General features: G+C 73.7%; 180 protein-coding genes and 5 pseudogenes. 82 read left to right on the forward strand and 103 right to left on the reverse strand.

Annotated features, from left to right (window positions below):
• Positions 1–218, reverse strand: a pseudogene (locus tag CTZ28_RS25625) (chitinase); the annotation flags it as partial.
• A gap of 202 nt (positions 219–420) precedes the next feature.
• Between CTZ28_RS25625 and CTZ28_RS25630 the strand changes: the two are divergent.
• Positions 421–1,461: an acyl-CoA dehydrogenase family protein gene (locus CTZ28_RS25630; RefSeq protein ID WP_121892054.1), complete on the forward strand. Its 1,041-nt coding sequence runs from the start codon at positions 421–423 to the stop codon at positions 1,459–1,461.
• Positions 1,462–1,492: 31 nt separating this feature from the next.
• Here the strand turns inward: CTZ28_RS25630 and CTZ28_RS25635 are convergent, their stop codons facing one another.
• From CTZ28_RS25635 to CTZ28_RS49650, 4 genes and pseudogenes are all read right to left on the reverse strand, one after another.
• Entirely contained in the window at positions 1,493–2,635 is a 1,143-nt protein-coding gene (locus CTZ28_RS25635) for an LLM class flavin-dependent oxidoreductase (protein ID WP_121892055.1), read from the reverse strand.
• Between the two features lie 25 nt (positions 2,636–2,660).
• A pseudogene (locus CTZ28_RS47200) lies at positions 2,661–2,849 on the reverse strand (SfnB family sulfur acquisition oxidoreductase); the annotation flags it as partial.
• 164 nt (positions 2,850–3,013) lie between these two features.
• Complete coding sequence (ssuE, locus tag CTZ28_RS25645; RefSeq protein ID WP_121892057.1) at positions 3,014–3,568, reverse strand: NADPH-dependent FMN reductase; 555 nt, start codon at positions 3,566–3,568, stop codon at positions 3,014–3,016.
• Between the two features lie 196 nt (positions 3,569–3,764).
• Positions 3,765–3,848 (reverse strand): putative leader peptide, encoded by an 84-nt coding sequence (locus tag CTZ28_RS49650; RefSeq protein WP_351348119.1) that lies wholly within the window; start codon positions 3,846–3,848, stop codon positions 3,765–3,767.
• Between the two features lie 167 nt (positions 3,849–4,015).
• On the opposite strand from CTZ28_RS49650, the gene CTZ28_RS25650 reads away from it, so the two are divergent.
• The 3 genes from CTZ28_RS25650 to CTZ28_RS25660 all read left to right on the forward strand — a co-directional run bounded on the left by CTZ28_RS25650 (position 4,016) and on the right by CTZ28_RS25660 (position 6,642).
• Entirely contained in the window at positions 4,016–5,404 is a 1,389-nt protein-coding gene (locus CTZ28_RS25650; protein WP_121892058.1) for a cryptochrome/photolyase family protein, read from the forward strand.
• A gap of 276 nt (positions 5,405–5,680) precedes the next feature.
• Positions 5,681–6,121, forward strand: a complete 441-nt coding sequence (locus CTZ28_RS25655) for an SPW repeat protein (RefSeq protein WP_121892059.1) — start codon at positions 5,681–5,683, stop codon at positions 6,119–6,121.
• A gap of 257 nt (positions 6,122–6,378) precedes the next feature.
• A complete protein-coding gene (locus tag CTZ28_RS25660) occupies positions 6,379–6,642 on the forward strand; it encodes a GlsB/YeaQ/YmgE family stress response membrane protein (RefSeq protein ID WP_121892060.1) in 264 nt (87 codons plus the stop codon).
• A 61-nt stretch (positions 6,643–6,703) separates the two neighbouring features.
• Here the strand turns inward: CTZ28_RS25660 and CTZ28_RS25665 are convergent, their stop codons facing one another.
• Both CTZ28_RS25665 and CTZ28_RS25670 read right to left on the reverse strand, forming a co-directional pair.
• On the reverse strand, positions 6,704–7,489 hold the full coding sequence (locus tag CTZ28_RS25665) for a GNAT family N-acetyltransferase (RefSeq protein ID WP_121892061.1): 786 nt from the start codon (positions 7,487–7,489) through the stop codon (positions 6,704–6,706).
• Positions 7,490–7,539: 50 nt separating this feature from the next.
• Positions 7,540–7,917, reverse strand: coding sequence for a MerR family transcriptional regulator (locus CTZ28_RS25670; protein WP_121892213.1), 378 nt, complete (start codon positions 7,915–7,917; stop codon positions 7,540–7,542).
• A 70-nt stretch (positions 7,918–7,987) separates the two neighbouring features.
• On the opposite strand from CTZ28_RS25670, the gene CTZ28_RS25675 reads away from it, so the two are divergent.
• Positions 7,988–9,274 (forward strand): MFS transporter, encoded by a 1,287-nt coding sequence (locus tag CTZ28_RS25675; protein WP_121892062.1) that lies wholly within the window; start codon positions 7,988–7,990, stop codon positions 9,272–9,274.
• Entirely contained in the window at positions 9,268–9,750 is a 483-nt protein-coding gene (locus CTZ28_RS25680; RefSeq protein WP_121892063.1) for a nucleoside deaminase, read from the forward strand. The genes CTZ28_RS25675 and CTZ28_RS25680 overlap by 7 nt, the downstream gene beginning before the upstream one ends.
• Before the next feature lie 61 nt (positions 9,751–9,811).
• Here the strand turns inward: CTZ28_RS25680 and CTZ28_RS49350 are convergent, their stop codons facing one another.
• Positions 9,812–10,588, reverse strand: a complete 777-nt coding sequence (locus tag CTZ28_RS49350; protein WP_121892064.1) for a chaplin — start codon at positions 10,586–10,588, stop codon at positions 9,812–9,814.
• A 237-nt stretch (positions 10,589–10,825) separates the two neighbouring features.
• Here CTZ28_RS49350 and CTZ28_RS25690 point away from each other — a divergent pair, with 237 nt between their 5' ends.
• The gene (locus tag CTZ28_RS25690; RefSeq protein WP_121892065.1) at positions 10,826–12,385 is read left to right on the forward strand and encodes an alpha/beta hydrolase; all 1,560 of its coding nucleotides are present in this window, start codon (positions 10,826–10,828) and stop codon (positions 12,383–12,385) included.
• Between the two features lie 154 nt (positions 12,386–12,539).
• Positions 12,540–13,055: a DUF4232 domain-containing protein gene (locus tag CTZ28_RS25695; protein ID WP_121892066.1), complete on the forward strand. Its 516-nt coding sequence runs from the start codon at positions 12,540–12,542 to the stop codon at positions 13,053–13,055.
• Here the strand turns inward: CTZ28_RS25695 and asnB are convergent.
• Both asnB and CTZ28_RS25705 read right to left on the reverse strand, forming a co-directional pair.
• Positions 13,048–14,889: an asparagine synthase (glutamine-hydrolyzing) gene (asnB, locus tag CTZ28_RS25700; RefSeq protein WP_121892067.1), complete on the reverse strand. Its 1,842-nt coding sequence runs from the start codon at positions 14,887–14,889 to the stop codon at positions 13,048–13,050. The genes CTZ28_RS25695 and asnB overlap by 8 nt on opposite strands.
• Positions 14,890–15,309: 420 nt before the next feature.
• The gene (locus CTZ28_RS25705) at positions 15,310–15,735 is read right to left on the reverse strand and encodes a hypothetical protein (RefSeq protein WP_183154582.1); all 426 of its coding nucleotides are present in this window, start codon (positions 15,733–15,735) and stop codon (positions 15,310–15,312) included.
• A gap of 115 nt (positions 15,736–15,850) precedes the next feature.
• Between CTZ28_RS25705 and CTZ28_RS25710 the strand changes: the two genes are divergently transcribed.
• Both CTZ28_RS25710 and CTZ28_RS25715 read left to right on the forward strand, forming a co-directional pair.
• Complete coding sequence (locus tag CTZ28_RS25710; RefSeq protein ID WP_121892068.1) at positions 15,851–16,945, forward strand: baeRF3 domain-containing protein; 1,095 nt, start codon at positions 15,851–15,853, stop codon at positions 16,943–16,945.
• A 91-nt stretch (positions 16,946–17,036) separates the two neighbouring features.
• The gene (locus CTZ28_RS25715; protein ID WP_121892069.1) at positions 17,037–18,062 is read left to right on the forward strand and encodes a Gfo/Idh/MocA family protein; all 1,026 of its coding nucleotides are present in this window, start codon (positions 17,037–17,039) and stop codon (positions 18,060–18,062) included.
• 9 nt (positions 18,063–18,071) lie between these two features.
• Here CTZ28_RS25715 and CTZ28_RS25720 read toward each other — a convergent pair whose 3' ends face one another.
• Positions 18,072–18,485 (reverse strand): SsgA family sporulation/cell division regulator, encoded by a 414-nt coding sequence (locus tag CTZ28_RS25720; protein ID WP_121892070.1) that lies wholly within the window; start codon positions 18,483–18,485, stop codon positions 18,072–18,074.
• Positions 18,486–18,858: 373 nt separating this feature from the next.
• Between CTZ28_RS25720 and CTZ28_RS25725 the strand changes: the two genes are divergently transcribed.
• Positions 18,859–20,298: a PP2C family protein-serine/threonine phosphatase gene (locus tag CTZ28_RS25725; RefSeq protein WP_121892071.1), complete on the forward strand. Its 1,440-nt coding sequence runs from the start codon at positions 18,859–18,861 to the stop codon at positions 20,296–20,298.
• An 88-nt stretch (positions 20,299–20,386) separates the two neighbouring features.
• Here CTZ28_RS25725 and CTZ28_RS25730 read toward each other — a convergent pair whose 3' ends face one another.
• Positions 20,387–21,880, reverse strand: a complete 1,494-nt coding sequence (locus CTZ28_RS25730) for a DNA-binding protein NsdB (RefSeq protein WP_121892072.1) — start codon at positions 21,878–21,880, stop codon at positions 20,387–20,389.
• 254 nt (positions 21,881–22,134) lie between these two features.
• On the opposite strand from CTZ28_RS25730, the gene CTZ28_RS25735 reads away from it, so the two are divergent.
• Together CTZ28_RS25735 and CTZ28_RS25740 are read left to right on the forward strand one after the other, a co-directional pair.
• The gene (locus CTZ28_RS25735; RefSeq protein ID WP_121892073.1) at positions 22,135–23,274 is read left to right on the forward strand and encodes an aminoglycoside phosphotransferase family protein; all 1,140 of its coding nucleotides are present in this window, start codon (positions 22,135–22,137) and stop codon (positions 23,272–23,274) included.
• A gap of 316 nt (positions 23,275–23,590) precedes the next feature.
• Positions 23,591–25,555 (forward strand): N-acetylmuramoyl-L-alanine amidase, encoded by a 1,965-nt coding sequence (locus CTZ28_RS25740; protein ID WP_121892074.1) that lies wholly within the window; start codon positions 23,591–23,593, stop codon positions 25,553–25,555.
• Between the two features lie 31 nt (positions 25,556–25,586).
• Here the strand turns inward: CTZ28_RS25740 and CTZ28_RS25745 are convergent, their stop codons facing one another.
• From CTZ28_RS25745 to CTZ28_RS25780, 7 genes are all read right to left on the reverse strand, one after another.
• Positions 25,587–26,084, reverse strand: coding sequence for a hypothetical protein (locus CTZ28_RS25745; RefSeq protein WP_121892075.1), 498 nt, complete (start codon positions 26,082–26,084; stop codon positions 25,587–25,589).
• Positions 26,085–26,375: 291 nt separating this feature from the next.
• Positions 26,376–27,338 (reverse strand): universal stress protein, encoded by a 963-nt coding sequence (locus tag CTZ28_RS25755; RefSeq protein ID WP_121892077.1) that lies wholly within the window; start codon positions 27,336–27,338, stop codon positions 26,376–26,378.
• Positions 27,339–27,483: 145 nt separating this feature from the next.
• Positions 27,484–27,726, reverse strand: coding sequence for a DUF397 domain-containing protein (locus CTZ28_RS25760; protein ID WP_121892078.1), 243 nt, complete (start codon positions 27,724–27,726; stop codon positions 27,484–27,486).
• A gap of 82 nt (positions 27,727–27,808) precedes the next feature.
• On the reverse strand, positions 27,809–28,975 hold the full coding sequence (locus tag CTZ28_RS25765; RefSeq protein ID WP_121892079.1) for a thiolase domain-containing protein: 1,167 nt from the start codon (positions 28,973–28,975) through the stop codon (positions 27,809–27,811).
• Entirely contained in the window at positions 28,972–30,042 is a 1,071-nt protein-coding gene (locus tag CTZ28_RS25770; RefSeq protein WP_259471804.1) for a thiolase domain-containing protein, read from the reverse strand. The genes CTZ28_RS25765 and CTZ28_RS25770 overlap by 4 nt, the downstream gene beginning before the upstream one ends.
• Positions 30,039–30,980, reverse strand: coding sequence for a Zn-ribbon domain-containing OB-fold protein (locus CTZ28_RS25775; RefSeq protein WP_121892080.1), 942 nt, complete (start codon positions 30,978–30,980; stop codon positions 30,039–30,041). Before CTZ28_RS25775 ends, CTZ28_RS25770 begins: the two co-directional genes overlap by 4 nt.
• 42 nt (positions 30,981–31,022) lie before the next feature.
• Positions 31,023–31,823 (reverse strand): crotonase/enoyl-CoA hydratase family protein, encoded by an 801-nt coding sequence (locus CTZ28_RS25780; RefSeq protein ID WP_121892081.1) that lies wholly within the window; start codon positions 31,821–31,823, stop codon positions 31,023–31,025.
• 176 nt (positions 31,824–31,999) lie between these two features.
• Here CTZ28_RS25780 and CTZ28_RS25785 point away from each other — a divergent pair, with 176 nt between their 5' ends.
• On the forward strand, positions 32,000–33,622 hold the full coding sequence (locus CTZ28_RS25785) for an acyl-CoA synthetase (RefSeq protein ID WP_121892082.1): 1,623 nt from the start codon (positions 32,000–32,002) through the stop codon (positions 33,620–33,622).
• A 699-nt stretch (positions 33,623–34,321) separates the two neighbouring features.
• A complete protein-coding gene (gene paaK / locus CTZ28_RS25790; protein WP_121892083.1) occupies positions 34,322–35,617 on the forward strand; it encodes a phenylacetate--CoA ligase PaaK in 1,296 nt (431 codons plus the stop codon).
• A 14-nt stretch (positions 35,618–35,631) separates the two neighbouring features.
• On the opposite strand, the gene CTZ28_RS25795 is transcribed toward paaK, so the two are convergent.
• The 6 genes from CTZ28_RS25795 to CTZ28_RS25820 form a co-directional block, all read right to left on the reverse strand.
• Complete coding sequence (locus tag CTZ28_RS25795; RefSeq protein ID WP_121892084.1) at positions 35,632–37,143, reverse strand: acyl-CoA synthetase; 1,512 nt, start codon at positions 37,141–37,143, stop codon at positions 35,632–35,634.
• Positions 37,144–37,225: 82 nt separating this feature from the next.
• On the reverse strand, positions 37,226–38,776 hold the full coding sequence (locus tag CTZ28_RS25800; RefSeq protein ID WP_121892085.1) for an acyl-CoA synthetase: 1,551 nt from the start codon (positions 38,774–38,776) through the stop codon (positions 37,226–37,228).
• Entirely contained in the window at positions 38,773–39,885 is a 1,113-nt protein-coding gene (locus CTZ28_RS25805) for a nitronate monooxygenase (protein WP_121892086.1), read from the reverse strand. The genes CTZ28_RS25800 and CTZ28_RS25805 overlap by 4 nt, the downstream gene beginning before the upstream one ends.
• Before the next feature lie 145 nt (positions 39,886–40,030).
• Entirely contained in the window at positions 40,031–41,593 is a 1,563-nt protein-coding gene (locus CTZ28_RS25810) for a phytoene desaturase family protein (protein WP_121892087.1), read from the reverse strand.
• A 303-nt stretch (positions 41,594–41,896) separates the two neighbouring features.
• Positions 41,897–42,958, reverse strand: coding sequence for a glycoside hydrolase family 25 protein (locus CTZ28_RS25815; protein ID WP_121892088.1), 1,062 nt, complete (start codon positions 42,956–42,958; stop codon positions 41,897–41,899).
• 381 nt (positions 42,959–43,339) lie between these two features.
• On the reverse strand, positions 43,340–44,212 hold the full coding sequence (locus tag CTZ28_RS25820; protein ID WP_121892089.1) for a ketopantoate reductase family protein: 873 nt from the start codon (positions 44,210–44,212) through the stop codon (positions 43,340–43,342).
• Between the two features lie 70 nt (positions 44,213–44,282).
• Between CTZ28_RS25820 and CTZ28_RS25825 the strand changes: the two genes are divergently transcribed.
• Complete coding sequence (locus CTZ28_RS25825) at positions 44,283–44,912, forward strand: TetR/AcrR family transcriptional regulator (protein WP_121892090.1); 630 nt, start codon at positions 44,283–44,285, stop codon at positions 44,910–44,912.
• Positions 44,913–44,974: 62 nt separating this feature from the next.
• On the opposite strand, the gene CTZ28_RS25830 is transcribed toward CTZ28_RS25825, so the two are convergent.
• A complete protein-coding gene (locus tag CTZ28_RS25830; RefSeq protein WP_121892091.1) occupies positions 44,975–46,153 on the reverse strand; it encodes an acyl-CoA dehydrogenase family protein in 1,179 nt (392 codons plus the stop codon).
• A gap of 204 nt (positions 46,154–46,357) precedes the next feature.
• Positions 46,358–46,732 carry a four-helix bundle copper-binding protein gene (locus CTZ28_RS25835; RefSeq protein ID WP_121892092.1) on the reverse strand — a complete coding sequence of 125 codons (375 nt, stop codon included), beginning with the start codon at positions 46,730–46,732 and terminating at the stop codon, positions 46,358–46,360.
• Positions 46,733–46,907: 175 nt separating this feature from the next.
• On the opposite strand from CTZ28_RS25835, the gene CTZ28_RS25840 reads away from it, so the two are divergent.
• Positions 46,908–47,273 (forward strand): DUF6479 family protein, encoded by a 366-nt coding sequence (locus CTZ28_RS25840; protein WP_183154583.1) that lies wholly within the window; start codon positions 46,908–46,910, stop codon positions 47,271–47,273.
• Between the two features lie 121 nt (positions 47,274–47,394).
• Here the strand turns inward: CTZ28_RS25840 and CTZ28_RS25845 are convergent, their stop codons facing one another.
• From CTZ28_RS25845 to CTZ28_RS25880, 8 genes are all read right to left on the reverse strand, one after another.
• Positions 47,395–47,850: an RpiB/LacA/LacB family sugar-phosphate isomerase gene (locus tag CTZ28_RS25845; RefSeq protein ID WP_121892093.1), complete on the reverse strand. Its 456-nt coding sequence runs from the start codon at positions 47,848–47,850 to the stop codon at positions 47,395–47,397.
• A 55-nt stretch (positions 47,851–47,905) separates the two neighbouring features.
• Positions 47,906–48,625: a 3-keto-5-aminohexanoate cleavage protein gene (locus CTZ28_RS25850; RefSeq protein ID WP_121892094.1), complete on the reverse strand. Its 720-nt coding sequence runs from the start codon at positions 48,623–48,625 to the stop codon at positions 47,906–47,908.
• Positions 48,626–48,669: 44 nt separating this feature from the next.
• A complete protein-coding gene (locus tag CTZ28_RS25855) occupies positions 48,670–49,362 on the reverse strand; it encodes an RraA family protein (RefSeq protein ID WP_121892216.1) in 693 nt (230 codons plus the stop codon).
• Between the two features lie 5 nt (positions 49,363–49,367).
• The gene (locus tag CTZ28_RS25860; protein ID WP_121892095.1) at positions 49,368–50,159 is read right to left on the reverse strand and encodes a carbon-nitrogen hydrolase family protein; all 792 of its coding nucleotides are present in this window, start codon (positions 50,157–50,159) and stop codon (positions 49,368–49,370) included.
• Between the two features lie 64 nt (positions 50,160–50,223).
• A complete protein-coding gene (locus CTZ28_RS25865; protein ID WP_121892096.1) occupies positions 50,224–51,285 on the reverse strand; it encodes an ABC transporter ATP-binding protein in 1,062 nt (353 codons plus the stop codon).
• A 91-nt stretch (positions 51,286–51,376) separates the two neighbouring features.
• Positions 51,377–52,459: an ABC transporter substrate-binding protein gene (locus CTZ28_RS25870; RefSeq protein WP_121892097.1), complete on the reverse strand. Its 1,083-nt coding sequence runs from the start codon at positions 52,457–52,459 to the stop codon at positions 51,377–51,379.
• A 143-nt stretch (positions 52,460–52,602) separates the two neighbouring features.
• Positions 52,603–53,418, reverse strand: a complete 816-nt coding sequence (locus CTZ28_RS25875) for an ABC transporter permease (protein ID WP_121892098.1) — start codon at positions 53,416–53,418, stop codon at positions 52,603–52,605.
• The gene (locus CTZ28_RS25880; protein WP_183154584.1) at positions 53,415–54,332 is read right to left on the reverse strand and encodes an ABC transporter permease; all 918 of its coding nucleotides are present in this window, start codon (positions 54,330–54,332) and stop codon (positions 53,415–53,417) included. The genes CTZ28_RS25875 and CTZ28_RS25880 overlap by 4 nt, the downstream gene beginning before the upstream one ends.
• Positions 54,333–54,585: 253 nt before the next feature.
• Between CTZ28_RS25880 and CTZ28_RS25885 the strand changes: the two genes are divergently transcribed.
• Positions 54,586–55,071, forward strand: a complete 486-nt coding sequence (locus CTZ28_RS25885; protein ID WP_121892100.1) for an Lrp/AsnC family transcriptional regulator — start codon at positions 54,586–54,588, stop codon at positions 55,069–55,071.
• Between the two features lie 30 nt (positions 55,072–55,101).
• Here CTZ28_RS25885 and CTZ28_RS25890 read toward each other — a convergent pair whose 3' ends face one another.
• Positions 55,102–55,572 carry an Lrp/AsnC family transcriptional regulator gene (locus tag CTZ28_RS25890; protein WP_121892101.1) on the reverse strand — a complete coding sequence of 157 codons (471 nt, stop codon included), beginning with the start codon at positions 55,570–55,572 and terminating at the stop codon, positions 55,102–55,104.
• 230 nt (positions 55,573–55,802) lie between these two features.
• Positions 55,803–56,726, reverse strand: a complete 924-nt coding sequence (locus tag CTZ28_RS25895; RefSeq protein WP_121892102.1) for an SDR family oxidoreductase — start codon at positions 56,724–56,726, stop codon at positions 55,803–55,805.
• Positions 56,727–56,812: 86 nt separating this feature from the next.
• Here CTZ28_RS25895 and CTZ28_RS25900 point away from each other — a divergent pair, with 86 nt between their 5' ends.
• The 4 genes from CTZ28_RS25900 (at position 56,813) to CTZ28_RS25915 (ending at position 59,703) form a co-directional block, all read left to right on the forward strand.
• Entirely contained in the window at positions 56,813–57,418 is a 606-nt protein-coding gene (locus CTZ28_RS25900; RefSeq protein ID WP_121892103.1) for a TetR/AcrR family transcriptional regulator, read from the forward strand.
• 243 nt (positions 57,419–57,661) lie between these two features.
• A complete protein-coding gene (dhaK, locus tag CTZ28_RS25905; RefSeq protein ID WP_121892104.1) occupies positions 57,662–58,654 on the forward strand; it encodes a dihydroxyacetone kinase subunit DhaK in 993 nt (330 codons plus the stop codon).
• Between the two features lie 46 nt (positions 58,655–58,700).
• Positions 58,701–59,300, forward strand: coding sequence for a dihydroxyacetone kinase subunit DhaL (dhaL, locus tag CTZ28_RS25910; RefSeq protein ID WP_121892105.1), 600 nt, complete (start codon positions 58,701–58,703; stop codon positions 59,298–59,300).
• Complete coding sequence (locus CTZ28_RS25915) at positions 59,293–59,703, forward strand: PTS-dependent dihydroxyacetone kinase phosphotransferase subunit DhaM (RefSeq protein WP_121892106.1); 411 nt, start codon at positions 59,293–59,295, stop codon at positions 59,701–59,703. Before dhaL ends, CTZ28_RS25915 begins: the two co-directional genes overlap by 8 nt.
• 25 nt (positions 59,704–59,728) lie before the next feature.
• On the opposite strand, the gene CTZ28_RS25920 is transcribed toward CTZ28_RS25915, so the two are convergent.
• Positions 59,729–60,367, reverse strand: a complete 639-nt coding sequence (locus CTZ28_RS25920) for a TetR/AcrR family transcriptional regulator (RefSeq protein ID WP_121892107.1) — start codon at positions 60,365–60,367, stop codon at positions 59,729–59,731.
• Between the two features lie 159 nt (positions 60,368–60,526).
• Here CTZ28_RS25920 and CTZ28_RS25925 point away from each other — a divergent pair, with 159 nt between their 5' ends.
• The 3 genes from CTZ28_RS25925 (at position 60,527) to CTZ28_RS25935 (ending at position 63,330) form a co-directional block, all read left to right on the forward strand.
• Entirely contained in the window at positions 60,527–61,288 is a 762-nt protein-coding gene (locus CTZ28_RS25925; RefSeq protein WP_121892108.1) for an SDR family NAD(P)-dependent oxidoreductase, read from the forward strand.
• A gap of 326 nt (positions 61,289–61,614) precedes the next feature.
• A complete protein-coding gene (locus CTZ28_RS25930; RefSeq protein ID WP_121892109.1) occupies positions 61,615–62,616 on the forward strand; it encodes a fibronectin type III domain-containing protein in 1,002 nt (333 codons plus the stop codon).
• 162 nt (positions 62,617–62,778) lie between these two features.
• Positions 62,779–63,330, forward strand: coding sequence for a hypothetical protein (locus tag CTZ28_RS25935; RefSeq protein WP_121892110.1), 552 nt, complete (start codon positions 62,779–62,781; stop codon positions 63,328–63,330).
• 593 nt (positions 63,331–63,923) lie between these two features.
• Here CTZ28_RS25935 and CTZ28_RS25940 read toward each other — a convergent pair.
• Positions 63,924–64,298, reverse strand: coding sequence for a hypothetical protein (locus CTZ28_RS25940; RefSeq protein WP_183154585.1), 375 nt, complete (start codon positions 64,296–64,298; stop codon positions 63,924–63,926).
• A 126-nt stretch (positions 64,299–64,424) separates the two neighbouring features.
• Complete coding sequence (locus CTZ28_RS25945; RefSeq protein WP_121892111.1) at positions 64,425–65,306, reverse strand: hypothetical protein; 882 nt, start codon at positions 65,304–65,306, stop codon at positions 64,425–64,427.
• A 367-nt stretch (positions 65,307–65,673) separates the two neighbouring features.
• Between CTZ28_RS25945 and CTZ28_RS25950 the strand changes: the two genes are divergently transcribed.
• Positions 65,674–67,746: a SpoIIE family protein phosphatase gene (locus CTZ28_RS25950; protein WP_121892112.1), complete on the forward strand. Its 2,073-nt coding sequence runs from the start codon at positions 65,674–65,676 to the stop codon at positions 67,744–67,746.
• Positions 67,747–68,170: 424 nt separating this feature from the next.
• Here the strand turns inward: CTZ28_RS25950 and CTZ28_RS25955 are convergent, their stop codons facing one another.
• Positions 68,171–68,947, reverse strand: a complete 777-nt coding sequence (locus CTZ28_RS25955; RefSeq protein ID WP_121892113.1) for a putative protein N(5)-glutamine methyltransferase — start codon at positions 68,945–68,947, stop codon at positions 68,171–68,173.
• Positions 68,948–69,396: 449 nt separating this feature from the next.
• On the opposite strand from CTZ28_RS25955, the gene CTZ28_RS25960 reads away from it, so the two are divergent.
• Positions 69,397–69,837 carry a MarR family winged helix-turn-helix transcriptional regulator gene (locus CTZ28_RS25960; RefSeq protein ID WP_259471805.1) on the forward strand — a complete coding sequence of 147 codons (441 nt, stop codon included), beginning with the start codon at positions 69,397–69,399 and terminating at the stop codon, positions 69,835–69,837.
• Positions 69,838–69,847: 10 nt separating this feature from the next.
• Here CTZ28_RS25960 and CTZ28_RS25965 read toward each other — a convergent pair whose 3' ends face one another.
• The gene (locus tag CTZ28_RS25965) at positions 69,848–70,597 is read right to left on the reverse strand and encodes a GNAT family N-acetyltransferase (protein WP_121892114.1); all 750 of its coding nucleotides are present in this window, start codon (positions 70,595–70,597) and stop codon (positions 69,848–69,850) included.
• Positions 70,594–71,520, reverse strand: coding sequence for an NADP-dependent oxidoreductase (locus CTZ28_RS25970; protein WP_121892115.1), 927 nt, complete (start codon positions 71,518–71,520; stop codon positions 70,594–70,596). The genes CTZ28_RS25965 and CTZ28_RS25970 overlap by 4 nt, the downstream gene beginning before the upstream one ends.
• A 195-nt stretch (positions 71,521–71,715) precedes the next feature.
• Here CTZ28_RS25970 and CTZ28_RS25975 point away from each other — a divergent pair, with 195 nt between their 5' ends.
• From CTZ28_RS25975 to CTZ28_RS25990, 4 genes are all read left to right on the forward strand, one after another.
• Positions 71,716–72,321 (forward strand): sulfite oxidase-like oxidoreductase, encoded by a 606-nt coding sequence (locus tag CTZ28_RS25975; protein ID WP_121892219.1) that lies wholly within the window; start codon positions 71,716–71,718, stop codon positions 72,319–72,321.
• Positions 72,314–73,069: a ferredoxin reductase gene (locus CTZ28_RS25980; protein WP_121892116.1), complete on the forward strand. Its 756-nt coding sequence runs from the start codon at positions 72,314–72,316 to the stop codon at positions 73,067–73,069. The genes CTZ28_RS25975 and CTZ28_RS25980 overlap by 8 nt, the downstream gene beginning before the upstream one ends.
• 175 nt (positions 73,070–73,244) lie before the next feature.
• Positions 73,245–73,829: an Rv1733c family protein gene (locus tag CTZ28_RS25985; protein ID WP_183154586.1), complete on the forward strand. Its 585-nt coding sequence runs from the start codon at positions 73,245–73,247 to the stop codon at positions 73,827–73,829.
• Positions 73,830–73,951: 122 nt separating this feature from the next.
• The gene (locus CTZ28_RS25990) at positions 73,952–74,920 is read left to right on the forward strand and encodes an acetylxylan esterase (protein WP_121892220.1); all 969 of its coding nucleotides are present in this window, start codon (positions 73,952–73,954) and stop codon (positions 74,918–74,920) included.
• 64 nt (positions 74,921–74,984) lie between these two features.
• Here CTZ28_RS25990 and CTZ28_RS25995 read toward each other — a convergent pair whose 3' ends face one another.
• Positions 74,985–75,710 (reverse strand): class I SAM-dependent methyltransferase, encoded by a 726-nt coding sequence (locus tag CTZ28_RS25995; RefSeq protein WP_121892117.1) that lies wholly within the window; start codon positions 75,708–75,710, stop codon positions 74,985–74,987.
• A gap of 431 nt (positions 75,711–76,141) precedes the next feature.
• Here CTZ28_RS25995 and rho point away from each other — a divergent pair, with 431 nt between their 5' ends.
• Positions 76,142–77,290: a transcription termination factor Rho gene (gene rho / locus CTZ28_RS26000; protein WP_121892118.1), complete on the forward strand. Its 1,149-nt coding sequence runs from the start codon at positions 76,142–76,144 to the stop codon at positions 77,288–77,290.
• A 181-nt stretch (positions 77,291–77,471) separates the two neighbouring features.
• A pseudogene (locus CTZ28_RS26005) lies at positions 77,472–78,296 on the forward strand (D-alanyl-D-alanine carboxypeptidase family protein); the annotation flags it as partial.
• 35 nt (positions 78,297–78,331) lie between these two features.
• On the opposite strand, the gene CTZ28_RS49355 reads toward CTZ28_RS26005, so the two are convergent.
• The 8 genes from CTZ28_RS49355 to CTZ28_RS47205 all read right to left on the reverse strand — a co-directional run bounded on the left by CTZ28_RS49355 (position 78,332) and on the right by CTZ28_RS47205 (position 87,427).
• Positions 78,332–79,717, reverse strand: coding sequence for a glycosyltransferase family 87 protein (locus tag CTZ28_RS49355; protein ID WP_121892120.1), 1,386 nt, complete (start codon positions 79,715–79,717; stop codon positions 78,332–78,334).
• Positions 79,714–81,108 (reverse strand): polyprenol phosphomannose-dependent alpha 1,6 mannosyltransferase MptB, encoded by a 1,395-nt coding sequence (gene mptB, locus CTZ28_RS26015; protein WP_121892121.1) that lies wholly within the window; start codon positions 81,106–81,108, stop codon positions 79,714–79,716. Before mptB ends, CTZ28_RS49355 begins: the two co-directional genes overlap by 4 nt.
• A 113-nt stretch (positions 81,109–81,221) precedes the next feature.
• Complete coding sequence (locus CTZ28_RS26020; protein ID WP_121892122.1) at positions 81,222–82,160, reverse strand: glutaminase; 939 nt, start codon at positions 82,158–82,160, stop codon at positions 81,222–81,224.
• Positions 82,161–82,196: 36 nt separating this feature from the next.
• The gene (gene aspA, locus CTZ28_RS26025; protein ID WP_121892123.1) at positions 82,197–83,609 is read right to left on the reverse strand and encodes an aspartate ammonia-lyase; all 1,413 of its coding nucleotides are present in this window, start codon (positions 83,607–83,609) and stop codon (positions 82,197–82,199) included.
• A gap of 65 nt (positions 83,610–83,674) precedes the next feature.
• Positions 83,675–84,691, reverse strand: coding sequence for an asparaginase (locus CTZ28_RS26030; RefSeq protein WP_121892221.1), 1,017 nt, complete (start codon positions 84,689–84,691; stop codon positions 83,675–83,677).
• Between the two features lie 127 nt (positions 84,692–84,818).
• Entirely contained in the window at positions 84,819–85,496 is a 678-nt protein-coding gene (locus CTZ28_RS26035; protein WP_121892124.1) for a FadR/GntR family transcriptional regulator, read from the reverse strand.
• 469 nt (positions 85,497–85,965) lie between these two features.
• On the reverse strand, positions 85,966–86,802 hold the full coding sequence (locus tag CTZ28_RS26040; RefSeq protein WP_121892125.1) for an undecaprenyl-diphosphate phosphatase: 837 nt from the start codon (positions 86,800–86,802) through the stop codon (positions 85,966–85,968).
• Between the two features lie 331 nt (positions 86,803–87,133).
• Positions 87,134–87,427 (reverse strand): helix-turn-helix domain-containing protein, encoded by a 294-nt coding sequence (locus tag CTZ28_RS47205; protein WP_183154587.1) that lies wholly within the window; start codon positions 87,425–87,427, stop codon positions 87,134–87,136.
• 287 nt (positions 87,428–87,714) lie between these two features.
• On the opposite strand from CTZ28_RS47205, the gene CTZ28_RS26050 reads away from it, so the two are divergent.
• Positions 87,715–88,113: a MarR family winged helix-turn-helix transcriptional regulator gene (locus tag CTZ28_RS26050; RefSeq protein ID WP_121892127.1), complete on the forward strand. Its 399-nt coding sequence runs from the start codon at positions 87,715–87,717 to the stop codon at positions 88,111–88,113.
• Here the strand turns inward: CTZ28_RS26050 and pqqB are convergent.
• From pqqB to CTZ28_RS26065, 3 genes are all read right to left on the reverse strand, one after another.
• The gene (gene pqqB, locus CTZ28_RS26055; RefSeq protein ID WP_121892128.1) at positions 88,110–89,003 is read right to left on the reverse strand and encodes a pyrroloquinoline quinone biosynthesis protein PqqB; all 894 of its coding nucleotides are present in this window, start codon (positions 89,001–89,003) and stop codon (positions 88,110–88,112) included. The two genes, CTZ28_RS26050 and pqqB, sit on opposite strands and share 4 nt — an antisense overlap.
• 374 nt (positions 89,004–89,377) lie before the next feature.
• Complete coding sequence (locus CTZ28_RS26060) at positions 89,378–90,346, reverse strand: threo-3-hydroxy-L-aspartate ammonia-lyase (RefSeq protein WP_121892129.1); 969 nt, start codon at positions 90,344–90,346, stop codon at positions 89,378–89,380.
• Positions 90,347–90,415: 69 nt separating this feature from the next.
• On the reverse strand, positions 90,416–90,853 hold the full coding sequence (locus CTZ28_RS26065) for an Lrp/AsnC family transcriptional regulator (RefSeq protein ID WP_121892130.1): 438 nt from the start codon (positions 90,851–90,853) through the stop codon (positions 90,416–90,418).
• A 79-nt stretch (positions 90,854–90,932) separates the two neighbouring features.
• On the opposite strand from CTZ28_RS26065, the gene CTZ28_RS26070 reads away from it, so the two are divergent.
• The 4 genes and pseudogenes from CTZ28_RS26070 (at position 90,933) to CTZ28_RS26085 (ending at position 93,206) form a co-directional block, all read left to right on the forward strand.
• Positions 90,933–91,700 carry an AzlC family ABC transporter permease gene (locus CTZ28_RS26070; RefSeq protein WP_121892131.1) on the forward strand — a complete coding sequence of 256 codons (768 nt, stop codon included), beginning with the start codon at positions 90,933–90,935 and terminating at the stop codon, positions 91,698–91,700.
• A complete protein-coding gene (locus CTZ28_RS26075; protein ID WP_121892132.1) occupies positions 91,693–92,019 on the forward strand; it encodes a branched-chain amino acid transporter permease in 327 nt (108 codons plus the stop codon). Before CTZ28_RS26070 ends, CTZ28_RS26075 begins: the two co-directional genes overlap by 8 nt.
• A 22-nt stretch (positions 92,020–92,041) precedes the next feature.
• Positions 92,042–92,838 (forward strand): annotated as a pseudogene (locus tag CTZ28_RS26080) (thioesterase family protein).
• Positions 92,839–92,939: 101 nt separating this feature from the next.
• On the forward strand, positions 92,940–93,206 hold the full coding sequence (locus CTZ28_RS26085; protein ID WP_121892133.1) for a DUF1876 domain-containing protein: 267 nt from the start codon (positions 92,940–92,942) through the stop codon (positions 93,204–93,206).
• Positions 93,207–93,307: 101 nt separating this feature from the next.
• On the opposite strand, the gene CTZ28_RS26090 is transcribed toward CTZ28_RS26085, so the two are convergent.
• Positions 93,308–95,731 carry a glycoside hydrolase family 65 protein gene (locus CTZ28_RS26090; RefSeq protein WP_121892134.1) on the reverse strand — a complete coding sequence of 808 codons (2,424 nt, stop codon included), beginning with the start codon at positions 95,729–95,731 and terminating at the stop codon, positions 93,308–93,310.
• Positions 95,732–95,826: 95 nt separating this feature from the next.
• A complete protein-coding gene (locus CTZ28_RS26095) occupies positions 95,827–96,699 on the reverse strand; it encodes a universal stress protein (RefSeq protein ID WP_121892222.1) in 873 nt (290 codons plus the stop codon).
• Positions 96,700–96,937: 238 nt separating this feature from the next.
• Here CTZ28_RS26095 and CTZ28_RS26100 point away from each other — a divergent pair, with 238 nt between their 5' ends.
• On the forward strand, positions 96,938–97,396 hold the full coding sequence (locus CTZ28_RS26100) for a Crp/Fnr family transcriptional regulator (RefSeq protein WP_121892135.1): 459 nt from the start codon (positions 96,938–96,940) through the stop codon (positions 97,394–97,396).
• 133 nt (positions 97,397–97,529) lie between these two features.
• Here CTZ28_RS26100 and CTZ28_RS26105 read toward each other — a convergent pair whose 3' ends face one another.
• A complete protein-coding gene (locus tag CTZ28_RS26105; protein ID WP_121892136.1) occupies positions 97,530–99,260 on the reverse strand; it encodes a sensor histidine kinase in 1,731 nt (576 codons plus the stop codon).
• 493 nt (positions 99,261–99,753) lie between these two features.
• On the opposite strand from CTZ28_RS26105, the gene CTZ28_RS26110 reads away from it, so the two are divergent.
• Positions 99,754–100,221: a pyridoxamine 5'-phosphate oxidase family protein gene (locus CTZ28_RS26110; protein ID WP_121892137.1), complete on the forward strand. Its 468-nt coding sequence runs from the start codon at positions 99,754–99,756 to the stop codon at positions 100,219–100,221.
• Between the two features lie 7 nt (positions 100,222–100,228).
• Here the strand turns inward: CTZ28_RS26110 and CTZ28_RS26115 are convergent, their stop codons facing one another.
• The 3 genes from CTZ28_RS26115 to CTZ28_RS26125 all read right to left on the reverse strand — a co-directional run bounded on the left by CTZ28_RS26115 (position 100,229) and on the right by CTZ28_RS26125 (position 101,802).
• Positions 100,229–100,663, reverse strand: a complete 435-nt coding sequence (locus CTZ28_RS26115; protein WP_121892138.1) for a pyridoxamine 5'-phosphate oxidase family protein — start codon at positions 100,661–100,663, stop codon at positions 100,229–100,231.
• A 140-nt stretch (positions 100,664–100,803) separates the two neighbouring features.
• The gene (locus tag CTZ28_RS26120; RefSeq protein WP_183154588.1) at positions 100,804–101,478 is read right to left on the reverse strand and encodes a helix-turn-helix domain-containing protein; all 675 of its coding nucleotides are present in this window, start codon (positions 101,476–101,478) and stop codon (positions 100,804–100,806) included.
• A gap of 18 nt (positions 101,479–101,496) precedes the next feature.
• Complete coding sequence (locus CTZ28_RS26125) at positions 101,497–101,802, reverse strand: MDR/zinc-dependent alcohol dehydrogenase-like family protein (protein WP_398656734.1); 306 nt, start codon at positions 101,800–101,802, stop codon at positions 101,497–101,499.
• A gap of 219 nt (positions 101,803–102,021) precedes the next feature.
• On the opposite strand from CTZ28_RS26125, the gene CTZ28_RS26130 reads away from it, so the two are divergent.
• From CTZ28_RS26130 to CTZ28_RS26140, 3 genes are all read left to right on the forward strand, one after another.
• The gene (locus CTZ28_RS26130; RefSeq protein ID WP_121892140.1) at positions 102,022–102,384 is read left to right on the forward strand and encodes an STAS domain-containing protein; all 363 of its coding nucleotides are present in this window, start codon (positions 102,022–102,024) and stop codon (positions 102,382–102,384) included.
• A gap of 103 nt (positions 102,385–102,487) precedes the next feature.
• Complete coding sequence (locus CTZ28_RS26135) at positions 102,488–103,909, forward strand: phosphoribosyltransferase (protein WP_121892141.1); 1,422 nt, start codon at positions 102,488–102,490, stop codon at positions 103,907–103,909.
• 174 nt (positions 103,910–104,083) lie between these two features.
• Positions 104,084–105,223: a site-2 protease family protein gene (locus CTZ28_RS26140; RefSeq protein WP_183154589.1), complete on the forward strand. Its 1,140-nt coding sequence runs from the start codon at positions 104,084–104,086 to the stop codon at positions 105,221–105,223.
• A gap of 31 nt (positions 105,224–105,254) precedes the next feature.
• Here the strand turns inward: CTZ28_RS26140 and CTZ28_RS26145 are convergent, their stop codons facing one another.
• A complete protein-coding gene (locus CTZ28_RS26145; protein ID WP_121892143.1) occupies positions 105,255–107,636 on the reverse strand; it encodes a phosphoketolase family protein in 2,382 nt (793 codons plus the stop codon).
• 47 nt (positions 107,637–107,683) lie between these two features.
• Between CTZ28_RS26145 and ppk2 the strand changes: the two genes are divergently transcribed.
• A complete protein-coding gene (gene ppk2 / locus CTZ28_RS26150) occupies positions 107,684–108,487 on the forward strand; it encodes a polyphosphate kinase 2 (protein ID WP_121892144.1) in 804 nt (267 codons plus the stop codon).
• A 5-nt stretch (positions 108,488–108,492) separates the two neighbouring features.
• Here ppk2 and CTZ28_RS26155 read toward each other — a convergent pair whose 3' ends face one another.
• Positions 108,493–109,359, reverse strand: coding sequence for a universal stress protein (locus tag CTZ28_RS26155; protein WP_259471807.1), 867 nt, complete (start codon positions 109,357–109,359; stop codon positions 108,493–108,495).
• Positions 109,360–109,676: 317 nt separating this feature from the next.
• On the opposite strand from CTZ28_RS26155, the gene CTZ28_RS26160 reads away from it, so the two are divergent.
• Positions 109,677–110,381, forward strand: a complete 705-nt coding sequence (locus CTZ28_RS26160; RefSeq protein ID WP_121892145.1) for a response regulator — start codon at positions 109,677–109,679, stop codon at positions 110,379–110,381.
• Positions 110,382–110,440: 59 nt separating this feature from the next.
• Here the strand turns inward: CTZ28_RS26160 and CTZ28_RS26165 are convergent, their stop codons facing one another.
• From CTZ28_RS26165 to CTZ28_RS26225, 13 genes are all read right to left on the reverse strand, one after another.
• Positions 110,441–110,863, reverse strand: coding sequence for an Hsp20/alpha crystallin family protein (locus tag CTZ28_RS26165; RefSeq protein ID WP_121892146.1), 423 nt, complete (start codon positions 110,861–110,863; stop codon positions 110,441–110,443).
• A gap of 133 nt (positions 110,864–110,996) precedes the next feature.
• Positions 110,997–111,440, reverse strand: a complete 444-nt coding sequence (locus tag CTZ28_RS26170) for a universal stress protein (protein WP_121892147.1) — start codon at positions 111,438–111,440, stop codon at positions 110,997–110,999.
• Between the two features lie 162 nt (positions 111,441–111,602).
• Entirely contained in the window at positions 111,603–112,592 is a 990-nt protein-coding gene (locus tag CTZ28_RS26175) for a CapA family protein (protein ID WP_121892148.1), read from the reverse strand.
• Between the two features lie 385 nt (positions 112,593–112,977).
• Complete coding sequence (locus CTZ28_RS26180) at positions 112,978–113,427, reverse strand: SHOCT domain-containing protein (RefSeq protein ID WP_121892149.1); 450 nt, start codon at positions 113,425–113,427, stop codon at positions 112,978–112,980.
• Between the two features lie 143 nt (positions 113,428–113,570).
• The gene (locus CTZ28_RS26185) at positions 113,571–114,365 is read right to left on the reverse strand and encodes an alpha/beta hydrolase (RefSeq protein WP_121892150.1); all 795 of its coding nucleotides are present in this window, start codon (positions 114,363–114,365) and stop codon (positions 113,571–113,573) included.
• Between the two features lie 7 nt (positions 114,366–114,372).
• Positions 114,373–114,645 (reverse strand): hypothetical protein, encoded by a 273-nt coding sequence (locus CTZ28_RS26190; RefSeq protein ID WP_183154590.1) that lies wholly within the window; start codon positions 114,643–114,645, stop codon positions 114,373–114,375.
• Positions 114,646–114,656: 11 nt separating this feature from the next.
• Positions 114,657–115,988 carry an NtaA/DmoA family FMN-dependent monooxygenase gene (locus tag CTZ28_RS26195; RefSeq protein WP_121892151.1) on the reverse strand — a complete coding sequence of 444 codons (1,332 nt, stop codon included), beginning with the start codon at positions 115,986–115,988 and terminating at the stop codon, positions 114,657–114,659.
• A 23-nt stretch (positions 115,989–116,011) separates the two neighbouring features.
• Positions 116,012–116,857, reverse strand: coding sequence for an ABC transporter ATP-binding protein (locus CTZ28_RS26200; protein WP_259471808.1), 846 nt, complete (start codon positions 116,855–116,857; stop codon positions 116,012–116,014).
• On the reverse strand, positions 116,854–117,660 hold the full coding sequence (locus CTZ28_RS26205; protein WP_121892224.1) for an ABC transporter ATP-binding protein: 807 nt from the start codon (positions 117,658–117,660) through the stop codon (positions 116,854–116,856). The genes CTZ28_RS26200 and CTZ28_RS26205 overlap by 4 nt, the downstream gene beginning before the upstream one ends.
• Before the next feature lie 392 nt (positions 117,661–118,052).
• Positions 118,053–118,943, reverse strand: coding sequence for an ABC transporter permease (locus tag CTZ28_RS26210; RefSeq protein WP_121892152.1), 891 nt, complete (start codon positions 118,941–118,943; stop codon positions 118,053–118,055).
• A gap of 2 nt (positions 118,944–118,945) precedes the next feature.
• Positions 118,946–119,974, reverse strand: a complete 1,029-nt coding sequence (locus CTZ28_RS26215) for an ABC transporter permease (protein ID WP_121892153.1) — start codon at positions 119,972–119,974, stop codon at positions 118,946–118,948.
• 63 nt (positions 119,975–120,037) lie between these two features.
• Positions 120,038–121,609 (reverse strand): ABC transporter substrate-binding protein, encoded by a 1,572-nt coding sequence (locus tag CTZ28_RS26220; RefSeq protein ID WP_121892154.1) that lies wholly within the window; start codon positions 121,607–121,609, stop codon positions 120,038–120,040.
• A gap of 588 nt (positions 121,610–122,197) precedes the next feature.
• Positions 122,198–122,731: a cupin domain-containing protein gene (locus CTZ28_RS26225; RefSeq protein ID WP_121892155.1), complete on the reverse strand. Its 534-nt coding sequence runs from the start codon at positions 122,729–122,731 to the stop codon at positions 122,198–122,200.
• 283 nt (positions 122,732–123,014) lie between these two features.
• Between CTZ28_RS26225 and CTZ28_RS26230 the strand changes: the two genes are divergently transcribed.
• From CTZ28_RS26230 to CTZ28_RS26305, 16 genes are all read left to right on the forward strand, one after another.
• Positions 123,015–123,467, forward strand: a complete 453-nt coding sequence (locus CTZ28_RS26230; protein WP_121892156.1) for an RrF2 family transcriptional regulator — start codon at positions 123,015–123,017, stop codon at positions 123,465–123,467.
• A complete protein-coding gene (locus tag CTZ28_RS26235; protein WP_121892157.1) occupies positions 123,464–124,438 on the forward strand; it encodes a DsbA family protein in 975 nt (324 codons plus the stop codon). The genes CTZ28_RS26230 and CTZ28_RS26235 overlap by 4 nt, the downstream gene beginning before the upstream one ends.
• A gap of 402 nt (positions 124,439–124,840) precedes the next feature.
• Entirely contained in the window at positions 124,841–125,356 is a 516-nt protein-coding gene (locus CTZ28_RS26240; RefSeq protein WP_259471809.1) for a flavin reductase family protein, read from the forward strand.
• 151 nt (positions 125,357–125,507) lie between these two features.
• A complete protein-coding gene (locus tag CTZ28_RS26245) occupies positions 125,508–125,891 on the forward strand; it encodes a hypothetical protein (RefSeq protein ID WP_147481202.1) in 384 nt (127 codons plus the stop codon).
• Positions 125,892–125,993: 102 nt separating this feature from the next.
• Positions 125,994–127,139 carry a PP2C family protein-serine/threonine phosphatase gene (locus tag CTZ28_RS26250; protein WP_121892160.1) on the forward strand — a complete coding sequence of 382 codons (1,146 nt, stop codon included), beginning with the start codon at positions 125,994–125,996 and terminating at the stop codon, positions 127,137–127,139.
• A gap of 131 nt (positions 127,140–127,270) precedes the next feature.
• Positions 127,271–127,735, forward strand: a complete 465-nt coding sequence (locus tag CTZ28_RS26255; RefSeq protein WP_121892161.1) for a hypothetical protein — start codon at positions 127,271–127,273, stop codon at positions 127,733–127,735.
• 29 nt (positions 127,736–127,764) lie between these two features.
• On the forward strand, positions 127,765–128,136 hold the full coding sequence (locus CTZ28_RS26260; RefSeq protein ID WP_121892162.1) for a DUF2255 family protein: 372 nt from the start codon (positions 127,765–127,767) through the stop codon (positions 128,134–128,136).
• Between the two features lie 78 nt (positions 128,137–128,214).
• Positions 128,215–129,312 carry a substrate-binding domain-containing protein gene (locus CTZ28_RS26265; RefSeq protein ID WP_121892163.1) on the forward strand — a complete coding sequence of 366 codons (1,098 nt, stop codon included), beginning with the start codon at positions 128,215–128,217 and terminating at the stop codon, positions 129,310–129,312.
• A gap of 117 nt (positions 129,313–129,429) precedes the next feature.
• Complete coding sequence (locus CTZ28_RS26270; protein ID WP_121892164.1) at positions 129,430–130,761, forward strand: ABC transporter substrate-binding protein; 1,332 nt, start codon at positions 129,430–129,432, stop codon at positions 130,759–130,761.
• A gap of 26 nt (positions 130,762–130,787) precedes the next feature.
• Positions 130,788–131,768: a carbohydrate ABC transporter permease gene (locus CTZ28_RS26275; protein WP_121892165.1), complete on the forward strand. Its 981-nt coding sequence runs from the start codon at positions 130,788–130,790 to the stop codon at positions 131,766–131,768.
• Positions 131,765–132,628, forward strand: coding sequence for a carbohydrate ABC transporter permease (locus CTZ28_RS26280; RefSeq protein WP_121892166.1), 864 nt, complete (start codon positions 131,765–131,767; stop codon positions 132,626–132,628). The genes CTZ28_RS26275 and CTZ28_RS26280 overlap by 4 nt, the downstream gene beginning before the upstream one ends.
• A 47-nt stretch (positions 132,629–132,675) precedes the next feature.
• On the forward strand, positions 132,676–133,656 hold the full coding sequence (locus tag CTZ28_RS26285; RefSeq protein ID WP_183154596.1) for a hydroxyacid dehydrogenase: 981 nt from the start codon (positions 132,676–132,678) through the stop codon (positions 133,654–133,656).
• Entirely contained in the window at positions 133,653–135,545 is a 1,893-nt protein-coding gene (locus CTZ28_RS26290) for a DUF2264 domain-containing protein (protein ID WP_121892168.1), read from the forward strand. The genes CTZ28_RS26285 and CTZ28_RS26290 overlap by 4 nt, the downstream gene beginning before the upstream one ends.
• Before the next feature lie 176 nt (positions 135,546–135,721).
• Positions 135,722–136,477, forward strand: coding sequence for a DUF4118 domain-containing protein (locus tag CTZ28_RS26295; RefSeq protein WP_121892169.1), 756 nt, complete (start codon positions 135,722–135,724; stop codon positions 136,475–136,477).
• Positions 136,478–136,735: 258 nt separating this feature from the next.
• Positions 136,736–137,158, forward strand: coding sequence for a hypothetical protein (locus tag CTZ28_RS26300; protein ID WP_121892170.1), 423 nt, complete (start codon positions 136,736–136,738; stop codon positions 137,156–137,158).
• A 275-nt stretch (positions 137,159–137,433) separates the two neighbouring features.
• Positions 137,434–138,837: a glutamate decarboxylase gene (locus CTZ28_RS26305; RefSeq protein ID WP_121892171.1), complete on the forward strand. Its 1,404-nt coding sequence runs from the start codon at positions 137,434–137,436 to the stop codon at positions 138,835–138,837.
• A gap of 141 nt (positions 138,838–138,978) precedes the next feature.
• Here the strand turns inward: CTZ28_RS26305 and CTZ28_RS26310 are convergent, their stop codons facing one another.
• From CTZ28_RS26310 to CTZ28_RS26335, 6 genes are all read right to left on the reverse strand, one after another.
• Complete coding sequence (locus CTZ28_RS26310) at positions 138,979–140,946, reverse strand: helix-turn-helix domain-containing protein (RefSeq protein ID WP_259471810.1); 1,968 nt, start codon at positions 140,944–140,946, stop codon at positions 138,979–138,981.
• Between the two features lie 77 nt (positions 140,947–141,023).
• A complete protein-coding gene (locus tag CTZ28_RS26315; RefSeq protein WP_121892172.1) occupies positions 141,024–141,824 on the reverse strand; it encodes a 3-hydroxybutyrate dehydrogenase in 801 nt (266 codons plus the stop codon).
• Positions 141,825–141,878: 54 nt separating this feature from the next.
• Positions 141,879–142,358, reverse strand: a complete 480-nt coding sequence (locus CTZ28_RS26320; protein ID WP_121892173.1) for an NUDIX hydrolase — start codon at positions 142,356–142,358, stop codon at positions 141,879–141,881.
• A gap of 90 nt (positions 142,359–142,448) precedes the next feature.
• Positions 142,449–144,056: an apolipoprotein N-acyltransferase gene (gene lnt / locus CTZ28_RS26325; protein WP_121892174.1), complete on the reverse strand. Its 1,608-nt coding sequence runs from the start codon at positions 144,054–144,056 to the stop codon at positions 142,449–142,451.
• A gap of 152 nt (positions 144,057–144,208) precedes the next feature.
• A complete protein-coding gene (locus CTZ28_RS26330) occupies positions 144,209–144,763 on the reverse strand; it encodes a hypothetical protein (protein WP_121892175.1) in 555 nt (184 codons plus the stop codon).
• Positions 144,764–144,867: 104 nt separating this feature from the next.
• Positions 144,868–145,653, reverse strand: coding sequence for a glutamate racemase (locus tag CTZ28_RS26335; protein WP_121892176.1), 786 nt, complete (start codon positions 145,651–145,653; stop codon positions 144,868–144,870).
• A 39-nt stretch (positions 145,654–145,692) separates the two neighbouring features.
• On the opposite strand from CTZ28_RS26335, the gene CTZ28_RS26340 reads away from it, so the two are divergent.
• Entirely contained in the window at positions 145,693–146,886 is a 1,194-nt protein-coding gene (locus tag CTZ28_RS26340) for a glycosyltransferase (RefSeq protein ID WP_121892177.1), read from the forward strand.
• Between the two features lie 7 nt (positions 146,887–146,893).
• On the opposite strand, the gene CTZ28_RS26345 is transcribed toward CTZ28_RS26340, so the two are convergent.
• Complete coding sequence (locus CTZ28_RS26345) at positions 146,894–148,186, reverse strand: TerD family protein (RefSeq protein WP_472926671.1); 1,293 nt, start codon at positions 148,184–148,186, stop codon at positions 146,894–146,896.
• A gap of 294 nt (positions 148,187–148,480) precedes the next feature.
• Here CTZ28_RS26345 and CTZ28_RS26350 point away from each other — a divergent pair, with 294 nt between their 5' ends.
• From CTZ28_RS26350 to CTZ28_RS26365, 4 genes are all read left to right on the forward strand, one after another.
• The gene (locus CTZ28_RS26350; protein ID WP_121892179.1) at positions 148,481–148,924 is read left to right on the forward strand and encodes a DUF6643 family protein; all 444 of its coding nucleotides are present in this window, start codon (positions 148,481–148,483) and stop codon (positions 148,922–148,924) included.
• A 43-nt stretch (positions 148,925–148,967) separates the two neighbouring features.
• The gene (locus tag CTZ28_RS26355) at positions 148,968–149,792 is read left to right on the forward strand and encodes an MOSC domain-containing protein (protein WP_121892180.1); all 825 of its coding nucleotides are present in this window, start codon (positions 148,968–148,970) and stop codon (positions 149,790–149,792) included.
• Between the two features lie 319 nt (positions 149,793–150,111).
• Positions 150,112–150,717 carry an Rv1733c family protein gene (locus tag CTZ28_RS26360; protein WP_121892181.1) on the forward strand — a complete coding sequence of 202 codons (606 nt, stop codon included), beginning with the start codon at positions 150,112–150,114 and terminating at the stop codon, positions 150,715–150,717.
• Between the two features lie 162 nt (positions 150,718–150,879).
• Positions 150,880–153,321 carry a right-handed parallel beta-helix repeat-containing protein gene (locus CTZ28_RS26365; RefSeq protein ID WP_121892182.1) on the forward strand — a complete coding sequence of 814 codons (2,442 nt, stop codon included), beginning with the start codon at positions 150,880–150,882 and terminating at the stop codon, positions 153,319–153,321.
• Between the two features lie 16 nt (positions 153,322–153,337).
• On the opposite strand, the gene CTZ28_RS26370 is transcribed toward CTZ28_RS26365, so the two are convergent.
• The gene (locus CTZ28_RS26370; protein ID WP_121892183.1) at positions 153,338–155,707 is read right to left on the reverse strand and encodes a hypothetical protein; all 2,370 of its coding nucleotides are present in this window, start codon (positions 155,705–155,707) and stop codon (positions 153,338–153,340) included.
• 293 nt (positions 155,708–156,000) lie between these two features.
• Between CTZ28_RS26370 and CTZ28_RS26375 the strand changes: the two genes are divergently transcribed.
• Entirely contained in the window at positions 156,001–156,831 is an 831-nt protein-coding gene (locus CTZ28_RS26375) for a DeoR/GlpR family DNA-binding transcription regulator (RefSeq protein ID WP_121892184.1), read from the forward strand.
• 79 nt (positions 156,832–156,910) lie between these two features.
• Positions 156,911–157,402, forward strand: a complete 492-nt coding sequence (locus CTZ28_RS26380) for an SRPBCC family protein (protein ID WP_121892185.1) — start codon at positions 156,911–156,913, stop codon at positions 157,400–157,402.
• Positions 157,403–157,663: 261 nt separating this feature from the next.
• Here CTZ28_RS26380 and cds1 read toward each other — a convergent pair whose 3' ends face one another.
• Positions 157,664–158,788 carry an L-cysteine desulfhydrase Cds1 gene (cds1, locus tag CTZ28_RS26385; RefSeq protein ID WP_121892186.1) on the reverse strand — a complete coding sequence of 375 codons (1,125 nt, stop codon included), beginning with the start codon at positions 158,786–158,788 and terminating at the stop codon, positions 157,664–157,666.
• A gap of 361 nt (positions 158,789–159,149) precedes the next feature.
• Between cds1 and CTZ28_RS26390 the strand changes: the two genes are divergently transcribed.
• Both CTZ28_RS26390 and CTZ28_RS26395 read left to right on the forward strand, forming a co-directional pair.
• A complete protein-coding gene (locus CTZ28_RS26390) occupies positions 159,150–159,473 on the forward strand; it encodes a hypothetical protein (RefSeq protein WP_121892187.1) in 324 nt (107 codons plus the stop codon).
• A gap of 182 nt (positions 159,474–159,655) precedes the next feature.
• The gene (locus CTZ28_RS26395) at positions 159,656–160,201 is read left to right on the forward strand and encodes an ATP-binding protein (RefSeq protein WP_121892188.1); all 546 of its coding nucleotides are present in this window, start codon (positions 159,656–159,658) and stop codon (positions 160,199–160,201) included.
• 211 nt (positions 160,202–160,412) lie between these two features.
• On the opposite strand, the gene CTZ28_RS26400 is transcribed toward CTZ28_RS26395, so the two are convergent.
• From CTZ28_RS26400 to CTZ28_RS26410, 3 genes are all read right to left on the reverse strand, one after another.
• The gene (locus CTZ28_RS26400) at positions 160,413–160,703 is read right to left on the reverse strand and encodes an SHOCT domain-containing protein (protein WP_121892189.1); all 291 of its coding nucleotides are present in this window, start codon (positions 160,701–160,703) and stop codon (positions 160,413–160,415) included.
• Positions 160,704–161,008: 305 nt separating this feature from the next.
• Positions 161,009–162,256 (reverse strand): ROK family protein, encoded by a 1,248-nt coding sequence (locus tag CTZ28_RS26405; RefSeq protein ID WP_121892190.1) that lies wholly within the window; start codon positions 162,254–162,256, stop codon positions 161,009–161,011.
• Between the two features lie 48 nt (positions 162,257–162,304).
• Positions 162,305–162,955, reverse strand: coding sequence for an alpha-ketoglutarate-dependent dioxygenase AlkB family protein (locus CTZ28_RS26410; RefSeq protein WP_121892191.1), 651 nt, complete (start codon positions 162,953–162,955; stop codon positions 162,305–162,307).
• Positions 162,956–163,083: 128 nt separating this feature from the next.
• Between CTZ28_RS26410 and CTZ28_RS26415 the strand changes: the two genes are divergently transcribed.
• Positions 163,084–164,217: a methyltransferase gene (locus CTZ28_RS26415; RefSeq protein WP_121892192.1), complete on the forward strand. Its 1,134-nt coding sequence runs from the start codon at positions 163,084–163,086 to the stop codon at positions 164,215–164,217.
• Between the two features lie 232 nt (positions 164,218–164,449).
• On the opposite strand, the gene CTZ28_RS26420 is transcribed toward CTZ28_RS26415, so the two are convergent.
• The 3 genes from CTZ28_RS26420 to CTZ28_RS26430 are packed head-to-tail and all read right to left on the reverse strand — an operon-like array spanning position 164,450 to position 166,755.
• Positions 164,450–164,968, reverse strand: a complete 519-nt coding sequence (locus tag CTZ28_RS26420; protein ID WP_259471813.1) for a zinc finger protein 839 — start codon at positions 164,966–164,968, stop codon at positions 164,450–164,452.
• Positions 164,969–164,980: 12 nt separating this feature from the next.
• Entirely contained in the window at positions 164,981–165,850 is an 870-nt protein-coding gene (locus CTZ28_RS26425; RefSeq protein WP_121892193.1) for a class II fructose-bisphosphate aldolase, read from the reverse strand.
• Positions 165,851–165,873: 23 nt separating this feature from the next.
• Positions 165,874–166,755 (reverse strand): SIS domain-containing protein, encoded by an 882-nt coding sequence (locus tag CTZ28_RS26430; protein WP_121892194.1) that lies wholly within the window; start codon positions 166,753–166,755, stop codon positions 165,874–165,876.
• A 132-nt stretch (positions 166,756–166,887) separates the two neighbouring features.
• On the opposite strand from CTZ28_RS26430, the gene CTZ28_RS26435 reads away from it, so the two are divergent.
• Positions 166,888–167,667, forward strand: coding sequence for a DeoR/GlpR family DNA-binding transcription regulator (locus tag CTZ28_RS26435; protein ID WP_121892195.1), 780 nt, complete (start codon positions 166,888–166,890; stop codon positions 167,665–167,667).
• A gap of 82 nt (positions 167,668–167,749) precedes the next feature.
• Here the strand turns inward: CTZ28_RS26435 and CTZ28_RS26440 are convergent, their stop codons facing one another.
• Positions 167,750–168,145, reverse strand: a complete 396-nt coding sequence (locus CTZ28_RS26440) for a luciferase domain-containing protein (RefSeq protein WP_183154592.1) — start codon at positions 168,143–168,145, stop codon at positions 167,750–167,752.
• A gap of 203 nt (positions 168,146–168,348) precedes the next feature.
• Here CTZ28_RS26440 and CTZ28_RS26445 point away from each other — a divergent pair, with 203 nt between their 5' ends.
• The 4 genes from CTZ28_RS26445 (at position 168,349) to CTZ28_RS26460 (ending at position 173,499) form a co-directional block, all read left to right on the forward strand.
• Positions 168,349–169,203 (forward strand): class I SAM-dependent methyltransferase, encoded by an 855-nt coding sequence (locus CTZ28_RS26445; protein WP_121892196.1) that lies wholly within the window; start codon positions 168,349–168,351, stop codon positions 169,201–169,203.
• A 142-nt stretch (positions 169,204–169,345) separates the two neighbouring features.
• Positions 169,346–170,512, forward strand: coding sequence for an MFS transporter (locus tag CTZ28_RS26450; RefSeq protein WP_121892197.1), 1,167 nt, complete (start codon positions 169,346–169,348; stop codon positions 170,510–170,512).
• 283 nt (positions 170,513–170,795) lie between these two features.
• Complete coding sequence (locus CTZ28_RS26455) at positions 170,796–172,679, forward strand: ATP-binding protein (RefSeq protein ID WP_121892198.1); 1,884 nt, start codon at positions 170,796–170,798, stop codon at positions 172,677–172,679.
• 73 nt (positions 172,680–172,752) lie between these two features.
• Positions 172,753–173,499: a maleylpyruvate isomerase family mycothiol-dependent enzyme gene (locus tag CTZ28_RS26460; RefSeq protein WP_121892199.1), complete on the forward strand. Its 747-nt coding sequence runs from the start codon at positions 172,753–172,755 to the stop codon at positions 173,497–173,499.
• Positions 173,500–173,510: 11 nt separating this feature from the next.
• Here CTZ28_RS26460 and CTZ28_RS26465 read toward each other — a convergent pair whose 3' ends face one another.
• From CTZ28_RS26465 to CTZ28_RS26480, 4 genes are all read right to left on the reverse strand, one after another.
• Positions 173,511–173,903 (reverse strand): MarR family winged helix-turn-helix transcriptional regulator, encoded by a 393-nt coding sequence (locus tag CTZ28_RS26465; RefSeq protein ID WP_121892228.1) that lies wholly within the window; start codon positions 173,901–173,903, stop codon positions 173,511–173,513.
• Between the two features lie 80 nt (positions 173,904–173,983).
• Positions 173,984–174,649 (reverse strand): response regulator transcription factor, encoded by a 666-nt coding sequence (locus CTZ28_RS26470; RefSeq protein WP_121892200.1) that lies wholly within the window; start codon positions 174,647–174,649, stop codon positions 173,984–173,986.
• Entirely contained in the window at positions 174,646–175,881 is a 1,236-nt protein-coding gene (locus CTZ28_RS26475; protein ID WP_121892229.1) for a sensor histidine kinase, read from the reverse strand. Before CTZ28_RS26475 ends, CTZ28_RS26470 begins: the two co-directional genes overlap by 4 nt.
• 126 nt (positions 175,882–176,007) lie before the next feature.
• Positions 176,008–176,697 carry a TetR/AcrR family transcriptional regulator gene (locus CTZ28_RS26480; RefSeq protein ID WP_121892201.1) on the reverse strand — a complete coding sequence of 230 codons (690 nt, stop codon included), beginning with the start codon at positions 176,695–176,697 and terminating at the stop codon, positions 176,008–176,010.
• 186 nt (positions 176,698–176,883) lie between these two features.
• Here CTZ28_RS26480 and CTZ28_RS26485 point away from each other — a divergent pair, with 186 nt between their 5' ends.
• Positions 176,884–177,333: a nitroreductase family deazaflavin-dependent oxidoreductase gene (locus CTZ28_RS26485; RefSeq protein ID WP_121892202.1), complete on the forward strand. Its 450-nt coding sequence runs from the start codon at positions 176,884–176,886 to the stop codon at positions 177,331–177,333.
• Here the strand turns inward: CTZ28_RS26485 and CTZ28_RS26490 are convergent.
• On the reverse strand, positions 177,323–178,576 hold the full coding sequence (locus CTZ28_RS26490; RefSeq protein WP_121892203.1) for a geranylgeranyl reductase family protein: 1,254 nt from the start codon (positions 178,574–178,576) through the stop codon (positions 177,323–177,325). The genes CTZ28_RS26485 and CTZ28_RS26490 overlap by 11 nt on opposite strands.
• Before the next feature lie 175 nt (positions 178,577–178,751).
• On the opposite strand from CTZ28_RS26490, the gene CTZ28_RS26495 reads away from it, so the two are divergent.
• Together CTZ28_RS26495 and CTZ28_RS48640 are read left to right on the forward strand one after the other, a co-directional pair.
• On the forward strand, positions 178,752–180,107 hold the full coding sequence (locus CTZ28_RS26495) for a dipeptidase (RefSeq protein WP_121892204.1): 1,356 nt from the start codon (positions 178,752–178,754) through the stop codon (positions 180,105–180,107).
• A gap of 62 nt (positions 180,108–180,169) precedes the next feature.
• Positions 180,170–180,385, forward strand: a pseudogene (locus tag CTZ28_RS48640) (MBL fold metallo-hydrolase); the annotation flags it as partial.
• A gap of 246 nt (positions 180,386–180,631) precedes the next feature.
• Here CTZ28_RS48640 and CTZ28_RS26505 read toward each other — a convergent pair.
• From CTZ28_RS26505 to CTZ28_RS49655, 3 genes are all read right to left on the reverse strand, one after another.
• Positions 180,632–181,672 carry an NUDIX hydrolase gene (locus CTZ28_RS26505; RefSeq protein WP_121892206.1) on the reverse strand — a complete coding sequence of 347 codons (1,041 nt, stop codon included), beginning with the start codon at positions 181,670–181,672 and terminating at the stop codon, positions 180,632–180,634.
• 145 nt (positions 181,673–181,817) lie between these two features.
• Complete coding sequence (locus CTZ28_RS26510; RefSeq protein WP_121892207.1) at positions 181,818–182,009, reverse strand: hypothetical protein; 192 nt, start codon at positions 182,007–182,009, stop codon at positions 181,818–181,820.
• Between the two features lie 7 nt (positions 182,010–182,016).
• A complete protein-coding gene (locus CTZ28_RS49655) occupies positions 182,017–182,229 on the reverse strand; it encodes a DUF6191 domain-containing protein (RefSeq protein ID WP_398656758.1) in 213 nt (70 codons plus the stop codon).
• A 102-nt stretch (positions 182,230–182,331) separates the two neighbouring features.
• Here CTZ28_RS49655 and CTZ28_RS26515 point away from each other — a divergent pair, with 102 nt between their 5' ends.
• A complete protein-coding gene (locus tag CTZ28_RS26515) occupies positions 182,332–184,353 on the forward strand; it encodes an NPCBM/NEW2 domain-containing protein (protein ID WP_121892208.1) in 2,022 nt (673 codons plus the stop codon).
• Between the two features lie 48 nt (positions 184,354–184,401).
• Here the strand turns inward: CTZ28_RS26515 and CTZ28_RS26520 are convergent, their stop codons facing one another.
• Positions 184,402–185,355 carry an ROK family protein gene (locus CTZ28_RS26520; protein WP_121892209.1) on the reverse strand — a complete coding sequence of 318 codons (954 nt, stop codon included), beginning with the start codon at positions 185,353–185,355 and terminating at the stop codon, positions 184,402–184,404.
• 209 nt (positions 185,356–185,564) lie between these two features.
• Here CTZ28_RS26520 and CTZ28_RS26525 point away from each other — a divergent pair, with 209 nt between their 5' ends.
• Entirely contained in the window at positions 185,565–186,614 is a 1,050-nt protein-coding gene (locus CTZ28_RS26525; RefSeq protein ID WP_121892210.1) for a LacI family DNA-binding transcriptional regulator, read from the forward strand.
• 590 nt (positions 186,615–187,204) lie between these two features.
• Here the strand turns inward: CTZ28_RS26525 and CTZ28_RS26530 are convergent.
• The gene (locus CTZ28_RS26530; RefSeq protein WP_121892211.1) at positions 187,205–188,518 is read right to left on the reverse strand and encodes a DUF6986 family protein; all 1,314 of its coding nucleotides are present in this window, start codon (positions 188,516–188,518) and stop codon (positions 187,205–187,207) included.
• Between the two features lie 195 nt (positions 188,519–188,713).
• On the opposite strand from CTZ28_RS26530, the gene CTZ28_RS26535 reads away from it, so the two are divergent.
• Positions 188,714–189,619, forward strand: coding sequence for an endonuclease/exonuclease/phosphatase family protein (locus CTZ28_RS26535; RefSeq protein WP_121892212.1), 906 nt, complete (start codon positions 188,714–188,716; stop codon positions 189,617–189,619).
• A 71-nt stretch (positions 189,620–189,690) separates the two neighbouring features.
• On the opposite strand, the gene CTZ28_RS26540 is transcribed toward CTZ28_RS26535, so the two are convergent.
• Positions 189,691–189,986, reverse strand: a 296-nt coding sequence (locus CTZ28_RS26540) for an electron transfer flavoprotein subunit alpha/FixB family protein (protein WP_147481203.1), incomplete at its 5' end; no start/stop codon positions are given.

Below are 189,986 nucleotides of genomic sequence, written 5' to 3' on the forward strand. Positions count from 1 at the left end.
GTGTCGCTGCCGGTGGTGGCGAAGCCGGGGTACGCGCCGAGCGCGGCGGTCAGCCCGCTGTAGGTGTAGAACGCGTTCCGGCCCGGGAACATCTGGTTGAACTGCGCCTCGCTGACCACGAATCCGGCGGCGGAGGCGGCGGGAGCCGACTGGAACACCAGCGCGGCGGCTCCGAGGGCGAGTGAGGCCAGGAGTGCGGCGATACGGCGCCTGAACATGTATCAACTCCTCTGCGGAGCACGGCCGTACCCGCCGGGGGGCACGGCCGTGGTGGGGGGTGGAGGCACACTCAACCGCATTGGTCTGTACCAGTCAAGGGTGTAGACCAGTCATCCGCGGGCCCCGTGCCTGTCGCCTCCCGCACGAACGGCGGACCCCCGGGTCGCCCCCGCGCCGCACCGGATCGGGAGAATCTCCCCCATGACCATCGCAGCGCATCCGCTCGTCGCCCGCGCCCGCCGTATCGCGGACGAGTTGCTCGCCCCGGCGGCGGAACGCGTCGACCAGGAGGGCGTGCCCGCGGGGCACATCGAGGCGATCAAGAACTCGGGGCTGCTCGGGGTGGGCGCGCCGGTGGCGTACGGCGGCTCGGCGGCGCCCGCGGCCGTCGTCCGGTGCACCGCGGAGATCCTGGCCGGGGCCTGCTGCTCGACGTGGTTCGTGCAGACCCAGCACCACACGCCGGTGCTCACCCTGGCGAAGAGCGAACGGCCGGTGCGTGAACGGCTGTTGGGCCCTCTCTCCCGCGGTGAGCTGCTGTCCGGGGTGGCCTACGCCCAGCTCCGGGCCCATCCGCGCACCCCGGTACGGGTGACGCGGGAACGGGGCGGCTGGCGGTTCGCGGGCACGGTCCCCTGGTACACCGGGTGGGGGCTGAACGACGTCATGCTGCTGGCCGGGGTGACCGACACCGACGAGGCGCTGTTCGCCTTCACCGAGGCGCGGGAGCAGGCGGGGCTGCGCGCCTCGCCGCCGCTGCGGCTGGCCGCGCTCACCGCGTCCCGCACGGTGTCGCTGGAGCTGACGGGTCTGTGGCTGCCGGACGAGGCGGTGGCGCTGCGGATGCCGTACCCGCGGTGGGCGGCGGCCGACCGGCCGAGGACGCTGAACACGAGCCCGGCGGTGTTCGGCATCACGGAGGCGGCGCTCGCCCTGCTGGACGAGGACACGGCGGCGCCGCTGCGGGCCCGGCTGTCCGAGGTCCGCGGCCGGGCCTACGCCCTCGCCGACCTGCCCGTGCCGCACGGGCACCCGGAGGAGCGGCTGGCGGTGCGTGCCGAGGCGTACGAGATGCTGCGCACGGCCACCACCGCGGCGGTCGTCGCCGGCGGCGGCCGCGCGATGTCGCTCGCCTCCCCCGCCCAACGGCTCGCCCGCGAGGCCCTGTTCCTCCTGGTCCAGGGTCAGACGGCGGAGTCCCGCCGGGCCCACCTGGACGCGCTGACCGCAGGACCGTCCTGACCCGGCCGCGCCGCCCCTGGTTCAGCGGGGTTCAGCTCGCGAACGGCACCTGGGGGGACGTGCGGGCCGGGCGGTCCCCCGGGTGGCGCCACAGACCACGGCCGGCCAGCCGGGGCAGCACACCCTCGCCGAACCAGTACGCCTCCTCCAGATGCGGATACCCGGACAGCACGAACTCGTCGATACCGAGGGCGTGATACTCCTCGATCCGGTCGGCGACCTCCTCGTGGCTGCCGACCAGGGCCGTGCCCGCTCCGCCCCGCACCAGCCCGATGCCGGCCCACAGGTTGGGGTGGATCTCCAGCGCGGCACGGTCGCCGCCGTGCAGGGCGAGCATGCGCCGCTGGCCCTCCGACTCGCTGCGGGCGAGCCCGGCCTGGACGGACCGCACGGTCTCCGGGTCGAAGCCGGCCAGCAGCCGGTCCGCCTCGGCCCAGGCCTGCGCGGAGGTGTCCCGGGTGATCACATGCAGCCGGATGCCGAAGCGGAGGGCACGGCCCTCGGCGGCCGCCAGCCGCCGGATCCAGTCGAGCTTCCCGGCCACCTGCGCGGGCGGCTCACCCCACGTCAGATACACGTCGGCGTGCCGGGCCGCGACCTCCCCGGCGAGGGGTGAGGACCCGCCGAAGTACACCTCGGGCACCGGGTCGGGCAGCCGGACCAGCCGTGCGTCCGCCACCCGCAGATGCGCACCGTCCAGGTCCACGGCCTTGCCCTGCCACAACTCCCGGACGATCCGCAGGAATTCGTCGGTACGGCGGTAACGCGCGTCCTTGTCCAGGAAGTCCCCGTAGGCCCGTTGTTCCCGGCTCTCGCCGCCGGTGACGACGTTCAGCAGCAGCCGCCCGCCGGACTGCCGCTGGAAGGTGGCGGCCATCTGCGCGGCGAGCGTCGGCGAGACGAATCCCGGGCGGAAGGCCACCAGGAACTTCAGCCGCTCGGTGTGCCGGCTCACCATCGCGGTCGTCAGCCACGCGTCCTCGCACCAGGCGCCGGTCGGGGTGAGCGCGCCCACGAAGCCGAGATCCTCGGCGGCGCGGGCGATCTGGCTCAGATAGCCGACGGTCGGCGGCCGGTCCCGGCCGGAGGCGGTGGCCGGGGTGCCGTGGCCGCCGCCGACGACGTGCCGGCTGTCGCCGTTGGTGGGCAGGAACCAGTGGAAGGTGAGGGACACGGGGGTCTCCGATCGCGAGTGACCGTCAGAGCAGACCGTGGCGGGGCGGCCGGCTGCCGCCCCGCACCTGCCGGCCGATGTGCTGGACCTGCCGGCGGGCCGGGTCGTGCGGGGTGGGGGTGCGGGCGTCCCGCCGGTGCCGGTGCGGGTTCCGCGAGTCGAGGGCGGAACGGGTCCCGGACACCTCGAAGAGGGCACCCGCCTCCGCCACCGCCACGTCGACCGCCCGCGCCTCGAGTCCGGTCGGCGCGGTCCCCTGACGGCGGGTCACCTGGAGGTACACGCAGTGGCCCAGCCTGAACACCTCCGCGAGGATCCCGGCGCGGCGGAACGCGACGGACTCCGCGTCGTCGGCGATCACCTGGGCGGTCATCGCGCTCAGCCCGCCGCGGCCAGCAGCGGGGTGTGGCCCAGGGCGGCCGAGAACCGGTCGACCACCTGCCGCAGGGCCTCGGTGGCGGCCGGCGCCACGGTCAGCGAGCCGTCCTCGTGCACGGTGATGTCCTTGTCCAGGGTGAACCAGCCCTGGACTATGTGGTCGGCACCCATGGAGGTCAGGACGGGGCGCAGCGCGTAGTCGATGGCGAGGACATGGGCGGTGGTACCGCCGGTGGCGAGCGGCAGCACGGTCTTACCGGCCAGCGCGTACTGCGGCAGCAGGTCCAGGAGCGCCTTGAGAACGCCGGAGTACGCGGCCTTGTAGACGGGCGTGCCGACGACGACCCCGTCGACGCGGGCGAACAGCCCGGCGGCCTCGACGACGGCCGGGTGGCGGACATCGGCGCCGAGCAGGGCCTCGGCGGGGATGGTGCGGACATCGAGCGGGATCACCTCGTGGCCGTCGGCGATCAGCCGCTGGTCGAGGAGGCGCAGCAGACGGCCGGTGCGGGAGGAGGCGGACGGGCTGCCGGAGACGGACAGGACGGTGGCCATGGGATCCCTCTTTCTGGGGCCGGGGCGCGCATTCCACGGGCACTCGGGGTATGCGGAACTCCTGGTGCGGAATGTTCTCGGGGACGCCGAACAAGGCGGCCGGGAGAACATGGGAATTCAGGCGGTGCGGAACACGGCGCATCGCCGCCGGGGGCGGGGTGCGGTGCGGGAGAAGTGCGGCGGATCGGTACGGGGATCAGGCCGCGGTGCGACAGGAGGCGCTGGAGACGCGCGCGAGGTCGACATGGCGTCGCCGCGTGAGGTCCAGTCGCATCGTCATGCCGTCGATCGTGACAGTCGCCGGTGAGGGCAGTCAAGGAAAACCCGGCCGGTCTCGTATCGCGGACCATTGCATTTCACGAGGGTGTGACGGGGAAACCCGGAACGGGCCGGAATGCGCCCGCATTCCTGGGAAGTCGCCGAACGCCACCGGCCCGGAGGACCGCCATGAACGTGTCCGTCGTCCTGTTCACCGCCGATCTGCGGCTGCACGACCACCCGCCGCTGCGGGCCGCACTGGACGGCTCGGACCGGGTCGTGCCGCTGTTCGTGCGTGACCGCGGGGTGGACCGGGCCGGATTCGCCGCGCCCAACCGGCTGGCGTTCCTCGCCGACTGTCTGCGGGACCTGGACGCGGGACTGCGCGAGCGCGGCGGGCGGCTCGTCGTGCGGTGCGGGGACGTCGTGGACGAGGTCTGCCGGGTGGTCGCCGAGACCGACGCCGCGGAGGTCCGGATGGCGGCCGACGTCAGCGGCTACGCGCACCGCCGGGAGCGGCGGCTGCGCGACGCGCTGGAGGCGGACGGACGCCGGCTGCACGTCCACGACACGGTGACCACGGCCGTCGCCCCGGGCGCGCTGACGCCGGCCGCCTCGGACCACTTCGCGGTGTTCACGCCGTACTTCCGCCACTGGTCGCGGCAACGGCTGCGGGCGGCTCTCGGCGCGCCCCGCACCGTGCGGGTCCCGGACGGTGTCGGGTCCGAGAAGCTGCCCGCGCGGGCCGGGCAGCCGGGGGTGTCCGAGGGGCTCGCCCCCGGCGGTGAGACGGCGGGCCGCAGACGGCTCACCGGCTGGCTGCGCTCGGGTCTTGCCGGGTACGCGGACGGCCACGACGACCTGGCCGGGGACGCGACCTCGCGGCTCTCGCCGCATCTGCACTTCGGGACGCTCTCCCCCGTCGAGCTGGTGCGCCGGGCCCGCCGCGCGGGCGGCCCCGGCGCCGAGTCCTTCGTACGGCAGCTCGCCTGGCGCGACTTCCACCGCCAGGTGCTGGCGGCGCGCCCCGGCGCGGCGACCGCCGACTACCGCACGCGGCACGACCGCTGGCGGTCCGGGCGGACGGCGCGCGGCGACATCGAGGCATGGCGGCAGGGGCGCACCGGGTACCCGGTCGTCGACGCGGCGATGCGCCAGCTGCGGTACGAGGGCTGGATGCCCGGCCGTGCCCGGTTGCTGGCCGCGAGTTTCCTGGTCAAGACGTTGTACGTGGACTGGCGTGTGGGCGCCCGGCACTTCCTGGAGCTGCTGGTCGACGGCGACGTGGCGAGCAACCAGCTGAACTGGCAGTGGATGGCGGGCACCGGCACGGACACCCGTCCCGGCCGCGTCCTCAACCCGGTCACGCAGGCCAGGCGGTACGACCCGGACGGCGCGTACGTCCGGCGGTGGGTTCCCGAGCTGCGGGGCGTTCCGGGCGGCGCGGTGCACGAGCCGTGGCGGCTGCGGGGGCCGGACCGGGCCGCCCTGGACTACCCGGATCCGGTCGTGGACCTGGCGGAGGGCCGGGCGCGCTTCGAGCGGGCCCGCGGACGCGACCGGCCGCTCCCGCCGTGACCGCCGGTTCACCGGTGACGGGGCGCGGTGGCCGCGGTGACGGGCCATGTCCGGTGCGGCCCGCGGCAGTTGCGGCGCCTTCGCGGCCTGCCGGCGGAATGGAGGAGGACCGCCTGCGCCGACGCGGGCAGGCGCAACAGGTGGGTGTTCCACCGGCGCGGGCCAGATCCACCCCCTACACATAAAGGTGAAATAAGAGCACAATGCATATAAGCGGCTCTTACCGCAGACCGCGTCAGACGCGGTCAAGCCTGCGAGTCAAGAAGGAGACGAGTCATGGCCGATGTCTCGCACCCCAAAGGTGACCTGAGGAGCCACCCTGATGTCTCCGAAATGCGAGAACGCTACGCGCGCGTGCTCGGCGGTCGCGATGTGGCACTCGTGGACGGGCCGGTGTTCCTGCTCGGCCTGTACTGCGCGGCGTCCCCGTGGATCCTCCACTACACGACCAGCCAGCCCGCGCTCATGACCCACAACCTGATCATGGGCATCGCGATAGGGCTGCTGGCCCTGGGGTTCACCAGGGCACCGGAGCGGATGTACGGACTCAGCTGGGCCATGTGCGCCCTGGGCATCTGGATGATCATCGCGCCGTGGATCGTCGGCACAGGCCCGGACACCGGCGTCGTGATCAACAACGTCGTCATCGGTGCGCTGGCCCTGATCCTCGGCCTGGTCTGCGCCGGTACGGCGGTCAAGAGCAAGTCCCAGCTGTAGCGGCACCGGAGCATCCCTCGGAAGGGAGGACGCGGGGCCGGCCCGGGGCAACCGGCCGACCCCGCACGGCCGGCTCGGCGGCCCGGCACCGGCCAGGGCTCCCACGGCAGTGAACTTGTGACCCGGGAGCGCCGGTTCATGCTCCCGGCGCGCTCCCGGCCGCCATTTCTTCCCTCCTCCACCGCACCGTGCGGACTGCCTCGGGATCCAGTGGGCAGATTGCACAGCAGCGGGGAACGCAACCAAGAGGGGCGGAGATGGAGATCTCGAGCATCATCGGTGCCATCGTCATCGGCATCGTCATCGGCGTGCTGGGGCGGCTGGTCGTCCCGGGCCGGCAGCGCATCGGTGTCGTGCTGACGATCGTCGTCGGCATCGTGGCCGCGTTGCTGGGTTCGGCGATCGCCGCGGCGTTCGGGGTCGCCGACACCAAGGGGCCCGACTGGATCGAGTGGTTCATCCAGATAGCCCTCGCGGCGGTGGGCGTGGCGGCACTGGACCGGGCGCGGGCGCGCCGCTGAACCACCGGCGCCGGCGCCCGGGTGCGGCCGTGACCGGGCCCGGCCGGGCCGCCGGCGGGCGCTACGCCCCGTACAGATGGGGCGTCGTGGTGGTCAGGGCGTGGAAGCCGAGGCGTTCGAGGACGCGGCGGCTCATCGGCAGGGCGTCGACCTGGAGATAGCGGTGGCCGCGGGCCGCGGCGGCCCGGGCGCGGTGGGCGACCAGGGTGCGGTAGAGGCCGCGGCCCCGCCAGTGTTCGAGGGTGCCGCCGCCCCACAGCCCGGCGAACCGCGTCCCGGTGACCGACTCCAGCCGGGCCGCGCTCACCGCTTCGTCCCCGGCGAGGGCGACGACCGCGACGAGCGAGCCGGGGTCGGCGGCGAGCCGGGTCAGCAGCCGGTGGCGCAGCCCGCCGCCGTCCACGCCGAACACCTTCTCGTGCACCTCGACCACGCGCTCCACGCCGGCCGCGCCGTCGGCCCGCAGGACGCGGACGCCCTCGGGCGGTTCGGCGTCCGCGGTCAGCGCGATCACCTCGGCGGTCTCGGCGACCATCAGCGTCTCCTCGGGCTCGGGCGTGAACCCGGCCGCGACGAGCCGGGATCCGAGGTCGGCGGGGAGGTCATGGCCGTGCAGTTTCCACTCGAACGCGCGGCCGAGCGCGGTGTAGTGCTCGATCTGCCCGGCGATCGCCGCGTCCGCGCCCGTCCCGTCAAGGCCGGACCACAGGACGCCGTTCCAGCCGTGGGCTCCGGCGACCTGCCGGACCACGGTCGCGCTGCGCTCGATCCGCGCGTCGGGGCCGTCGGGCCGTGCGTCCTTGCGCAGATCCCGGTCGTAGTGGGCGAGTACCGCGGCATGGTCCATGCGCCCACTCCAGCATCGAAGACCCGGCGCGGCAACGGAATTGATCGCCGTCAGCGGGCGTCCCGGTCCGGGCGGACCGCCGCGAGGTAGGCGGTCAGCCGGTCGCGGTTGCGGGCCAGGCAGTCGATGCGGGCCTGGATGCGGTCGATGTGAGAGCGCAGCAGGTCGGCCGTCTCCGCGCTCACGCACTCGGCCGGCGGATGGATCTCGCCGGGGCCGCCGAGGTACGGCAGGACGGCGCGGATCATCTCCGTGGTCAGACCCGAGTCGAGCAGCCCGCGGATCTGCTGGACGTCCCGGACCGCCGGCTCGCCGTAGGAGCGGTAGCCGTTGGCGGCCCGTTCGGGGTGGAGCAGGTCCTGCTCCTCGTAGTAGCGCAGCAGCCGGGCCGGCACCCCGGTACGGCGCGACAGTTCACCGATCCTCATGGCTCCCTCCGGGCCGCGTCCGGCCTTCGCCTTGACCTTCACACTGATGTGAGGCTCTGAGCATGGTGCCATGTCCACCGCTTCCCTGGGCCGGGGCTCCGCGCTGCCCGCGCGGCTGCCGTGGCCGGGCCTGCTGGCCCTGTCCGCCGCGGCCTTCACCGCCGTCATGACCGAACTGCTGCCGGCCGGTCTGCTGCCCGTGATCGCCCCGGACCTGGGCGTCTCCGAGTCCCGGGTCGGCTATCTCGTCACCGGCTACGCGGCCGCCTCGTTCGGGGCCGCCGTCCCGCTGACCGCCCTACTGCGCGGGCTGCCGCGGCGACCGGTGCTCACGGGCGCGCTGCTGGGTCTCGCGTGCGCCAACGCACTGGTCGCGGTGTCGTCCTCGTACGCCCTCACCTTCGCGGCCCGGCTGCTGGCCGGGGCCATGGGCGGCACGCTGTGGGCGATGCTCGCCGGGTACGCGGCGCGGATGGTGCCGGCCGAGCGGCGCGGCCGGGCGATCGCGATCGTGCTGGCCGGGATCACCCTCGCCCTGTCGCTGGGGGTGCCCGCCGGTACCGCGCTGGCCGGGGCGGTCGGCTGGCGCGCCGCCTTCGCCGTGCCGGCCTCCCTCGCCCTGCTGCTGGTGGGCTGGGTGCGGTGGCGGGTGCCGGACTTCCCCGGCGAGGCGCGGCACGCGCGCGTGCCGCTGCTGCGGGTCGCCGCGCGGCCGGGGATCCGCCCGGTGCTGGCCGTGACGCTGTTTCTGCTGCTGGGCCACCAGGTGATGTATACCTACGTCGCCCCGTTCGCGGCGCACGCCGGTTTCGCACGGACGGGGCTGCTGCTGGCGGTGTTCGGGAGCGCGACGGTGGCCGGTATCTGGCTGACCGGGATGCTGATCGACCGTCGGCTGCGCGGCACCCTGCTCGCCGCGCTGGGCCTGTGCACGGCGGTGCTGCTCGTGCTCGGCCTGGCCGCCGGCCGGCCGCCCGTGCTCGTGGGGGCCGTGGCCCTGTGGGGCGTGGCGTTCGGCGGCGCGCCGACGCTGATCCAGACGGCGCTGGTCGATGTGTCGGGGCCGGCCGACGCCGATGTGGCCACGGCGTTGCAGACCACCGTCTACAACGCGGGGATCGCCGCCGGTTCCCTGGCCGGCGGGCTGGCCCTGGACGGCGGCGGGCCCGCGGTCCTGCCGTGGACGGCGCTGCCGCTGGTGGCGGCCGCGCTCACCACGGTGGCCGTGGCGCGCCGGTACGCCTTCCCAGCGGTGCGGCACGGCGCACCGCCCACCGTTGACCGTGGCCCGGGCGGCCCCGGGGGCCGTAGCGTGCCTCCGGAACCGTACCGCGAGAAGGGGTGTGCACCATGGTGAAGGAGCACGATCTGCCGTATCTGCGCAGGTGTGTGGAGCTGGCCGCCGAGGCGTTGGAGGCGGGCGACGAGCCGTTCGGGTCGGTCCTGGTCGCCGCGGACGGGACCGTGCTCGCCGAGGACCACAACCGGGTGGCCTCCGGGGACCGCACCCGGCATCCCGAGTTCGAGCTGGCCCGCTGGTCCGCCGCCCACCTGACCCCGGATCAGCGGGCCGCCGCCACCGTGTACACGTCCGGCGAGCACTGCCCGATGTGCGCGGCGGCGCACGCCTGGGTGGGGCTCGGCCGGCTCGTCTATGTGGCGTCGTCCGAGCAACTCGTCGGCTGGCTGGGTGAGTTGGGCGTACCCGCGGCACCGGTGCGCGCGCTGCCGGTCAACGAGGTGGCGCCCGGGGTACGCGTCGAGGGGCCGGTGCCGGAGCTGGCCGAGGAGGTGCGCGCGCTGCACCGGAGGTTCCACGGGGCCGCGGCCTGACCGGCGCGTCGGCCGTGGGCGCGCCGACCGGCTCGGGCGGGGTACCGGACAGGGGGCGGGATCAGCGCCGCGCTCCCGGGCGGTAGCGGCGGTACAGGACGGCGCCGGAGACCAGCAGGGCCGCGCTCGCCGCGACCGCGGGGGCGGTCAGGTCCGCGCCCGTGTGGGCGAGGGCGACGTCGGCCTGCGGGGCGGCGGAGCGGGGCGCCGGCGGGGCGGGGTGGTGCGCCCGGGGCGGGGCCGGCGTTTCCGGCCGCGGGGTGGGCTTCGCCGGCTGGTCGCCGGGGGTGTTCACGGACTCGTTGCCGACCGCCGGGTTGCCGAGACCGACCACGTTCACGGAGTTGCCGCTGACGTTGACCGGAATATCGACCGGCACCTGGATGGTGTTGCCGGAGAGCAGGCCCGACGAGCCCTTTGCCCCGCCCTGGGCGGTCGCCCCGCCCCACGAGCCCGCACCGCCCGACGAGGACGTGCCGCCCGTCGAAGCCGCGCCGCCCGACGAGGACGTGCCGCTCCCGCCACCGCCCGGCGCGCCCGCCCGGACGCCTCCGGCACCGCTCGGCGCGCCCGCCCGGACGCTCCCGGCGCCGGTGCCGCTCTCGTTGGCACATGTGTTGCCCGCGGCCGGGTTGAGCAGCCCCGCCACGTTCACGGTGTTCCCGCACACGTTCACCGGGACGTGCACCGGCACCTGGAGGGTGTTGCCGGAGATCACGCCCGGCGAGCCGACCGTGGAGCCGTCCGCCGCGGAATCCGCGTACGCCGGCATCGTCACGGCCATCGCGCCGGAGGCGGCGGCGACGACGATCACACCGTTTCGGGTAAGCCGTTTCATCGACTCCCTGCCTTCCTAACGTGGTCACGGGCGGTCGCCCGCACCGGATTAAACGCGGACGACCAATCGGAGTTATGGCTTATCGGCCTTTCACCCCATCGAGTGACACAGTTATCGAACCGGCCGAGCATTCCTCGAATGCCGTTCCCGGCGTCCGGAGGCGAGCATTCCGCGGGCCGCCTATGGTGATCGGGAGCGCTGCCCCCGGTCCGCAGCGGGGCACCCTTGGAGGCATCGATGCTGGCCAAGCTGTCCACGCGGCCCGCCGTCCGGCGCTGTACGGGCGCCGGAGCCATCACCCTGACCCTGCTCGGCGCGGGGCTGCCGGCGGGGGCCGCCACCCCGCCCCAGCCCGATCTGTCCCGCTTCTACCGTCAGAAGGTCACCTGGTCGGCCTGCCCGGGCACGGCGGCCAAGGGCCTGCAGTGCGGAAAGGTGACGGTCCCGCTCGACTATGCGCGGCCCGGCACGGGCACGCTCGACCTGGCGCTGGCCCGCCGCCCGGCCACCGGACCGTCGCGGGGCTCCCTGGTGCTGAACTTCGGCGGCCCGGGCGGCGCGGGCGTCAGCACGCTCGCCGCCTCCGGCAGGGACTACCTGGCCCTGACCGACGGCTACGACGTGGTCACCTTCGATCCGCGCGGCGTCGGGCGGTCCTCGCCCGTCAGCTGCGGCGAGGACACCCAGGGGGCCGTGGCCGGGGACACCGCCGACCGGAACGATCCGAAGGCGCTCATGGCGCAGCTGCGCAAGGTCGCGGCCGAGTGCGTCCGGCACTCCGGCCCCGTCCTGACCCACATAGGCACCGTCAACGTCTCCCGGGACCTGGACGTCATACGCCAGGCCCTCGGCGACGACAAGCTCAACTACCTCGGCTTCTCCTACGGCACCAGGATCGGCGCGGTCTACGCCACCCAGTTCCCCGGCAAGGTGGGCCGGATGGCGCTGGACGGCGTGGACACCCTCACCGAACCCCTGTCCGAGCAAGGTTTGGCCGGTGCCGAGGGGCAGCAGACCGCACTGGACGACTTCCTGGACTGGTGCGTGAAGGACCGCGGCTGCCCCTTCGGCCGGGACCGGCGCACGGCCGGGGACCAGGTCCTGAAGCTGGTGCGCTCGCTCGACGAGCGTCCGGTGCCGACCGGCTTCGGCGGCCGGTTCAACGGCCAGGACCTGGTGGGCGCCATCGCACATGGCCTCTACAGCAAGGAGCTGTGGCCCGCGCTCGAACGCGCCGTGCTCTCCCTGGTCGACGACGGCGACACGCGCAAGGCGGAGACCTTCACGGCCGGCGGGTCCGGGCCGGCGCACCGGTCCGGCGGCGCGCTCGCGGACGAGGCGAACGTCCCCGTGGACAACCTGTCGGCCGCGCTGATGGCGGTCAACTGCGCGGACGACCCGGACCGCCCCGGCGACGGACAGATCACCAAGGACATCGCGCGGCTGCGCGCCGCGTACGAGAAGGCGTCCCCGGTCTTCGGCCGCTACCGGCTGGTCGAGCAGCTGATGTGCTACGGGCGTCCCCGGGGCACAGACTTCATCCGCGACCGGGTCAAGGACGTCGACACCCCGAAGATGCTCCTGGTGGGCACCCGCGGCGACCCTGCCACGCCGTACCGCTGGACCATGGAGACCGCCCATAGGCTCGGCCCGTCGGCAGTGGTGCTCGACAACAAGGGCGAGGGCCACACCGGTTACCCGTCCTCCAAGTGTGTGCGCCGCAAGATCGACGACTTCCTGCTGTACGGCTCGCTGCCCGCCGACGGGAGTTCGTGCCCGGCGGACCGGGCCGGGTGACGCCTCGTTCCGGTGCGCTCCCGCGGTGCCCGCGGTGACCCGGGCGGGTGACGGGCGCCGTGCGGCCACAACCTCACGGCCCTCCCGGCCGTCCCACCGAGTGGGCGGGTGGGTCCCGCCGCTGTGGTGCCGACCGACCCAGGGGGAAACCATGATGCGCATCCGTACCGCCGCGGCCGTGCCGGCCGTCGCCCTCGCCGCGGCCTCCCTGCTGCTCGCCGCGCCGCACGGCGCGGCGGCAGCCCGCACCGCCGTCTGCCCGGAGCGGGCCCTGACCGTGCGGGCGGCGGTGGCGTCCGCCGATCCGAGCGTGGTGCGGATCGATGTCACCAACCGCTCCGGCCGCGCCTGCGCCGTCGACCGCGCGCCCACGGTCACCTTCGGTGATCTGGACGGCGCGGCCCTGCCGGTGCCCGACGGCGCGGCCGGCACCTACCGGATCGGCGCGGGCCGGACCGCGTACACCGCGGTGCGGACCGTCGCCGACCCTGCGGACCCGCAGGCCCGCCGGGTGGCCGCGATCGCCGTGGCCGCGGACCCGGGCCACCGGGGGCGCGCGTTCACGGCGGCGGAGCTGGGCGCCGGCAGGGCCGTGCGGGTGTGGGAGCCGGTGACGACCTGGTGGCAGCCGTCGGCGGCGGCCGCGGACCGGGCGATCGGGCTCAGCTGAGCGTCAGTTCGGGCGAGTACATGTCCAGCCAGAGCGCCAGGTCGAGGGTGCGTTCCAGACCGCTCCTGGCCGCCTGGGAGCCCGCGGGCAGCTCCCGGTGGGCGGCCTCTTCGGCCTTCTCCCGGTCGACGAGTTCGAACACCGGGTGGTCGGGCCGGGCCACCAGGTCCTTGGCCTGTTCCTGGAGGGCGAGGCCGTACCGGGGATCCTGGGTGGACGGGTAGGGGCTCTTGACCCGCTCGTACACGGACTGCGGGATGACGTCGGCGCTCGCCTCGCGGAGCAGGCTCTTCTCCCGGCCGTCGAAGGACTTCAGGGACCAGGGCGTGTTGTAGACGTACTCGACGAGCCGGTGGTCGCAGTAGGGCACCCGGACCTCCAGGCCGACGGCCATGCTCATCCGGTCCTTGCGGTCGAGCAGGGCGCGCACGAACCGGGTCAGGTGGAGGTTGCAGATGCGGCGCATCCGGTATTCGAAGTCGCTCTCGCCGTCGAGCCGGCGGATGCCGGCGACCGCGGTGCGGTAGGCGTCGGCGATGTACGCGTCCAGGTCGAGGGTCTCGGCCAGCTCCGGGCGCAGCACCTCGGCGTCCCGGCCGAAGTGCCGGTTCGTCATGGCGAGCCAGGGGAAGGTGTCGGCGTTGCGGACCTCCTCGTCGAAGAACTGCTGGTAGCCGCCGAAGACCTCGTCGGCGGACTCACCGGACAGGGCGACCGTTGACTGGTCGCGGACGGCCCGGAACAGCAGGTAGAGCGAGGCGTCCATGTCGCCGAAGCCGGCGGGCAGATCGCGGGCGCGCAGCACCCTGGCCCGGACGGCGGGATCGGCGAGGGCCTGGGCGTCGAGCACGATGTCGTGGTGGTCGGTGCCGGCGAGGCGGGCCACGTCGTGCACGAACGGGGTGTCCGGGGTGGCACGCAGTCCGTCGGGCACGAAGTGGTCGGTCTGTCCGACGAAGTCGACGGCGAAGCTGCGCACCTTCTCGCCCTGCTCGGCGAGTTGCCGGGCGGCCAGCGCGGTCATGGCCGAGGAGTCGAGGCCGCCCGAGAGCAGGGTGCAGCGCGGCACGTCGGCCACCAGCTGGCGGCACACGATGTCGTCGAGGAGATCGCGGACGTGGGCCACGGTGGCGGCCCGGTCGTCGGTGTGCGGCCGGGTCTCAAGGCGCCAGTAGACGCGGCTGTGCAGACCGGTGCGGTCGACGGTGACGACGGTGCCCGGCAGCACCTCGCGCATGCCCTCCCACACGGCGTGTCCGGGCGTCCTGACCATGGTGAACAGCTCGCGCAGCCCGTCCAGGCCGATCCGGGGCCGGACCAGCGGGTTGGCGAGGATCGCCTTGGGTTCGGAGCCGAACAGCACGCCGTCGGGCGTCGGGTAGCAGTAGAAGGGCTTGATGCCCATGCGGTCACGGATCATCACGAGCTTGTCGTGCCGGCCGTCCCAGAGGGCGAAGGCGAACATGCCGTTGAGTCGTTCGGCGAGTCCGTCGCCCCATTCGAGGTAGCCGCGCAGGACGACCTCGGTGTCGGAGTCGGTGATGAAGCGGTGCCCGCGTCCGGTCAGCTGCTGCCGGAGTTCGGTGAAGTTGTAGGCCTCCCCCGAGTAGACCAGCGCCACGGTCCCCTGCGCAGTGGTGACCGTCATGGGCTGTCGGCCGCCGGGCAGATCGATGATGGCGAGCCTGCGGTGGCCCAGGGCGGCGGTGCCGTCGGTCCAGGTGCCGCGGTCGTCCGGACCGCGGCAGGCCATCGTCTCGGTCATCGCATCCAAAGTCGCGGCCTCGGTGTGCAGGTCACGGTCGAAGGAAACCCAGCCGGTGATGCCGCACATGCCTTTCCTCCTGCCTCCGGGCCGGCGTCGGCACCTCGCTCACCTGCGTCTTCGTAGGCGGGATCCGTCGACCGCCGAACCAGTTGTAGCTAGCATCTATATTACGAGCGTGTGTCCGCGGGGCCGGGTCGGTCAACGCGGCCGTAACACACAGGGCCCCGTCCGGGCCGCGCTTTCGGCCGCGCTTTGCCTGCCCGAGGGCCGCGTTCCGGCGCCCTGCCGGGCCCGGCCCGCCGGGAACCGGCCATGGGCAAAAACTTCCCCAAACCGCCCAGCGCCTCCGCTCGATGCCTCATCGTCCGCCGATTCCGGTGACGGTGGGTCCACCCCGGGCTACGCCCGGTTTCCGCGCACGCGGCCGGGCGCCGTCGGCGACCGTCGCCGCCCGGCCCCGCGGACACCCGCCGGCCCCGGCTCCCGTCACCGGGGTTCACCGGGGATGTCGTGGGTGTGCTCCGCGGGCGGACCGCCGGCGTGCCGTCCGGGCGGCCTCATCGCCCGGCGCACGGCCCGGACGACACCTTCGGGGTCGGCGGCGGAGACCACGAGGCGGGCGTAGGGGGCACTGGAGGGCCACAGGTCGACCACGACGACCGGGCCGCGCTCGCGCACGGCGACCAGGTCGCGGCCTTCCGGATGGCGCCACTCGCCCGCACAGAAGCGGTCGGGCAGCCACCGGCCGAAGCGCGGCAGGCCGCGCAGCGCGCGCCACCAGTCGGGCTCGACCGCGGCGTCGCGCACCGCCGTGAGCGGGACACGGACCGCCCGCGCACGCCGGATCAGCAGCCGCTCCGGTCCGCCGAGGCGGACGACCAGGTCCGGTCCGTCGACGGCCAGTCGAGCCATCCGCGCTCACCTCCTGATGCCCGTTCCGCCGGTCGCGCCGGACCGGCGAGACCCTTCGGACATGGTGATGAATACCCCAAATGCCCTATCTGTGAATCCGCCCTATCGTGCTCTTATGGAGCACGCACTCAGCCCCGCGACCCTCGCCGAACTGCGGCGCCCGCGCCCGTATCCCGCGGTGTCCGTGCTGACGCCGACGCACCGCCGCGAGCCCGAGAACGCGCAGGATCCGGTCCGGCTGCGCAATGTGGTGGCCGAGGCCAAGAAGCAGCTGGAGTCCGACCCGTCGGTCACCCGGGAGCGGCGCACCGATGTCGTCGACCAGCTCGACCGGGCCCTCGCCGAGGTGGACCTGGCGCACTCCGAGGACGGCCTGGTGATCTTCGCCGCGCCGGGCGAGCACCAGGTGTGGTCGCTGGCCCGCACCGTGCCGGAGCGAGTGGTGCTCTCGGACACCTTCCTGACCCGCAACCTCGTCTCCGCACACGCGGCGGAGCAGCCGTTCTGGGTGCTGTCGGTCTCCGCCGACCGCGTCACCCTGTGGAACGGCGGGGTCGACCGGGTCGTCGAGGCCCGGGCCTGCGGCTTCCCGCTGTCCCGGAACCGGGTGAACTTCGACGCCGAACGCCAGGAGCGGATCGGCGACTTCCCGAGCACCTATCGCGACGAGGACACCCGTCACTTTCTGCGCGAGGCCGACACGGCGATGGCCGCGGTGCTGCGCGAGCACCCGAGGCCGCTGTACGTCACCGGCGAGCAGGCCGCGCTGTCCCTGCTGGACGAGGTCGGCGGGGTCGCGCGGGCGGCCGTGCACATCCCGCACGGCGGGCTGGCGAGCGGCACCCCCGAGGCGGTGTGGCAGGCGGTCCGGCCGGTGGTCGACGCCGAGGCCGGCCGGGCCGCCGACCGCGTGGCACGGGAACTGGACGCGGCCCGTGGCCGCAAGGAGTTCGCGGCCGGCGTCGACGAGGTCTGGCAGAGCGCGCGCGAGGGCCGGGTCCGGCTGCTCGCCGTCGAGGAGAACTACCGGGTGACCGTCCGCGACGACGGCGACCATCTGATCCCGGCCGAGAGCGGCGATCTCGACGCCCGCGAGGACGTCGTGGACGAGATCGTCGAGCAGTGCCTGGAGACCGGCGCCGATGTGCGCTTCGTACCGGACGGCACGCTGGACGACGCGCGCGGCATCGCGGGGGTGCTGCGGTACTGACGGCACGCCGCCCGGCCCTGCCGGCCGGCTTCCCCGGCGCGTACGCTACGGCGTGATCGTCGGCCGGGAGACCGGGACAGGGAGGGCGCACATGGGTGAGGTGCTGGGCGTCGCGGTACTGGGTGCCGGACACATGGGGGCCGACCATATACGTCGCCTCGCTCACCTGGTGAGCGGCGCCAGGGTGGCCGCCGTCGCCGATCCCGACACCGAGCGCGCGCAGGAGGTGGTCGCGGGCCTGGACGGCGTCTCGGTGCACGCGGAGGCGGCGGCCGCGCTGGACGCGCCCGGCGTGGGCGCCGTCCTGATCGCCTCGCCCGGCCCCGCGCACGAGGAGGCCCTGCTGGCCGCCTTCGACCGCGGGCTGCCGGTCCTGTGCGAGAAACCCATGGTGCCCGACTCCACGGGGGCACTGCGGGTGCTGGAGGCGGAGGCCCGACTGGGCCGGCGGCTGGCACAGATCGGGTTCATGCGGCGCTACGACGCCGAGTACCAGCGGCTGAAGTCCCTGCTGGACGGCGGCGGTCTGGGACGTCCGCTGATGCTGCACTGCACACACCGCAATGTCTCCTCGCCGCCCGGCTTCACCAGCGCCATGCTGATCGACAGCTCCGTGTCGCACGAGATCGACGCGGCCCGCTGGCTGCTCGGCCAGGAGCTGACCGCCGTGACCGTACTGCGCCCCGCGTCCTCGTCCGGCGCCCCTCAGGGCCTGGCCGACCCGCAGTTCGTGGTCTTCGAGACCGAGCGGGGCGCCCTCGTGGACGTGGAGGTGTTCGTCAACTGCGGCTTCGGCTACCAGGTGCGCTGCGAGGCCGTCTGCGAGGCGGGCAGCGCCCGGATCGGCGACGAGCACACCATGGTGGTCACCACCCGGGGCGGCGCCCGCGAGGACGTGGCGCAGGACTACCTCGTCCGGTTCGCCGACGCCTACGACCGTGAGCTGCGGGCCTGGGTCGACGCCACCCGCCGGGGACGGGTCACCGGTCCGAGCGTGTGGGACGGCTACGCCGCCTCCGTCGTCGCCGAGGCCGGGGTCCGGGCACTGGAGACGGGCCGCCGTACGACCGTGGAACTCGCCCCGCGCCCCGGCCTGTACGCCACCCCCGGCCGCTGACCACGGGTGTCACACGCCGCCGAACAGCGCGCCGAGCCCGCGTTCGACGGCCGTCCCGACGTCCTCCTCCCCGGCCGCCACCACGGCGTAGCTGCGCCGCAGGAAGCCGCGCAGCGCGCCGGTGTCGAACCCGAGCAGGGCGACGCCGTGCGGCGCGTGGAACTCCAGCAGCGTGCAGGTGGCTCCGCACGGCCGGATGCGCACGTCACCGCGTCCGGCGGGGGCGGCGAGCCCCGTGTCCAGCAGGGAGCGGGCGAAGATCCAGGTGACGTGCTCGCCGTCGAGGGCCGCCTCCGGCGGGAAGTCGACGAAGACCGCGAGCGGGTCGTGCACGGAGTACCGAAGCGTGGCGGGCACGGGGACCTCCCGGTCCTCGGCGGTGATCAGTCGCGCGCGGACGGGCTGCCGGACAGTGGTGTCCATGAAAGTACGAGCACGGCGGACCCGGTCGGATGACACCTTGCGGCGCACTCCGCGATGTGACGTACATCACTGCACGCAACAGGCGTGAGTGCGAGAGGGTGTCCACAGGTCGAACACACGGCCGGGCGCTACACGGACAGCCCTGACTATCGGTCAACGCGCGTACTCCGACTACGACTTGCCCCGCCTTGCCGCGTACGCCGATGACACCGGCCGACCGCGCCGTGAAGACACTGGCATATGCCAGAAGCACCACCGTATCGTGTGTTGCCAAATCCCTTACAGCGCGTCGCGGGCTGTGCAACAGTCGTAACCGGTCCCCCCGGGTCCCCCGGTTCTCCTTGGCCGTACCGTCCCCGCATCGGAGTGCGTCATGCCGTCCCACCTCTCTGCGGATCGCCCAGCCGCCCAGCCGCCGGGGCGCGGCTCGGTCGAGGCGTTGATATCGCAGACGCGGCGACTCAAGGGCGAGGTGGACGCCGTACGCAGAGACACGCACAGTGACGGCACGGACCCGCACGAGCGCTGGCAACGCGCGCTGTACGACCTGGCGCTGCACCAGCTCAACGATCTCGACGAGCACTTGGCGCAGCTGCGGGACGGCCCGCCGCCGGTACCGCCCGTCCCGGCGGAGCCCGCGCCCCGAACAGCCGGCCCGGCGGCGCCCGTTGCGGCACCGGCCGGCTCGCTGCTCAGCCGGGTCGGCAGCGCGGAGTGGAATCTGCTGACGGACGAGGCCAGTTGGTCCGGGGAGCTGTACCGGATCCTCGGCCGTGACCCGGCCACGTCCGCGCTCACCCTGGACGAACTGCCGTCCCTGGTCCTCGACGAGGACCGCCCGAAGCTCACGGCGATGGTCACCGACTGCCTCGTCGACGCCAAGCCGATCGACGGGGAGTTCCACGTCGTACGGCCCGACGGATCCGTGCGGGCCGTGCACATGATGGGCGAGCCCGTGCTGGACGCCGACGGCAGCACCGTCTCGATGTGGGCCGTCGTGCGCGACGTCAGCGAACTGCGGCGCAGCCAGCGGACGGTGAGCGAGACCCGGGACTCGTTGCAGCGCCACCGGCAGCAGGCGCAGACCGAGCACCGGCTCGCCGCCGAACTCCAGGAGGCCGTGCTGCCCCCGTGGCACGGTCTGCCGGGGCCCGCGCGTCAAGGGCCGCGGTCCCTCGACGTGGCGGCCCGCCGGCTGCCCGCAGCGGAGGGCGCGCCGACCGGCGGCGACTGGTACGACGCGCTCGAACTGCCGGACGGCGAGACCGTGCTGGGCGTCGGCGACCTCACCGGACACGGCATCACCGCCGGCTCGGGCAAGGCGATGCTGATGGGCGCCGTGCGCGGGATGGCGATGGCCGGCACCCGGCCCGGCCCGCTGCTCACCTGGCTGAACCAGTTGCTGGAGACCACCGCGCAGCCCGCGCTGGGCAGCGCCGTCTGCTGCCGCTACCGGCCCGCCGACCGCACCCTGGAATGGGCACGGGCAGGACACCCCGCCCCGCTGCTGTACCGCGACGGAACGGGGCGCCTGCTGGAGGCACCCGACGGAGTCCTGCTCGGCGCGACGCCGAGAGCCGCCTACGGACAGGCCGAAACGACCCTCGAACCAGGCGACCTCCTGCTGCTGCGGACCGACGGACTGACCCGTGGACCCGGCGGAACGGACGCCGTGGACCGCCTCCTCGGCCTGGCCCCGCGCTTCGCCGCGGCCCGCACCGCACAGGACTGTGTGCGGGTGGTCGTGGAGGAGTTCGGCGCGGGCGAACGCCAGGACGACGCCTGCGTGCTCATCGCCAAGCTGTCTTCCTAGAAAACACCGGTAACCAGGAAGCACCGGCACCAAGGGAGAACCAGAACGCGCGAGAACCGGAGAGAACACCGCGCACGGGCGTCACACGCTACGCCTGTGCGCTGTCGCCACCCCTGTTCTTCGGCTTCGGCAGGGCAAGTCTGATCTCCTCCCGCAGTTCATTGATCTTCGGATAGCGGGCGTACTCGGCGGTGAGCCGGTACATCTGGCGCAGCCGGTCCCAGGTGCGATGGGAGGAGTTGGAACCCATCGACATCAGCGCCAACCGGGCGTACCGGTCCGCCTGTTCGGGGTCGTTCGCGATGAAGCACGCGGACGCCATGGACAGGAAGTCGAAGATCTTCGACCGCTGCCGGCCGTCCACCCGCAGGGCCAGGGCCTTCTCCGCGAAGTGCTGGGCGTGCGCGGCCGCGCTCGGCTCGAACTCGGCCAGGGTGCGGTAGGCCAGGGCCTGCATGCCGTACAGGTCCTCCTCCTTGAACGTCTGCATCCAGCTCGGCGGCGGCACGTCGCCCCGGTCCGAGACGAAGAGGTCCTCCGCCAGGCCGAGAGTGCGGCGCATCGCCTGCCCCTTGCCCATCGACGCCTGTGCCCAGGCCTCGATGGTGTGGAGCATGGCCCGGGTGCGCGGCAGCACCTCGGCACCGGAGCCGGACTGGGCGAGCTTCATCAGATCGAGTGCGTCGTCGGGCCGGCCCAGATGCACCATCTGGCGAGCCGCTCGGGAGAGCGCCTCCCCGGCGCGGGGCCGGTCGCCGCCCTCCCGGGCCGCGTGGGCGGCGATGACGAAGTACTTCTGGGCCGTGGGCTCCAGGCCGACGTCGTGCGACATCCAGCCCGCGAGGACGGCGAGATTGGCCGCGACGCCCCACAGGCGCCGCTGGAGATGGTCGGGGTGACGGTAGGCGAGCATGCCGCCCACCTCGTTGAGCTGGCCCACCACCGCCTTGCGTTGCAGCCCGCCGCCGCGGGCCGCGTCCCACGCCCGGAACACCTCGACCGAACGCTCCAGTTCCTCGATCTCCTGCGATCCGATGGGGGCGGCCTCGTAACGGTCGAACCCAGCGGGGTCGGCGTGCAGGGAGTGGTCGAGGGCAGGGGCGTCGGTTCTGAGTGTGGGGTCGGTGTGCAGCCAGTCGTGCATGGCACTGCTGAGTGCGGATCCCGCGGCGAGCGCTGCACCCGCGCCCACCAAGCCGCGTCGGTTGAGCATGAGGTCCATTCCCGTGAATTCGGTGAGGACCGCGGCAGTCCGTTCGGGCGCCCACGGCACACCGTCGGGATGTTGTGCTGTCCCGCCGCCGGACCGTTTCCCCGCACGCCCGTGCCGCACCAGACCGAGGTCCTCGATGGTCACGACACGGCCGAGACGCTCGGTGAACAGGGCAGCCAGCACCCGCGGCACCGGATCACGCGGGATCTCTCCCGTGTCGATCCACCGCCGCACCCGCGAGGTGTCGGTCGCCAGCTGGGGGTGGCCCATGGCCGCCGCCTGCCGGTTGACCAGCCTCGCGAGTTCGCCCTTGGACCAGCCGGCCAGGCCGAACAGGTCCGCGAGCCGGGTGTTGGGTTGTCCGCTCACGTCAAGCCCCCAGGTTCTCGGCTGAGTTGACAGTAGCCCGGTGCGGGTTGCCGGGCGACTATTCGCCAGGGTTCGCCAGGGTGCGCCAGATGGTGTGCCAGTGGTCAGCGGGTGTCAGGTAGGAATGCGCCACCCCGACCCGGTAGCCACTCGGCAGACCGGACGCATTCCCCAGGGTGCTCCCGGGCGACCGGGCCGGGTGGGCGCACGCACCAGGCAGACACCGCAGGTACACGAAGGGATCTGTATCGCCCATGTACGCAGTATCGTCCTCCGTGTCCGCCCCTCCCCGGCCACTGCGTCCGCGCCCGGCGGGCGGCGGCCCCTATCTCGCTCCCGCGCATCCGGGAGCCGGCTTGCCGGGCATGGGACGGCCACCGCGCGCCGCGGGGCCGACCGCCCAACCGCTCAGCGGGAGACTCGACTTGTCCGGTCCCCAGGGCGCGCAGCTGCGCTCGGCGATCGCCTCGGTGCACCGGATCTGCCCGGAGTTCGCTCCGGTGCAGGTGCTGCGCCGCAGCGGTCGGTCCGTGCTCCTCGTCGGCACGACGGGGCGCAGCACGGCCGTCGCCAAGTGCCTGCTGGACCACTCACCCGCCTGGGCGGAGCGCATCCGCCACGAAATAGCTGCATACCGCTCGTTCGTCCGGCACCGGCCGCCGGTCCGGGTGCCGAGGCTGATCGCGGCGGACCCGGACAACTGCACGCTGGTGATCGAGCGGATGCCGGGCCGGGTGGCGGCCCTGCAACGGCATCCGGTGGAGGCCCCGCCGCGGACCGACATCCGCGCGGCCCTCGGCGCGATCTGCCGGCTCAACGCGTGGCGGCCCCCGGCGGGCACGTTCGACGCGCCCCTCGACTACGCGGCCCGTATCTCCCGGTACCACGAGCTGGGGCTGCTCACCGACCGGGACCTGGGCGACCTGCAGAAGCTGCTGCACGGCATCGCGCAGGCGACGGGCCGGCAGGGCATGGGCCAGTTCTGTCACGGCGACGCCCTGCTCTCCAACCTCCTGCTCTCACCGGCGGGTCCGGTGCTGGTGGACTGGGAACACGCGGGCTGGTACCTGCCGGGGTACGACCTGGCCGTGCTCTGGTCGGTCCTCGGGGACGCCCCGGAGGCCCGGCGGCAGATCAGCCAGATCGCCCAGTCCGCGGGCCTCGCCTCGCGGGACGCGTTCCTGGTGAACCTGATGCTCGTCCTGACCCGGGAGATCCGTACGTACGAGACGGCCGTGCAGCGCTCGATGCACGACGCGGCCCCGATGGCGGCGGGCCCGGCCCAGCTCGGCGGCGCCCCGTCCGGCGAGGAACAGCGGCTGCTCCTGAGGCGGTTGCACGACGACTGCCAGCTGGCCCGCCGGGCCGTGCGCGCGGCGGTCGGCACGCGCTGACGAAGCGTTGATCCGCGGTGCGCCCGCCGCGGGGCCCCTCACACGGGACCCGGGGCGCGCCGCGGATCGTCGTCCCCGCCGTCGGGGCGGCGGTCTCCGGTCGTTCGGCCGTCCCCGGCCGGTCCCGTGCGGTGCCGGGTCATTGGTGTACGCCAGTGACGCCCCGCAGGCCCGCGCGCCATCGCCGCGAAACTCCTGCGCGCCCCGTCTGACGTGGTAAATCACCCTCCCCTGGGCATGATTGACGGATCGTCGGCAAGCCGGTACCACTGGGCATCGCTCGGCTCCGCACGCCCCACCGTCCCGGGAGGCCGCATTGCGAGGATCCGCCATCGACCCCACGTCCGCGCCCGGCGGCAGACGTACGCGCAGGGCGGCCGGAGGCATCGCCGCCGCGGCGCTGCTGCTGCCGCTGCTCGGCGCCGCCCCGTCCCCGGCCGCCACCGGCTCCGCCACGGGCGGGCTCCAGCGCGCCTTCGCCTCGGCCGCCGCCGCGTATCACGTGCCGCAGAGCGTCCTGCTGGCCGTCTCCTATCTCCAGTCCCGCTGGGACACGCACGCCGGGGCGCCGAGCGTGACCGGCGGCTACGGCCCGATGCACCTCACCGACGCGCGCACCGCGCTCACCGCCGTGCCGCACCACGGCGAGGGCACCGAGGACGCCCGCGGCGACAGCGCGCGCCCCGCCCTGCGCCCGGAGCCGCGCGTGCCCGAAGCGTCCGCGCTCCCGGCCCGTCTCGAAACGCTGCCGACGGCGGCCGGGCTGACCGGGATCCCGGCGGCCGGACTGCGGACCGACCCGGCCGCCAACGTGGCCGGCGGCGCCGCGCTGCTCGCCGCCGCCCAGCAGGAGTTGGGCCGCCCCCTCAGCTCGGACCCCGCCGACTGGTACGGCGCGGTGGCCCGGTTCTCCGGCGCGGCCGACACCGCGACCGCGGCGGCCTACGCGAACGACGTGTACGACGTGCTGCGCACCGGCGCGCAACGCACCACGGACGACGGGCAGGTGGTCGCGCTGGCCGGGCGGCCGGGTCTGTCCGCGGACACCGCGCAGCTGAAGCGGGCCGGCCTGGCCCCGGCCGCCGAGGACGGCACGGAGTGCCCCGCTGCGGTGTCCTGCACCTGGGTGCCGGCGCCGTACGAGGAGTTCGGGGACGACTACGGCAACCACGATCTGGGCGACCGGCCGGCCACGCAGAGCATCAAGTACATCGTCATCCACGACACCGAGGGCGCCTGGGACGGTGTCCTCGACCTGATCAAGGACCCGACCTATGTGTCGTGGAACTACACCATCCGCTCCACGGACGGGCTGATCGCCCAGCACGTCAAGGCGAAGGACGTGGCGTGGCACGCGGGCAACTGGTACGTCAACGCCAAGTCGATCGGTATCGAGCACGAGGGTTTCCTCGCCGCGCCGGACGCCTGGTACACGGAGGCGATGTACCGGTCGTCGGCCCGGCTGGTGAGGTACCTCGCCGCGCGGTACGGCATCCCGCTGGACCGGCAGCACATCCTCGGCCATGACAATGTGCCGGGTCCCACCGCCGCCACGGTGCCGGGCATGCACACCGACCCGGGTCCGTACTGGGACTGGCGGCACTACTTCGAACTGCTGGACCACCCCTTCGGGCGCGCGGGCGGCGCGAGGGGCGGGCTGGTCACGATCCTGCCGGACTACGCGCGCAACCAGCCGGTGTACACGGGGTGCACCACCGCGGGTGAGCCGTGCGCGGCGCACGGGTCCAGCGAGGTGCGGCTGTACTCCGACCACGACGAGAACTCCGCGCTGATCAAGGACATCGGCCTCGGTACGGTCCCGACCACCGGTGTGAACGACGTGTCCTCGCGGGTCTCGACCGGGCAGCAGTACGCGGTGGCCGACCGCTGGGGCGGCTGGACGGCGATCTGGTATCTGGGGCAGAAGGCCTGGTTCAGGAACCCGGGCGGGCAGCCGACGGCCGTCGCCGCCGCCGGACGCGTGATCACGCCCAAGGCGGGGCTCGCGGGCATTCCGGTGTACGGGAGGGCGTACCCGGAGAAGGCCGCCTATCCGGCGGAGGTGCCCGCGCAGGCGGTGTCCCCGCTGCCGTACACGATCCCGGCGGGCCAGCGGTACGTCGTCGGTGACGAGCTGCCCGGCGAGTACTACTACGCGGTCACCTTCACCGCCGACTCGCACCGGGTCGTGACCGGCGAGGACCTGTACTACCAGATCCAGTACGGCCATCGGGTGGCGTATGTGCGCGCCGCCGATGTGGATGTGCGGCCGTCGGCCTGACAGCCGCAGTCGGCCCCGTCGGCCGGCGCCGTCAGCCCTGCTGGAAAAGCTCCGCCGGGAGCGGCTTCAGCAGGGCGTACAGATCGTCGGTGATGGGGCGGTCCCAGGCGGCGATGGTGACCAGGACGCCGTCGCTGCGGTCGAACTGGACGCACGAGATACGGGTCTCGGAGAGCTTCAGCCGGCGCACGATCAGCAGGTTGTCGCCCTGGAGCACCGGCATGTCCTCGGCGCCGGTGACCGTGATCTCCTCGTCGTTCTCCAGTGCCAGCAGCAGCTGGCCGACCTCGAAGGGGATCTCCCCGTCGGCGACCTCGCGGGCCGGGGAGCCCTCCGGGAGATTGCCGATGATCATGGCGGGGCCGCGGCCGCCGAACAGGTCGTAGCGCAGGAAGACGCCCTGGCAGGTGCCGTCGGGGGCGGGCAGCAGACCCGCGCCCAGATTGCCGGGCCAGTCGCCCGGATCCATGGCCAGCACGTCGAAGTCGGGCCCGGCGGGGGTGGCGCTGCGGCGGCGGAGGAACGACATGCGGCCATGGTACGTGCCCGGGCCCGGTCGACGGCGCCCGGGCGGCGTCCCATCAGGGAAGCGGCAGCGCCCGGATCACACCGGGCCGAGTCACTCCTGCGGCGGCCCCGGCTTCCCCTGCCGCGCGGGCGGCACGACGGCGATCGGACACACCGCATGCAACAGCACAGCCCGGGTGACCGAGCCCATCATCCGGGCAGGCACGAGGAGCCGCCGCCGACGCCACCGGAACCCACGACCCGGCTGCCGACGGCGTCGGAGCCGCAGCACCCGGATCATCACCGGGCCGAGTCACTCCTCCGGCGGCCCCGGCTTCCCCCGCGACGCGGGCGGCACGACGGCGATCGGGCACACCGCATGCAACAGCACAGCCCGGGTGACCGAACCCATCATCCGGGCGGGCGCGAGGAGCCGCCGTCGGTGACGGCCCACGACGACCAGGTCGGCGCCGCCGGAGGCCGTGACCAGGTTGCCTGCGGCGTCGCCGGGCAGTGCCCGGGCGTCGGCGCGGACGTCGGGGTGCCGGGCGCGGTGCGGGGCGAGGAATCCCTCGGCGAGGGCCCAGGTCTCGTTCTCCACGGCGTCCTGGTCGATGACGGGCGGCACGAAATCACCGGGCGCCACCAGCGGCTGCGCGGGCCACCGGTAGGCGGCGATCACCTGGAGCGGGGCACCGCGCAGACCGGCTTCGGTGAAGGCGAACGCGAGCGTGGCGTCGTCGGGGTTGTCGGGGTTGTCGACGTCCATGCCGACGACGACCCGGGAACCCGGCTCGGCCGGCGGCTCACCGTGGTCCCCCGCCGGCTGGACGGCATCGGAGGTGCCCCGGTCACGGCCGGGCCGGGGCACGACGACGACCGGGCACGCCGCGTCGCGTGCGGCGGCCATGCCGTTGGAGCCGAGCAGCAGGCTGGCGAAGCCGCCCCGCCCCCGGGAGCCGAGCACCAGCAGGTCCGCCTCGGCGCCCAGTTCGGGCAGTACCGCGGCGGGCGCGCCCTGCAGGGTGACGTACTCGACGGTCTGCGCGGTGGCGGGCTCGCGCAGCCGGGTGCGCGCCTCGTCGAGGACCGGGTCGTCGTCGGGTTCGGGCGGGCCCGCGGCCAGGACCCCGGGCCGGGCCCACGGCGTGTACTGCCGCACATGCACCACGCGCAGGGGTGCCGCGCGCCGCCGGGCGGCGTCGAGAGCCCAGTCGAGGGCGCGCAGGCTGTCCTCCGAGCCGTCGACCGCGGCGATGACCGGCTGGGTGTGCATCGTCCTCACCTCCGGGATGCGACCTTGCCTTCCGGGGGCCAGCCTCGCTCAGGCCGCGCTCCCGGAAGGACCCTGTCGGTCGCGTGTCCGGAAATCGGTGCGGAACACCCCCGGATCGGCTCGCCGGCTCGCGGCGCCGCACGGTTCAGGTCAGATCGAACTCGCCTTCCCGCGCGCCGGACACGAAGGCACCCCATTCGGCGGGGGTGAAGATCAGGGAGGGGCTCTCGGGGCGGCCGCTGTTGCGCATCGCGATGAACCCCTCGACAAAGGCGATCTGGACATCGCCAAGGCCTCGGCTGCTGGACTGCCACTCCGCGTTGCTGAGGTCCAGTTCCGGCTTGTCCCAGCCCCTGAGCGGCTGCTGCTGGATGGTGCTCTCGGCCACGTCCGTGCTCCTCCCGGTTCGTCGTCCGCGGCCAGCCTAGCGACCGGTTCCGACCGCCAACAGGCCACGTGTGGGGGACCTTTCAGGACTCGGGGGGCCGCGACCCCACCAGCCACATGGAGAAGAACTGCGAGCCGCCGCCGTAGGCGTGCCCGAGCACCCTCCTGGCCCGCTCCACCTGGTGCTCCCCGGCCTGCCCGCGCACCTGGAGTGCGGCCTCCGCGAAGCGGATCAGACCGGAGGCGCCGATCGGATTGGCGGACAGCACACCGCCCGACATGTTGACGGGAAGGTCGCCGTCGAGTTCGGTCACGCCGGACTCGGTGAGCTTCCAGCCCTCGCCCTCCTCGGCGAAGCCGAGGTTCTCCAGCCACATGGGCTCGTACCAGGAGAACGGCACGTACATCTCGACGGCGTCGATGTCCCGGCGCGGGTCGGCGATGCCGGCCTGCCGGTAGACGTCGGCGGCGCAGTCCCGGCCGGCCCGCGGGGAGACGAAGTCCTTGCCGGCGAAGAGGGTGGGCTCGCTGCGCATGGCGCCGCCGTGCATCCAGGCGGGCGGCCGGGGCGCGCGGGCCGCGCCGGCCCGGTCGGTGAGGACCAGCGCGCAGGCGCCGTCGGAGGAGGGGCAGGTCTCCGAGTAGCGGATGGGGTCCCACAGCATCGGGGAGGCCTGGACCTTGGCCAGGGTGATGTCGTGTTCGTGCAGATGCGCGTACGGGTTCTTCAGCGCGTTGCGCCGGTCCTTGTAGGCGACCAGGGAGCCGACGGTGTCGGGGGCCCCGCTGCGCCGCATGTAGGCGCGTACGTGCGGGGCGAAGAAGCCGCCCGCGCCGGCCAGCAGCGGCTGTTGGAAGGGGATCGGCAGGGACAGGCCCCACATGGCGTTGGACTCGGACTGCTTCTCGAAGGCGAGGGTGAGCACGGTGGTGTGCACGCGGGCGGCGACGAGGCCGGCCGCGACCAGGGCGGTGGAGCCGCCGACGGAGCCCGCGGTGTGCACCCGCAGCATCGGCTTGCCCACGGCGCCGAGCGCGTCGGCCAGGTACAGCTCCGGCATCATCACGCCCTCGAAGAAGTCGGGCGCCTTGCCGATGACCACGGCGTCGATGTCGGACCAGGTCAGTTCGGCGTCGTCCAGGGCGCGCCGGGCCGCCTCGCGGACCAGGCCGGCGATCGACACGTCCCGGCGGGCCGCCACGTGCTTGGTCTGGCCGATCCCTACGACGGCCACGGGCTCCTTGCTCATCGGGGATCCCCTTCGAGGACGGCGACCAGGTTCTGTTGCAGACAGGGGCCGGAGGTGGCGTGGGCGAGCGCCCGGTCGGACTCGCCGCGGCCGATGCGGGCGGCGGCCTCGCCGATGCGGATGAGTCCGGCGGCCATGACCGGGTTGGCGGCGAGGGCGCCGCCGGACGGGTTGACGCACACGTCGTCGCCGAGCCGCAGCGCCTTGCGCAGCACGACCTCCTGTGCGCTGAACGGGGCGTGCAACTCGGCGGTGTCGACGGGGCGTTCGAAGGCGCCGGCGTGCTCGGCGGCGAGCCGGGCGGAGGGCGAGTCGGTCAGATCGCGCAGGCCGAGCGCGTGGGCCTCGATGCGGTGGTCGATGCCGCGGATCCAGGCGGGCCGCGGGCACAGCTCGCGGGCCCGGTCGCCGGCGGCGAGGATCACCGCGGCGGCGCCGTCGCCGACGGGCGGGCAGTCGCCGGTGCGCAGCGGCCGGACGACGTACTGCCCCTGGGGGACGGAACCCCGCAGCTGGGCATGGGAGTTGGCGGTGGCCGCGGCACGGTTGCGGGCGGCGATGGCGGCCAGCGCGGGCTCGTCCGTCTCTCCCGCGTCGATGAGCGCCTGCGTCTGGAGCGCGGCGAGGGCGACGGCGTCCGGCCACAGCGGGGCGACGTAGTACGGGTCGAGCTGGCGGGTCAGTACGTCCCGGACGGAGCCGGGCGAGGACTTGCCGTAGGAGTAGACGAGGGCGGTGTCGGCCTCGCCGGTGAGCAGCTTGGTCCAGGCCTCGTACAGCGCCCAGGCGCCGTCCGTCTCGACGTGCGACTCGGAGATCGGCGGCCAGGCGCCGACGCCGTCCAGGGCGAGGGTGAAGGAGAAGGCGCGGCCGGCCAGGTAGTCGCTGGATCCGGAGCAGGTGAAGCCGATGTCGGCGGTCTTCAGGCCGGTGCGGTCCAGCACCTCGTGCAACACCGGCATCAGCATCTCCACCTCGGAGTGTCCCTCGTCGGCGCTCCGGTGGTCGGTCTGCGCGAAGGCGACGACGGCGATCCGGCCGGGGGCCGGCACGTCTGCGCGGGTCACAGCAGCTCCTTGTAGGTGTCGTAGTCCGCGTCGGGTTCGCCGGTCGGCCGGTAGTGGTCGGGGTGGCGGGCGCCCTCCGTCCACACCGGTTCGACGCGCAGGCCCATCCGCACCTGGTCGTAGGGGATGCCGCCGATGCGGCCGTGCAGGGCGAGGCCGGCGCCGTCGAGGGCGATGTGCGCGTACACGTAGGGCACCTCGATGTCGAGGTTCCTGGCCTTGATGTTGACGATGCAGAAGGTGGTGACGGTGCCGCGGGGCCCCACCTCGACCTGTTCGGCGGTGGCGACGCCGCAGGTGGGGCAGGCGCCCCTGGGCGGGACGTACACCTTGCGGCAGGACGGGCAGCGTTCGCCGACGGTGCGCCGTTCGGCGAGCGCCTGGAGGTGGGCGGACTGGGCGCGGCCGGGCGTGTAGGTGTAGTCGAGGCGGGCGGGTGTGACGATGCCGGTGACCGGGTCGGCGAACGTGCCGCTGTGGCCGGTGGGTTCGGCGGCGGGGCCGTCGTACGGCTCGAAGCAGGCGATGTCCGTGATGGCGCCGGTGCGTTCCTCGGCCCAGCGGATCCGGACGCGCAGGCCGGTGCGGACGGTGTCGGGGCCGGGCGCGTCCAGGGCGTGCAGCAGGGCGGTGTCGGCGCCGTCGAGCCGGACCAGGACCCAGGCGAAGGGGGTGCCGAGGGGCTGGCCGGGCCGGGGCCGGTGGTTCCAGGCCCAGGTGGTGACCGTGCCGGTGGGGGCGACCTCGACGAGGTCGCGGAGTTCCGCGGCGGTCACGGGGTCGTACTCGACGGGCGGGACGAGGGTGCGGCCGTCGTCGGTGCGCACCCCGAGCACGACGCGTTCGCGCAGGCCGGTCAGGAAGGCGCTCTGGACGGGGCCGAGGGAGCGGGTGAAGGGGAACTCCAGGACGAGCGGGGCCTTGAGGACGTCGGGCATGGACGGCTGTCTCCTTCGCGGGTCGGGCGGGCCGGCGCGGGGTCAGGCGCGCCGGTAGACAGGGGGCCGCTTCTCGGCGAAGGCGCGGGCGCCCTCCTTGGCGTCGGCGGTGTCGAAGAGCGGCCGGCCGCGTTCGAGTTCCGCGGCGAGGCCGTCGGTCTCGGTCATCTCGGCGGTCTCGTACACGGACGCCTTGACGGCCTCGACGGCGAGCGGGCCGCAGGCGTTGATCCGCTCGGCGATCTCCAGGGCGCGGGTGAGCGCGGTGCCGTCGGGGACGACGTGTCCGACGAGTCCGATGCCGGCGGCCTCGCGGGCGCTGTACGGCCGTCCGGTGAGCAGCATCTCCAGGGCGTGGGTGCGTGGGATCTGGCGTTGCAGCCGGACGGTGGAGCCGCCGATGGGGAACAGTGCGCGCCGGACCTCGAACAGGCCGAAGGTCGCGGACTCGCCGGCCACCCGGATGTCGGTGCCCTGGAGGATCTCCGTGCCGCCGGCGACGCAGTGCCCCTCGACGGCGGCGATCACCGGTTTGCGGGGGCGGTGGTGGCGCAGCATCGCCTTCCAGTGCAGGTCGGGGTCGGCCTTGAGCCGGTCCCGGTAGTGCTCCCCGGCCATGCCGCGGCCGGCCAGGGCCTTGAGGTCCATCCCGGCGCAGAAGGCTCCGCCGGCCCCGGTGAGCACGATCGAGCGGACGGTGTCGTCCGCGTCGGCCTGGAGCCAGCCGTCGTACAGGCCGACGAGCATCGGCAGCGAGAGCGCGTTCTTGGCCTCGGGCCGGTTGAGCGTGAGCACCAGTGTGGCGCCTTCGCGCCGCACGGTGAGGTGTTCCGTGCCAGCCATGACCCATCTCCCCTCTGACAGAACGAGAACAGGTTGCAGTAGGCGGGAGGGCACTTCAAGGGCTTTCTGACAGTCAGTCAGATTTCTTCGCGGGAAGCCTTCACAGTTGCGGCGCCCTTTGCTCTGATGACCGGCGAACCGTCGGATGCCAGGGACGCCCGGGGTCAGGAGGAACGGTGGAGTACAACCTTGCCGACCTGTTCGAGTCGGTCGTCGACGCGGTCGCGGACCGTGAGGCGCTTGTCTACGTCGACCACCCGGGCACGGGCGCGGAGCGCCGCCTGACGTACGCGGAGCTGGACGCGGCGGCGAACCGCATCGGGCACCATCTGGCCGACAGCGGGATCCGGCCGGGCGAGCACGTGGGGCTCCACCTGTACAACGGCGTCGAGTACCTCCAGACGGTGCTCGGCTGTCTGAAGGCGCGGATCGTCCCGGTCAACGTCAACTACCGCTATGTCGAGGACGAGTTGGTCTATCTCTATCGGGATGCCGACCTGGTGGCGCTGGTCTTCGACGCCGAGTTCACGGACCGGGTGGCGGCGGCGCTGCCGCGGTCGGGGAGGCTGCGGCACCTGGTGCGGGTGGGCGAGGCGGCGCCGGGCGCCGTCGACGTGCCGGCGTCCGTGGCGTTCGCCGCAGCGGAGGCCGCCGGGTCGTCGGAGCGCGGCTTCCCGGCCCGCTCGGCCGACGACCAGTTCATCATCTACACCGGCGGCACGACCGGGATGCCCAAGGGCGTGATGTGGCGTCAGGAGGACCTGTTCTTCGCTGGTCTCGGGGGTGGCGCGCCGACCGGCGAGCCGGTGCGGAAGCCGGAGGAACTGGCCGAGCGGGTCGCGGCCGGCGGCGCCGGGATCACCTTCTTCCCCACTCCCCCGCTGATGCACGGCACCTCCACGCTCACGGCCTTCATCGGCTTCAACTTCGGGCAGCGGGTGGTGATCCACCGCAAGTTCGTGCCCGAGGAGGTGCTGCGGACCGTCGCGAAGGAGCGGGTCAACAGCATGTCGCTGGTCGGCGACGCGATGCTGCGGCCGCTGATCGACGCGCTGCGCGGGCCCATGAAGGGCACGGACTGCTCCTCGGTGTTCAGCGTCTCCTCGTCCGGCGCGATCATGTCGGAGACGGTGCGCCGGCAGTTCCGCGAACTCGTCCCGAACGCCCTGCTGTTGAACAATTTCGGGTCCTCCGAGTCCGGGTTCAACGGCACGGCGACCGAGGACTCCGGGCCGGAGCGCGGGTTCCGCATCCAGGTCAACTCCCGTACCCGGGTGGTGGATCCGGCCACCCATGAGCCGGTCGCGGCCGGTGCGGTGGGGCGGGTGGCGCAGTGCGGGCATGTCCCGCTCGGCTACTACAACGACCCGGCCAAGACCGCCGAGACCTTCTTCGAGAAGGACGGCGTGCGCTGGGTGCTGCTGGGCGACATGGCCACCGTGGACGAGGACGGCGTCGTCACCGTGCTCGGCCGCGGCTCTCAGTGCATCAACACGGGCGGCGAGAAGGTCTATCCGGAGGAGGTCGAGCAGGCGCTCAAGTCGCATCCGGACGTGTACGACGCGCTCGTGGCCGGGGTGCCGGACGCCACCTGGGGCAACCATGTGGCGGCGGTGGTGCAGTTGCGCGCGGGCGCCGAGGGGTTGTCCCTGGCGGATGTGCAGCGGCACTGCCGCGACCGGCTGGCCGGCTACAAGATCCCTCGCCAGCTCGTGCTCACGGAGTCCGTCCAGCGCTCACCGAGCGGCAAGGCGGACTACCGCTGGGCACGCGAGGTGGCGACGACCGCGGACGGGTAGAACGGGACGCCGGGTCACGCACGGGCGGGAGGCGGGACGCTCTGACCGCCACTCCGGCCCGAGCCGCGGCACGGCCGGGCTCGCGCCGAGGAGAGCGGCGACGCAGGGGCCGTCGTCGAGTTCCCCGACGCACACGTGCACGGGACCCACCAAGCCGCACAGGGCAGCCCGGGACACCGGGGCGCACAAGGGCAGGAGGCCACGGGACGCGCACCGGCGGAAAAGCGCGGCACTCGGACCGCCACTCCGACCCGGGCCGCGGCACGGCCGGGCTCGCGCCGAGGAGAGCGGCGACGCAGGGGCCGTCGTCGAGTTCCCCGACGCACACGTGCACGGGCGCCACCAAGCCACACAGGGCGACCCGGGACGCCACGGACGCCGGGAGTGCACACCAGCAGGAGGCCACGATCCAGGGACGCGCAAACCGCCGCTCCGGTCCGGGCCGTGGCACGGTCGGGCTTGCGTCGGGGAAGACGGCGATGTGGCAGGCCGGGGCGGGGTCCGTCGGGTGTGGTGGACGTGGGCTTGCTGCCGGGCATCGGCCCCGCCGCGGCGGCATTCCGGCCGCTCCCGGGTTCGCGAGAAAGTGCAGGCAGACCTCTTGCCCGGGGCCGTTCCGGGCTGAATTACTGATCTCGGACGCGGCAACCGAATGATCGGTCGTCCGAATTGGCGCGGTCGGTGAGGGAGAGGTGCTCCATGACGGAGGCGAGTCAGCTGTTCGACGCGGGGGAACGGCTCGACGCGGCGGCCCTGCGGGCGCTTCAGCTGGAGCGGCTGCAGAACACCCTGCGGCACGCCTACGACCATGTGCCCTTCTACCGTCAGGCCTTCGACAAGGCCGGCCTCCGCCCACAGGACTGCCGCTCCCTGGACGACCTGGCCCGCTTCCCCTTCACCACCAAGGCGGACCTGCGCGCGAACTACCCGTACGGCATGTTCGCCGTGCCGCGTGACCGCATCCGCCGGATCCATGCCTCCAGTGGCACCACCGGCCGCCCCACGGTGGTCGGCTATACGGAGAACGACCTCTCCCTGTGGGCGGACATGGTGGCCCGTGCCATCAGGGCGGCCGGCGGGCGGCCCGGGGACACGATCCATGTGGCGTACGGCTATGGGCTGTTCACCGGCGGTCTCGGCGCCCACTACGGCGCGGAGCGGCTGGGGTGTACGGTCGTCCCCGCGTCCGGCGGGATGACTGCCCGGCAGGTCCAGCTGATCCGGGACCTGGAGCCCCGGATCATCATGATCACCCCCTCGTACATGCTCACCCTGCTCGACGAGTTCGAACGGCAGGGCGTGGACCCGCGCGGCACGTCGCTGCGGATCGGCATCTTCGGCGCAGAGCCGTGGACGGAGGGGATGCGCCAGGAGATCGAGGAGCGGTTCGGGATCGACGCCGTCGACATCTACGGGCTGTCCGAGGTGATCGGTCCGGGCGTCGCACAGGAGTGCGTGGAGACCAAGGACGGCCTGCACATCTGGGAGGACCACTTCTGTCCCGAGGTCGTCGACCCGGTCACCGGTGAGGTGCTGCCCGAGGGCGCGGAGGGCGAGCTGGTCCTCACCTCGCTCACCAAGGAGGCCATGCCGGTGATCCGGTACCGGACCCGTGACCTGACCCGGCTGCTGCCGGGCACGGCCCGGGTGTTCCGGCGGATGCGGAAGATCACCGGCCGCAGCGACGACATGGTGATCCTGCGCGGGGTCAATCTGTTCCCGACGCAGATCGAGGAGATCGTGCTGCGCACTCCGGGTGTCGCCCCGCACTTCCAGCTGCGGCTCACCCGGGAGGGCCGCCTCGACGCGCTCACCGTGCGGGTCGAGGCGCGGCCGGGCGCCACGCCCGAGGCGCGCCGGGAGGCGGCCCGGGCCGTCGCCGCGGCCGTCAAGAACGGCATCGGTGTGTCGGTCGCCGTGGAGATCGTCGAACCGGAGTCGCTGGAGCGGTCGGTGGGCAAGATCCGCCGGATCGTGGACCTGCGCCCGCGCTGAGCGCTCCGGCCCGCTCAGCCCCCGTGCCGCCCGCCGCCGAACCGGTCCCGCAGTTCCCGCTTGAGGATCTTGCCGCTGGCGTTGCGCGGCAGTCCGGGCACGAACAGCACCCGCTTGGGCGCCTTGAACGGGGCGAGCTCCTCCCGTACGTGGGCGATCAGTTCGGCCTCGGTGACCTCGCCGCGCGGCACGACCACCGCCGTGACGGCCTCGACCCAGCGCTCGTCGGGCAGCCCGATCACGGCGGCCTCGGCGACGCCCTCATGGGTGTACAGGACGTCCTCGATCTGCCGCGAAGCGATCAGCACACCACCGGAGTTGATGACGTCCTTCACCCGGTCGACGATCGTGAGGTATCCGTCGGCGTCCCGCATCGCGAGGTCACCGGAGTGGAACCAGCCGTCGCGGAAGGCCGCGGCGGTCTCCTCGGGCTTGTCCCAGTAGCCCTCGCACAGCTGCGGCGAGCGGTAGACGATCTCGCCGGGCGTGCCGTCGGGCACGTCCGCGCCGTCCTCGTCGACCACGCGCGCGTCCACGAACAGCACGGTGCGGCCGCAGGAGTCGAGCCTGCCCTTGTGCTCGTCGGGGCCGAGCACGGTGGCGAGGGGCCCGATCTCGCTCTGCCCGAAGCAGTTGTAGAAGGCCAGGTCCGGCAGCCGGGCGCGGAGCCGCTCCAGGACCGGCACGGGCATGATCGACGCCCCGTAGTACGCCTTGCGCAGACCGCCGAGGTCCCGGTCCGTGAAGTCGGGCCGCTCGGACAGCGCGATCCATACGGTGGGCGGCGCGAACAGGCTGTCCACGCGGCCTGCCTCGATCAGGTCGAGGAGCGTGTCGCCGTCGGGCGCGTCGAGGACGATGTTGGTCGCGCCGACGGCGAGGTACGGCAGCAGGAACACATGCAGCTGGGCCGAGTGGTACAGCGGCAGGGCGTGCGCGGGCCGGTCGCCGGCGCTCAGGTCGAGGGCGGTGATGGCGCTCAGGTACGCGTGGACCAGGGCCCGGTGCGTCATCATCGCGCCCTTCGGCAGCGCGGTGGTGCCGGAGGTGTACAGCAGTTGCACCAGGTCCTCGGCGCGCGGTTCGGGACCGTCGTACGGGGGTGTCGCCGCGAGCGAGGCGAGGAGCGAGTCGTCGGTGTCCCGCAACGGCAGCACGGGGACGCCGGCCGGCAGCCGTCCGGCGAGGGCCGGGTCGGCGAGCACCAGCGCGCTGCCCGACTGGCGGACGACGTAGGCGAGGTCGTCGCCGGTCAGCTGGTGGTTGACCGGCACATGGACCAGGCCCGCGCGGGCGCAGCCGAGGAAGGCGATCAGATAGGCGTCGGAGTTGTGGCCGTAGGCGGCGACCCGGTCGCCGGGGGCCGGGCCACGGGCGCGCAGCAGGGCGGCCGCGCGGGAGACCGCGTCGTCGAGTTCCTCGTAGGTCCAGCGGCGCTCGCCGTACTCCATCGCGATCCGCGCGGGTGTGCGCCGGGCGCTGCGCCGCAGTACCCCGTCGACCGTGCTGCCGTGTCCCTGCGTCATGGCATCCGATCCTCGGGCCGGTGCGCGCGGAGGTCAAGATTCCGTCTGCCGGGGCCGGGTCCGTTCCCTGGGCGGCGGGTGCTCACACCGGGCGGCCCCGGCCCTCCCAGTAGGGGTCCCGCAGCCGCCGCTTGTACAGCTTGCCGTTGGGGTCGCGGGGCAGTTCGGCGACGAAGTCGACGCTCCTGGGCCGCTTGTAGCCGGCGAGCCGTTCGGCGCAGTGTCCGAGCAGGGCGGCGGCCAGGTCCGGTCCTGGCTCGTGCCCCGGGGCCGGTTCCACCACGGCCTTGACCTCCTCGCCCCAGTCCTCGTGCGGGATGCCGAAGGCGGCGGCGTCGGCGACGGCGGGGTGGGCGAGCAGCACGGACTCGATCTCGGCCGGGTAGATGTTGACGCCGCCCGAGATGATCATGTCGATCTTGCGGTCGCGCAGGAAGAGGTAGCCGTCCGCGTCGAGGTAGCCGAGGTCGCCGACGGTGAAGAAGTCGCCGATGCGGTTCTTCCGGGTCTTGGCCTCGTCCTTGTGGTAGGAGAAGCCGCCGGTGTTCATCTTCAGGTAGACGGTGCCGAGTTCACCGGGCGGGAGCCGGTTGCCGTCGTCGTCGAAGATCGCGAGTTCGCTGATCGGCCAGGCCCGGCCGACCGTGCCCGGCTTCTTCAGCCAGTCCTCGGCGGTCGCGAAGGCGCCGCCGCCCTCGCTGGCCGCGTAGTACTCCTCGACGCTGTGCCCCCACCAGTCGATCATGGCCCGTTTCACATGGTCGGGGCAGGGCGCGGCGCCGTGGATGGCGTGCCGCATGGACGAGACGTCGTACGACCGCCGTATGTGCTCCGGGAGCGACAGGAGGCGGTGGAACTGTGTGGGGACCATATGGGTGTGGGTGCACCTGTGGGTGTCGATGAGGCGCAGCATCTCCTCGGGCGTCCACTTGTCCATCAGCACCAGTTGATGCCCGATGTGCAGTGCCGCGCCCGCGAACTGGAGCACGGCCGTGTGGTAGAGCGGCGAGCAGACCAGGTGCACGTTGTCGTCGAACGGCTTGATGCCGAAGATGCCGAGGAACCCGCCGAGGTAGGCCTCCTCGGGGGGTTTGCCGGGCAGCGGGCGCCGGATGCCGCGGGGCCGGCCGGTGGTGCCCGAGGTGTAGTTCATCACCCAGCCGAGGGTGCGCTCGGCGGGCGCCGACTCGCGCTGTCCTTCGAGGAGTTCGGCGTAGGGCCGGAACCCCTCGACCGTCCCGGCCGCGTACCGGTGGGTCGCCGGGAGGCCGGCCTCGTCGGCGGCCCGGCGGGCGGGGCCGGCGAACCGCTCGTGCGCGATGAGCACCTTGGCGCCCGAGTCGGCGACGATCCAGGCGATCTCGGGCCCGACGAGGTGGTGGTTGACGGGCACGAGATAGAACCCGGCCTGGCTGGCGGCCAGATAGGCGGTGAGGAACTCGACGCCGTTGGGCAGTACGACGGCGAGGGCGTCGCCGCGCTCAAGGCCCGCGGCGCGCAGGCCGTGCACGAGGCGGTTCGCTGCGGCGTGCAGCCGTCCGGCGGTCCATCGCTCGCCGTCGGGGGCGACGAGGACGGTGCGGTCGGGGTCCTGGGCGGCCTGGGCCCAGAAGCCGGTGGGGGGTGTGCTCACGACTGGCCGCTCCTTCCGGCGATGCGGTTGATGCGGTCGACGGCCCGCTCGAAGCCGCGGGTGAGGTCGTCGAAGACGGCCCGGACGTCGCGCCGGTCGGTCATCCGGCCGACGATCTGGCCGACGGGGGTGCCGAGCAGCGGCCCGACCTCGTGCTTCTGGATGCGGGAGACCGCCTCGGCGACCAGCAGGCCCTGCAGCGGCATGGGGAGGGTGCCGGGCCCGTCCGGGCCGTCCCAGGCGTCGGTCCACTCGGTACGCAGCTGGCGTGCGGGTTTGCCGGTGAGGGCGCGGGAGCGGACGGTGTCGCCTGAGCCGGCGGCGAGGAGCTTGCGGGTGAGGGCGGGGGACTGCAACTCCGCCTCTGTGGTGGTCAGCCATATGGAGCCCAGCCACACACCCTGGGCGCCCAGGCTCAGTGCGGCCGCCACCTGCTGGCCGCTGCCGATGCCGCCCGCCGCCAGCACGGGCAGCGGGTCGACGGCGTCGACCACGTCGGGGGTCAGCACCATGGAGGCGATCTCCCCGGTGTGGCCGCCCGCCTCGTAGCCCTGTGCCACGACGATGTCGATGCCCGCGTCGCGGTGCTTGCGGGCGTGCCGGGCGCTGCCGGCGAGCGCGGCGACGAGCACGCCCCGGTCATGGGCGCGGGCCACGACGTCGGCGGGCGGGGAGCCGAGGGCGTTGGCGAGAAGCCGGATCGGGTAGTCGAAGGCGACGTCGAGCTGCGTGCGGGCGACCTGTTCCATCCAGCCGGTGATGCGCCAGCCGGACGCCTCGCCCGCGGCGAGTTCGGGCACGCCGTACTTGGCGAGGGTGTCCGCGACGAACCGGCGGTGCCCCTCGGGGATCAGCGCCTCGACGTCGGCCTCGGTGACACCCTCCACCTTCTTGGCGGGCATGACGACGTCGAGGCCGTAGGGCCGGCCGCCGACGTGCGCCTCGATCCAGTCGAGGTCGCGTCTCAGGTCGTCGGGGGCGGTGTAGCGGACCGCGCCGAGCACCCCGAAGCCGCCGGCCCGGCTGATGGCCGCGGCGACGGCGGGGAACGGCGTGAAGCCGAAGACGGCGTGCTCGACTCCCAGTTGCTTGCTCAGCTCCGTCTGCATGGGCGCAGGATGCCGCAGTCACCGGGACGACGGAAGGCCTTTTCTGATACATCGTCAGATTCTTCGGAGGCCGCCCGGAGCCGTCGGCCGGCCGAGGGCCGGGCCAGGGGCCGGACCGCGGGGCCGGGCCGGCTCCGCCGTGTGCTCAGTCCCGCTCCAGCACCGCCATCGCCGCGTTGTGGCCGGGCACCCCGCTCACCCCGCCGCCGCGCACCGCTCCCGCCCCGCACAGCACGACATTGGCGTGCCGGGTCTCCACGCCCCAGCGGCCGGTGTCCTCCTGGGCGTAGGGCCAGGCCAGCGCGCGATGGAAGATGTTGCCGCCGGGCAGGCGCAGCTCCCGCTCCAGGTCGAGCGGGGTCTTCGCCTCGATGCACGGGCGGCCGTCCGCGTCGGTCGCCAGGCAGTCGACGAGCGGCTCGGCGAGGTGGGCGTCGAGCTGTGCGAGCGCCGACTTCAGCAGTTCCCGGCGGACGGTGTCGTTGTCGCCCGTGAAGAGCCGGGCGGGTGTGTGCAGGCCGAACAGGGTGAGCGTCTGATAGCCGCGGGCGACCAGGTCGGGGCCGAGGATCGAGGGGTCGGTCAGGGAGTGGCAGTAGATCTCGGAGGGCGGCGCCGCGGGGAGCCGGCCCGCGGCGGCCTCGGCGTGGGCGGCGGCCAGCTGCTCGTAGCCCTCCGCGATGTGGAACGTGCCGGCGAACGCCTCCCGGGGGTCCACGGCGGTGTCGCGCAGCGCGGGCAGCCGCTTGAGCAGCATGTTGACCTTCAGCTGGGCACCCTCGGCGGGCTCGGGCCGCGGGTCGCCGGTGAGGGCGGCGAGTTCGTGCGGCGAGGCGCCCACGAGGACGTGCCGGGCGGCGACGACGCCCTCGCCGTCGGCCGTGCGGTAGGCGACCTCGGCGCGCCGCCCGTCGGTGTCGATGCGGACGGCCTCGTACCCGGTCGCGAGGATCGCACCCGCCGTGCGCGCGGCGGCGGCCAGCGCGCCGGTGAGGGCGCCCATGCCGCCGACGGGCACGTCCCAGGCGCCGGTGCCGCCCCCGATGACGTGGTAGAGGAAGCAGCGGTTCTGCGGCAGGTCGGGATCGTGGGCGTCGGCGAAGGTACCGATGAGCGCGTCGGTGAGGACGACGCCCCGCACCAGGTCGTCGTCGAACTCCCGCTCGATCGTGACCCCGATGGGCTCCTCGAACAGGGCGCGCCAGGCGTCCTCGTCGTCGATGCGGCCGCGCAGCTCGTCGCGGGTGGGCAGCGGTTCGGTCAGGGTCGGGAAGACCCGCTGGGCGACCCGGCCGGTCATGCCGTAGAACCGCTGCCAGGCCGCGTACTCGTCCTTGCCGCCGGTCAGCCGGGCGAAGGCCTCCCGGGTGCGCCGCTCGCCACCGCCGACCAGCAGCCCGGTGGGGCGTCCGGCGCGCTCCACCGGCGTGTAGGAGGAGATGGTGCGGCCGCGGACCCGGAAGGTGAGGCCCAGGTCCCGCACGATCTTCCGGGGCAGCAGGCTGACCAGGTAGGAGTAGCGGGACAGCCGGGCGTCGACGCCGGTGAACGGGCGGGTGGAGACGGCCGCGCCACCGGTGTGGCCGAGCCGTTCCAGGACCAGCACGGACCGTCCGGCCCGGGCCAGATAGGCGGCCGCGACCAGCCCGTTGTGGCCGCCGCCGACGATGACGGCGTCGTACGTCCGGGATCCCTCGTGTGCAGGCATGGTTCTTCGTAACACGTGATGATCTACGGCGGCCAGAGGCGTGCCGGGGCGCTGCGGCGGCCGGCGGCTCAGTGTCCGCCGGACGCCTGCCGCCGGCGCGGTTGTCGGGACGGTCCGGGCCGGAGCGTCAGGGCCTCCCGGGGGTCGTGCCGGGGAGCAGGGGTTCCGGATGCGGTCGCGCCGGTGGGTCAGGCATCGGCCGGGGGAGCGGCGGCCGGCCGGCGCCGTGCTGCCGTGGTCGCCGAGTCGGTGGTCATCGGGTCCCGCTGAGCCGCCGGTCTCCTGCCGTGGCCCCGTCCCGGGTCAGCCCTCTTTCCAGACGAGCACGGTCAGTACGGACGTGCTGACGGTGACCGGGGCGTCCGACTGGTTGAGGAGACGGACGCGCATGCCGCGTCCCTTCGCGAGCCGCTTCGTCAACGGGAGCACGGCGAAGGTGCCGCCGGCGGTGCCGATGATCTCGTGGATGGGGTGGTCGGCATGGTGGTTGTCGCCCTCGTACTCGGACATACGGGCCTGCACGACCGCGCCGGCCGGCAGCCCGGTGAGGTACAGGCTGACGCTGCCGGTGAAGCGGGCAGGACCGCGCGCCCAGACACTGCCGTTGGTGGCGTGGTCGCCGGTCTCGTCCGACCACTCCTTGGTGAACTCGATCGAGTCCCACGCACCGGGCTTGAGCTTGTAGGGCTTGGCGAGCCCGAGGTTCACGTACTGCGGCATGTCGTCCTCCTCGGAGGTGTCGCCCGCGGCCCAGGCGCGCAGGCCCGCCTCGGACAGATAGGCGATGGATCGGTCGACGGGCTGACTGGTGAACTGCCAGATCAGCGGGGCCCGTCCGCTGGGCTGGGGCCGGGCCGCGGCCTCCGCCTTGCTGTACGGGGCGGCGCCCCAGGGGTAGGCCGGGTACCAGAGGGGGACGCCGTCGGGCACGCGGCCGGCGGCGAGGTCGTCGCCGCTGGTGTAGATGCCGACGCGCTGCCCGGGGAACGCGGCCCGTACGGCGGCGATCCAGGCGGTGGCCCAGGCCTTGATCTGGGCGGCGCTGCGGCCGCTGTAGTTGCGGCCGTCCGCGTAGCGTTCGAGGTCCAGCCAGTGCGTGAACCCCTTCTTCGCGTAGGCCTTGACCGCGCCGATGTAGTTCGCGGCCTCCTGCGCGACGTCCTGGTTGGGCCAGGCGAAGTGGTAGGCGCCGGGCACCAGTCCGGCCTTGGCGATCCCGGTGATGTGGCCGGCGAACTTCGCGTCCCGGGAGTGCTGGCCCTCACTGGCTTTGGCGAAAGCGAACACGATGCCGTCGCTCTTGTGGGCGGCCCAGTTCTGGGTGCCCTGGTAGGCGGACACGTCCATGCCGCGGCAGGTGGCCATCCGCACCTCCTTCTCTGTCCGGCGCAGCGCGGACACTACGCGGGTCGAACCACGCCCAGGCCACAACTCACTTGCCCGTGAGACTACTTGAGGTGATCGTGCAGCTGTGTGCGGCGGTCCTGTCGGCGAGTCGGCGGCCGGGCGCCGGAACGCGGCACCGCGGGTGTTCGCGGTGCCGCGCGGTGTTCGCCACGGTGACCGTGCCGGCCGTCACCCTGGTTGTACCCACAGGGGAGTTGCCGCCCTCGCCCATGGCCATGACCTGTTCACTCCGTGGTCATGAGGTCAGCGGTTGCCGTCCGTGGAGCCGGCGGAGCCGGGTTCGAGGACTGTGGGACTGGCGGTGGTGTGCGTGGTGAGGTTGTCGCCGTCCTGGGTCGCTCAGCGGGCTCCCGCAGGGGTACGGAGCTGTTCGGCCAGCCGCTCGAGTTCGGCCGCCGTGGCGGGCGAGGCGTCGCTGAGTCCGCTGTGCACGGCCGTCGCGCTCTTCAGGAAGCGCCGGAGCACGGCCACGAGGAGCCCTTGCGGCAGAGCCCGCAGCGCGGCGAACGCGCGAGGTACCGGCGGCCTCTCCATCGCGGCGAGGTTCTGCCGCATGAGGTGGAGCATGCCACGGACCGCGTCCGGGTCGTCGGCCAGCACCGCCGGGCCGCCCGCCGCGTGTACCGCCTGTCCGAGCGGGACCTCGAACGCGGCGTGCGTCCTGAGCCAGGCATCCATCCGCGGCTCGGCCCTGGCGTTGATCCCGGCGGTACGGAACGTCTCCACGATCCGTTCCAGTCGCGGGGTGGTACGGCCGTCGGGCTCGCCGATCGGCATCGCGACCCGGCGGGTGAGGACATTGCTCCTGCGGTAGCGGACCACGTCGCCGTCCATCGTGCCGCCGGTCATGGGGAAGCCGAGCAGCACCCGCTCGTGGCCGATCACCGCACCCAGTGTCTCCGGGCCGGCTGCCCAGTTGAGCAGGAACAGCACGTCACCCCGGACACCGGCGAGTGATTCCAGCACCGCATCCACCTGGTGGGTGCGGACGAGGACGGTGATCAGGTCGTACCCGCCGTCCGGGTGCTCGGTCACCGGTACCGGCACCCGCCTGACAGCGGGGCCGTCTTCCTCGGCGAGCTGCACTCCGTGCCGGCGCAGGGCGGTCAGGCGCTCACCCCGGGCGAGGAGCGAGACGTCGTGGCCGGCCTCGTGCATGCGGGCGGCGAACAGGCTGCCGCACACCCCGGCGCCGTACACGAGCAGCTTCATGACAGTCCTCTTTCATACGTTCGATTGAGTCATACGTTCGTTTCATTCAAACATATGTAGAGTCCCTCGTGTGGCGACCCCAGACACCCGCACCCAGATCCTCGACGCGGCCGAGCACCTCTTCGCCGAGCACGGATACCGCGGCACCTCGGTCCGCGCGATCACCAAACTCGCCGGAGCGAACCTGGCCGCCGTCGGCTACCACTTCGGCTCGAAGGCGGAGCTGATGGCCGCAGTCGCCCGCCGCGTGATCGAGCCCATCAACGCCGCCCAGTGCGCCGGGCTCGACACACTGCTCGCCCGGACCCCCGACCCACCGGTCAGCGAACTGGTGGAGGCATTCGCGGGGCCGCTGTTCGACGAGATGCCGGCCGACGACGAGGGCGGCGCCCGGACGTCCCGGCTGATCGTGACGATCCTCAGCGACCCGGCCGAGGAGGCACGCAACTGGACCGGCCCCGCCGAGGACTCGGTCCGCGAGCGCTACCTCGCAGCCTTCGCGCGCGCACTGCCCGGCCTGTCCCCGCAGGAGCTGCGGTTCCGGATGCGGGGGATCCTCGCCGTGACGGCCGTCGACCGCCTCGAGGTCCACCAGCAGCCCTCCCCCGGCTGCGGGTCCCCGGCGGCGGGCGAGGCGGCCCGGCGATGGGCGATCACGTTCCTGACGGCAGCGATGAGCACACCACCGACCCGAACCTGACGCCCCACTCTGATCGGTCTGCTGCAGGGCTGCCGACCGTCACCCGTCGGCGCCGTCCCGGTTCAGCGTCGTACCCGTGGCATTCCCAGGCCGATCCACGAGATGATCTCGCGCTGGATCTCGTTGTTGCCGCCGCCGAAGGTGAAGATCACCGCCGAGCGGTAGCCGCGTTCCAGCTCGCCGTGGAGGACCGCGCCGGCCGAGCCCTCCTTCAGCGGCCCCGCCGCGGCGACGATCTCCATGAGCCAGGCATAGGCGTCCCGGCGGGCCTCGGAGCCGTACACCTTCACCGCGGAGGCGTCCTGCGGGGTGAGGCTGCCGTCCTGGACGGCGTTCACCATCCGCCAGTTGAGCAGCTTCATCGCGTCCAGTTCGGCGTAGGTCCTGGCCAGCCGGTTGCGTACCCAGGAGAGGTCGATCACGCGGCGGCCGTCGGCGAGCTTGGTGCCGGCCGCCCAGCGCTGGACGTCGTGCAGGGCGCGGATCGCCGTCGTGCCGTGCGCGGCGAGGGTGACCCGCTCGTGGTTGAGCTGGTTGGTGATCAGCCGCCAGCCCTGGTTCTCGGCCCCGACCCGGCGGGAGACGGGGACGCGGATGTCCTCGTAGTAACTGGCTGTGGTGTCGTGCGAGGCGAGGGTGTTGATGACGGTGCAGGAGTAGCCGGGATCGGAGGTCGGCACCAGGAGCATGGTGATGCCCCGGTGCGGCGGGGCCCCGGGATCGGTGCGCACGGCCAGCCAGACCCAGTCCGCGGTGTCGCCGTTGGTGGTCCAGATCTTCTGCCCGTTGACGACGTACTCGTCCCCGTCGCGCACCGCGCGGGTCTTCAGGGACGCGAGATCCGTGCCGGCGTCCGGCTCGCTGTAGCCGATGGCGAAGTCGATCTCGCCGGAGAGGATCCGCGGCAGGAAGTACGCCTTCTGTTCGTCGGTGCCGAACCGCATCAGGGTCGGGCCGACCGTGTTCAGCGCCATGAGCGGCAGCGGTACGCCGGCCTGCGCGGCCTCGTCGAAGAAGATGAACTGCTCCATCGCCGTCAGCCCGCGCCCGCCGTACTCCTCGGGCCAGCCCACGCCGAGCCAGCGGTCCGCGCCGAGCCGCCTGATCGTGTCGCGGTAGAACCGCTTCTGCGCGGCCGGGTCGGCGTAGCGCGCGGCTGCGTGGTCCGGAACCAGGTCGGCGAAGTAGGCGCGCAGTTCGGTGCGCAGCCGCTGCTGCTCGGGCGTGTGGTCGAGATGCACGGCGCCTCCCAGGCTCCCGATGGCCGGTCCTGACGGCGCACACCGTAGAACGTGTTACAGAAATTGGGAATGGCGCACTTCGAGGAAGTGCGGGAGACGGCATAAAAGTCCACAGCGGCGGCAGGGCGTACGGGACCGCGGGCGGTCGCGGGACCCGGCGGGGGCCGCCGGGAGGCGCGAGCGCCGCGGGGGCGGTCGGTCGCGTCAGCCGAGCGCCGCGACGAAGTCGGCGCAGGCCCGGGCGCACGCCCGGCACGCCTCCGCCGTCGCCCGCGCGCCGGTCCGTCCGTCGAAGGCCTCGGCGCTGTCGAGGCAGACCGCGCGGCACCACTCCAACTGGATCCGCAGTCCGGCCTGGTCCTGGCAGTTCTGTTCGGACAGCATGCGGCAGGTGGTGTCACACACCTCCGCACACAGGATGCCCTGCCGCCGCGCCCGCTCCGGCCCGTCGGTCCCGTCCGGATCCAGGAGGCTCGCGCGCACCGCGCAGGCGCGGGCACACTCGGTGCACGCCTGCGCACAGGCGAAGCGGTCCTCCAGGAAGCGGTACAGCTCCTGCTCGGAAGTCGTCGGTGTCACGCGGTCCGGGTAGCCCCGTCGGAACGGGTCAAACCAGGCCGGGGCGGGTCGCACGGGCGCGCGCGGATGCCCCGGCCGGGGGCGGACGGCACCCGCGGGGCGGCATCGCGGGGCGTGGCCGGCCGACCACGGAAGGCGTCCGGTTCATCCCGTTATGAAGGGGTACTCCAGTGCTATGAGCACCGTATCGATGCAGATGGCCGCCGCCAGCGGCCTGCTGAGCCTCGGACTCTTCGTGGTGGCTGTGGCCGTGCTGGCGGTCCTCGGCGGGAGCTTCTGGCTGGGCTCCCGCGTCAAGTACAGCGAACCGCCCCGGCCGCGCCCCGAGGAGCAGCCGCAGCTGCCCCCGGAGGGCGCGGTGCACGAGATCCGCGAGAACCGGGAGTCCGAAGAGGTGCCGCGGACCGCGGAGGGCGATCGTCCGCTCACCCCGTACGAGCTGAGCAACCAGCAGACCCGGCCGAGCGCGTCGAAGGACCGGCCGCGCTGGAGCGAGGGCTCGAGCGGCTCGTTCGGCGGCGGTGGACTGGGCGCCCACTGACGCCGAAGGCGGCCGCCGGGCACCCCGTCGTCCGCCCTCCCCCGGTCCTGGCCCCCGGGACGTCCGGGGGCCAGGACCGGGGAAAGCTGTGCGCGCCGGGCGCCCGCGCGTACGAACCGGGCTAGGAATCCGCCCGCGCGGCGTCCAGGCGCTCGAGGTGGGCCACGTTGCCGCGGTCCTCGGCGTCCTCGCTCGGCCCGGTCGCGAACCAGGCGTCGAGGATCTCCTTGAGGACCGGCTCGGAGGTCAGGCGCAGACCGAGGGCCAGGACATTGGCGTCGTTCCAGCGGCGGGCGCCCTCCGCGGTACCGGCGTCCGTGCACAGCGCCGCCCGTACGCCCGGGACCTTGTTCGCGGCGATGGAGGAGCCGGTTCCGGTCCAGCAGCACACGACGGCCTGGTCCGCCGTCCCGGCGGCGACGTCCCGGGCCGCCGCCTCGGAGCAGACCGCCCACTGCGGATCGGCCCCGGGAGCCAGCGCGCCGTGCACGCGCACCTCGTGCCCGCGCCGGCGCAGCTCCGCGACGACGAGCCGGGCGACGGGTTCGTCCATGTCCGAGGAGACAGAGATCCGCATGCCGCGGAGCCTAACGGACCGCGGGACCCGTCGCCCGGGCCCGGACCGAAGAGGGTCAGCGCACGGCGAGGGCGCGGGCGGCCGTGACCAGCTCCGCGTTGTGCCCGGCCGAGGTGCCGTCCGGGAGGTGGATGCCGTCCTCGAAGCCGATGCGGGCCTGGTGCCCGTCCTGGAGCGCGGCGCGCAGCACGGGCCAGGTGGTGGCCGCCTCACCGTGGTAGAGCAGCGGGCAGCCGACCCCGGCGGCACGGATCCGGGCGGCCATCTCCCGGGCGTGGGCGACCGCCGTGTCCGGATCCTCGTCCATCGGCTCGATCAGGATGCGCGCGTTGTCCGCCAGCGTCGGCGAGGCGAGCAGCGCGGGCACGTCGTCCGTGCTCCACACGGCGCTCTCCAGTGTCATGCCCCGGGCGGTGACGAGGGCGGCGGTCTCCGCCGCGCCCTCCTCGCTGAAGGCGACCGAGGCGAAGTCCGGCAGTACGTCCCAGGCCTTGACCAGGTCGTACCGCTCCTGGGGTCCGGAGCAGGTCCACAGGCCGGTCGTGGTGCCGACGATCGCGGCGGGCGCGGCGGAGCGGATGGCGCGCAGGACGTCGGCGAGGTCGTCGGGTTCGATCGTCTGGCCGCCGTCCGTGGTACGGACGTGGAAGTGGACGACGTCGGCGCCCGCGGAGACCACCGCGGCGGTGTCCGCGGCGATCTCCTGGGGGGTCAGCGGCACGGCGGGGTGCTCGGTACGGGTACGCCCGCCGTTGATGGCTGCCTTGAGGAACATGGGTGCTTCCTTGCGAAGGGGTGGGTGACCGGGAGGGGTCGCGGTCACGCTGTGGTGGGGTCGGGGCGCAGCAGGTTCTCGACGGTGCGGGTGGCCCCGGTGAGCGTGCCGAGCCGGTCTCCCCGGTGCAGCGCGGCGATGAGACCGGGCTCCTCGGCGTCGTCGGCGAGTGCCTCGTCGAGGACGGCGGCGAGCCGGGCGGCCGGCGCGACGAGCAGGCCGTTGTCGTCGCCGAGGACGAGATCGCCCGCGCGTACGGCCACTCCGCCGCAGCTGACGGGGGCGTTCAGGGAGCCGTCGGCGATGCCGTGCAGCTTGGTGGTCAGCAGCGAGGTGCCGTACGCGTGCACGGGGAGGCCGACCTCGCGCAGGGCGCCGATGTCGGTGCAGACGCCGTCCACGACGGCGCCGGCCGCGCCGCGCGCCGCGAGGGCGTGCACCACGACCTCGCCGAGCGGGGCGTGCCGGCGGTCGCCGCCGCAGTCGACGACCACGACGTCACCCGGTCCGACGAGGGACGCGGCGTGGTGCAGCAGGGTGGAGTCGGTGGCGGTGATCCGTACGGTGACGGCGCGGCCGACCAGCCTGCCCCGGCCGGCGACGCGCCGCAGGGCCGGATCGCAGAATCCCTCCTCCAGGTAGTGGCCGAGGGTGGGGAAGTCGACGTCGGCCAGTCGTGCCGCCAACTCGCCGTCCAGCGGCGGTACTTGTTCCAGATCGCGGATGTCAAGGGGCATCTTCGTCACCTCGGTCCGATGATGATGCGGCGGTTGCGGAGGACCGGCAGGATGGTCCGGGCCCGGTCGATGCGCTGCTTGTCCGCCTCGACCACGCACAGGGCGCGCTCCTCCTCACCGAGCGCGGCGCGCACGACCCCGAGCGGGTCGATGGCCATGCTCATGCCGATGCAGTCGGGCGTGGTGAGCGAGGCGGCCACGACCCAGCAGGTGTTCTCGATCGCGCGGGTGCGCAGCAGCGTCGTCCAGTGGTCCTCCTTGAGCGGGCCGCGCACCCAGGCCGCGGACACGGACAGCAGGTCGGCGCCCATTTCGACGAGGGTCCGGGTGAACTCGGGGAAGCGCAGGTCGTAGCAGTTGACCAGCCCCACGTTGAACTCGCCTATCCGCACCACGCAGGGCCCCTCGTCGCCGCGCTGCACCTCGCGGGACTCGCGGTAGTCGAAGGCGTCGTAGAGGTGCATCTTGCGGTAGCGGCCGAGGAGTTCGCCGTCCGCGGAGACGGCCGCGATGGTGTTGTACGGCAGGGAGTCGCCGCTCGGTTCGTAGCCGCCGGCGATCACGGCGATGCCGTGGGCGGCGGCGATCCGGGACAACTCGCCGAGGAAGAAGGGCCAGTGGGCCTCGGCGGTCTCGTGCAGCGGCCCGGCGGCGGCCTCCGCCGGAATCATCGCCTCCTCGGGGAAGACGACGAGTTCGGCGCCCGCGGCGGCGGCTTCACCGGCCATGGTCTCGACGACGTCGAGGTTTCCCGCGACGTCGGCGGTGGGGGCGTACTGGGCGGCGGCGACCTTCACGGTCGTGTCTCCTTGCTGTGGTTGCGGTGGTTGCGGTGGTCGGGCGGAACCGGGAGCGGGGCGGTCATTCGGCGAGCACCCGGGAGGCGTCCGGATTCCAGTGCGCCCACGCCCGGCCGCCGGGGGCCGGACCGGCCGCGTCCGCGGGATGCGTCTCGGCGACGAACGCGCTGCCGTCGTCGAGGGTGAGGTGGTGGCGGACGGCGCTGCCGAGGTAGACCGACTGCTGCAGGGTGCCCTGCAGCGCGGCACGGCCGGCCGGGATCGCGCTCTCCTCGCGGCACACCCGGATGTGTTCGGGGCGCACCGCGAGGTGGGCCTCACCCGTGAGGTCCGTGCGCGGCACCGGCAGTGTGCCGAGGCCCGGCACCGCGAGAGCGGTGCCGTCCGTGGTGCCGGTGAGGAAGTTGGAGGTGCCGATGAAGGAGGCGACGAAGCGAGTGGCGGGCCGCTCGTAGACGCCCTCGGGGGTGTCGACCTGGACCACCCGGCCGCCGTTCATGACGGCGATCCGGTCGGACATGGTCAGCGCCTCCTCCTGGTCGTGGGTGACGGTCACGAAGGTGACCCCGACCTCGCGCTGGATCTTCTTCAGCTCCAGCTGCATCTCGGCTCGCAGCTTCTTGTCCAGGGCGCCGAGGGGCTCGTCGAGCAGCAGCAGGGAGGGGCGGGCGATGAGCGCGCGGGCGATGGCGACGCGCTGCCGCTGGCCGCCCGAGAGCTGCGCGACGGCCCGGTCGCGGAAGCCCGTCAGCCGGACCAGGGCCAGGGCCTCGTCCACCGCGGCGGGGATCTCCGCCTTCGGCCGCAGCTTGCGGACCTTCAGCTCGAACGCCACGTTGTCGGCGACGCTCAGGTGCGGGAACAGGGCGTAGCTCTGGAAGAGCATGTTCAGGTCGCGTCGGTGCGCCGGAAGACCGGTCGCCGGGACGCCGCCGAGTTCGATGCTGCCCTCGGTCGGCTCCTCGAAGCCGGTGATCATCCGCATCAGGGTGGTCTTCCCGCAGCCCGACGGGCCGAGGATGGAGAAGAACTCGTTCCGGCGGATGTCGAGGGTCACCTCGCGCACGGCGTGCGCGGTGCCGAAGACCTTTCCGACGCCGGAGAGGCGGACGGCCGGAGTCATGGGTTCGGCAGACGCAGGGGGCGGGGACACAGGGGGCGGGGACATGTGGTCAGCCAATATGGGTTTCGTGAGCTTGTGGTTCGCTGCCATGTCACGACGCCTTGACCTTGGTCCAGCCCTGCTGGAAGTACTGCATCGCGGTGCCCGGGTCGAGCAGGAAGTCGGCCTTGGCGATGGCCTCGTCGGGCGCGTAGATGGCGGTGTTCTCCAGGGCCGCCTTGTTCTTGATGAGCTTGCGGGCGGCCTGGTTGGCGCTGGCGGAGGAGCCGTCGTCGGTGGCCTTCGCGGCGACCTCGGGACGCAGCAGGTAGTTGATGAACTTGTACGCCGACGTGACGTTCTTCGCGCCCTTGGGGATGGCGATGCCGTCCGTCCAGATGGAGCCGCCCTCCTCCGGGATGACGTAGTGCACATGGGGGTCGGACGCCACGACCTTCGCCATGGCGGTGCCGCTCCACGCCTCGGCCGCGCACGCCTGGCCCGTGGACAGCAGCTGCGGGTAGTTGGTGGAGTTGTAGCCGGCGAGGACCTTCTTCTGCTGCTGCAGCGCCTCGGTCGCCTGCGCGATCTCGTCCTTGTCGGTGCTGGTGGCCCGGTGTCCGGTGACCTGGAGGCCGGCGATGTAGGCCGCGAGCATGTTGTCGAGCATGTACAGCTTGCCCTTGTACTTGGCGTCGAAGAGCGTCTTCCAGCTGGTCGCCGACTTGATGCAGGTGTCGTTGTAGGCGAAGCCGGTGGTCCCCCAGATCCACGGGATGCTGTACTTGTTGCCCGCGTCGTAGGTCGCGGTGCGGAACTTGGGCGCCAGGTTGCCCAGTCCCTCGATCTTCGAGTGGTCCAGCGGCTGGATGAGGTTCTGCCCGATCAGCTGCTGCACGGTGTACTGGCTGGGTTCGACCAGGTCGTACCCGGAGGAGCCGGAGCTGAGCTTGGCGGTCATGGTCTCGTTGCTGTCGAAGGTGTCGACCGTGACCTTGATGCCGGTCTCCTTCTCGAAGCCCTTCACCACGGAGTCGGGGATCTCTCCGGCCCAGGCGTAGACGTGCAGCTCCTTGCCGCCGCCGGAGGAGGAGCCGGCATCGGAGCCTGAGCCTCCGCAGCCGGTGGCGAGCACGGCGGTGACGGTGAGCACGCAGGTGGCGAGCAGGGTTCTCGGGAGGGTGGTACGGGACATGGCGAGACCTTTCGGGAACGTGCCGAGGGTGTGCGAGGACGTACGGGCGCGGGCGGGAGCGGCGTACGACGTGACGGCGTACGGCGCCACAGGCGGTGCCGGGCGGTGCGGGCGCGGGACGGAGCGCGGGGTGCGGCGGCCGGTCAGGTGCGGTCGTCGACGAGGACGCGGCGCATCTGCCGCAGCCCGGCGCCCAGGATGATCACGAAGGTGAACAGCACGAGGAGGGTGCCCAGTGCGTTGATCTCCGGGGTGAGTCCCGTCTTCAGCAGGGAGTACACCCGCAGCGGCAGGGTGGTGGTGCCGACGCCGCCGGTGAAGGTGGACATCACGATGTTGCCGAAGGAGATGGTGAAGCACAGCAGCCAGGAGGCCAGCAGGGCGTGTTTCAGCAGCGGCAGGGTGATCAGGCGGAGCCGCTGCCAGGCGCCGCAGCCGAGGTCGGCGGCGGCCTCGTCGAGGGACGGGTCCAGGGCGCGGTGCGCGCCGATCACGATCAGGGCCGCGTAGGGCAGGGTCACCACCAGATGGCCGAGGACCAGCGAGGTCATCCCGAGGCTCGCCCGCAGGGTGCCGAACACGGACAGCAGGGCGACGCCGAGCACGATCTCCGGGATCACCAGCGGCAGGAACAGACTGCCGGAGAACAGGGCCCGTCCGCGGGGGCCGAGCCGGGCCATGCCCATCGCGGCGAACAGCCCGCCGAGGGTGGCGAGGGTCGCCGAGATCACCCCGGCCTCGGCGCTGACGCGGAGCGCGGCGAGCAGATCGGTGTCCTGTGCGAGCACGCCGTACCAGCGGGTGCTGAACCCGGCCCACTTGTAGGTGAGGTCGGAGTCGTTGAACGACAGCACCACGACGACCACGATGGGCACGTACAGGAAGACGATGACGCCCCGGGCGAGCCAGCCGGTCACGGCGTCGGGCAGGTGTCCGGTGCGGGCGGCGCGGCTTCTCATGACGTCTTTCCTCTGAGCCGGCGGGCCGCGGTGCCGAGGACCGCCACCGACAGGATCATCAGGGCGAGCAGGACGACGGAGGCCGCCGCGCCCATGGGCTGGTTCCGGAACTCGGTGTAGAGCGTGACGATCAGGTTGCCGACGAGCTGGTTCTTGCCGCCGCCGAGCAGGACCGGGATCACGAAGACACCGAGCGTCGGGATGAAGGTGAGCAGCGCCGCGGCGAGCAGTCCGGGCCGGACGAGGGGCAGCAGCACCTTGGTGTGCACCCGCCACCAGCCGCAGCCCAGGTCCCGGGCGGCCTCGCCCAGCGACGGGTCGACGCCGCGCAGGGTGGCGTACACCGGGAAGATCGCGGTGGGCAGGAAGGCGTAGACGAGGCCGATGAACGACGCGCCCTGGCTGGGGATCCACTGGGCCGGGCCGTCGGTGAGGCCGACCGCGTCGGTCAGCGCGTTGACCGGGCCGCCCGGGCTGAGCAGGTTGATCCAGGCGAAGGTGCGCACCAGGAAGTCGGTCCAGAACGGCACGATGATCAGCAGGAGCAGGATGCCCTGCCGCTGCGGCGGCCGGCCGGCCAGCCAGTACGAGACGACATAGCCGAGGACCAGACAGACGACGGTGTTCAGGGCCGCCATGCCGAGGCTGTATCCGAAGACCTTCAGATACACCGGGTCGATCAGCTCGCGGTAGTTGGCCAGGGTGAAGCCGCCCTGTACACCGCCGTAGGCGTCCGGCGCGGCGAAGCTGTTGCGCACCACCAGGGCCAGTGGTACAAGGACCAGTGCCACGACGGTGATCCCGGCGGGCGCCAGCAGGGCGAGGGTGGCCCCGTGATGCCGCAGACGGCTCCGGGACGCCGGGGCGGTCGGCGACGCGGTGGCGGGCGCCGGCGGCGCGGCGGTGACGGTCACCACGGTCTCCGCGCGGCGGACGGGGGTTCCTGCATGGACTGTGCCTCCTCACGAGCGGTCACGCGCGGCCGGGATGATCATCCGGCCGTTTCGTGCGCACCAGCTTCCGCCCGCATGGACGGCCCTGAACAGGGGCGTTGACATCGAATCCAGTGGAAACGCAGCCTGAATTCCACGCATCTCGCAATCGCCGCGAAACAACGGGGTCCGCGGATGGCGGGACAGCGGGCGGCACAGGAAGGGAGGTGGCGGTGTGATCGACGATCTGGACCGGCAGATCATCGACCAGCTCCGCGTCGACGGCCGGCGGTCCTTCGGGGAGATCGGCCGGTCGATAGGTCTGTCGGAGGCCTCGGTGCGGGCGCGCTTCCAGCGGCTGCAGCGGCGTGGGGCGATCCAGGTGGTGGGCATGACGGACGCGGTCAGGCTCGGGGAGGTGGAGGTGCATCTCGCGGTGCGGGTGCAGCACATCCCGGTGGCGCTGGTCGCCCGGGAGCTGTCCCGGATGCCGGAGGTGCGCTACGTGGCCTCCTGCGTCGGGCCCTACGACCTGATCACGGATGTCCGCTGCCGCAATCTGGAGCATCTGTCCGAACTGCTCACCGAGCGGGTGCGGCGGGTGAACGGCGTCGCGCACGCGGAGGCGCTGACCGTGCTCGAAGTGGTGAAGGACAGCTATCTGTGGGCGGGCTTCCGTGATCTGCCCGCCTCGCCCGACCAGCGCATCCTGCCACCGTGACGCGTACGGCGGCCACCCGGCGCGGGCCGCTCAGTCGCCCGCGACGGCCTGCCCCACGGCGCTGTCGAGCCCGTTCCACGAGTAGTCCTTGAACAGCTCGAGGAGCAGCAGCACCTGCACCCGGGACACCCCGGGCAGCATCCTGATCTCGTCGAGCAGCTGCACCAGCTGGGCCTGGTCCCGGCACGTGCCTTCCAGGAAGATGTCCTGGCTGCCCGCGCAGAGCGCCACATGGTTGACCATCGGCATGTCCGCGAGGCTCTTGGCGACCGCGCGGGGGGTGAGGTCCTGCACCCGGACCATCAGCCGGACGGACTGGTGGCCCAGGGTGAGCGGATTGCACAGCGCGACGATGCGCAGCGCGCCGCTCTCCTGCAGCCGCGCCACCCGCTGACGCACCGTCGCCTCCGAGACCCCCAGCTCACGGGCGAGCGTGGTGTACGGGGTGCGTCCGTCGCGGGTGAGGCTCCGGACGATGTTCCGGTCGAGTTCGTCGATCAACGAGGCCGCCTCCTTCCCGGCACGTCCCCTGCATCCTGTTCTCCTGCTCCCTCACCTCCCGACCGTACGCGACCGTCCCGAGCACGGTGCGCGGGGGGCCGCCGGGGGCAGCGGGGAGCGGGAACGCCGGCGGCCAGGCCGCATCCGCCCGCGCGGGCGGATGCGGCCTGGCTGCCTCACAGGGGCGTCACGGGTGTGGGTCCGTGGGCGCGGGCGGCCGGACCCTGTGGTCAGGAGGCGGTGGCCGGGGTGTGGAAGTAGTGGCCCTTGTCGAGGTCGTCGAGGAGCCCGGGGTGGGTGGGCTGCCAGTCCAGCAGCTCGCGGGTCAGGGTGCTCGACGTCGGGGCGTCGAGCCCGAGGAAACCGCCCAGCCAGGCGAAGTGCTCGGCCGCGGCCTCGGGGGCCACGGCGGCCACCGGCACCTCGAGGTGCCGGCCGATCACCTCGGCGACGTCGCGGATCGCGACGCCCTCCTCCGCTGCGCCGTGCAGCACGGTCCCCGCGGGTGCCTTCTCGACGGCCAGGCGGAACAGCCGGGCGGCGTCGAGACGGTGGACGGCGGGCCAGCGGTTGGCGCCGTCGCCGAGGTAGCCGGAGACGCCCGTGGCCCGGGCGATGGCGACCAGGGTCGCCATGAACCCCTTGTCCCCGTCGCCGTGGCAGGTCGGGGAGAGCCGCACCACGGACGAGCGCACACCGCGCGAGGCGAGGCCGAGCACCGCCGTGGCGGTAGCCGCGCGGGCGGCCGCCTGCGAGCCGTCGACGGTGGGCATGTCCCGCTCGGTCGCCACCTGCCCCGGCTTGAGCCCGGCCAGTCCTGAGGCGAGGACGAAGGGGCGGTCCGTGCCGGCCAGGGCGTCGCCGAGGGTGTCGGCGGCACGGCGGTCGGCGTCGGTGGCGCCCTGGAAGTCGCCGCTGAAGGCGATGTCGTGCTTGAAGGCGAGATGGACCACCCCGTCCGACGCGGCGGCGGCGGAGGCCAGGACGTCGAGGTCGTCGACGGTGCCGCGGACGGTTTCCGCCCCGGCGGCGGTGAGGGCGGCGGCTGAGGCGTCGGAGCGGGCGAGCCCGACGACCTGGTGGCCCGCGCCGATGAGTTCGGGAACGAGGGCGGAGCCGATCCAGCCGGACGCTCCGGTCACGAAAATGCGCATGGGAGAGACCCCAGAATGTTGACGTCAGTGACTGTCATCGACACTAACATGCGATGTCAGGCACTGCCATCACGTAGGATCCGCCCATGGGTAGATGGCAGCCGAATGCGCGCGGGCGCCTGGCGGAGGCGGCGTTGGCGCTCTACAGCGAGCGGGGCTACGAGCAGACGACGGTGGCGGAGATCGCCGGGCGGGCCGGCCTCACCGAGCGGACCTTCTTCCGGCACTACGCCGACAAGCGCGAGGTGCTGTTCGACGGCTCGGGCGCGCTGCAGGAACTGTTCGTGGACGCGGTCACCGGGGCTCCGCGGTCCGCGGCACCGATCGACGCGCTCGCGGCGGGGCTGGCGGCGATCTGCCCGATGTTCGCCGACCGCCGCGAACACGCCCGGCGGCGGCAGGCCGTCGTCATGGCCAACCCGGAACTGCTGGAGCGTGAACTGATCAAGCTCGCGTCGCTGTCGGCCACGCTCGCCGACGCGCTGCGCCGCCGCGGCGTCGCGGAGCCCGCCGCGAGCCTGACCGCCGAGGCGGGGGTCGCCGTCTTCAAGGTCGGCTTCGAGCGCTGGACCGCGGCGGGCGAGGAGCGCGAACTGTCACAGGTGCTGCAGGAGTCGCTGACCGCGTTCAGGGCCGTGGCCGCGGGCGGCCGGGCCGATTCCGCACCCCGAACGGGGCCCGCGGCACCCTGACCGCCACCCGTCTCGCCGCCCACCGTGACCTTCGCTGCCCCAAGGCCGATACTGCCAGGGGAACGCATGAGCCGCCCCCGAACACCTGACAGCCCATCACAGCGACAGCACCGAGCCCGCGGCACCACCGCCGGGGGCCCGCCGCCGACCGCGGTCCGCCGCGTCCGGCAACCGGGCTCACCCGTACCGACCAGCTGAAATGCAGCTCAGAAGGCCATCTGTTAGCGTCAATTGGAGGTACCCATGAGGATGCTGATCAACGTCCCGGAGACCGTGGTGGCGGACGCGCTGCGGGGGATGGCGGCGGCCCATCCCGAGCTGACCGTGGACGTGGAGAACCGGGTGATCGTCCGGCGGGACGCTCCGGTGGCCGGACAGGTCGCGCTCGTCTCCGGCGGCGGGTCCGGGCACGAACCACTGCACGGCGGCTTCGTGGGGCCCGGGATGCTGTCGGCCGCCTGCCCGGGCGAGGTGTTCACCTCGCCGGTCCCCGACCAGATGGCGCGCGCCGCCGCGGCCGTGGACAGCGGCGAGGGCGTGCTGTTCGTCGTGAAGAACTACACGGGCGACGTCCTCAACTTCGACATGGCGGCCGAACTCGCCGAGGACGAGGGCATCCGGATCGCGAAGGTGCTCGTCAACGACGACGTGGCGGTCACCGACAGCCTCTTCACGGCGGGCCGGCGCGGCACGGGAGCCACCCTGTTCGTGGAGAAGATCGCGGGTGCCGCGGCCGCCGAGGGACAGCCGCTGGAGCGGGTGGAGTCCGTGGCGCGCCAGGTCAACGAGAACTCCCGCAGCTTCGGCGTCGCCCTCAGCGCCGTCACCACCCCCGCCAAGGGCAGCCCCACCTTCGATCTGCCGCCCGGCGAACTGGAGTTGGGCATCGGCATCCACGGCGAGCCGGGCCGCGAGCGGCGGGCCATGATGACCTCCGGTGAGATCGCCGACTTCGCGGTGGGTGCGATCCTGGACGACCTGCCCCCGCGCGACCCGGTTCTCGTCCTGGTCAACGGCATGGGCGCGACCCCGCTGCTGGAGCTGTACGGCTTCAACGCCGAGGTGCAGCGGGTGCTCGGCGAGCGCGGCGTGGCGGTGGCCCGCACCCTCGTCGGCGACTACGTCACCTCCCTGGACATGGCGGGCGCCTCGGTCACCCTGTGCCAGGTCGACGAGGAACTGCTGCGCCTGTGGGACGCGCCGGTGCGGACGCCGGCCCTGCGCTGGGGGATGTGACTCGGCGTTCGCAGCGACCAACGTACCTACGACGCAAGGAGATCCCGTGCTCGACGCCGCTTTCTTCCGCCGCTGGATGGCCGCCACCGCCGCGTCCGTCGACCGTGAGGCGGAACGGCTCACCGCTCTCGACTCGGCCATCGGGGACGCCGACCACGGCGCCAACATGCAACGCGGGTTCACGGCCGTGACGGCCGCCCTCGAGAAGGAGGCGCCGACGACGCCGGGCGCCGTCCTGACGCTCGCCGGACGGCAGCTCATCTCCACGGTCGGCGGCGCGTCCGGGCCGCTGTACGGGACGCTGCTGCGGCGCGCGGGCAAGGCGCTCGGTGACGCAGCCGAGGTCGGCGAGGAGCAGTTCGCGGACGCGTTGCGGGCGGGCGTGGACGGGGTCATGGCGCTCGGCGGTGCCGCACCGGGCGACAAGACCATGATCGACGCGCTGCTGCCGGCCGTCGACGCGCTCGGCGACGGCTTCGCGGCGGCGCGGGCCGCCGCCGAGGCGGGAGCCGTGGCGACGGTGCCGCTGCTGGCCCGCAAGGGCCGGGCGAGCTATCTCGGGGAGCGCAGCATCGGGCACCAGGATCCCGGTGCCACCTCCTCCGCGCTGCTGATCGCCGGGCTCGCGGAGGCCGGGGATGAGTGACGGGCAGCGGGTCGGCATCGTGCTGGTGTCGCACAGCGCCGCGGTGGCCGACTCGGTCGCCGAGCTGGCGAGGGGTCTGGCGGGCGGCGGCGCGGAGGTGCCCGTCGCGTCGGCGGGCGGCACGGAGGGCGGCGGGCTCGGCACCAGCGCCGAGCTGATCTCCGCCGCCGCGGCAGCCGTGGACCGGGGCGCCGGGGTCGCCGTCATCACGGACCTCGGCAGCGCGGTGCTGACGGTGAAGGCGCTGCTCGCGGAGGGCGACGAACTCCCGGATGGCACCCGGCTCGTGGACGCCCCGTTCGTCGAGGGCGCCGTGGCGGCGGTCGTCACGGCGTCCGCGGGCGGCGACCTGGACGCAGTGGAGGCGGCGGCCGCGGAGGCGTACACGTACCGGAAGGCGTGAGCGCCACTCCCCGGGGTGGGCCGCGCTAGGCAAGTCCTGAGGCCACGAGGGTGAGGGCCGAGCTGAGGGTTGCCGTCAGTTCGGTCTCCGCCGTCGTGGCGTCGGTGTCCTCCTCGTCGATGCGCCAGGCGTAGTGCTCGATCGCCGCGCGCAGCGCCGCGTTGAACATGGCGGCCTGGACGGTCGGCCCCAGCTCGTCGGCGGACACTCCGGCCCGTTCGGCGAGGGCGCGGGCGAACGCCGGCTCGGCCGCGTCGTACGACTGGAGCCAGACCGCCCGCAGCCCCGGCTCGTCGCGGGTCAGCCGGACCAGCGCGCCGATGGTGGCGCGGTCGGGGCCCGCCACCAGGCGGCTGTCGGCGGGTACCGCGCGGGTGAGGACCTCGGCCAGCGGCCGGCCGGGCCGCCAGGCGCGCAGACAGCCGGCGATCTCCTCGATCCCGGCCTCGAACAGCGGCCGTACGCAGGCCTCCTTGCTCGGGAAGTAGCGCCACACCGTGCGCGCGGAGACCCCGACGGCCCGCCCGATCTGCTCCCCCGTGGTCGCGGCGACGCCCTGGCCGACGAACAGGTCGACCGCGGCCCGCGCGATCCCCAGCCGGATCTCCGCCTTGCGCTCCTCGGTCAGGGGCGGTCGTCCCGTGCGTCCACTCGCTGCGGTCATCTGGTCCTCCGGCTCGGGCTGCTGCTGCCACCGGAATTCTCCACCGCGACTTTATGTCACTCACAGACAATAAGTCGTAGGGTGGGCGCGTGCGCCGGGCGCTCCGCCCGGCGCACCACGCGAGACGAACCAACTGGATCAACTGATGGGGAGCGGGTCATGGCCAGCGGACTGGACGGCCGGAGCGTCGTCGTCACCGGTGCGGGATCAGGGATCGGGCGGGCCGCGGCGCTGGCCTTCGCCGCGGAGGGCGCCCGGGTGGTGGTCGCGGACCTGGACGCCGACGGAGCGGGCGCGGCCGTCGAGGAGATCACCCGGGCGGGTGGCACGGCCGTGGCCGTCACCGGCGACCTCAGCGAGCAGGCCGTGGTGGACCGGCTGGTCGCGACCGCGGTGGAGCACTTCGGCGGGGTGGACGTCCTGGTGAACAACGCCGGGATCATGGACCGCATGTCGGCCCTGGCGGAGGTGAGCGACGCCGAGTGGGAGCGGGTGCTGCGGGTCAATCTGACCGCCCCGTTCCTGCTCACCCGGGCGGTGCTGCCGCACATGCTGGCGGCGGGTCGGGGCGTCGTCGTGAACACCGCCTCCGAGGCCGCCCTGCGGGGCAGCGCGGCGGGCGCGGCGTACACGGCCTCGAAGCACGGGGTGATCGGCCTGACCAAGTCCCTCGCGGTGATGTACCGCAGCCAGGGCATCCGGGCGAACGCGATCGCCCCGGGCGGGACCAGGACCGCGATCACCGTGGACGCGGCGGACGGGGCGCACGGACCCGCCGCCCTCGGCGCGTACTTCGGCAACATGGGCCGCACCAGTGAGCCGGCGGAGCAGGCGGCCGCGATCGTGTTCCTCGCCTCGGACGCGGCGAGCAGCATCAACGGCGCGATCCTGCCGGTGGACAATGGCTGGTCGGCGGTCTGACATCGGCCGGTGACACATGGGCGCGGGCACCACGAAACCCAGCACAGGAATATGCTCGCGCCCCATGGTCGGCAGGGGCCGGGGGCCCGGGCCCGCATCGGCCCAGACCACCCCGACCACCCGCGCACGGCGCGGGATCAGCGACGACAGCGTTCCGCGCCACAGGCGCGAACTCCCCTGTATTTCCGGAGAGTTCGGCCGTGAGGAGCTTCAGCATACGTAACGTTCCGGGGTGGTCACCAACACGGCCCTCTTGATGAGAGCGCACCGGCCGGGCATATTGGTCCGGACCATTGCCGTGTTGCCGTCCCCGGGGAGGCACAGCCGTGCGACGCGTTCCCGTACCCCACGCACCGGCCCTGGCGGCACTGGCGCTGGTCGCGGCCTGCGGCTGGAGCGGAGCGGCCGACGACGGAGGCGAGCGGCCCCCGGGGGCGCCGACCGGTGTCACCGCACAGGCCGGCAGCGCCACGAGCGTGCACGTCATGTGGAACGCGGTGGCGAGCGCACCGGGCGTCCACGCCTACGAGATCTATCGCGGCACCACAAAGATCAGCGAAGTGCCGGGTTCCGCGCACATGGTGGACGTCACCAGGCTCACGCCGTCGACCACATATGTCTTCACCGTACGGGCCCGGGACGGCGACGGACGGCTCGGCCCGAGCAGCCGGCAGGTGCGGGCGCGGACACCGGCCGCCGTCGCGGCGGACCGCTCCGCGCCCTCCCGCCCGGCGAGGCCGACGGGACGGGCGGCCGGCAGCCGCGCGGTCCAGCTGTCCTGGGGCGCGGCCGAGGACGACCGGACCGTGGCGTCGTACGACATCTACCAGGGAACGGCGAAGGTGCACAGCGTCGGCGGCAGCCAGACCGCGACGGTGGTGACCGGACTGCGGCCCGGCACCCGCTACACGTTCACGATCCGGGCCCGCGACGCGGCGGACAACGTCTCGCCCCCGAGTGCCGCCGTCCGGCTGACGACACCGGGCACCGACGACGACGGCGGCGACACCGCGCCCACCGGCTTCCGCGTGACGACGCACCGCGCGGACGGGGCCCACTACCTCGACCTGTCCTGGCTCCCGCCGCGCGCCGACGGCGTGGTCACGGAGTACCAGATCCAGCTCGACCGCGGGCAGCCCACCTCGCTGGTGTGGGGCGGCACCCCGCCTGAGGGCCGGGCCGCGCACAGCTTCTACATCGGCCGGGAGGCCGGGGTCGCCCACCGGGTGCGGATCCGGGCCAGGCTGCCGGACGGCACCTGGGGCGGGTTCTCGGCGGAGCGGAAGGTGACGACGGGCTCGGGGTCCGGCTCCGGGCCACAGGGTTAAGGGAGTTGACCCGGACGGAGCAGCCACTCACCCGGACGGTATCGGTCCGGCTGCGGGACGGCCCGGCGCCGCATGGGATGCGGGTGAGGCAGCACGGACGTTTCCCGACCCTCGGCGGTGCATGGGACGTTCCGCCAACCGTGCCGCCGGAGGGCAAGCCCAATGCGCACTACTCGATTCCTCTCCCGCTCCGGCCAGCTACTGGCCGCCGCCGCGGCGCTGCCCGTCGGGCTCGCCGGGCCGTCCACCGCGGCCTCGGGCATCTCGGTGAGCACCAACGCGTCCACCGTGTCCGTGGTCACCAGCGCGTGCACCCAGATCAACGGCAGCTGGGGCAACGCCTCCCTGCTCGCCGCGGGCCAGACGAACTTCGCCGAAGGACGCCAGGCGGCGCTCTCCGGCACCACCGTCAGTCAGTCCGCGGCCTGGTCCGACATCAGCCCGGGTACGTACACGGTCGTCGTGGTGTGCTCGAACGGTGGCACCGCCGGCTCCCAGTCCGTCATCGTCTCCGCCGCGAAGGCCCCGAATCCCACCCAGGCCCCCCAGACCACCGCCACGCCCGCCCCGCAGCGGGGCGTCGCGGGCGGTGAGGGCGGCACCGTGCACGACTACGGTCCGGTCACCATCGGCATCGGCGCGGCCCTCGTGGGCGGCGGGGTGATCGCCGCGGGCTGGTACCTGCGGCGCCGCTCGAAGCCCCACCGCCTCTGAACGCCCGCTCCCGCGCCGGGTGCGCACTCGACCGGCCCCGGCCGGTCACCCGTCGCGGGACGGCCCGCGGCAGCGGCCGGCGCGGTCCCCGGGCGGCCCGCTCCGTCCGGCCCCCGGGGCCGGCTCCCCTCCCCCGCGTCCGCGGTCGGGTCCCCCCGCCCGGACAGGCCGTCGGGCGGCAGGGTCTCGATCTCCTCCAGGGCGTGGGTGAGTCATCGGGTCCAGACATCTCCAGGCCGACACCCGCGCGCAGGACCAGGTGGCACGGCCGGTCCTGCGGGCCGGCGCCGGTCGGCGGGACGTCACGGCGCTCGATCTCCTCGTACTCGGCCGGCTGCCGCCGGCGCAGGTCGAGACGGCGATACAGATCGGCGTCGAGGCCGACCGTGCGGCGGTGTGCGGCCGGAACAGCAGGGCGTCCCGGTGCGGCTTCGGATCCTGGGACGCGGGCGGCCCGGCGGGCCGGCCCGGGCGCGGAGCCGGCCCCCGGTCAGCTCCAGCCCCGACGAGGGCAACCGGGAGGAGGTGAGCCCGTGCCACGGGCGACGCCCCGGTCGGCGGGCGGCCGGCCGGGGCGTGCGGGGGAACGGACGTCAGCGGCTCTCCAGCCGCAGGTGCAGATCCCGCTCCTGGTCGCCGGAGGCGGTGCAGGTCTCCTGGACGGCGAACAGGGAGCCCAGAGTCGTACGGAACCGGTCGACGGCCCAGTAGCCGCCCTGGACGTCCGCGAGGACGGAGGACCCGAGCCGGACGGGCGGTGCGGGCACCTCATGGGCGTCCGCCACGTCGTAGGTGCCCAGCCACACCATGGGTCGCGTCTCGTGGAGCTGCTGCGGCACCTCGTCGGCACCGCGGTCGCACGCGAAGCAGGCCCGCAGGACGTCGAACACGATCCGGGCGTCCTCCTTGGAGCACCCGCTGATCTCCACCGAGACGGACTCCGGGTGCGACCGCCGCATGTTCTTCATGATCGCTCCTCTCGTGGCCGCGCTGCGGTGGAACGGGGACACCCCGCGCAACCGCGCCCATCCCTCAGCAAAGCACCACCCGCCGCCGGGCACTACCGGTGCGTGGCGCCGCCCCGGCGCGCCGGTTCACCCGCGGGTGAACCGGTACGTCTTGCTGTCCGTGAGCACACAGAAGCCGGGCGAGACGACGATCACGCGCAGGGTGCCGGTGCGCCGGTCGTAGTCGATGCCCTCCGCCTCGAAGGTGCCGGAGCAGGCGCTGCGCAGCGGGAGTTGACGCAGCGCCGTGACATGGCCGGACACGTCCGCCGTGCCGTTCGGTTCGGCGGACAGGTCGATCTGCAGGAGCGGTTTGGTGATGCCGAAGAGGCTGCCCTCGGGGTCGTCGGAGGAGCACAGCAGGGTCGTGGGGCCGGAGAAGTCGCAGCCCTGGACGTCGCGCACGGCGTGGTCGAGACGGACGGTGGCGGCCTGCGGGAGGTTCGCGGAGGGCGACGTGCCCGCGTTGACGCCCGGCGTCGGGAAGACCAGGAGCCGGTTCATCGTGCCGTACTCGCCCGACAGCATCCACTGCCCGCCCGGCGAGACGGCGACCCAGGAGTTGTTCAGCGCCTCCCCGGGGCTGAGCGTGTGCACGTACTCGGACCAGGCACCGCCCGGCGCCTGGACGCGGAACATCTTGGTGCTGCCGGAGTCCCGCTGGTAGGGCTCGATGTAGTAGCCGTCGTAGGAGGCGTCGGGGTCGCCCACGTGGTTCCAGCCGCGGGAGGCGAGGTCGACGGGGATGGTGCCGATGCCGGTGTACCGGTTGGGGCTGCCGGCCGGGACCTCCACCGAGGCCAGGCCCTGGCTCTCGGTCAGCGGGTCGGCGCGGTCGGAGCCGACCTCGGTCCAGGTGTCGGCGGCGGAGGCGGGCGGGGCGGCGGACACGGATACGACGACGGCGGTGGCGAGCGCGACGAGTCCGGTCAGGACTGCGTGACAACGTTGCCGGGCGGACACGGGCATGGGTGCCGGCTCCTCGGTGGTGGGGGGTGGGTGGCGCGTTCGGCGGACAGTCTGGCCCGGATCCGATGAGCATGTACAGACCAATCGGGAAACGTGGGGGTGAACGCGCGCGTGGTGGCCCGTGAACTGGTGACCGGTGAACCGGTGACCGCCGACGGCGTTCGCCACCGGCTCCGGTGACAGACAAGTGGCAGACAAACCGGTGACCGCTTGTTCCGCCTTGTTTCGCCGTACGCCGGCCCCCGAGTTGAGGGATGGTGGAGATAGCGGACGACGGCGTCGGAGAGCCGGGCGTGGGCGCGATACGACAGGGGCATCCGGCCCGGGGGACGACGTGCCGCGAGGACGGTGTGAGGCGGTGCGTGCGATGAGTGCAGCCGAGGCACCCTTGGCCGGGGGCGGTGGCCCGGTCCGGCCGAGCGGGCTGCTCGACGTGCTGGGCGTGGCCTCGGTCGTGCTGGACGTCGAGGGGCGCGTCGTGCTGTGGAGCCCCCAGGCCGAGGAGCTGTTCGGCTACTCGGCGCGGGAGGCCCTGGGCCGGTACGCGGCCCGCCTGATGGTGCACGAGGAGCACATCGCACTGGTCCGTAAGCTGTTCGCCGACGTGATGGCGACCGGCCAGAGCTGGGCCGGCGCGTTTCCCATCCGGGTCAAGGACGGCGGCACGCGCCTGGTGGAGTTCCGCAACATGCGGCTGACGGACGACCGGGGCGACGTGTTCGCGCTGGGGCTCGCGGTCGACCGGTCCACGGTGTCCCGGCTCGAACAGGACGTGGCCCTGTCGGAGCGGATGGTCAAGCAGTCGCCGATCGGGCTGACCGTGCTGGACACGGAGCTGCGGTACGTCTCGGTCAACGCGGCGCTGGTCCGGATGGACGGCGTCCCCGCCGAGGAACTCATCGGGCACACCCCGCGCGAGGTGCTGCCGCTGCTGGACTTCGAGACCGTGGAGGACGCGGCCCACCACGTCCTGGAGACCGGCTGCCCGCTGATCGACCGGGCCGTCGTCGGCCGCACCCCGGCGGATCCCGACCAGGACCACGCCTGGTCGCTGTCGCTGTACCGGCTGGAGGACGCCATCGGCCGGGTGCTCGGTGTCGCGGCGTCGATCGTGGACATCACCGAGCAGTACCGGGCCGGTGTCGAGGCGGAGGCCGCGCGGCGCAGACTGGCCCTCGTCGCGGACGCCTCCGCCCGCATCGGCACCACCCTGGACCTGGACCGCACCGCCCGTGAACTGGCCGACGTCGCGGTGCCGGAACTGGCCGACATCGCCGCCGTCGACCTGCTCGACGCCGTGGTCGAGGGCCGCCGCAGCACCCTGGGACCGGCCGAGCCCGCGCTGATCCGCCCGCTCGCGGTCCGGGCGGTGCCGGAGACGGACGCGGTCCGGGCCGCCGACCCGCCCGGAGAGCGCGTCCGGTACACCCCCGACCGGCTGGTCACCGCGTGCGTACGCACCGCACGCCCGGTCGTCGTGCCGCAGGTGAGGGACGCCGACCTCGACCACATCGCCCACTCCCCCGAGGCGGCCGAGCTGCTGCGCCGGGCGGGCGTGCACTCCTACCTGGCGGTGCCACTGATCGCGCGCGGCGAGGTGCTGGGCGCCCTCGACCTCAAACGCGCGGGCAATCCGCTGCCCTTCGACGAGGACGACGTGCTGCTGGCCGGGGAGCTGGCCGCCCGCGCGGCCGTGCAGATCGACAACGCCCGCTGGTACCAGAACGCCCGTGACACCGCCCTCACCCTGCAGCGCAGCCTGCTGCCCGGCCGGCCGCCCGTGATGACCGGCCTGGAGGTCGCCTCGCGCTACCAGCCGGCGGGCGCCGCGAGCGAGGTCGGGGGCGACTGGTTCGACGTCATCTCGCTGGACGACGGCAGGACGGCGCTCGTCGTGGGCGACGTCATGGGCAGCGGCATCGGCGCGGCGGCCACCATGGGCCGGCTGCGCACCGCCACCGCCACCCTCGCCTCGCTCGGCCTCGACCCGGCCGTGCTGCTCCGGCAGCTCGACAAGATCACCCCGGGTCTTGACCACTCCATCGCGACCTGTGTGTACGCCGTCCACGACCCCCGGCTCGGCCAGTGCCGCATCGCCAACGCCGGTCATCTGCCCCCGGTCCGGATCCGCGCCGGGCAGCCGCCGGAACTGCTCGCGCTGCCCACGGGCGTGCCGCTGGGCGTCGGCGGTGTCGCCTTCTCCACCACCGCGGTCGACTTCGCCCCCGGCGACCGGCTGGTCTTCTACACCGACGGGCTGGTGGAGACCCGCCGGCACTCGCTGGACGAGCGCCTGGCCGCGCTGCTGGCCCTGCTGGAGGGGCCGGACCGCCCGCTGGAGGAGGTCTGCGACCTGCTGCTGCGTACGCTGCACCACCCCGACAACCACGACGACGTGGCGCTCCTCATCGCACGGTCCGTGGACCCCACGACCGAGTGACACGCACCGGTCCGGCCCGTCCCTCCGGAGTGGGAGGCGCGGTCGCGTACGCCACCGCCTCGGACGGCCCGGGCGGCCGGGCGGGGTGGGCGTGCACGGTGAGGCGACCGTCGCGGACCCCGGCACCGGCCGGTGGGTCGTACGGGTCCGGCAGCAGGCACCGGCGCAAGGACCGACGGCGGAACAGGTGACCGTCGCGAGCGACGACGGCGCCCGGTGGACCTGGGCCGTCGGCCCGGACACCGCGGTCCGCCGTAGCGGCTCGTCCGGCTCGGGCGCGCTGGTGGAGGGCGCCACGGCCTTCCTGGTCGAGGGCGGCTTCGGCGGGAGGTGGTGGGTCGACCTGTGCGTGGGGCAACGGGTCCGGGGCGCGGGGCGAAAAGCACCGGTTGCCATGCCGCCCCGCTCCCCCGACCGCGATCGGCTACTCCCTGACTCCGATCACCACGTGCGCGTACAGCTCCTCGCAGACCGCCAGGGCCGTGGTCAGGCCGGCGCGGGCGAGGGTCTCGACGGCCGGCCGTGCCTGCTGTTGGCTGGTCTCGACAAGGAGGCAGCCGCCGGGGGCGAGCCAGCCGGGCGCGGCGCCGGCGACGCGGCGCAGCACGTCAAGGCCGTCCACGCCGCCGTCCAGGGCGAGCAGCGGCTCGTGGTCACGGGCCTCCGCGGGAAGCAGCCCGACCTCGCCGCTCGGGACGTACGGCACATTCGCCGCGAGGATGTCGACACGGCCCCGGAGCGTGCGGGGCAGCGGCTCGAACAGGTCGCCCGCATGGGCGTGTCCGCCGTACGCCGCGATGTTGCGGCGGGCGCAGCGCACCGCGGCCGGATCGACGTCGGCGGCGTGCAGTTCGACCGGGCCGAGCGCCGCGGCCAGGGCGGCGCCCACGGCGCCGGAGCCGCAGCACAGGTCCACGACGACCCGGGCGCCCGGGGAGCGGGCGAGTGCCTGGTCGACGAGGAACTCGGTGCGGCGGCGGGGCACGAAGACGCCCGGTTCCACGGTGATCCGCAGTCCGTGGAACCGGGCCCAGCCGAGGACGTGTTCGAGGGGCTGCCCGGCGGCGCGCCGGTCCACCATGGCGGTGAGTTCGTCCGGGGTGCGGGCGGTGCCGAGGATCAACTCCGCCTCGTCCTCGGCGAAGACGCAGCCGGCGGCGCGCAGCGCGGCGACGACGGCGGAAGGGGTGAGCAGGGGCATGGAAGCCGAGAGCCTTTCGGTGACCTGGGGGCCGAAGGGCGCTCCCGCGGGCACCGGCTACCGGCGACGCCCGCCGCGGTGAGGGGTGAGCACCCGACCTGACACAGCGGTAATGGGTCTCACCTCCTCGACGGCACAGGCCGGGACGTTCCGCGGCCGGACGGCCACCCTACCCCAGCGGTCGGACAGCGAAGCTGAGCAGGTCCGGTGAAGTCCGCTGCGGTTCGGCAGCGCCCTGAAGGGGCGCGGGGAACTGCGCGACCAGCCACGACGGTGCCGCGGACGACCGACGGCACATCGCGGCAATTCCAGCGGAGCGCTCAGCTCCGGCTCCGGCCGGACCGCGGCCGAATCAAGTTGTACGGTGCAACCAGGGAGGGGTGGCCCGGAGCGGACAGCGACGGGCAGAGACGGCCGGAGACATCCGGAGCTTCGCAGGAGGGATCACCGTGACGGCAGCGGAGACGGCCATCGAGACCATCCAGCGCGAGATGACGGTCTTCGCCCGCCGGGCCCGGGCCTCGGCCGGCCGCATGCACCCCGAGCTGTCCCTGGTGTCGTACACCCTGCTCGGCCATCTGGAGGAGAGCGGCGGCTGCCGGGCCACGGACCTGGCGGCGCACTACGTCCTGGACAAGTCCACGGTCAGCCGCCAGGTGGCCGCCCTGGAGCGGACCGGGCTGATCGAGCGACGGCAGGACCCGGCGGACCACCGGGTCCAGGTGCTGCGTCTGACGCCGGCTGGGCAGGAGATCCTCGACCGGGTCACCCGCAGCCGCCGGGCCGTCTTCCGGGAGCGGCTCACGGACTGGCCCGAGGAGGATCTGAAGCGGTTCGCCGGATATCTGGAGCGCTACAACGCGGCGGCGTCCGGGCCTGCCGCCGGCTGACCTGATCCGGTCAGACCCGTAGGGCTTCCCGGCCGTCCGCCAGGCGCTGCGGTGCCCGGACGGCGAGGAACACGGTTCTGCGCCGCAGCCGGAAGCCGAGCGACTCGTAGAGCCGGACGGCGTTGGTGTTCTCCGCGCTCGCGTGCAGGAACGGTGTCTCGCCCCGCGCGCGGATGCCGTGCGCCACGGCGAGGACCAGCCGGGTCGCCAGGCCCTCGCCGCGGAAGAGGGGATCGGTGCAGACCGCGCTGATCTCGGTCCAGCCGGGCGGATGCAGCCGTTCCCCCGCCATGGCGATCAGGGCCCCGCCGCGCCGGATGCCGAGATAGGTGCCGAGTTCGACGGTGCGCGGCAGGAACGGGCCCGGCTTGGTGCGTTCGACCAGGTCGGTCATCTCGGGGACGTCGGCGGGGCCGAGGCGGACCGCCTCCGCGTCGGGGGCGGCGGCGAGGCCGTCGTCCACGAGTTGGACACCTGCCGCCTGGAAGGTGATCTCCCATCCCTGCGGCGCCTGTCCGCCGAAGCCGGCCAGCGTGACCTCGGCGCCGGGTCCGGCGAGCGCCGCGGCGTCCGCCCAGTCGTCGGCGTCGGGATCGTCGGGCAGCGCGAGCCACGGGGACACGTCGACCGGGTAGCGCAGCACTCGGCCGCGGCGCTCGGCGAAGCGGGCGTGCGGGCCGGTCAGCGAGGCCAGGGCGGGGTGGTCGAGGACGTGCTCGGTCCGGGCGGCGGTGCCGGCCCGCGGGTTCGGTTCGCTCACCGGGCGACCTCGATCACGATCTTGCCGCGGGTGTGGCCGTCCTCGACGGCGCGCAGCGCCTCGCCCGCCCGGTCCAGCGGGTAGGTCCGGGTGACATGTGGGTCGAGCACACCGGTCAGCACGAGGTGGGCCACCGCGTCGAGCACGGCCGTGGTGCGGGCCCGGGCGACCCGGGCTCCGCCCAGCTCGGTGACGGTCTCGGGCGGGGCGCCCGCGGTGATCAGCCGGGTCCGGTCGGCGAGCAGGCCCGCCGCCTCGGTCAGCACCTCGCCGCCGACCAGGTCGTAGACGGCGTCGATGCCGTCGGGCGCGGCGGCCCGCACCCGGCGGGCCAGGTCAGGTCCGGAGGGCACGTGCACGGCGCCCAGCGACTCCACGAAGTCCTTCTTGCCCTCGCTCGCCACGCCCGCCACGCGCACCCCGAGGGACCGGGCGATCTGCACGGCCGCCGCGCCGACGCCGCCGCCCGCCCCGGTGACCAGCAGGGTCGCTCCGGCGGGCAGGTCGAGCTGGCGGATGCCGTCGTAGGCCGTGGCCGCCGCGACCGGCAGGGTCGCCGCGTCGGTGAAGGACAGCCCGGCGGGCTTGTGCGCGGTCACCGCGGCGGGCAGCAGGGCGTACTCGGCGTACCCTCCGGCGACGGTGTTGCCGAAGACCTCGTCCCCGACGGCGATGGCGGTCACGCCGTCGCCGACCTCCGCCACGACGCCGGAGACCTCGTTGCCGAACACGGCCGGGAACGCGCGGTCCCCCGAGTCGCCGGGGCGGCGCAGGCCCTCGCGGAGCTTCCAGTCGACGGGGTTCACCCCCGCGGCGCGCACCGCGACCAGCACCTCACCGGCGCCCGGCCTGGGGCGGCCGACGTCGGCGAATGCCTCGGTCTCCGGTCCCCCGTACTGTGTGAAGACGTACGCCTTGGGCATCTGCTTCCTCACTCTCCTTGCCCTCGCGCCGGCGTACCGGGTCCGGCGTCCAGTGCCGTCCCGGTGTGCCGGCATTCAGCGGCAAGGCCGAGCGTGCGGCGGCTATTCCCGGTCCGGCGCGGAGTTCACACGGCCGCCATGTTCGGGGCACTGACCTGGTACGGAGCACCGTCGGCCGCAGCGTACGGTGGAATCATGCATGTCACCCGAGGCTTCACCGGGCGTCCGCGCGTCCTCGATCCGGGGCTGCCGCCGGGCCAGTACGACGCGGGGGACGACTGGCCCGTGCTCTCCGCGGAGGTCACCCCGGACCTGGCGCCCGCCGACTGGTCGTTCCGCGTGGACGGGCTGGTGGCCGAGCCGCACACCTGGGACTGGGAGGCGGCGCACGCGCTTCCGGCGTCCGGGTACGAGGGTGACATCCACTGTGTGACCGGCTGGTCGAAGTTCGGGGTGCGGTTCGGGGGCGTCTCGCTGGACTGCTTCCTCGCCCTGGTCCGGCCCCATGTGTCCGCCACCCATGCCGTCGCGTACTCGCACACCGGCTACAGCACGAACCTGCCGCTCGCCGACCTCACCGGTGGGCGCGCCTGGATCACCTGGGAGTACGACGGCACACCGCTGGCACCGGAGCACGGCGGCCCGGCGCGGCTCGTGGTGCCGCATCTGTATTTCTGGAAGAGCGCCAAGTGGATCGCCGGTCTCACCCTGCTCGACCACGACGAGCCCGGGTTCTGGGAGGGCAACGGCTACCACGCGCGCGGCAACCCCTGGGAGGAGCAGCGGTACTCCGGTGACTGAGACGTTCGCTCCCCGCACGCGCTTCGCGGTGCCCGGGCGCATCGCCGTCGGCGACCAGGCCGCGTCGGTGTGGCGGACGGCCACCCTCACCGAGGTCAGGCGCGAGACCCCGCGTGCCGCCACCTTCCGGCTCGCGGTGCCGCACTGGGCGGGGCATCTGCCCGGCCAGCATCTGATGCTGCGGCTCACGGCCGACGACGGCTATGTGGCGCAGCGCCACTACTCGATCGCGTCGGCTCCGGACGGCTCCGGGCACATCGAGCTGACCCTGGACCACATCGAGGGCGGCGAGGTGTCGGGCTGGTTCCACACGGTGGCCAGGCCCGGGGACACGGTCGAGGTGCGCGGCCCGCTGAGCGGCTTCTTCGCCTGGCCGGGCGACCGGCCGGCGCTGCTGATCGGCGCCGGGTCCGGGGTCGTACCGCTGATGTCGATGGTCCGGCACCAACGGGCGCGCGGACTCGCCGTGTCGCTGCGGCTGCTGGTGTCCGCACGCCGTCCCGAGGAGCTGATCTACGCTCGGGAGCTGGGCGCCGAGACCACCGCCGTGTTCACCCGGAGCGCACCCCAGGGTGTGCCGGTCGGACGTCTCGCGGCGGCACATATGGCGCCGCTCCTGGCCGAGCAGCCGCCTGGTGGGTGGGAGGCCTATGTGTGTGGCTCCAACGGGTTCGCCGAGCATGCCTCGCGGCTGCTCGTCGCGGCCGGTCAGCCGGTGGACCGGATCCGCATCGAGCGCTTCGGCTGAGACGGGGTCCGCGGTTCGGGGGCGCGTCCGTGAATGTCGGGCGCCGCTGCGGGCTCCCGCGCCACAAACGCACCGTCCCTGATGTGTGTGAGGTGGGCGAGCGGTGCCGGACGGGGTACGAGAGCGATGTGGGGGCTCGCAGGGATGCGCGGGGCGCGACGGCGAGGAGGTCGACATGCGGACCCTGGTGTGCGGCCGACACCGGCGCGGCAATCCGCTGCTGCGCCGGTCGGACGTCGTGGAGGCGTGGACGGCGCTGGGCGTCGCCGTGCTGCTGTTCGTGGGTGTGCCCCTCGTCGGGGTGTGGGCGGGCCGCGGGGCGCACGACCGGGCGGCGGCGACCGCCGCGGCGCAGCGGGCCGACCGGCACATCGTGCGCGCGAAGGTGATCGGGGGCACGGCCCTGCCGCTGCCCGCGACGGAGGACGGCGGGGAGAGCGCCCGGCGGGCCCTGGTGCGCTGGGCGGAGTCCGGTGCCCGGGAGCGCACGGCCGTCGCCCACGTCCCGGCGGGCACGCGCACCGGGGAGATGGTGGACGTCTGGTTCGACTCCCGCGGACGCGGCGTCGGCGCGCCGCCCGACGCCATCGCGGTCTGGCAGCACACCGTGGTCGTCGGCGCGTGCACGGCGGGCGGCGCGGCGGCGGTGGTACTCCTCGCCCACGGGGTCGCGCGCAGGATCGCGCTGCGCCACCGGCTGCTGGAGTGGGAACGGGAGTGGGCCCGTACCGGCCCGGACTGGACCCCAGGGCGGACCTGAATCCGCCGGGCCGCCCCGTCGGCGGGCCCGGCGTCCCGCAGGCCGCACGGCTCTGGCGACCGCTCCGAGCAGGGACGTACGGTGTGATCATCCGCACTCACTCTTCGCAAAGGCGGCTGCTGATGGCCCTGTTCGACCTACCGCTCGACGAACTCCGTGAGTACCGCAGCGCGTCCGTGGCGCCCGAGGACTTCGACGCCTTCTGGTCCAAGACGCTCCAGGAGGCGCGCGAGCACGACCTGGACGCCCGCTTCGAACCGGTCGACACGGGTCTGTCCACGGTGCGGGTCCACGACGTGACGTTCGCCGGGTTCGGCGGCCATCCGGTCAAGGGCTGGCTGGTGCTGCCCGCCGATGCCGCGGAACCCCTGCCGCTGGTCGTGCAGTTCGTCGGCTACGGCGGCGGGCGCGGGCTGCCGTACGAGCATCTGCTGTGGGCGTCGACGGGCCGTGCGCACTTCGTGATGGACACCCGGGGGCAGGGCAGCGCCTGGGGCGGCGGGGGCGGCACCGCCGACCCCGTGGGCGCCGTGCCCGCGTACCCGGGATTCATGACCCGGGGCGTGGACGCGCCCGAGAACTACTACTACCGGCGGGTGTTCACGGACGCCGTGCGTGCGGTCGAGGCGGCCCGCTCGCATCCGCTGACCGACGCGAGCCGGACCGTGGCGCTCGGCGGCAGCCAGGGCGGCGGCATCACGCTCGCCGTGGGCGGACTGGTTCCCGACCTGGTGGCGGTCGCCCCCGACGTGCCGTTCCTGTGCGACTTCCCGCGGGCGACGACGCTGACGGACCGTCACCCGTACCGCGAGATCGGCCTCTACCTCAAGACGCACCGCGGGCGGTCCGCGGACGTGCTGCGCACCCTGTCCTACTTCGACGGCGTCCACTTCGCGGCCCGCGGCCGGGCCCCCGCCCTGTTCTCGGCCGCGCTGGAGGACCAGACCTGTCCGCCGTCCACGGTGTTCGCCGCGTACAACGCCTGGGCGCACGACGACAAGTCGATCGAGGTGTACGAGTTCAACGACCACGAGGGCGGCGGCCCGTTCCAGGACGCGGCGAAGGTGCGCTGGCTGCGCGCGTACGCCTGAGCGGGGCGCGGCACCGCGACGTGCCCTGCGGTCACCCGCCGGCCGACGCCGTCCGAGTGGCCGTTCAGGACAGGCGCCGTGCCACGACCAGTCGGGCGCGGGGGCTGCCGTCGGCGCGTCGGCCGAACTCGGGCAGGGCGTGCAGTTCCGTGCCGAAGCCGGCGCGCTCCAACTCGTCCAGCACGGAGCCGAGTCGGAAGGCCCGGTAGTACATGACGAACGGCGGGCGCCACACGGCGTTGCGCACCCGCATCGCCGTGTCGAAGCCGAGCAGGATCCAGAACCAGGCGCTCGTGGGGCGGGGCGGGGCCGACACCGGGAACGCGAAGCCGCCGCCCGGCCGCAGCACGGAGTGGACCTGGCGGAACAGCCCCGGCAGTTCCCGCGGCAGGAAGTGTCCGAACGCCCCGAAGCTCACGACGAGATCGAAGGCGGGCGTGAACGGCAGGGCACGCGCGTCCCCGCGCACCAGGTGGACGCGCGGGCCCTCCGGGTGGGCGTGCCGGCCGGCCACGTCGAGCATGCCGGCGCTGAAGTCGACCCCGGTGACGCTCCGCCGGCACACCCGGGTCAGCACGTCGATCCCGGCGCCCGTGCCACAGCACAGGTCGAGCCCGTCGGCGAACGGGCCGAGCCGGGCGAGCGCCGCGGCGACGGCCTCCAGGATGTCGTCGGGGGTGCGGAAGGGGGTGTGGTCGAACTTCGGGGCGAGCAGGTCGTAGCCGTGCTCGACCGACGACAGCGCCTGGACGGCGAGTTCGCGCAGGCTGGGTCCCTCGGGGCTGAACATCCGGTCAGCCTAGAGCCCCGGGCGCAGGTCGGCGCGGGTGGCGGGCAGCATGTGTTTCATGGGTCCTCCCGGTCCTCATGGACTTCCTACACCCCACCGGCGAACGGGGCCGCGCAGAATCGACACCCCGCACCGGAAGCTCTCCGCCGCGGACGCCGACGCGGCGTGGTAGGCTTCCCTCAGCACTTGTGTACGCCCCGTCGTGGGCGCCGGTGCGTCTCTCTTCGTCTCTCACCTCAGTTCGCCGATGGGGCCGCCGTTCTCCGGCCGTCACGCCGGCTTCCCGCACACCCCGTCGGCAGTGGCCGTGGCCCTGCCCCAGGTGTTGTCCGCCGCCCAGGCGCTCTTCCGCGCCCTCCCCGCGGCCCTCCCCCTCCCCTCCCTTCACCCGCCTGATGCCAGGCACAGCGTCCGCGAAAGGACCACCATCCATGACCACCATCCTCGAACACCCCCCGGTGCAGTCACCGCCCTCGGCCGACCGGACCGTCACCGGTGTCCTCGACATCGACGCGCACGGGAAGGGACACCTGCGGGCCGAGAGCTGCCTGCCGACGCCGTCCGACCCGCAGGTTCCGGCCGCGCTGATCCGCCGGCACGGCCTGCGCAAGGGCGACCTCGTCGAAGGCGTCCGCGGCGCGCAGCGCGCGCTGACGGATGTCGGGCGCGTCAACGGCCGCGCGCCCGCGGAGCTGCGCGAGCGGCCCCACTTCCGTGACCTCACCCCGCTGCACCCGCACGAACGGCTCCGGCTCGAGCACCCCGCGTCCGGACCGGCCGGCCGGCTCATCGATCTGTTCACGCCCGTCGGCAAGGGCCAGCGCGGGCTGCTCGTGGCTCCGCCGAAGACCGGAAAGACCGTGCTGCTCCAGCAGCTCGCCGCCGCCGTCGCCGGCAACCACCCCGAGTGCCATCTCATGGTGGTCCTGCTCGACGAGCGCCCCGAGGAGGTCACCGAGATGCGGCGCTCGGTGCGCGGCGAGGTGTACGCGTCGACCTTCGACCGGACGCCCAAACAGCACATCGCGCTGGCGGAACTCGTGATCGAACGGGCCAAGCGGCTCGTCGAGGACGGCGCGGACGTCGTCGTCCTGCTCGACTCGCTGACCCGGCTGTGCCGGGCCCACAACAACGCGGCGGCCACGAGCGGCCGCACTCTCAGCGGCGGCGTCGACGCGGCGGCGCTGCTCGGCCCCAAGCGGTTCTTCGGCGCCGCCCGCCAGGCCGAGGAGGGCGGCTCGCTCACCGTCCTCGCCACCGCGCTGGTGGAGACCGGCTCCCGCGCCGACGAGTTCTTCTTCGAGGAGCTGAAGAGCACCGGCAACATGGAACTGCGCCTGGACCGGCAGCTCGCCGCGCGCCGTGTCTTCCCGGCCGTCGACCTGACCGCGTCCGGCACCCGCCGCGAGGAACTCCTCCTCACCCCCGCCGAGTTGACGACCGTACGCGGTCTGCGCCGGGCCCTGCGGAGCAGGGACGGCGGACCGGCGAACGTGGAGACCCTGCTGGAGCGGATACGGGAGACCCCCGACAACGCGACGTTTCTGCGCCGCGTCCGGCCGACGCTGCCGTCCGGCTGAGCCGTTCGGTCGGCCGGACCCGGCGGGCCCGGGGCGCCCGTGTGGGACATCCGGGTTGCTCGGGGACGCCATGCGGCCCGGACAGCGCGCACCACGGCAGCTCCGTTTCTACGTTGCTCATATGACAATCGGATCTGCCTCTCGGTGGGCCGTGCCGGCCTGCGCCCTCTGTGTGGCGGGCATGCTGGCCCTCACGCCCACGGTGGCCGTCGCCCGGCCTAGCACCGCCGCGCCGTCGCCTCCGGCCCCGCCGACAGCCGCGGTGCCGCAGCCCGTGGTCCTCTTCGGCAAGGGCACCAAGGTCAGGCCGCATCGCGGCGCGCCCGAACTGCCCGACCTCACCGCGCTGTCCTGGCTGGTCGCCGACGCCGGTACCGGCGAGGTGCTGGCCGCGCACGACGCGCACCGCAAGCTGCCGCCGGCCAGCACCCTGAAGACGCTGTTCGCCCTCACCGTGCTGCCGGCCCTGTCGGGGGGCAGCCGGCACAGGGTGACCGCGAAGGAACTGGCGGGTGTCGGCGACGGCAGCAGCGTCGTCGGAGTCCGGGAGGGGCAGACCTACCAGGTGTCCGACCTGTGGCGCGGCGTCTTCCTCAGCTCGGGCAACGACGCCGTGCACGTGCTGGCCTCGCTCAACGGCGGCTGGGCCGCCACGATCGCCCGGATGCAGGCCGAGGCCCGTGCCCTGGGCGCCCACGACACCCACGTCGTCTCGCCCGACGGCTACGACGCCCCCGGCCAGGTGTCCTCGGCGTTCGACCTGGCCGTCTTCGGCCGGGCCGGACTGCGCGACCCCGACTTCGCCCGCTACTGCTCGACGGCGTCGGCCGCCTTCCCCGGCGTGGACGGTTCGTACGGGATCGAGAACACCAACCGGCTGCTGACCGGCGAGGACGGCGTGGCGCGCTACCCCGGGCTGCTCGGCATCAAGAACGGCTACACCAGCGAGGCCGGCAACACGCTCGTGGCCGCCGCCCGCCGGGGCGAGCGCACCCTCGTGGTGACGGTGCTCAACCCTCAGGAGGGCAACGGCCTCACCGTCTACGAGGAGGCGCGCGCGCTGCTGGACTGGGGGTTCGCCGCCGCCGGGCGGGTCGACCCGGTCGGCTCGCTGGACGCGCTGCGGGACAAGCCCCGGCCTACCGCGGCCCCGTCCCCGGTGCCGTCCCCGGCCGCGGTCGCCGCGTCCGTGCCCGACTCCGGCTCCGGCTGGTCGGAGCCCGGCGTCATCGCGGGCATGGCAGGGCTGAGCGCGGGCGCCGTGGCCCTGGCGCTGCGGGTCAAGTTCCAGCGGGGCGCCCGGGGCTGACCCACCGGCAGACCGAGCAGCAGGCCGAGCGTGATCCACGTGTAGGCGTTGCTGCCGAGGAACCCGTCGACGCCGGAGGCGTCCTCGAACCACAGCCACACCACGCTGGTGCACAGCACCGCGTACAGGGCGCCCGCGGTCCGCGGGTGCCCGGTGCGGACCAGCACCGCGAAGGAGGGCAGCAGCCACACCAGATGGTGCACCCAGGTGATCGGGCTGACCAGACAGGCCACCAGGCCGGTGAGGGCGAAGGCCGCCGTCCAGTCCCCGGCCGCGACGGCCCGGCGCGCCCGCCACGCCCACACGCACAGCACCAGCAGCACCGCCGCCGCCCACAGCGGGCGGCCCGTCTCGCCCAGGCGGGCCAGCACGCCCTGCACCGACTGGTTCGAGACATAGTCGAGGCGCCCCACCCGGCTGGTGTCCCACAGCGCCTCGGTCCAGTAGAAGCGCGAGGCCCCCGGGTCCACCCAGGCGGCGAGGGCGGTGGCCGCGAGCGCGACCGCCGTGGCGGTCGCGGCGGCCCGCCAGCGGCGGGTGAGCAGCAGCAGGCCGATGAAGACGGCGGGCGTCAGTTTGACGGCGGCGGCCAGCCCGATCCCCACGCCCGCCCAGCGGTCCCGGCCCGTGGCCAGCAGCCAGGCGTCGACCAGGACCAGGGCCAGCAGCAGCACGTTCACCTGGCCGAAGCTGAAGGTGTCGCGCACCGGCTCGAACAGCGCGAGCAGGCACACGGCCAGCGCCCAGCCGAACCAGCCGTGGCGGCGCCAGTCGGGCCCGGCCAGCAGGCGCAGCACGACGGCCAGCGCGCCGAGGTTGAGCAGCAGACAGACCGCGATGGCGGTGTGCAGTCCCATCAGGGCCATCGGCAGCATGGCGACCGCCGCGAACGGCGGGTAGGTGAAGCCGTACGTCGTGCCCGGGACGCGGTAGTCGTAGAGCCGGCCGCCGTGGTGGATCCAGGTGTCGACCGCCCCGTGGTAGACACGCAGGTCGAAGAAGTCGCGCAGCAGCGGCACGGTGGCCGTGAAGGCGGTCACGGCGGCGGCGAGGACCATGACGATGAGCAGCTGGCGCAGCCGGCGCAGCCGGCTCCGTTCGGTGCGCGGCGCTCTCATGCGGTCCGGCCCAGCGCCGGGGCCTGCGCGGCCTGGTGGGCCTGCCACAGCACGACCACGCCGAGCACGCCGCCGGAGACGGCGAGCAGCAGCTGCCCGGTGTCGGCGGGGGCACCGCTGGGCAGCACGGCCAGGGCGAGCGCGGCCGTCACGGCGGCCACCCGGTGCCGTACCGAGGTGCTGGGCGCGGCGGCCGCGATCAGGAACAGGCCCCACAGGGCGTACCAGGGACGGATCGCCGGGCCGAAGGCGGCCACCGCCGCGAGGCTCAGACCGAGTGCGTACACCGGGCGCGGGCGCAGCCGCAGCCATATGAAGAGGACGGCGACGGCGGTGGCGGCGAGGCCGAGCGCGTGCCAGGCGGGGACGGCGAGCGGCGCCAGATCGCTGCCCAGGTGGGTGAGCAGCGCCCCGGTGGCCCGGCCCAGCAGGCTGGTGAGCGCCCAGTTGTGCGAGGAGACCGGGGTGTCGAGGGCGCCTATCCAGCCGTATCCGGTGCCGGCCACGGCCGTCGCGACGACCGTGGTCGCCCCGGCCGCGGCCGCCGTCGTCAGGACGGCGCGCAGCGGGCCGCGGCCCGCGCGCGCCTGGAGCACCACGACCGCGAGCAGGCCGAGCGCGGCGGGCGCCTTGACCAGGGCGGCGAGCGTGACCAGCACGGCGCCGACGGCGGGCCACCGGCCGAGCGCCGCGACCAGGCCGGCGCCGAGCAGTCCGAGCATGATCGCGTCGTTGTGCGCGCCCGCGACGAGGTGCAGCAGGACCAGCGGGTTGAGGGCGCCGAGCCACAGCGCGGCGGCGGGGTCGGCGCCGCTGTGCCGGGCGAGCCGGGGCAGGGCCGCCGCCATCAGGGCGACGCCGAGGAGCGCGACCAGCCGCATGCCGACGAGCCCGGCGGGGAGTTCGCCGCGGGTCAGACCGGACAGGGCCGAGGCGACGGCGAGGAAGGCCGGGCCGTAGGGGGCGGCGGTGTTCTGCCACACGGGGGCGACCTCGTCGGCGAGCGGTCCGCCGAGCTGCGCGGGCCCGTACGCGTACACGTCCATGTGGGCGTCGACCATGGCGCCCTGCGCGAGATAGCTGTACACGTCCCGGCTGAACAGCGGCGGCGCGAGCAGCAGCGGGCTCGCCCAGACCACGAGGACCAGCAGCAGGGCGCGCGGGCTTGGGGGCTCGGGGCCGCGGACGACCCGGCCGAGCAGCGCCCAGGCCGCGATCAGCAGCACGACGCCGAAGTACACCCCGACCAGGCCGAGGGCCGCCCGCGCCGACGCGGGGGTCAGGAGTTCCTGGACGGGCAGGGCTCCGGCGCTCTCACCGCCCAGCGCGAGGAAGGCGGTACCGGCCAGGCCGAGCATCTGGCAGCGGCGGAGATCGACGGGGAAAGCCATGGCCAACACTCGGCAAGCGTGTCAACGCCGGGTGGCCGCAAGGCGACGTGCCACTCACCGGTGAGAGACCTGCTCGTGACCGGCGTGTGACCGGACCCGTACCGGCCGCCCGGTCAGAAGACGGACAGGCCGGTGAGCGTGGTGAAACGGTCGAGGGCCGCCACTCCCGCCACGGAGTTGCCGCGCTCGTCGAGGCCCGGGCTCCAGACGCACAGCGCGCACCGGCCCGGCACGACCGCGATGATCCCGCCGCCCACGCCGCTCTTGCCGGGCAGGCCGACCCGGTAGGCGAATTCGCCCGCCGCGTCATAGGTGCCGCAGGTCAGCATGACCGCGTTGACCTGCTTTGCCTGGCTACGGGTGAGCAGCCGGGTGCCGTCGGCGCGGACGCCGTGCCGGGCCAGGACGGTGGTGGCGAGGGCGAGGTCGGCGCAGGACGCGGCGACGGAGCACTGCCGGAAGTACTGGTCGAGCAGGACGGGGACCGGGTTGTCGATGTTGCGGTACGAGGCCATGAAGTGGGCCAGGGCCGCGTTGCGGTCGCCGTGCGCGGTCTCGGAGGCGGCGACCTCCAGGTCGAAGTCCAGGTCCGGGTTGCCGCTCTCGGCGCGCAGGAAGGCCAGCAGTTCCCCGGCCGCGTCCCCGGTACGGGTCTGGAGCCGGTCGGTGACGACGAGGGCGCCCGCGTTGATGAACGGGTTGCGCGGGATGCCGTTCTCGTACTCCAGCTGCACCAGGGAGTTGAAGGGGTTGCCGGACGGCTCGCGGCCGACGTGCTCCCACAGTGCGTCGCCCTCGCGGAACAGGTCGAGGGCGAGCGTGAAGACCTTGGTGATGGACTGCGTCGAGAACGGCCGGCGCCACTCCCCCACCCCGTACACCGTCCCGTCCGGCTCGGCGACGGCCATGCCGAAGCTGCGCGGGTCGCGGGCCGCGAGCGCCGGGATGTAGTCGGCGGGGCGCCCGCGGCCCGGGGTGCGTCCGATCTCCTCGGCGATGCGCTCCAGGACCGGCAGGAAGGCGGCGGACGACGTCACTGTCATGATCGCCATTGTGCCGCCGGACCGGCCGCGGTGCCTCGCCGCGGCTCAGACGGTGGGCGCCCCGTTGCCGGCGACGATCTCCGGACGCAGCAGGTCGGCCAGGGTCGCGGCGGGCAACAGGCCCTTCTCCAGGACGAGTTCGGCCACGCCACGGCCGGTGGTCAGGGCCTCCTTGGCGATGTCGGTGGCGGCCGCGTAGCCGATGTGCGGGTTGAGCGCGGTGACCAGGCCGATGGAGTTCTCCACGGTGGCGCGCAGCTTGTCGGTGTTCGCGGTGATGCCGGCGACGCACCGTTCGGCGAGCGTGACGCAGGCGTTGCGCAGATGCGTGATGCTCTCCGACAGGGAGTGCAGGATGATCGGCTCGAAGGCGTTGAGCTGGAGCTGTCCCGCCTCGGCGGCCATGGTGATGGCGACGTCGTTGCCGATGACCTCGAAGGCGACCTGGTTGACGACCTCGGGGATCACCGGGTTGACCTTGCCCGGCATGATGCTCGAACCGGCCTGCACGGGCGGCAGGTTGATCTCGCCGAGGCCGGCGCGCGGGCCGGACGACAGCAGGCGCAGGTCGTTGCAGCTCTTGGAGAGCTTGACCGCGATCCGTTTGAGGACGCCGGACATCTGCACGAAGGCGCCGCAGTCCTGGGTGGCCTCGACCAGGTTGGCGGCGGTGACCAGCGGCAGGCCGGTGATCTCGGAGAGCCGGCGGCGGGCCGCCTCGGCGTACCCGGCGGGCGCGTTGAGTCCCGTGCCGATCGCCGTGGCGCCGAGGTTGATCTCGTGGATCAGCTCGACGGCCTCCGCGAGCCGGCTGCGGTCCTCGTCGAGCATGACGGCGTACGCCGAGAACTCCTGCCCGAGGGTCATCGGCACCGCGTCCTGGAGCTGGGTGCGGCCCATCTTCAGCACGTCGCGGAACTCGACGGCCTTGCGGGCGAAGGCGTCCTGGAGGACCGCCATGGCCTTGAGCAGGCCGCGCACCGCGAAGACGGTCGCGATCTTCACCGCGGTCGGGTAGACGTCGTTGGTGGACTGGCCGAGGTTGACGTCCTCGTTGGGGTGCAGATGCCGGTACTGGCCCCTGTCGTGCCCGAGCAGTTCCAGTGCGCGGTTGGCGACGACCTCGTTGGCGTTCATGTTGGTCGAGGTGCCGGCGCCGCCCTGGACGACGTCGACGACGAACTGGTCGTGCAGGTCGCCGGCGCGGATCTCCCGGCAGGCGGCCACGATCGCGGCGGCCTTCTCGGGTGCCAGCAGCCCGAGTTCCTCGTTGGCGAGGGCGGCGGCCTCCTTGACCGCGGCGAGGGCGTCGATCAGGTGCGGGTAGGCCGATATCGGCGTGCCGGTGATGGCGAAGTTCTCCGTGGCGCGCAGGGTGTGGATCCCCCAGTACGCGTCGGCGGGAACGTCCCGGTCGCCGAGCAGGTCGTGTTCGCGGCGGGTGAGTGCGGCGGTCATGACGGAGCGGTTCCTCTTTCGGGAGGGTGCGGGTGGGCGGCGGGTCGTGCGCGCCGGCCGGGGTGTCAGGCGCCGGCCGGCAGGGGCAGCGGGTCCAGTGCGCGCACCGGGCGTACGCGGCCGACCGGTGCTCCGCCGCCGAGCAGCGGCTCGCCCGCGAACTCCGTGAGCAGCGCCGGGTCGACGCAGGCGCGGGCCAGCGCCGCAGTGGCGACCGGGACGCGGGCCCGGGCCGCGCCGTCGGCGATCTTGACGGCGATCGCGCGGCCGTCCGGCAGCGCGGCGACCTCGACCCCCTCGAACCCGTCCTTGGCGAGCAGCCCGGGCACGGCCCGCATCAGCGCGGCCACGTCCCGCCCGGCCCCGGAGGCCATCTCGGCGTGCTCGCGCATCGCGTCGGCGACCCGCGCCTCGGGGGTGCCGGGCGGGGCGGTGGTGATCCGGGCGGCGGCCCGGGCCAGGCCGTGCAGGGAGACGGCGAACAGCGGGGCGCCGCAGCCGTCCACCGTGACCCGGGCGATCCGCTGCCCGGTGAGGTCCACGACGGTCTCGGCGATCGCCTGCTGGAGCGGGTGGGCCGGGTCCAGGTAGTCGTCCAGGGACCAGCCGTCGAGCCGCGCGGTGTGGAGCATCGCCGCGTGCTTGCCTGAGCAGTTCTGGGCGAGCCGCGAGGGCGGCCGGCCCTCGCGCACCCAGGCGTCCCGGACGGCGGGGCCGAACGGCAGGTCCGGGACGTTGCGCAGGTCGTCCTCGGTGAGACCGGCCAGTTCGAGGATGCGCCGGGCGCCGGCGAGGTGGCGCTCCTCGCCCGAGTGGCTCGCCGCGGCCAGCGAGAGCAGCTCGCCGTCGAGCGGCAGCCCGGCCCGCACCATGGCCACGGCCTGGACGGGCTTGAGGGCCGAGCGCGGGTAGAACGCGGCCTCGATGTCGCCGAGTTGGAAGAGGACCTCACCGTCGGCGCCGAGCACGACGACGGAACCGTGGTGGACGCCCTCGACGACCCCGCCGCGCAGGAGATGGGCGACGGGGGCGTGCAGGGGTTCCCGGACGACGGGTGCGTCCGCGGGCGGACTGCTGTGCATCACTGCCTGGCCGATGGGTGAGTCGGGACGGACCGGCGCGGGGTTCACGCGTCGGCTCCGGTGGACGTGCGCGCCAGGCGGCCGCGGGGGTGCGAAGGACGTGTCCCGTCCGTGCGGTTCTGCTCGCTCACGCCTCGGGTCCGCCTTCCGTGGAGGTGTCGGCGCGCCCGCGGCGCACGATGTCGGTGAGGGTGGTCTCGACGCGGTCGAGATGGTGGGACATGGCGTCCACCGCGTCGCGCTCGGAGCCGTCGGTCAGCGCCTCGACGATCGCCCGGTGCTCCCGGTTGGACTGCTCGCGCCGCCCGCCGAGTTCGTTGAGGAAGGCCGACTGCCGGGCCAGCGCGTCCCGGATCTCCTCGATGACGCGGCGGAAGACGGGGTTCTGCGCGGCCTCGGCCACCGCGAGGTGGAAGAGGGTGTCCATGGCGACCCAGGCGGTGGTGTCCGTCTCCCGCTCCATGCGGTCGAGGAGGTGCGCCAGGTGGTCGAGGTTCTCCGGGGTGCGGCGCAGCGCCGCGTACCCGGCGACCGGGATCTCCACATGGCGGCGGACCTCCAGCAGGTCGCTGGCCGCGTAGTCGCCGAAGGTGGGGTCCTCGACGGCGTTCGCGACGACGAAGGTGCCCTTGCCGGTCCGGGAGACCGTGAGGCCCATCGTCTGCAGTGCCCGCAGGGCCTCGCGGAGCACGGGCCGGGAGACTTCGAGCGTGCGGCACAGCTCCGCCTCGGAGGGGAGCTTGTCGCCGATCGCGTAGGTGCCGCTCTCGATGGTGCCGCGGAGGTGGGCGAGTACCGCTTCCATCGCGCTGACGCGCCGCGGCCCCGGGCCACCTGTCTGGCTGTCTGACAGGTTCACGAGAGTGATACTCCGGGGCACGTCGGGGAACTGTCAAGGGCGGCGGAAGACGGCCTTCACGTGTCCGGCGCCCCCTGCGGTCGGCCGCGTCCCGGGCGGCCGCGCGGGCGCGGCCCTCTTCGCGCGCGGCGCCGGAGGGGCGTACGGCGTCGAGGCGCGGTCGGTCCGGGTGGGCGGCGGGGTGCGGCGCGCGGGTGTCCCGCGATCGCGGCGCGCCGACGCCGGCCTCTGCGGGCGTCCGCTGCCGGGGCACGCCCGTGGCCAGGAGGGCATCAGCTGCCGAGCACGCCCACGACCAGGCGGGGGGCGTCAGCTGCCGAGCACGCCCACAGCCGGGCGGGCGTCAACCGCCGAGCACGCCCACGACCAGGCGGGGGCGTCAGCTGCCGAGCGCACCCACAGCCGGGCGGGGGCGTCAGCTGCCGAGCACGCCCGTGGCCAGCAGGCCGAAGAGGACCGCGCCGATGACGAGGCGGTAGAGCACGAAGGCGTTGAAGGAGTGCCGGGCGACGAACTTCAGCAGCCAGGCGATGGAGGCGTAGGCGACGCCGAAGGAGACCACCGTGCCGACGGCGAGGGGGGCGGCGCCCACGCCCGCGCCCAGGGCGTCCTTCAGTTCGTAGATGCCGGCGCCGGTCAGGGCCGGGATGCCGAGGAAGAAGGACAGGCGGGTGGCGGCGACCCGGTCCAGGTCGAGGATGAGCGCGGTGGACATGGTGGCACCGGAGCGGGAGAAGCCGGGGAAGAGCAGGGCGAGGATCTGCGAGCAGCCGACCAGCATCGCGTCCTTGAAGGAGGTGTCGTCCTCACCGCGCTTGTGCCGTCCCATCTGGTCGGCGACCCACATGACGCCGCTGCCGGCGATCAGCGAGCCGGCCACCACCCACAGCGAGCCGAGCGGGCCGTCGATCAACGGCTTGGCGGCCAGGCCCACGACGACGATGGGGAGGGTGGCGTAGATCACCCACCAGGCGAACTTGTAGTCGTGGTGCACACGCTCCTCGGGATCGCGCAGACCCCGGCCCCAGGCGGAGACGATCCGCACGATGTCCTTGAAGAAGTACACGAGCACGGCGGCGATGGCGCCGACCTGGATGACGGCGGAGAACCCGACGACGGACTTGTCGTCGACGGGGATGTTCATGAGCCCCTCGGTGATCTTGAGGTGGCCGGTGGAGGACACGGGGAGGAACTCGGTCACCCCCTCGACGACTCCGAGGACGACGGCCTGACCGACGGAGATGGCGCTCATGGGATCCAGTTCTGAGGAGTTGGTCGACAGTGCTGTAGACAGTCTTACTACGCCCGGGCACACCGCAAGCACCCGCGCCCGGACGCCGCCACGGCCGTCGGCGGGCCGCGGATCAGGCAGCCCGCGGTGCGCACCGCGCAGGCACCCCGGAAGAGGCCGGGTCACGCCCGGGCCTCACCGTACGGTCGGCCGGACGGCGCGGCGGGACACCGGGCCCGGCACGGGGGCGGCGCCTCACCCGTTCACAACGACTTCTTACTCTCCATGCCCGTATCGTCCCGTTTCGCCGAACCCCTGGCGTGGCGTGCCGCCGGGACCGTGGGACGCCCGGCTACCAGCCCTTCTCGAACAGCCGGGACACCTCGGCGATACGGACCTCGTCGCGCCGGTAGTGGGTACGGCGCCGGATCCGCTTGGTGCGCAGCAGACCGATCCCGGCCAGGAGCCGGAGGTGGTTGTCGGCGACCCGGCGGGACACACCAAGCTTGGCCGCGACGGCGCGTGCGGTGACGCCGTCCTCGGCCGGATCCGCGTGGCGCCCGCGCCCGCGCGGAAAGTGGCCGGCGGGATCCTTCAGCCATTCGAGGATCTCCAGGCGCGTCCTGCCCACGGGGGTCCGCAGCACCTCGTCACCTCCGGCGGAGCCACCCTCGTGCCCCGGCCCCCCACCGTCCCGCAGCCGGCACGGCGGCGCCCCCGACTCCTCACCCGTTGTCCGGGACCGAACGCCGGAAGGCCCGAAGACCGCCCGCCCGGACCACCCCGCACGGACTCCGGACCACAACCGGCCCGCACGGCCGGGCCCGGCCGGCGGTGGCCGAGCCGGAATGACGGTGAAGCGGGCCGCGGGTCGCATGTGTTCGCACTAGTTGCATGCTCAACAATTGGCCGGATCGGTGTTACCGTGCGGGTATGGCAGTCAAGACGGACGACGCCCGGCTTGAGGATCGTTGGCGGGGCATCCTGTCGGTGCACGCGCGCACGATGTGTGAGATAGACCGGGTCCTGCACCCGTACGGCCTGGGCGCGAGCGACTTCGAGGTGCTCGACATCCTGGCCACCGAGTCGCTCCGGGAGGGCGACCAGTGCCGGGTGCAGAACCTCGTCGGACGGGTCCATCTCAGCCAGAGCGCCCTGTCCCGGCTGATCGGACGGCTGGAGAAGGACGGCCTGGTGGAGCGCTCGGTGTGTGCCGAGGACCGCCGCGGCGTGTGGGTCGCGCTCACCCGCAAGGGCCGTGACCTGCACACCGAGGTGCTGCCGCGGCAGCGGGCGGTGCTGGCGCGGACGCTGGCCGGCCCGGTCGGCTAGACCACGAACTCGGCGCCGTCCGGCAGGACTTCCACCCGCTGGGCCGCCACCCGGGCACGGGCCGGTGACGCGGGGTCGAGCAGCGGGTTGGTGTCGTCCATGCGGATATAGACGCGGCGGCGGCCGGGGTGACGGGCCAGCGCGGCGAGGCTGCCCTGCGGGCCCGAGACCGGCAGGTGCGGCCCGGTGGCCGCCCGCCCGGCGCCGCCGCGCACCGCCGCACCCGTCTCGGCGGGATCGAAGACGGTGCCGTCCAGCAGCACGCAGTCGGCCGCGGCGCACAGGTCGTCCAGCGCGGAACTCCAGGCGCCCACGCTGGGCGCGTACAGCAGGACGCCGCCGGTGGCCAGGTCCTCGACGCGGTAGGCCGTCACCCACGGGGCGCCCGGCGCCGCCGCCCGCGCCGGTACGTACGCCGGGGCCTGCGCGCCCACCGGGTGGGCCGTGACGACCAGGCCGCCGGCCAGCACGAAGCCGCCGTCGGCGAGGCTGTCGGCCCACTCCCAGGAGGCGTAGCGGTCGAGCCCGGCGCGCAGCGGTGTGAGGACGGCGCGGACGGGCGGGGCCGCGTACACCTTGAGGCCGGGGGTCCCGCGGAGCATGGTCAGCCCGCCGGCGTGCTCGGCCTCGGCGTCCGTCAGGAGCACGCCGCGCAGCGGGGTGTCGCGCGGGCCGGCGCCCGGCCAGAGCGCGGGGGTGGCGGTGAGCTGGGTGCGCAGGTCGGGTGAGGCGTTCAGCAGCCACCAGTCGCGCCCGTTGCCGGTGAGGGCCGCGCACTCCTGGGTGCGCGGGGGCAGCTTGCCGTCCCGGGCGGCCGCGCACAGCGGACAGGCGCAGTTCCACCGCGGGAAGCCGCCGTCCGCGGCGGTGCCCAGCAGCACGACCCGCACGGCCGTCCCCCTCTCGCTCGCCCGGCCCTTCGCTGGGACCTTCCCGCCGGAACCGGGTGGAGCACCCCCTCGCGGGAAGCAGTTCCGGCCGACCTCGCTGCGGCGCCGGGCGGCTGCGGGCCCCCGCGGCGCGGACGGCGCACGCCGCGGAACACGGACGACGGGCGGGACCGCCGCCGCTCGTCCTCGTCCGGGCCCGCCCGGCATCGCACGTCCACCGTAGCCCCGTCCCACAGCGCCGATGGGGTGAGGGTGGTGCAACCGGGGGTGGTGCGGGGGCAGTTCACGCGGGCGCGTCGTCTCGCCCGCCGCGAACCGGTCACCGGTGTTCCGGGACCGTTGGGCCAACGGGCGGCGGGGCCGTCCGACCCGGGTCAGCCGTCGAGGAGTTCCGCGAACCGCCGGACGTCGATGTTGCCGCCGGAGACGACGACGCCGATCCGGCGGGGAAGCGGGTCGATCCGGTGCGCCAGCAGCGCGGCCAGGGCGCTCGCGCCGCTCGGTTCGACCACGGTCCTCATCCGCTCGAAGGCGAACCGCATCGCCTCCCGGATCTGGTCGTCGCTCACCAGGACGATGCCGTCCAGCAGGCGCCGGTTGACGGAGAAGGTGAGTTCCCCGGGGATCTCCGCGGCCTGGCCGTCGGCGATGGTGCGGGGCACCGGGACGGCGATGCGCCGGCCGGCCTCCAGGGACCGCTTGGTGTCGTCGCCGGCCTCCGGCTCCACCCCGACGACCCGGATCCCGGGGAGCAGCCCGGTGGCCGCGACCGCGCTGCCCGCGATCAGGCCGCCGCCCCCGACCGGCACCACCAGGGCATCCAGCTCCCCCACGTCCTCGATGAGTTCGAGGGCCGCCGTGCCCTGCCCCGCGATGATGTGCGGATGCTCGTACGGTGGCACGAGCGCCAGTCCGCGCTCTGCGGCCAGCGCCTGTCCGATCGCCACCCGGTCTTCGGCGTAGCGGTCGTAGGTGACGATCTCGGCGCCGTAGCCCGCGGTCGCCTCGCGCTTCGCGCGCGGGGCGTCCTCGGGCATCACGATCACCGCGGTGGTGCCCAGCTCCCGGGCGGCCAGCGCGACGGCCTGTGCGTGGTTGCCGGAGGAGTAGGCGGCGACGCCGCTGGCGAGCTGGTCCGCGGGCAGCCGGGAGACGGCGTTGTAGGCGCCGCGGAACTTGAAGGCGCCGACGCGCTGGTAGTTCTCGCACTTCACCCGCACCTCGGCGCCGACGAGCCGGTCCAGGGTGCGTGAGCGCAGTACGGGGGTGCGGTGGGCCACGCCGGCGATCCGCGCCGCGGCGTCCCGGACGTCCTGGAGGGTGACGGGCAGTTGGTCGGGCATCTGCGTACTCCGATCCGTGCGGCAAGGCGCAGACAGGGCCTAGGGAGGCCTAGGGAGGCCTAGGGAGGCCTAGGGAGCCTTGACGGTCTTCATCGTGAAGTGCGAGACGACGTTCTTGATCCGCGGGATGGTCATCACGTGGTGGCTGAGGAAGGTCTCGTAGCCGGCGAGGTCGGCCACGGCGACGCGCACGAAGTAGTCGGGGCTGCCGAACAGCCGGCGCAGCTCGACGACCTCGTCGGCCCGGGCCATCGTCTCCTCGAAGCGCCGCACGGTCTCCGCGTCCTGCGTTTCGAGGCTGAGGTCGATGAGGACCTCGAAGGAGCGGCCGACCGCGGCCGGGTCGACGACCGCCCGGTAGCCGCGGATCACGCCGTCGGCCTCCAGCCGCTGGACGCGCCGCAGGCACGGTCCCGTGGTGAGTCCGACGCGCTGCGCCAGCTCCACGTTGGTCAGCCGCCCGTCACGCTCCAGCTCGGCGATGATTGCCCGATCGATCCCGTCCACGAAAGAATATTGCACCAGAGAACCCCACCCGAGCAATATTCGCAATCACGTGGGGCGGCTTCTGCGGGACGATGAAGGGGTGCGACAAGACGCCCCCACCCTCATGACGGCACCGGCGGTCCCGGCGACCCGGCGGCAGCGGACGGCCGCCGGGATACGCGACTCCTTCTCGGCCGGCCTCGGGATCTTCCCGCTGGGCATCGCGCTCGGTCTGCTGGTCCTGCAGGCCGGGCTGCCCTGGTGGTTCACCCCCGCGCTGTCCGTGTCCGCGTTCGCCGGCTCCCTGGAACTCCTGCTGGTCGGCATGACGGCCGCCGTCACCCCGCTCGCGGCCGTCGCCCTGACCGTCCTCGTGGTCAACTTCCGCCATGTCTTCTACGCGTTCTCGTTCCCGCTGCACCTGGTCCGGCACCCGGTGGCCAAGGCGTACGCGGTCTACGCGATGATCGACGAGGCGTACGCCGTGAACGCGTCGCTGCCCGCGGCCCAGCGGTCCGCGCCCCGGCTCCTCGCGATGCAGATCGCCTGCGAGGTGTACTGGGTCGGCGGCGGTCTGGTGGGCGTCGCCCTCGGCGCGGCGCTGCCGGCGCCCGTCAAGGGCCTGGAGTTCGCCCTGTGCGCCCTGTTCACCGTGCTCACCCTGGACGCGTTCCGCTCCCGCCGGGAGATCCCCTCGGTGCTGCTCGCCGGGGCGAGCGTCACGGTGGCGCTCGTACTGACCCCGGGCGTCGCCCTGTTCACCGCGCTGCTGATGTTCGTCGGACTGCTGCTCGCCCGGCACGCACGGGCCGCCCGCCGCCCGGCCGAGGACGCCCGCCGCCCGGCCAAGGAGACCGCCGATGCCTAGCACCCCCTACCTCGTCGCCGTGCTGGCCGTCGTCTTCTCCCTCACACTCGCGCTGCGCGCCGTGCCGTTCGCGGTGCTGGGCCGGCTGCGCGGCTCGGCGATCGTGCGGCGGCTGTCGGTGTGGATGCCGGTGGGCATCCTCGCGATCCTCGCCGTGACCGCCCTGCACACGACGGTCACCGCCGAGCCGGGGGCCCTGGGGTACGCGCTGCTCGCCGTGGCGGTCACCATAGGGGTTCATCTGCTGTCCGGCCGGCGCACCATCCTGAGCGTGGGGCTCGGCACCGCCGTCTATGTGGTCCTGCTCAACGCCCTGTGAGCGGCCCGAGAAGAGGAGTCCGTTGAACACCGGCAGCTACTACGAGCGCATCGACGAGCACCGTTTCAAGCCCACCCCGCACGCGAGCGGCGCCTGGAGCCCGGACGAGCAGCACTTCAGCCCGCTCGGCGGGCTCGTCGTGCACGCCGTCGACGGGTTTCTGGCGGAACGCCCGGACACCGGTCTGGTGCCGGCCCGGATCAGCTACGACATCCTCGGGCGCCCGGCGCTCGACGAGTGCGAGATCCGCGTGGAGACCGTGCGCCCCGGCCGCACGATCGAACTGCTCGAAGCCGTCGTCCTGATCGCGGGCCGCCCGGTGGTCCGGGGCCGCTTCTGGCTGCTGGCCGGCCTGGACACCACGGCTGTCGCCGGTGGCGCCGGCGCCCGGCTCCCCCGCCGGAGGGGCTCGACCGGTGGGCGATGAGCGACCTGTGGCCCGGCGGCTACATCGCCTCCCTGGACGTCCGCACCGTCGCCCCGCCCGAGCCAGGCCGCACGACCGCCTGGGTCACCACGGACCTCGACCTGGTGGCCGGCGAGCCCGCCGGTCCGCTCGCCCGCTACGTCACCCTCGTCGACACGGCCAACGGCATCGCCGTACGCCAGTCCCCCACGGCCTGGATGTTCCCCAACGTGGACCTGACCATCCATCTGCACCGCCGGCCCGCGGGCCGCTGGGCCGGCCTGGACACGACCGTCGTCTTCGGTCCCACCGGGCAGGGGCTGACCAGCACCGTCCTGCACGACGCCGACGGGCCGGTCGGCCACGCCCAGCAGATCCTCACCGTACGGCCGCTGACGGACGGCGGGGCCTGACCCGGGACGGCCGCCGGGCCGCGTGGAAAGGGCCGTTCGGCTCTGGACCGGATCCGCGCACGCGCGCAGCCTGAAGGGAAGAGGGGGGTCGCCCACGGGAGGTGGACACGGTGGAAGCCAAGCAGTGGACCGTGCAGATCTACATCACCGAGGAGGGTGACGACACGCACGCGCGTGCCGTGCTGACCACCCGCGACACGTCCCGGCTCACCGGCCGTGGCCTCGCCCGGCGCAATCCGGTCGACCGGCCGATCCCGGAGGTCGGCGACGAACTGGCCGCCAGCCGCGCCCTGGAGGACCTCGCCGTACGGCTGCACGACGTGGCCGCCGACGACATCGTGCAGCTGGCCGGCCCCGTCCACCGGTGACGACGGCGGCGCGTGCCGAGGCGCCCGGCACGCAACCGGCGGACGGCGTTGCGCCCGGCGGTCCATGGCCGGCGGACAGCGGTCCATGGCCGGCGCACGGGTCAGTCCGCCAGCACCAGGAGGAACGTCTCCCCGGGCCGGACGCCGACCGTGCGGTCGGGCAGCCGCAGGTCGACCGGGGCGAGGTCGGACGGCGGGACGGCGACCTCCAGCTTCCCGCACTCCAGCCGCAGCCGGATGCCCCAGTGTCCCCGGTAACGGAGCGAGAACCCGTACGACGACAGCTGCGGCAGCGGCACCGGATCGAGCCACAGCGCCTCCTGCCGGGTCTCCAGTCCGGTCAGTCCGCGCTGGACGAGGTCCAGGGTGCCGGCCATGGCACCCAAGTGGATGCCCTCGCCGGTAGTACCGCCCTGGAGGTCGGCGATGTCGCCGCGGAGTGCCTCCTGGCAGAACATCCAGGCGTCCGCGCGCCGGTCCCTGGCCAGGATCCAGCCGTGCACCAGTCCGCTGAGGGTGGATCCGTGACTGGTGCGGCGCAGGTAGTACTCCACGGTGCGCCGCCAGGTCTCCTCGTCGAGCCGATGGCCCAACCGTTCGAAGAGGGAGCGCAGTTCGGCGGGTGAGAAGAGGTAGCCGAGCATCAGCACGTCGGCCTGTTTGGACGCCTTGTAACGGTTGACGGTGTCGCCCTCGGCCTCCAGGATCCGGTCCAGGCGCCGGATGTCCTCGTAGCGCTTGCGGTAGTGGTCCCAGTCCAGTTCGGCGAGTTCGCCGTAGCCCTCGAACTGGCTGATGACGCCGTCGTGGAAGGGCACATGGAGGGTGCGGGACACCTCCTCCCAGCGTTCGGGCTCGTCGTCGGCGAGGCCGATGTGCTCAGCGAGTTCGCGGCGCCGCGGCTCGGGCAGGGTGCGCAGCAGATCCAGGGCGCGGGCCAGCACCCAGGCGGCCGTCACATTGGTGTAGGCGTTGTCGTCCAGGCCCGGCCGCGGCGCGTCGGGATAGGCGTCGTGGTACTCGTCGGGGCCGACCACACCGAGGATGCGGTGCCCGCCCCGGTGTGCGTCGTGGCGGGCCGAGTCCGCCCAGAAGCGGGCGATCTGCAGCAGAATCTCGGCGCCCTCGGTGTGCAGGAACTCCGTGTCGCCGGTCGCCTCGCCGTACTGCCACACGTTGTACGCGATCGCCGAACCGACGTGCCGCTGAAGGTGGGAGTGGTCGGGCAGCCAGTGCCCGGAGCGCGGGTTGAGATGCAGCCGCTGGGTCTCCTCACGGCCGTCGCTGCCGCTCTGCCACGGGAACAGCGCGCCCCGCCGGCCGAGCGCTCGGGCCGCCGCGCGGGCCTGCCCGAGGCGCCGGTGGCGGTAGCGGAGCAGGGCGCGGGAGACCTCCGGGAAGTGCAGGTTGAGGTAGGGCAGGACGAACAGCTCGTCCCAGAAGACATGGCCGCGGTACGCCTCGCCGTGCAGCCCGCGGGCGGGCACGCCCACGTCGAGGTCGGCCGTGTGCGGGGAGAGGGTCTGGAGCACGTGGAAGAGGTGCAGCCGCAGGATGTGGCCCGCCCGGCCGGGGACGTCGAGGCCGGTGCGGGTCCACAGCTGGTCCCAGGCCGTGCGGTGCCCGGCGAGCAGCTCGTCGAAGCCGGCTGCGGCGCCGACCCGGTCGGTGGCGGCGCGCAGCGGGTCGCCGATCGCGAGGTCGTGGGAGGTGTGCAGGGCGACGGTCTTGTCGACGCGGACGGTACGGCCGGGGGTGAGGCTCAGCCGGAGCCGCTGCACGACCCGCGGGGGTTCGTGCGCGACGGTCACCGGCACGTCCGTGGTCAGGCGCGCGGCCAGGCCGATCCGGATGTCCGAGGTGCGGGTGCGGCAGCGCAGCCAGACCGTGTCGGGGGCGGCGGCACCGGTGAGCACATGGGTGAGGTGGCGGCCGTCCAGATCGCGGTAGCGGGCCACGCCGCTGTTGCTGACCCCGCCGTCGAGGGCGGCCTCCACGTCGAGTTCGCCGGCGAAGCCCTCGGCGGTGAACTCGGTGCGCAGCGCGGCCAGATGGGGGTCCGCCATGTGGACGAGGCGCACCTGCCGCACGAACAGCACCTGCCCGTCGCCGAGCCCGTAGCGGGTGTGCCGCTCCAGCAGGCCGGAGTCGAGGTGCAGGACCTTGCGGTGGTCGAGCACGGTCGCGGTGTCGGGGGTGAGCCAGTCGTGCCCGGCGGGGCGGAAGCGCAGCGGCAGCCAGTTCGGCAGATTGACCATGTCCTCGTTCTCGAGGCTCGCGGGTTTCTCGGCGTTCTTGGCGTTCGCGGCGTTCTCGGCGGTCCGGACCTGCTGTCCCGCCACCTCGGAGGTGAGCCGGTCGTAGCAGCCCGCCACGTACGTGCCGGGGTAGTGCACGTCGTCCGCGACGCACTCGGGGAGCGCCCCGCGGGTCGCGAAGTAGCCGTTGCCCAGCGTGCACAGCGACTCCCTGAGACGTTCGTCCGCGGGTTCGTAGCCGTCGTACTCCCAGGTCCAGCCGGTCACTGCGGCACCCCTTCGTCCTGTCCTCCTCCTCACCCCACTGTCCGAGCTGCGGGCACGGTCCGCCACCGGCGCGGTCGGACGGAGCGGGCGGCGGGTCACCGGCGGGGCGGCACGACCGCCACGGGGCAGGCCGCGTGGTGCAGCAGGGCGTGCCCCACGCGGCCGGACCCGAGCCCGAAGGGGCCGGTCGAGCGGCAGGCACCGATGACCACGAGGTCGGCGGCGGCCGAGCGGTGGAGCAGGGCCCTGCGCGCCGAGCCCCGCACGGTGGCGGGCCGCACCCGGACGCCGGGGTGCTCGGCGGTGGCGTCCCCGAGCAGCGCGTCCAGGGTGGCGGTGGCCTGCCGCTCGTGCGCGCGGGCCGGGTCCTCGGCCGACGCGGGGAACTCGGCGCTCTCGTACACCGGGCAGTGCCAGACGCGGACGACGTCGAGGATGCACTTGCGCGCCGCGGCCTCACGGAACGCGAAGCGCACGGCCTCGGCGGCGGTGTCCGGTTCGCCGGCGCCGAGCAGGATCCGCGCGTGCGTGCCGGCCAGGCCCGCCCGGTCCCCGCGGACGACGATCACCGGGCCGTCGGCGTGGTCGGCGACGGTGCGGCCGACCGAGCCGAGCAGCAGCCCCGTGAGACCGCCGTGACCGCGGGTGCCCGTCACCACCGCGAAGGCGTGACCGGCCTCGCGCAGCAGGGCGTCGGCCGCCTCCTCGGGGACGATGTCCGTACCGATCTCCACACCCGGCGCCCGGCGCCCGGCCCGGGCGACCGCTGCCGCCACGATGTGCTCCGCGAGCCGGCGTTCGGCCGGGCGTGCGCGTTCACCTGCGGTGCCGGCCTCGTAGCGCTCCCAGAGGGACGCGTACACGAGCCGCAGCGGCAGACCGTGCCGGGCGGCCTCGTCCGCCGCCCAGTCGACCGCGCACAGGCTCCCGTCCGATCCGTCGACGCCCACGACCAGGGGCCAGGTCATCGTCGCCACCGCCTCTCCTCGGGCCGCGGGTGGCGCGGCGCGGGGACGCCCCCTCTCACGGTCGCACCGGCCGGCGGCGGGTGCGAGGGACGGTTCGTTCCGCCGCCGGGGCCGAACGACCCGGGATCCGGTCCGGGCGGCCCGTGGCGGCCGGCCGGGCGCGCGGACACGCTGGGAGGAAGAGCCCCACGGCGCGCTTCGCCGTCGCCGAGGGCAGCGAACGAAGGGAGCCGGTGCGATGACCTCCTCCACCACCATGAACGCGGGCCTCGCGGCCGAGCACCGCGAACGACTGATGCGGACCGCCCGCGAGGTCTCCTTCGAGGCCGGTACCCGGCTGTTCGAGGAGGGCCGGCGGGCCGACAAACTGTGGATCATACGCACCGGGACCGTCGACCTCGACCTGCATGTACCGGGCCGGCGCGCGGCCGTCGTCGAGTCGCTGGGAGCGGGCGAACTGGTGGGCTGGTCCTGGCACTTCCCGCCGTATGTGTGGCAGCTGGGCGCCGAGGCGGCCAGTCCGGTGCGGGCGTACGAGTTCGACGCGGAGACCGTACGGTCGATGTGCGCGGACGACGCCGAGTTCGGGCGGGCCGTCGCGGTCTGGGTGGGCCGGGTGGTCGCCCACCGGCTGCACGCGTCCCGCATCCGCCTCCTCGATCTGTACGCGCCCTACGGCAGCGGCGTGCTGCCCTGACCGCGGCGGGTCCGAGGCTCAGCCCTGCCGGGGGGGCGGTGCGCCTGAGAGCTCGGGGGGATCGGGGTTCTGGCGGGTGCGGGAGCGTTGTGGCTGATCGCGCCGTTCCCCGCGCCCCTGACGGGGCTTGTGGTCAGGTGGGTGGTAGGGGGGACTGCCAGGTCAGGGTGGTGCCGCCTGTCGGGGGGGTTGTCAGGGTCAGGTGGCCGCCCAGTTGCTCGGCCCGTTCCGCCAGGTTGTTCAGTCCGCTGCGGCGGCCCCCGGGCGGGATGCCCACGCCGTTGTCGGCGACCGTGAGCCGCACCCCCCGGCCGTCCGCTGTCAGCACCACCTCGGCCCGGTCCGCGTGGGCGTGCCGGGCGACGTTGGTGAGTGCCTCGGAGAGCACGGCCACGACATGGTCCGCGATGTCCCGCGGCACATCGGTGTCGAGCAGGCCCTCCATCCGCACACTGGGCGCGAAGCCGAGCACCGGCGCGGCCTCGCCGGCCACCCGTACCACGCGGGCCCGCAGTCCCCCGCCGTGGCCCGCGCCCTCACGGGCCCGCAGCCCGAAGATGGTCGACCTGATGATCTTGATGGTCTCGTCGAGGTCGTCCACGGCCCGCAGCACCCGTGCGGACGCCTCCGCGTGCTCGATGAACCGGCCCGCGCTCTGCAATGTCATCCCGGTGGCGAACAGCCGCTGGATCGCCAGGTCGTGCAGATCTCGGGCGATCCGGTCGCGGTCCTTGAGCACCGCGATCTCCTGGGCGTCCTGGCGCCGCTCGGCCAGCTCCATGGCGATCGCGGCCTGCGCGGCGAAGCCCTGGAGGGTCCCGGTCTCCTGCGCCGAGAAGAGCGCCTGCCCGGACTCGCGCACCAGCAGGACCACGCCCCGCACACCGCCGCCGCCCGTGCCGATGGGGACGGCCACCGCGGGGCCGAGGCCGTCGAACCGCGGGGGCTCCTGGGAGACGCGGTCGTCGTGGGCGACGTCCGCGCTGGTGACCGGCGCGGCGGCGGCGAAGGCCAGCCCCATCAGGCTCTCCGCCATGGGCAGCACCAGCCCGCGGTGCGCGTCCGCGTCCGTCCCGACGGCGATCTCCACGGCGAGCGAACCGGTGTCCTCCATCGGCATCGCGACCACCGCCAGGGCCGAGCCGGTGATCTCCCTGGCCAGATCGGCGATCAGACCGAGGGCCTGGGCGCGCTCGCTGCCCGCCATCAGGCTGTGGGTGATCTCCGCGTTGGCCTCCAGCCAGCGCTCGCGCAGCCGGGACTCCTCGTACAGCCGGGCGTTGTCGATGGCCACGCCCGCCGCCACGGCCAGCGTGGACAGCACCGACTCGTCCTCCTCGTCGAACTCCGCCCCGCCGCGCTTCTCCGTCAGGTACAGATTGCCGAAGACCTGGTTGCGGACCCGGATCGGGACACCGAGGAAGGTGTTCATCGGCGGGTGGTTCGACGGGAAGCCGTAGGACGCCGGGTGCTGGGAGATCTTCGCCAGCCGGAGCGGCTCGGGCAGCCGGATCAGCTCGCCGAGGATGCCGTGCCCTTCCGGGAAGGAACCGATCCCGGCGATCTGCTCCTCGGTGACGCCGACCGTGTGGAAGGCCGACAGCCGCGTGCCGTCAGGACCGATCACGCCGAGGGCCCCGTACTCCGCGTCGACCAGCACCACGGCGGCCTCCACGATGGAGTGCAGGGCCTGTTCGAGATCCAGTTCCCGGCCGACCGAGAGGACCGCCTCCAGCAGGCTGTGCACACGGTCGCGCGTGCCGCGGGCCGCGTCGATACGGGCCTGCAGCTCCTCCAGCAGTTCGTCCAGCTTCAGCTGCGGCAGCCGGACGCGGGCATCCTGGAACTCGTCGGAGCTTCCCACCAGCGTTCCTCCAGCTCCCCTCGCCTCGTGGGCACCGCCCAGCCCGTCATGTGCCACGGTAATGGCCCAGAGCCCGGGACGGTAAGGAATCCCGCCCGGCGCCCGCGCCCCCGCTGACCGCCGTCCGTCACCGCGGGCGCGCCGTCAGGGTCGCCCGGCGCGCCGGAACAGGGCCGATCGGCCCTGGTGACGGGGGTGCGGCCGCGGCGACACTGGAGGACAGGAGCGGCACCGATCCCCCGCGGTGCCGCTTCTGCCGTACCCGGTGCCACCGCGCAGCCGAATCCGGTGCCGTTCCCCCGCCGCCGGGCCGCCCCGGGCGGGACCCGGCGGCGGGGCTCGGCCATTCGCGCGAAGGTCGTTTCCCGGGCCGAAAGGCCCTAGCGAAACCGCCCGCGGCACGGTTCGAATGATCTGTCCGATCCGTCCACGGCCGCTTCCGGCGTCATGGCAGCACCGCGAAGCGAGCCGCGCACCCGTCCGGAAAGCCGCGATGACCAGCATTGACGACCGACCCCGCCGGAGCGTCGACCTCGACCGCGCCGAAGCCCTGCGGCTGCTCGGCAGCGTGTCGCTGGGCAGGATCGTCTTCACCCGGCACGCGCTGCCCACCGTCCGCCCGGTCAACCACGTCCTGGACGACGGCGACATCGTCATCCGCACCCACGAGGGCGCGGAACTGACCTCGCACGCCCGCTGGGCCGACGGCGCGGGCGTGGTCGTCGCCTACGAGGCCGACGCCATCGACCCGGACACGCATCTGGGCTGGAGCGTGGTGGTCACCGGCTACGCCCGGCTGGTCACCGACCCGGACGAACTGGCCCGCTACCGGCGGCTGCTGCACCCCTGGGTGGCGCGCGCCATGGACCACGCGGTCCGTATCCGCCCGGATCTGGTCTCCGGGATCCGGCTCACCGTGGACGGCTGCGCGCCGTCCCGGTCCGTGCCGGGGCCCGGGTGACGGGGCTTCAGGGGGTCAGCCCGTAGAGGCTGCGGCCGCCGACCAGTTCCCGCCCGGTGACCAGTTCCGGCGCGATGCGTACGAAGACCTCGTGCGGCGCGGGCGCCCAGGAGCGCGGGCCGGTGCGCACCAGCCGTTCGTGTTCGGCGGCGTCGGTGACCACGGTGGCCGCGCCGGTGACGACGACGCTCCAGCCGGACTGGGTGTCCGGATCGACCTGGTCGGCCTCGAAGGCGACCACCGATCCGTGGATCGCCCGCACCAGTTCCGAGGCCGCGGAGGTGCGCAGCAGCACGGTGCCGTCGCCGTCCAGGGCGAAGTTCACGGGCAGCACCGCCGGCAGGGCCTGCCGCGTGTGCACGATGCGGCCGACGGGCACCTTCGCCAGCAGTTGCAGGCATTCCTGCCGGTCCAGCTCGCGGAATCCGTCGTTCGCGTACATCTTCGTCCCGCCTCTCGCCTGGGTACGGCCGTGACGCTCCATCCTCCGCGGGGCCCCGGCCGGGCACGAGGGCCGTCGGTCCCGGGGCCGCCCGGCGAAGGGCCCGGCTCGGTCCTGTCCGGGCCCGGACCGGCCCCGGCTCAGTCGATGATCCGGCGTCCGGTGAGGGTGTACGGGTCGATGCGCACCCACAGGTTCCTCTTGCCGCCCGCCCACGGCGTGCTGTACGCCCGGGCCGCGAGCCGGTGTTCCTCCTCGGGGTCCGTGACGGTCCGGGCGTGTCCGCGCACCAGGACGCTCCAGCCCCGGCTGAACGCGTCGTCGATGTGGTCGACCTCGAAGGCGACCTGGCAGCCGGCCGCCAGCGCCGGTGTGGTGCCGTGCGCGGTGCGGAAGACGATGGTGTCGTCGACGACGCTGTAGTTGACGGGCACGATCACCGGGCCCGAGGCCGTGGGCACGCCGAGCCTGCCCACGCCGTGCGACGACAGCAGGGAGCGGCACTCGTCCGTGCCCAGCTCCGTGAACGCGGGGGCGCGCGCGGCCCGTCCGGGTCCCGGCGGCAGGTTCACGGTGCCACCCGTGAGGTCGTTCACCGTGGTCTGCAGGACCTCGGCCAGCCGGATGAGCGTGCCGCTGCCCGGTGCGGCGCCGGGGTGCTCCTCCAGGTAGCGGAGGTAGCTGGGCGCCATGCCGGCGCGCGCGGCCGTCTCCCGCCGCGACAGGCCGAGCTGGGTGCGCCGGGTCGCCAGCCGCCGGCCCAGGTCACCCAGGGGCGTGCCCTCCGCCACGTTCGTCCGGGAGTGTTCGGCCATGGCCGTCACGTCCTCTCGTCAGGCGGCCCGGACGGCCGCCTCGTCGCAGTTCCACGGCGCCCGGCCCGCCGGCACGCCGACCGCCCCGGTCGCCGCGTCGGCGCCGGGCCCGCCGGCGAGGTCGTCGGCGCGGTGCCGGGGAGCCGCACGGGCGTCGGCCACGGCGTGCGTGCCGAGCCGCCAGGCCACCTCCAGCCGGTCCTCCGGAGCCTGGTCCACGGCGGTGATCCGCTCGGGCGGGGACAGCCGGGCCGTGGCGAGGCCAGCTGGCCCCGCGCCGACGGTGTCCCCGGGGCGTACCCGGCCGTTGAACGCGCCGCCCACCGGGTTCCGGCGCGGACCGACTCGCCTCGACGCCGGGATTGTCCCGTAGATCCAGCTTGTCCGCGGGCCGGTGGCCGCGCTTGGGCCGGTCGGCCCCGTTGCCCGGCCGACGGGGCCCAGCCGCCCGCGGGGTCCGGGGGACCGATGGACCCGGCAGGCCCCCATGCGGGTACCGACCGGCCCTTCCGCGCGAGCCGCTCCAGCGGATTCCCTCATGCCATGACCGACAACCGGACCGGTTCCGGCGGCCCGTCGCACACGGCGCGGGTCGTCGGCGGGGCGACCGTCGTGACGCTGCACGGCGAGATCGACCTGTTGGTCGCCTCCCTGCTCGCGGCGCGGCTCGACGCACTGACCGACGGGCCCTGCCCCGACCTGGTGCTCGATCTGCGCAGGGTCGAGTTCATCGACTGCGCCGGACTCGGCGTGCTGTGCCGGACCCGCAACCGGGTGCACGACCGGGCCGGCCGGCTGCGCCTGGTCACCGACAGCCCCGCCTTCCGGCGGCTGCTGCGGGCCACGGGACTGACGGACGTCTTCGAGGTGCACCCGCGGATGCCGGCGCTGCTGGGCGGAGGCTGACCGGGCCGGGGCGCGCCGACTCGGCCGGGGCGCGCTCCAATGGAGAGGGGTGGTTGTCCGCCGGCGGGGCGGTTGTCCGCGGGCGGGCGCGAGGAGGTGCCGCATGCGTTTCGAGGACCGCACCGACGCCGGACGCCGCCTGGCCCGGCGGCTGGAGCGGCTGCGCGGCGCGGACGTGATCGTGCTCGGGCTGCCGCGCGGCGGCGTCCCGGTGGCGTACGAGGTGGCCCGGGCGCTGACCGCGCCCCTGGACGTGCTGGTGGTCCGCAAGCTCGGCGTGCCGTGGCAGCCCGAGCTGGGGTTCGGCGCGATCGGCGAGCGGGGTGTGCGGGTGCTCAACGACGACGTCGTCGCGGACTGCGGCCTCGGACCGGGCGAGCTGGCCGCCGTCGAGGAGTCCGAGCGGGCGGAACTGGAGCGTCGGCTGCACCGGTACCGGGCCGGCCGCGACCCGGTGCCGGTGCCCGGGCGGACGGTGGTGATCGTGGACGACGGGGTGGCCACCGGTGCCACCGCGGAGGCCGCCTGCCGTGTGGTGCGGCACGCGGGGGCGGCCCGGGTCGTGCTGGCCGTGCCGGTCGGTCCGGAGCGCACGCTCGCCCGGCTGCGGGACGTGGCCGACGAGGTCGTGTGCCTGGAGACGCCGCGCCATCTCGGCGCGGTCGGCGCCTGGTACCACGACTTCGCCCAGACCGGTGACGACGAGGTCGCCGCGCTGCTCGGCGGGGCCGCGCGGCCCGCACCCGCCGCAGGCCCGCGGCCGCCCAACCGGGAGGTCGAGGTGCCGGCCGGCCCGGTGCGGCTGGCCGCCCGGTTCGTGCTGCCCGACCGGGCCCCGGCCGTGGTGGCGTTCGCGCACGGCAGCGGCAGCGGCCGGCACAGTCCGCGCAACCGGTTCGTGGCCGCCGTACTCAACCGGGCCGGTCTGGGCACCCTGCTGCTCGACCTGCTCACCGAGGACGAGGAGCGGGACCGGCACAACGTGTTCGACATCGTGCTGCTGGCCCGTCGGCTGCAGGGCGCGTCCGCCTGGCTGCGCCGGGAGACCGCCCTGCCCGTCGGCTACTTCGGCGCGAGCACCGGTGCCGGGGCGGCGCTGGAGGCCGCCGCCGACGATCCCGGCATCGGCGCCGTCGTGTCCCGCGGCGGCCGTCCCGACCTGGCCTCCCCCGCCGCGCTGGCCCGGGTCCGGGCCCCGACGCTGCTGATCGTCGGCAGTCTCGACACCCGGGTGCTGAGCCTGAACCGGCTGGCCGCGGACTGGCTGCGCTGTGAGCACCGGCTGGCCGTCGTGCCGGGCGCGAGCCATCTGTTCGCCGAGCCCGGCACGCTGGCCACGGCCGCCGTCCTGGCCCGCGACTGGTTCACCGCGCACCTCGGCCACCCGGACTCGGGCGGCCCTGAAGCCGGCGGGCCGGACACGGCGCGGCCCGGCGCCGAGCGGCCCGAGGCCACCGGGCGCGAAGCCACCGGGCCCGAGTCCGGCCGCACAGGCGCCGACCGGCCGCCGCCGCGCCCGGCCTGATCCGACCGGGCTCCACGGTCCCCGCCGGGTGCCGGCCGGCCCTGTCCGCTTGCCGCGCGGCGCCGGACAATGGAGGTACCGCGGAAGTGCTCCGCGGGGCGCGCTCGCCCGACCCTGACCGCCGGGCGGGCGACGGATCATGGACCGGGAGCCGGAGGGCGAGGCGAGAGGTTCGTGAAGGAGACGCTGTTCCTCGGCCGGATCGCCGGCGTACGCGTCGGGCTGCACTGGAGCGTGCTGGTCATCGTCGCGCTGGTGACGCTCGCCCTGGCCCGGGGCCGCTTCCCCGCGGCCCACCCGGGCTACTCCCCCACGGTCTACTGGGCGCTCGCGCTGCTGACCGCGGTGGTGTTCCTCTGCTCACTGCTGGTCCACGAACTCGCGCACGCGGTGGTCGCGCGGCGCAACGGCGTCCAGGTCGACGGCATCACCCTGTGGATGCTGGGCGGCGCGGCCCGGCTGCACGGCGAGGCGCCGTCGCCGGCCGCGGAGCTGCGCATCGCGGGCGTGGGGCCGCTCACCAGCGCCCTGGCCGGCGGTGTGTTCGCCGGGCTGACGGTGTGGCTGGCGGCGCTGCGCGTCTCCGGGCTGCTGGTCGAGGCGGTGGCCTGGCTGGCCGCGATCAACATCGTGCTGGCCGTGTTCAACGCGCTGCCCGCCGCTCCGCTGGACGGCGGCCGGCTGCTGCGGGCGTTCCTGTGGCACCGCACCGGCGACCGGCTGCGCGCCACCCGGGGCGCCTCGGCCGCGGGGCGGGGGCTCGGCTGGTTCCTGGTGGCGGCCGGTTTCGCCGCCGTCCTGTTCGCCGGGAACCTCTCGGGTCTGTGGTCCGCCCTGATCGGCTGGTTCCTGATCGCGGCGGCGACCGCGGAGGTGCGGCAGGCGGAGATGCAGGGTGTTCTGAAGGGCGTGCCGGTCGGCCGGGTCATGACCCCGGACCCGGTCACGGTCCCGGCCTGGACGACCATCGCCGGTCTGCTCGCCGAGGGGCCCTTCGGCCCCTACCGGCACTCCGCCTTCCCCGTCGTCGCGCCGGACGGCTCGGTGGCCGGGCTGTTCACCATGGCGATGGCCGACCGGACCCCGGACCGGGCCCGGTCCCGGACGACGGTCGGCGATGTGATGCGCCGTCTGCCGGACGTCGTGACGGTCGCCCCCGACGAGCCGGTCGTGGATCTGCTGCCCCGGCTCCAGGAGGGCGGCCTCCGCCGGGCCCTGGTCCTCGACGGCGACCGCCTGGTCGGCATCGTCACCCTCGCCGACATCACCCGCGCCCTGACCTGGCCGACCGCGGCACCTCGACAGCCCCGGTGAACCTGGGCAGGATCACCGGCCCGCGGCGCCCTCACGCCGTCCAGCTCCACTCCGCCACCTCCGGCATGTCGGCACCATGCTCACGGATCCACCCATGGTGCCGAGTACGCGCATCCACCATCGCCTGCCGCACCCCAGCAGCCCGCACACCAAGCCCAGGAACCCGGTCGATGACATCCATGACCAGCCGGAAACGATCGAGGTCGTTGCGGACCACCATGTCGAAGGGGGTGGTCGTGGTGCCGGACTCCTTGTAGCCGCGTACGTGCAGATGGGCGTGGCCGTTGCGGCGGTAGGCGAGCCGGTGGATCAGCCACGGGTAGCCGTGGTAGGCGAAGATGACCGGCTTGTCGGCGGTGAACAGGCCGTCGTACTCGAAGTCGGTCATCCCGTGCGGGTGCTCGCCGCGGGGCAGCAGCCGGGTCATGTCGACGACGTTGACGACGCGCACGGCGAGCTGGGGCAGGTACCGGCGCAGCAGCAGCGCGGCGGCCAGCACCTCCTGCGTGGGCACATCGCCCGCGCAGGCGAGCACCACATCGGGTTCGTCGCCGTTCTCGGTGCCGGCCCACTCCCAGATGCCGGCGCCGCGCGCGCAGTGGACGCGGGCCTGGTCCATGGACAGCCAGTCGAAGCACGGCTGTTTGCCGGCCACGATGACGTTGACGTAGTCGCGGCTGCGCAGGGCGTGGTCCGCGACGGACAGCAGTGTGTTGGCGTCCGGCGGCAGATAGACCCGGACGACCTCGGGGCTCTTGTTGAGGACGTGGTCGACGAAGCCGGGGTCCTGGTGGGAGAAGCCGTTGTGGTCCTGCCGCCACACATGTGAGGTCAGCAGGTAGTTGAGGGAGGCGACCGGCGCCCGCCACGGCAGCTCGCGGGACGTCTTGAGCCACTTGATGTGCTGGTTGACCATCGAGTCGACGATGTGCACGAACGCCTCGTAGCAGGAGAACAGCCCGTGCCGGCCGGTCAGCAGATAACCCTCGAGCCAGCCCTGGCACAGGTGCTCGGAGAGGATCTCCATCACCCGGCCGTGCCGGTCCAGGTGTTCGTCCACCGGAAGGGTCCGCTCCTGCCAGGCCTTTCCGCTGGCCTCGAAGACGGCCTCCAGCCGGTTGGACGCGGTCTCGTCCGGGCCGACCAGCCGGAAGTCCCGGCGGTCCCGGGTGTCCGCCATGATCTGTTCGAGCAGGCCGCCGAGGATCCGGGTCGGTTCGTGCAGGCCCCTGCCCGGCTTGTCCACCGGTACGGCGAAGTCGTCCAGGGAGCGGATCGGCAGGTCCCGGACGAGGAGGCCGCCGTTGGCGTACGGGGTGGCGCCGAGCCGCGCCTGGCCGGCCGGGACGCAGGCGAGGACGTCGGCGACCGGCCGGCCGGCCGCGTCGAACAGTTCCTCGGGCCGGTACGAGCGCAGCCACGCCTCCAGCTGCCGCAGATGCCCTGGGTTCTCCCGGACGCCGGGCAGCGGAACCTGGTGGGCGCGCCAGGTGCCCTCGACCGGTACGCCGTCGACCTCGGCGGGGCCGGTCCAGCCCTTGGGGGTGCGCAGGACGATCACCGGCCAGTGCACCCGCTCGGTGCTGCCCTCCTCGCGGGCGGCGCGCTGCGCCCGCGCGATGCGGTCCAGGGCCTGGTCGAGCGCGGCGGCCAGGGCGCGGTGCACCTGCGCCGGGTCGTCGCCGGACACGTGGATCGGCTCGTGTCCGTAGCCGCGCAGCAGCGCGTCCAGTTCGGGCTCGGGCAGCCGGGCGAGCACGGTCGGGTTGGCGATCTTGTAGCCGTTGAGGTGCAGGATCGGCAGCACCGCGCCGTCGTGCACCGGGTCGAGGAACTTGTCCGAGTGCCAGGAGGCGGCCAGCGGGCCGGTCTCCGCCTCGCCGTCGCCGATGACGCAGGCCACCAGCAGATCGGGGTGGTCGAAGGCGGCACCGTAGGCGTGGGCCAGTGAATAACCGAGTTCGCCGCCCTCGTGGATCGAGCCGGGCGTCTCCGGGGCGACATGGCTGGGCACACCGCCGGGGAAGGAGAACTGCCGGAACAGCCGTGCCATCCCGGCCGCGTCACGCGACACGTCCGGATAGATCTCGCTGTAGCTGCCCTCCAGCCAGGAGTTGGCCACGACGGCCGGCCCGCCGTGGCCGGGGCCCCACACGCACAGGGCGTCGAGGCCGCGTGCCGTGATCACCCGGTTGAGGTGGGTGTGGACGAGGTTGAGGCCGGGCGAGGTGCCCCAGTGGCCGAGCAGTCGCGGTTTGATGTGCTCGGGGCGCAGCGGCTCGGTCAGCAGCGGGTTCGCGAGCAGGTAGATCTGCCCGGCCGCGAGATAGTTGGCAGCCCTCCAGTGCGCATCCAGGGTGCGCAGTTCGTCGTCGGAAAGTACGGTGGCGTCCTGGTGTTCGACGGGGGGCATGGGGGCTCCGGAAGTCATCGGCACGGTCATCGGCGGGTGGAGGCGGCATGTCCGGCAAGCAGGAGGAAAGGCTGCCGCGCAAGACGTACGAGACGGAACTGCTGCGGCTGCAGACCGAGTTGGTCAAGCTCCAGGAGTGGGTGCGCACGCAGGGCGCACGCCTCGTCGTCATCTTCGAGGGGCGGGACGCGGCGGGCAAGGGGAGCACCATCAAGCGGGTCACGGAGTACCTCAACCCGCGGATGGCACGGATCGTGGCGCTGCCGAAGCCGACCGAGCGGGAACGCACCCAGTGGTACTTCCAGCGGTATGTGGCGCATCTGCCGGCCGCCGGGGAGATCGTGCTGTTCGACCGGTCCTGGTACAACCGGGCCGGTGTCGAGCATGTGATGGGCTTCTGCACCAAGGAGGAGTACCAGCTGTTCCTGCGGCAGTGCCCGATCTTCGAGCGGATGCTGGTGGAGGACCGGATCCTGCTGCGCAAGTACTGGTTCTCGGTGAGCGACACGGTGCAGGAGGAGCGGTTCCGGCGGCGGCTGGACGATCCGGTGCGGCGCTGGAAGCTGTCGCCGATGGACCTGGAGTCGATCACCCGCTGGGAGGCGTACTCCCGGGCGAAGGACGAGATGCTGGTGCACACGGACATCTCCGAGGCGCCCTGGTACATCGTCGAGAGCGACGACAAGCGCCGGGCGCGGCTGAACATGATGGCCCACCTGCTGGCCTCGGTGCCCTACCACGAGGTGCCCCCGCCGGTGCTGGAGCTGCCGCACCGGCCGCCGTCGACGGGGTACGAACGCCCGCCGCGCGATCTGCAGACCTACGTCCCCGACCACGCGGCGAGCCTGTGAGCCGCTCATTCCGGCTGCGGGACGACCGCGACCGGGCAGGCGGCATGGTGCAGCACGCCGTGGGCGACCCGGCCGAGCCGCAGGCCGAAGTGGCCACCGCGGTGCCTGGCCCCGACGACCAGCAGGTCGGCGGCGCCGGAGAACTCGGCCAGCACCCGCCGGGCCGGGCCCTCCACGGTGTGCCGGTGCACCGCCACGTCGGCCGGCGCCTGCCGCAGCGCCTCCTCCAGCGTCTCGGCGGCCAGTTGCTCGTGGAGCAGGGCGGGCCGGTCGGCGAACAGCGGGCTGTCGGCGCTCTCCAGGGCGGGTGCCCGCCAGGCCCGTACGGCGTCCAGCGGCACCCCGCGCAGCCGTGCCTCGTCGAGGGCGAAGCGGACGGCCGCCGAGTCGGCCGGTTTCTCGCCGACGCCCACGACGATCCGGCCGCGCGTGGCGGTGCCGGCCGCGTCGCCGCCGCGCACCACGATCACCGGGCCGTGCGCGTGGCCGGCGACCGTCATGGCGACCGAGCCGAGCAGCGCCTCGGCCATGCCGCTGCGGCCGCGGGAGCCCACGACCACCGCGGCGGCCGAGCGGCTCTCCCGGACCAGCGCGTACTCCGGTTCCTCGGGCAGCGTCTCGACGGCCACCCGCAGCCGGTCCTGGCGGCGCTGAGCGCGCAGCGCCGCGCTCGCGAGGATGTGTTCGCCGGTGATCTGCCGGGACGGCCTGCCGAGGTCCCGGGCGAGCGCGGCGCCCTCGTACCGCTCCCACAGGGAGCCGTACACCAGCCTGAGCGGTGCCCGGCGCAGCGCGGCCTCGTCGGCCGCCCAGTCGACCGCGCGCAGGCTGTGCTCGGAGCCGTCGACGCCGACGACGATCGGCCGGTCCACCGCCCTCACCGTCCCGTGCGCGGGTCGACGGCGGTCCGGGCGGGGACGGCGGGCGTCCCGGCGGTGTGCCGGGTGCGCGGGCCGAGGGTGCGGGTCATGGTGCTCCACCTCCGCGGTACGGGGACGCGATCCCGTCCCAGCCTGCTGGCCGCGGGCTGCCGCGGGGCAGGGGCCGCTGGTCCCGCGCCGGGTCCGCCCGGCCCGTGCGGCGGCCGCGGTGAGGGGGCCGGTCGGCCCTAGTGCCGGCGGGCCGGGCGGGTGATGATCCTTGTCGTGGGCAGCCGGACTGCTGCCCTCCACCCGGGAACGAGGTGCGCATGACCGACACACGCACATTCACGGAGCAGCACCCCATCCGTGTGTTCCTGCTGGACGACCACGAGGTGGTACGGCGCGGGCTGGCCGATCTGCTCGACTCCGAGCCCGACATCACGGTGGTCGGCGACGCGGCGACGGCCGAGCACGCCGTCGTCCGCGCCCCGGCGCTGCGCCCGGACGTCGCGGTGCTCGACGTACGTCTCCCGGACGGCGACGGCATCACCGTCTGCCGTGAACTGCGCGACCGCATGCCGGACGTGGCCTGTCTGATGCTGACGTCGTTCGACGACGAGGACGCGCTGCTCGACGCCATCATGGCCGGCGCCTCGGGCTATGTCCTCAAGCAGATCAAGGGCTCCGACCTGGTCTCGGCGATACGGACCGTCGCCTCGGGCCAGTCGATGCTGGACCCCGCGACGACGGCCCGGCTGATGCGCTCCCTGCGCGCCGATCCCGCGGAGACCCCGGCCGTGCCGTCCGAACTGGCGAGCCTGTCGCCGCGCGAGCGGGACATCCTCGCCCTGATCGGGGACGGGCTGACCAACCGGGAGATCGGCAAGAGGCTGTATCTGTCGGAGAAGACCGTCAAGAACCACATCTCGCGGCTGCTGGCCAAGCTGGGTGTGCAGCGGCGGGTGCAGGCCGCGGTCCTCGCCTCCCAGCTGGATCAGCCGGAGCCGGGCGGGCACCGCCCGGGCAGGTGACGGTCCCGGGGCCCGGGGAGCGTCCCGGCGGGACCGGTCCGGGCCCGCCGGACTGCGGATCAGGCGCCGTGATGGATCTCGACGTGCTTGGCCTCGGCCTTCTCGCTGCCAAGACCGACGCTGACGGTGAGGATGCCGTCGGTGTAGTCGGCCTTGACGTCGTCCTCGTCGGCGCCGGGCGGCAACGTGACGCTCCGGCTCATGGTGCCGTAGCGGATCTCGCTGCGGTTCTTCTCCACCTCCCGTTCGGTGCGTTCGGCCTTGACGGTCAGCATCCCGTCGCCGATGGCCACGTCGATGTCCTCGGGGGACATGCCGGGCAGCTCCGCCCGCAGGACGTAGCGGCCCTCCTCCAGGTAGTCCTCGACGCGGACCGTGTACAGGTCGCCCATGGTCGGCATCGCGAACCGTGCGGGGAAGGTCTCGAACCACTCGGGGATCTCCGGGAAGGAGAACCTCTGCCTGCGTGTCAGTGTCGTCATCGCCGTACCTCCTCGGCCGTGGTTGCGGCTGTTGCCCCTTCCAGTGCACCGCGTGGCCCGCCGGCCCGCTGAGGCCGAACAGCCCATGCCCGGGGCCCCAAGGTCCCTTTGACGTCCCCTGCGTACGGCGCGGTCACGGCGCGTCGGCGCGCACGATCACCACGGGGCAGCGCGCGTGCTGTGCGATGTGCTGGCTGACGGAGCCCAGCAGGGCGCGGGCGAAGCCGTGCCGCCCGTGGCTGCCGACGACGAGCGCCTCCGCGCCCTCGGCCGCCCGCAGCAGGACATCCGCCGGATGGCCGCGCACCAGCAGCGCCCTGACCGCGCCCGCCGGCTCGGCGCCGAGGGCCGCGCGCAGTTCCTCGGCGAGCCGCCGCCGGGCGTTCTCCTCGTCGAAGTCGGTGTCGACGGGGGGAGCCGACCAGTTCTCGATCCCCGGCAGCTCCCACGCGGCCACCGCGTCCACCCGGCCGCCGACGAGGCCGGCGTAGCGTACGGCCCAGCGCACCGCCGCGTGCGAGGACGGCGAACCGTCGACGCCCACCACGATCCGCGGACCCGAGACCTCCGTGCCCATCCGTCCCGCCTCTCCTGCGGCCGTGTGCCTGCCGCGCCGTCCGTCCCCTCCCCTCCCCGCCTCTCCCCTCCCTTCCCCTCCCTTCTACGCTGCGGGACTCGCGGCCGCCCCGCCACGGAGGGGCGGAGCGGGGCGGGGCATCCGGGTGGCTCGGGCTCGGAGTCAGCCGGCGCGGGCCGCCGGCCGCCGCCAGGTGACGGCGAGCCGCTCGCCCTCGTCGACGACGTCGGTGCCCAGTTCGGCGCAGGCGCGGATCAGCCGGGCGGCGATCCAGGCGTACTCCGCCCGGTCGGCGAGGCGGGTGTGGCAGTGGTCGAGGGCGAGGGGGACCGCCTCGGTGCGCAGCGGTCCGTGCTCGTCGAGGGTGACCAGCCAGAGCAGGCCGAGATCGTTGCGGAGCGCCGGGTGGACGGCGTAGTCGTCGATGAAGTCGCCCAGATCGAACAGGACATGCCGGGTGAAGCCGTGGAAGACATGTGCCGAGTGCCCGACGACGAGGTCGGCCCCGGCTCCGGTGAGGGCGGGCGCGGCATGCCGGACGTGCGGGACCGGGCGTGCGGTCATGTTCGGCCCCCAGTGCGCGCTGACCAGCACCAGGTCCGTCTCCTCGGCCAGGGCGCCGATCGTGCCGGTGAGCCAGTGGGGGACGTCCTCGTGCCAGAGGTCGGCGTAGGCCACGCCGGGTCGGTCGGTGTCCGCGGCGAACTCGTCGGGATGGTCGGTGACGGCGACGATGCCGATGCGCAGTCCGCCGGCCGCCAGGCGGAGCGGGGCGCGGGCCTCGGTGACGGTCGGCCCGGCCCCGACGCTGCGGATGCCCGCCCGGGCCAGCCGGGTCCGGGTGTCGAGGAGCGCGTCGGGGCCGTAGTCGAGGGCGTGGTTGTTGGCCAGGACCGCCACGTCGACGCCGAGTGCGGCCAGCACGTCGGCGGCGCGCGGCGGGGCGCGGAAGAAGAAGGTCTTTCCGGGCAGGTCCACCGGGGCACCCCGGTCGGAGACGCAGCATTCGAGGTTGAGCAGGAACAGGTCCGCGTCCCGTACGGCGTGGTGCACCGCGGGGCTGAACAGGGGGCGGGGATTTCGGTGGGCGAGGGCCTCGGCGACGTCCCGGCCCAGCATGGCGTCGCCCGCCAGGGCGACGGTGACGGCCATGGCACGCACCTCCGCTCGTTCGCCCGCGTCCGGCCCCCGGGTGCAGGGGCCGGGCCCGCGCGGCCGTCCGGGGATACGCGACGACGGACAGCGCCGTCCTGCGTTCCCGCACGCGGGCCCGCCCCGCCCGGTCACCCTGTACGGGTGGAACGAGGTGCCGCGGAGGCCGCGGCACCCGAGGGAGGGGCGCCGACACCGCGGTTCTCCCGGGCCTGCGCCCACCGTCGCACCCGGCCCACCACCACCGCAGGGGCCGAACGTCCCGCACACCGGGGCCGACCGCCCCCACCCCGCTGCTCCGCGACCGGCACACGCGGGCGCGACGCCGTTCCCTCTGGTGCCGGGGGGACACCGTCCTGCGCGACGTGCGCGGCCGGCGTGGCGGTCAGTGATCGGGTGGGCCCGCGGCGGTGCCGTGGCCGGACAGGACCAGTTCCTTGGCGCGCCGGAACTCGTCGTCCGAGATGTCGCCGCGGGTGCGCAGCTCGGAGAGCTTGCTGAGTTCGTCGGCGCTGCTGGGGCCGGTCGCGCCGGCGGCGGTCCGGCGGACATAGCCGTCGAACGCCTCCTGCTGCGCCTGCGCCTGCGCCAGCTCGCGGCGTCCCATGTTCTTGCCGCGGGCGATGAGGTAGACGAAGACGCCCAGGAAGGGCAGCACGATGACGAAGATCAGCCAGCCCGTCTTGGCCCAGCCGTTCAGGGCGTCGTCGCGGAAGATGTCCAGGACGATCCGGAAGAGCAGGACGAACCACATGATCCACAGGAAGAACCAGACCATCGTCCAGAACGCGCTCAGCAGCGGATAGTCGTACGCGAGGTACGTCTGCGCGGTCATCGCCGTCCTCCGTCCCGGGCAGCCGCCCGCCCGTGCCGCTCCGTCGTGCACCGCTTCGTGCCCGATGCCCTCAGCGTGCACGGGGCGGGGTGCGGCGGCCTCACCCGGGACGGGTGAGCGTGCCCGTCCGTACCGGGGCCCGGTCACCACCCGCTCGACTCGACGGCGATCACCGGCACCAGTTCGTTGCGCAGGGTCTCCAGGAAGGTGACGATCTCGGCCGCCACCGAGCGGTGCTGCACATCGTTCAGGACGTCGTGGTGGGCCCCGCGGACCACGCCGAGGCGGGCCCGGGGAAGGGACTTGGCGAGGTGGGTGACGGCGGCACGGTCCGCGAGCGGATCGGCGTCGCCGACGAGGAACAGGGCCGGGACGGCGGTGCCGCCGCCGTACGCCGCCGCGAGCAGGGCGTCCGGCACCGGGGCGTCGAGCAGCCCGCGCCGCGCCAGGGGGTCGTCGGTGAGGGTGGCCCGGTGGACGGGGCAGGAGGTGCGCACGTCCAGTTCGTCCTCCCAGGTGGCGCCCGCCGCCGCGGTACGTCCCGGCAGTCCGGCGAGGACGACGGCCCGCGGCAGCCGGGCCGCGGGGAGGTCCGTCCGGGCCAGCAGCGCGGCGACCGCGGCGGCCCCGGTGTCGGCGGCCACCAGGACGACGGGCTGGACCACGCCGTCGCCGGACGCGGTGCCCGCGACGGCGTCGGCGAGCCGGGCTCCGAAGCGGGCCAGCGCCCCGGACAGGTCGTCGGGGCCGATGTCGGGGGCCTCGACGACGCGGACGCGGTAGGCGTCGGCGGCGAGCCGCCTGCCCAGCCGGGCGTAGGTCGCCGGGCTCTCGCCCCTGCCGGGCACCACCACGATCGTGCCGCGGGTGCGGATGCCTTCGGGGGCGTGGTGGTCGGCGTGGCCGGCGGCCTCGCCCGGCTCGGTGTACTCGGTCATCTCGCGCTCACACTCCTGCGTGCTCGGGCTCGGTCGCGGGCTCGGTCGCGGGCTGCCGGCCCGGGGCGGGCGCCACGTCGGTCGCGATCAGCTCCGGGGCGCGGATCGCGGCATCGCGGTCGGGGACGGCGGGGTCGAACTGGGTGATCGGATCGGTCGCGACGGGCAGAACCCGCTCCCGCCGGAGCGCGGCGACGATCTCCTCGGGGGCGCCGTGGAAGGAGTGGGACCTGCGCGGCGCCTGCCGCGCGTCGAGTCCGGTCTCCGGCGGCTCGCTCACGGGGCCGGCCCTCACACCTGTGCGGGGCGGCTGTGCCGGTTGGCGGGGACCGGCAGCCCGAGGTTGCCGCGCAGCGTGTCCGCGGTGTACTCGGTGCGGAACAGTCCGCGCTTCTGCAGCAGCGGCACCACGCCGTCCACGAAGAGGGCGAGGTCGTCGTCGGTGCGGAAGGCGAGGTTGATGCCGTCGAAGGTGCCCGCGGCGAACCAGTGCTCGATGGTGTCGGCGACGGCCTCCGGCGCCCCGACGAACGGCGACCGGCGGAACTCACCCATGGAGTCGGCCACTTGACGCAACGTCAAGTGCTCGGTCCGGGCCCGCTCGACGATCTTCGCTGCGCCGGTCCGGCCGCCCTTCTCGGCGAGGTGCGCCACGTCCGGGAACGGCGCGTCCAGGTCGTGCACGCTGAAGTCGTAGGCGCCGAAGGAGCGGCCGAGGAGCGCGAGGTTGCGCTCGAAGTCGTTGTCCTCCTCGAAGATCTCCCGCTCGCGCCGCCTGGCCTCCGCGTCGGTCGGGGCGACGACCGGGCCGCCGTGGATGAAGATCTTGATGTGCTCGGGGTCGCGGCCGTGGGCGGCGGTGCGGCGCTTGATGTCCGCGTAGTACTCCTGGGCCTGTTCCAGCGAGCCGCCGGGCGCGTAGATGCCCTCGGCGACCCGCGCGGCGAGGTCGCGGCCCTCCTCGGAGACCCCGGCCTGGAAGATCACCGGCTGGCCCTGCGGGGAGCGGGAGATGTTGAGCGGCCCGGCGACCTTGAAGTGCGTGCCGTCGTGGTTGAGTTCGTGCAGCTTGGCCGGGTCGAGGAAGACGTTCCGAGTGACGTCGGCGGGGAAGGCGTCGTCCTCGTAGGAGTCCCACAGGCCGCGGGCGACCTCGACGAACTCCAGGGCCCGGCCGTAGCGGGTGGCGTAGTCGAGGTGCTCGTCGAGCCCGAAGTTGCGGGACACGCCGGTGTCGAAGCTCGTCACGACGTTCCAGCCGGCCCGGCCGCCGCTGATGTGGTCGAGGGAGGCGAAGCGGCGGGCCAGGTTGAAGGGCGAGTTGTACGTCGAACTCGCCGTGCCGACCAGCCCGATGTGCCGGGTGTGGGTGGCGACGGCCGACAACAGGGTGAGCGGTTCCAGCCGGTTGAGGTAGTGGGCCGGGTAGGTGGCGTTGATGAACTGGCTGTCGACGATGAACAGGGCGTCGAACAAGGCGTGTTCGGCGGCCTTGGCCTGGCGGATGTAGTAGTTGATGTCGATGCTGGCGTTCTTCGCGACGCGCGCGTCCTTCCACAGGCCGTGCTGTCCGGGGCCGCCGACGCCGTAGGGGTGCAGCGCGAGATGGATCGTGCGGGACATGGCTGTTCCTCTCCGTGGGGTGTTCAGGCGTTCAGCAGCGCGCGCAGTGCCGCGCGGCCGGCCCGGTCGGTGGGGGCCGCGCGGAGCGTGGGGGCGGAGCCGACGAGCAGGCGCGTGTAGGCGTGCCGGGGGTGGTTGACGACATCCCGGGCGGGCCCGACCTCGACGAGTTCGCCCCGGTACAGCACGGCGATGCGGTCGGAGGTCCCGACGACGGAGCCGAGGTCGTGGGAGATGAGCACGAGCGCCACCCCGGTGGCCCGCAACTCCTTGAGGATTTCCAGGACTTGTACGCGGTTGGCGGAGTCGAGGGCGCTGACGGGCTCGTCGAGGATGACCAGTCGTGGCTCGGTGACCAGGGCGCGGGCCACCGCGACGCGCTGCCGCTGCCCGCCGGACAGCTCACCGGGCAGCCGGTCGAGCAGGTCCGCGGGGAGCCGGACACGGTCCAGGAAGGCGCGCGCCCTGCGGGCCGCCTCGGTGCGCGGGACGCCCTGGACGAGCAGCGGCTCGGTCAGCGAGTCCGCGACGGTGAGGTCGGGGTCGAGGCTGCGCAGCGGGTCCTGGAAGACGTACTGGACGACACCGCGGCGGCGCAGTCCGCGCCACTGGCGCCGACCGTATCCGCGGACGTCCTCGCCGGCGATGCGGACCGAGCCCGCCGCGGCGGGCACCAGGCCGAGCACGGCGCGGGCGAGAGTGGTCTTGCCCGAGCCGGTCTCCCCGATGACGCCGACGGTCTCGCCGGGGGCGACGGTGAGCGAGACTCCCTTCAGCGCGGGCCGGGACCGGCGGCGCGGGCCGTAGTGGACGTCGAGGCCGGTGACCTCCAGGACCGGGTCGGTCTCTCGCCGTCGGTCGCCGGTCACGATGCCTCCCGGGTCGTCAGGAACTTCTCCAGGCCGTACTGCTCGTGCTCGGCGACGAGCAGCCGGGTGTACTCGTGCCGCGGTTCGTGCAGGACGTGTCGTGTCGGGCCGTGCTCGACCACCTCGCCCTCGCGCAGGACGAGGACCTCGTCGCAGAGCTGGGCGACGACGGCCAGGTCGTGCGAGACGACCACCAGGGCGAGGCCGGCCTGGTCGCGCAGGTCGGCGAGCAGGTCGAGGATCTCGGCCTGCACGGTGACGTCGAGGGCCGTCGTGGCCTCGTCGGCGATGAGGACGCGCGGGCCGGCGGCGACGGCCGCGGCGATCAGCACGCGCTGGAGCATGCCGCCGGAGAGTTCGTGGGTGTACTGGGTGTAGACCAGCTCCGGGTCGCGCAGCTGCACGGCGGCCAGCAGTTCGACGGCCCGGTGCCGGGCCGCCCGCCGCTTCAGCCCCTTCTTGACCCGGACGACCTCGGCGATCTGGGGTCCCACCCGGATCGACGGATTGAGGTAGGACGCCGGGTCCTGGAAGACCGCGCTGATCGTGGCGCCGCGCAGGGCGGTCCACTGCGCGGACGTCAGGGTCGCGATGTCGGTGCCGGCGATCTCGACGGAACCGCCGGACACCTCGAAGTGCGGCGGCAGGATGCCGAGCGCGGCACGGCAGGTGAGGGTCTTGCCACTGCCGGACTCGCCGACGATACCGACCACTTTCCCGGGGGTCAGCTCGAAGCTCACCCCGTGCACGATCTCCCGCCCGCCGGCCCGGTCACTGATACGGACGTCACGCAGGGCAAGCACGGGGGCGACCGCGGCACGCCCCGGCCCCTCCTCGGCGACAGCCGTCCCGGCCGAGTCGGAACCGCCGGTGGCATCGTCCGACTCGCCGACGCCGCCGACCGGGACGCCTGCGGTGGGGGCCGGGGCATCGGCGGTGTCGATCGGGGCACTCACCGTACGGGCCGGGGCATCGGCGGACCCGGCGGCACTCCGTCCACCGCCACGGACCGGATCAGGAACCGTACCCTCCGACAAGTCGGCCGTGCCGTCGACCGGTTCGACAACGGCACCCACCGGGCCACCGCCCGCATCGGCCGAGACGCCCCCCGTACGGGCCGGAGCGTCGGCGGGCCCGGCGGCACTCCGTGCACCGCCGCGGACCGGTTCGGGGGACGTGTTCCTGGACAGGGTCGTCATCGCGTACCTCCGGCGGAGACGGGGTCGGCCGCGGCGCGGCGGTTGGCTCGGGCCTTGCGGGAGTTGACCAGCGCGCGGCCCGCCTCGCCGGAGACGTCGCGGATCGCGTCGGCGAGCAGATTGGCGGCCCAGACGGTCACCATGATCAGCAGCGCGGGCACCACCGGCGCCCACGGCTGATGGCTGAGGTAGCCCAGGTCCGAGGCGAGCAGCCCGCCCCAGGTCGGCTCGGGCGGCTGCACGCCGATGCCGAGGAAGGTCAGGCTGGAGACGATGACGAAGCCGACGCCGATGGTCTGGGCGAACGCGACGGCCAGCGGCGGGAGCACCTTCAGCCACACGTGCCGGCGCACCACCCAGCCGATGGAGGCGCCGGAGACGAGCGCCGCCTCCACGTACGGCGAGCGGGCGACGGAGAGCGTGGCGGCGCGGGCGACCCGGTAGAACAGCGGGGAGACCAGGGCGCCCGTGACGAGCATGGCCTGGGTGATGCCGTTGCCGAGCAGCGCGATCACGGCGACCGCGAAGAGCAGGAACGGCAGCGCGACCAGGGTGTCGGCGAGGCGCAGGGTGACCCACTCGAAGACCCGGCCGAGGTAGACCGAGAGGATGCCGGGGATCGCGCCGACGACCAGGGCCATCACGGCGACTTCGAGCGATCCGAGCACGCTGACGCGAGAGCCGTCGAGCAGCCGGCTCAGGACGTCGCGGCCGAGGTAGTCGGTGCCCAGCCAGTGCGCGCCCGATGCGGCGGCGAGCGTGTTGTCGCTGGTGGCCAGGGGGTCCTGGGGGGCGAGCAGCGGGCCGAGGAGCGCGAGCAGCGCGATCACGGCGAGGATGCCGACGGCGATCCGGCCGGAGGTCAGGGCAAGGACGCGGCGCAGCATGGTCACACCCCCCGCCGGGCGGCCGGCGTCACCCGGGCCAGCACCAGGTTGACGACCAGATTGAAGGCGACGACCAGGACGATCGACACCACGAGCACCCCTTGCACGGCGGGCACGTCGCCGGCCTGCGCGGAGTCGTTGGCGAACCGGCCGAAGCCCTGCAGGCCGAAGATCCACTCCGTCACGACGGAGGCCCCGACGAGCGCGGGGAACTTCAGGCCGAGGGTGGCGAGCGCGGGCCCGAGACCGTTGCGCAGGACGTGCCCGAGGAAGATCCGCCGGGGGCTCAGCCCGCGGACGACCGCGCCGGTCACATAGTTCTCGCGGTAGGCGGCGACGAGACTCGTACGGAGCTGGCGTGCGACGTCGGCGACGACGTCGAGGCTGAGCGCGAGCGCCGGCAGGGTGATGTGGGCGAGCCAGGGGCCGATCCCCTGCCGTGCCGGGACGTATCCGGCGGACGGGAACAGGTCGAGTCCCACCGCGAGGACGGCCACCAGGACGATGCCGACGACGAACGCCGGCATCACCGAGATCACGGTGACGAATCCCGTGATCGCCCGGTCGATCCAGGTGGTGCGGCGCAGCGCCGCGACCGTGCCGAGGACGAAGCCGGCGAGCACGCCGAGGATCAGGGCGAACGTCGCGATCGACAGGCTCACACCCAGGCCGAGGCCGATGAGCGTGGAGATGTCGGCCCCGTTGACCCAGCTGGCGCCGAGCTGTCCGTGCAGCACGCCGGTGAACCAGTCCCAATACTGCGTCAGGAACGGCCGGTCAAGACCCCATTGGGCCTCGACCCGCTGGATCGCCTCGGGTGTCGCCTCCTCGCCCAGCTGGATCCGGGCCGGGCTGAGTCCGCTCAGCGACCGGAGCGCGAACGTCACGAACGTCGCGACCAGGAACACGGGCACGAAGATCCCGATCGACCGGGCGACGGTGGCCAGGACCCGGCCGAGCCCGTGCCGGGCGCGGATCGCGGCGGCCCCTGGGCGGCGGGCGGGTGTCGCCGGTGCCGCGGTCGTCGTCATGGGGATCGCCCCCTCTCTGTTGCTGTCTGTCGTGGACGGGGTGTCGGTGCCGGGCGGGCCGGGTCAGCTGCCGCCGATGGCCACGCCGGTCCAGTCGATGTGTGCCGGGTTCTTGGGCAGGGCCGAGACCGACTTGCTCTTGGCGAAGAGGTTCGGCGAGGAGTACGTGAACACCAGCGCCCTGCTGTGCAGACCGGCCCGGGTCGCCGCCTGGAGGACCTTCGGATAGTCCGGCGCGTCCAGCGGTGTACGGCGCACCTTGGCGACGGCCGCCTCGAAACCGGCGGGCTGGTACGGCGAGCTGAGGTTCAGCGGGCCGTCGGGGCCGAAGTGGGCGGTGAGCGTCTGCACGGCGGAGTCGCGGCCGGTGGTGCTGTACAGCGAGAACGTCAGGTCCTTGGCGAAGAACGGCGTGGCCCAGTTCTTGTCGATCTTGATGGTGACCTTGATGCCGACCGCGGCGAGCTGCGACTGGACGATCTCGGCCGCCGGATCCTCCGCGGGGATGACGAGGTCGAGTGCGATGTCGCCGCTGCGGTGGCCGGCTGCGACGAGGAGCTTCCTCGACTTCGCGGGGTCGTACGGGTAGGCGTCCGCCGACGACGGGTCGTAGGCCACGTATCCCTTGGGGAACGGCTGGTCGGTCGCCTCCCCGTGGCCGAAGGTCAGTTTGTCGACGAACTCCTTGCGGTTGACGGCGTGGCGCACGGCGTCCACGACCCTGTCGTCGTCGAACGGCGCCTTGTTGACGTTGAGGCTGATGTTGGCGGCGTTGAACCCAGGCTGGATGAAGACGTCAAGGCCGGCCTGCTCGGCGGACTTGGCCTGACTGGGCTCGATGTCGGCGAAGTTGTAGACGCCGGTCCGCAGGCCGGAGACCACGGTGGCGGTGTCGGGGGCGGAGGTCAGCTCGACGTCGTCGATGTGGATGTTCTTCGCGTCCCAGTAGTCCGGGTTCTTCTTCAGCAGCACCTTGGTGCCCGGCACCAGCTGTTCGACGACGAACGGTCCGGCGCCGACCGGCTGCTGGTCCAGCTTCGACGGGTCGGCGGCGGCCTTGGGGCTGGCGATCTGCAGCACGCGTTCGCCGAGCAGTTGGGGGATCTGGTAGTCGACCTGGGTGAGGTGCACGACGGCGTCGAGTCCCTTGGCGTCGACCGACTCGATGGAGGTGAGGTCGCCGAAGAGCGCCGAGTTCTGCTGCGTCTTGGCCCGTTCGACGGCGGCCTTGACCGCGCTCGCGTCGACCGGTGTGCCGTCGCTGAACTTCAGGCCGGGGCGGAGGTGGAAGGTGATCCGGTCGCCCTTGTCGTTGTACTCCCAGCTCTCGGCGAGGTCCGGGACGGCCTTGCCGCTCGTGTCCGTGCGCGTCAACGAGGCGTAGACGAGGGCGAGTTGGCGGAACTGGGCACCGCTGCCCGCAACCACCGGGTCCCAGTGGGCGGGGAAGTAGGAGGAGGCCCACTTCAGCGTGGCGTCTCCGGAGGCGGACGCGGTGTCGCCGCCGCAGGCGCTCAGGGCGGGGGCGAGCAGGGCGAGGAAGGCAGTGGTGAGGGCGGTGAGCCGCAGGCCGCCGGCCCGTCGGACCGGGCGGGCGCCGGCTCGGGGGCGGCGAAGGGTGAGTCGTGCGGGCATCTCGTTCTCTCTGTGACGGGTCCCGGCCCGGGGCGGGCGGACCAGGGCACGCGGGACGGCCCGGCGGGCGGGCGAGGACGTCGGCGCACGCCCGGGGGCGGGCGGGGCCGGGGAGACTTCGGCGGCACACATCGGGCGGCGCGGCCCGGTGGCGGCGGGCAGGGCCGGTCCGGCGCCAGGCGGGTTCGGGTTTCCGACGTGTGCTACGCGGTGCGGGGGAACAGGCGCGGGAAGAACGGGCACGAACGCGCCCGCACGGAGCGGCGCCGGCAGATACGGCCGGCGGCGGTCGGCGGCTGTGGGCCGGGGTGGACGGCGGTCAGCGACAGAGGGCGCTACAGGTGCGCCGCAGGTCCACGTAGCGGCACACCACACCGGGGTGCGTCGTAAGCATGCTGCTCATCCTGGGGGCAGCCGCAAGCCACTGTCAATGGACACCAATTGATGTCTCATTCGGTGGACCGGCCGGGCGACGGTTCGGCGGGCGGCTCAGGGAACGGCCCCCTGACCGTGGGTCAGGGGGCTGCGGGTCCGGGCGGGCGGAGGCCCGCACCAAAGGACACCTCAAGGCATCCTTCTTGCGGGGGGTCAGTCCGTCTGCTGCTCCTTGTCCAGCACGTACAGCTCGGGCAGGTTGACGACGATCGCCTCCTGGGTGCTGCGGGCGATGACCACGACCGCCTCGGTGTCGGGGCTGGGGTTCTCCTCGCGGTGCGGCACGAACGGCGGTACGAAGACGTAGTCGCCGGGTGCCGTGCGGATCCGGATCTCCTCGGGCGATCCGGAGGAGTCGTCGAGGAAGACGAACTCCGGGTTGCCCGCGACGACATGGATGGCGGTCTCCGAGGCGCCGTGGTGGTGGTTGGAGGAGGCGGTGCGGGGCGAGACATGGGTCTGGCCCATCCAGATGCGTTCCGATCCGACGGCGCCGCCGCTGATGGCGGCGAAGCGGCGCATCCCCTCGGTCTGCGCGGTGCCGCCGTCGAGCGCGTCGGCGCGGATGTGGTGCAGCCGCGCCCGCAGCGCCGGGACCGGACCGGCGGGCCGGGTGAGGTCGGGATGGAACGCGTCGTCCCCGCCTCCCGGGCAGGACGCGGCGGGGGGTGTCTCGTTGGAGGTCATGGCTGTTCCTGCTCGTCGAAGGTGCGGGTGCGGCCGGATCGGGCGGGGACGCACGGCCGGGACGGAACGGATCGGGCAGCCTCGACGGTGGGGATGCGTGGACGACCGCGTGGCCGGGCGTTCGCCGTCCGGCCGTCGGCGAGTACGCGCACGATCCTGCGGCGACGGTAGAGAGCCCGCCAAATGGATGTCAAGATGTGTCCAATGCCGTTCGCCCGTTCGGCGGCCGGGACACGGTCTCGTGCGCCGCGGCGCGCGACCGACCACACGGAAGACGGTGCAGATGCATATCTCGGCGAAGGCCGACTACGCGGTGCGGGCTCTGGTGGAGCTGGCCGCGGACAGCACGCGTCCCCTGACCTGTGAGGGGATCGCCGCGGCCCAGGAGATCCCGTTCCGGTTCCTCAAGTCCGTCTTCCGCGATCTGCGGGCCGCCGGGCTCGTGCGCAGCCAGCGTGGCTGCGAGGGCGGTTACTGGATCGGCCGGGACGTCGGCCTGATCACGGTGGCCGAGGTGATGACGGCGGTGGACGGGGCGTTCTTCACGGTGCGCGACGAGAGCCCGGCCGATCTGGCGTATCCCGGGACGGGGCGGGCGGTGCCCGGCGTGTGGCAGGACGTGGAGGCCGTCGCCCTGGCGCTGCTGCGGCGCACCACGATCGCCGAACTCGCCCGGCGGGGTGCGGCGGCCGAAGGGGCCGGTGCCGGGTCCCGGCGGCGGGAGGTCGGCGTATGACGGGTGCGCCGCCGGACGCCGAACCGCTGGTCGCGGTCACCGAGTTCACCGACCCCGCCTGCCCGTGGGCGTGGGGCTCCGAGCCCGCCGTACGGCTGCTGCGGACGGCCTTCGGGTACCAGCTCGGCTGGCGGCGGGTGTTCGGCATCCTCTTCGACGAGAGCGACGACCCGGCGCCCGACCCCGCGGCCGAGGCGCGCTGGTACGAGGGTTTCGTGCGGGACGTCACCGCGCACACGGGCGCGCCGCGGCCGGCGCGGCTGCACTGGCTGGCCCGGACGAGCTGGCCGGCCTCCGTCGCCGCGAAGGCCGCGCAGCGCCAGGGCGCCGAGCCGGCCGAGCGGGTCCTGCGCAGGCTGCGGGAGAGCACGTTCGTCGCGGGGACGCCCGCGGACTCGGCGGCGGGCGTGGCCTGGGCGGTGCGCGGGATCCCCGGGCTCGACACGGACGTGCTGCGCGCCGACGCGGCCGCGGCCGAGGCACGGGCGGCCGTCGCGGCGGACCACGCCGAGACCCGCAGGCCGTGCCGCGAGGTGCGGCTGCTCGACGCCCCCGGACCGCATCCGGGCCGGGCCAAGGAACTGGCCGACGGCGTGCGCTACGCCCTGCCCACGCTGCTCTTCGACGGCCCCGGCGGACGGGTCTGTGTGCCGGGCTGGCGTCCGCCGCGGGCGTACCTGGACGCGGCCCGGAGCGCGGCCGGCACCGCATTGCGTACGGCGGGACCGGTGCGGGCCGAGGCGGCACTGGAGCGGTGGCGCACCCTCACACTGCCCGAGTTGGAGCTGCTCACGGGTGACCGCACCCCGCCGGCCGGCGCGGTCGAACTCGCCACGGCGCACGGGGTGTTGTGGCTCCATCCGGAGGAGGCGGCCTGCCATCCGGCGCTGCGCGAGCCGCACCCCGAGGCGCCGGCCGCGGCGGGGGCCGGTCGGGCCGGGGGAACGGACGCGACGGATCTCGCCGAATGAGACACCAATGAGTGTCCATTGACAGGGCCGTGACGACGCCGTGAGGATGTGGACCATGCATCCGCTGCACCCCGGTGTCGTCTGTCGTTACGTCGACTACCGACGCACCTCCAGCGCCCTCTGTCGCTGAGCGACGGCGTCGGTTCGACGCCCCGACGGGACGTCCGTCCCCCGTCCGACCGGCTGTACGCCGCACCGGCCCGTCCGTGCGCCGCGTGCCCCGGGCCGGCTCACCCGATGTCCGGCCGTCCCCCGGACCACGCCTCCCGCGCGTCAACCGCCCCGACCGGCCCGCCGCCGCGCCGTCGGGCATCCGTGACGGCCGACGACTCCCACCCGCTCCTGTCCCGCACCGGCCCGGTGTCCCGGCGCCGGCCGCCGTACTGCCCGAAGGGAAGCCGCGTGACCGCCTCCGCCAGCCCCCGCCTCACTCCTTGCGCCGCAGACCCGGGCGCCGCCGAGATCCTGCGCAGCACCCTGCGGCGCCATGCCGCGGGCGTCACCGTGATCACCGTCCCCGGCCCGGCCGGCTTCACCGCGACGTCCTTCACCTCGGTGTCCCTGCGCCCCGCGCTGGTCTCCTTCTGCGTCGGGCTCACGGCGTCGGCGGCCCCGGCCGTGCGGACGGCGGACCGGTTCGCGGTGCATCTGCTCGGCGCCCGGGACACGACCCTCGCCGACCGGTTCGCCACCAGCGGCATCGACCGGTTCGCTGGCGTCGCCTGGCGCGCCGGCGCCGCCGGAGTGCCGCTGCTCGACGGGGTGAGCGCCTGGCTGACCGCGCGGGTCACCTCGCGCCAAACCCTCGGCGATCACCTCTTCGTGGTGGGCCAGGTCGACGACGGCACCGTCGTCGACGAGGCAGCGCCGCTGGTCCATCACGCGGGTTCCTTCGCATCGGCGCTGCCGCTCGCCTGACCGCCTCGCCCCGGACGCGGACGGGTCGAACGGGGCATCGTCCCCGGCCGGACTGAGTACGCGTGCTCAGGACGTGGGCCCGGACGGCTCCTACGGTGACTTCCGACGGACGGCCACGGGCCGTGCGGACCGCGGGACTTCGGGGGGCACCATGAGCGTCGGCGACCAGCACTACGGCTACCGGCACCAGGCGTACACCGTGGCCCCCGCTCCCGAGCGGTGGCCGGCCGCCTACCTCACCGTGGTGGGGCTGCTGGCCGGCCTCGGCGCCCTGGCCGACACGCTCGTCCTCTACCTCTCGATCTTCGCCACGGACAACTGCTCGGCCGAGAACCCCGCGTTCCGGTGCACGACGTCCGGGATCCTCACGATGCTGGGGCTGCCCTGGTGCGGTCTGGTCCTGGCCGTGGCCGCCTCGGTGGTGCCCGGGCTGATCGTGTACCGCGGCGGGGGTTCGCCATGGTGGTTCCTGCCGCTGGGGGCCGTGCCGTATCTGGCGTCGCTGGCCGGGACCTGGCTGGTGATGACGTCCTGACCGGGCCCCGGGACGGGGGAACGGCACGAGGACACCCGGGGAGCGGCGGTCCGATCACGCCCGTGCTCGCGCACCCGTCCGTCGCGGTGCACTGTGGAAGACATGTTCTCCTCGCCGCAGCTGCTCGCTCGGCCGTGGCAGCCGAGCCGTCTGCTGCTGTTGATCCCGGTGGGACTCATCATGGTGATCACGGTGGCCGACATCGTGACCCCCGGCGACATCGTGCTCGGCCCCCTGCTGGTCATCGCGCCCGCGGTCACCGCGTGGTTCGAGGGCCCGCTGGTGACGGGGATCATCGGGGCCACCGCGGCGGCGGCCCAGGCGTTCATCGGCTGGCATTCCGGCGTCCTGTGGACGCGGAACATCCTGGTGCAGATCTTCGCCCTGATCGTGCTGTCGCTCCTGATCGTGGTGTTCTGCGCGGTGCGCGAGCGGCGCACCCGCGAACTGGCCCAGGTGCGGTCCGTCGCCGAGGCGGCCCAGCGGGTGCTGCTGTGGCCGCTGCCCCACCGGCTCGGCACCCTGCAGCTCGCCTGCGTCTACATGGCCGCCGAGGAGGAGGCCGAGATCGGCGGCGACCTGTACGCCGCGGCCCGCGACGCGGAGGGCACCCGGGTGGTCATCGGTGACGTACGCGGCAAGGGGCTGTCGGCCATCGGGGAGGCGGCCCTGCTGCTCGGCGCGTTCCGTGAGGCCGCGCACCACAACGCGGCCCTGCCCGAGCTGGCCGCCTCGCTGGAGCAGAGCGTGACCCGCTACCTGGCCGACTTCGAGCCCACGGAGGAGGCGGGGGAGCGATTCGCCACCGTCCTCCTGCTGGAGATCCCCGACCACGATCCGGTCGCCCGGCTGGCCAGCTGCGGTCACCTGGCGCCGCTGCTGCTGAGCGCCGACCGGGTCGCGACCGCCCCCGAGCTGGTCCCCTCGCCTCCGCTGGGGGTCGGTCTGACCGGACCGGACGACGTCACGGTGGCCGCGCTGCCGTTCGGTGTCGGGGACACACTGCTGCTGTACACCGACGGGGTGGTCGAGGCCCGCGACCGTAACGGCGCCTTCTACCCCCTCACGGAACGGGTCGCCCAGTGGGCCGGGCACTCCCCGCAGTCCCTGCTCCACCACATCCAGCGCGACCTGCTCGCCCACACCGGCGGCCGGCTCGGCGACGACGCCGCCCTGATCGCCATCCGCCGCTCCCCCGCCGCGGACCGCTCCGGCGGACCGGCCCGGCTGATCCCGCACGCCCGGTGAACCGCCGCCCGCGACGAGACCCGCGGTGCGGTGCCCGCCTGCCCCTGCTGCCCGGCTCCGGGCCAGGCCGGGCCGGCAGGTGACACGGGCGGCGCGACGGCGTGAGCATGGTGGTGTGAAGGGAGGCTCCGATGTGGCAGCTGCTTCACTCCCCGTGCCTGGCGCACGACATCGCCCTGGGCCTGCCGCCGGTCTGGGTGCCCGCCACCCAGCATCCCGGGGTGGCCGCGACGGTCGTCGCCGTCGCCTCCGTCGCCCTCGCCGCGGTCACCAGGCTGCGACAGGGCCGGCCCCGGCCCGGGCGACCGCCGCACCCGCCGTCCGCCGGGCCGGTCGACGCGACCTGGTTCACCTCGCACACCCTCGACGGCTTCCCGGACGACGCGGTCCGCATCGCCCTGGAAGCGTCGGACGAGATCTCGGTGGACCGCCTGTACGCGGCGTGGATCCTGGCCCTGCACGGTGTCAGCGCCGCCTGGCTGACCAAGAACCTGGACCTTCCGGCGGACGCCGTGCGCCTGATCATCGACGCCGCCCGGACGCAGGCCCCGAAGGCTCCGCACGATGCGGAGCCTCCCCGGAAGTCTCGTGACTGACGGATCACACAGTAGGTGGAGGCCCCGCGATGACGGCATGGACGAACGACGAACTGACCAGGATCGGGACGGCCGACGAGCTCCAGATGGCTCCGGTCCGCGGCGACGGCACGCTCCGCGCGCCGGTGCCGGTCTGGGTGGTCCGCGACGGCGACGACCTCTACGTCCGCTCCTACCGCGGCGACGCCGGCGTGTGGTGGCGCACCGCCCGCACGAGCCACGAGGGCCATATCCGCTCCGGCGGCGTCGACCGGGACGTCACCCTCGTCGAGGAGGCCGGCTCCGCCGTCAACGACCGCATCGACACGGCGTACCGCACGAAGTACGGCCGCTACGGCGGTGCCTACGTCGACCCGATGGTGGCCGCCCGCGGCACCACGCTGCGGCTCGTCCCACGGTGACCCGGCCGGGGCCGCGCGGCGATCGTTATGATGCGCGCATCGTTCAAACGAACAATGCGGGCACGGTGGGAGGGGCTCATGCGGGAGCCGGTCGACGTCAGGCGGCAGCGGATCCTGGCCGCGGTCCAGGCCAGGGGCGCCGCCCGGGTGAGTGACCTCGCCGCGGAGCTGCAGGTGTCGGTGGTCACGGTGCGCCGGGACGTGGAGGAACTGACCCGCGCGGGCCGGCTGCGCCGCGGCCACGGCGTCGTCCGGTCCGTGCTGCCCGAGCCGCTGCCGCCGGACGAGGTACCGGACGGGGACGCCGTCGCCGTGGTGGTGCCCGAGCGGCACACGTATCTGTACGAGGCCCTGCACGGCGCGCGCACCGTGCTGGAGGAGGCCGGGGTGCGCATCGCCCTGCACATCGCGCCCCAGGTCGCCGGTGCCGAACGCCCGCTGGTGGAGCGGGCGCTCGCGGACGGCGCGCGCGGCCTGCTGCTGGCGCCCCGCTGGCGGTCCCTCGCCGCGGAGGAGGCCGACTACGCGTGGCTGTCCGCGCTGGAGGTGCCCGCCGTGCTGATGGAACGCCGGCCCCGCCCCGGCAGCGCGCTGTCCGCCGTGGACTCGGTGTGCTCGGACCACCGGCACGGCGCGCGGCTGGCCGTCGAGCACCTGGTGGCGCTCGGCCACCGGCGGATCGTGTTCGCCACCCGGGACGACAGTCCCACCGCGCGGACGCTGCGGGCGGCGCTCACGGAGATCGCCGGCGCGCATCCGCTGGTGGCGGACTGGGCCTGGGCGCTGAGTTCGCCGTCGGCCGGCCAGGGCGGCCCGTACACGGAGCGGGAGACCGCGGAGCTGTCCGCGCTGCTGCGCGAGAAGCGGGCGACGGCGGCCGTGCTGCACGGCGACGTGGACGCGCTGATGCTGATCCAGCAGTTGGCGGAGAACGCGGTGCGGGTGCCCGAGGACTGCTCGGTGGTGGCGTACGACGACGTGGTGGCCGGCATCGGCACAATTCCGTTGACGGCCGTCTCCCCGCCCAAGGCGGAGGTCGGCCGGGTGGCGGCCGAACTGCTGCTCCAGCGGCTGGACAAGGCGCGGGGGGCCGCGTGGTCGGTGCGGCGGATCGAGCTGCTGCCGACGCTGGTCGTGCGCGGTTCGACCCGTGCGCACACCGACACCGGCGAATGAGCGTTTGACCGCTTTATTTTCTTCTGATCGATCTATTGACCGGTTGTGTGGGGCCGCACAGTATTCCCGTGTCCCGAATCGCGTGTCCCCGGACACGCACGAGCCACGGGAGGCCGCATGCCCGGTCGACACAGCCGTCGATCCGTGCTCGCCGCGCTGGCCGCCGTACCGCTGACAGGAGCCGTGAGCGCCTGCAGCGCGGGAGCGGCCGGCCGAGCGCGCAGCACCGGTGGAACGACCCGGATCACCTTCTGGTCCGCCCTGCGGGGCAGTCAGGAGGTGGTCGAGGCGTTCAACCGCACGCACGACCACATCCAGGTGGAGTTCCAGCAGATCCCCTCGGGGCAGCAGGGCGGTTACGCCAAGCTCTCCAACGCCGCCCGGGCCGGAAACGCCCCGGACGTCGCCACGATCGAGTACCCGCAGGTGCCGGGCTTCGCCATCGACGGGGTCGCCCGTGACATCACCGACCTCGTCAGCGACTCCCTACGAGCCGGGCTGCTGTCCCAGGCGCTCGGTCTGACCACCTTCCAGGGCCGGGTGTTCAGCGTGCCCCTGGACATCGAGCCGATGGTCATGCACTACCGCTCCGACCTGTTCGAGCGCCACGGCCTGCGGCTGCCGCGCACCTGGGACGAGTTCGCCGGCCTGGCGCACACCGTGCGCCGCGAACTGCCCGGCCGGCGGCTGGTGCTGTTCCCCACGGACGGGGCGACCCAGTTCGCGGCGTACGCCTGGCAGGCGGGCGCGCGCTGGTTCGACACCTCGAAGGGCGCCTGGAACGTCTCCCTGGCCGACGCGCCGAGCCGGCGGGTCGCCGCGTACTGGCAGCGGCTCATCGACGCCGACGTGGTCTTCGTGAACGCCGTGGAGAGCCGGCAGTCCGACGCGCAGATCGGCGACGGGCTGGTCCTCACCCGGCTGACCGGCGCCTGGGACGCCGGCGCCCAGATGAAGGCGCGGCCCGCGCAGCGGGGGCAGTGGCGGATCACGCCGCTGCCGCAGTGGGATCCGGAGCGTCCGGCGGTCGGCACGCACGGCGGCTCGACCTTCGCCGTCACCAAGGACAGCCGGCACCCGGAGGCCGCGATGGAGTTCATCGAGTGGCAGGTCTCCCACCCCGACTCGCTGCGCGCCCGGCTGTCCAGCGGGACGAGCAGCCAGTACCCGGCGGTGAGCGCGCTGGTCGCGGTGGGACGGCAGGCGTTCGACCGCTCCTACTACGGCGGCCAGGACATCTACCGCCTCTTCCGGCAGGAGGCGGAGCGGATCCGCGACGGCTGGGTGTGGGGTCCACGGATGACCGCCACGGGGCGGCTCATGCAGGACTCCTTCGCCCGTGTCGGCGCCGGCCAGGGCTCGCTCACCGGGTCGCTGCGCGCGGCGCAGGACGGCACCATGCCCGATCTGCGGGCCCTGGGCCTCGCGACCACCCAGCACAGCACCTGAGCCGCCCGAGAGGCAGGTGACACCTCATGTCCGTGACCGCCCCCGACCCGGCGCCGGCCCTCGCGCCGCCGTCCGCCGCGCCCGCCCGCGCGGGCCGCACCCGCACGGCGGCCCGGCGCCGCCGGCTCGCCGCGTGCGGCGCGCTGATGACCCCGTTCTTCGCCCTGCTCGTCACGGTGTTCCTGATCCCCGTCGGCACGGCCGTCTACCTGAGTTTCTTCAGCGCCGACGAGCCGGGCCTCGGCTTCGGCCCCGAGCGCACCGTCTTCGTCGGGCTGCGCGGCTACCTCGCCGTCCTGACCGACCCGACGTTCCTCGGCGGACTGGCCACCGTGGCGCTGTACTGCCTGGTGTACATCCCCGCCATGGTGGCCGGCGCGCTGGCGCTGGCCCTGCTGCTGGACTCCGGAGTGGTACGCCTGCGCGCCTGGGCCCAGTTGGGGCTGTTCCTGCCGCACGCCGTCCCCGGCATCATCGCGGCCCTGATCTGGCTGTACCTCTACACCCCGGGGATCAGCCCGGTCATCGAGCTGTTCGCCCGCGCCGACATCACCATCGACTTCCTGGGCCTGCACACCGTGATCCCGTCCATCGTGAACATCGCCCTGTGGAGCAACCTCGGCTACAACATGGTGATCTTCTACGCCGCTCTGCAGGCCGTACCCCGAGAGGTGCTGGAGGCCTCGGTGGTGGACGGGGCCGGGCCGGTGCGCACGGCGCTCCAGGTCAAGACGCCGCTGATCCGCGCCTCGATCGTGATGGTCGCGATGTTCACCCTGATCTGGGCGCTCCAGCTGTTCACCGAGCCGGTGCTGCTCAGCCAGTCCTCCCCGATGATCAACTCCCGGTTCTCGCCGAGCATGTACATCTACGACGCCGCCTTCACCCGCAACAACTACGGCCTGGCGGCGGCCGCCTCGGTGATCCTGCTGCTGTGCACCATCGCGCTGTCCTATGCCGTCACCCGCTGGACCAGCCGCGCCGACGCCCCTGAGGAGCCCCGATGAGCGCCGCCGACAGCACGCTCCTGCGGCCCCGGCTGCTGGGCCGGGCCACGGTCAACACCGTCGTGGCGCTCTCCGTCCTCTACACCCTGCTGCCGGTGCTGTGGCTGGTGCTGGCCGCGGGCAAGAACCGGGACGCGCTCTTCAGCAGCTCCCTGATCTCCCTGCACGACTTCTCCTTCGTGCAGAACCTGAGCGACCTGTTCGCCATGGACGACGGGCAGTACGGCCGGTGGTACCTCAACAGCCTGGTGTACGCGGTGGTCGGCGCCGCGGTCGGCGCGCTGGTGAGCGTCGCCTGCGGCTACGCGTTCGACAAGTACCGCTTCCGGCACAAGGAGAAGCTGTTCGGCCTGGTGCTGGCGGCGGTCATGGTGCCGCAGACCGTCCTCGCGCTGCCGCTGTATCTGATGGCGTCCGCCGCCGGGCTGGTCAACACCTTCTGGTCGGTGTTCGTCCCCGTCCTGTTCAACCCGTTCGGCGTCTACCTGGGCCGCGTCTTCAGCCAGGGCTACGTGCCCGACGAGGTCCTGGAGGCGGCACGCATCGACGGCGCCGGCGAACTGACCACGTACGCCAGGGTGGCGCTGCGGATGCTGGGCCCCGGCCTGGTGACCGTCTTCCTCTTCCAACTCACCACGATCTGGAACAACTTCTTCCTGCCCATGGTCATGCTCTCGGACCAGGACCTGTATCCCGTCAGCCTCGGCCTGTACGCCTGGAACAGCTCGGCCAGCGTGTCCCCCGAGTACTACCCCGTGGTGATCATGGGCTCGCTGCTCGCGGTGCTGCCGCTGATCCTCGCCTTCGTACTGCTCCAGCGCTTCTGGCGCAGCGGCCTGACCGCGGGAGCCGTCAAGTGACCCCGTCGGCGCGGGGTCCGGGCTTCCGGCCCCGGGCCGCGCTCGCCATGTCCCGGGACGCCGCCGCGGCCGTCCTCGATCCGGCCGCGCTCGCCGCGCTCGGCGAGATCTGCGACCTCGCCGCGCCGCCCGCGCTGGACGACCTCGGCACACCGCGGGCCCGGGCCCTGCTCGCCGAGGCCGAGCTGCTGGTCACCGGCTGGGGCTGTCCGCCGCTGGACGCGGCGGTGCTGACCGCGGCACCGCGGCTGCGCGCCGTGGTGCACACCGCGGGCAGTGTCCGCGGCCATGTCACCGAGGCCTGCTGGGAGCGGGGCATCGAGGTGTCCTCCGCCGCCGCGGCCAACGCCGTGCCGGTGGCCGAGTACACGCTCGGCATGATCCTGCTCAGCGGCAAGCGGGTGCTGGAACGGGCCCGTGACTACCGGGTGTCGCGCGCCCGCGACAGCTGGCTGGGGCTGCCCGCCGCGGTCGGCAACTACCGTCGCAGGGTCGGCATCCTGTCGGCCTCGCTGATCGGCCGCCGGGTCATCGAGCTGCTGCGCCCGCACGACATCGAGGTGCTGCTGCACGACCCGTACGTGACGGCCGCGGAGGCGGCCGAACTCGGCGTCGAACCCGTCGGGTTGGCCGAGCTCTTCGCCCGCTGCGACACCGTCAGCGTGCACACCCCGCTGCTGCCCGCGACCCGCGGCCTGGTCGACCGGAAGCTGATCGGGTCCATGCCGGCCGACGCCGTACTGATCAACACCGCCCGGGGCGCGGTCGTCGACCAGGAGGCGCTCACCGACGCCGTGCTGGCCGGGCGGATCCGGGCCGTGCTGGACGTCACCGATCCCGAAGTGCTGCCCGCGGGCCACCCGTTGTGGGACTCGGACCACGTGCTGCTCACCCCGCACCTCGCCGGCTCCCAGGGCAACGAGTGGCGGCGGCTCACCGACCTCGCGCTCGCCGAGACCGCCCGCTGGGCCTCCGGCGCCGGCTTCCGGTATCCCGTACGACGCGAAAGGCTGGCCTTCCTCGCATGAGCATCCCGTTCGAACTGCCCGCGGAGGACCGCGACACCAGCCCGTACACCGGCTACACCCGGCCCCACTGGGAGGCGGTGGCGGACGGTCTGCTCACCGCCGCGTGGCGCTGGGCCACGCCCGGCGGCGCGCTCCTCGACCTGCCCGGCCGGCCCTCCCGCTCGGGGGTGCGGTCCGACGGACTGGAGGGCTACGCCCGGACGTTCCTCGCCGCCGCGTTCCGGGTGGCGGGCGCGGGCGGCGACGATCCACACGGCTGGCTCGACCGCTATGCGCGCGGCCTCGCCGCGGGCACCCGCTCCCCCGGCCGCGACGACGGCGAGTCCTGGCCGCTGATCCTCGACCACGACGTGCAGGGCCAGCCGATGGTCGAGTCGGCGTCGGTCGCGCTCGGACTGCGGCTGACCGCGCCCTGGCTGTGGCGCCACCTCGACGAGGACGTACGGGACCGGGCGGAGCGGTGGCTGCGCGGGGCGCTGCGGCAGGTGCCCGCGCCGAACAACTGGTATCTCTTCCCGTTCACCGTGGCCGGGTTCCTGGAGTCGGTGGGCCGCGGCGACACGGAGACGGCGGCGGTGCGGCAGCGGGCGCTGGAGCTGCTGGAGGGCTGGTACCGCGGGGACGGCTGGTACGCGGACGGCGACGGCCGCGCCTTTGACCACTACAACGGCTGGGCCCTGCACCTGTATCCGGTGCTCGACGCGCACCTGGGCGGCGACGCGGACCTGCTGGTCCGGCACGGCGCGCGGCTGCGCTCCCATCTGGCGGGCCTCTCCCTGATGTTCGGCGGGGACGGCGCGCCGCTGCACTTCGGGCGGTCGCTGACCTACCGGTTCGCCGCCTCGGCCGCGGTGTCGCTGGGCGCCGTCACCGGGCACACCCCGCTGCCGCCGGGCGTCTCCCGGCGGCTGGCCGGCGGGAGCCTGCGGCACTTCCTGGAGCGCGGCGCGCTGAACGCCGACGGCCTGCTGAGCCTGGGCTGGTACGGCCCGCACGAGCCCACGCTGCAGCCCTACTCCGGGCCCGCGTCGCCGTACTGGGCGTCGAAGGCGTTCGTGTCGCTGCTGGCGCCCGGCGACCATCCGCTGTGGACGGCACGGGAGGAGGCCGCGCCCGTGGAGGAGGCCGACCGGGTCCTGGCCCTGCCGGCGCCCGGTCTGCTCGTGCAGGCCACCCGCGCGGACGGCATCGTACGGCTGCACAATCACGGCAGCGACCACGTCCGGCCGCACGAGGGCGAGACGGCGGCCGGCGACGATCCGCACTACGGCCGGCTGGCCTACTCCACCCGGACCGGGCCCACATCGTCCGCGAACCCGGCGGACAACCATCTGTCGGTGGCGGTGGCGGGACGGCCCAGCGTGCGGCGTCGCGTCCATCCGCTCGGCGCCGGTCACGGCGACGGCTGGGGCTGGGCGGCGTCCTGGCACCGGCCCGTCTTCGCGGCCGGGCCGCCAATGATGCCGGGGCTGCGGGTGGAGAGCGTGACCGTGGCACTCGGGCGGTACGAGCTGCGGGCGCACCGGGTGCTCGGGGCGCCGGCCGGGGCGCGGGTCACGCACACCGGCTGGGCCACCGGGCCCGACGAGGGCCTCGCGTCGGCCCTGCACCCGCTGCACGGTTGGGACGGTCCGGCCGAGACGCTGCGCGCGCCGCAGGGCACCGCCTTCGCCCGGTGGGCGCTGGTGCCACGGCTGACCGGTCCGGCGGGCGGCACCTCCGTGCACGTCTGCCTGGCCACGCTCGACGGGACCCCGGACGGCACACCGCCGGCGCGGGCGGTCACCGACGTCACGGTCCACGACGACACCGTCGAGATCACCTGGGCCGCCGGCCACCGCACCCGCATCGCCTTCGACCCGGTCCACGTCACCCACCGCACCGGCTGAACGGACCCCACCCGGCACCGGACGCCGGTGAGCTCACGCCGCGACGCGACGCGAGCTGCCACCGAGCAAGATTCCGCAAAATAAACATGTTTCGGCGCAAGAGGGGCGTCAAGGGGAGCCCGGCGCGGCGCACCGGCTGCTACACCGGGAGACATGCACGGCAGGAGGTGTCCACGATGCCCGAACGCCTGGTGAGAGGGCCCGTCGCCGCACTCGCCGCACTCGCGGCGCCCCTCGCGGTCTGTGCGGTGCTGCTGCCCTTCCGCGCCGGCTTGGCCAACGCCGCCGTCGCCCTCGTACTGATGGTGGTCGTCGTCGCGGCGGCGGCCCTCGGCCGGCGGCCGGCCGGCGTGCTCGCCGCGCTGTCCGCGACCGTGTGGTTCGACTTCTTCTTCACCGTGCCCTACGAGCGCCTCGACATCACCGGCGGCACCGACGTGACCACGGCGGTCACGCTGCTCGCGGTGGGCCTGGCCGTGTCCCAACTCGCCGCCCGCGCCCGGCGTCTGAAGGTCGTCGCCATCACCGACGCGGACCAGCTGGCGCAGATCCACCACGCGGCCCGGCTGGCCCGGACGGCGACCTCCCCCGACGCCGTCGTGGAGTGCGTCCGCGTGCAGCTGGTCGGCCTGCTCCGGTTGCGCGGCTGCCGCTTCCAGTACGGCACCCTCATGGGCCACGCCCCCCGCCTGGAGAGCGACGGCACCCTCGCCTGGGGCCGCCGCACCTGGGACGTCGACCGCCTCGGAATGCCCGACGAGGACATCGAGCTGCGTGTCTTCGGCTGCGGCCGCTTCCAGGGCCGGTTCCTGCTGCGGCCCACGCCGGGCCACGTCCCGTCCCTGCAGGCACGCCTGGTCGCCGTCACCCTCGCCGACCAGGCCGGGGCCGCACTTCAGCCCGCCTGGAGGAGCACGGCGCCCGCCTCCTGACACCGTCCCGCGCCCGCCGGTCCAGGCGCTCCTGATACGCGGGCCAGAGACGCGAAGGTAAGAGAAGCGTAAGAGACCCCGGGTCCGCGTCAGCCGTTTCACCTGCGCGGACACACGGAGGGTCACGGCGTCCGACGGCTGCGGCGGACTGATCGGGATGCCGCTCCCGGCGACCCGGTTCACCCTGATGGAGGCGCGGCATGGCCCCACGGCACATGTCCGGCCCAGGGGGGCATCCGTCAACCAACGGGAGTCACCATGACCTTCACCTTCCGCAGCCGTACCGTCCGGACGGTCGCCGCAGGCGCCCTGACCGCGGCGCTGGTGTCCGCCGGCTCCGTCGCGGCCCACGCCGCCACCGACCCGAGCCCGAAGCCCACCACGAAGCACAGCGCCGTGCCGAAACGCGCCACGCTCACGGCCGAGGCCAACTCGGCCACCGTGAAGTCCGGCGAGGAGATCCGGATCACCGGTCGCAGCAGCGGTCTTCAGGCCGGCGACCCGGTGACGCTGCAGCAGGAGAAGAACGGCGAGTGGACCACACTCCCCGCGGGCGACCCCATGGACCTGCAGGGCGAGTCGTACATCCTCACCACCCGGCCCACCGCCACGGGCGTCCAGCACTACCGCGTGATGTCCGGCACCACCTACTCCCCGACCATCTCCGTGACGGTGGAGTAAGGACCCGGCGGGGCGGTTCGCCGCCCCGCCGGAACCGGCCCCGCACACCGGCCGTCGTCACCGCGCGTGGCGGCGGCCGGCCCACGGGGGCCGCGAACGGCAATGCCACGGTGAGCCCATGACCGGTTGTCACAAGAGAAAAATCCGGTTCATCACTCCGCAAATCGCTCACTAGATCGGTGTAACCGGCACGGCTGCCGGGCCACGAAGAGATCTAACGTCCGGAATGTACGCGGGCCGCACCCCACTCGGACCAGAAAGGCCTCCAGGCACCCATGCCCATCCCGGATACCGGCGTCCTGCCGGAAGCAGACCCAGACACCCTCATCGACTCCCCCCATCTCCTCCCCCAGCCCGCCGACACGCTGCTCGTGCCGGTCGAGGAGCTGCCCGCGGCGCAATCGTCCCCGGACACGGTGTACCGCCGCGTGCGCGACGAGCTGATGCTCGACGGCAACGCCCGGCTCAACCTCGCCACCTTCGTCACGACCTGGATGGAGCCGCAGGCGCGGCATCTCATGGCCGAGACCGCGGAGAAGAACCTCGCGGACCGCGCCGAGTACCCGCAGATCACGGCCATGGAGGAGCGCTGCGTCCAGATGCTCGCCCGGCTGTGGCACGCGCCGCACCCGGAGCGGGTGCGCGGCTGCTCCACCACCGGCTCCAGCGAGGCGGCCATGCTCGGCGGGCTCGCGCTCAAGCGCCGCTGGCAGGCCCGCCGCCGCGCCCAGGGCAAGGACGTCTCCCGTCCGAACCTGGTGATGGGCGCGAACGTCCAGGTGTGCTGGAAGAAGTTCGCCAACTACTTCGACGTGGAACCGCGTTACGTCCCGATGGAACCGGGCCGCTACCACCTCACCCCCGACACCCTGACCGCCTACTGCGACGACAACACCATCGGGGTGGTGACCGTCCTGGGCTCCACGTTCGACGGCTCCTACGAGCCCGTCGCGGACATCTGCCTGGCCCTCGACGGCTACCAGGCCGCCACCGGCACCGACATCCCCGTGCACGTCGACGGCGCCTCCGGCGCGCTGGTGGCGCCGTTCCTCGACCCCGGCCTCCTGTGGGACTTCCAGCTCGAACGCGTCGCCTCCGTCAACGCCTCCGGGCACAAGTACGGCCATGTCTTCCCCGGCCTCGGCTGGGCGCTGTGGCGGGACACCGAGGCCCTCCCCGACGACCTCGTCCACGAGGTGGACTACCTCGGCGGCAGTTCCCCGACGTTCACCCTCGCCTTCTCCCGCCCCGGCGCCCATGTCGTCGCCCAGTACTACAACTTTCTGCGGTACGGCTTCGAAGGGCTGCGGAACCTGGCCCGCCAGAGCCGTTCGACCGCCCGCGCACTGGCCACGCAGATCGCCGGCATGCCGCCGTACGAATTGGTCACCGACGGCTCAGAACTCCCCGCCTTCGCCTTCCGGCTGGCGCCCGGCACCCCGGACTTCACGGTCTTCGACGTGTCCCAGGCGATGCGCGCCCGTGGCTGGCACCTGCCCGCCTACACCTTCCCCGCCCCCTGCCAGGACGTCTCCGTGCTGCGCCTGGTGGTGCGGACCGGCTTCACCGCCGAGCTGGCGCGGCTGTTCGTCTCCGACCTGGCGCAGGTGACCGCGCAGCTCCGGGTTCCCGACCCGCGCCGGAGCATCGCGGCGTTCCGTCCGGCCGCCGCGACCTGATCCCCGGCCCCCGCCGCCCGTCCGGACCATGACGGACGGGCGGCGGACCGTCCGGTCGCGACGGCCGGCACCACCGGTAGCGGCGGCCGGGCTGACGCTGGTGGCCGTCGGCTTGGCCGTGCGCACCGGCCCCGTACGGAGTCAGTGCCGGGCCGGCGCTGCCAGCCGGTGCAGACGCAGGGCGAGTTGGATCTCCAGGGCGCGGGCCGGCTCCTGCCAGTCGGCGCCGAGGAGCCGTGCCACCCGGTCGAGCCGCTGGGCGACCGTGTTCACATGGACGTGAAGGTCGTCCTTGGTGCGGGCCGGGCTCATGCCGCAGGCGAAGTACGCGTCGAGCGTGCGCAGCAACTGCGTACCGCGCCGCTCGTCGTACGCCGCCACGGGCCCGATGGTGCGCTCGACGAAGCCGGTCACGTCCCGCTCGCCGCCGAGGAGCAGCCCGAGGAAGCCGAAGTCCTCGGCCGCAGCGCCGTCTCCGCACCGGCCGAGCAGATGCAGCGCGTCGAGGCAGCGACGCCCCTCGGCGTAGGCGGCGGCCACCGCCTCGGGGCGGGCGAGGAGGTCAGCGACCGGGGCGGACGCCCCCACCGTGACCGGCTCGTGGACGGCCGTGCCGAGGTGGCGGGCGGCGCGGCGGGCCACGTCGGTGGCGGTGTCGCCGGGGCCCAGCGGCAGCAGCAGGACGGTGCCGCCGTCACGGGCGGCGGCCAGGCCGTGCCGGGTCGCGGCGAGATGGGAGGCGGCGGCGCCCAGCCGGCGCCGGGCGGCGGCCTCGTGTTCGGCGTCGGCCGCGGGCCCGCCGAGGCGGGCGGCCAGGACGACGTGCACGGCGTCGAGGTCGGCGTGCAGCCGGGACGCGCGGTCGCGCAGCAGGCGCGGGTCGCGGTCACGGGCGTCGAGGAGGTCGTCGAGGAGTTCGCCGCGGACCCGTTGCTCTGCGTCGGCGGCCGAGCGGCGGGCGAGCAGGAGCAGCGAGGTGACCATCGCCGCGCGTTCGAAGGTGCGCTGGTCGACGGGGTCGAGCCCGGGGTGGCCGCGCAGCACCAGCGCACCGAGGAGTTCCCCGCCGGCGGCGACCGCGGCGATCCAGTCGGCGCCGTGGGGCACCGCGTGGCCCTCCGCCCGTGAGGCCTCGACCGCACCTGCCGGCGCGTCACCGGTCTCGGTGAACTCGACGGTATCCGCCAGGACTTGGGAGACGGCGGCGGCCACGTCGTGCACCCCGCCGCCGCGCAGGACGAGTTCGGCGAGCCGGTCGTGCACGTCCGAGGCCCGCTCGATCACCGCGCTGCGGTCCCGGATGATCTCGTTGGCCCGCTCCAGGTCGGCCAGGGCCGAACGGGTCTCGGTGAGCAGGTTCGCGGTGTCGATCGCGGCGGCGGCGAGCGCGGCGAAGGAGCCGAGCAGCGCGATCTGTTCCCGTTCGAAGACCCGCGCGCGGCGGTCCGCCGCGAACAGGACGCCGATGACATGCGGACCGAGCATGAGCGGAACGCCGAGGATGGCGACCAGGCCCTCGTCGCGCACGCCCGTGTCGATGGTGAGCGTGTGCCGGAAGCGGTCGTCCTTGAAGTAGTCGTCGGTGACGTACGGGCGGGCGGTCTGGGCGACGAGCCCGCCGAGCCCCTCCCCCATGCCCAGGCGCAGCTGCTGGAAGCGGGCGGCGACCGAGCCCTCGGTGACCCTCATATAGGTGTCGCCCCGGGCCGGGTCGTTGAGGCTGAGGTAGGCGACGTCCGTGCCGAGCAGCGAGCGGGCGCGCTGCACGATCGCTTGCAGGACGGCGTCCACGTCGCGCAGTCCCGCGAGGTCGTGGGCGGTCTCGAAGAGCGCGGACAGCTCCGCCTCGCGCCGCCGCCGGCCCTCCAGTTCCGCGCGGACCCTGAGCGCGAGGAGCTTGGCCCGCTCCAGCGCGGCGATCCGGTCGGCGGGCCGGCCCTCGGCGCGGGCGAGCAGCACCGGCTGCTCGTAGGCCTCGGCCGGGGCGTCACGGGCCAGCAGGTCGAGGAACGGCGTCCCGGCGTCGCCGTCCGGCGGGCCGGCGGCACCGGCCGGGAGCCCGGCGGTGCCGGCGGGGCGCCTGGTGGAGTGCAGGTGATCGCGAGACATGCTCACAGGATTCCGCATCGTCGGCCCGTCCCGTCCGGCCTGTGGAAAACTCCCCGGCCCGTGGTTCGCCCGGCCGGTCAGTGAGCCGTCCAGCCGCCGTCGAGCACGAGCGAGGTGCCGGTGACGAAGGCGGCGTGCGGGCCGCAGAGATAGGCGACGGCCTCGGCCACCTCCTCCGGTTCGATGAGCCGTTTGACGGCGCTGTCCTGGAGGAGCACCTCGGACAGCACGCGTTCCTCGGGGATGCCGTGTGTCCGTGCCTGGTCGGCGATCTGCTTCTCGACCAGGGGGGTACGCACATAGCCGGGATTCACACAGTTCGAGGTGACGCCATGGCGCGCGCCCTCCAGGGCGGCCGTCTTGGACAGGCCCTCCAGTCCATGTTTGGCGGCCACATAGGCGGACTTGTAGGCGGAGGCGCGCAGACCGTGGACGGAGGAGATGTTGACGATACGGCCCCAGCCCTGGCCGTACATGTGCGGCAGGGCGCCCCGGATCAGCCGGAACGGGGCCTCCAGCATCACGGTCAGCACCGTGTGGAAGACGTCGGGGGGGAACTCCTCGATGGGGCGGACCAGTTGCAGGCCGGCGTTGTTGACCAGGATGTCGGTGCCGGCGGCGGCGCGTTCGGCGGCGTCGAGGTCGGTCAGGTCCAGGATCTGCGGTTCGACCGTGCCCGCCAGCTCGCGGGCCCGGTCGGCCAGCGCGGCCAGGCCGGCCGCGTCCCGGTCGACGGCGCGCACCGTGGCGCCGGCGGCCGCGAGCCGCAGCGCACACACGCCGCCGATACCGCCCGCCGCGCCGGTGACGAGGGCGGTACGGCCGGAGAGGTCGGGCGAGGGGGCGGGCGGGCCGGGCAGGGCGCTGAGCGAGGTCATACCCAGACCCTAGGCAGCACCCCGACCCGGCCACATATGGTCACGCCCCATACTTCATTCAAAACTCGTAGGGACAAACCATGTGGGTTCGTCGGACAGGGCCTGCTTGATCCGGAACAGCTGGGGTTCGTCCATCGTCGGCATGGCGTCCACCTCGAACCAGCCGACCTCCAGGGACTCGTCGTCGTTGACGCGCGCCTCACCGCCGACGGCCCGGCAGCGGAAGGTGAGGTCCATGAACTGGCAGATGTCGCCGTTGCCGTAGGTGACCACTTCACCGGACTTCACCATCACGACCCGTTCCGGGACACACCGGACGGCCGTCTCCTCGTACACCTCCCGCGCGGCGCAGTCGGCCGGCTGCTCGCCGGGGTCCGGGATACCCGAGGGCACCGCCCACTTGTGGTTGTCCGCGCGTCGGCCCAGCAGCACTCTGCCGCGGTCGTCGAGGACGACGGCGCTGACGCCGGGAAGCCACAGCAGTTGGTGGCCCGCCGAGGCCCGGACGGTACGGATGAAGTCAGGAGTACCCATGGACCCGACACTAACGGGCCCGGTCGCGTTCCTCCCGCGCTGGCAGCGGGGCGCACGGCGGCCGACGGGACGCGTCGGCGGTGCTTGCCGTTACGCGTCGGTGGTGCGCCGGGTGCGCGCACCCGCTGCGATCGCCCAGCCGAGCCCGCCCGCGGCGACCAGCACGAGGGCGATCTCGGGCAGGATGCCCAGCCGGGTGGCGGGGGTCTCGGAGGAGCGCAGCGGGATCTTCTGGACCAGGTAGTCCGGCACGAACATGCCGGTTCTCTGGGTGATCTTCCCGTTCGGCATGATGATCGCGCTGACGCCGCTGGTCACCGGCACGGTCACGGTCCGGCTGTGCTCGACGGCGCGGACCCGGGACATGGCGAGCTGCTGGTAGGTCATCTCGCTGCGGTCGAAGGTCGCGTTGTTGCTCGGCACGGAGATCATCTGCGCGCCGTGGGTGACCGTGTCCCGCACGGCCCAGTCGAAGGCGGCCTCGTAGCAGGTCGCGAGGCCGACCCCGGTGCCGCCGATGTCGAAAACGCCCGGCCTGGTGCCCCGGCTGAAGTCCTGGCGGACCATGCTGGTCCAGCTGTCGTTGATCGCGCCGAGCAGCGAGCGCAGCGGCAGATACTCGCCGAACGGCTGGATCTGCCGCTTGTCGTACGTCTGTGTGGGCCCCTTGGCCGGGTCCCACAGGATCTGCTCGTTGAGCAGTCTGCCGTTGCGCTCGACGACCCCGCCGACCGAGATGGGCACGCCGATCGCCTTGGCCGCGTCGTCGATGACGAGGGACGCGTCGGGGTTGGCGAAGGGGTCGATGTCGGAGGAGTTCTCCGGCCACAGCACGAAGTCGGGCCGGGCGGCCTTGCCCGCCTCTACGTCGGCGGCCAGCTTCTTGGTCTCGCGCGCGTGGTAGTCGAGCACGGCGCGCCGCTGGGCGTTGAACTCCAGGCCGGAACGCGGCACGTTGCCCTGGATGACCGCGACGGTCACCGTGCCGTCCTCGGCCTTGTCGCTCACCAGCGGCCGGGCGGCCAGCGCGCCCGCCACCGGTACGACCACGCTCAGCAGGGCCGCGGCGGCGGTCCCTGTGCGCACGCCACGGGTGCGGCGGCCCTCGACGGCCACGCGTACGGCCTCGTACAGGCCGAACCCGCACAGGACGACGGCGAAGCCGAGCACGGGGGTGCCGCCGACCGCGGCGAGCGGCAGGAAGACGCCGTCCGCCTGGCCGAACGCGATCTTTCCCCAGGGGAAGCCGTGGAACGGTACGCGCGCGCGTACCGCCTCGCCGGCCACCCAGACGGCCGCCGCCCACACCGGCCAGGCGGGCAGCTTCGAGACCGCGGCGACGCCGAGCCCGACGAGCGCGACGAAGACCGCCTCCACGACGACCAGGGCGAGCCAGGGCCCGGGGCCGACCTCCACGCCGGTCCACACCAGCAGGGGCAGCAGAAAGCCGAGGCCGAAGAGGTAGCCGAGGCCGAGGGACGCCTTCCAGCGCCGGCCGCGCAGCACCCAGCCGAAGCCGGCGAAGGCGGGCAGGGCGAGCCACCACAGTGTGCGCGGGGGGAAGCTGACGTAGAGCAGCACTCCGCAGAGCGCCGAGACGGCGGCCGGGACCGGACGCAGCAGCCGGGAGCCGCGTGTGGGCCACGGCCGCGCCCGGAGCCGGTCCGGCTGGTCCACGGATGGTGCGGTGACGGTCACCCCGGGAGTCTACGGCCGGTGACCTTGCCGCCGACAACGCGGTCCGGAGGGGCGGCCCACGGCACTCCCGCACTCGGTGCTCGCCGTGACCGCCGGCCATGCCTGGGCCGGATCTCCGGGGCACCGGCCGGGCCCCGGCAGTGGTGGCGGTCTCAGTGGGCGGTGCCCGGTGTGATCGTCCGCAGCCGGGCCTTGATCACCCGAACGGCGGACTCCGCGTTGTCCACGGTGATCGTGAACGTGTGGCCGTCCCACAGCCGGAGCACCACGCCCTCGCCGCGGCGCACGACGACCGCGGTGCCCTTCTCGGGCCGCCAGCGATACCCCCAGCCGCCCCAGTGGCGCGGGGTGACGTGCGGCGCGAACTCGGCGCCCGCGACATGGCTGAGCAGGATGCGGCGGCGCGGCAGCCCGATGTGCCCGCAGCGCACTTCGAGGGACTCGTGGTCCAGCCTCAGATCGACGTGCACGAACGCGAGGGTGCCGAAGAGGACCAGCAGTCCGGCCGCGATACAGCCGACGACGGACATGACGAGCGGGGCGATGCCGGAGGTCCAGGCGGACGCCACGGCGAGTTCGATGCCGAGGGCCATACAGGCGGCGCCGACGAGCGCGAGCAGCCACTGGACCCGGTTGGTGGCGCGGCCGGTCCACACCTCGGGGTGCGAGGCGTCGGCGGTGTCCTCGTCGTGGGTGTGGTCCTGCATGCCTACGAGGTTACTCAGGATTCGCTGCGCGGGTAGCGCGTTGCGCACAGTGACCGCACCGGGTTGCGGGATGCGGGCCGGCGTGCCCGTCCGGCCGCCGGTGGTCAGCGGGCGGGGCTCGCGGCCACCAGGACGCTGCCCTCGGCGTAGTGCAGCGCGGGCGCGGGCAGCGCGCCCGCGCGGCCGCTCAGCAGCACCGTCACGGTGCCGTCGGCCGGCGCGCCGGGAGCGGGCCGCTCGCCGATCCGGCGCAGCGTCTGGGCGGCCACCGCACCGGCGCTGCCGTGCAGGACCAGCGGCGGGGCCGCGGCGCGCTGCACGGCCGCGCGGATGCGTTCCGCGACCAGTTCGTAGTGGGTGCAGCCGAGGACGACGGTCGTCACGTCGTGCGGGGTCAGCCCGGCGGCCGCGGCGACGGCGGCGTCGATCGCGGCGTCGTCCGCGTGCTCGACGGCCTCGGCGAGTCCCCAGCACGGCACCTCGGCGACCGGCACGCCGTCGGCGAACTCCTCGATGAGCCCGCGCTGGTAGGGACTGCCGGTGGTGGCGGGTGTGGCCCAGATCGCGACGGGGCCGCCGCCGGCCGCGGCCGGCTTGATCGCCGGGACGGTGCCGATCACCGGGATGCCGGGCTCCAGGCGGGCGCGCAGGGCGGGCAGCGCGTGCACGGTCGCCGTGTTGCAGCCGACGACGAGGGCGTCGGGACGGTGCGCCGCGGCGGCCTCGGCCACGGCAAGGGCGCGCTCGGTGAGGTCCTCCGGGGTGCGCGGGCCCCACGGCATGCCGTCGGGGTCGAGGGAGAGGACGAGATCCGCGTCCGGCCGCAGGCGCCGCACCGCGGCGGTGGCCGCCAACAGGCCGATTCCGGAGTCCATGAGCGCGATCTTCACCCGGCCACGATAGACGATGCGACCCGGCGGGCCCGTCCGGTGGGGCAGACTGCGCGGGTGAGTGCCCTCCTGTGGATCGCCGCCGTATCGCTCGCCGCCTGGCTGTGGCTGCTGCTGTGTCAGGGCCGCTTCTGGCGGACGGACGTCCGTCTGCCGCCCCACCGGGACCCGGACGACTGGCCGTCGGTGTGCGTGGTCGTGCCGGCCCGCGACGAGGCCGCGGTGCTGCCGTCGAGCCTGCCGTCGCTGCTGACGCAGGAGTATCCGGGACGGGCGGAGGTCTTCCTGGTCGACGACGGCAGTGCGGACGGCACCGGGGAGCTGGCCCGCGAACTGGCCGGGCGGCACGGCGGGCTGCCGCTGACGGTGGACTCGCCCGGCGAGCCGCCCGCGGGCTGGACGGGCAAGCTGTGGGCGGTGCGCCACGGCATCTCCCTGGCACGCGCGCGTGACCCCGAGTACCTGCTCCTGACGGACGCGGACATCGCGCACGCGCCGGACAGCCTGCGGCACCTGGTGGCGGCGGCGCGCACGGGAGGCTTCGACGTCGTCTCGCAGATGGCCCGGCTGCGGGTGGACAGCGTGTGGGAGCGCCTGGTGGTGCCCGCGTTCGTGTATTTCTTCGCGCAGCTGTATCCGTTCCGCCGGATCGGGCGGCGCGGGGCGCGTACGGCGGCCGCGGCGGGCGGCTGTGTGCTGCTGCGCGCGGAGACGGCCGAGCGGGCGCGGATCCCCGACGCGATCCGGCATGCCGTCATCGACGACGTGGCGCTCGCGCGGGCCGTGAAGGGCGGCGGGGGGCACATCTGGCTGGGGCTCGCCGAGCGGGTGGACAGTGTGCGCCCCTATCCGCGGCTGCAGGACCTGTGGCGGATGGTCTCGCGCAGTGCGTACGCGCAGTTGCGGCACAATCCGCTGCTGCTCGCCGGCACGGTCGCGGGGCTGGGACTGGTGTATCTCGTGCCGCCCGTGGCGCTGGTCGTGGGCGCGGCGACGGGCGGTACGGCGGCCGCGGTGACCGGTGCCCTGGCGTGGCTGGTGATGACGGGGACGTACGTCCCGATGCTCCGCTACTACCGCCAGCCGCTGTGGCTCGCCCCCTTGCTGCCGTTCACTGCGTTCCTGTACCTCCTCATGACGGTCGACTCGGCGGTGCAGCACTACCGGGGGCGCGGCGCGGCCTGGAAGGGCCGTACGTACACGCGTCCCGACGCCGTGCCCGACGAGGGCTGAGGGCCAGTCACTTCCGGCCGGGTGTCCAGTTCATGCCCCAGCCGTAGGCGCGGTCGACGGTCCGCTGCGGGCTCACGCCGCGCTCCGGCACCAGGTACTGCGCCTCGCGCCGGACCACGAGGTCGCCGCCCGTGTTGGTGATCAGGGCGAGCGCGCACACCGTCGACGGCACCGTGCACTCGTCGAGCGAGAACTCGACGGGCGCACCGTGCTGCGGCCGGAGGGCGACGGTGGCGTGCAGGTCGGCGAAGGAGTCGGCGCCTTCGTAGATGGTCACGAAGACGAGGATGCGCCGGAAGTCCCGGGTGTGGTCGAGGTTGACGGTGAGGTTCTCGCCGCTCGACACGGCGCCGGTGCGGTCGTCGCCGTCGAGGTGGATGTACGGGGGCCGGTGCAGCGATCCGAAGGCGTTGCCGAGGGCCTGGACGACCCCCTTGCGGCCGTCTGCGAGTTCGTACAGGGCGCACAGGTCGAGGTCGAGCTCCCGGTGCGCGGTGCCGCGCCGGCGGCCCCATCCGGCGAGCTGCTTGCGCACCTGCCAGTTGAGGTTGACCCGCAGGGCGCCGGACGTGCCGCCCTGTTTGGCCAGCGAGACGGAGGGGGCCGCCTTGGTGAGCGTGACCTTGCTGAGGCGCACGGGCGCGGCGGCCGGCGGCGGGGGCAGTGGGACCGGCGGGCCCGCCGGCGGCGGGGCGGTCACCGCACGCGGCACGGTCTGCGGAGGCGGCGGGGCGGCGGGAGACGCCGGCGGCGTCACCGGAGCGGGCGGTGCCGTGTGCTGCGGCTCGTCGACGGTGATCCCGAAGTCCGTGGCCAGCCCCTCCAGTCCGCTGTCGTAGCCCTGGCCGACGGCGCGGAACTTCCAGCCGCCCTGGCGGCGGTAGAACTCGCCGAGCACGAAGGCCGTCTCGACCGTCGCGCCCGTGCTGTCGAAGCGGGCGACGGCATCGCCACGGGCGGCGTCCGTCACCGCGATGTACAGGTCCGGCACCCGGCCGAAGCTCCCGCCGTCCGCCGAGGCGGCGAGCACCACGCGCTCGACGGCGGCCTCCACGCGCGCGAGGTCCACGAGGAGGGTGTCGGTCACCCTCCCCGCGGCATTCCGCTTGCCCTCGTGACGGACCGCTCCGGAGGAGTGCGCGGGCTGGTTGTAGAAGACGAAGTCACCGTCCGAGCGCACTTTTCCCGCCACGAGCAGGAGTGCCGAGGCGTCCACGTCCGGGACCCCGGGTCCGGGGCGCCAGCCCAATTCGACGCGCAGCGCCGCCGTGGGCACCTGCGCATTCGATCCCTTCGGCATTGACATGTCCGCCCCCATCACGTGGTCGCCGGGCCGGGTCCCGGCCGTCTCTTGCCATCCCTACCCTCCCAACGTATTCCGGGGGACGATGAACTCCCACGGGCGGTACGCAATGCTCGCCGTCCAACCCCCGGTAACCTGCTGGGAACTCGGCCTTTACACGATTCAAACGCGGGCTGCCGCCCCTTTTTGCCGAGTTCGCTCGGATTGGGGATCCCGCGTCACCGCCGACACGGAAAACAACCCTCTTATCGGTCTCCCCAACCAGCACATCGTGGGCTTAACTTATGTGCCATGACCTCCCCCCGCTCCACTTATGGCGGCGGCTACTACTCCGCCTCCTTCCCGGACACTCCGATCTACGACTCGCTCGTGGCCGAGCGGGGCACCCCGCAGATCGCCCCGATCCGGGTCCCCGCGGCCTACGACACGCCGGGCAGCAACCTGCCCGCGCTGCCGTCGGCACTGCCCGCGCTCCCCGCGGGCCCCTCCCAGCCTGCCCCCCACTACGGCTACCAGCAGGCGCCGCAGCCCGCTCCGCTGCAGCAGGCGCCCACGGCGTACATCCCGCAGCAGGCCACCGCGCCGCGCGGCTACCCCGGTCCGCAGCCCCCGCAGCCGCGGCCGATGACGCCGGGCACCGGCTACGAGGCGATGCGCCCCGCGGCTCCCCGGCCCGCTCCGGCTCCGTACCAGGACCCGTACAACAACCAGCAGCAGCAGTACCGCGGCTACTGATCGGCCTTCCCCGGCTGTCGGTACCGGCTGGCACGATGGCGGCATGGGGAACGCCACGCTGCACTCGATCCACGTCCATCCGGTCAAGGCGTTCCGGGGCGTCTCGCCCCGGGAGGCCGCCGTGGAACCCTGGGGGCTGGCCGGAGACCGACGCTGGGCACTGATCGACGACGGGGGAAAGGTCGTCACCCAGCGCGAGGAGCCGCGCCTCGCGCTGGCCGCCGCCGAGCCGCTGCCCGGCGGCGGCGTTCGCCTGTCCGCGGCCGGGAGGACGCCGCTGACGGTCCCGGTCCCCGCGCCGGGGGGCACGGTGACGGTGACCGTCTTCGGCACCAAGGTGGAGGCCGTCGCCGCCGACGACGCCGCGCACGCCTGGTGCACCGGCCATCTGGGCAGGGACGTCCGCCTGGTCCACCTGGACGACCCGGCCACGCGCCGCCCGATCGATCCGGAGCACGCGCTGCCCGGCGAGACGGTGAGCTTCGCCGACGGCTATCCGCTGCTGGTGACCACGCTCGCCTCCCTCGACGCCCTCAACTCCCTGGTGGCCCGGGGCGATCACGCGCAGGAGGGGCCGCTGCCGATGAACCGCTTCCGGCCGAGTGTGGTCGTGGCCGGCACGGAGCCCTGGGCCGAGGACAGCTGGTCGGGCCTCGCCATCGGCGAGGTGGCCTTCCGGGTCGCGAAGGCCTGCGGGCGGTGCGTCGTGACCACGACCGACCAGAGCACCGCCGCGCGCGGCACGGAGCCCCTCCACACACTGGCGCGCCACCGCCGCATCGGCCGTTCGCTGGTCTTCGGCCAGAACCTGGTGCCCCGCTCCACCGGCACGATCCGGGTCGGTGATCCGGTGCGGATCCTCGCCTGAACGCTCCGCGGGAAGGGTCGTGACGGGCCGCCGGCCGGCTGCGGCACCGTCGTGGCCGGTCGCGCAGTTCCCCGCGCCCCTTCGGGGCAGGCACACGCCGGACCGCCCGCGGACGGGCGGTCGTCGGCGTTGGCTCGATCCCGTCGTCGCGGGGAACCGGACGCCGTCGCCCGGTCGTTGGGATGGCGTGAGAAGTCCATGAAAGGTCTCGGCCGAAGCTGCGCAGGAGCGGAGGTGATTTCGCTCTCTCTTCGACCGGGCCCGCGGATGAACGGCTCCACGAGCGGTTATCACGGAGCGGGAAGGGGGGTGCGGAAGGTTGCGTGCACTCAGCGGTCTCTGGCGCTGGCGGCACAATCCACTGCGCCGCGCGACCGATCTCGCCGAGGCATGGGTGGCCCTCGGGACGCTGCTGCTGATCGCGGTGGCCGCACCCGTGGTCGGCTCGCTCGTCGGCAGCGTCGCGCAGGACGCCCTCCAACGGTCCGTACGGGCCCAGCAGCACGCCCGGCACCTGGTCACGGCGACCGTGGTGCGCAAGCTGGGCGACGCCCTGCCGCAGCCCGACCCGGACGCCCCCATGGGCCACGACCCCCGCAGCCGCGTCCTGGCCGAGTGGACCGCCCCGGACGGCACCCCGCAGCACGGCCCGACCCTCGCGCACCTCACCTCCCCGCGCCCGGGTGACCGCTTCACGCTGTGGACGGACACGCGCGGCCGCACGGTCGCCCGCCCGCTGGACTCCACGACGGCGACGACGCACGCGGTGCTGGCCGGGTTCGGCGCGGCACTGCTGACGGGGGGACTGGTCGAGGGCGGCAGACGGATGGCCGTCTGGCGCATGGTCCGCCGCCGGTACACACGCTGGGACCAGGCATGGGACCGAGCCGGCCCGGACTGGGGCAAGGCAGGCACCGGCAGTTGACGGCCTGCCGCCTCTGGTCGATCCACCGCCCGCGCGCACGCTACGGTGGACCGGCCGAGACACTCGGCGAGGACCCGCGCGACGAGCCGCAGGGGCCGCGGCACCGGCCGCGCGCCCCACGGCGTACGAGCCACGTAGACGAGGTGGGGGCACGGCAACGCCATGGCACAGGGCACGGTCCAGGTGACGCACACCGGCACATCGCGGTGGCGGCGCCGCACGGGTGAGTACGCATCGCTCGCCGCCGCCCTGGAGGCCGCCGCCGACGGTGACGTCCTCACCGTCGCTCCCGGCACCTACCGGGAGAACCTGGTGATCCAGCGGGCGGTGACGCTGCGCGGCCCCGAGGGCTCGCCCGGCTCCGTGCGGATCGCCCCCGTCGACGGGGTGCCGCTGACGGTGCGTGCCTCGGCCGTGGTGCAGGACCTCCTCGTGGAGGGCCAGGACGCCGCCGCGCCCGCGCTGCTCGTCGAGGAGGGCACACCCGAGCTGCGGGACGTACGGGTCGTCACCCGGTCCGCCTCGGGCCTGGAGGTGCGCGGCACCGCCCGCCCGACGGTGCGGCGCTGCACCGTGGACAACCCCGCGGGGATCGGCATCGCCGTGCTCGACGGCGGGGCCGGGGTGTACGAGGACTGCGAAGTGGTGGCGGCCGGGCAGGCGGGCGTCACGGTGCGCGGCGGCGCGCACCCCCGGCTGGAGCGCTGCCGGGTGCACCACGCCTCGGGCGTCGGCCTGATGGTGACGGGCGAGAACTCCGCGCTGGAAGCGGTGAGTTGTGAGGTCTACGAGGTGCGCGGGGCCGGTGCCCAGATCACCGCGCGGGCCACGGCACACCTCACCGACTGCGATGTGCACCGCACCGCGGCGGACGGTGTCACGCTGGACACGGACGCCGTGCTGACCCTCGCCGACTGCCGCATCCACGACATCCCGGAGAACGCGGTCGACCTGCGCTCCCGTTCGGTGCTCACGCTGACCCGGACGACGGTGCGGCAGTTCGGGCGCAACGGCCTGTCGGTGTGGGACCCGGGCACCCGCGTGGACGCCAACCAGTGCGAGATCTTCGACAGCACGGGCGACTACCCCGCGGTGTGGGTGAGCGACGGCGCGACCGCAGTGCTCGACTCCTGCCGGGTGCACGACGTGCCGGACGCCCTGTTCGTGCTGGACCGGGGCTCCCGCGCGGACGTGGTGGACAGCGACCTGTCCCAGGTGCGCAACACCGCCGTGTCGGTCAGCGACGGGGCGACCGCGCAGCTCGACGACTGCCGCATCCGGGACGCGGCCACCGGCGCCTGGTTCCGCGACCACGGCAGCGGCGGCACGCTCAACAACTGCTCCCTGGACGGCACCCAGACCGGTGTGATCGTCACCAAGGGCGCGGACCCCACGATCGAGCGCTGCACGGTGGACGGCCCCGCGGAGGCGGGCTTCTACGTCTCGGCCGGCGGCCGCGGCAGCTTCCTGGGCTGCCGGGTGACGGGCAGCGGCGGCTACGGCTTCCATGTCATAGACGGCTCTCGTACGACGCTGAAGAAGTGCCGTACGGAGCGGTGCGCGCGCGGCGGCTACGAGTTCGCGGACGGCGGCCCCGACACGGGCTCCGGCACGGGGCCGGTCGTGGAGGACTGCACCAGCGACGAGAGCGGCGGCGGGCTCAGGCCGCCCGCGGACCGGGAGACCGCCGTGCAGACGACCAGCCCCTCCTCCGGGCTGCTGGGCGCGATCCCCGGGCAGCGCAGCAGCGAGCAGGAGCCGCTCGTCGCCGCCGCGGAGCCGGAGAAGCCGGCGCGGACCTCCGAGGACGTGCTCGGCGAACTCGACGCCCTGGTCGGCCTGGAGAGCGTCAAGAGCGAGGTCCGCGCGCTCACCGACATGATCGAGGTGGGCCGGCGCCGCCTTGCTGCGGGTCTGAAGGCGGCCTCGGTCAAGCGCCATCTGGTGTTCACGGGCTCCCCGGGCACCGGCAAGACCACGGTGGCCCGGCTCTACGGCGAGATCCTCGCCTCCCTCGGCGTGCTGGAGAAGGGGCATCTCGTAGAGGTGTCCCGGGTCGACCTGGTCGGCGAGCACATCGGGTCCACCGCGATCCGCACCCAGGAGGCCTTCGAACGGGCGCGCGGCGGTGTGCTGTTCATCGACGAGGCGTACGCGCTCTCGCCGGAGGACGCCGGCCGGGACTTCGGCAAGGAGGCCATCGACACCCTGGTCAAGCTGATGGAGGATCAGCGGGACGCGGTGGTGGTGATCGTCGCGGGCTACACGGCGGAGATGGAGCGGTTCCTGACCGTCAACCCCGGTGTGGCGTCCCGCTTCTCCCGGACCATCACCTTCGGCGACTACGGGCCCGACGAGTTGCTGCGGATCGTGGAGCAGCAGACCGACGAGCACGAGTACCGGCTGGCGCAGGGCGCGTCGGAGGCACTGATCAAGTACTTCACGGCGATCCCCAAGGGCGCCGCGTTCGGCAACGGCCGCACCGCCCGGCAGACCTTCGAGGCGATGGTGGAGCGGCACGCGAGCCGGGTCGCCCAGCTCGCCGAGCCGAGCACGGACGACCTGACGCTGCTGTACCCGGAGGATCTGCCGGAGCTGCCCTGACCCCCAACGGCCCCGGTCAGGGAGCCTGTTCGGGGCGCTGACCGGGTACGTCCGGCCGCAGCCCGGCCAGCAGCCGCTCCCGTTCCTCGGCGAACGCCGGGTCGGCCTGGTAGTCGGAGTGGCCGAGGACGGGCGCGGGGAGCGGATGCCGGGCGGTACGGCCGAGGGCGAGGGGGTCCTTCAGGGGCGCGCGGTCCACGTCCGGGCCGCAGTCGCCGGGCAGCCGCACCGGGCCGCCGATCGGGTCGGTGAGCCGGTGGAGGTTGCGCCAGCGGGCCACCTCGCGGTGCAGGGAGCCGAGTTCGGCGGGGCCGAAGTAGGCGGGGAACCAGCGGCCGTACAGGCGCTCCAGCGGGGAGCCGTAGGTGAGCAGCGCGACCCGCTTGCGCACGGACGGCGTCAACTGCCAGGCGGCGGCTGCCGCGAGGACGCTGCCCTGGGAGTGTCCTGAGATCACCAGGCGGCCCCCGGTGCTCTGCGTCCAGGTCGCCATCCGCCAGGTCAGGTCGGGCACCGCGCGCTCGGCGTAGCAGGGCGGCGCGAAGGGGTGGGCGGCGCGCGGCCAGAAGGTGCCGACGTCCCAGAGGATGCCGATGGTGCGCCGCGCGGAGGCGTCCTTGTAGGCGCGCCGCCCCCAGGTGACGAACAGCACGAAGCCGAGCCCGATCAGCCAGGAGCCCAGGGCCTGCGCGGTCTCGGCCGCGCCCCGCACGACGGCGTAGGTGTGCCCGGCCGCCTCCCCTGGGGTCTTCCCGGTGTCCAGGCCGCCCACCAGCGCTCCGGCGCCGAGCAGCAGCGTGGTGGCGGAGACGACGGCGACGAGCAGGGGCGCCCGGTCGGTGAGCGCGGCCATCGCGCGGGTGCGCGCGATACGGCGGGTGGTGGCCGGGTCGGCCGGCTCCTTCGGGTAGTCGCGCTGCACCGTGCTCCGCTCGGCGCGGCTGAGCTGCCAGGTGCGCCAGGACAGCCAGCCGACCAGCGCCAGCAGCGCCACCAGGAGCGGCGGGATGACGGACGCCTGCCAGGTCAGCAGCACGGGCGGGCCGTCGATGGAGGAGCCGGTGCCGTCCAGCCAGTCGGCGACGCGCTGGGCGACGCCGCCCGACATCACGCCGCCCAGCGCGCAGGCCAGCAGCGCGACGGCGGGCCCGCCCAGTCCGCGCATGGCGGCCCGCCGGCCGGCCGGGGCGCCCGTCTGCCCGGCGGATCCGGGTTCCGGGGGCGGGGTGCGGTGCAGCAGATGGGCGACCACGGCGATGACGACCACCAGCAGCCCCTGTACCAGGGGGATGACGCCGAAGGCGGTGTCCCCGGACAGCCGTCCGGCCGACTGCCAGCCCGGCCGGGACCAGCCCGCGTACGGCAGCGCGAGGGCGAGCAGGACGAGGGCGGCCAGCGGCAGCCTGCGTACCAGGTGCTCGTCGAGTTCCCGGTCCAGGCGGTTTTCGCTGCGGCCCCGGCGGCACACCACCCAGAGCACGACCGCCGCCGTGCCGCACAGCGCGGCGATGAGCAGCCGGCCGAGGCTGTCGAGGACGTCGGATCCGCCCGGCCCGCGGTCGAAGCGGGCGGCCGGGGAGACGATCGCCGCCGCCACCGTCAGCAGGCCCGCGGCGGTGTGGGCGGCGCGCAGCCGGGCCACCAGCCGGCGTCCGTACCAGAAGCCGGGGCTGCCCAGGGCGGTCGGGCCGGTCTGTTCGTCCGGCTCGGGGCGGTGCGGCAGCGGCTGGGACTCGTAGGCGCTCCAGGTGCGCCGCGACAGGTACCAGAGCAGATAGGTCAGGGCGGCCGGCACCAGGGCGGCCAGGGCGAGCCGGCGTCCGGGCAGGCTCCACCAGCCCTCGCCGGAGGCGGCGGGCGAGAGGAAACCCAGCCAGGAGTGGCGCGCGGCGCACGCCTCGACGCCGGCGCACTGCCAGGCCACGAGGTCCAGGGCGACCTCGCAGGCCGCCGCCACCAGCAGCACCGTGAGGCTGAGCCCGGCGAGCCGCACCAGCAGCCCGTACAGCCGTACCGTCCGGTGGTGGCCCCGGGTGGCGGGCCGCATCCAGTGGGCGAGGTTGACGACCATGAAGGGCAGCAGCAGGAGCCACAGGGCGCGGGCGCTGTTGCCGGAGGTGAGGTTGCACCAGACGTACGCCTCGGGGACCGGTCTGTCCCGGTACTCCTCGGGCCGGTCCTCCGCGTCCACGTCCGCGGCACGCCGGAAGACGGCGGCCGTGTCGTCGCCGGTGATCCGCACCGTGCACGGATCGTCGAGCATCTCCTCGGGTGTGGTGCCCCCCACTCCGTGGACCAGGAGTTCCAGGTCGACCGGGGGTGTCCCGGGCCGCGTCGCGGGGCCGTTCGCCCCGTCCGGCGCGGTCTGCTGCTGCGCACGCTCCACTGTTCTCGCTCTTCCCCCGTGATCCGCCGACGGCTTGTGTCCGTGCGGCCTTCAGGATCTCCGCTCCGGGTGCTCCGCACACCTCTCGTCACCGAATCTCCCCGATCCGTGTGAGCATCGGCGGGACGCACGGTGTCCGAGGGGTGTCTGCGCGTCGCTGCGGGGGGTGGCGCAACGCGCGGCGACCCATGACAAGATGGGACGCCCGCGCACCGGTGGCATGGCGGAACACCCTGGTCGGAGCGGGTGCGACGGGCGTGTCGGACGGCTGAGGCGAAAGGACCGGAGCGTACGTGAGTGAGAATCAGAACCTCCTCGCGGAGCAGCGCCGCGCCCTGATCCTGGACGAGGTCCGGCGCCGCGGCGGCGTCCGGGTGAACGAACTGACGCGCAAGCTCGGCGTGTCCGACATGACGGTGCGCCGTGACCTGGACGCGCTGGCCCGCCAGGGGGTCCTGGAGAAGGTGCACGGCGGGGCGGTGCCGGTCATCGAGGCGAGCACCCACGAGCCGGGCTTCGAGGCCAAGTCGGGCCTGGAGCTGAGCGCCAAGGAGGACATCGCGCGGGCCGCCGCCGAACTGGTCAGCCCGGGCACCGCGATCGCCCTGTCGGGCGGCACGACGACCTACGCGCTGGCGCACCAGCTCCTCGAAGTGCCGGATCTGACGGTGGTGACCAACTCGGTGCGGGTCGCGGACGTCTTCCATGCCGCGCAGCGCACCTCGGGGCAGCGGCAGGGCGCCCCGACGGTGGTGCTGACCGGCGGGGTGCGCACCCCGTCCGACTCGCTGGTGGGGCCGGTGGCCGACCAGGCGATCGCCACGCTCCACTTCGACCTGCTGTTCCTCGGCGTGCACGGGATATCGGTGGAGGCCGGCCTGTCGACGCCGAACCTCGCGGAGGCCGAGACCAACCGGCGGCTGGTGCAGTCGGCACGGCAGGTGGTGGTGGTCGCGGACCACACCAAATGGGGGACGGTGGGCCTGAGTTCGTTCGCGACGCTGGATCAGGTCGACACACTGGTCACCGACGCGGGGCTGCCCGCGGCGGCGCGCGCGGAGATCTCCGAGCACCTGCGCCGGCTGGTGCTGGCGGGCGCTCCGGCCGAGGACGCAGACAACTGACGCCCCGTCAGCTAGGGTGACGGCCCGGCACCGTCAACGCCCCGTTCGTTCGAGGGATGTCGCGAGGGGATTCGCGTCCATGGCTCACGGTCTGCGCCCGGTGGGGCTCGACTTCGTCGAAACGGCCCCCGTACGCCTGGTGTTCACGCGCGAGATCGCCGCCGCGCCCGACGCCGTCTTCCGCGCGCTCGCCGAGGACGTGTCCGGCTGGCCACAGTGGTTCTCGGCGGTGACGTCCGCCCGGGCGACCGAGGGCGGGCGGGAGATCCGGCTCAGGGGCGGCACACGGTTCCAGGAGTCGGTGATCGCGGCGAAGGCTCCCGAGGTGTACGCCTACCGCGTCGACAGGGCGAACACGCCGGGCGCCCGCGCCTGGGCCGAGGAGTGGCGGCTCGCCCCGGCCGGCACCGGCACCCGCGTCCGGATGACGTTCGCCCTCGACGGGACGTGGCTCTTCCGCGCCGTCGCCCGCCTGGCGCGCCCCGGCGTCGGCCGCGCGCTCCGCGCCGCGCTCACCGCGCTGGACCGACGCCTGACCGGCCGGAACCCGTCGGGTCCCGCTCCGGTGTGAGAACCCCGCCGAGGACGGACTCCGCCGCGCACCCGCCGGTCGGCCGCACGGCCCGCACGCTGGTCGCGTCGCGCGCAGGTACGCAACAGACCGGGCCCGCACGACAGGCGTCCCGCCGGGAGGACTCGTGGACGCGTTCGCCCGCCCTTCGCGACGGTCGTGCTCCCGCAGACGGCGACGGCCGTCGCGAGCCGCCTGACGGCGACCGCACGCGCCCCGCGCACACTCGGACCGGGCGACGGCCGTCCTGCGGACCGCCGGTCAGTCCGGCCAGGTCCCGGTCGCCAGCAGTACGTCGATCGCGGCCGTGTACGGCCCGATGTCCAGGCCCTGCTCGGCCAGCCAGGCGTCCGAGTAGTACTTGTCGAGGTAGCGGTCCCCCGGGTCGCACAGCAGGGTGACCACGCTGCCGGTGCGCCCCTCGGCGACCATCTCGGAGACGATCTTGAGCGCACTCCACAGGCCGGTGCCGGTCGAGCCGCCCGCCTTGCGGCCGATGACCCGTTCCAGGGCCCGTACGGCGGCGACGCTGGCCGCGTCCGGGACCTTCATCATGCGGTCGATGGCGCCGGGCACGAAGCTCGGCTCCATGCGCGGCCGGCCGATGCCCTCGATGCGCGAGCCCGAGTCGCAGGTGACGTCCGGGTCGCCGGTGGTCCAGCCCTCGAAGAAGCACGAGTTCTCCGGGTCGGCGACACAGATCCGGGTGTCGTACTGCATGTAGTGCACATAGCGTGCGATCGTCGCCGAGGTGCCGCCGGTGCCAGCGGTGGCGACGATCCACGCCGGTTCCGGGAACCGCTCCAACTCCAGCTGCCGGAAGACGGATTCGGCGATGTTGTTGTTGCCGCGCCAGTCCGTGGCCCGCTCGGCGTAGGTGAACTGGTCCATGTAGTGGCCGCCGGTCTCCACCGCGAGGCGGGCCGACTCCTCGTACATCTTCCGCGAGTCGTCGACGAAGTGGCACTGCCCGCCGTGGAATTCGATGAGCCGGCACTTCTCGGCACTGGTCGTGCGGGGCATGACCGCGATGAAGGGCACGCCGATCAGCTTGGCGAAGTACGCCTCGGACACGGCCGTCGAACCGCTGGACGCCTCGATCACCGGCCGGCCGGGCCGGATCCAGCCGTTGCAGAGGCCGTAGAGGAAGAGCGAGCGCGCCAGCCGGTGCTTGAGGCTGCCGGTGGGGTGGGTCGACTCGTCCTTCAGATAGAGGTCGATGCCCCACTCCTCGGGCAGCGGAAAGCGCAGCAGATGGGTGTCGGCGGAGCGGTTGGCGTCGGCCTGGACCTTGCGGACGGCCTCCTTCAGCCAGGCGCGGTAGCCGGGGTCGCTGTGGTCGGCGTCCAGGGTGGCGCCGGTCCGGGTCTGTGGGGTGGTGCTCACGACGTGGCTCCTTACACTTCGCGGGCCGCCGGCGCCCACGACGACCGGCACTCCGATCATAAGCAGCTTCCGCATCGCTTCCCACCTGCATAAACACACCTTTGGGCAGCCCAAAGGCGACACGGGGGTGCGGTGCTCGGGGCACGCTGGGGGCGCATTCCGGAGCGTGCTTCGGGCACGGCCCCGCGGGGCACCTGGCGCACTGGTGCTCCGCGCCGGGTGGGGGCAGACTGCACCGGGTGCGGGGCCTGCACCCCGTGCGAAGGCGCACACTGGATCACGGAACGAGCCGGACGGCACCGGATCCCGCCCCGGCGGGGTCCGGGTCCGGCGGGCGAGAGACGCGAGGGGGCGGGGAAGGATGGCGGAGCCGGAGTTCACGGCCACGGGCGTCCGGATAGACAAGCGGCTGCGGTCGCTCACCCGGGCCGGGCAGGTCCGGATCAGCGACGGCAGGGTGGAGTTGCTCACCAGCTACGGCAGCGAGATCGACAGCGCGCCGGTCCAGGCGGTGCGCGCCTCGAAGCCCTGGTTCGCCCCGGACGACCGGGCGCTGGCCGATCTCAACGGCCAGCGGTACGTGTTGACGCTCGGCGAGCACGACCCGGCGCCCGGCCACGCGGGCCCGCCCGCGGCGCGCCGGTTCATCGAGGCGGTACGCCGGGCCGCGGGGCGCGGGGACTGAATCACGGCGAGTTGCGCACTCTTGTGTCCTGGGCCACTCTGGTCACACGTCACTCTGGGTTTACCGGCGATAACGCTGCGAACCAGCCCGCCGGCCACTGCAGCAGGCGGCCGCTGGACACCGGCGCCTTGCTGGATCCGTACTCCGTGTTCTTCCGGACCTCACGTCGGGGAGTCGCAGCCGTGATCAGTCACCCAAGCAGGCACTGCACGGTGGAGCTCCAAGCCCTGCCGTCGCGGATCGGCCAGGTCCGCAGAATCGTATCTGCGCAGTTGCGCTACTGGCAGCTGGACCCGTTGATCGACCGGGCCGCGCTCGGGGTCACGGAACTGCTGAGCAACGTCCATCAACACGCCCGGCCCGACAAGTCGTGCACCGTGCGGATCGAACTGCTGCTCGACCGGCTCACCGTCTCGGTGCGCGACCACGATCCACGCCTTCCCGTGGCGGCCGACCTCAAGGACGTCGCACCGCTGGACACCTGCGGGCGCGGGCTCGCCATGGTGGCCGCGCTGAGCGAGAGCTGGGGCGCGCGGCCCGACGGCGACGAGGGCAAGGTCGTGTGGTTCACGCTGCCGGCGCGCGCGGAGGCGAAGCCGCAGCGGGCGGCTGTGCCGCGCCGTACGGCCGTGGAGCAGCCCGCCCCCAGGCTTCCGGAGGCCGAACCCGTCGCCTGCGCGCCCGCCGCCGTGCCCCGTACTCCCGCCCGGTCGGCCGTTGTCGGCTGACCGGGCGGTGACCGCCCTCCCCCGCCCGTCACCCCGTCACTCGGCGGCGATGGCCCGCGGGACGTCCGGGCGCGCCGCCCGCCGGGCCGGCGGCAGGATGATGTTCCGGGCGACGGTCGGCGCCGGCACCGGATGAGGGCCCGGGCCGCCGGGATGTCCATGTCCACGCCGTCCATGGCCCGCGCGGCCGTGCGCACGGTGGTCGTGACGGTCACACCGCACCGCCCTTGCCCGCGCGGCCGAACCGCTCGTCCAGGACGGAGAGCCGCCGCCAGTACTCGTCCTCGTCGATCTCACCGGTGGCGAAGCGCCGGCCGATGATCGCGATCGGCGAGTCGCCCGTGGGGCGTCCGGCGTCCGCGGGCCACCAGGGGGCGCCGCGCCCGCGCCGGACCGTGCGGCGCAACACGGTCGCGCCGCCGATCACGACGGCCGCCCAGATCAGGGGGAAGAACAGGATCCACGGGCCGGGTCCGCCGTCCCAGTTCGCCAGGGTCTGCATCTCGGGTCATCTCCTCCGCGCGAGCAAGTCGGGTACTGCTCAGAGACTCGCTCCGGAGAGGGGTCCGGGTCGTCGTACGTCCGGCGGCAGTGCGGCTACCTCCCGGGGAGTACGCGGATGCGGGGCGGATGCTCCCCGGGGCAGCGTCCCGAACAGGACGGTGCCGCCCGCAGACCACTACGGCAGCCGCAACCACCACGACCCGCGCCCGGCACGCCGGCCCCTGACACACTCCGGAGGCCGGACAGGCGCTCGCGGACGGGCAGCCGCAGCCGCCGGGCGGTGACGTCCGTGGGGCGCCGGGGTCAGGCCGGCTCGGTCAGGGCGGTCAGCGGGTCGTCCAGGACCGGTTGCCAGGCCAGTTCCGCCGCGCCGACAAGGCTGTTGTGGTCGAGGGTGCAGGAAAGGATCGGGACGCCGCCGCTCTGGCCCCACAGGCTCCGGTCGGCGACCACCGCGCGCAGCCGGTCCGGGTCTGCGTCCAGCAGGGTGCGGTGCAGGCCGCCGAGGATGATCCGGTCCGGGTTGAGGATGTTCACCAGGCCCGCGAGGCCGAGGCCCAGACGGTCGATCAGCGCCTCGGCCGCGGCGCGGACCGTCGGGTCGGCGTAGTGGTGACGGACGAGGTCGTCGGCCTGCCGGAGCAGCGACACCTCGGGTCCGGGCGTGCGGCCCGCCTCGACGAGCAGCGCCAGCGGATCCGCCTCCACATCGAGACAGCCGCGGCTGCCGCAGTGGCAGGGGCGGCCCTCGGGGTTCACCGTGAGGTGCCCGACCTCCAGCGCCAGGCCCGAACTGCCCGTGTGCAGACGCCCGTCGAGAACCAGCGCACCGCCCACACCCCGGTGGCCGGTGGCCACGCACAGCAGGTCGCGCGCGCCACGGCCCGCGCCGTGCCGGTGTTCGGCGAGCGCGGCGAGGTTGACGTCGTTGGCCGCGAACGCGGGGCCGGTGATCCCGGCGGCCCGCACGCACTCGGCGAAGATCCGGCGCACCGGCGCGCCCACCGGCCAGGCGAGATGCAGCGGGTTGAGGGCGAGGCCGTCCGGTTCGGCCACCGCGGACGGCACCGCGAGCCCGGCGCCGACGCAGCGGCGGCCCGTCGCCCGGAGCAGTTCGGCACCCGTCTCGACCACCGAGCCGAGCACCTTCGCCGGGTCGGCGGCGACGGTCCCGCAGCCCGGAGCGGTGGCCACGATCCGCCCGCCGAGACCGACCAGCGCGGCCCGGAACCCGTCGGCGTGCACCTGCGCGGCGAGCGCCACGGGCCCGTCCTCGGCGACCGCCAGCCGATGCGAGGGACGGCCCTGGGAACCGGCCGCAGCGGTCGGCCGGGCGTCGACCCGGATCAGTCCCAGCGCCTCCAGCTCGGCGGCCACCGCGCCGGCGGTCGCCCGGGTCACGCCCAGTTCGGCGGTGAGCACGGCCCGGGTCGGCGCCCGTCCCGTGTGCACGAGCTCCAACGCGGGTCCGAGCGCCCCGCGCCCCCGGTCCAGCCGCGCCCTCGAGGTGGTTCCTTCCCCCGCCGTCCGGGGGTCCGCCTTGCCGCTCATGGCGCTGAGTCTCCCATGATCCCGATACGCTGCAATCAGTGCCGCAACCTACAACCCGCTCACGCGCAGGGTGACGTTCAGCCGCCCGGTGAGGCCCAGCTCGGGCGGTGCCGTGCCCGGCCGCACCCGGGGCACCCCGTGGTACGCGCGGCGGGACGCGCCGCCGAAGACGAACAGGTCGCCGCTGCGCAGTTCGACGTCCGTGTACGGCTTCGTGCGCGTCTCGGTGTTGCCGAAGCGGAAGACACAGGTGTCGCCGAGGCTCAGCGACACCACCGGTGCCTCGGACCGCTCGTCGGCGTCGCGGTGCATGCCCATGCGGGCGTCGCCCGCGTAGAAGTTGATCAGCGCGATGTCGTACGGCGCCGCCGCGACCGCCGCCGGGCCGAGCGCGTCGGCCACCGCCCGGCGGCCCAGCTCACCCAGCCAGGCGGGGAAGGGCTTCACCGCCGCCCCGTCGCCGTCGACGACGGTGCGCGCGTAGGCGTACGGGTACCAGTGCCAGCCCAGGCACACCTGGCGCGCTGTCATGGTGCCGCCGCCGGGCGTGCGGACGCTGCGCAGTCCGGCGGGCGGGCGCGCCCACGCGCGGCATGCCGTCAGCAGGTCGCGCCGGCTTCCGGCGTCCAGCCAGTCCGGTACGTGCACCGCGCCGGGCGCGATCTGGAGCCGCTCTCGGGGGAACAGTTCCTCCTCCATGGTTTCCATCCTGCCCGACCGGCCCTGAGCTGCGGCTCCGCCGGGTCCTTTCGTCGAACTCCGGTCGTCCGGGCGGACGACGGGAGTTTGACGACAGGGCCTAGCCTGGACGCACGATGGACGACCGTATGACTACCCCCTGGGGCGCGTTCCAGCTGTCCCGCTTTCCCGAGGACCCGCGCGACCGGCTGCGTGCCTGGGACGCCTCCGACGCGTATCTGCTGCGGCATCTGGCCGGGCGGGAGGTCCCGCTGTCCGGCACGGTCGTGGTCGTCGGCGACCGCTGGGGCGCGCTGGTGACGGCGCTGGCGGAGCACCGGCCGGTGCAGATCACCGACTCCTTCCTCGCCCAGGAGGCGACCCGGGCGAACCTCGCGCGGGCCGGGGTGCGGCCCGGTGCCGTGCGCCTGCTCAGCACCCAGGATCCGCCGCCCGACCGCGTCGACGTGCTGCTCGTCCGGGTGCCGAAGAGCCTTGCGCTGCTGGAGGACCAGTTGCTGCGGCTCGCGCCCGCCGTGCACGCGGACACGGTCGTCGTCGGCACCGGCATGGTCAAGGAGATCCACACCTCGACGCTCCGGTTGTTCGAGCGGATCCTCGGCCCGACCCGCACCTCGCCGGCCGAACAGAAGGCGCGGCTGATCCTGTGCACCCCGGACCCGTCCCTGGCACGCCCCGCCAACCCGTGGCCGTACCGCTACCCGCTCCCCGACGGTATCGGCCCGGCCTCCGGGCGCACCGTCGTCAATCACGCGGGGGTGTTCTGCGCCGACCGGCTCGACATCGGCACCCGGTTCTTCCTGGGGCATCTGCCCGCCGGCCGGGGTGCTCGCAGGGTCGTGGACCTGGGCTGCGGCAACGGCGTCATCGGGACGGCGGTGGCGCTGGCCGACCCCGGGGCCGAGGTGCTGTTCGTGGACGAGTCGTTCCAGGCGGTGGCGTCGGCGGAGGCGACCTACCGGGCCAACGGCGTGCCCGGGCACGCCGAGTTCCGGGTCGGGGACGGGCTGGCCGGGGTGGCGGCGGGCAGTGTGGACGTCGTTCTCACCAATCCGCCGTTCCACTCCCATCAGGCGCTCACGGACGCGACCGCGTGGCGGATGTTCACCGGGGCACGGCGCGCGCTGCGGCCGGGCGGCGAGCTGTGGGTGGTCGGCAACCGGCACCTCGGCTACCACGTGAAGCTGCGGCGCCTGTTCGGCAACTGCCGACTCGTGGCCGGAGACCCGAAGTTCGTGGTGCTGAACGCCGTCAAGCGGTAGCCGCCGCGCTCAACGCCCGGGACGAGGCGCGGAGTTCGCGTCGGCATGCCTGGCCGAAGGCGTGCGGGCCGGGGATACCGACGGACGGGGTCGAGGCGCACAACAGGTGGCGGGCGCGGTCGAGTCCGCGGCGGCGGACGCAGCCGACGGCGGTGTCGCCGGTGGCGGCGCGGAAGAGCCGGTTCAGCTGGTTGTGCGAGACGCCGGAGCCCCGGGCGGACCTCCGGCACGGTCAGCGGTCCGGCCGGCCCCGCCCTCGATGTGGGCGACGGCGGCGCTCAACGCCGGGTGGATACCGGGGTGTTCGGCGGCGAACGCCAGGCCTGCTGTGCGCGACAGCGGGTCCAGATCTCGGCCCGGCCGCCCTCGACGCCCGGAGTACGGCGGCCACCGCTTGCCCCAACAGGGCTCTGCGCAGCGGACGTTCGGGTCCGATGTACTGGACGACGGGGACGCGGTGCGCGGGGCCCGCCACGGGGCTGCGCAGCTGTGCGCAGAGGTGCTCGGAGCGGCCCCGCCAGCGGTGGCGGACCTCGCGCCGGGGCGGTACGAGGCGCACCCGGCCCGGGCGGACGAGGTGCTGGGTGCCGTCGACGCCCAGGCCGGCGTCGTAGCCGTAGCCGTACAGGTGCGGCTGCCCCGGTCCGGGCAGCCGGAAGAAGACGTCGGCGGGGCTCACGACGCCGTACACGCCCACCCCGACGGCCGCCACGAGGGGCGGCTCGCCGAGGTGCGGGCGTGTGTGGCGCACGGCGGGACGGTGTCAGGGGCCCGGCCGGCCGAGGACGTGGACGATCCGCGTCACCTCCCGGGCCATGGCCTCCCGGCCGACGCTCAAGTACTTGCGCGAGTCGACGGCCTCGGGGTGGGCGGCGAGGAAGCCGCGGATCGCGCCCGTCATCGCCGCGTTCAGGGCGGTGCCGACGTTGACCTTGGCGATGCCGCCCGCGACCGCCGCGACCAGTTCGCCGTCCGGCACCCCGGAGGAGCCGTGCAGCACGAGCGGGACGGGCACAGCGGCGGCGAGCCGCCCGAGCAGGCCGTGGTCCAGGGTCGCGGTGCGGGTGGTCATGGCGTGAACGCTGCCGACGGCGACGGCGAGGGCGTCGACGCCCGTGTCGGCGACGAAGGCGCGGGCTTCGTCGGGGTCCGTGCGGGCGCCGGGCGCATGGGCGTCCAGCGGTGCCCCGCCGCCCTGCCCCGGCTTGCCGCCCACCTCACCGAGTTCGGCCTCGATCCACAGCCCCCGGGCGTGCGCCCAGTCGGCGGCGGCCCGGGTGGCGGCGAGGTTCTCGGCGTACGGCAGGCGGGCCGCGTCGTACATCACCGAGCCGAACCCGGCGCCGGGCGTCCGGCGCAGCAGCTCGTCGCTCTGCACATGGTCGAGGTGCAGAGCGACCGGTACGGCCGCCTCCTCGGCGGCGGCGACGGCCGCGCGGGCCAGCGGGAGCAGCCGGCCGTAGCGGAACTTGACCGCGTTCTCGCTGACTTGGAGGATCACGGGCGCGCCGGCCGCCTCGGCCCCCGCGACGACGGCTTCGATGTGCTCCAGGGTGATGACGTTGAACGCGGTGACGGCGGAGCGCGTTCCGGCGGCGTGGGCGACCAGTTCACCGGTGGCTGCGAGGGGCACGGTTTCTCCTTGCGGCGCTCGGGTCAGGGGGCGAGGATCACGGAGCGGGTGAGGTGGCGCGGCCGGTCGGGGTCGAGGCCCCGGCGGGCGGCGACGGCCACTGCGAGCCGCTGCGCGCGGACGAGTTCGGCCAGCGGGTCGAGCGTGCCCTCGATCCATCGGCCGCCCGTCCCACGCACCTGTTCGGCGAGCCCTTCGGGCGCCTCGCCGAACATCCAGGTCGCCGTGGTGCTGGTGGTGATGCTGATGGGGCCGTGCCGGTACTCCATCGCCGGGTACGCCTCGGTCCAGGACAGTGCGGCCTCGCGCATCTTCAGCCCGGCCTCGTTCGCGAGGCCGACGGTCCAGCCGCGGCCGAGGAAGGTGAACTGCGTGCAGTCGACCAGCCCTTCGGGCAGCGGGGCGGACAGCGCCGTACGGGCGTCGGCGACGACGGTGTCGGTGTGCAGGCCCAGGTGGGCGCGGAGCAGGGTGAGCGCGGTGGTGGCGAACCGGGTCTGCACGACGGAGCGTTCGTCGGCGAAGTCCAGCACCACGACGTCGTCGGCGGCCGTTCGCACCGGAGCGTCCGGGTCGGCGGTGACGGCGGTGGTGGGCGTGCTGCCGCGCAGCCGGCCGAGCAGGTCCAGCACTTCGCTGGTGGTACCGGAGCGGGTGAGGGCGACGACCCGGTCGTAGCTGCGGCCGTACGGGAACTCGGACGCGGCGAAGGCGTCCGTCTCGCCCTGGCCCGTGCCCTCGCGCAGGGCGGCGGCGGCCTGCGCCATGAAGTACGAGGTGCCGCAGCCGACGATCGCGACCCGCTCCCCCGCTGCGGGCAGCGCCCCGCCGTGCCCCGGCGCCGCCTGCGCGGCCCGGGTCCAGCACTCGGGCTGGCTGTTCAGCTCGTCCTCGACATGGGTCATGCCGCCCCCTCCATCGACTGCTTGTTCATGCAAGATATAGCTAACTTTCGAGCACAATCAAGCATTCACCGCCACGAAGGGTGCGCTAAGGTCGCCCAGACGGAGAACGGGACGGGGCAACGGAGGCTGCGGATGTCACGCGACGCCCGCTGGAAGGCGCTGCTGGAACTGCTCGTCGAGCGCGGCCGGCTGGACGTCGAGGAGGCGGCGACCGAACTGGCGGTCTCGGCGGCGACGATCCGGCGCGACTTCGACCAGCTCGCCGAGCAGCAGATGCTGGTGCGCACCCGGGGCGGTGCGGTGGTGCACGGCGTCTCGTACGAGCTGCCGCTGCGCTACAAGACCGCCCGGCACGCCTCCGAGAAGCAGCGCATCGCCCGCGCGGTGGCCGGGCTCGTCGCGCCCGGCGAGGCGGTGGGCCTGACTGGCGGCACCACCACGACGGAGGTGGCCCGCGCCCTGGCCGTGCGCGCCGACCTCGCCACCGGCTCACCCGCGCTGACCGTCGTCACCAACGCGCTCAACATCGCCAACGAGCTGGCCGTGCGCCCCCAGTTCAAGATCGTGGTGACGGGCGGGGTCGCACGCCCTCAGTCGTACGAGCTGATCGGCCCGCTCGCGGACGGTGTGCTCGGCCAGATCACCCTCGACCTGGCGGTGCTCGGGGTCGTCGCCTTCGACGCCGCGCACGGCGCCGCCGCGCACGACGAGGCGGAGGCCGCCATCAACCGGCTGCTGTGCGAGCGGGCCGAGCGGGTGGTCGTCGCCGCCGACTCCAGCAAGCTGGAACAGCGGGCGTTCGCCCGGATCTGTGCGGCCGAGGACGTGGACACGCTCGTCACGGACGCGGCAGTGGCTCCGGAGACGGCACACCGGTTCGAGGAGGCGGGAATCCGGGTCCTCGCGGTGTGAGCGGCACACCGGGCGGCGACGCGAGAGGCGGCGCCGCAGCGGTGCACGAGCGGCCCGGCGGGTGGCACGGGCAGCGGCCGTCTCAGATGCCGCCGGGATCGGCCCGGACGAACCCCGCGCCCCGCTGGTCGTTGCAGCCGAGCGTGGGCCGCCCGACGGGGTCCGCCCAGACCAGCTGGGCCTGGAGGGCGACGCTCACGAGCGTCAGCAGCAGGTCGACGTCGCTGGCGACGTCGAGACGTATGGTCACCCACTGCGAGCCGGGCACGATACGGATCGCCCCGGTGTCCCTGAGATCCTGGGCGAACCGCCGGATGGCGCGGTCCGTCAGCAGCAGGTCGACATCCCGTTCCGAGTGGAAGTGGGCGATCTCGCCGTGGGCCGAGCGGAGCGCCTGGCCCAGGCCGCAGCTCGGCACGGCACGTCTCAGATCGGGCCAGGTCGCCAATTGCGCGAGAGCGCGCGACGCCAACGTCATGGGCCCATCATGGACTGCTCACCGTCCCGCAACCAGCACGTGCGCAAGCATTAACCGACCTGTATCCCATACTCCGAACACGCGGACCGACGGCGCTCACGCATACGGCGAGCGGCCGGGCCCGTCGTGCAGCAGGCTGGGTGCCGGGGGCGGCCCGCGTCCCGCACGGACGGGCCGGGCCCCCGAGCGGAAGGAGCGGCGCCGTGGCGGACGGGACCGAGGCGGTCGCGGATCCGACGGCGGTCCGGGTCGCCCTCTGGCGGGCCCTGCACCTGCTGGTCGACGCGCCGCCGCACGTACTGGACGACGAGGTCGGCCTGCGGCTGGCGGACCCGGGCGAGGGCTGGCGGGCCCGCCCCGACATGGATCCGCGGGAGACCCGGCTCATGCGCGCGTCGATCGTGGCGCGGGCCCGCTTCGTCGAGGACCTGGTGATCGAGCGGGCCGCCCGGGGAGTCGGCCAGTACGTGCTGCTCGGCGCCGGGCTCGACTCCTTCGCGCAGCGCAGGCCGCGGATCGCCGCGGGCCTGACGGTGTTCGAGATCGACCGGCCAGGCCCGCAGGCCTGGAAGCGGCGGCGGCTGGCCGAGACGGGGTACGGCCTCCCGGACTCGCTCCGGCTCGTGCCGGTCGACTTCGAGACCCAGTCCTGGTGGGAACTGCTGCCGGGGGCCGGATTCACGGCGGACCGGCCCGCCGTCGTGGCCTCCACCGGCGTCACCATGTACCTGACCCGGGAGGCCGTCGAGGCCATGCTGCGCCAGGCCGCGGCGCTGGCGCCGGGCTCCGCGCTCACCACGACGTTCATGCCGACGCTGGAGCGGATCGAGCCGGAGGAGCGCCCGCTGCGCCGGGCGATGGAGCAGGCGGCGCGCTCCTCCGGTACGCCGTTCATCAGCTTCTTCGTCCCGGAGGAACTGGTGACCCTGGCCCTGCGGGCCGGTTTCGGCCAGGCCCGGCACGTATCGGCGGCGGAGCTGTCCGAGCGCTACTTCGCGGGCCGGACGGACGGGCTGCGGCCGTCGAGCGGTGAGGAACTACTGGTGGCGACCGTCTGACGGCCGCTGCGGCGCATCGGCGGCCCGCGCGCGAACAGGACCGAACGCACGCGCAACGCGTGTCAACTCCCTTGCCGCGCTCCCGGCGCACCCCTAGCCTGACTTTGTGCCGCTCATAAACAAAACCCGTGCGCAGCGCACCGTGCCGGGTGACACGCTGACCCGGCTCCGCGTGGCGATCACCGCGTTCTTCGCCCTCGACGGCTTCATCTTCGCGGGCTGGGTCGTCCGCATCCCCGCCATCAAGCACCAGACCGACGCCTCCGCGAGCACGCTGGGGCTCGCGCTGCTCGGTGTCTCGGCGGGTGCCGTCGTCACCATGACCCTCACCGGGCGGCTGTGCCACCGCTTCGGCGCCCATCCGGTCACCGTCGTCTGCGCCGTCCTGCTCTCACTCAGCGTCGCCCTGCCCCCGCTCACCCACTCGGCGCTCGCACTGGGCGGCGTCCTGCTGGTGTTCGGCGCGGCCTTCGGCGGGATCAACGTCGCCTTCAACAGCGCGGCCATCGACCTGATCGCCGCGCTGAAGCGGCCCGTCCTGCCGAGCTTCCACGCGGCCTTCAGTCTCGGCGGCATGGTCGGCGCCGGGCTCGGCGGGCTGGTCGCCGGGGCGCTGTCCCCCACGCGGCATCTGCTCGGCCTGACCGTCGTGGGGCTGCTGGTGACCGCCGCCGCGGGACCCACACTGCTGCGGCACGAGCCGCCGCGCCCGCCCGAGCGCGCGCACGACGCGGCCGGAGAGGCGCCGCGACGCCTCGACGGCCGGACCCGCGGACTGGTGGTCGTCTTCGGCCTGATCGCGCTGTGCACGGCCTACGGCGAGGGCGCCATGGCCGACTGGGGCGCCCTCCACCTCGAACAGGACCTGGACACCTCGCCGGGCATCGCGGCGGCCGGCTACTCGTGCTTCGCGCTCGCCATGACCGTCGGGCGGCTGACGGGCACGGCCCTGCTGGAGCGCCTCGGCCGTACCCGGACCGTGGTCGCGGGCGGCACCGTCGCGGCGGCGGGCATGCTCCTGGGCTCGCTCGCCCCCTCCGCGTGGGCGGCCCTGCTCGGCTTCGCCGTCACCGGGCTGGGCCTCGCCAACCTCTTCCCGGTCGCCGTGGAGCGGGCCGGAACGCTCGCCGGCCCGAGCGGTGTCGCGATCGCCTCCACCCTGGGGTACGGCGGCATGCTCCTCGGGCCGCCCGCGATCGGCTTCATGGCCGACTGGTTCTCGTTGCCCGCCGCGCTCACCAGCGTCGCGGTGCTGGCGGCCGTGGCGGCGCTCATCGGTGTCACGACGCGGCGCGCCGTGGCCGGTTGACACCGCGGCACCGAACGCCGCGCCCGGGCATACGTAGCACCGGCCGCCATTCCCCGGAGGGACGGGGCGGACACGGGTTCGACCGGTCGTTGACGGGTGTGATTCGGCACCCGACGGCGCCACCCGGCATACAGGTGACGCGTTGGGGGTGCCGGGGCAGCGCGACAGCGACCGTTCGCTGATCGCGACCGCCGCGCGGTCCGTCGGTTTCCGTGAAGCGCGAAGTACGGCATGGGGTGTTACGTACATGTGGACAGGTGTCGGCGGCTCCTGGGTTCCGTCTGTGGCCCGCGCGGAGGAGGATCACGACCTGGTCGGCCGGGAGCGGGAGGCGCGGGAGCTGCGGGAGCTGCTGGCCGCGCACCGGATGGTGAGCGTGACGGGACGGGCGGGGGTGGGCAAGAGCCGGCTGGCCCGCGCGGTCACGACGGCAACGGCCGACGGGCCGTGGCGGCGGATCGTCCGGGTGCGCGGCACGGACGGCGGGACGTGCCCGCCCGGTGCGCTCGCCGCGTCGGTGGTGCGGACGCTCACCGGGCCGGGAGCCGCCCCGGACGCGGCGGACCCGGATGTCGTCGGGGCGGTGCGTGCGCTGCGGGACACCCGGATCCTGCTGTTCCTCGACGACGCCGACCCCGTCCGCGCGGAGTGCACGGGCCTGGCGCAACGGCTGCTGATGGCCGTACCGGACCTGCGGATCCTGGTGACGTCCCACCGGCCGCTGGGCCTCGGGCACGAACAGGTGCTGCGGCTGCGCGGGTTGGCGCTGGAGGAGCCGGCCGGCGGCGACGGCGCGGCACCGGCGGTGGAGCTGTTCCTGGCGCGGGCGCGGACCCGGGCGTTCGCCCCGCGGGGCGCCGAGCTGCGGGCGGTGCGCGAGGTGTGCCGGCTGCTGGAGGGCCACCCCCGAGCCATCGAACGGGCCGCCGGGCAGCTCGCCGACCGCCCGGTGGCCCAGGTCGCGTCGCTGCTCGCCCGCCGGCAGGACCGGCTGGCCCGCGCCCGGTACCGGCTGTGCGCGGCCGAACTGCGCACGGTGTGGGCGCGGGCCAGCGCCTTCGCCGGCTCCTTCGCCGAGTCGACCGCGGTGTTCGTGTGTGCCGGCGACACCGTGGCGGAGCACCGGGTGCCGGGCGCGCTCGCGCGGCTGGCGGCGCTGGGGGTGCTGGAGCCGGTGGGCGATCGGAGCGGGCCGCGCCGGCCGCGCTACCGGATGGCGCGCGCCGCCCGGGAGTTCGGCGCCGAACAGCTGCGCGAGTCCGGCGAGTTCCCGATGGCCGCCGAGCGGCGGGTGGCCCATGGCCGCCGGGTGGCCGCGGTCGCGGAGCACCTGTGGAGCGCGGGCGGCCAGCGGCAGGCGGTGCACCTCGTGCTCGACGAGCGGGACGAGCTGACGGACACGGTGCGCTGTGCCCTCGCCCGGCCCGAACACGCCCAGGCCGCCCTGAAGATGGTGGTCGACCTGTGGTTCTGGTGGGCGGTGTACGACCGGGCCGAGGAGGGCCTCGGCTATCTGCTGCGCCTGCTGCCGCACTGCGCGCCGGACGGCCCGTCGGTGGTGCGCGCGCAGTGGCTGGCCGCGTGGCTCGCCGCGCACCACGACCCGCGCACGGCACGCGCCCTGCTGGACCGGGCGTGGCCCGCCGCCGTGCTGGCCGGGGACGACGCCGCCATCGGCCGTATCGCACATGTCCAGGGCGTCCTGGCCCTGGCCCAGGGCGATGCCCGGGAGGCCGCCGAGCATTTCCGGTTCGCCGCGGACACCGTCCCGGACCACGCCCCGGCGGGCCCGTCACCGGCCGTGAGCCGGGCCGTCCTCGCGCTGGTGCAGGCCGGTTTCGACCCCGACGCGGCGCGGCACAGCGCCCGCCGCGCGCTGACCCACCCCGGCATCCGCGACGACGCCTGGGCGGCCCTGCTCGCCCGCTGCGCCCGTGCCGTCGTCGACCACCGGTGCGGGCATCGCGGCCCGGCCCTGCGGCGGGCCCGGCGGGCTCTCGAGGCCGTGGAGGGGCAACTGCCGGCGCCGTACGGCCGTGCCACGCTGGCCCGGCTGGTCGCCGACATCGAGTCCGGCGCCCCCGCCGAACCCCGCCGCCCGGCACCGCCCCGCCCCCGTACGGACGTCCGGCTGCCCGACCGCGCGGCGAGCACATCACGGCACTGACGACCACCGGGCACCCCATCGAAACCCCTGCCCCCGCCGGACCCGCGCCGCCCCGGTCCGGCACACTCGCTCCATGGAGACTGCGGAGTTCGTTCGGATCCTGGACCGGGAGGGCCGGCTGCTGGCCGCGGCGGCCGAGGCGGCGGGGACCGGCGCCGAGGTGCCGACCTGCTCGAACTGGCGCGTGCGCGATCTGCTGCGGCACACGGGAGCCGTGCACCGGTGGGCGGCGGGGTTCGTCGCCGACGCGCATGCCGGACCGCGCCCGCTCGGGGACCTGCCCGACCTGGACGGCGGCGCCCTGGTGGCCTGGTACCGCGACAGCCACCGCCGGCTCGTGGACACGCTGGCCGCCGCACCGCCCGACGTGGCGTGCTGGACGTTCCTTCCGGTGCCGTCCCCGTCGCCGCTGGCCTTCTGGGCGCGCCGGCAGGCCCATGAGACGACCGTGCACCGGTACGACGCCGAGGCGGCGCGCGGCGGTCCCGCGTCCCCGGTCGCGCCGGAGTTCGCGGTCGACGGCATCGACGAGTTGCTGTGCGGCTTCCACGCCCGCTCCAGGAGCCGGGTCCGCACCGACGCGCCGCGGCTGCTGCGGGTGCGGGCCGTGGGGGCGGACGCCGCCGGCGGCGCGGTGTGGAGCGTACGGCTGTCGGATCTGCCGCCGGTGACCGTGCGGGACGCGTCAGGGCGGGCGGATGCCGAACTGGCCGGTCCCGCCGACCGGTTGTACCTCGCGCTGTGGAACCGGGCGGAGGTGCCGAGCGTCACCGGGGACGCGGCGCTGGCCGCGCTGTGGCAGGAGACGTCCGCGATCTGACGGCGGGCCGGTCAGCCCGCCAGCATCCGGGTCAGCACCGCGCGCTGCAGCGGCAGCACCTGCCCGTGCAGCACGCGTCCCTTCGCCGTGAGCGCCACGCGCACGCCCCGCCGGTCCTCCGCGCACATGGCGCGCTCGACGAGCCCGTCCCGTTCCAGACGGGCGATCAGCCGGGACAGCGCGCTCTGGCTGAGGTGGATCCGTTCGGAGATCTCCTGGACGCGCAGCGAGCAGCCGTGGTTCGCACCGGCGGCCTGGGACAGCAGGTCCAGCACCTCGAAGTCGCTGGCGCACAGGCCGTGTTGGTGGAGCGCGCGGTCGAGTTCGCACTGGGTACGCGCGTGCAGTGCCAGGATGTCCCGCCATTGGTCCACAAGCGCCTGCTCGGCCTTCTTCCCCACCATGAACGCACGGTAGCAGAGAGGCGACATTGTTTCGGCCACATTAAATGTGCGTGCATTCAATGCGCAAACATGTGGCTGGCTCAGCCGAGCCAGCCCGGGCGCACCAGGCCCGACTCATAGGCGAGAACGACCAGTTGGGCGCGGTCGCGGGCACCCAGCTTGACCATCGTCCGGCTCACATGGGTCTTCGCGGTGAGCGGGCTGACCACCAGGCGACGGGCGATCTCCTCGTTCGACAGGCCGATCCCGACCAGGGCCATCACCTCCCGTTCCCGCTCGGTGAGCCGGGCCAGCTCGGCGGCGGCAGCGGGCTGCTTGGAACGGGCCGCGAACTCGGCGATGAGGCGGCGGGTCACCCCCGGCGACAGCAGTGCGTCGCCCTCGACCACCGCCCGTACGGCGCGCACCAGTTCGTCCGGCTCGGTGTCCTTGACCAGGAAGCCGGAGGCGCCGGAGCGGATCGCCTCGAAGACGTACTCGTCGAGTTCGAAGGTGGTGAGCATGACCACCTTGACGTCCCGCAGCTCCGGCTCCCCGGTGATGCGGCGGGTGGCGGCCAGCCCGTCGAGCCGTGGCATGCGGATGTCCATCAGGACGACGTCCGGGCGCAGTTCGCGCACCGCGGCCAGCGCCTCGGCGCCGTCGGCGGCCTCGCCGGCCACCTCGATGTCCGGCTGCGCGTCGAGCAGCGCCCGGAAGCCGGCCCGCACCAGGGACTGGTCGTCGGCGAGCAGTACCCGGATCACCGGTCGTCCTCCTCGGCCCCGGTGTGCAACGGCAGTACGGCGAGCACCCGGAAGCCGCCGTCGGGGCGCGGGCCCGCCTCGATCGTGCCACCCAGGGCGGCGGCCCGCTCGCGCATGCCGGCCAGCCCGTTGCCGCTGCCGCCGGCGTCGGCACCGGTCGCGGGCCCGTCGTCGTCGACGCGCAGCCGCAGCGAGCCGGCTTCGTGGTCGAACCGCACGCGCGCGTGCCGTGAACCCGAGTGCCGCACCACGTTGGTGAGGGCCTCCTGGACGATGCGGAACGCGGCCAGATCTGCGCCCGGCGCGAGCCGCGGCGCCGCGCCCTCGACCTCGACGGTGAGCCCCGCGCCCGCCGCCTGCTCCAGCAGTTCCGGCAGCCGGTCCAGGCCCGGCGCGGGGGCGCGCGGCGCGGCGCCCGGGGCGCGCAGCGTGTCGAGCACCTGCCGCACCTCGCCGAGCGCCTCCTTGCTGGCGGACTTGATGGTGGTGAGGGCGGCGCGGGCCTGCTCGGGGTCGCTGTCCAGCAGCGCGAGCCCCATGCCCGCCTGGACGTTGATGACGGAGATGCTGTGCGCGAGGACGTCATGCAGTTCCCGGGCGATCCGCAGCCGCTCCTCGTCCGCGCGCCGCCGGGCCGCCTGTGCGCGGTCGGCCCGCTCCCGCATCCACTGTTCGCGCCGCACCCGGGCCAGTTCGGACAGCGCGCCGATGGCCAGGACCCAGGTGGCGATCACGATCTCCTGGCCGATGCTGCCGCCCGTGTCGCCCGGGGGCGGCAGCCGGCGGTAGAGCCAGAGCGCGATCAGCACGTGCCCGGCCCACAGCAGCCCGACGGACGTCCAGGCGGCCCTGCGGTGCCCGGCGACGACCGCGGTGACGCAGCTGACGGCGACGGTCAGGAAGACCGGCCCGTACGGGTAGCCCGCGCCCAGGTAGACCAGGGTGGCCGCGGCCGTGCCGAAGACGACGGTCACCGGGTGGCGATGCCGCCACAGCAGCAGCCCCGAGGCGACCAGGAGGAGTACGCGCGCGTAGGTGTCCAGCGGCACCCGGCCCGGCTGGCCGTGCGCGGCGAAGTTCGAGCCGATCAGGACGAAGGCGGTGAGCAGCACGGTGGAGCGCCACGGCCGGCGGCCGGCCGGCGGCTCGGCGCCGTCCGGCCGCTGCCACCACGGTGGCCCGTACCGCCACCACTGCGCCGGGCCGTGCGCACGCGCCCACTGCTCCTCCATGACGGCCACGCTAGACGCAGCACACGGGGGCGGGCGTCAGCCGGGCGAGGTGATCACGCGTACTCCCGGGGAAGTACGTCCGGGCCGCCCCGGGCCGCTGCGCAGACCCCGTGGCCCGCCGTGCGCCTACCGCAGCCCCACCGAGTGCGCCAGTCCGGTCGCGGCGTGTCCGAAGAACGTCTCGCGGTCCTCCACGAGCCGGTTGAACTGGCCGAACAGCTCGAAGCTGACCAGCCCGAAGAGCTGTGCCCAGGCCGCGACGAGCGCCACGGCCGCCTCGGGCGGCAGGTCGGGCGCGAGGTCGGCGGCCAGCCGCTCGCCCTCGGGACGCAGCTCGGCGGGGAGACCGAGGCCGACGAGACCGGGGCCCCGGTGGGCGTCCCGGATGAAGCCGATGAGGACGACGCCGACCCGGGAGGCGGGCGGGACGGTCGTCCGGGGAGCCGCGTAACCCGGCACCGGCGAGCCGTAGATCAGCGCGTACTCGTGCGGATGGGCGAGCGCCCAGCCGCGCACGGCCATGCACACCGCGACCCAGCGGGCCACGGGCCCGGCGTCGGCGGCCGTGTCGTCGCGTGCCCGCTCCGCGCACTCACCGATGGAGTCGTACGCGTCGATGATCAGCGCGGTCAGCAGGTCGTCGCGGCTCGGGAAGTAGCGGTACACCGCGGAGGAGACCATGCCGAGTTCGCGGGCCACGGCCCGCAGCGACAGCTTCCCGGTCCCCTCCGCGGCGAGCCGTCTGCGGGCCTCGTCCTTGATCGCCGCGGTGACTTCCCTCCTGGCCCGCGCGCGGGCGCCCTGTGCGGTCGTCATACGCAGCAGTGTGCCACGAAGTCAGAGCACTGCACACAAAAGAGAGCGGCGAACCGAAAAGAGAGCACCGCTCTTGCCGTGGAGCGTCGATCTGCCGCACACTGATGTCGAGGGAGAGCACTGCTCACACGACGTCGCTCGGCCTGCGTCCCGCCGCGAGAACATCGCTTCCAGGAGGAAGTAGCCATGACCACACACGTCCAGAAGCCCGGCTGGTTCACCGTCAATGTCATGAACCGCGCGGTGTCCTGGCTGACCCGCCGCGGCATCAGCGTGTGGGGCTCGCGGGTCCTGGCGGTACGCGGCCGCAAGAGCGGTGCGTGGCGGACCACCCCCGTGAACCTGCTGACCGTGGACGGACAGCAGTATCTGCTCGCCCCGCGCGGCCACGTCCAGTGGACGCACAACATGCGGGCGGCCGGCGGGGGCGAGCTGCGCCTGGGACAGCACGTGGACGTCTTCACGGCGACCGAGATCGCCGACGACGACAAGGTTCCGCTGCTGCGCGCCTACCTCAAACGCTGGAAGGCCGAGGTGGGCGTCTTCTTCGGCGGTGTCGGCCCCGACTCGCCCGAGGCCGAGCTGCGCCGCATCGCGCCGAACCACCCGGTCTTCCGGATCACCCTCACGAAGTGACCGGGTCGTCCGCCGCCGTCTCGGCCGCGGGGGCGGGCCGCCGGTCCAGCGCGGTCAGGGCGCGCTGGGCCATGGGGTGGTTGCGGACCAGTTCGCCCAGGGTCGTGGACCCCCGGGTGATGTCCCGAAAGGCGTTCCAGGCGGGACGGAAACCGGTGAGGGCCGCGTGGAACAGGCCGGGCCTGCGCTCGAACACGGTGAGCATCCGCCGGCCGACGCTCATCTCCACGCCGAGCCCGGCCTTGATCGCGAACGCGTAGTTCAGGGCCTGGCGCCGGGTGTCCACCGCGTCGTTCGCCTCGGCGATCCGCACCGCCCACTCCCCCGCGAGCCGGCCCGAGCGCAGCGCGAACGAGATGCCCTCGCGGGTCCACGGCTCCAGCAGCCCGGCCGCGTCGCCGCAGACGAGGACCCGGCCGCGGGACAGCGGGGAGTCCTCGGCGCGACAGCGGGTCAAGTGCCCCGAGGAGACGGCGGGTTCGAAGCCGGACAGCCCGAGCCGGGCGACGAAGTCCTCCAAGTACCGCTTGGTGGCGGCGCCTTCGCCGCGCGCCGAGATCACGCCGACCGTGAGCGTGTCGCCCTTGGGGAACACCCAGCCGTAACTGCCGGGCATCGGACCCCAGTCGATGAGGACCCGCCCCTTCCAGTCCTCGGCGACCGTGTCCGGCACCGGGATCTCCGCCTCAAGGCCGAGGTCGACCTGCTCCATCTTCACGCCGACATGCGCTCCTATACGGCTGGCGCTGCCGTCGGCGCCCACCACGGCGCGGGCGAGGACGGTCTCGCCGCCCTGGAGCACCACGGCGACCGTGCGCCGGTCCGGCACCGCGGAGCCGTGCTGCTCCACCCTGGACACCGTGGCGCCGGTGCGCAGTTCGGCGCCCGCCTTCTGCGCGTGCTCGACCAACTGCTGGTCGAACTCCGGCCGGTTGATCAGGCCGAACAGCATCTGCTTGGAGCGGCGGGTGCGGGTGAAGCGCCCGTTGTTCGAGAACGTGACGGCGTGCACCCGGTCCTTGAAGGGGAGTTCGAAGCCGGGCGGGAGCGCGTCGCGCGAGGGGCCGATGATGCCGCCGCCGCACGTCTTGTAGCGGGGCAGCTCGGCCTTCTCCAGCAACAGCACGCGCCGTCCCGTGACCGCCGCCGCGTAGGCGGCGGAGGCCCCCGCGGGTCCCGCGCCCACCACGACGACGTCCCACACCTGCTGTACGTCGTCCGCCGAAGAGTTCTCGCCGCTCACGATGGTCTACTGCTCCGATCAAGCCGCTGCCGCTGGCGCTTCCCGGCCGCGCGACCGCGCCCGACCAGGAAAGACCCTATGTCCCCCCGCATCCTACGGCGGACGTCGCCGCAGGCCACTGTGGGAGGATCGGTGTACTCACCGCTACAACGTCGCACCTACGAGGAGCGTGCCCATGTCGTCGAATCCGGTCGCCGAGACCGTCGCCTCGCTGCTGCCGAGGGCGCAGGCGGAACTCGCCGAGCTGGTGGCCTTCAGATCGGTGGCGGACTTCGACCAGTTCCCGAAGAGCGAGAGCGAGGGCGCGGCGGCCTGGGTCGCCGACGCGCTGCGCGCCGAGGGCTTCCAGGACGTGGCCCTGCTCGACACACCGGACGGCACCCAGTCGGTGTACGGCTGCCTGCCCGGACCGGAGGGCGCGAAAACGGTTCTGCTGTATGCCCACTACGATGTGCAGCCGCCGCTGGACGAGACCGCCTGGGCCACTCCGCCGTTCGAGCTGACCGAGCGCGACGGACGCTGGTACGGGCGCGGCGCGGCCGACTGCAAGGGCGGCGTGATCATGCACCTGCTGGCGCTGCGCGGGCTGCGGGCGAACGGCGGCGTCCCGGTGACCGTCAAGGTCATAGCCGAGGGCTCCGAGGAGCAGGGCACCGGCGGCCTTGAGCGGTACGCCGAGCAGCACCCCGGTCTGCTGGCGGCGGACGCCATTGTCATCGGCGACACCGGCAACTTCCGCGTCGGCCTGCCGACCGTCACCACCACGCTGCGCGGCATGACCCTGGTGCGGGTGCAGGTGGACACGCTGGCGGGCAATCTGCACTCCGGGCAGTTCGGCGGCGTCGCCCCCGACGCGCTGGCCGCGCTGATCCGCGTCCTGGACTCGCTGCGCGCCGAGGACGGTTCCACCACGGTCGACGGGCTGGCCGCCGAGGGCCGCTGGACGGGCCTCGCGTACGCCGAGGAGCAGTTCCGCGCGGACGCCAAGGTGCTGGACGGCGTCGGGCTGATCGGCGAGGGCAGCGTCGCCGACCGCGTCTGGGCCCGTCCTGCCGTCACGGTCCTCGGCATCGACTGCCCGCCGGTCGTGGGCGCCACCCCGTCCGTGCAGGCGAGCGCCCGCGCGCTGGTCAGCCTGCGGGTGCCGCCGGGCGTCGACGCGACCGAGGCGAGCAAGCTGCTCCAGGCCCACCTGGAGGCGCACACGCCGTGGGGCGCCCGGGTGCACACCGAACAGATCGGGCAGGGCCAGCCGTTCCGCGCCGACACCGGCAGTCCGGCGTACCGCGCGATGGCCGACGCCATGGCGGTGGCCTACCCGGACGAGACGATGCAGTACGCCGGTCAGGGCGGCTCGATCCCGCTGTGCAACACCCTCGCGCGGCTGTACCCGCAGGCGGAGATCCTGCTCATCGGCCTGAGCGAGCCGGAGGCGCAGATCCACGCCGTGAACGAGAGCGTCTCGCCCGAGGAGTTGGAGCGGCTGTCGGTGGCGGAGGCGCTGTTCCTGCGCAACTACGCCGCGGGCTGAACCGCTCTGCCGACGACAGAGGGTCCTCGCCCCCGGGCGGGGGCCCTCCCTGCGGTCGGCGCTTGGACGTCATGGCGCTGCCCCCGCGCCTCCACCTGCTGCGCTTCCCGGTCGGCCAGGCCTACCTCTGGTCCGACAGCGACACGGCAACGCTCGTCGACGCCGGGACGATCGCCGACGCGCTCACCGCACTCGGACGGGCCCCGCCGTCCGTACGGCGGATCGTGCTGACCCACTTCCACGAGGACCACACGGGCGGGGCGGGCGAGTTCGCCGCGCCGAGGGTCGCGGGCCTGGACGCGGAGGTGGCCTGCCTCGGTCACGGCGATCCGGTCACGGCGCGCGCGTCGGCGGTCCTGCGCGAAGCGGCGGACCGACATGGCGTGCGGCGGTGACCATCGGAGCATGTCCTGTTCCGCGCGCCTCGCCGCCCACGCCACCGTCATGGCGCTGCTCAGCGGCAGCGAACCGGGCGTTGGGGCGCGGCGGGTGTCCCGCCCGGCCGCCGATGCCGGCGCGTGAGGTCAGCCGAGGGGGACGCCGGCCTCCAGGTACAGCGCGGCACCCCGCTCGCGCGCCCGCAGCGCCCATCGCAGCCGCTCGTAGCGCACGGGCGGCAGCAGCGCGGCGGCCTCCTGCTCGGTGACGAAGCGACAGGCGCGCAGTTCGGGTCCGGGCAGCAGCAGGGAGCCGGCCTCGGCGGACGCGAGACGGCCGCCGTCGAACAGCAGGCGCAGCCCGCCGTAGCCGGGCGGCGCGGGCGGTTCCCAGTCCACGACGAGCAGCCGCGGCACCTCCCCCAGCCGTATCCCGGTCTCCTCGGCGACCTCGCGCATGCCGGCCCGGGCGGGCGCCTCGCCGGGTTCGACGACACCTCCGGGGAACTCCCAGCCGGGCTTGTACGTGGGGTCGACCAGCAGGACGCGGTCCCGCTCGTCGAAGAGCAGCACCCCGGCCGCGAGGGTCTCCGCAGCGGGTTCCGGGGTCTGCACGATGTCACAGGGGGCGACGGTGCCGTCGGCGACGGCCTCGGCGATCCGGACCGCCGTCTCGTACGGGGTGAGCGCGCTGGTATCGACGGGGTGGGCGTCGGCGGTGAGCCAGGAGGCGAGGGCCGCGCGGTACGGCTCGATGTGGTCGTACGCCCACTGGCGCACCCGCAGCTCGCCGTCGGGCAGGTCGGGCGGGACCTCCCGCCCGGCTATCCGGGCGCGCAGGATCGTTTCGGCCGGGGCGAGCAGCAGATGGTGCACGGCGATCCGGCGGGCGGCGAGGCCGCCGAAGATCTCGTCCCGGTACTCCTGGCGCAGCAGGGTCATGGGGACCACGAGGGTCCCGCCGAGTTCGGCCAGCATGGCGGCCGCCGTGTCGATGACCAGCCGGCGCCAGATCGGCAGATCCTGGAAGTCGCCGACCTCGGCGAGGCGTTTGGGCGGCAGCAGGTGCGTGAGCGCTCCGCCGATGACCTCGGGGTCGAAGAGCGTGCTGTTCGGGACCAGGTCGATCAGTTCCCGTGCGGTGGTGGTCTTCCCCGCACCGAACGCACCGTTGATCCAGACGATCACGGTTCCCCCTCTTCTGTTGGCCCCCAGAGGCTTGCCCGCTCCACACTGCCACGAAAACCAGCCGCAGCTGAGGGGCCGCGCCACGGGGGCCGGTGCGCCTTCGCGGCACACCGGCCCCCGGCAGAGACAGCGGGCGGGGTCCGGGCTACTCCTGCGCCGGGAGGTGGTCGGCGGAGCCGAGGCTGTCCTGGCTGACGAGGTGGTCGACGGTGCCGAGCGTGTCCGAGACGTTCAGATCGCCGAGGGCGTCCTTCTCGGCGCCGTGGGACGGGGTGATCGCCGCCACGACGAAACCGGTGGCGAGGGAGGCGATGGCGAGCATGCTGCGCTTCTTCATGCCCGGATCAACTACGCGGACGGCCAGGGGTCACGCGGATCACCGCGGTTCCCCCGTCCAGGTCCACCGCGCTCCGGCGCGGGGGCGCCCCGTCCTCCTCGTCGCAGTTCCCCGCGCCCCTTCGGGGAGCCGCCCCACACAACCGAACGTCCGGCGCCGCTCCCCTTCGCCGAATTGCCCGTGGATCAAGGGATATGACGCGTTGTCGGACGCGCGTCACCGCTCCCCTTCCACCACAGTCCGACAGGTTCTACCGTGAACGCCCATCGATGACACGTACATGGCGTCATTGCCGCCTTTCGCGAGGAGGAGGAACGTAACGATGCGTCACCCTCACACCCGCACAACCCGCCGAAGAGCGGTCGGAGCGCTCACCGCCGGTCTGCTGTGCGCGGCCGGCCTCGCCGTCCCCGCCACGGCGGCCCCCGCCGAGGCACCCGTCGCGTCCGCCCCGGCCGACGGACTCGCCCTCACCCCGCCGATGGGCTTCAACAACTGGAACTCCACCCACTGCCGCGCCGACTTCGACGAGGAGATGGTCAAGGGCATCGCCGACCTCTTCGTGGCGAAGGGCCTCAAGGACGCCGGGTACCAGTACGTCAACCTCGACGACTGCTGGGCCCTGCCGAGCCGGGACGCGAACGGCCGGCTGGTCCCCGATCCGGTCCGCTTCCCCGGCGGGATCAAGGCCGTGGCCGACTACGTCCACGCCAAGGGCCTCAAGCTCGGCATCTACACCAGCGCCGGCACGAAGACCTGCAACAGCGCCGGGTTCCCGGGCGCGCTCGGCCACGAGTACGGCGACGCCCAGCAGTTCGCCGACTGGGGCGTGGACTACCTCAAGTACGACAACTGCAATAACCAGGGCGTGGACGCCCGGCTCCGCTACACGACCATGCGGGACGCCTTGCGGGCCACCGGGCGGCCCATCGTCTACAGCATCTGCGAATGGGGCGAGAACAAGCCCTGGGAATGGGCCGCGGACCTCGGCCAGCTGTGGCGGACGACCGGGGACATCAGCGACAGCTGGGGCTCGATGCTGTCGATCCTGAAGCAGAACCTGCCCCTCGCGCCGTACGCAGGACCCGGCCACTGGAACGACCCCGACATGCTGGAGGTCGGCAACGGCGGCATGACCGACACCGAGTACCGCACACACTTCTCGATGTGGTCGATCATGGCGGCGCCGCTCCTCATCGGCACCGACCTGCGCACGGCGTCCCCTGCGACCTTCGGCATCCTGGGCAACAAGGAGGTCATCGCCGTCGACCAGGACCCGCTGGGCAGGCAGGGCACGGTCGTCTCGTCCGAGGGCGGACGCTGGGTCGTCGCCAAGGAGATGCGGGACGGCAGCCGCGCGGTGGCCCTGTTCAACGAGTCCGGCACCGCCCAGCGCATCACGACGACCGCACGGGCCGTGGGCCTCCCGGACGCCCCCGGCTACACCCTGCGCGACCTGTGGCAGCACCGCGGCTACCACACCGCCGGCACCGTCTCGGCGACCGTCCCCGCCCATGGCACGGTCCTGGTCCGGGTCCAGGCCGACCCCCGCTGGGCCGCGCTCCCGCCGGCGGTCGAACTCGGCCTGGACGGCAGCCCGTACGTCGAGGCGGGCACCCCGGCCGCGCTGACGACCTCGGTCACCGACCTCGGCCGCGCCCCGGCCCGGCAGGTGTCCGTGGCACTGACCGGCCCCGAGGGCTGGACCGTCACCCCGACGTCGGCCACCGGGACGGCATCGCTGGCGACGGGCCGGTCCCTGCGCACCGGCTGGCGCGTCACCGCGCCGCCCGGCACGCCGACGGGACCGTACGACCTGACGCTGCGGGCCCGCTACCGCTCGCCCTCGGGAACCCGCGTCGACACCGCGCTGCCGCTGACGGTGTCCGTCGTGGTGCCGCCCCCGTCCGGGACGTCGTACCTCGGCGATCTGCCGTGGCTGTCCGCCACCAACGGCTGGGGTCCGGCGGAGCGCGACACCAGCAACGGCGAGAGCGCGGCCGGCGACGGCAACCCCCTCACGCTGGGCGGCGTGGTGTACGCCAAGGGGCTCGGCGTTCACGCGGAGAGTTCCGTCGACTACTACACGGGCGGGGCCTGCGAGACGGTCACCGCGGACGTCGGGGTGGACGACGAGAAGGGCGCGAACGGCACCGTCGCCTTCGAGGTCTGGGCCGACGGCACGAAGGCCGCCGCCACCGAGGTCCTCACCAACGCGATGCCGGCCCGGCCGCTGACCGCGGACGTGACCGGCGCCCAGGTGGTCCGGCTGGTCGTCACCGACGGCGGCGACGGCATCGACTCGGACCACGCGGACTGGGCCGACGCGCGGATCGGCTGCTGAGCCGCACGGCCCGCGCGTGAACGTTCCCGCAGACACCGCGGACCGGTGTCAGACCCCCGCCGCGGTCGCGCCCGGCCGCCTCGCCAGCGCGGCCGCGGCGGCACCCACCAGGCCGGCGTCCGTGCCCATCTGGGCGGGCGTCACCGTCAGCCGCCGCACGAAGGAGAGGGTCGCGTAGTCGCCGAGGGCCTTGCGCAGCGGCGCGAAGAGGATGTCGCCCGCCTTGCCCACGCCGCCGCCGATCACCGCGATGTCGATCTCCACGAGGGTCGCGGTGGCCGCGATGGCGGCGGCCAGCGCCTGCGCGGCACGCTCGAAGGAGGCCACCGCGACGGGGTCACCGGCGCGGGCGGCCGCCGCGACCGCCACCGCCGAGGCGTCCCCGTCGGGGCCGGGCCGCCAGCCGCCCTGAAGGGCGCGCCGGGCGATGTTGGGGCCGCTGGCGATCCGCTCGACGCAGCCACGGGAGCCGCACGGGCAGGGATCGCCGTCGAGGTCGACACTGATGTGGCCGATGTGGCCCGCGTTGCCCGTGGGTCCCGGGTGCAGTTGGCCGCCCAGGACGAGACCCCCGCCGACGCCGGTGGAGACCACCATGCACAGCGCGTTGTCATGGCCGCGGGCGGCGCCCTGCCAGTGCTCGGCGGCCGTGATCGCCACGCCGTCGCCGATCAGCTCGACGGGCAGGCCGCCTGTCGCCGCCCGCACCCGCTCGACCAGCGGGAACCCGCGCCAGCCCGGCACGTTCACCGGGCTCACGGTGCCCGCGGAGGCGTCCACCGGGCCGGCGCTGCCGATACCGACGGAGCTCGCGCGTCCCCACAGGGGAGATCCGGCGAGTTCGCCGAGCACCTCCGCCACGGCCCGCATGACGGTCTCGCCGTCCTGCTGTGCGGGCGTCGAGCGCTGGGCGCGGACCTGGATCCGCCCGTGGCCGTCCACCAGCGCGCCGGCGATCTTGGTACCGCCGATGTCGAGCGCAGCCACGAAGTCGGTGTGCATCAGAGTCGAATCTCCCCGTCAACCATGAGAAAACCAAGAGCGAGACGCAGCCCGGTCTCGCGGTGGGGGCGCGGGCCGGTGATTGCGGTGGACAGTGTCTCCCGCATCTGACAACGTTGTCCAGGCTCTATGCTCGACGCCATATCCTCACACCACACCGATCCATTCACTTACGCACCCCCGTGGACGACAGGACAGGACGCAGCATCGTGCCAGAGACCACCCGCCGCGCCGACCGACTCTCCGGATCCCGCTACGGCAACCGTCCCACGATGAAGGACGTGGCAGCGCGCGCCGGTGTCGGGCTCAAGACGGTCTCCCGCGTGGTCAACGGCGAGCCGGGGGTCACCCCGGACACCGAGCGCCGCGTCCAGGAGGCCATCGACGCGCTCGGCTTCCGCCGCAACGACAGTGCGCGCGTGCTGCGCAAGGGCCGGACCGCGAGCATCGGTCTGGTCCTGGAGGACCTCGCCGACCCGTTCTACGGTCCGCTCAGCCGTGCCGTCGAGGAGGTGGCCCGCGCCCATGGCGCCCTGCTGATCAACGGCTCCAGCGCGGAGGATCCGGAGCGCGAGCAGGAACTGGCGCTGGCCCTGTGTGCCCGGCGGGTGGACGGGCTGGTGATCATTCCCGCCGGGGACGACCACCGCTATCTGGAGCCGGAGATCAGGGCGGGCGTCGCGACGGTGTTCGTGGACCGCCCGGCCGGGAAGATCGACGCCGATGTCGTCCTGTCCGACAACTTCGGCGGCGCCCGCGACGGTGTGGCCCATCTGATCGCCCACGGCCACCGCAGGATCGGCTTCATCGGCGACATGCCCGGCATCCACACCGCGTCGGAGCGGCTGCGCGGCTACCGGGCGGCCATGGAGAACGCCGGGATACCCGTCGAGGACGGCTGGATGTCCCTGGGGGCGACCGACCCGGAGCGGGTGCGCCGGGCGGCCGAGGAGATGCTCGCCGCGGCGTCCCCCGTCACCGCGGTCTTCACTGGCAACAACCGGGTGACGGTGACCGTGATCCGGGTGCTGGCGGAGCACTCCCGGCCCGTCGCCCTGGTCGGTTTCGACGACATCGAACTCGCCGATCTGCTGCGGCCGGGTGTCACGGTCGTCGCCCAGGATGCGGCGGCCCTCGGCCGCACCGCCGCCGAGCGTCTCTTCCGGCAGCTGGACGGCAGCCTTGTCGCTCCGGAGCGCATCGAGCTGCCGACCCGGCTGATCACCCGCGGCTCGGGCGAGTTGCCTCCGGCCGGCTGAGCGGTGACCGTCCCGGGGGCGGGCCCAGCGCTCCGCGGGAAGGGCCGTGACGCGTCGTCGGTCGGCTGCGCCGCCATCGTGGCTGATCGCGCCGTTCCCCGCGCCCCCCTCCGGGGCACCGACCAACAACAGCGGGCCTCGCCCGACCCGCCCCAAACGACGGCCGACCGCCGTCACGCCGTCGGTCGGCTGCGCCATCGTCGTGGCTGATCGCGCAGTTCCCCGCGCCCCCCCTGCGGGGCGCCGCCTAACCACGGCGGATCTCACCCGACCCGCCCGAGACAACGGTCAACGGCCGACCGCACCGCCGTCGCGGCCGATCGCGCCGTTCCCCGCGTTCCCCTCCGGGGCACCGACCAACAACAGCTGGCCTCGCCCGACCCGCCCCAAACGACGGCCGACCGCCGTCACGCCGTCGGTCGGCTGCGCCATCGTCGTGGCCGATCGCGCAGTTCCCCGCGCCCCCTTCGGGGCGCCGCCCAACCACGGCGGATCTCACCCGACCCGCCCGAGACAACGGTCAACGGCCGACCGCACCGCCGTCGTGGCCGATCGCGCCGTTCCCCGCGCTCCCTTCGGGGCGCCTTTTGTCAGGCATGACCGTCCGATGGCCGGGGTCGTGGGGTTGGTGTGGTGAAGTGGTTCAGGTCCGGGCGGGTCAGGCCGGTTAGGTGGTGTACCTCGTCGAGGTCCAGGGCTCCGCAGTCCAGGCCGCTCAGCAGATATCCGCTGAGCGCCTTGGCGGTGGCGGGCTCGTCGATGATGCCGCTGTCGCCGCCGGCCCGGTCGGCGTACCGGGCCAGCCGCGTCGCCGCCTGTTCGAAACCCTCGCGGTAGAAGGCGAACACGGCGGCGTAGCGGGTGGGGAGGTGGCCGGGATGCATGTCCCAGCCCTGGTAGTAGGCGCGGGCCAGGGCACGCCGGGTGAGGCCGTAGTGCAGCCGCCAGGCGGCGTGGACCCGCTCGGTCGGGCCGACCGGCAGCACGTTCGTGGAGCCGTCCGACACGCGGACGCCGGTGCCCGCCGCGGCGACCTGCATGACCGCCTTGGCGTGGTCGGCGGCCGGATGGTCACCGGCCTGGTGGGCGGCGGAGACGCCGAGGCCGGCGCTGTAGTCGAAGGTGCCGTAGTGCAGTCCGGTGGCCCGGCCCTCGGCGGCCCGGATCATCCGGGCGACCGTCGCGGTGCCGTCACCGGCGAGGATGGCCTGGCTGGTCTCGATCTGGATCTCGAAGCCGAGCCGGCCGGGTGCGAGGCCCCACGCCTTCTCGAAGGCCTCCAGCAGCCGCACCATGGCGGTGACCTGCTCGGCGTAGGTCACCTTGGGCAGCGTGAGGACCAGCCCCTGCGGCAGTCCCCCGGCCTCCATGAGGCCGGTCAGAAAGACGTCGAGGGTCCGGATGCCCCGCTCGCGCACCGCTGCCTCCAGGCACTTCATGCGGATGCCCATGTACGGCGCCGCCGTGCCGTGCGCGTACGCCTCGGCGATCAGCCGGGCCGCGCGGGCGGCCGCCTCGTCCTCCTCGGCGTCCGGGCGCGGTCCGTAGCCGTCCTCGAAGTCGACCCGCAGGTCCTCGACGGGCTCGCGCTCCAGCTTGGCGCGTACGCGGTCGTGGACGGGGCCGGCGAGTTCGTCGCCGAGGCCGAGGACGGCGCCGAAGGAGGCCGCGTCGGGGGCGTGTTCGTCGAGCGCCGCGAGGGCCCGGTCGCCCCAGGAGCGGACGGTGTCGGCAGCGAACGCGTCGCCGGGGACGTAGACCGTGTGGACGGGCCGGCGGGTGCCGGGGTCTCCCGGATAGTGACGTTCCAGCTCGGCGTCGACCGGGGCGAGGGAGGCGCTGATCTCCTCGCTGACGGCACCCGCGAGGCTCGTCGCGACCTTCTCCTGTCGGCCCTGGCCCATCCGCCACCTCCATTTTCCGCTCTGCGGAATCAACAATTCGCAGAACGAAGCTATCCGTGGGGATTCCGGATGGTCAACACCCTGTCCGCGGGCGGCCACTCGGCCATGTCGTCATGTTCACGCCCACCCCGTAAGGCGGTATCACGCGTTCGTACCCACCGACTCGTCCGGCCGTTCCCAGCGAAGGAGCCCCCTGTGCCGAACCACAGCCGAGTCACGCGCCGTCTGGGTCTCAAGGCCGCCCTGTCCGCGGCGGTCACCGTGCCCCTCTCCAGTACAGCACTGTCCGTCCCGGCCGCCTCGGCGGAGCCGGACCCGAGCCGCCGACTGGAGGTCATGTCCTTCAACCTGCGCTACGCGAGCAGCACCGAGCCGAACAGCTGGACCGTCCGCAGGCCGGTGATGCGCACCCTGCTGCGCCGTGCGGCCCCGCATGTCATCGGCACCCAGGAGGGCCTCTTCCCACAACTGCTGGACATCGACGCGGATCTCGGGCCGCGTTACGACTGGATCGGCGCCGGCCGCCTGCACGGCAGCCGCGACGAGTCCATGGCGGTCTTCTACGACACCCAGCGCCTCACCCCGGTCGAGTACGACCACTTCTGGCTCTCCGACACCCCGGACGTGATCGGCTCGAACACCTGGGGCGCGGCCTTCGCCCGGATGGTCACCTGGGTCCGCTTCCGGGACCGGCGCTCCGGGGGCCGGGAGTTCTACGTCCTCAACACGCACTTCGACCATGCGAGTCAGTACGCGCGCGAGCGGTCCGCCGCCCTGATCGCCGAGCGCGTGCACGGCTTCGACCGCGCGCTGCCGCTCGTCGTGACCGGCGACTTCAATGTCGCCGCCCACCGGAGCACGGTCTACGACACGCTGCTGGGCGCGGGCCTGGTGGACACGTGGGACGCGGCGGAGGCACGCGGCCCGCTGTACGCCACCTTCCACGGCTACCGGCCGCTGACGCCGGACGGCGACCGCATCGACTGGATCCTGGCCACGCCAGGGGTCGGCACGCGACGGGCGTCGGTCAACACCTTCTCGGCCGACGGCCAGTTCCCGAGCGATCATCTGCCGGTGCAGGCGTCCCTGACCCTGGGGTGACGGCCCCGGGACGAACCGAGGCCCCCGTGACCGCTGCCGGTCACGGGGGCCTCGTACGGCCTCGGTGGGGGTCAGCCCTTGCGGGCCTTGATCTCCTCGGTGAGCTGCGGGACGACGTCGAAGAGGTCACCGACGACGCCGTAGTCGACCAGATCGAAGATCGGGGCCTCCGGGTCCTTGTTGACCGCCACGATCGTCTTCGACGTCTGCATCCCCGCCCGATGCTGAATCGCACCCGAAATACCCGACGCGATGTACAACTGCGGCGAGACCGACTTACCCGTCTGACCCACCTGATGAGTGTGCGGATACCAACCCGCGTCCACCGCCGCACGCGACGCACCCACCGCCGCACCCAGCGAGTCCG

Origin of the sequence: Streptomyces shenzhenensis (genome assembly GCF_003688995.1) — a bacterium.
GTDB lineage: Bacteria > Actinomycetota > Actinomycetes > Streptomycetales > Streptomycetaceae > Streptomyces > Streptomyces shenzhenensis_A.

Bases quoted from the DNA above. Each gene is read 5' to 3' on its own strand.
- dhaK (WP_121892104.1), top strand. From the start codon at position 57,662: ATGAGGATGCTGATCAACGTCCCGGAGACCGTGGTGGCGGACGCGCTG.
- CTZ28_RS26405 (WP_121892190.1), bottom strand. From the start codon at position 162,256: ATGAGCGGCAAGGCGGACCCCCGGACGGCGGGGGAAGGAACCACCTCG.
- CTZ28_RS26040 (WP_121892125.1), bottom strand. From the start codon at position 86,802: ATGAGCGCCATCTCCGTCGGTCAGGCCGTCGTCCTCGGAGTCGTCGAG.
- CTZ28_RS26345 (WP_472926671.1), bottom strand. From the start codon at position 148,186: ATGCCGAAGGGATCGAATGCGCAGGTGCCCACGGCGGCGCTGCGCGTC.
- CTZ28_RS26330 (WP_121892175.1), bottom strand. From the start codon at position 144,763: ATGCAGGACCACACCCACGACGAGGACACCGCCGACGCCTCGCACCCC.
- CTZ28_RS25660 (WP_121892060.1), top strand. From the start codon at position 6,379: ATGGAGATCTCGAGCATCATCGGTGCCATCGTCATCGGCATCGTCATC.
- CTZ28_RS26255 (WP_121892161.1), top strand. From the start codon at position 127,271: ATGTGGCAGCTGCTTCACTCCCCGTGCCTGGCGCACGACATCGCCCTG.
- CTZ28_RS25795 (WP_121892084.1), bottom strand. From the start codon at position 37,143: ATGACGCAGGGACACGGCAGCACGGTCGACGGGGTACTGCGGCGCAGC.
- CTZ28_RS26530 (WP_121892211.1), bottom strand. From the start codon at position 188,518: ATGGGCCAGGGCCGACAGGAGAAGGTCGCGACGAGCCTCGCGGGTGCC.
- CTZ28_RS25725 (WP_121892071.1), top strand. From the start codon at position 18,859: ATGCCGTCCCACCTCTCTGCGGATCGCCCAGCCGCCCAGCCGCCGGGG.
- CTZ28_RS25900 (WP_121892103.1), top strand. From the start codon at position 56,813: ATGGGTAGATGGCAGCCGAATGCGCGCGGGCGCCTGGCGGAGGCGGCG.
- CTZ28_RS25810 (WP_121892087.1), bottom strand. From the start codon at position 41,593: ATGCCTGCACACGAGGGATCCCGGACGTACGACGCCGTCATCGTCGGC.
- CTZ28_RS26475 (WP_121892229.1), bottom strand. From the start codon at position 175,881: ATGGAGGAGCAGTGGGCGCGTGCGCACGGCCCGGCGCAGTGGTGGCGG.
- CTZ28_RS26135 (WP_121892141.1), top strand. From the start codon at position 102,488: ATGCGTTTCGAGGACCGCACCGACGCCGGACGCCGCCTGGCCCGGCGG.
- CTZ28_RS25995 (WP_121892117.1), bottom strand. From the start codon at position 75,710: ATGTTCAGCCCCGAGGGACCCAGCCTGCGCGAACTCGCCGTCCAGGCG.
- CTZ28_RS26430 (WP_121892194.1), bottom strand. From the start codon at position 166,755: ATGACCCATGTCGAGGACGAGCTGAACAGCCAGCCCGAGTGCTGGACC.
- CTZ28_RS26185 (WP_121892150.1), bottom strand. From the start codon at position 114,365: ATGACCGAGTACACCGAGCCGGGCGAGGCCGCCGGCCACGCCGACCAC.
- CTZ28_RS25875 (WP_121892098.1), bottom strand. From the start codon at position 53,418: ATGAGAAGCCGCGCCGCCCGCACCGGACACCTGCCCGACGCCGTGACC.
- CTZ28_RS26060 (WP_121892129.1), bottom strand. From the start codon at position 90,346: ATGCCCGACCAACTGCCCGTCACCCTCCAGGACGTCCGGGACGCCGCG.
- CTZ28_RS26195 (WP_121892151.1), bottom strand. From the start codon at position 115,988: ATGTCCCGCACGATCCATCTCGCGCTGCACCCCTACGGCGTCGGCGGC.
- CTZ28_RS26100 (WP_121892135.1), top strand. From the start codon at position 96,938: ATGACCTCCTCCACCACCATGAACGCGGGCCTCGCGGCCGAGCACCGC.
- CTZ28_RS25775 (WP_121892080.1), bottom strand. From the start codon at position 30,980: ATGCCCGACGTCCTCAAGGCCCCGCTCGTCCTGGAGTTCCCCTTCACC.
- ppk2 (WP_121892144.1), top strand. From the start codon at position 107,684: ATGTCCGGCAAGCAGGAGGAAAGGCTGCCGCGCAAGACGTACGAGACG.
- CTZ28_RS26260 (WP_121892162.1), top strand. From the start codon at position 127,765: ATGACGGCATGGACGAACGACGAACTGACCAGGATCGGGACGGCCGAC.
- CTZ28_RS25745 (WP_121892075.1), bottom strand. From the start codon at position 26,084: ATGTCGTTCCTCCGCCGCCGCAGCGCCACCCCCGCCGGGCCCGACTTC.
- aspA (WP_121892123.1), bottom strand. From the start codon at position 83,609: ATGACCGCCGCACTCACCCGCCGCGAACACGACCTGCTCGGCGACCGG.
- CTZ28_RS26215 (WP_121892153.1), bottom strand. From the start codon at position 119,974: ATGACGACGACCGCGGCACCGGCGACACCCGCCCGCCGCCCAGGGGCC.
- CTZ28_RS25765 (WP_121892079.1), bottom strand. From the start codon at position 28,975: ATGAGCAAGGAGCCCGTGGCCGTCGTAGGGATCGGCCAGACCAAGCAC.
- CTZ28_RS25975 (WP_121892219.1), top strand. From the start codon at position 71,716: ATGCATGTCACCCGAGGCTTCACCGGGCGTCCGCGCGTCCTCGATCCG.
- CTZ28_RS49355 (WP_121892120.1), bottom strand. From the start codon at position 79,717: ATGAGAGCGCCGCGCACCGAACGGAGCCGGCTGCGCCGGCTGCGCCAG.
- CTZ28_RS25650 (WP_121892058.1), top strand. From the start codon at position 4,016: ATGAACGTGTCCGTCGTCCTGTTCACCGCCGATCTGCGGCTGCACGAC.
- CTZ28_RS25665 (WP_121892061.1), bottom strand. From the start codon at position 7,489: ATGGACCATGCCGCGGTACTCGCCCACTACGACCGGGATCTGCGCAAG.
- CTZ28_RS25680 (WP_121892063.1), top strand. From the start codon at position 9,268: ATGGTGAAGGAGCACGATCTGCCGTATCTGCGCAGGTGTGTGGAGCTG.
- CTZ28_RS25820 (WP_121892089.1), bottom strand. From the start codon at position 44,212: ATGAAGCTGCTCGTGTACGGCGCCGGGGTGTGCGGCAGCCTGTTCGCC.
- CTZ28_RS26510 (WP_121892207.1), bottom strand. From the start codon at position 182,009: ATGAAGAAGCGCAGCATGCTCGCCATCGCCTCCCTCGCCACCGGTTTC.
- CTZ28_RS25850 (WP_121892094.1), bottom strand. From the start codon at position 48,625: ATGTTCCTCAAGGCAGCCATCAACGGCGGGCGTACCCGTACCGAGCAC.
- CTZ28_RS26110 (WP_121892137.1), top strand. From the start codon at position 99,754: ATGACCAGCATTGACGACCGACCCCGCCGGAGCGTCGACCTCGACCGC.
- CTZ28_RS25920 (WP_121892107.1), bottom strand. From the start codon at position 60,367: ATGACCGCAGCGAGTGGACGCACGGGACGACCGCCCCTGACCGAGGAG.
- CTZ28_RS25845 (WP_121892093.1), bottom strand. From the start codon at position 47,850: ATGCGGATCTCTGTCTCCTCGGACATGGACGAACCCGTCGCCCGGCTC.
- CTZ28_RS26035 (WP_121892124.1), bottom strand. From the start codon at position 85,496: ATGGAAGCGGTACTCGCCCACCTCCGCGGCACCATCGAGAGCGGCACC.
- CTZ28_RS26275 (WP_121892165.1), top strand. From the start codon at position 130,788: ATGTCCGTGACCGCCCCCGACCCGGCGCCGGCCCTCGCGCCGCCGTCC.
- CTZ28_RS25735 (WP_121892073.1), top strand. From the start codon at position 22,135: ATGTACGCAGTATCGTCCTCCGTGTCCGCCCCTCCCCGGCCACTGCGT.
- CTZ28_RS26210 (WP_121892152.1), bottom strand. From the start codon at position 118,943: ATGCTGCGCCGCGTCCTTGCCCTGACCTCCGGCCGGATCGCCGTCGGC.
- CTZ28_RS26320 (WP_121892173.1), bottom strand. From the start codon at position 142,358: ATGGGTACTCCTGACTTCATCCGTACCGTCCGGGCCTCGGCGGGCCAC.
- CTZ28_RS25940 (WP_183154585.1), bottom strand. From the start codon at position 64,298: ATGAAGAACATGCGGCGGTCGCACCCGGAGTCCGTCTCGGTGGAGATC.
- CTZ28_RS49650 (WP_351348119.1), bottom strand. From the start codon at position 3,848: ATGACGATGCGACTGGACCTCACGCGGCGACGCCATGTCGACCTCGCG.
- CTZ28_RS25815 (WP_121892088.1), bottom strand. From the start codon at position 42,958: ATGGCCACCTGCCGCGGCATGGACGTGTCCGCCTACCAGGGCACCCAG.
- CTZ28_RS26280 (WP_121892166.1), top strand. From the start codon at position 131,765: ATGAGCGCCGCCGACAGCACGCTCCTGCGGCCCCGGCTGCTGGGCCGG.
- CTZ28_RS25675 (WP_121892062.1), top strand. From the start codon at position 7,988: ATGTCCACCGCTTCCCTGGGCCGGGGCTCCGCGCTGCCCGCGCGGCTG.
- CTZ28_RS25990 (WP_121892220.1), top strand. From the start codon at position 73,952: ATGGCCCTGTTCGACCTACCGCTCGACGAACTCCGTGAGTACCGCAGC.
- CTZ28_RS26390 (WP_121892187.1), top strand. From the start codon at position 159,150: ATGGCGGAGCCGGAGTTCACGGCCACGGGCGTCCGGATAGACAAGCGG.
- CTZ28_RS26365 (WP_121892182.1), top strand. From the start codon at position 150,880: ATGGCACAGGGCACGGTCCAGGTGACGCACACCGGCACATCGCGGTGG.
- CTZ28_RS25855 (WP_121892216.1), bottom strand. From the start codon at position 49,362: ATGCCCCTTGACATCCGCGATCTGGAACAAGTACCGCCGCTGGACGGC.
- CTZ28_RS25755 (WP_121892077.1), bottom strand. From the start codon at position 27,338: ATGCACACCCAGCCGGTCATCGCCGCGGTCGACGGCTCGGAGGACAGC.
- CTZ28_RS26175 (WP_121892148.1), bottom strand. From the start codon at position 112,592: ATGGCCGTCACCGTCGCCCTGGCGGGCGACGCCATGCTGGGCCGGGAC.
- CTZ28_RS26160 (WP_121892145.1), top strand. From the start codon at position 109,677: ATGACCGACACACGCACATTCACGGAGCAGCACCCCATCCGTGTGTTC.
- CTZ28_RS26290 (WP_121892168.1), top strand. From the start codon at position 133,653: ATGAGCATCCCGTTCGAACTGCCCGCGGAGGACCGCGACACCAGCCCG.
- CTZ28_RS25955 (WP_121892113.1), bottom strand. From the start codon at position 68,947: ATGCCCCTGCTCACCCCTTCCGCCGTCGTCGCCGCGCTGCGCGCCGCC.
- CTZ28_RS26520 (WP_121892209.1), bottom strand. From the start codon at position 185,355: ATGCACACCGACTTCGTGGCTGCGCTCGACATCGGCGGTACCAAGATC.
- CTZ28_RS26120 (WP_183154588.1), bottom strand. From the start codon at position 101,478: ATGGCCGAACACTCCCGGACGAACGTGGCGGAGGGCACGCCCCTGGGT.
- CTZ28_RS25970 (WP_121892115.1), bottom strand. From the start codon at position 71,520: ATGCCCAAGGCGTACGTCTTCACACAGTACGGGGGACCGGAGACCGAG.
- CTZ28_RS26315 (WP_121892172.1), bottom strand. From the start codon at position 141,824: ATGACCTCGCTCAGCGCCCTGCCCGGCCCGCCCGCCCCCTCGCCCGAC.
- CTZ28_RS26075 (WP_121892132.1), top strand. From the start codon at position 91,693: ATGCCTAGCACCCCCTACCTCGTCGCCGTGCTGGCCGTCGTCTTCTCC.
- CTZ28_RS25865 (WP_121892096.1), bottom strand. From the start codon at position 51,285: ATGACTCCGGCCGTCCGCCTCTCCGGCGTCGGAAAGGTCTTCGGCACC.
- ssuE (WP_121892057.1), bottom strand. From the start codon at position 3,568: ATGGCCACCGTCCTGTCCGTCTCCGGCAGCCCGTCCGCCTCCTCCCGC.
- CTZ28_RS25780 (WP_121892081.1), bottom strand. From the start codon at position 31,823: ATGGCTGGCACGGAACACCTCACCGTGCGGCGCGAAGGCGCCACACTG.
- CTZ28_RS25870 (WP_121892097.1), bottom strand. From the start codon at position 52,459: ATGTCCCGTACCACCCTCCCGAGAACCCTGCTCGCCACCTGCGTGCTC.
- CTZ28_RS26350 (WP_121892179.1), top strand. From the start codon at position 148,481: ATGACCTCCCCCCGCTCCACTTATGGCGGCGGCTACTACTCCGCCTCC.
- CTZ28_RS26415 (WP_121892192.1), top strand. From the start codon at position 163,084: ATGACTACCCCCTGGGGCGCGTTCCAGCTGTCCCGCTTTCCCGAGGAC.
- CTZ28_RS26355 (WP_121892180.1), top strand. From the start codon at position 148,968: ATGGGGAACGCCACGCTGCACTCGATCCACGTCCATCCGGTCAAGGCG.
- CTZ28_RS26440 (WP_183154592.1), bottom strand. From the start codon at position 168,145: ATGACGTTGGCGTCGCGCGCTCTCGCGCAATTGGCGACCTGGCCCGAT.
- CTZ28_RS26465 (WP_121892228.1), bottom strand. From the start codon at position 173,903: ATGGTGGGGAAGAAGGCCGAGCAGGCGCTTGTGGACCAATGGCGGGAC.
- CTZ28_RS25670 (WP_121892213.1), bottom strand. From the start codon at position 7,917: ATGAGGATCGGTGAACTGTCGCGCCGTACCGGGGTGCCGGCCCGGCTG.
- CTZ28_RS26265 (WP_121892163.1), top strand. From the start codon at position 128,215: ATGCGGGAGCCGGTCGACGTCAGGCGGCAGCGGATCCTGGCCGCGGTC.
- CTZ28_RS25935 (WP_121892110.1), top strand. From the start codon at position 62,779: ATGCGCACTACTCGATTCCTCTCCCGCTCCGGCCAGCTACTGGCCGCC.
- CTZ28_RS26410 (WP_121892191.1), bottom strand. From the start codon at position 162,955: ATGGAGGAGGAACTGTTCCCCCGAGAGCGGCTCCAGATCGCGCCCGGC.
- CTZ28_RS26180 (WP_121892149.1), bottom strand. From the start codon at position 113,427: ATGACCGCGCAGACGTACCTCGCGTACGACTATCCGCTGCTGAGCGCG.
- CTZ28_RS49350 (WP_121892064.1), bottom strand. From the start codon at position 10,588: ATGAAACGGCTTACCCGAAACGGTGTGATCGTCGTCGCCGCCGCCTCC.
- CTZ28_RS26245 (WP_147481202.1), top strand. From the start codon at position 125,508: ATGAGCGTCGGCGACCAGCACTACGGCTACCGGCACCAGGCGTACACC.
- CTZ28_RS26480 (WP_121892201.1), bottom strand. From the start codon at position 176,697: ATGACGACCGCACAGGGCGCCCGCGCGCGGGCCAGGAGGGAAGTCACC.
- asnB (WP_121892067.1), bottom strand. From the start codon at position 14,889: ATGTGCGGCATCACCGGCTGGGTTTCCTTCGACCGTGACCTGCACACC.
- CTZ28_RS25925 (WP_121892108.1), top strand. From the start codon at position 60,527: ATGGCCAGCGGACTGGACGGCCGGAGCGTCGTCGTCACCGGTGCGGGA.
- CTZ28_RS25840 (WP_183154583.1), top strand. From the start codon at position 46,908: ATGAGCACCGTATCGATGCAGATGGCCGCCGCCAGCGGCCTGCTGAGC.
- CTZ28_RS26305 (WP_121892171.1), top strand. From the start codon at position 137,434: ATGCCCATCCCGGATACCGGCGTCCTGCCGGAAGCAGACCCAGACACC.
- CTZ28_RS25705 (WP_183154582.1), bottom strand. From the start codon at position 15,735: ATGGCTCGACTGGCCGTCGACGGACCGGACCTGGTCGTCCGCCTCGGC.
- CTZ28_RS25690 (WP_121892065.1), top strand. From the start codon at position 10,826: ATGCTGGCCAAGCTGTCCACGCGGCCCGCCGTCCGGCGCTGTACGGGC.
- CTZ28_RS25715 (WP_121892069.1), top strand. From the start codon at position 17,037: ATGGGTGAGGTGCTGGGCGTCGCGGTACTGGGTGCCGGACACATGGGG.
- CTZ28_RS25710 (WP_121892068.1), top strand. From the start codon at position 15,851: ATGGAGCACGCACTCAGCCCCGCGACCCTCGCCGAACTGCGGCGCCCG.
- CTZ28_RS26300 (WP_121892170.1), top strand. From the start codon at position 136,736: ATGACCTTCACCTTCCGCAGCCGTACCGTCCGGACGGTCGCCGCAGGC.
- mptB (WP_121892121.1), bottom strand. From the start codon at position 81,108: ATGGCTTTCCCCGTCGATCTCCGCCGCTGCCAGATGCTCGGCCTGGCC.
- CTZ28_RS26235 (WP_121892157.1), top strand. From the start codon at position 123,464: ATGACGGGTGCGCCGCCGGACGCCGAACCGCTGGTCGCGGTCACCGAG.
- CTZ28_RS25695 (WP_121892066.1), top strand. From the start codon at position 12,540: ATGCGCATCCGTACCGCCGCGGCCGTGCCGGCCGTCGCCCTCGCCGCG.
- CTZ28_RS25915 (WP_121892106.1), top strand. From the start codon at position 59,293: ATGAGTGACGGGCAGCGGGTCGGCATCGTGCTGGTGTCGCACAGCGCC.
- CTZ28_RS26285 (WP_183154596.1), top strand. From the start codon at position 132,676: ATGTCCCGGGACGCCGCCGCGGCCGTCCTCGATCCGGCCGCGCTCGCC.
- CTZ28_RS26485 (WP_121892202.1), top strand. From the start codon at position 176,884: ATGACCACACACGTCCAGAAGCCCGGCTGGTTCACCGTCAATGTCATG.
- CTZ28_RS25655 (WP_121892059.1), top strand. From the start codon at position 5,681: ATGGCCGATGTCTCGCACCCCAAAGGTGACCTGAGGAGCCACCCTGAT.
- CTZ28_RS26250 (WP_121892160.1), top strand. From the start codon at position 125,994: ATGTTCTCCTCGCCGCAGCTGCTCGCTCGGCCGTGGCAGCCGAGCCGT.
- CTZ28_RS26270 (WP_121892164.1), top strand. From the start codon at position 129,430: ATGCCCGGTCGACACAGCCGTCGATCCGTGCTCGCCGCGCTGGCCGCC.
- CTZ28_RS26495 (WP_121892204.1), top strand. From the start codon at position 178,752: ATGTCGTCGAATCCGGTCGCCGAGACCGTCGCCTCGCTGCTGCCGAGG.
- CTZ28_RS26225 (WP_121892155.1), bottom strand. From the start codon at position 122,731: ATGACCTCCAACGAGACACCCCCCGCCGCGTCCTGCCCGGGAGGCGGG.
- CTZ28_RS26380 (WP_121892185.1), top strand. From the start codon at position 156,911: ATGGCTCACGGTCTGCGCCCGGTGGGGCTCGACTTCGTCGAAACGGCC.
- CTZ28_RS26435 (WP_121892195.1), top strand. From the start codon at position 166,888: ATGTCACGCGACGCCCGCTGGAAGGCGCTGCTGGAACTGCTCGTCGAG.
- CTZ28_RS25720 (WP_121892070.1), bottom strand. From the start codon at position 18,485: ATGGACACCACTGTCCGGCAGCCCGTCCGCGCGCGACTGATCACCGCC.
- CTZ28_RS25985 (WP_183154586.1), top strand. From the start codon at position 73,245: ATGCGGACCCTGGTGTGCGGCCGACACCGGCGCGGCAATCCGCTGCTG.
- CTZ28_RS25950 (WP_121892112.1), top strand. From the start codon at position 65,674: ATGAGTGCAGCCGAGGCACCCTTGGCCGGGGGCGGTGGCCCGGTCCGG.
- CTZ28_RS26400 (WP_121892189.1), bottom strand. From the start codon at position 160,703: ATGCAGACCCTGGCGAACTGGGACGGCGGACCCGGCCCGTGGATCCTG.
- paaK (WP_121892083.1), top strand. From the start codon at position 34,322: ATGACGGAGGCGAGTCAGCTGTTCGACGCGGGGGAACGGCTCGACGCG.
- CTZ28_RS26295 (WP_121892169.1), top strand. From the start codon at position 135,722: ATGCCCGAACGCCTGGTGAGAGGGCCCGTCGCCGCACTCGCCGCACTC.
- CTZ28_RS26115 (WP_121892138.1), bottom strand. From the start codon at position 100,663: ATGTACGCGAACGACGGATTCCGCGAGCTGGACCGGCAGGAATGCCTG.
- CTZ28_RS26170 (WP_121892147.1), bottom strand. From the start codon at position 111,440: ATGGGCACGGAGGTCTCGGGTCCGCGGATCGTGGTGGGCGTCGACGGT.
- CTZ28_RS26460 (WP_121892199.1), top strand. From the start codon at position 172,753: ATGGAGACTGCGGAGTTCGTTCGGATCCTGGACCGGGAGGGCCGGCTG.
- CTZ28_RS26145 (WP_121892143.1), bottom strand. From the start codon at position 107,636: ATGCCCCCCGTCGAACACCAGGACGCCACCGTACTTTCCGACGACGAA.
- CTZ28_RS26020 (WP_121892122.1), bottom strand. From the start codon at position 82,160: ATGGCGATCATGACAGTGACGTCGTCCGCCGCCTTCCTGCCGGTCCTG.
- CTZ28_RS26220 (WP_121892154.1), bottom strand. From the start codon at position 121,609: ATGCCCGCACGACTCACCCTTCGCCGCCCCCGAGCCGGCGCCCGCCCG.
- CTZ28_RS26165 (WP_121892146.1), bottom strand. From the start codon at position 110,863: ATGACGACACTGACACGCAGGCAGAGGTTCTCCTTCCCGGAGATCCCC.
- CTZ28_RS26230 (WP_121892156.1), top strand. From the start codon at position 123,015: ATGCATATCTCGGCGAAGGCCGACTACGCGGTGCGGGCTCTGGTGGAG.
- CTZ28_RS26310 (WP_259471810.1), bottom strand. From the start codon at position 140,946: ATGTCTCGCGATCACCTGCACTCCACCAGGCGCCCCGCCGGCACCGCC.
- CTZ28_RS26095 (WP_121892222.1), bottom strand. From the start codon at position 96,699: ATGACCTGGCCCCTGGTCGTGGGCGTCGACGGATCGGACGGGAGCCTG.
- CTZ28_RS25895 (WP_121892102.1), bottom strand. From the start codon at position 56,726: ATGCGCATTTTCGTGACCGGAGCGTCCGGCTGGATCGGCTCCGCCCTC.
- CTZ28_RS25630 (WP_121892054.1), top strand. From the start codon at position 421: ATGACCATCGCAGCGCATCCGCTCGTCGCCCGCGCCCGCCGTATCGCG.
- CTZ28_RS26515 (WP_121892208.1), top strand. From the start codon at position 182,332: ATGCGTCACCCTCACACCCGCACAACCCGCCGAAGAGCGGTCGGAGCG.
- rho (WP_121892118.1), top strand. From the start codon at position 76,142: ATGACCACCATCCTCGAACACCCCCCGGTGCAGTCACCGCCCTCGGCC.
- CTZ28_RS26030 (WP_121892221.1), bottom strand. From the start codon at position 84,691: ATGCACAGCAGTCCGCCCGCGGACGCACCCGTCGTCCGGGAACCCCTG.
- CTZ28_RS26130 (WP_121892140.1), top strand. From the start codon at position 102,022: ATGACCGACAACCGGACCGGTTCCGGCGGCCCGTCGCACACGGCGCGG.
- CTZ28_RS25805 (WP_121892086.1), bottom strand. From the start codon at position 39,885: ATGCAGACGGAGCTGAGCAAGCAACTGGGAGTCGAGCACGCCGTCTTC.
- CTZ28_RS26050 (WP_121892127.1), top strand. From the start codon at position 87,715: ATGGCAGTCAAGACGGACGACGCCCGGCTTGAGGATCGTTGGCGGGGC.
- CTZ28_RS25945 (WP_121892111.1), bottom strand. From the start codon at position 65,306: ATGCCCGTGTCCGCCCGGCAACGTTGTCACGCAGTCCTGACCGGACTC.